Genomic DNA, 230,686 nt, shown 5'->3' on the forward strand with positions numbered 1-230,686 from the left:
GTAATCACCACTTCCTGATTGATGCGCGGAACATTGAGGGCGCCATAACCTTGCCCGGCGTTCGGGTAGCTGACCCGCACCCAACACGAAGCTTTTTCGTCACCTTGATTCAGTCGATTCCATGGGAATCTGACCTTGACTCGATTGAGCGAATCCGTGTAAATCTCTTCCCCATCAGGCCCCACGACTGTAGCAATCTGCGCATGCATATCCGGCCTACGGTGTTCCAGCGGGCTGCGATATTCAACGGTTCGGCGCTGCACCTCAATGCTGTTGACGCAATAACCGCTTTGTTCGTTCACAATTTTGCTACTGGCCGCAGTCTGATTCTTGACGTCAGCGATCTGCTGTTCCAGGCTGCCAGGGAAATGATTGACCGTGGTCGACAGCGGCAGGTTGTTCTCGATATACCAATGCAGACCGATGATAAAAAACTGGCGATCTTCCGCGCTGTCACGATCATGATCAGTATGCTCCGCCAGGCTGAACCAGCGACCAACGCCGGCGGCGAGCCGGGAAACGCTCGACCAAGCGAAATAACGCTTTGCTTGTGATTCCCAGGCTTCGACCTTGATCTTTGCCAACTTGTCGCCGCGGTCCCGCTCCAGATAGGTGTAGGTACCAGTGTATTCATAAACTTCCAACTGGTTCGGCACCTCACCGTGTCCATCCAAGGTATAGGTGTTGGTTGCCTTGTTATTGCTTGGTGCCTTGTAATCGTAAGTAACAGTGGACAATTGTCGGCTAAGCAGCGTTCGTTTGCCTCCCCACTGGGTGATCTTGTCGACTTCGTCATTGCTGCCGGCACGATGAAAGCGGATGTCTTCCGGCGCCAGCGGTTTTAACTGACGCACGGAATCGGTAATCACCAGCGTGTGGTCGGAACCGTCTTCTTTCTGTTCGTGATAGCTGTACCAGCCCTCTTCTTCCATCAGCCGCATCACGAAATTCCAGTCGCTTTCGTATTGGGTGCAATACGAACGTGACGGCGCAGCCTGTGTGAGGTCGAAACGGAAGTGGCCCCGTGCCTGAGTGTGCTGGTTGAATACCTCGCTGATGATGTCTTCCGTGGTCTGGTCCTGCCAGATGCGAGCATCCTGGCGGAATTGCAGGAAATGCAGCCAGGACGAAAAAGCCAGCTGATACACCGTGAATTGGCCGTCGTGGCCAAGCATGCCTGCCTGGTGCACATAACCATGCACTGGCAAATAGCTGCGCTTGTCGGCTTGCTGTATCCACAGCGTGACCGGCTGGGCAATCAGCTGCTTGAGTTCGATGTTGTCCTGCAGGGACAACACATCCAGGGTGTAGGTATAACCACGGCCTAAACGGTCATGGGCAACAACGCGATGGGGCAGGAGAACGTCGGCACCGAGCGGTGTATCGAGCTTAAGCAGACGGCTTTGCTGGCTCACGCCTGCCCGTATTGCAGCAAGCGTTGCTTGTGCAGTTTCCATTCATGCCCCCTGTGGCTTTATATTTGGTGGGTTATTTTGCCATAGGATACTGTTGCTCCCAAGATAACTACACGAAAATTCGGTACTTTAGAGACAATTTCACCTTCTTTTACCTTTATCCGGCATCTGCATTGTGACAATTACAATTGATAAATAATGTTGCAACAAAGCATGTTACTCTGATTGTTTTCAATTTACCAATTCACAAGGAGCAATATGCGTAAGGTTCTCAGCATCGTGGCATTGGGAATAGCAGTCGGACTTTCAGGTAGCGTTTATGCTCGTGGAGGACATTCATCATCCCACTCTTCAAACATTTCCCATTCGACTTCAAATTACGGCTCAAACCATACAGTTCATGAGTACACACGTAGTAATGGCACGCATGTTCCTTCGTACCGTGCGACCAATCGCAATTCCACGAGAAACGATAATTACAGTACTAAAGGCAATGTAAATCCATACACTGGTAAAGCGGGTACGAAACCTCGCGAAGGCCAATAATTACCCACAAACATGTAACTGCACTCAAGGTCGCGGCTGCATCTTTAGACTATTGGCTGAATGATGTTTGCCCAGTTTGCAGCCGCAAACGTTCCTATGGTGCTTTCTGATACCGTATGTAAGGCATGTAGGGACAGGGAAAACCGTTAGTGCTTGAGTTGGGGTCACGAGATTACCTGGCTGATATGAATTTCATATACGCGATTGAGACCTTCAATCATTGGCTGAAGGTCTTTGGGGGTTAATCCCTTTTAGCCCATACGAAATTTATTGCATCGACTGGATCAGGCAATTCCATTGGGAAATGTTTTACTTCGAATGCTTCTACCAAGGTAGCCAAAATATCCAGGCGATTACCATCCGGCGTATTGAACTCGGATGACATCAATGCGTCAATTTCAATCAGCGCTGCGCGATGATCCTCCATAGTTCGGATCGGTTTAATGTTGATGTTCATATTCAACCCCTTCAGATTGTTTGCGCATCTCCTCCATATGCGTAGAACTTTATCGGAGTAGTCGAAATTGTTCCTGCAGCTGTTTATGAAAAGCACGGAGCTTATGGTGGCTGAAACGGCAATTCTCGAAAAGAGTAGCGATTCGCCATGGCATCATAAAGCGCATGATGCTCAGGAAGTTTATTTTTCTCGTAAAATTCGCAGCAAAGCAGTTCGTCAATATTATTACCAACTAACGTTTGCCGACACCACTTTGGCACCTGATATTCCAGGGCATTGATCAATAGATCCCAATCAGTCTGAGAATCAACACAGATCTCGACATAGTCTCTTTGTGCTTTAACCAGTTCTAACCAGGTTCGCAATCTGACAGATAATTCGTTCTTTGAACATATCGCAGCAGGAAACCGCCCGAGCAGCGGGATAACGGTTTCTCGCACGAAATCGCTGCATCCGCCATGCGGATACGGAATCTCCGCATAAAACTCTTCGCCGGAATCTGCGACCATCCCGATGCTGATCAAATGTGGGCGAATAAAGTCTGTGAATTCCGTGTCGAGAAATATTTTTAGAGTCATCTTTAGATCTCGATCACCAGCGCTGGATCAAATGCTTCGTTTTCCCATTCAAGCCGATCGACATGCGGCGCCGTTCTGACATTGACGGGGTAGCCACGTGGATTGGCAATGACGCGCGTAGTGCCGATCTGGTAATCGAAATTGTCGTGCACATGCCCATGTATCCACAAATTCGCGTTCTCAATCAAAGGCGTCAAGTCGCTCACAAACGCTGCATTCAATAATGTACCGGCAAAGCGTGGATGGATGGAATTCGGATGCGGCCCATGATGGGTGACGACCACCGTGCGACCATCAAAATCCTCATTCAGTTTTTCTTCTAACCACAGGCGTGATTTTTGATGAATTTTCAATGCATCTTGCGCAGTAAACCGTCCGTGCTTGCCACGAATTACTTTATGATCATTCAGATTCCGTTCCGCTTCTCGCATGGCACTCAATGGATTCGACGAATCCACCCAGTAATCTGTCCATAGGCAACAACCAAGAAAACGCACGTCGTCGAGAATGTATTCTTTACGTTCAAGGTAATGCACGTTGCCACTCGCTTCAAAATTATCCAACTCTTCAACCAAATCAAAATATTTTTCCTTGTAGGCTTCGTGGTTGCCGTGCACATAGATCACCGGCACCGGCCAATCTGCGAAGGCAGTGATCGCCTTGGTATTGCGGTGGATGTCACCGGCAATAACCAGGACATGCGTATCCGCGCGTTGAATCACGCGATAATCGGGGAATCTCTGGTCCAGAAATTCCAAGTGCAAGTCGGAAGCAATTTGGATTTTCATGATCTGACAAAGCGGAAACGGTTTTTCATGCTTCTATATTAGTCTCCAATTGCACAGGCGCTCTGAAATTGATATTGGTACCCCGACTGGTATGGGCGAGGTAATTCTCGACAAGTCGCGCTTTCAGTTCCGCCAAAAAGACTTGGCAGGAGAGGCCCTTTTTACGATCTACCTTAACTAGGTGATGCAGCATCTCCTGTGGCCACGCTTGAATATTATGCTCGATGGCTACCCAATCTCGACTAGATAGGTTGGTGCGTTTAAGTGATCGTGCAATTTTCTCGTAGCGGGTTGCGGTGTCATACCAATCCTCGCAATCGGATAACACGCCTCCTGAGTTAGGCATCATCGCAAAATGCCAAGTGCTTCCTATCACGCGTTTTCTCAGCGGCTCAGGAAGCACGGCTTTCGTGCGTGAGAATCCTATATGTTCTACCCATGGTGTTGATAGCACAATAGATATTTCTGGATATAAACTTAGCAAATCAACGAGTGGCTGCGCCCACATAAAAGTTTTCCCTCCCCTTGCAAGGATGGGATGTCCGCCAATTAGAAAAACGGCGTCCGGATGTAACACACCGTCAAAATCAAGAAACAAAATCACGTTTTATATCTGCCTGCTGATCGCTGAAATCCTGAGATTTCCGTAAAAATGTCTTAAGCTTGTCATCTTCGAATGGGCATTATCCGAAGATGAATGTCCCCACTTTGCCAATTGCAAGGATAAGTAAGCCGCAAACAATAACTGTTCCCCAAATAATCAACCCGCGTGCCGCCACATATACGGCTCCAATTGCGCCGAAGATCTGCGCCACACGCGATAACCAATTTGCACCAAAGTCCCAACCAAATGATTGCTGAAGCTCGTGAGGAAGCACCCATCCTGCAAATGCGGCAAATCCCAAGTATGCAAGGAAGAAGTTTTTGCTTATTGAATCGAAGCGATCAAATGATGGAAGCGGCGCATAACGCGTCATGAGCACACACAGAGCAAATACTGTGATGATGTAAAGGGTCGAAAGAATCATAAATTATAAAATTGTTGGAGCAGCGCTACCGGGCGAATGCGGACCTTGTGACTACGCCGACACGATCATCCAGGGACCGTCATCAGTCGAAATCCGTCCAACCCAATCAATCTGCTTTAAGGACGATCCTCAATAGCCCTGATACTTAGGCGCCTTGTCGATTTGGTCAAGATCGAATACTACGATATACGTAGTATCTAGGATAGCAAATAATTACGAATCTCGTAGTTCTTATATATTTTGAGAACTACGTAATGAGCAATTCCAATGAAATATGGGGGCGCCGCCTCAAAGAAGCCCGTATTGCCGCTGGTTTGTCGCAAAAACAGCTTGGAATCCAAGCTGGATTGGATGAATTCGTCGCCAGCCCACGAATTAATCGCTACGAATTAGGAGTTCATAAAGCCGACTATAGGATCGTTCAGAATTTATCCAAGATATTGAGCGTGCCAACGGGTTACTTTTATACAGAAGAAGATAATTTGGCTGAGCTGATGCTGACATTTCATCGGCTCCCGAGCAGGAAGAAAAATGACGTGATCAAATTTGTTCGGACACTCACCATACCTGAGTGATAGCACGTGCTTACCAAGGGCTTGTGCCGACGATATGCTGTCAGCCCGCAACGTACCGCAATCGGCCAGAAACGGTCGTACGCTCTTTGATTCCAAAGCAGCCATTCGTGGCGATTATCTCTGTGTATGATTCGTTGACACTGTCGGCCAAGGTTTAACATACTTGAAGTCTATAACATGGAAGACGGTGAAATCACTGCAGAGGAAGAAGCCATACTTGCCCGCGCAATTGTGACAAATGAAGAAAGTCTGCTCGTCGATCTCCCGCCAGCTGAGCTTTCAAGCACGACAAGCACAACGCGGCGCGAAAGACAGAGCTGCTCCTGAACTGGAATAAGTCCAAGGCTTTATACGGTGGTGTATGCTTTTGTCTTAATAAATTCAACAGGAATTACAAGTGACGCTAATTGCATGCCCCGAGTGTGAAGCCAAGATTTCCGATCAAGCTCCCAATTGTATTCATTGCGGCTTTCCGTTGGCCAAGAGAAATTTGCAGCATGCTTCGTCCCCTTCTCCTGCAGCGTCCCCCATTCCTGCACCGGTACGTCTTCTGGACGGCAATCCAAATTACTCCGCCAGACTAGGTGACGAACCTCCTCGCCTTCTTGGTGGTAATCCGAACTATGATCGCCAAGCAGGCCAAGATGACTACTACAGCCACAAAAACAGAGCGTCATTTCTAAACAGATCCTCATATCAACCCACCAAAAGCAGAAAGAGACGTTGGATCTACATTGTCCTTGCATTGCTCATCGGAGCCATAGGTATTCACAATTTCTATGCCGGTTATGTGGGACGCGGCCTTGCACAAATACTAACAACGGTTCTAATGATGTTGGCAGCGTTCATTTTCAAATTTCCAGTTTCTTTCGTATTAGTTAGTATTTGGGTTCTAATCGAAATCTTCGCTGTCACCAAGGATTCTGCTGGCGATAGATTGACTTAAGAATCGCCGATACAGAAATAATTCTGACTCAAGCTCATATTGATGGATAGCCGACCAAGCGCGATGGCGACGACGTTGATTTCTTTTTCCACACCAGGGCTCCAACCAGGAGATTCGGCTGGATGTTGATCGATGGGCCGTGCCATTCGCGGATAATACTCACCCGGCTGAAGAGTAGTTTTTTGAAAAGGACATTGCCCATTCGGTTCATACCACGGCAACTCACGACGGATCGCGTCCCAAATCGTCTCGCCAGGCGCAGCTTTGAAATAAGCTCCTGGAGTCTGTTCAGCGTTTGTGACCCCGATCCGAACGGCAACGTCATTCTCGATTTTCCAGATCTGTGAATTTGACCCGTTCAAGGTACTAAAAGTACGAATGTAATAGCTCATTCATCATTCCAAAGTAAAGAATTGCAGAGGGCGCCAAAAGATTCTCTACCCGACTTCAATTGATCAAATGCCAGTAAAGGCAGCATCGAGTCGAGAACCGATAAAAATTTGAATATTAAATATTATCGGTATGAATTATTAAACCGAAAATAATAAAAAAAATTACATTTTCGAGATTTCTTCTCGAAAATTAATAGAAAAAAAACTTCAAATTAATTCTCATAAGTATTTGATTTAATTGAATATTTTTTCAATTACGCGCTTGAAGTTAACAATCAGATCGGGCATAGTAGTCGAAACAAAATTTGACAATACATTATGTCCATCCATCCCTTGGGAAATGAAATTCGCGCGCACCGCCTTCGGAGCAAATTGACTCTCAAGGACGTTGCAAAAAAAACACAATGTAGTGCTCCCTATCTATGCAGAATAGAAACGGGGAAAAGCGCGCCCACAGACAGGAATTTCCTTGAAAGACTTGCATCAGCATTAACGCTTTCAGGTACTCAAAAAGAACGCCTTATTGAAGCGGCAGACGAATCGCAAAAGGTGCTTCAGCTGCGAGGTGAAATAAGCGTAAAAGCCTATCAAGTCGCATACCGCTTTTCGAAATATGTAACCCAGCTCAGAAATGAGGATTTGGTGGAGCTCGACGCCATTCTGGCTCGCGCCCACGAGAAAGGAGACCCTATGCCCACAAGTTAAATCGATTGGGTAAAGCAAAAGCCCTCGTTCGCGAAAACGAGGGCCGGCCTGAGGCTGTTTATCTAATTTGACCTAGATAAACCAACTCTACGACCCCCTTCCGGCCTTGTCAAGTGGCCCGATGTGGGGCTGCCTGCTTTCGCCCTTCGCAAAAAAAATCATTTCATCGAATTTCATGTTCGAGGATCGCTCACGCGGTTTTCGAACCTACCGACACGAGAGAAAAATGGGCAAAAACGATCATATACATAGACTCAGATTTTTGAGGGCGACAGGTCGATTCCGGCTGAGCTTAACTCTAATGTTCACGACACCATTCGTCTTTCGACCTAACGTTAAGGCGATTTGATTATGAGACAAATTTTTGCCAAAAAAAATTACATGCTCCTGCACGAGGACGGGACAATTCACTACCCGTTCTCAAAATTTTTGTCATCCAAGTTCATCAATCCGCACACGCACGGCGCTGTGAGTAAGTCGCTCCGAATCCTCTATGTGTTCTGTCGCGCTCATCGCATCGAACTCGCGCTTCGAGCCGTCGAAGGGCGATGTCTAAGTTTCGATGAAACTAAGCAACTGGTAGATTTGTGCTATCGCCCCATCCCCGAAATCGAGGCAATGTCCGATAAAAAAGTGGTCTTTCTCACCGGCGCGAAGGCCGGCAAAGCTCCGATCAACTTACCTGATGCAGTCGAATCGAACACGGCGTCCAAGCAGGCAAATTATATTTCACAATACCTCAAATTTTTCTTTGAAGTGTTCCTAGATCCTAATATTCGATCCAGCACGCTACGCAATGATTTAGACCGTGCATACAATATAACTAGACATCAAATGAATACTACTATCACCGGCACAAAGCAGGGACATCACCATGACATCAAGAGCCTGCCACATGACAAATTTATCGAGGTAATTCGAGCGATATTTCTCCGGCCTGAAGAACTTTTCCTGAGTGAATCAGGAAAAATCTCACGAAACCTTCTCCGGGATCGGGCAATGGCATTATTGGCTTGCGAGGGCTTGCGACCTGGGACGCTTGGCAACGTTACGCGCACGAATTACAGGCCAGAGTCAAGCCATTTGGTTATAACCGATAACCGCGTCAAACGCCGCGAAAGGGTCACTGCCAATACTCCTGTGCTGAAACTGGGCGCTAGCACACGCGTCAACAGTGCAAGTGAAACGATGATCCAGCTCTGGCCATTCACCATCGAGGCGATTGACGACTACATCAATATCGAGCGAGTTGCCGTTCTATCGAAACGACTAACCAACCAATCCAATGGATTTCTCTTTCTGAGTGAAAAAGGTGAACCGTTTAAACACCGCGCCAGCATCACCGACATGTTTAGCCGACTCGGCATACGCCTAGCAGAACTAGGACTATTGGAAGTGGGCGACGACCCGTACTTCCCGAACGTAAGGAAATACGACTTTTGCGGGTCCGTTCTGCGTCACTCTTCAGCCGCCCTCTTCCTGAAACACAAAGGTACGGACGATCGGGCCAAGGATCAGATGAAATCACGATTCGGCTGGACGCATAACAGCAACATGCCAGAACGTTATGCGGCCCGAACAATATCGGATCAAGCAAACATCAATCTGATGGAATTCAGCGAAAACTTGATCGCCGAAGCGCAAGCAAAAAAGCATAAATAGGAGAATATTGATGGTCTATAAGACAGTTGGTAACACAACTGTGGAGTGGAATGATCCGACTCCATTTGTCTTTACCATGCACGAAACTTCCGGTCCTGCTGACGACAGAAGAGAAAAAACTATCACGATAGATTTGTCAGACCTTCGACGAGGCTTCGAGGACGATTTTCTGCAACACCTCAAGGAAATACTAATCCGACGGCGCAACAAAGTTATGCTATCGACGATTAATACCGATGCCGTTTATATATGTTTATTGTTTCGCAAAGTCATTGGATTCAAAATCTTCGATCGAAAGATTTCGATCATTGATGAGTCATTTCTGCTTGAGCTTCACACCGTCAAAGAAAATTTACCAGTCGGTTGCTTATGCGTTCTAAAAAAAACATTCGCCGCCAACCCTTATTCACAGTTGTTTGCGCCGGGACTACACGACAGTGACTTTCCAGAAAAAAGAGATAGTAAGGGAAGACATGGTCGGCAGATCGACAGGATTCTCGCGAAGGCGCTCACCCGCGCCGCATGCGTGCATATTTTAAGTCAATGTGAGCAAGCCTATGACACTGGCGAAATGGACATTGGGCATTTCTCTTTCGTCAATCTGGCTTTTGCTGTCTTCTGTCGTCCTGACAGTTACCGTCAGATTCGGTTGGAGGACCTAAAGTTTGATCAGAAATCGAATTCCTTCTTCATCTACATCATCCCGACCAAGACCCGCGTGCACCACCCCGATAAAATTTGCTATAGGCTCAACGAGCCCGTGGGTGTATTGCTTCAAAAACAACGACAGAATGTGATCGAGCGCTACGGCCATTTGGTTGGCCCGAATGATATTGGTAGACTCGCGCTCTTTCCGGCTAGGAAACTGGGGAAGGGAAAATCAATTTGGATCAGTCGCAATGCGAATCAAAACTTCGGCAGAATTGAGACCAGTGACAACTTTCATGGGTCCTACCTGCACGCTATTAAAAAGGCACTTCCCGATGTCCGAGGTAGCCTAAATGCCAATGTCCTGCGACACACGGTCGGGACGCAACTGGCTCTCACAGGTGCATCCGCACAAACCATTCAAGCCGTTTTGAAACATTCGAGCGAAGTTGTCTGCAGAGCCTACGTTGACATTGCCTTCGAGGGCTTATTCAACGAACTGAGCGATGCGATGCAACCCGCCTTCCAAAGCCATCTTCCGGCGTTCCAACGGTTCCGATCAAAGAGTGATCCAGTCTCGATCGATAAGGCTATCCGGTCGGAGGATCTGGACAGCGGAAAAATTGAACTTAACGGAGAATGCGGCAGGCAAATTCAGTGCGAACACGCACCTATTGTCTGCTATGGATGCTGGCGTTTCACACCTTGCTGGGATGCGGATCACAGCGTGAACCTGAATACGGTGCAATTGGACCTCGAAGACTTTAAGAAAAGAGGTAAGCCCTTTCATCACATGCTTCAAAAGACACAGGAAGCCAAGTACCAAATTATTTTTGTGATGAACGCAGCGGATCGCTACAGGCAAGCAATAACCTCGGAGGCGCCGTGATGAATAAGCCAATTGAGTTTGACATGATCAAGCGGCGGAACGCTCTGAATCTGTGGCGCGCGGAATGCAAACGGCGAATGGGACTACGCTTTCCGAAAATCGATTTTGACGCAGATTACTGGCCAATCAAGACACTATATCAGACGTCACAAGGGGATTGGTATTTTACCGAACCGTTTGCCGACTTTGCCGAAAAAGATGAAAGTTATCGCGATGTTCTGCGATGTCTTGTGGCGGAATTCATGATTGCTGGAAAACCAAAATCTATAGACTACCAAATACATGTCTTCCGTCCGCTGGCGACAGCGTCTGCCCACCGACTCTTTGATCTCACCCTCAGTGACTTGCGAAAAATCGAAGAGGACAGCTTGATTCTGGCAAGAGCTAACCCTAGCTCTGCAAATAAAATTCGAAATGCTATGAATGCCCGGACAACACTGATTGTTAAGCTCGCTGCGAAAGGTGTGCTTCCCCGCATCGGATTTAACGTTTCGGTCGAAGCCAAAACCGAACTTTCAGACATTGTCAGATGCCACTTTGCTGCACGACGCAAGGGACGAGGTGACTTACTGAACACAAAAATGGAAGCGTTCAACGACGCGATGAACGCTCTCATTGACAACGACTCACGACTCGATGCCCATGATAAAGTTGTCATTTGCGCAATAATCCGTGACTTATGTGCTCCCTCACGAATCAATGAGGTCCTATGTTCTAGCATCGATGATCACGTGACGATTGAAGATTATGCGCAAAAATCGTGCGCAGAAACCAGCGACGTGCTACGCGCTCACCAGATGCTGCTTGTGACGATGAAGGGGTCTAAAGGAGCCCAGTGGAGTGCCAAACCGATTCTCAAATTCATGATCGATGCGTTTCACTACGCTACGGGCGTCATCTTGGAGCACGGCAAGCGCTCGCGTATGCTCGTTAAGTGGTATCAAAAATACCCCGCAATGCTCTATCTCCCCCCCGAATTGGAATACATGCGGGGCCAAGACCTAAGCGCACACGATCTAGCAAAAATTATCTATATGACGGGAAATCTGCCTTCCGAAGCAAGAAACTCCTCGCCAAGAAGATATTTCAACGAACTCAAAAGCCGGATATTTAAGGCCCCAAATCCTAACTCCCACCAAATAAATGGGTGCCTCGTCACTCGACCAATGATCGACTTCCTACCCTGGGCCGCCATCGAGGAGTTGCTGTTAAAAAAGGTTCACCAAGCTATGGTCAATTGCCGCAAAGTGACTTCCACTAACCATTACGAGGGTGATCTATCGAAAATGCTCTTCCTGTTTGATCGGGATACAGTGCCGTTTTTGCCTTACGCCACTAGCTATGGTCATATTAACAAAAGGTTAAAGCGATCTACTACATCCAGCAGGAAAAAAGACGCGCAGCCATCCATCTTTGAAAAGCTAGGCATCAGCATGCCGGTGAATGGCCGGATTCAGGTTGCCGAAATCGATACTCACGACCCGCGCCGATGGCTGACGACCATGGCCTTGACGTACGGAGAAAAACTTTCGGACGCCCTGGTCAACAAGTGGGCCAACCGGTCAAGACTGTCACAGATTAAATACTACGACTTTCGAACCGCCGAAAACTTGGCTGAGTTCTCGGCCATGCCGGAAATTTCCGAACTAACCGATTTGTCGATGGGTCTTGATAAGGCCCATAAGCTCGAAAACGAATTTGGCCTGAAAACAACCATCGTCACGGTTCATGATGCCGGCATCAGCATGACCTCGATGGATCACATCGCACAGGCCATTGACGACCGACCAATCGCCAGAACGAGCCATGGAATCATCATTATCTATCCGCAACGATATGGGATATGTTTCCATCAACATCACGAAACACCTTGTCGGAATTACAGTAACTCGTGCGTGACGTGCGACGACGGCGGTGTCGTCAAAGGACATATCCCGACGAACGATGCCGTTCGAAACCGAAATAAAATTCTCGTTACTTCGATAGTCCGTCATTTGGAGAATTTGGCTTACGCTCACAATCGCCATGTTGCCGACGACCAGGATGCCCTGGGTGAACACATGTTGGCCTTGATCAAGCAGGGGCTCAACAGTGAACCGATGGAGGAAGTCGCCACCCAATTGATCCGCGAGTTTCACGAGATCAAACATTTGATCAAGGACAAGCTGTTAGCCAATCGTCTTCATGAAGCTTTTGTGGCAAATGGATATGTTCAGATATTGGATGATCCCGAGGTGGCAAATGGGGCGCTGCTCAAATACCACAACGCCACCCAACATGCCGCCCCCGGACTGGAGATCGCTCTCGATTCTCACGGAGGCCGGGATCAGGTGGCACGCGATGAACAAACATTGATAGAACGCTTCCCCCAGTTCGCACCAAAGGCGATGGGCCTGAAGGATGAGCGACACCTGCTCGAAGCTGATGATGACGAGGAACGGGACTGAGGATGGCCGGAAGAAAGGAACTTCTAACCGAGCAGGTGGCAAGGAAGATTTGCCGCATGATCGAACGTATGCCCGATGCGGAAATCCCCGTGACATGGGAGAGCATCATAGCCCATGCAAAAAAGAAAGTAGGTCATGGGTTCAACCGCCAGATGCTCTCTCAGAAGGAGTGGAACGGCAGAAAACTCATTGCCGAGGCATTCAGCGAGGCCAAAGAAGTGCAAAGGCAGACGCAGAATAACACTACACTCAAATACAAGACTGCTCCGCGCGCAGTACTTCAAAAACGTATCGGTGACCTAGAGGCGAAGAATCTCGCGCTGCAGGAAGAACTTGAAAAGGTCAGAGCTCAACAGATTGATAGGCTTGACGTCTTCCTGAATACCCCTTGTGACCTGCGCAAGCTGCTTGGAGATTTTTACAAGGCGAAGTCCTGAGCGAAGGGTCGTCATTGGGGAGTTTATATAATCGCTTCTATGTACCACTTTTATGAACACCCCTTGACTGACCATACCGACCCAGCCTTCCCTGCAGCAGATTTGGTGTTTTTTTAAACTGCTCAGGTCGCTGCGAGATGCTGGGCAGCACATCGGATCAGACTGTCCTTTGACGATACAATAGAGTTTGCACCACTGTTCTTTTATACAGTATTATGTGCGAATGATGAAGTTCATAATATTCTATTCTGTCGCCGGAACGTCGACCAATTTACGTCGAATTATTTCTGGCGTCGTTCGTCTATAGCTGCTCCATCGCTCAATGACTCGCCGAATTGCACACCTCGACATGGATGCATTTTATGCATCGGTGGAATTGCTCCGTTATCCCCAGCTAATGGGCTTGCCGGTTGTAATCGGCGGTTCACGTCGGAGACCCGACGATACGATGTTAAAAGCTGCAGGCCAACGGCCTTTGTGCGATATCCCGATCTCAGCATTCCCTCTTTTGAAAGATTACACTGGCCGTGGTGTGATTACTACATCAACATACGCGGCTAGGAAATTCGGCGTTGGGTCTGCGATGGGACTGATGAAGGCCGCAAAGCAATGTCCTCAAGCGATCTTGCTTCCAGTTGATTTTGACGAGTACCGCAAGTATTCGCGAATGTTTAAATCGGAAATAATCGAGATCGCGCCAATCATGGAGGATCGCGGAATCGACGAAGTGTTTTTTGATCTGACGAATGTACCAGGGGCGCAAGACGACGGTGGGCGCATGCTAGCCGAAGCTATACAGGCTTCAATTTTGAAAGTGACCGGGCTTACCTGTTCGATCGGCGTTGCCCCAAACAAATTAATAGCCAAGATGGCAAGTGAGTTTAATAAACCAAATGGTATTTCTATCGTCTATGAGACGGACGTCGAGAGGATGATTTGGCCACTGCCCTGTCGCAAGATAAATGGCATCGGACCCAAAGCCGATGAAAAACTGATGAGTTTCGGAATTCGGACCATTGGCGAATTGGCGATGCGAGAACATAGCTGGCTGTTACAGCACTTTGGCAAAAGCTATGGCACATGGCTGTTCAATGCAGCACGAGGTAAGGACGATCGTCCGGTCCAAACGCACAGCGAACCGGTTTCAATGAGCCGCGAAACCACCTTTGAACGTGACATGCATGCCGTGCGCGATAAAGAAGAATTGGGTGCGATATTTACTCGCCTTTGCGAACAGGTTGCTGCGGATTTGCAGCGTAAAGGTTATGTTGGAAAAACGATCGGGATCAAACTCAGATATGACGATTTTAAGATCGCGACACGTGATCATACCGTTGACAGCTACACGAATGATGAAATAGTCATTCGGCGACTTGCCGGACAATGCTTAAAGCGTGTGCCGCTTGAACGACGATTGCGCCTTATAGGGGTTCGCGTTGGATCGCTAGAAAAGGCTGCAAATGTGGAGTCGGCTTTGAGCGTCCTGCTAAATGGCGCAACGCAACCGCCAACAAGAGTGATAAGCGCGCTGAGCGACAAAGGTGGGAATCTACCGTTGTTTGAAGAGCTTTAAGTGTACTAGCTCAGACTTGACCTGACACACGACGTCCAACGACCGGCAACTTCCGACCCGTTGCGGACTCTGGTGCTTCCCACAACCGGACATTCACTTTCAAGAAGAAGCATTATCTTTTGACTTGAGGTCCGCAAAGTATGCATCGTCTTCAATGCGGGTGCGTTGGATTTGCTCAACAATTGAATACCAGTGCGGCCATGATTCTGGCTCAGGAAATGAAGCTTTATAGTCGTTACGTTCGTCTATACTCAGAGCGAAGTAATGGGCTTCCCATTGGCGCATATATTCTTCGCCAAAACCCATGCGCCATCCAATTGAACGAAAAAGTATGTTTGGAAATTTAAGCCAAGGCGGATTCATTATTTTGAAATATAAAGTTAAAAATCAGACCTACCCATCGAGTTAAAATCGCCCCGGTCTTGGCATGCTCTCGCGCAAAAAAATATATAAATGCGACATAGAAACTGGCCAGCCCCACGATGGAAGGTTGGAGCCGCCGTACTATTCACTTTGTGCGATGAAATTCTTTTTGTACGTTCTCTTGTACGGATTTAGCTATTATGACTGCCATAGGCTCTGAGGATCGTCCATCGTTTCATTCGTAACGAAATAGTTTGTCGGAATCGCCCCGATTTTAGCTGACATGTGTGACCGGCTGCTCTTGGCCGGCAGCAGGCTATTGCAATTCGACCCAAAAATATCATTCGCCTTGCTGCAAACCAGACGCTCAATGCTAAAGCTGGACCACTATAGCTTCTTCGGTCAAGCGGTCATTTCGTACCTCAATCGCCGTAATTGCCGCTTGGGCTGAAATCTTCACATCGCGCTTTCGAGATTTTAGGCCCTGCGCAAGAGCGGGTAGGGCTTTGTATGATCCAATTCTGCCAAGAGTGCTGTGGCAGTAAACCGCGTCATCGGGATCAGACGTATTGGCTAGCACTTCCAACAACTTATCTTCAGCTTCGGAACTCGCGCACCCTTGAAGAGACCGGATTGCAGCATGCCTCACAAGCCATCGACTATCTTGTAGGAGAGAGAATAGCGGTTCGATTTCGAGGCTTTCGGGCTTTGGTATTTCTGCAAGCCCGTCAAGAAGATTTGCGAGCGCATATTTATCTTTTTCCCTAGATGAGTATGCAATTAAGCGTGACGCGCATTCTAGGCTGGCACAGTTCTTTGCGATCTTACCAATGATGAAGTAGGCTGCTGATCGCTGATCTTTCGTTGGCTTTTGCGCAAGATATTCATCGAGTTCATCAACCATGGATTTGTCGTCAAGCCGCTCTGCTTCGCGATACGCATGCCAGGAAATCGAATCGCCCGAATTGATGATTTTCTCGCGGACTGTCATTCGTTCAATTAGGTCGACTAACTCGTGACGCATTGTTCCACCTTAAGGAAGGTTACTGTAAAGGTATTAAATTGGTCGCCTGCTCGTACAGCCGCTTTTGGCCGACAGCGGTCCTGCTATGCACTTGGGGCCGCTACTGGCCGTTACTGACCTACTCCAGGAGTCAGATCTACCATTTCGCCGACCTTCAAAACGGACACCTCTGAAGCTCCCAACAATTGAAAAGCAAATACGGTCAGGTCTGGTGAACCGTCAGGGCGCAATGAGCGAGGTTGTGAAAGACTCATCTTAATACGGGCACCACCAAGACGCGAATCGAGACCTATCGTGAAACTGCCACCGTCCATTTGACGTGCCAATACGTACGGAGCACTACCAGTCGACACATACTCTAATTTAAATCGCATATTTGATTCCATTTTTGAGCGGCCGCTTCTGGCCGTTTTGAGCCAGCCGCAACAGGTCAATTCCGACCCACAGCGGCCAGTTCCACCTGGAGCAGACCTTCAATACCGATTTGAACGGCGTATATGAGACTCCCTAGGTATCCTAGTTTGGCCGACAACGAACCTTAAAGGCTATTAAGAATATTTATTAATGAGCCGATGCAAGGATGTAATGCCCCAGCAAATGCAAAGTTGCTAGTCAATTGGCGGGCCTGAAAGGGTAGCCCACGTTGAAGAGACAAAGCCACATAGTGCTCCTGGCAGCGCAAATGTCAGCAACAAGCTTTCAGGAGCTCTCGCTAAACAAGCGAACCCCTCTTGCTGGGCATAGCCCAATGACCAACAACGATAGATGGTTATCGGCAGGTATCCACTTAGAGCACCAGTCAAAATACTTATTAGAATTCCGCCGCCGTAGTAATAAAACGTGTGAAATCCAGAAATTTTCGCTGCAATCGGAACAAAGGCTAAATACATCAAGTAATACAAAAGCCAAGCTGGCCCGGCTACTGGCGCACCTACGATGTAAGCGAAAAAAAGCAATGGCGGAAATGCAAAAAAACCCAACATCGCTGCCGGAATTAATGGCCCTATTAGCAGAAAAATCATAAACGATTTGTTTCGAAATTCTTTGTGTGTCATCGGATTGCGTTTCACTTTAACAGTGGCTAAAAATAATTGGCGTATGCCAGCACAAAGCTTTTTAGCAAATCCAAGATTTGCCGCAGAGACATCTACCTGAAGCTGTATCCCCTCACGTATTCGGCTGACCGCTTTCGGATAAATTCGTGACCGGCCGCTCCTGGCCGGCAGCGGAAGAATACTTTCTCCACGTTTTGCCAAAATTATTAAGAAATTCGGAATCGATTCATATCGACCTAAAAGACCTGCGGAGAGCAAGAGGAAAGTGGTTGTTGCTCATTCCAATGGGTCGCGGATATAGTTGGCCGGGACTGTTTCAGTGAGCCAAACACCGTTCTGAGATAGATAAAATAAATGTCCATGTCCGCTCATTGCTTTTGCATCTATGATCAGTACAACTGGCACGCCATGACGCGCCCCCACAAGTTCTGCGACCTCTGCGTTGCTCGATAAATGTACATGCTGGCGCTGTGCGGAATGCAAACCGTCCAGATGGATTGACGATAGAAAACGACTTGCCGTGCCGTGGTAAAGCGTATCTGGAGGAATCACGGGTTTTAAGCCTAGCGAAACGTTTACAGAATGCCCTTGATTGGCTCGAATTCGCTGGCCATCTTGACTCAATGCAAAACGTTGCTTATCGCTGGTGGAAACGATCATCTCAATTGTTTGTCGATCAAAGTTTTGACCAGTAGCATTTGCCAACTTGATTAATTCATCAATCAACGCCCAGCCTTCACTATCAAGAGCTAGACCGATTTCTTCAGGTTTGTGACGAAGTACTAGACTGAGAAACTTGCTGCTCGATTCAAAATTCTTTTGAACACTATTCATCTTTCCACTCTCTGTTCTCTGGAATCATGCACTTTTCCTGCCACGATGCCAGACTGGTATAAATTCTCGTATCTGGCCAAGGTAATTTTTGACGCCCCTGCCAAACCAAATGCACGACGGCGACTCTTCCGGTGCCGTCCTGGATTTCAAAGAGAGCATTATCGCCATTACCTCTGCCAATGAGGCGAACTGGAAGATCGTATAGTTGATGGCCACGACGAATCTCGCGTCTGAGCTGCTGCACAAACGTATCACTGAATGACGCAGTTGCATCATCGATCGAGCTCCAGGGTTCTAGCCACTTGAATGCTGCTAACTCCTGTGGCGAACAGCGCCGTGCTCCCCCCGCCTCCATTATTGCGCCGGACCATAAGGGATTTGGCTCACGCGCTGCCCACCATGAACGAAGCCGAGCAAAGATTTGCATAGTTTGTTGAGGTCAAAAATAGGTTAATCTTGCCACACAAAAATTAACAAAGAAATATCAAATAGGAAGTAAAAACGAAAGACCGTTGCTGGCCGAACGCGGCCTCATATCGCATCATCAGATAAAAAATTCCTCTTTTGGATTGTCTTCTTCGAGCTCGCCGAAAACTAAAGTGACTTTTGCTCCCTTCATAAACGACAAAGCGCACAGGTCTTGCTTAATGAACGCAAATAGCTCCTTCGAAGATGGACCAGCAAAGATGCCTTCGGCATCACCGCCATCAATCGCCATATCATCGCCGAGGTACTCTCCTATTCCACATTCAACCATCGAAATGCGATACTTGGAGATGAACTCAGAGTACGGAATGATGTCGCGCATTCCATGCCTAAAGTAGATAACGAGATGTTCCATAGCCAATCTTTCCTATGTAAGTGAGAGGCAGCTATTGGCCGATTGTACGCGTTCAGCATTATGGCAGAAAGCGGCCATACGGCTTCGCGCGAAACGACGCCAGCATGACCGGCATAGACGGCTCTTGCTATATTTCGGTCTGTTCGGAAATTTCCAGAGCGTCATCTACTTCGATACCCAGGTAACGAACCGTGCTTTCCAGTTTCGTGTGGCCAAGCAAAAGCTGGACGGCACGTAGATTTTTTGTCCGCCTGTAGATCAATGTCGCTTTGGTTCGCCGCATGGTGTGCGTGCCATAGATTGTTGAATCGAGGCCGATGGCTGAAATCCACTGATGCACGATCCGGGCATACTGCCGCGTTGAAACATGGGGCGACTTCGTGAGACGGCTTGAAAATAGGTACTGCGACGGCATCAGGTTCGCCTTATTTATCCAAGCTGCGACCGCGGTTCTGGTTGGTTCCGTCAATTCAAATTGCACTGGCCGTTGGGTCTTCCGCTGCACGACCATCGTCCGGTTTAAAATCTGATTGCCGTGCATAACATCGCGAACACTTAGATTGACGAGATCACAGCCGCGCAACTTGCTGTCGATTGCAAGGTTGAACATCGCCAGGTCTCGAATTTGCTGGCTGTTTTGAAGGTGGATTCGGATTGCCCAGATATCCTTTGGCTTGAGTGGCGGCTTTTGCCCGATCAGCTTGCCTTTGTTCCAGGGTTCCCGAGTGTGAGTTGATTCCATGTCGGACTCCTTCGTGGTTGGTCGAAGTCTGATTGTGTTACTTTGTCTATGCCAGGATGTTATCTCGCGGAATGAATCCCCTGATGGCCGCTTTTTGGATTGATGCCGAATGCGTACAATCGGCCAATAGCGGTCCTTCAAGACCAATATCCAGTTTGGGGAAAAAACCGCCCACGCTGTCCATTTTTTTGCACTCAATTTAGGTGTTTATGGCGACAGGCAAGTTGAAATTGCTGGATGAGTATTTTGGGCAAGTCTATGGTTTGCCTTGCTGGGAATCGAGTACCGAGTTCACGTGTTGGCTAACTCTTAGGTTTGGGCAACCCACTATTGTCGTTCGTGACGGAAATCTGGAAAGCGACTCCGAACGTGGCAGGCGCCGCCGTGTAAGTGTTCGTGGAGATTTCCAACTATTTTTCGAGTTGGGGCAATGGGTATATTGTGAGAATGGACAAGAGCAGTTTCATGCGGGTCAATCTCGTGAGGATTTTAGCCGATTCGCGCAGCGATTGCAGTCGCAATGCTTGACGCGAGTTCGACTGGGAGAGCAACCAGCAGGAACAGTATTCGAATTCGACCTCGGCGGCCACCTGCTCGTATGGCCCGCAGCTGACGCCGAAGACAATGATTTATTATGGGAATTCTCCGTTCGCAATCGCCATTTGAGGATGCATTGCAATGGGGAGTTGGATACTTGGTCATCAAAAGTTCCAGGAGAGGGCGACGTTGACGCAAAATGCTAGACCAACGTGCCATACCGGCCATAAGCAGTCGTTTCACTCGATATACCGCGTTTAAGAGATTTTCTACCCGAAGGGATTTACATGTTGGAACTTGTCGCCTGTTCAGTCTGTGGTGAACTGCATTCGCCTGATGAAATAGAACTCGCCTTCAAGCGCCCGGATGCGATTGCAGCACTTTCGGCGATTGACAGAGAAAAGTTCTGTAAAGAGACTGAAGACCTCTGCGCAATATGGGGCGAAGACGACGATTCGCATCGTTTTTTTGTGCGAGGCTTATTGCCGATAAAAGTTGTGGCTCGGTCTACCCCTTATAACATCGGTGCGTGGATAGAGGTATCCAAAGAGGTCTTTAGTAGAATTAATGAGCTTTGGGACAGCGACAGCCAACTTCACGAGCCGCCATTTACCGGAAAACTAGCCAACGAAATTCCAACTAGGTCTGGCTCACTCGAATTGAATGGGCACATCCAACTAACCGGGTTGACTACGCGCCCCAATTTCATGATTTCTGATGCAGAATCGACCTTATTTGCCGACCAACAATTGGGCGTTACTGAACACCAAGCGGCAGAGTACCGGAAATAATTATCCCTGTTAATGCGTTAGGCAGCAGCCGGCCAATAGCAGACTTTCAAAAGAGCTTGAGATATCGCGTGATGCCAGACAATTTGTAGACTGGGAGGACAGATTTGGTTGAATCAAAAGGCGTAGATACCGATGGATTCATCCGTGCCATATCGTGTAGACCAATCCAGCCCGCCTTCCAAACGGCGGTTGATAATCTGTGCGAAATGCTGCTTGATTGCTTGGGACCGTTGATTGACAGCGTGTACTTATACGGCAGCGTCGCGAGGGGTGATGCTAAAGCTGGAAAATCAGACTTGGACGTCACGTTAATTTTGATTCGCGAGCCTACTTTACAAGAGTCCCAAGCTATTGAGTCTGTACGCCTTGCATTAGAAAGTCGACATTCCGAAGTTACAAAGATTGACTTCGATATTGGGTGTCTCGCGGACGTCAATGCTCCTGAAAATCTCTACAAATGGGGTTTCTGGTTAAAACATCATTGCCGATGCGTCTACGGTAATGATCTTGCGAATCAATTCGCTCTATTTCGGCCATCCAGACTAATTGCGAGAGCGGTGAATGGGGATTTTGCTGATGTGTTAGCTGCTTACGCGCAACGCATAGAAGCTGAGAAGAACGTCCTTTTGATCGAACGTCTCAAGAGAGCGGCATCAAGGAAACTTATTCGCTCAACCAACGTACTTCGTTCCGTAGAGGCGCTATCGTGGCCCGAATCACTCGAGGATCATGTCGATCATTTTCTAGTGACATACCCAGAAATGAGGCCTCAGATTACCTATTTCCTTTTCGGGGAGCAAATGTTGGGTGGCGACCAGGATGATTTCGTCGAACGGTTACGAATTTTTTCGACATGGATGCAACTGCAGATCTGAAATATGGTTCGCCTTAGCCTTTACAGGCAAATATTCATCGCGATAGTCGGTAACCGGCCAATAACGGAACTTCAGCTCGCTATTCCATTTTATCCATGGCAGGATGAACGTAAATTAACTGTTGAACTATGTCTCAATTAGAACCCGACGCAGCAGCTTGGAAAGAACTACGTCGTCGAGAATGGCTCGTCGTTGGGCTCTGGTTGGGGTTCCTACCCGGTGTGGCAAGTATTGCCTGGATACTGTCGTTCGTAACGACCGCCGAAGGTCCACTAATAACAGTCGCTTTCGCATGGTTGCTAGCCTTTGCCGTGGCGGGGCTACGCGTTGCATTCTTCCGCTGCCCTCGTTGCAATGGCTTCTTCTACATGAATAAGTGGTTCATCACCACGTTAGGTCGTAAGTGCCCTCACTGCGGCATTCATCGATACGTGAGCAATAAGAAGAATGGGTGCCAATAATTCCTCTGGCAATGTCCGCTTTTAGCAACGCTGAATGTCTCTTAAGGGTCGGGTCCGGTCTCTCAAAATTGATAAACCGGCCATTCAAGAAAGTAACTCCAAAGTATTTGTCGTTTGAATCGCCGAACGACGGCTATGCGAAGTGGGACCGCCGCTCAGAATTGCATCTGAGGACGGCCAATACCGTCGACACTAGTAACAGCGTTATGGAAAATCAATGTCCGCAACCGCTGCGTTGCAGACGTTAATGAGTCTGGCTAACTGGCCGTTCCGGGTCGTGAGCCGTCTGTCAGGCTTCTGGAAACCAGCCGCTCGTTGATAAAATCCCGCAAACGGCAAGTCTACTCACCTAAGCAGCCGCTCATTCCAATATAGATGCAGAACGCATTTTGCATACACCGTTTGACATTCCATCTAAGCCCATTGACCGCAACCAGTCTGAAGCGGCCGGTCAACAGGGGATGCTCGACCGGAGGCAATTGGCCGTTGGCGGGCGGATGAAACTCTAACTCATCTGACAGCTCGTGTCTGGTCAAGTCTGAGCTAATACACTTTAAGCATGGAGTGCTCGATCAAAACTACCATTGTTTGAAAATGTAAGAAAATAGCCATATTTGCGCAAAATCTGGATATTAAATTACATTACTTAATCAAAATGTAAACTAACTAACCTGCCAATAATGGCCATTTCCTTTAATACAGGGCATTTTCGGTCAGTCATGCAACCTAAGACCCATCTATATTATCGCCATACGCCTTTTATATGGACTTGAGCCAGCATCCGGACGACATCCGGGTGATTGCGCAACGCATCAAGGACGCCGTACGCGAGGCTACCGGATTGTCATGTTCGATCGGCATCGCGCCAAACAAGCTGCTGGCCAAGATCAGCTCCGAGCTGGAAAAACCGAATGGCCTGACCGTGATCACCGAAGCCGATATCCCGTCACGCATCTGGCCGCTGGCGGCAAGGAAAATCAACGGCATCGGCCCCAAGGCGGCGGAAAAACTGACCGCGCTCGGCGTCAACACCATCGGCGAACTGGCAACCACCGATCCGGCCGTCCTCCAGGAAAATTTCGGCCGGACGTATAGCGAATGGCTGATGCGCGCCTCCCACGGCCTGGACGACCGCCCTGTCGTCACCAGTTCGGAAACCAAATCGATCAGCCGCGAAACGACTTTCGAGCGGGACCTGCACGCCAAGCTGGACCGCGACACGCTCACGCCCATATTCACGGACCTGTGCGTAAGGCTGGCAGGAGACCTGCAAAGAAAAGGCTATGTCACCCGCACGGTGGGGATCAAATTGCGCTTCTCCGACTTCCGTATCGTCACTCGGGACCTGACCATACCCGATGCTACGGACGATGCGACCGCGATCCGGCAGGCAGCGGGAGAATGCCTGCGTCGCGTCATGCTGGACAAGCGTTTGAGGCTGCTGGGCGTGCGGGCGACCGCCTTATCCAGGAAAGACGCCAGCGATAAATCCCTAGAGCTGACGCAGGGAGAATTGTTCAGCGGTGAGTAGCCTTGGCTCTCACCGTCTATTTTGCGACGTCCCTGTCGCCAGCCTTATTGGCGCAGTTCCTGGGTATCCAGCAAAGTGCGCTGCATCTTCACGAGCACATCTTCGGTGGCGCGTTTGCCTGCCAGCGAAAAATCCTTTTTGAATTCGTCATATTCAGCATGCCCTTCCCCCGCCACCTTTTTCGAGAAAAGCAAATTGCCGCTGGCATCATTTATGTCGCAAGTCATATCAACACTGAACTGGGTAGGCGGCCAGGTCAGCGCACTTGAGGAAGACGAGTTGGTGAGCAAATCAGGCGTAATAACGTAATCGATCTTGTTTTTTTCGATCGCGTCCTTGTCGTTTTTGGTGCTCAGCTTGGTGACGCTGGAAAACGTATTCGACAACATCTTGTAAAATCCCACTTCGATATCCCGGTAAGGGCTGTAAGTTACCTTGTCTCCTCCTCCGCCTGGCGTAGTCACTTCTTTGCTGCGCATCGTATCGGGGATGTAATACGCAACGTTTTTCTTGATGGGCTGATCGGTTGTGCTGAGTCCTATCTTGCTCACATCGGGATTGATGGTCAGAGGATGGGCGCATCCGACTAAAACGAAGGTAATGGCGGCGACGCTGAGTAGTTTTGTGATTTGCATTTTTTTAGTTGGTTTGGTTGTGCTCAGGCGCATCGGACTTATTTCAACGCATCAAGGAAAGCATTGTCTGCATATAGCGACGTCAGCAATTTCTGCACAAGATTCGAATACTCCTGAATCGCGCGCGGAATGGCGACAGCACCGGCAAAAGACGAAGGCCATTCCTGGCGAACGGATTTCACTTGATCGTATAGAATTTGTCCGCTTTTTTTCACAATGAAGCGCGCTTCTATTTCTCCGGAACCGGTGCTGAAGCCGGAAGCGTCGATATCATTTTTCATTAAGGTGCCTGACACTTCTACATCGGCATTCGGCGCAAATTTGTTGGCCAAGGAAAGCTCTTGCTTAAGAGCTTCCGCCAGGTACTTCGAATAAGAACTTTCGTAAGGAGAGCTCAGCATGCTTCCGCGCAGCGATATGGGGTTAACGTTTCCTTTATCCTTGCTGGAAGCGAAATCCCCAACTTTTGCCGTGTAATTGCCGGCATCCTTCAGCTTTTGTACGTTATCAATCGATGCGGAATATTGCGGCGCCATGAGCGAACACCCGGTCGTCAGGACAGCTGCGGATAAAGACAGAAGTACGGCACGAAAACAATGCATATTGAAACCCTCCCCTTTGCGTTAAAAAAACAGCGATATTATTTTTATGTATGACAACGACAGACATGGCTGCGCCAGCAACTAGCTGGAAAATACCGGCCGCTGCTCATTCTCGATTACTGGGTATGTTTTATGAAGAAGGTCGCATGAAAAATACGACTTCACCGGCATCCCTTGCCTGTTTTATTCTTATGTACAGTGACGCTCCCTGCAGCTCGCACTGCCTGCATCCGATTAAAGCAGCCGGATATTGTCGTGCGAAACACATTGCAAAATAGTAACCAGTTTTTAAAGCCTTAGCAAAATAAATATTTTGAATGGAGTTGCGCCGGATACTCTTGACGAATGTCCGAAAAACGACTGGAAACCAGCATTCCGAGCATGGACTATTTAGCCAGATACGGGTTTCATTTCCCGCTGACCACTTCTATGCAGTACAAGCCCCATGGACAAAGAGCGAAACGCTGGTTCAGCGGCTTTTGCGCCTGTTCGGCGATACGGTCGGCGTCGTAGATTGCGAAGATGGGACCAAAGCCGCCGATCGCCATCGGCTTGCCGTCGATATGCGTCGCCAGGATGTAGCCGTATTGCCGCAACTGGGCAAAACTCAGCTGCGGCATGTAGCCGTCGACCGAGTGAAACACGATCTGCGTCTCCGGCGCCTTGCTGGCTCCCAGTGCATCCAGCACATCGGCCAGGCGCGGACCGCGCAACTGGTGCGGTTTGCTGTCGTATTCGATGGTCGGATTGATGGTGACGGCAGGCAGCTTGGCCAGCGCGGCCAGGTCGAAGGCAAACGCGCGGGTGAACTGCACATTCTGCTTGTGCATCATCTGGTCGACCACCGGATCGACCGGGCCGCGGTTACTGCGCTCGATGGCGCCGGCAATCGTCAGCACCGCCGGTGCGGCCGTTTGTGCAGCGCTTTTGGCGGCGGCTGCCGCATAAGCCGGTACGGCGGATATTCCCAGGGCGCCGGCCAGCGAACCGGCGGCAGTCGACAGAAACTGGCGTTTTTTCATTCGAGGCTCCGCTAGAAAGAGGTTCGCTGGATGTTACACGAAGTTACGTGGGAATAGCGCAGCCGTTGTCAACCGAATATCTTCCGCGGCGTTTATAAGACATCCCGCTGCAAAAGGGATTGTGAAACCCAATCACCGGAAGGAATAAATATGAAAAAGCTATTTGGCATCGCCGCTCTCCTCCTCGCGCTGACACCGTTCGCGCAAGCCCAGAACTCAGGCGACCCGCTGGCCGGCCATCCCGATGCACGCAATGACCGCAGGGTTGAAACCTACAAGCAAGAACCTGTCAAGCATCACGGCAAAGTCGTGAAGAAACACCATCGCCGGGTTGAGCACAAAAAATAATTTGTAGTAAAGGGCAACCGGCTCACCGCGCGGGTGGGTCGGTACATGACAGGCAACACCATTCAAGACTGTATCGCCCCCCGATCCGCGCCCATACGGAGAGTCGGCTAGGCGGCGCTCTGGCCAAACATTTTGCACCGAAAACGCAGCAGCACCGTCAAGAATGCAAAGGCATGGAAGGGAGGACATGTAATCACTCCCTCCGGCTCGGCACGAAACTTATTGGAGCTTAAGAGAAAAGCCTGCTGTTACACCGCGCTCCTCCTGTCCCAACACCGATACATAGTAGTAATTCAGCACACCACCCATTTCCTCGCCGTTTGGGCCATAGAATCGACCGCTCAATTTTCCCCTTATGTCGTTTTTGCTGGTCGACGTCAAATCACAAGAAAACGTATTATTAGCAATATCGATGGTGGCCTCGCACGAGGCTATTGAGGCCGACGTGCCTGAGTCGATATCGTTCCAGGTGTCAATAAAAGAAGGCATTGATTTGGCTACCATACCCGGAATACTTGCTCGCACCTTGTGGGATTCGACGTCAACAGTCCATTTGATAGCTCCCGCCAAGATAGGACTGAAAGGAAAAAATACGCTATCTCCTTTCGTCATAGGAAATCCAGCAGTCATGCCAGCATAGTCGCCTGATCGAATTTGATTAAGACCTTGCCCAACGGTTTCGCTGCCAAAGGCAAAACTATTTGCAACAACTTGGACACCAAAAAAACTCATTTCCTGACCTACCGCTAGTCTCCAGATACCCATCCCCACATATCCATCGCCATCAGCAGGTGTAATCAGCAAGACTTCTCGCGGCTCCCCACGTCGCTGACCCCAACTATCCGGGCTGACGGAAAGATCATAACTTTTGCCAGATATTTTTTGCGATATGCTCGACAGCGGTATGACGCTTTCCTCGAAATTAGTAGTTAGTCGACTTGTTATATTGTGTCCGGCAATACCGAGCTGCGATACATAACCGCCCTTATTTTGGGTTTTAGCCAGCAATCGGAACGCGATGTCGCCAGATACATGATTGCTGATTCTGTTGAGTTCATTTCCATTGGAATCCGCTGCTATCAAAACGTTTTGGACTTTGGCAATCGGCCCCACCGGCATGTCTATCAATTTTGTGTAGCTGGCAGGATCCGGAATTGCCGTTACCGGTGGTGTCGTTACCGGTGGTGTCGTTACCGGTGGTGTCGTTACCGGCGGTGTCGTTACCGGTGGTGTCGTTACCGGCGGTGTCGTTACCGGTGGTGTCGTTACCGGTGGTGTCGTTACCGGCGGTGTCGTTACCGGTGGTGTCGATGATCCTCCCCCACTGTCGCCCCCTCCGCCGCAACCTGCAAGTATGATCGAACAGCAGATCGCCGGCAAAACCCCTTTTAAACTGCAATATCCCATATCCCTTTTTTCCCCATTTTTTTTATGACTAACCCATCTACCCATTGATGCAAGCCCACATTGCTCGAACTGAATCAGCTCGTACCAATACAAATTGGCAACATTCAATTACCAAATATATATGACATATTGACATTAAAAAAGTAACTCAGTGTATCGAAAAAACTGCAAGAAAAACCACGAGAAATATCCCTCAACCCAAGTAATGCCGCCATAGAAATATCTGTCTTCTGTGGCTTTGATTTATAAAGCGATTTTCTTGTAATTTTCGTCTTAATAATATTTATTGTAACTTATTGTATTATTTAATATTGACATACGGAAAAGAAATTTTCGGCTAATTGCCAGCAAAGCCTGATAACTTTCGGCCTGTTATGTTTAACTCATTCAATTTGGGTGAAACCAAGAATGCGAACCATTCTGGAGGACGATCAGTGGTAACGGATAGTGCGACTGCTCCAAGCAAGCCAGGCGATAGCTGCCGAAAAAGGAAAGTCGGAAAGTCGGGTTAGTACGGGGGCGAGGCAAGGTCTTGCAATGGCACATTGCCGCAATACCAAATTAAAAAATCAAACGTAAATTCGTCCTGCCCTATGTATCGCTGTCATTTCTTTCGACCTTCTTTATCGCTCTGCTCACGGTCGAATAATGTACGCCAAAATACTCGGCAATCTCCCGCAAAGTGTAATTTCCGGTAGCAAACGCCACCGCCATCGCCAGCCGAGGCTCATCGTACTGTTCACGGTAGCTTGATAGTGGCTGTGCTGTGGGATGGCGTTGAGTACGCGGGATTTCTGTAATTTCCTGGTCCGACAAATCCTGCATGCGCAGTAGGAATGCGTCGCTGCCAAGATAGATTTGCCCACGCAAGTTTTCCCAAATCTCGGGTAGGCCGATGCCAGCTCTGACAAAATCGATATATTTGACGACCGCTCTTTTTCGCTGACGACTGAACTGTCCCAGTATCCAATCCGTCTGCAACCACCCGGGAGGATCCTCCACTCCAAGCATCGCCGCATAAGAGCTCCAACGCCATTTGCCGACATCTTTAACCATACGTGCCCGCACGGGATTGAGTACTACATAGCGTGACAACTCAAGCAAATAACTGTCTTTTTCGATCAGGATGGCTTTGTAACGCCCTTGGAAAACATGACCTACTCTGCCATGCCGGCGGTTGAAGCTTTGAGTATAAACACCATTAAGTTGGCGCATGCCTTGCGACAAATTTGCTTCCGCCGTCTCCACTACGATGTGGTAATGGTTGGACATCTGGCACCAGGCATGACAAGTCCAGTTGAAGCGCCTGCAGACTTGTCCCAATATCTCCAGCCACAGTAATCGATCTTGATCATCGATATAGATATCTTCGCGCCTGTCGCCACGCGAAGTAACATGATAGACACCACCAGCAAGTTCTATTCTTAAAGGTCTGGACATAGTCCAATCATGTTAGAACATGAAATATGTCACTGCAAGACCTGACCCCGATCCTGTAAACACCGTTAAGTTGGCGCATGCCTTGCGACAAATTTGCTTCCGCCGTCTCCACTACGATGTGGTAATGGTTGGACATCTGGCACCAGGCATGACAAGTCCAGTTGAAGCGCCTGCAGACTTGTCCCAATATCTCCAGCCACAGTAATCGATCTTGATCATCGATATAGATATCTTCGCGCCTGTCGCCACGCGAAGTAACATGATAGACACCACCAGCAAGTTCTATTCTTAAAGGTCTGGACATAGTCCAATCATGTTAGAACATGAAATATGTCACTGCAAGACCTGACCCCGATCCTGTAAACACCGTTAAGTTGGCGCATGCCTTGCGACAAATTTGCTTCCGCCGTCTCCACTACGATGTGGTAATGGTTGGACATTTGGCACCAGGCATGACAAGTCCAGTTGAAGCGCCTGCAGACTTGCCCTAATATCCCCAGCCACAGTAATCGATCCTGATCGTCGACATAGATATCTTCGCGCCTGTCGCCACGCGAAGTAACATGATAGACGCCACCAGCAAGTTCTAATCTTAAAGGTCTGGACATAATCCAATCATGCTAGAACATGGCATATGTCATTGCAAGACCTCGTATATTGAACCTACCGCATCGCCATTGGATAATCAGGATGTCGAAGCGGTCGGGCAGAGTGATGCCGATTAGACTGAGTGCGGTTGAGCACGTGGGTCAGATAGGTGCCTCTGCCCGTTTCATTTTATAAGTCCGAACGGTATCTTGGGCCATCGCCTGGCGCGTAAGCCCGCATACGAGAAAGGTCAAAATGGAAACGGTGTGCGCAGTTGTTGGTATCGATGTGAGCAAGAAGAAGCTCGATATTGCCTTGCTGGTCAACGGCAAGACCAAGGCCAAGGTGGTGGATAATTCGGCCGAGGGATACAAATTACTCCTGGAGTGGTTAAGCAAGGCGAAAGTCGCTAAAGAAACGCTGCATGTCTGCATGGAGGCCACTGGGATTTACTATGAACCGGTGGCATTGGCGCTGCATGACGCAGCAATGAGCGTTAGCGTGGTCAATCCGGCCTGCATCAAAGGCTTCGGCCATAGTGAGAATATCCGCAACAAGAACGATACTGCCGATGCCGGACTCATTGCGCGCTATTGCGCTGCCATGAAGCCCGCGCCTTGGGTGCCGCCACCGCTGGAACAGCGCCAGTTGCGGGCTTGGTCGATGCGAGTACAAGCATTAAAGGATATTCGCCAACAGGAAGAAAACCGGCTTGAAGCGAACACCTTCACCGGTATGAGCGACGTCGCCGACCATGTGAAGCAACACATCGCCTGGCTAAGCGCTGAGATCAAAAAATTGGAGGGTGACATCGATGATCACATCGATCGACATCCCGGCCTCAAGCATGATGCCGAGCTCATCACGAGCATCCCAGGTATCGGCAGCACTACGGTGGCGAGGATCTTAGGCCAGTTGGGTGACATCCGGAGATTTGACAGCGCCAAGGCATTCGCCGCATTTCTCGGCGTAACCCCGAAACAACGCAGCTCCGGCACCTCCATCAAAGGTCGAACCATGATTAGCCGAGTTGGAAGCATGTCTATGCGGGCGGCGCTTTATATGCCTAGCTTAGTAGCATGTCGACACAACCCGCTACTACGTCGCTTTGCTGAGCGACTATTGGCCACCGGTATGGCAAAAAAAGCTGTAATCGGGGCCGTGATGCACAAAATGACACATCTGATTTACGGAGTGGTCCGTACTGGCAAGCCCTTCGATCCCAATTATTTAGCGAACGGGCTTGCTATTCAAGACGGTATCTGACCCCGATCCTCCCATGACCCCGATCCTCCCAGCTCTAAGCTATTTGCCCCAATAATTACATGTCATGTTGTTGATCAACAGGCTCAGAAATTACCGATATTGCCATTATTACTTGATCAGGATATTCGTCGAGATCACCATAGCCCGTGACCTCAAGCGCACCATACTCACTATCCGAATAGAACAATTCCTCAGCGTCGTCATAAACCAATTTTGCACATGGAAGCAAATCACAAACTTGATCACCCAAGCCAATATTTTCAGGTAACTTTCCACGATAAATATTTTTCGGCATGTCACCGTCCTTTAGCTTTTCGAAATGCCAAGCTTTAACGGAACGCACCTTTCCGTCACGAACAACAACCCCTAGCGCACGAGGATTCGCGCCAAGATGGTCAGGCGTATTAAAATACAAACGCCAATTCGTTAAATCCTTGTCATGAACGCTGAATAAATAAATTTCATCAGCATTCGAATTACTCTTCATCAATTGGAGAATTGGAGACATCTCAAATTGATATAAATTATTCGCACCATCAACCGCATACGTTGACAGCAAATCCAATAATTCACTAGCATCCATGCCCAATTCTATTCCAGCCATAGAAATGGATGGCACAATTGGAGCATTCCAGCTGATTACTCTACCTTTGAAATTTTTCATTACTTTCTCACCCATGTATTCGTTGCAGGGTTAAATACCACCTGCTGTCCTTGAGGATTTAGATAAACTGTATTTTTATCATATAACGGCATACCATTTGGCTTGAACGATGGAGCATAGCTATTAGGGTCGACAATTTTTATCTTACTACCATCGGTATTGGTCAACTTATAATATTGGCCCGTGTGCGTACTAACGTCACTCGCAGGGCTAAATTGCACTTCCTTAATACCGGTAGCACTATTTTCGACAGTAAATATTTGTGCGTTACCAGAGGAAGATGCATGCGGTGTCTTGGTCGTTACAGTAGCACCGTCCATAACGAAAGATTGCTTCAAATCGTCTAAGGATGACCCCCATACTCCCGATGGGTTCTCTGCAATGTTGCGCGGTATGCCTGCATCCATTGCCAAGCTTTCCCGCAAGCCAACTCGATTTGCCGCCGACGTTGCCGGCCCTGTGCTACTTGCCCCAGTTTGAGCGCGTCCCACCCCCATCAAGCCGCCCGTGGCTATGCCAGCAAACAATCCTCCGACCGCTTCAGGTTTCCCACTAATTAGGTCATTGAGCCCATCTCCGACTCCTTTCAAAACACCCAATGCTTTTTCACCATATGTTGCTTTTTCATCATAAACAATTTTTCCCAAACTTGATCTCGGCGCGCTCTGTGGAACCTCTTCAAATCGCATCGTTCCATTAGAATCAATTTTCAGCTGCGGCATTTCGCCCAACGCATCCCCTACAAACAACGCTGTTTCTTTTGCATATCCCCAAGCACCGTCAAGCATGCTACCAACATAGCCACCGACGGTGGATTTGTCTGGATTTCGTAAACTCATTGGATTGACATTTTTTTGCATCAACCCTGCTGAACCATTATCCGCCATCAACTCATATTCTGGCGCCGGCACATTCATTGATGCAGCCATATCAGCCATATCTCGGTCGGAGATACCATAGGGCGTCACAGGAATCACAACCCCATCTTTCCGCTCAACCACATCCTGTGCATAGGTTTTCTTGGTATTAGCTGCTGTCATCTGATCCACAATCGCATTACCAATAGTGCTAGCCATCACATCCTGCAAAATCCCCGACATCTGATTCTGAAGACTTCCGCCCGCACCACCGCACTGGCTCCACCTGCGGCAAGGCCGCTGACAATTTTCCCATATGTCTGATTTTTTCCAATCTCGGTTTGCCCCACGCTACTGCCAACCCCTTGGGCAATGGCGCTGGCAGCGACACCGCGCCAGTCGAAATGACTTTGCAAGCCGGTCGCCACTTCAACCCCCTGAGTGACTACACTGCTGACGGCACCTTGCGCAAAACCTCGCACAAAAGCGTCACTACCCGCCATCGGCATACCTTGGGTTACCCCTGCAGTTACTGCACCACCAACGGCGGCCATAGCCACCCCCTTCCAGTCAAAGCCGTTTTGCTCACCACCGGCAATCAGAACGACTTGTGACGCTGCAGCCCCTGCCGCGCCCGCCACCGCGCCCATTCCAACAGTTCCCCAGAATTCAGTTACATACGGGGTCGCGGTTCCCATTGACGCGTAAATTATTACGGCTGACACAACGATTGCCACCACCATGGCAAGAAATTGCACAAAACCGCCGCACCCGCCGCCCGACGACGAGGTGGGTGGCGGCGGCGGCAACGGTTCCGGCGGGAGGATCGGCATGGTGTCACCGATCGCTTGCCCTGCGTTATAGACCCGGAAGGTCGAAGACGTATTGTGGAAATTGCCGACTTTGTTAGGGACGGTCAGCACTTGCCCAGCTATCAAATGATCGCCGTTGGTCAGACCGTTGGCGTCGGCAATCAGGTACCACAAGGTAGAATCGCCCCATACAGCGCGGGCGATCGAGCTCAGCGTGTCGCCTTCCTTGCTGGTGTAGCTGCTGCCTGCTGTACCCGGATAGCTGGAGTTGATTGGCTGGTAGTTCTGGTCGAAATCCGCCGAAGCGACCGGTTTGCCGTAACGGAAGGCGCTGACCTGTTGCGTGCCGCGCTGCGCCATCTCTTCCGCATAGGAAATATTCGACGGGCCGTTGTTGCTGACGTCGCCTATCAGCTGGCCGTTCATGTAATAGTAACGCTGCGCCAGATTCAAGCGCCCGGCGCGCAAATCGTCGCGCCGCAGCACCTGTCCGTATTGATCGCTGGTGTAGGACAGGATCCGTGAAGTTAACGGATTGCCGATATCGACGCCCTTGTTGTCAGCTTCGTGCGCCTTGACCTGCTTCAGGTGGCCATTGACGTCGTACTGGAAATCCGACAGGCCGGTGCCCCAGCGCCAGGCATTGGGATTGGCCGGATCATTGCCGCGTATTTGTATCTTGCTCTGCTTGGCCTCGTCCCACCAGACATAACTGGTAACGGTATCGACCCCGGTGCCGGCCTGATTATTCGGATCATATTGGAAGGTGTGCGTGACTACGCCTTGATCCGCACCGGTATAGTGGCCGCTGCCGTCGTCCAGCCTGTAGTCGTACTTGGTCACCGAGGTGCTGGCGGCAGTTCCCACCGGGGTACTCACATTCGTTTCTCGTAATAACCGGTTATCGGCGTCAAACGTGCTGGTCTTGTTATACAGCACCGTGCTGCCGTCGGTAGCGTACTCATAATAATTTCCTATCCGGCCGAGCAAGTCGTTCACTCGGCGCGAACGCAGCACGCCATTGAACGCCACGTCCTCCAGGTATCCGTCCTTGGTATACTTGTAGGTCTCGCTATGGCCATCATTGCCATAGACGGCGCTGGTGCGCTGGCCGGCAAGGTCGTAGCCGATCTGGACGCCGGTTGTGCCAAGACCGATGGCGCCGTTGCTAAGCTGCCCCATGGTCACCACGAAACGGTTTTGCGTATCGTATTTGTACCAAAAATCTTGCGTGGCCGCGGCGCCGTTCATGCCGTCGGTATAGTTGCTCAGCACCCTGCGGCGATTGCCATTGGCATCGTATTGATAAAGAATGGCGGCCAGCGGATCGGTATAGGTCTTGACCCGATTCAACTCGTCATAAGTAATATCGGCCATCTGGTAGGTGATCCGGCTGCCTGGCGCATCTGCCGTGGTAAAGGATTCACGGGTCCTGTTGCCTTCCTTGTCATACTCGAAATACGAAAGCATGTTGAGCGCGTGGTCGGTAATGCTTTTGACATAGCCGTTGGCATAATAGCTATAGTCAACGCTTTGACCCGCGTTCGAGGTCTGGCTCTTCAGATGAGCGGCGGAATCATAGCTATACGTGACCACATGACCGCCAAAATCCTGATGGCTGGTCGTATGCTGGAAATAATCGGTCTTGTCGCTGGCGCTGCGCGAGCCGGTATAGCTGGTGGTTTTTAGCCAGCCGCCGGTCGGCAGGCCGCCGACGCCAAGGATGCTTTGATCATAGCTGTAGGTATAGGTAATTTCCTGGCCGCCGAAGCTGCGGGTGCGAGTCACTCGTCCGTCGGCATCGTAATCGGTGGTCTCACGCTGCTGCATGGCATTGGTGTGGCTGATGCGGTTGCCCAGCGTATCGTACGTATAACTATCTACCGACGACACTGCTGCCGCTCCGGGATTGCTGATGCTGCCGGCGTCGCGCGCAGGATGGGTGACTTGAATCAGCCGCCCTACCTGGTCGTAGACATTCGAGGTCACACGAGTCAACTCATCGGTAGCTTTGCGCAAATCGCCGAAAATGTCGTACTCGTTTTTCTTGCTGCTGCCGTCTGCATGGAACTCTTTTGTGACGTGAGCGCTGCCATCCGCCTGATTGCCGAATCCGGCAAGTTGCGCCTGTATATTCAGATTATTGTTAGCGTCACGTACGCCAACCAGCTGGCTCGATGCATCGTAGTAGTACTGAGTGGTCGGCGTGACGCGTACGATAGTACCGTTTTCCAGGGTCGCATCGGTTTCCGGCGCTTGTTTGCTGACCAGTTTCCCGGCAGTGTCATAAGCCAGCCTGACGACATGCTGCAGGCCGTCCTTCTCAGAAACGACTTCGCCAAAGGCGTTGTATGTCTGGCTGCGGTTAATAGCGGATTCGGTATTGATGCTGTCCGCAGGCCCTGTTTTGTTCAGGCCAGTGATGGCCCATCGCATCTGGCTTATCTCGCCGGTGCGATCGGCATTGATCTTCACCACCCCCTGTGCCCGTGGCACACCGCCAGACGAGACAATGATTTGACCGCTGGCGTCGAACAAATCGTAGACATATTCCAGCAACAAGGTACCGGCGCTTGGACGCAACCTGTCGACGTCCCACACATATTTTCCCGCACCGTCCTTGGTCAGGGTGACCGTACTGTAATCGCCGGTAGTACCGGCATTGCGATACTGCAGCACCAGTCGTATCGCGTTGTTTGCCGGCGGGGCAAATGTAATGGTGGCGGGTGCGATGTCTGTTACGGCCGGGCTGATTTCACCCTGGTTATCTCCAAGCCGCAACACACCGTTATGACCAGAGTTAACCAAGACACCGTTGCCATCAAACGTCTGGAAGCTGTAGTCAACAATGCTGCTGGCGAAACGATCTGCCGGCGCCAGGCTGCTGGCGTCCCAGTCGAACTGGTTATTTTGGTTCCACGTCAAGTTAGCGCTGCCGCTTGGCCCGCCGCGCACCGAATAGGTGACACGCATAGTGGCAGCATTGGCCGGCTGACTATGAAAGGAGACTTTTTGCGCGCTATCGCTGGACTTCTTCAATGCAGACGCATTACCAGCCGGATTGAATGTTCCATATACGCGATTGAGCATGGTTCCGGTTGCACCGGCGCCCGAATAGCTTTCGACATAATATTCATAGTCCCCGCTGAAACCGGAGACCGGCAATGTGAACCAGCCTGGCGAAGCGGGATTGAGTACCTGCGTGGCCCACCCTTCCCCTGTATTCGCATGTCGGTAAACAACCCGTGCTGACTGGGCATTCACCAATTGTTGCGTAATTTGCAGCGCCGTGGCGCCAGTGGACCAGCCTTCCCGGCTTAGATAAGCCTGACCGGTACCGCTGATGCCCATTGGCGTCTGGCTGATGCTTGGCGTCGTTTTGCTGGTGTTGAACAGCCCGGTTTCAGCGTTCAGAACATTTCCTGCAGTGTCCAGAGTGAAGTATTGCAATTCCCAGCTGCCTTCTCCCCAGCCGGTCCAGTCTACGAAATACTGGCCGCTCATGGGACCACCACCAAAATCCATGGTCATTTGGGTCGGCGTAAACTGTATCCATGCCGCAGACGAACCTGCTGGACGCATCATCGCAACTATACGGCTAGTTGACGGTGACTGGTTCGTGAACTGCATTAACTGCTGTGAGTAAGCAGTGGCGCTGGCGCTGACCTCATCGTTACCGGTAGTATTCAAATCGTGCGATAGCGCTCCCAGCGTGACGGAGGCCTGCACAATCACGCGCCGTCCTCCATTGACATCCTGATAGACGATAATCGGGAACGTCCCGCTTGGAAACGGCGCCGTATCCAGGCTGCAACCTATGGACTGGGCACTAGGTGCAACATTCCCATAGTCAACACCATTGATGAGAAGGTGCAGTTGTCCGCCACCGTAACGCGGGCCCGGTGGCAGCGAGACCATGGCTTGCGCCGCCCAATTTGCATACCAGGGCTTCTCGTCCCTGATCACCTCGCGTGCCTGTGAGATCGTGATGCCTGCCGAGCCAGCACTATTGATGGAAACGCCGCCTTGCCATTGCGGCGCGGTGGTTCCGACGGCAGTGTCGGCGCGGGTCGGCCCACAGTCACGAGACCGCTGCCTGCAAAATTAGTGCCTGTCTGCTGCGTCAGGAACTGCTCGATCGTGATCATGTTTTTTGCACTGCGCATGGTCGGCTGATAGGTTTCCGTCAGCTGATTGCGGCGGTCGTACACGCTTACCATCAGATGGATGCCGCCGCTATCGATGCCGGCTTGCGTGACCGGATCGCTAGAGCTTCCTTGGGTCAGGCTGGTGGCCATTATCTGATCCAGCGTCATATTGCGCAGATTGGCGCCGGCCGATTGAATCAATACTGTGGCGTTGCCGTTAGCGTCGTACAGATAGACCTTGGTGGCGCCGTCGCCGGAATTGGTCTTGGAAAGCAATCCTCGGTTGTCGTATTCAGCGAATTCTGCGTAACTGCCGTTGACACCCTTGCCGACGACTTCACCGTAGGCGTTATAACTAACTTGGTGGATGTCCCCGCTGCTCCATACACTCGCGTTTGGATCACCGTTGAGAGCCGACTTCAACTGCCGGGATATCTCGCGATTTGCCGCGTCATAGATAACCGTTGTAGCATCCAGCCGTTTCCCGCCATCGGAATTCTTGCTGATGACGCGCGCCTCTGTGATATTTCCCACCGCATCGGAATAATACTCATACCAGCCGTCGACGTTGAGCGTGGACTTGCGGCTCAAATGACCTGCAACATCATAGACAAAGTTGGTGACGCGGTCGTCCGCGCTGTTCTTGCCGCGTACGATCGATTGCTTGACGTTGCCCAGGCCGTCGTACAACGTGTCCGTTGTCGGCCGCACCAAGACGCCCTCGAAATCAATAAAACTGGCGCCTTGCGTTCGCGTCTGTCTACCCATCGCATCAAAAATCCAGTCGCTGACATCACCGTTGGCCTCGGTCTTTTCGGTGACATTGCCCAAGCCATCGTAGACATAGCGTGTGGTCGCAGCGCCGGTAGCGGTGACCAGCCCCCCGCTGCCGTTGATACTTGAAGAGACCAGATTAAGGCGGCTTTGCGTCAGCAGGCGATTCTGGCGGTCGTAGCTGGATATGGTGATGCGGTCGTCAGCGCTGACGCCGGCGTCTTTGATTAGCTGACTAACGTCCGATGTGACGCTCGCCGGAGTCGACAAGGCTTTGGCATAACGGTATTCCGTAGTGACACTGTCATTCTGATCGCGCGTCCAGACCGTCAGGTAGTGTTCGGCGTCGACTTGAGCGATTTTTTTACCGACCGCATTGTAATATGACAAGATCTGATTGCCCCTGCCATCGGTTTGCACGACCACATTCCCCATTGCATCGTACTGCTGGGACGTCAAAATCGAACCCGTGGAAATGCCCGCGACCACACCATTAACCGCCTGCTCCGCAATCGTGGCACCATCGACTCGCGTCGTTATCTGCCGATTGTTCTTGTCGTAGCTGTAATCCGTTTCTCTATAATTGCTCGGTTTGACTGCCGTAGGCAACGCGCTGCCCACCGGCAAGCCCACCACATCTCCATAGATTCGTGCGCTGACCATGTTGCTGGCAGCATCATATTTCCACTCGGACAAAGTACCCGCGGCACTCAGCTCTGCGACTTTGCGATTGGCGGCGTCGTAATACCAGCTAGTACGGTTACCATTGGCATCGGTATATGAAGTCTTGTTGCCCGCCGCATCATAGGTCCAATGTTGTTCAGGACGGGCAACCGACCATTGCCATACCTTATCATCGCGAATCGCGACTGCATCGCCGATTTGCGTGATCAGGCGGTTATTCTGATCGTAAATGTAGCTGGTGGTGCGTTGCTCCGGCAGCCCCGCTGCTTCAATCATTTGCGTACGGTTGCCGCGTGCATCGTAACTGTATTGTTTCACCACCGGCACCAGCACCCCGGCGCTATTACGCGAAGTGATCGGCAGGGTTTCGCTCAGCAGCAGGCCGCGGCCGTCGTAAGTGCTGATAGTGACACCTTCGACCTTGTTTTGATAACTGACGCGATTGCCAGCGCCGTCATAACCGAACAATTCGAATTTGCCTTCGGCATCGGTGCTTTTGACCAGGCGATCGTTCTGGTCGTATTCAAGTTTGGTAGGGGCATCAGCTGCACTGGTCGTCAAGGCGGGAGGAGCCGATACCGACAAAGTACCGCTGACTGGCGTCGCGTAACGTACTACCAGGCTTGGTTTACCCGATGCGGTATAGCTTGTCTGGGTGGCATATCCCAACGGATCGATCTGCAGCACGACCCGGTTGTCCTGATCGTAATAGAAATAACCTGCGTTACCCTTCGGATCGATGACCTTGACCGCATTGCCAAAAGCATCGTACTGGGTGGTTGTCACTGCATACTGCGGCGGTCCCGTGTCATCCACCCTATTGACAGGTACGGAAGTCGAGGTTTTTCTGCCGAGAGAATCGAACTGTTGCGTAGTGGTGTAGCCGCGTTCGTTGGTGATGCTGGTGGCGTTGCCCATGGCATCGTAGCCATAGCTGATGGTGCCGGCAGCAGCCGTGCCGGCGGCTTTGGTTTGCTGCATGAGCCGGCCAGCCGCATCGTACACATTGCGCGTCGCCTGGTCATCGGTGCCGAGCAAGACAGTGGGTGTCCAGGCGGATGGTCCGGTAGCATTGGCGGATATTTCTTCAAACTGCGCGCGGGTGGCGAACAGCCAGGAATCAGCTTGACCTGCGTCGGTGTTGTCCTTGCGTAAAATCAGGCGGGCACGAACTGCACCTGGCGGCGCCTTGCCAGCTGCATATACGCGCTTATAGCCATCTAATGTGCTGCCTCCAATACGCTCTTGGAGGGCATCTTGGGAATCCGCGTTGACTGGCGCGATACCCATTGGCTTGCCGTCGGCACCCCACCATTCGATGATGGCTTCCGTTGTGGCACGATGTGCGCCTACATATGCAGAAAAGCTGTAATTTTTTTCTGCATCTACATTAACAAATTGATAGATTTCCTGATAGCTATTAGTCGCATCCCTACCCGATTGATGCAAGTAAACAGTTTTTTCGCCAAAGACACTTTTGTTAACCGACCAGTCAGCGTTTAAATTAGCCCCTTTTTGATCCGCACTGACTCTCCAGTCGCCATAAGCCCAACCCAGCGGCACGCCATCGCTGCCGATATCGGCAAAACCAGAGTTAATCAATTGATTAACGCCGATCCCGGTGCCTGGGACTTGGCTGGTGCCATTTTGAGCTGCAGACTGTTCCGCCTTGCCTTGAACAAACCAGACGCTTGTATCCAGATTGTCAGCTGCCGTGGTGCCGAATTTGGCTGTATCCGAATCACCCTGCAGCACCACACCCCGTTGAACGCTGGTCACTGTGATATTGTCGTACAGCACCGCACTGCCAGCCGGGTGATAAGCACCATCGCGATCGCCGTAAACATAAGCCCACAACATGTCATCGTGTTTTAACGTCAGCGTTACCGTCATGGTCTGCCAGCCGTCATTGCCATAGACGGGCGCCGAAGCTACATAATTATCGTATGGCGTATCTCCGCCGGCATCCCCTAGAAATATACCTGCCGCGCTTTGCGCACCGGCCTTAAAACGCACCGACATGGTGACCGTGTCGCCACCTTTGAAGCTTCCCAGAGCCCGCGAGGCAGAACTGTTCGTGCCTGCGACATACGACACTTTTAAGCTGCTGCTCTGATTGGTCGCCAGCTGCGCCTGAATTTGCGCTGCAGTCAAGATGTCCGTAGTTTTATTAACACTGCGTACCTGACCGGCGTTGCCAATGGTCCATGATGCAGAACCGGCACTCATGTCTGCATTCGGATTCAACACTGCGCCGGTTGCAACATCAATCAGTTGGACATAATCGACTTCCATCGTCCGATTGGCGTCGGTGCTGGTATTGCCGTAGTAGTTATAAAGCAACAATGGAGATGCGCTTTTACTGCCCGTAAAAAATTTATGGGCGTCGTAAACTCCAGCCGAGGCGGTGTATTCACCGCTGATCACTCCCTCGAAGACTTGCCAGCCCATATCGGGCGTAAGCTTGACATTGTTTGCGCCAGCATAGGAGAAGTTTCCTCCGCTCAGGTTTGCTAAGGGTGTGCCATTGGCGTCTTTGGTAGTCACGCCCAGATAGAAACCACCCTCGCCGCTTACCTGGCGCACACGAGCGCGCACGATGTATTGTTTGCTTGTATCAATAGGCGCATAGACACTGCCATCCAGACGGCCGGCATCGTTGACAGGACTCGACAGCGACAGTGTCTTCCCATCCGTACCACCCGCGCCTGGCACAGCGATCGGCTTCGCGTATTTGATGGTTTGCGTTACCTGGCCATTGGCGTCGTAAATCTGCTGTGTGACCGCGCCTATGGCGTCGACGCTATAGATCTGCCGATTGGCGGCGTCATATACATTGCGGATTATCTTGTCGTCGGCGCCGCTCAAGATGGTCGGTGTCCAGGCCGACGGTGCGGTAGTTCCGGCCGCGATTTCTTCAAACTGCATGCGGGTGGCAAACACCCAGGAATCGGTTTGTCCTACATCGGTATTATCTTTACGCAGAATCAGGCGCGCGCGCACCGCTCCCGGTGGCGCAACACCCGACGCATACACACGCTTATACCCTTCCAGCATGCTGCCGCCGCTGAGCTGGTCTAGCGCGGTGTCCTGTGAAGCTGAATTGACAGGAGCGACGCTGATCGGCTGGCCGTTGGCGCCATACCATTGAATGAGGACCTCGCTGGTGGCGCGAGGTGCGCCGACGTAAGCTGAGAAGCTATAGTTCTTGCCAGCGGCTACATTAACGAACTGATATATTTCCTGATAGCTGTCGACCGGATCCCGGCCAATCTGGCGCATATAGAAAGTCTGCTCCCCGAAACTGGTCTTGTTGACCGACCAGTCAAGATTCAGATTGACGCCTTTGGCATTCGCGCTCGCTCGCCAGTCGCCATAGGACCATCCCAGCGGCACACCATCGCTGCCCATGCTGGAAAAGCCTGGGTTGATCAATTGATTTGTGCCGCTCGGGACGAGCGCAGTCAGGTCGATATTGGCCGTCAATGGCCCTTTCAGCGGTGTTACATAATCGGTCCGACGCACCACGTTATTGTTATTGTCGTAGACAATCTGGTTAACCGCACCGGCGGAATTGATCGTATAAGTCGGGCGATTGGCTCTGTCGTAAATATTGACGACATGGCCGTCATGCGCCGGATCAGCAACAGCTTTGAGTTGCAGTGCAATGTTCGCCAATGTCGCCGGTTGTCCTACCGGGATTGTCTTGACGTAGGTAATCCGTTCGATGCTATTGCCGTTGCCGTCGTAATGCTGCTCGACTACCGCGCCGTTGGCATCCACGATGTAAATCGCACGCCCCAAGGCATCGTAGGCAATTTGCGTTACCCTGTCGCGCGCTGCATCGATGGCTGGCGCCGGTACAGTTGCAGCATTTGCCTTGAGAGCGGCAAGATCGCTTGCGCCAAGACGCGTGGCATAAGCCAGACGCTTGATGACATTGCCATTAGCGTCATAGCTGTTCTGCGTCACGGCGCCGGTGGCGTCGATTATCCATGTCAAGCGGCCGTCGCGGTCGTAACGACGCAACTCTGTCGCATCCATTGCATTGTTCGCCAATCGCGGCTGGATATCGGCCGGCACGGGCGCCGTCGACAAACCACTGATGCTGATCGGTGTCGCGTATTTGGTGGTTTGCAGAACCTTGCCGTTGGCGTCGTACGTTGTCTGCGCAACATTGCCCTGGGCATCGATGACGAAGGTCAAACGGTCATTTGCGTCGTACACATAACGTGTCACATTGAGCCTCGGGTCAGTCACCGTGACTGCATTGCCTTTTTTGTCGTAACTGGTGCTGGTGGTCAGGTTCAAACCGCTCGGATCGACATGCTGCTCTACGCGGCGCCCCAGGTTATCGTAGACATATTGCGTTACCGTGCCGCCAGGGCTGGTGACGGTCAACACGTTGCCGCTGCCGTCGTAGCTATATCGCGTCGTCAGCTTCAAGCCGGCTGGATCGAGCGTCTGGCTGAGCACCTGTCCCTTCAGATTAAAGCTGATCTGCGTCGCCACGCCATTGGCGTCCGTCGTCACGACTTGCTGGCCCTTGGCGTCGTACTGGTATCGGGTAGTCAGGTTCAAGCCGTTCGGATCGACCTGGCGGGTGAGCACACGATTGGCCGCATCAAAGCTGAAGGCAGTGATCGTGCCCCGGGCATCGATGGTGCTGGTCAGACGATTGGCGTGATCGTAGGTGCTGCTGGTGGTCGTCGTCAGCGGCGCCGTCGTCGACAGCAGGTTGCCGTTCTTGTCATAGCTGTATTGCGTCACATTGCCCAGGCCGTCCGTGATGCTCTGCGTCTGGCCGTTGCGCGTCTTGACGGTCGTCACCTCCACGCCTTCCGGCGTGGTCAAAGTGGTGCTGCGCGCCGTCGTGTTGTAGCTGTAGCGCGTCACATTGCCCAGGCCGTCAGTCTGCGCCAGGGTGCGATTAAACGCGTCATACGTCGTTGAACGCTGCGCATTCAACGGATCCACCGTTTGCACGATTCGACCCAGGCGATCATAGCTCTGACTGCGGCCATTGCCGTTGGCATCCACGCTACGGATCACCCGCCCGAAGGCATCGTATTGGGTCGACGTGGTTGCGTTCATCCCCAGCGGGTCGGCGACAGACCCAATCAATAAACCGCGCCGGTCGTAGCTACTGGTTTGCGTCAAGGCGTGAGTCGCATCGATATTGGTGGTGCTGAAGACCCGCTCGCCAAAGGCATCGTAGCTATACGTGGTGATGTTCTTGAGTGCATCGGTGCTGGTCGCCAAAGTGCCATTGGCGTTGTACGTAAAACTGCTGGCACTATCCACGGTGCTGTTGCGCACGGCGTTCAGCGCGCTGGTCAATGCTGCGCTTACCAAGCCGCCGGTCAGGCCGCTGGTGCTGACCCGGGTACCGTATTGCACGGTTGCCGTCAGCTGGCCCAGGCCATTGTATTGTTTCTCCGACACCTCGCCCAAGGCGTTCACCGTCTGCGTCAGGCGATTGTCGACATCGTAGAAGAACAGGGTTTTATTGCCGTTCTGGTCGGTCGTGCTGGTGCGCCGCCCGGCAGCATCATAGGTATGGGTCAGGCCATAGCTGGTCCAGACGGCGTCGATTTGCGCCTGCGTCAGGCTGCCTGTCAGTTGCGCATTGCCTTCTCCCGTCAATTCTCCAATCAGCCGGCCTTGCACATCGTAGCGGGCACTGATAGCCCGAATGTCGCTGGCGCCTGCCGCGCTGATCGTCTGCGTCAAATGGCCAACACTGTCGTAGTTATATTGCGTTACGGTGCCTTCTGCATTGGTCTGCTGCTTGATGCGATTCAAGGCATCGTAGTCGGTCGTCGTCACGCGGTCATCGGCGCTGGAGACCGGGCGGAGATTGGCAATAGGCGTATTGGCGGTGACCGTTGCCGTTACCTTGTTGGCGTAACGCACGGTCTTTGTGACATTGCCATTGCCGTCGTAGACCTTCTCGGTCAGATAACCTTCGCCGTCGATTTCTCCGGCAATCTGCCCCTTGCCGTTTAACAGGAGCTGCGTGACGATATCGCCGGCGCTGGCCGTGGGCAGCAATTGCGCCAGCGTCCCGGCAGCGCGCAGGCTTGCATCGGTCTGCGTTGCATAGCCAACCCGGCTGGTCACATGGCCCGCGCTATCGTAACGCTGCTCTGTGAGATAGCCTTCCGCATCCAGCGTGGCGCGTAACAGCCCGTCGTTATCATAAAAACTGCGGCTGACGCGGTCGGCATTCGATGCGGTTGGCGCTATACTGCTTGCGCTCGGTGCACTACCCAGATTGCTTGTATCGATAAGGCTGGCATAACTGACGGTACTGACCAGGCGGGATGCGCCATCATAGCGATACTCACTCACCAGGCCGGGCTGGCCATCTACCGTCTTCGATAAACGATTTGCACTGTCATAGGCGCGCCAGGTCTTGTGGTCAGCGCTGCCCGCAGCAGGACGGATAGTCGCCAGTGTGGCCGCTGTCAGGTTGCCCGCCGCATTGGCCAGTTGGCTGATATCAATGGCTGTTGCATAGGCGATGGTTTGCGTCAGCTGGTCGTCTTTGTTATACACATATTCCGTCACGCTACCGTTGCCGTCGATATCAGCTACCTTGCGGCCGTCATCGTCGTACAGGATGAAGCTGCGCACGCCCGTCGGATCCTGCGTCATGCGCAGGCGGTCGTCGGCATCGTAGACATACAGCGTCGTGCCCAGCACCTGCCCGGCATTGCTTTGCTGGACACTAGTCAGGCGGCCAGCTTGATCGTAGGTGCTGATGGTGGCCAGCCCGTTGGCCTGCGTCACTGTGGTCTTGTGGTTAGCGTCGTCGTAGCTGGTGATGGTCAGCTGCTGCGCGGCATCCTTGCTGGTCAGGATCCGGCCCAGGCCATCATAGGTAACCTGGGTCAGTCCGTTTCGCCCATCGATCGTATTCAATAGTAATCCGGCCTGGTCATAAACATACTGGATCACCGTCTGGCTGCCATTGGTCACGCCATTACCTTGGGCATCGACCGCGCTCCAGCTGGAGGATGTCTGCAATTGCCCACGCGCATCGTAGACCATGTCCGTGCGGGTGATTTGCGTTTGATCCTGGTTACCCGCCCATGTGTTGAGTGTCGCTTCAGTGGGCGCATCAACAACAGCCAGATTCGCCACACCGTATGTGGTACTGGCATACTGAATGCTGCTGGTACGCTCGCCGTAGCTGTTGTAACGGTATTCGGTGACGCGTCCCTCCGCACTCACCACAAAACGCAGCCGGTTGTGATTGCTGCCGTCATAGATATAGCGTGTCGTCAGCGGCGTACCCGGCTGGCCCGCCCCGGCACCATCCGGATCCGGCACCAGATACGTCGTTTCCGTCACCAGCTGGTTATTGCCGTCATACGTTCGCGTCACCGTATTGCCGGCAGCGTCACGCTGCAGGACCTGGTTGCCGTTGCTGTCGTACTGCATGTCGATGGCATGCCCCTCGCCATCGACCACCTGGATCACGTCGCCAGTGGCGTTATAGCTGAAACTGGTGCTGGCAGCCACGCCGCCCACTGCCGGGGTCGTGATGCGGGTCAGCTGGCCGGCGCTGTCATAGTCGTACAGCGTCTTCAGGCCCAGCGGATCGATCACCGTGGTGCGGCCGCTGGCCGTATCGTAGCTATAGCTGGTGATATGAGTCAGACCGTCCTGCACGGTCGCGATCCTGTAATCGGCGCCGACCTGGACATAGGTAAAACTCTGGCTGCTGCCGTCGCTTTGCGTCACGCTGGCGATTCGTTTGCTACTACCGTCGTAGGTATAGGTCGTGCGGTAAACCTGGCTATCGGCGATCGCATTGTCGGCAGGTGTCAGGTCCAGCGTCACGGTCGACAGCCTGTTGCTGGCGTCGTAGCTGTAACGCACCCGGGTCAGGGTGTGGCCGTCGGCGGTCACCGTACGGATCTGGCTCAGGTTCGTGCCGTTATAGTCGTAATAAGTGGCTTCCCCTGCCGCGCCTACCACGCTGGCGAGCAGGCCGTTGGCGCCGTAGTTGTAAGTGATGGCATTGCCGTTGCTGTCAGTCGAGGACAGCAGCCGGCCGCTGCCTGCGCCGTCGTAGACGTCCTTGCTTCCCGTGCTGCCGCTGGTCCAGACCAGCTGGTTGTGGCCGGCGTCGACAGCGATCGTATCGTAGGCGCCGCTGCCGTCGGTGCTGACATACAGTTGCCTTGCGGAATCATACTGGTAGGTCGACTCGGAGCCGTCGCGCCCGGTGCGCACGATGCTGCTGCCGGCTGCGGACAGGCTGCCGCTGATCCGCAGCTGCTGGCTATAGACGCCGTTGGACCAGTTATCGCCGTTGTCGTCGGTGAACTTGCCTTGGCTGTTATAGGTCCGCAGCGCCGCAATATCGATACCGTGGTTGACCAGCAGGTCGTCGCGGTCCTGCAGCACCAGGTTGCCGCTGAAGACATTGACATAGGCCTGCTCGCCATTACGGCCCTGGGTAGCCACTCCTTGCGCGCCACGCTGGCCCAGCGTGTTCATCGAAGTCAAACTCACACCAAGGCTGTTGCCGCTGACGATCGCTACCATATCTCATCCTGTCTTCAGAAAGTATTGTGCGCAGTACCCAGAAATCTCAAAAAGCGATCCCTGACGCTGCTCCCTTCCAATACATCCTTGCTTTACAGAATTTGTTTAGCGTTTTCTAAAATATTTTTTACAGACTTCTTCTTAGCCCGCCAAAAAAATGTCATTTTTGCAAATGTTCCAGCAATTAGCAGGCCGCGCTAAACTTTTTGAGCGACAGCCGGATATATTGGATATACGGTCGCGGGCAAGCAGCGATGTCCTTACTCGACGGCTCAGATAGAGGTGGAAATCTCTGCATATATTGGGCAATTACCTGTTTGCCGTTTTACAATGAGAACAAGATTGAATCGGCATTGTATTTTTCGCAATATCGATCAAGACATAATCAACAGCAAGGAAGTCAATGAGCGCAATTCTTTCCCGATCCAGTCAAGCCAACTCCGAAGGCAGCAAGCGCCTTGACCGGTTGCTGGGTTTCTTGCATAGCGATCCGCAAAATGAAAACCTGCGCGCCGACGTCTTCGAACAGGCATTCAGCATCGGCAATGAAGAAGTCGCCGAACAGCAGATTGCGGTCGGCCTGGAGCTTGGCCGCGATCCCAACGCATGGCGCTTCCGCGAAGCGCATTTGCGGATGGCCCAAAGACGTTTTGAGGAAGCAGAGGATTTGCTGACCATATTGAAGCAGCAAATGGAACCGCTACCTGCAATCTCGCATAACCTGGCGTTCATCGCCGCGCTGCGCGGCGACTACCAGACATGCTTTGAGGAACTCGAGCCCTGGGCCAGTAAAGATCCAAGCATGGACGTTGATCCTTCCATACAGACGCTCTGGCTGAAAAGCCTGCATCATTTGAGCAAGCTAGAACTCGCCTTGCAATGGACCGACCAAAGACGGACTCTTGCCAAGCTGACGCCGGCAGCAATGGGCGTGGCGAGCCTGATCGCCATCGATGCCGAGCAAGCCGTCAAGGCGAAGGAACTGGCTGACCAGGCCCTGGCGGCCGGAGACGCCGGCCTCGAAACCTTGCTGGCCCGCGCAGCCGTGGCGCTGGCGGAACGCGATACCGCGGGCGCCCACCAATATCTGCTGCAGGCAATGCACAGGGAGCCGAACAACGGCCGCTGCTGGTCGACCTTGGGGCTGACGCAAATGCTCGAGATGAATATAGCAGCGGCTCGCCAAAGCTTGCAAAAGGCTGCCGCGCTGATGCCCGACCATATCGGGACCTGGCACAGCCTGGGCTGGGCCTGCTTGGTCGATAACGATATCGACGCGGCGCAACAGGCATTCGAAGCTGCCATGCAGCTTGACCGCAATTTTGGCGAAAGCCACGGCGCCCTGGCCATCATCGCGGCAATGCGCGGCGAGAGAGCCAGCGCTATCGAACAAATCAGGCGTGCTACCGGCTTGGATAAAGACAGCTTGTCGGCGGGTTATGCTCAAGCAGTCTTGAACGGCGAAACTGCCGATCCGCGGTCTTTGCAAAACGCCATGCACGGATTGTTCAGCACGCGCCTGGCGCCGATGGGCGAACCTATGCTGGACTTGCTGCCATCCCTGCCGGACATAAAAAAATAAACTATCCGGATTTGAGATCGCCCTTTCAGATCATGTGCACGCAGAATATTTTTCTGCCGCCACAGAGCAACGCTAAACCTTGAGAAATCATATGCAACCTTCATCTCCTCCACTTCATCCCCTGATGCAGCAGGCTATCAACGCCAGTCAGGCGAATGACAGCGATACCGCCCTGAACCTGCTTGAACAAGCCAGCCGGGAAGAGCCCGCGTCACCTCTGCCGCATTTTTTGACGGGTGCGGAACTGGCGCAACTGGGCAGAATGGCGGAAGCGGAGGCAGCATATGCCCGGGCCGTGGTGCTTGCGCCCGATTTTTCCATTGCCCGGTTCGAATTGGGCGTCCTGCAGTTCGTCACAACGCGGCCTGCTATCGCTCTGGTGACCTGGCAACCGTTGCTGGAATTGCCCGATACGGATCCGCTGAAGCTTTTTGTACTCGGTTATGCAGAGCTTATGCAGGATGCTTTCGATGGCGCCTTGCGTTATTTCGAACAAGGCATGGTCGCCAACACTACCAATCCCGCCTTGAATGGCAATATTCGGCTGCTGATCGCGGAAATTCACCGGACGCTTGGAACGCCTGCGCCCAATGCAACAACCGTCGCTGAGAAAACTGCGGATCAGGAGGAGCCAAGCGACAATCACTTCCTGCTATCCAACTACAATCAAAGCCGACTTCATTGATTCTGCGTCTGTCATTTGAAGAAGGAACGCTAGATGACCTCGATTAACGCCTCAGCACAGATCGCCGCCCTGATTCGCAGCCAGGTAGCTTCGCTGCGCAAACCGTCCGGCCCCGCCACCGCAAAAAAACAGACGAAGCAGGGACAGCTACAGGAGGAACGCGATATAGCCGGACTCATCGCGCAGCGGGTGCTGGTCATCGATCCGAATGAACCTCAGCGCGAGCGCAAGGCGTTCAGGATTTTCCTGGAATCGGTATTGCTTGCAGAGTTGGGCGACGAACTGATCAACGACCCGGCTTTTTATCAGATGGTTGAAGATGTGCAGCTACAGATGGAAAGCGATCCGGAACTTGCTTCGGCGATTTCCCAGGCAGCCAGGCTGCTGCTGGCGCCGCAGAAAAATAGCTGACGCAATACGATTTACGAATCGAAAAAACTCACCAAAATACATCGCTGGCCTTTTGTTCGCGCAAAGCGTTTCGCAAGGAACGTAGCGCCTTGCGATGAATCTGCGCAATGCGCCCGGCGCTGAGTTCGAGCGCCTCGGCAATTTCGCTGAACGAAATTCCCAGCAAATAATGACGTTGGATCACCAGCCGCTCCTGCTCCGAAAGATCATGCACCATGGCGCGTACCCGCTGCTGCAACTGCTTGAGCTCCAGGCCGCGATAAACCGGCATCATCTCGGTTGCAGTCTCGGCGCCGCTGTCGATCATGCCGGTGTCCGCCAACAGCCATGTCAACGCCAGCCCCACGCCGATTTGCGCCAGGTCGCGGAACAACTCGGTCGAGGTCTTGCTTGCCGCTTGCGCCGTTTCGTCGCCATCGAGGTTTTTTACCGCGGCAAGCCGCTCGCTCAATAGCCGCTGGCGCACCGCGATCTGCTGCTGTTTATCGGTAAGATGTTCGAGGCCGTTGAGAATCGCGCCGTGCATCCGGCGTGCAGCATATGTTTTAAACTGGGCGCCAAAACCCGGATCGTAGCGATCAATCGCCTCCATCATGCCGACCGATGCCAGCTGCATATACTCTGCAAATTCGATTTCGTCATGAAACCGTTTCGCATAGTATGAGGCAGCCACGGTTCGCGCATAAGGAAGATAATGGCGAGCCAGGCTTTCACGCGCAGCGCTGTCGCCACGTTCGCGCCAGCGTTGCCACAGCAAGGATTCTTCGTGATTTTCCATCGACCTGCCGGCCGCCTCGTCTTCCTGAGATTGCAGGTGGCTGCCAAACGGACGCGAAATACTCACGGCGGCGCCCGGTTATTCAGTGGAAGGAGCCAACCAGCGCCTTCAGGACCAGACTCCAGCCATCGATCAGCACAAACATCAGGATCTTGAGCGGCAACGCAATCGTGGTAGGCGGCATCATCATCATGCCCAACGCCATCAGGATGCTGGAAACAATCAGGTCGATCAGCAAAAACGGCAGGAAAATGACGAAGCCTATCTGGAAAGCCGCGCGCAATTCCGACAGCATGAAAGCAGGAATCAGCTGCACATTGCTGATGTCGTCCATATTGCGTGGGGCCTTGGCCTTCGACAGTTCCACCATCAGCGCCAGGTCCTGCTCACGCGTCTGCCGCACCATGAATTCTCGAATCGGCAGAATGCCTTTGTCGTAGGTGGTCTCCATCGACAGGCTTCCTTGCATGAATGGCTGGAAAGCGTCCTGGTTCACCTTTTCCAATACCGGCGACATGGTGATCATCGTCAAGAACAAGGCGAGTCCGATCAGCACCGTATTTGGCGGGGTCTCCTGCATGCCAATGGCATGACGCAGCATCGACAATACAATGATAATGCGCATGAATGCCGTCAAGGACATGAGCAGTGCCGGCAGAATCGCCAGCAACGTCATGCCAATCACTACGCGCATGGCCAGCGATGTATCGCTGGATTTGCCGGCAGCTCCGCCGTTAAAACGGATTTCGACTCCCGGCGCCGCAGTGCTGGCTTTTGAGGAAATAAACTTGGCTGCGGGGACAGAAGATTTGGAATCGGACAGCGAGTCCGATATGGTCGTGGCGCTCTGCGCGGTCCCGGCTTCCGCGTGTGCCAGGCCGAATGTTGCGCACAAAATGGTCGATATGCAAATGCGGAGAAGCATCAGGTAAAGAGCGCGCAGCATCAAGACGGGTCCCCTGATATGCGATCTTGAACCTGCGATGCGGCGCCGATGGCCGACGGCATATCCGCCAGCCGCACCACTCCCTGCTCACCGCATGCGACCAGCAGTTTGCCGCCTTCCCACTCAACGACATGCAAAGAGGAGCGGCCCGCCAGGCGCGTACTGGCAGTCACCTTGAGTTCGGCGCTCGGCGCTGGCGCCGGCAACCAGGCCAGCCACCGTGATTTATTCAGCTCACGGCCCTTGCGGCGCCAACCGGCGTAGATAAAACACAGCAATACGGCTGCCATCAAAAAAAACAGCAATATTCCGCCACCTGCCGGGAAATCGATGCCGCCTGCATCCTGCTTGAACGGCAAAGCGCTCGACGCAGCGACAGCACTGGCTTGCGCCAATACGGAACCCGGCAACAAGAATCCTGCGGCAAGCAGCAAAGGCCCAAAGGTCAGGCGTTGACCGCCGGGACGGCAGCGTACAATCTGATAAAACATGTTGCCTCAGGCTTTCAGCGGGATCGGCAGCTCGGTAATGCGCACCGCAAAGTGCTCATCCACCGCAACCAGCTGCCCACGCGCCACAACACGCCCTTCCAGCAGCAGATCGACCGCTTGTTCAACATGGCGATCCAGCCGTATTACTTGATGTTCTTTTGCATTCAGCAGTTCGCCCACGGTCATGACCGCTTCACCGACACACACGCTCAGGCGCGCCTTTATCTGATGCAAAGGATTCAAGGTTTCCACTACGCTCGCTTGCGACGAACGGTCGGCATTGTTCAGTTCACTCAAGGCAATGACTTGGGCGACAGGTGGGTGGTTTGCGAATGATTCACTCATTTTATTCATGTCAGACGATCGTTAAAATTAAAGGGCGGGCGCTTTACCTGAAAACTCATCTGCGGCAGCACGAAGCAGTTCAATTGCGCGCATTCCCTGTTGTTGTCCCACGTACGCGGTGCACAAGGGACGGCCGTCTTCCGCCAATACCTGCAAAGGCTGGTCAAGCCTGTGCGGCAACGGTATTACATCTCCTAGAACCAGTGCCTGCAAACTCCCCAGGTCAAGTTCAACTGCAGCCAGTTCAAGCCGCAAACTGGTGGTTTTCTTCTCGATCGCTTTATGCAAGGGAACCAGCGGAGCATCCTTGCCGACGTGCGTTTTCACCATCCTGTCGCCTGATCGCAACAATGCGGCAACGCGGGCAGGCCCGATGTGCAGCCTCAATGACAAGCCGTGCCAAGGCAGCGTAACGCGCACTGCACCCGACCATGCCAGCATATGATGAGACGGCAGCCTGTCGTCGATACCGCCATGTGAGCCAAACGGCAGCTGCGGATTGTCGCCCACCCCGCCCTGGTTATCTTGCGCTAGAGATGCGCGCAGCTCCTTGATGCAGTCACGCCAGGCCGTGCGAGCCAATTCTGCCGCAAGGCTGGGGCCATTTTTTGTTGAGGCAGACTGTTTCGCCGCAGTTCCAAGCAATATTGCCTGTAGGGACTCGCTGGAAACCGGGCCGATATCTATCCAAACCTGGAAATCAATTGACGCAGCGGAATCGCCGGCCCCAAGTTCTGGAAACAAGACTTGCCATTCGGTTTTTCCTGCAGCCGGACAACTATCCGCTTGGTGCGCCAGTACGCAACTGATTCCGATATCGTCGCTGTCTGCCAAAGACGGTGCAAGATCATCCAACCAGGCCGCGCGCCAGCGCTGCCTTGAAATATCGAGATGCTCCGCCAGTTGCAGGAGATCGGTTTCCGACCACCAGTGCATGGTGCGGAAATCTCGCCCTGCCTCTGTCCTCTGCGCATTTTCTTTAAGCGCATCCATCTATCATTTACCCTTCATTGAAAACAATTCCTGCAACATTTCATTGGCAGTGGTAATGACTTGCGATGACGATTGATAACCGCGCTGCATCACTACCAGGTCGCTAAATTCCTGCGACAGGTCGACATTCGATATTTCTATCTGTCCTGCCTGCACGTTGCCAAATCCATCCGCGCCAGCTTGTCCAAGCTGCCAGGCTTGCGCGCCAACGGCGTCAAACTGGTTATTTCCTACAGCAGTTACCGCATCGAGCGAATCGAAACGGCTGAGCGCCAGGCGCGCTGCGTTGCTGGTCTGGCCATTTGAATAAGTCAGCACCAGGTTGCCGGCGGTATCGAAAGTCGCTTTGCTCATGGCGCCAGGGCCATAACCGTCCTGCGATGCCACCGCCAATGTTGAAAGCGTGCCGCCGGCAAAGGAAGTCACATCGCCGCTGAAATCCAGGGTAATCGGAATCGGCGCCAGATTTCCCGCCTTATAGGTCATGGAAATTTTAGCTGTGGCCGGATCGGGCTTGCCGTCCTGGAATTTGATGGTGCCGCTTCCTACTACCTTGGTCCCATCCATCAGGTCGACGTTCCAGAAGCCGGGAATAGTCGGTGTCGTAGGGATGGTCGGTATCGACGGCAAGCCTGGTATGGAAGGCGTTCCTGGCGTCGTCGCGGTTACGCCGGTGAATTTCAGGCTCAGCGTGTGTTCGCCGCCGGCTGCATCGACCACCTTCACTCCGCTGACAGTCTGATCGGTGGTGCTGCTGGAAAGATTGCCGCTGAACTTGATCGAGGTGGTGGCCGCCCCGGCATGCACCTTTAGTCCCGTCAGGCTGATTTCTCCCAGTACGCCATTAGCGTCAAGGCCCAGTACCTTAGCGTTGTCGCTGCGGTTGACCAGGATCCCATCGTCATTGAATTTAAACTGGCCGGCGCGGGTGTAATGTATGTTTCCAGCTTCGTCTTTCAGGTTGAACAGTCCCAGGCCGTCAATCGCCACATCAAGATCGTTGCTGGTCTGCCGCAACTCTCCCTGACGAAAATTCAAGGTCGTCCCTTTGGTGTCGAGACCGTAACCGATCTGACCATAATTTCTTCCGTTGCTGCCGCTCCCCAGATTGCCGTTGGAATAGAACAGATCTGCAAATTGCAGAGTCGATCCCTTAAAGCCGGGAGTGTTCATGTTCGCCGTGTTATTGGCGATCACTTTCAAGCCGCGCGAATAACCCAGCAGCCCGGTCATACCGAGATAGATCGATTCAAGCATGGTGCAATCCTCCTAAAGATGCGAACGTTTCCACGATCACCGTACAGTGACAATCTGCGACAAGCTGATATTCGCCAAAGTCACCCCTGCCGTGGTTTGAATGGTCAGCTGGGGCGTATCGCCACTCAGCGCCAATGCTTTCACGGTGCCTGTCACCGCGCCGCCGCTGGTATTGATATCCACAGTGCGGCCAAGCAAGCCGACTGATTGCAACGCTGACTGGGTCGATATCAGCTGATCCATCTTGCCGTTCAATTCCTGGCTCTGCTGGAGCGTGGTGAATTGCGCCATTTGGGCCATGAACTGCTGGTTGTCCATCGGTTTCAAGGGATCCTGATAAGTCAGCTGCGTCAGCAGCACTTTCAGGAAATCCTGCATGTTCAAGCCATTCGGCTGCAAATTACTGGAACCGCCTACTGCGTCGATTGCCATCACGCCTCCTGCGAATCAAAGTATGAATAAATAGGGGAAAAACCTGAAGTTGAAGATTTTCCCGGCTGTGATTGTTTGTGTATCGTTGTAGCTGTTTGCGTCGATTCCACCTGCCCTGCATCCGGCGCCATATAAACTGCTTGCCCGTTGCATGTTACCGAAAGCAGCCGCCCACCTTGTGCACTCAGCCAGGACCGGGACTCACGCACAATTTGCATAAGCTCCGAAGATGACAACGCTGCTTGCCCGTCGACACCCAGCCAGAGCTGGACATCTCGCCCGCTCCATTGCGCATGGACACGCAATGGCTGCCGCTGCTCATCAGAGGCGTTTGCGCCATCCAATGCCGAACCGGGAAGCAGCTGCTGACGGTCTTGGGTAACGCTATCAGGACGGGGCGCAAATCCCGTCCTGCTCGAGAGCGGCGAAGTCAGCGTCTGCCGCAGCTGTCGCAGCAAATCCTGCGGCAGCAGCTGCTCGCCAGCGACTGGCGCCTCGGCCTTGGAAGCGACTGCAAACTGCATCCGTGGCGCCAGCTGCGAACTTGAAAGTTCCACGGCCTTGGTAGAAACCGCTGTCTTTGCCTCGGATACGTCCACCGGTGAAACCAATTGCCTGGATTTCAGCTTTTCCCCGGGCGACGCCTTGCCGGCATCTGATATATCGGTTTGGCGATGCGCCGCCGCTGCCGGAGCCGGATGCTTTAACCAGTTTTGCATCTGCGCCCGCTCCATTTCCCGTTGCCACGCTGATTGCTGGGACGGGCCGTCAGCATCCTGGCGGTCCTGCTCTCGCGTCGTTCGAGCTGGCAACGGCAGCGCGGAAGCAGACACAGGAATCGAGGTCATATTTTTCCTTCCGATTTGGACATCGCTTGTATTTGCGATGCATTCGTACGTTCTTTCCAGACACTACGGGCAATCCAGTCGCGGTCCGCCTCGTTGCTCTGGCGGACTTGCTCGACAGCGATGTAGTCTTTCAGACAGTGCAGCCTATGCTGCTCCGTCAGTTCGAGGCGCTGCTGTTGCCGAATGCATTCCTGGCGAATCTCCTGGCGTCGTTCGAGCAATGACGATACACGCTGTTCCTGCTCCTGGATTTGACTAGCGCATTGCACCAGGTAGGCAATCGAACGCTGGTGCACAAGCGGATTCATGCGCAATTGCAATGCTTTTGAAATGTGCTCGGATTGCGCGGCCATTTGCCGCTTCAATTCGGCAAGATGTTCTTGTTCCATCAGCAATTCAGCCTGCACCGCAGCCAGTTTTCCCTGGAGGATATCCAGCTGCCATTGATATCGATGCTGAACTGACGCCAGCGGATATACGAATCCGCGTAAATCGGTAGCCATGCCGCCGCTCATGGTGTAACCCCAAACACCTGCATCAAGTTCCGCAGCGCTTCTTCACGCCGTATTCCGCCAAGATTCTGGCGCAGAAACTGCAGCAATTCCGGCTCTACGGCCAACGCGCGATCCAGCTCGGCATTGCTGCCGCGTTCATAAGCACCGATATCGACCATCTGCCGGTTACGTTCGAGCAGGGCCAGCATCTTGATGGCGTGTAGCGCTAACTGCCGCTGCTCAGGCGTGGTCAGATCAGGCATCAGGCGGCTGGCGCTTTTCAGGACATCCAAGGCCGGATACTGGCCTTGATGCGCCAATTGCCGGGTAAGCACCAGATGGCCGTCAAGGATAGAGCGCAAGCTGTCCGAAATCGGCTCGTTCAAGTCGTCGCCCTCTACCAGCACTGTCAACAAGGCCGTGATCGCGCCGCCGGACGGCGCGGTGCCGCAACGCTCGCAAATTTCCGGCAGCTCGGCAAACACCGACGGCGTATAGCCGCGTGCGGTAGGCGGTTCGCCGGCAGACAAACCTATTTCACGCCTTGCCATGGCAAACCGGGTGATTGAATCCATGGTCAAAAGCACCTGCTTGCCCTCATCCCTGAAATGTTCGGCAATCGCAACCGCGGCATAAGCCGCACGCACTCGCGCCAACGCCGGCTGGTCTGAGGTGGCGACTACGACCACCGAGCGCTGCAACCCTTCGACACCCAATTGCTTGTCGATAAATTCGCGGACTTCACGTCCGCGTTCGCCAATCAATGAAATAACATTGACATCCGCCGTGACGTGCCTGGCGATCATTCCCAGCAGAGTGCTTTTGCCGACGCCGCTGCCCGAAAAAATTCCTACCCTTTGTCCCTGACCTATCGTCAGCAAGCTATCGATGCTGCGAATGCCGGTTTCCAGCACCTCGGTAATGCGAGGCCGCCGCATCGGATTAATCGGCAACCCTTTCAAACTGCGTCTGACGCTGGTGCCCGGATCAGGCAGACCGTCTAGCGCGTGGCCGAAGCCATCGATAACGCGTCCTAACAGAGAGTCACCGACGCCGATCTCTGTTCTGGAACCGTCAGCAACGACTTCGCAGCCGGCGGCAAGGCCTTGCACGGAGCCGTAAGGCATCAACGTGACTTGCCCCGATTTGATGCCCACTACTTCAGCCAGAATTCCAGTTCCTGGTACTGACCTGTCAGCAGGGTCTGCGCCTACGCCAGTGCCGCGCGGAAAAATCCGACAGATTTCACCGATGGCGACATCCGGTCCGCTGGCATTGATCGCCAGCCCGGTCAATTGACGCACATAGCCGATCTTTCTAGTCAGATCAGTCGCGCGCAAGGCCTCCAGGTAGGTCGCTCTCATGTCGACTATTCCTCCTGCCGATCGGGCAACGCGGACTGGGCGTTCGTTTTCAACACAGCCAGATCCGCCGCTGACGCCCCGGCAACAATTTCAGCCGAAGCCGATTGCCGTATGCGCAATAACAAATCGGTAAATTGCCTAAGCTGGGTTTCCAGGCGAGCATCCAGGGTTCCTTGCGGATAGTCGATCAGACAACCGCCCAGCGACACCTGGTTGTCTGACACACAGGACACTTCCCGGCCTGGCAGCAGAGGCGCAGCGTCTGCAATTAGCTGGTAGTCCCCCGGATGCAGCCGGATCACGATCTGCTCGCTGGAGCGCAACTGCGCCATGGCTTGTTTCACTGCCTGGCGCACGCCTTCAGAGGAGACGACTGTGCCTCCCAAGATACGGCACACAGACTCATGCGCCAGAGCGACCATATCGTCTTCCGCCCGCGCCAGGCAGTCGGCGATGCGCGCCGGGATGGTTTCCAGCAGACGGCCAAGCTGCGCCTCTTGCTTGCGCATGGTTTCCCGGGCGGCATCGATTGCCTGCTGCACAGACAGCGAATTCTCTTTCTCTGCAGCGGCAAGGCCTTCCAGGCGTCCGCTGCGGAATCCTTCTTCATGGCCGAGACGATTGCCGTCCGCCTGTCCTTGAAGCAAACCTTGCTGGTATCCTTCGTTCCTCGCTTGCTCCTGGATTTCAGCAAGAGAAGCCACCACCGATGTTTCGGGGATTTGGATACGCACCTCTGGTTTTCCTGCCGACGCCGACATCTCCGACGAAACATGCGGACGCGACAATACTCTTGGCAAAGGATGCAATTCAAGCCGATGCAAAACCTGAGAATTCGAGTCTTTATCCATTATCTGGCGCTTCGCTTAACGCTGGAAAACTGTCGGTGGAGCTTGAACGAAGTGACCATTTTTTTAACCAGCCCGGTCGACTGTCCAACCAAACCATTATTCGCCGCATGTGGCTGCTTCTGACCTTGCACAGGAATCGGCAACTGCGCCACGCGCGCGGCCACAGATTGCAACAAGACTTCCCGTAAGCGCGGCGGACAGGCGGAAAACGAGTGCGCCAGGCGCTCCACTTGCAAACGCCGTCCCGAACCAAGTTTTTCCAATAAACCGTCGCGCCATTTCCAGTCATGACAAGCCAGTAAACGCGCGATCAACTCCGCCGGCTCCTCGTTTAAAATTTGCGACAGCGCTGCCGGGCCCATATCCGCCAAATTTGCAATCGCGCTATCCACTGCATCAGCTCGGAGAATGTTCGCGCTACCGTTCAATTCGATATTTACCGATGCATCAGAATGCCTGCGAGTTGAAGCAGCCGGCACAATGCCGTCGGCAGCACGATTGAGCAATGCCCGGTCCGCCGGGATGCCTAGCGCAAGCAACTCATCCAGCATGGTTTTTAAAGTCGCCCGCATCTCGCCGTCCAGCTTGGCCAGCATCCAGTCGCGATCTGCCGCCGACATCGCGTGGAGCAGCAATGCCGTACGACGGAAGCCGATGGTATCGCTCACGTTTGCCCCTTTGCAGGCGCGCCAGTTGTCGCAGACGGTTCCTGCATCCAGGCGCGTATCTGCAACAAAACCGCTTCTCTTTGTTCTTCGGAAAGCGAGGTTGCGGCTGGTCCGGTTTTGCGGCGGCCGCTCCAGCCTGCTATACCGAAAACACCTGCCGCCACCAGCAACAGGGCCAGCAGGAGCACCAGTTGATTGGTCTTATCCGAAACGATCGAAGCTATACCGGCATTGACAGGCACAACAGCCCGGTCAGAATCTCCATGCGCGTCGCGCTCGTCGGCGCCGATGTGATTTCCTGCTAGAGCATCGCCAGCACCAAAGGAGTTCAAGGGTTGGACCACAACCGTATCGCCTCTTTCCCGCGATGCTCCTACTGCAGCCGCGACTACATTCTTGATACGCTCTACCTGCGCTTCATCCAGGGATTTGGGAACTACAGCAACCACCTGAATCCGTCGAATCGACCCTGGAACCGCGACCACCTGTTCGACCCGGCGACCTACCGAATATTCAATTTCACGTTGCGAACCGCCGCTTGCGCCACTTGAAAACTTGTTGTCCAAGGGAGCACCGCCGTCGCGCATGACTTCGCGCTCCCGAACTACGACACCGGTCGGCGTTTGCCCGTTTCTTCCTGGCGGCGACACCACATCTTCGGTAGTCGTGCGTACCTGATCCATGTTCAGGATTACATCTACGCTGGCAAGCGCCTGGCCGGCGCCAAAAGTCCGTTCGAGCACCTCATTGGCCTTGTGGCTGAGATAATTCTCGGTTTCCTTCTTCAACTCCAGGCGCGACGAAGTCGTATCGGCGCCGCCCTCACCCCGCGCCATATGGGTTAACGCCACTCCATGCTGATCCACAATCGTTACGTCAGCAACGGCAATTCCGGGGACCGCCGAAGAAACCAGGCGCTGAATGCCGCTTACCTGCTCGGAACGCAGTATCTTTCCTTCTTTCATCGTCAGCGTAATTGCCGCTGTGGGTGCATTGTTGCTGCGCTTGAACAACCCTTCTTCCGGCAGCGCAAGATGCACTCGGGCGGCCTGGATTTCCGACAAGGACAAGATGGTGCGAGTAATTTCTCCCTGCAGTGCACGTTGATAATTGATCTTCTGTGCAAATTCGGTCATGCCGAAATCTGTATTGTTAAAGAGCTCGAAACCTACGGTTCCGTGCAACGGCAATTCCTTGCTCATCAACTTCAGACGAGTCTGGTGAACGCTCTCCTTGTCCACCAGGATGGAGGCGCCGTTGTCCCCCAGTTTGTAAGGCACTTTCATGCGATCGAGCTCGGCCACCATGGCCGCCGCATCTTGCGGCGCAAGATCGGAGAACAGCACTTGATATTCTGTCCGCAACGACCAGATGCCAAATGCCAGGAAGGCGAGGATCAATAGCACACCCGTCACAAGTCCGATCCTTGCGGAGCGGCCCAAGGTTTTCCAGAAAGCGTCAATCACGATGCGCTCCGGCTACGAGAAAATTTCTGCGGTTTTTCATTAAACATTTCATCTCACACTGACATTTTCATTACATCCTGATAGGCTTCCAGCACCCGGTTCCGGACTTGCATCAACAACTGAAAAGACATGCGTGCTTCTTCCAGGTTAATCATCACCTGATGCAGATTCTGCACATCGCCGACGGCCAGTTTTTGCAGATCGGTCTGGGTCGACAGCAGTTTCTGGTTTACTTCGTCCAATCCCTTTGCGACCATCTGGCTGAATCCTCCCTGCTGTGCCGCGGCCGCCGAGCCGAGCGCAGGGTCGAGCATCGAAACATTCGCAACACTGGCAATACTGTCGATACTCATGCTTATCCTCCGATATCCAAAGCCTTGAGCGCCATTGTACGGGCAGCATTCATCGCCGCCACATTGGCCTCATAAGAACGCATCGCCGTCATCAGCGACACCATTTCCTTGGCCGGATCAACGCCAGGATAAGAAACAAAACCTTGAGCATTGGCAAATGGATGACCAGGTTCATATACCTGGCGCGGGCTGGCGCCCGACACTTCAACGCTTGCCACCGGCAGATCGCGGGCGAACTCGCTTGTTCCCTGCATTCCCTGGCTTATAAGCTGATTGAACATCCCCTGGTCAGCACTGCGCGCTATCACCTGCAAAGGCTGGAAATTCTTGCCGTCCGCACTTTGCACGGTCTGAGCATTGGCAAGATTGAGTGCCGCAACATCCACGCGCGTGCGTTCGACTGACATGCCGGCAGCGCTAATTGCAAAAGTATGTGTGTAATCCATCGGAATCTCCTATCGCTTGCCATCGCTGAACGCACTTTCCAAAATGGCAAAATGCTTGTTCAACCCTTTTGCCAGAACCTGATACTGCATCGTGTTTTGCGACAGCGCGGCAACCTCGGTATCCAGCTGGATCGGGCTCGTCTGCCCGCTGACGTTCTGCATCGCTTGCATTTGCAGCTTGACGCCTGCAATCGCAAACGGATCAATTCGTCCCTGCGTCCGCAAACCGCGACGAGCATCTTCCAGCTGCGCCTCGAAGCTGACCCCCTGCGGCACATAGCCAGTCGTATTGGCATTGGCAATATTTGCCGCAATCGCCTGTTGCCTCAGGCTTGCGGCATCCATTGCCAAACCAAGGATCGCCGTTGTTACCCCTTCCAGTCCTTGCGTCATCTGAACTCTCCCAAAATTTTCTATTCGGCTTACTGAACCACCAGCTCTGCATGCAGCGCACCCGCTGCCTTAATCGCACGCAGGATGGAGATGATGTCTCGTGTGTTGGTCTTCAACTTGGCCAGCGACTCCACCAGGTCCGCCACCGTATCGTTATTCGGCGCCAGATAGCCGGGACCGTTCTGTTCGTCGACGTCCACTCGGCTATTGGTGACAATCGCCGTGCGCACATCGGCTCCACCGCGGCCGATGACCAAAGGCTGCGACGCGGTATTTTGCGTAGCTATGGAGATTTTCAGGTCACCGTGGGAGATCGCGACTTTGGAAATGCGCACGTCGCCACCTGAAACAACAGTTCCGGTCCGTTCATTGATCACGACCTTGGCGCGCCGGTCCGGCTCGACCATCACGTTTTCGATTTGCGTAAGATAATTCACCAGCTGCTCGCGACTGGCATCCGGCACATGTATCTCGATGCCGGCGGCGTCACGCGCTTTGGCCAGGCCGGAGCCAAGTTGCCGGTTAATGGCTGCGGCTATCCTGGTGGCTGTAGTATAGTCTGGCTCGGCCAAGACGAAAGTGACGTTCTGGTCGGCATTGACTATCTGCGCAGTTACGCCAACCTCGACGGTCGCGCCGGACGGCACCGAACCGACAGTCGGGTGATTTTTCTGGACCACATTACCGTTGGCGTCATAACGGTAACCGCCGACCGACAGTGGCCCTTGCGCCAAGGCATATACACGGCCATTCGCCGCTTTGAGCGGCGTCATCAGCAAACTCCCGCCAACCAGGCTACGTGCATCACCCGCAGAAGTAACCGTGATGTCCAGCGTATCTCCTTCGCGCGCGAACGTAGGTAATGCAGCAGTCACCATCACCACTGCCACGTTACGGCTTTGCACCTGCTCTGGCGCAACCGTCAGATTGAACTGGGAAAACACGTTGGCCAATGCCTGCCGGGTAGTGCGATTGGTCGGTGAATCGCCGCTGCCGGCCAAACCCGTCACCACGCCATAACCGACCAGTGCGTTGTCGCGCCAGCCGCGCATGCGCCCCAGGTCCTTGACCCGGATGGAATCGGAATCGCGCGCCCATGCAGAAGGACTGCCGGCTAACAACACAGCGACAGCCATGACCAAGCTCACACAAGCCGACAATCGAGAGTGCGTCATCATTAAAACCCTAACCAGTCAACCACGCCGCGCCACCAGCTGCGCCTTTGCCGGTCCGACAAATCGCCTTCGCCTACATAAGTAATCTTGGCCTCGCTCAAACGGCTGGAAACAACCACATTGCCATCGGAAATATCCAGAGGCCGAACCCGGCCTTCCAGCTTGACGCTCTGTTGCTCTCCGTTGACCAGCAAGGCTTGCTCGCCGGCGATGCGCAAATCGCCGTTAGGCAAAATTTCAGTTACGGCGACCGTCAGCTGCGCAAGCAGCCTGCTGGCGCGCTGGGTCCGACCGCCGCCATCAAAGTCGCCGCCAATATTGATTCCACCGGTGATAGTCGGATTGCGGGTCAGGCTCAGATCCGCATTGATTCCGTTCTTCCGGCGCGTCGTGGTATCAGCGTTGGTCGTGGCGCTGGAATTTTCCAGAACCTGCACTGTCACCACGTCGCCAACACGAAATGCTTTATTGTCGCCCGCCAATGGGCGATACGAATTTTCCTGATACAAGCTTTCCGCCATTGCCGGAACACCTGCCAGCAACAGGAAGCCAAACCAGAAGCACACACCGAAACTACGCATATATTTCCTCATCGTTCAGTGATCTCCACCATTCCGGGACCGGCGACACGCGCCATGACCGAACTTGTTGCCGCTGCCGCTCTTACCCTGACCATCTGGCCGAGATATCCATCTTGCAGTGCCTCTACCCGCCCCTCCAGCGAGACCAGCCCGGCATGAGTACGCAAGGTAATCTGCTCCCCTCGCGTTACCGCCGGCGCCGGCTCCACCTGAGAGCGCAGAACGGGCTGCCCCTTGTTCACACTGCGGCGGATACGCCAGAGCGTACTATCGGCCTCGCTTTTAACCGCAACAGCATTTTCATGGGCAACATCAGCGACATCGACTTCGCGCCGTTCAAAATTTGCAGGATTGACTACGCTGCCTGCCGCCATGTCCTGCGATGCAACGTAACCATCTTGGTAGGCGCGCACCTCAAAGCTGACTGGGATGGAACGGGAAAATTCGCGATCTATCCAGATATCGACCCAGACCAGCATGCGCCTGCTCGGCAATCCTCCTTCGAGCAAAGGGCGCACTCGCAACTCAACGCTTCCCTGTGGCAAGGAAACATCACGCGGCTCGCTAATTTCGCTGACCTCGCTGCGCGCCACCCGCAATTTCAGCCAGCGCGACAACTCTTCACGCGCACTTTCAATCACCCTCTCGCCAGCAAGCGTTTGCTCAGAGGCAGAAATGAGCACACGCTCCGCTCCCGTCCACACAGCGGCCCCTTGTCCAAACTGGCGCGAACGCACCCACCGCTCCAGCTCGGCCCGTTCAAGGCTGACCATATTGCCGGCGCGAGGTGCAGTACCCAAAGGCAGCTTCATCCACTGGTACAAGGTAGCCAGATCGGCCGTACTCAAATTCGCCACGTCTCCCAGCGTCACCTGCATATGATTAACCTGCACTTTTTCCCGCAATTCGATTTTCACCGGCCACGTCTTTGCGTCAGACTGCGCAAATGAAATGTCTCCGTAAAAAAACAGAACCGCGCAGCTTAATGCCTGCAACCAGCGACGATGAAAATTTGCCTTGATTGGCATAGCTCGATATCTATTTCCGAAGATTGTTGACCATGCCGAGCATCTCATCCGACGCCTGCACCACTTTCACACTAGCCTCATAGGCGCGCTGAGCCACCATGAGATTCACCATTTCCTCCACCATCTTGACATTCGAGCCCTCCAGGAATCCTTGCTGCAGCAATCCGATGCTGTCTTCAGCCGCCCTGCCGGTAATCGGCTCCCCGGATGAATCGTTGGTGCGGTACAGGTTGTCGCCCTGCGCGCTCAGCAAACCTGGGCTGGCAAACCGGACCAGTTCCAGTTTTCCTGCTTCGACCGGCGCGGATTGCCCAGGAATCTGAATGGTCACGCGACCGTTAGGATTGATCACCATGTTCTGCGCGTTGTCGGGAACCGTGATTCCGGGGCTCAATGGATAACCAGCCTGGGTCGCCAACAAACCGTCCGAATTGACTTTCAAGGTTCCACCCCGCGTATAGGCGCGCGAACCGTCTGGCATCGTCACTTCCAGGAAACCATCGCCCTGAATCGCCACGTCCAGCGCCGAATCAGTCTTCTTCATGTCGCCCACGTCAAACATCTTTGACAGATTCGCAATTCCAACACCGGAACCAAGTTGAGAAGCGCCGCCGAGCACGCCGGCGTCGCCGTCTGACGTTTTAGACAAGGCCAGCTGGCGAGTGCCTATCATCATCAAATCGGCAAAACTGATCCTGGCTTTTTTAAAGCCGGTGGTATTCACATTGGCCAGATTGTTGGCAATGGTGTCGACATTCAGCTGCTGCGCCTGCATTCCGGTGGCGCCAATATAAAGAGCATCAAGCATAAAATTCCTGTCTCAAACTTGTTTGTGGTTAACCCGGTTGATCACAACGCCGTTTTACATGTCGCCTAATTTGCGAATAGCGGTTCCTAGCATTTCGTCGTATCCCTGCGCCACCTTTTGCATGGATTCAAAATGACGCATGGTCTGCGTCAATTCAACCATTTCATGCATGGAGCTGACATTCGCATTCTCCAGATAGCCTTGCTTGACCTGTATCTCGGAGTCCTGCAATTGCGCCATGCCCTCGCCTGCAGCGACCAGCCCGTCGCCGAGCCGCCGCAGACTCGCAGGCTTGTCAAACTGGACGATCTTCAATTGCCCGACCGGCAGTTTGTTCTCGACAATATTGCCGGCGGCATCGATAGACGGTTGCGAAGTATTCAGATAAATATCGCCGCCCTTGCCCATTACCGCATAACCCTGCGCGGTAACCAATCTCCCGCGCGCATCCATGCGGAAATTGCCTTGCCTTGTATAGGCGGCGCCGTTCTCGGTCTGCACTTCAAAATATCCGGATCCGGCAATTGCAAGGTCCAGGTTTTGCCCGGTTGACTTGAGTGTGCCTGGGCGTATGTCCGACAATACTTCGACCTGGTTTTCCGGAACATTGCGGGCCATTGCATCTGCCATGCCGGCATCCAATAAGCGTGCAAACGAATTGGCTTGCGATGACGACTGCGCGCGCACCACTGCAACCTCGCGCTTGTACGCGGGGGTCAAGGCGTTACTCAGGTTCATGGCGACGCGATCGACCCGGGCCATGTCTTGCTGCATGCTTTGCAGAGCAATTCCCAACAGTTCTTCCATATTTATCTTTCACGCCAATGAGGTATTGATACAGTTAAATTCATAGGGTCACCACGCTGTATGATTTAAGTTCGATCGTTTGCGGGATTTCTGTCATCGACAACACCCGCAAATGCGGCACCACGCGTTCGGACAACATGCGGATGTGCCGGCGTAGCTCAGGCGAACACAGCAACACCGGCAGTAAGTTGCTTTTCATCATGCGTTCGGCTTGCTGCACCAGGCGTGAGATGAACTGTTCCGCCAGTTTTGGCTCAAGCACAAAAGGCTGCGGACCATTCGCAGAATGTATGCTGTGCATCAATTGGGTTTCGATCGCCGGGTCGAGTGTCATCACATGCAGTGCATTCGCCTCTCCCACCAGCCCCTGGCAAATTGCGTGGCCCAACCGGTGTCGCACCGCTTCCGTCAAATAATGGCTGTCCTTGCTGGTCCTGCCCGCATCGTTAAGCGTCTCCAGAATAGCTTCTATATGACGGATGCTTACCTTCTCCCGCAGCAGGTTCTGCAGCACTTTCTGTACATCGCTAACCGCCAGCACGGTAGGGATCAGGTCCTCAACCAGGCTCGGTTGCCCCTGCCGCACACGCGCCAGCAAACGATCCGTTTCGGCGCGCGTAAGCAAGGTAGACGACTCGCGCCGCAGGACTTCCGTCAGATGGGTCATGAAAACGGTCTGGGCGTCGACCAGGGTAAACTTGGCGGCTTGTGCCGCCGCCCGCTGCGATTCCTCTATCCACAGCGCCGGCAAACCATAGGTCGGATCACGCGTCGGCTCGCCAGGGATAGCCTTGATGTCCCCGCCCGGATGTATCGCCAGCAAGCGATCGGCGCGCGCCTCGCCGCGTGCGGTCAGCACGCCGTCAAGATGGATTTCATACTGATCCGCGCCAAGGCGGGAAGTATCCTTGAAGCGGACGCGAGGCAATACCAAGCCGAATTCCTGCGCATGCTGCTTGCGAAATGACGCAATACGCTCCATGAACAGGCTTCCTGGCTGGTTCACCAGCGGCACCCAATGGGGCCCGACATTGACTTCGATCGGCTCTACCTTCAACAAGGCATAAGGATCATCTTCGCCAGGCGCAACACCGTCGGCAATGTCCTTGTTTTCAGGTTCAGACAAAGCTTTGGTCTTTACCGCCCGATATGCAAACCAGGCCGCGATCAATACACACGACCCCAATGCCAATACCGGCATGACCGGGATCCCTGGCATCAGCAGCAAACCAACCTGCGCTGCGGCCACCAACAGCAGCGTCTTCGGGAACGAAGTCATTTGACGTGCAACTTCCTGGCTGAGATTGGCATCCGAGGCGGAACGCGTAACGATAATACCGGTCCCCAAGGCAATGACCAGGGCTGGCACCTGGGTCACGATGCCATCGCCGATTGTCAGCAGCGTGTAGGTTTGCAAAGCCTGCCCCCATGGCATCCCGTGCTGCATGACGCCGATCACCAGCCCACCGACGATATCAATCAGCAAAATGATGATGCCGGCGATGGCGTCGCCTTTCACGAATTTGCTGGCGCCATCCATCGCTCCATAGAATCCGGCTTCTTTGCTCAAGTTTTTCCGGCGCAGCTGGGCTTCCGCCTGATCGATGAATCCCATGTTCAGGTCGGCATCGATACTCATCTGCTGGCCTGGCATGCTGTCCAGCGTAAAGCGTGCAGCCACTTCCGATACCCGTTGGGCGCCGTTGGTGATGACCACATACTGGACCACGATCAAGATGAAGAATACGATCAGGCCAATCACGTAATTGCCGCCCACCACATAGGAGCCAATCGCAGCGATTACCTTCCCGGCATCACCGTTCGATAAAATGAGACGTGTTGCCGCCACATTGAGCGACAGCCGGAACAAGGTAGCAATCAGCAGCAAGGATGGAAAAGTCGAAAATTCGACCGGCCGCGCCATATAAAATGTCAGCAGCAGGATCAGAAAGGCAAAACTGAAATTGGTGAGTATGAGGAAATCCAGCAGCGCGCTCGGGATAGGTACGAACAGCACCACCAGCACGCCCAGCACCAGCACGACCATAACGATGTCGCTATGTTTGCCGAAAAACCGTCGCAGCATTTCCATCACGCCTTCCCGCCGGCGGCAGCATGCTGCAAATCATGGCTGCGTTCAGTTTCGCGCGCCTGGCGCATTGCGAAAACCCAGACAATGATGCGCGCCACGTCCGCATACAGGGCTGGAGGCACCTGCTGGTCAACGCCGACTTCGTGAAATAGCTTGCGCGCCAAAGTGCGGTTCTGGACTACCGGGATGTTATTGCGCGCGGCAATTTTCCGCATGGCCGCAGCGATCAATCCCGCGCCTTTTGATACCATTTGCGGCGAAGTCATTTCACCGTGGGTATAACGCAGCGCCACGGCAAGATGGGTGGGATTCGTGATCAGAACGTCCGCACTGCCGGTTTTACCCAAGGCCAGGCTGCGCTTGAGCATCTCCGCCCGCAATTCGCGCAAACGGGCGCGAATGCGTGGATCGCCGTCGCGATGCTTGGACTCGTCGCGCAAATCGCGCCGGCTCATGCGCATTTTCTTGGAAAACTCATGCTTGGTGTAGAGCCAGTCGAATGCCGCAATAATTCCAAGCATCAGAATTATTTTCATTCCCATCGAGCTCATGTCGCCCAGCATGGCACGTATGTATCCCTGTGGCGAATAGCCCGCCAGGCTGTAAAACTGCGGGGCCAGGCTCTTCAGCGCACGGTAAACCACCCACACCAGCAGCGTCAGTTTCAGGCAGGCCCGGAGACCGTCGAACAGCGTACGCATGGAAAACAGGCGTTTGAAGCCATTGGCCGGATTAACCCGGTCCCAGTCCGGACCGAGCGGCTTGGTAGAAAACACCGGACCGATCTGAATCAGGTTGGCGACAATCGCCGCCAGCATGATTGCAGAAAAAAATGGCGCTAGCAGCATCAGGCTGTTGGTCAAACCATGCGAAATCAGCTGCCATAAAACCGCAGGACCGGCATCGATACGCCCAGCCAGATTGAACAAGGCCTGATCGAAACGAAACTGGTCGCGAAAATTTTCCCAGCCCTGCCAGTTGACATAAATTATCGCCACGGCAAACACAATGGCTGAAATGACATCCGGGCTTTTGGCGACCTGCCCTCGCTTGCGCGCTTCATTGAGCTTGTATTGAGTAGCGGCTTCATTACGATCCAGATCTTGTTCGGCCATTATTGAGCACCCCCAAACATCGCATTCCAGGTCTGGAAAATCGAAGCGTAGATACGCGAAGTCACGCTTCCCGCCCCCGTCATCCACAACGACAATGCGCTCAGGCCGACCACGATCTTGACCGGTATCCCCATCGCAAACATGTTCATCTGCGGTAAATTGCGCGCCAGCACGCCCAGGCCAAGCTCAACCAAGAAAATACAGAACACGACGGGCGCAACCAGCGCAAATCCCAGGCTGAACATGCCGGCCACCTGCTTGAATACAGGACCCGCTGCGCTCGCCAAAGGCCAGGTGCGCCCAGGCGGAAAGCGTTCCAGGCTGTAGGCGAACCCGCGCATTAGCGCGTGATGGCCGTCAAGTGCGAAGAACACCACGACCGCCAACTGATTGAAAGCACTGGTGAGGATGGGAAGCTGGCGCCTGCTGACCGGATCAAAGACCTGGGCAATACCGTAACCGATCTGCACGTCAAGCAGCGCACCACCCACGGAAAATGCGGCGAAGCCAAGCATTACCCCCAAAGCCATGGTTGCGCCCAAGATCAATTCGGTGAAAGCCGCCTGCATAAGCTCCCCGACGCCAAGCTCAGCTGAGACGCGTATATCGGGAAAGCCAACGGCAAGGGCGATGGAAAGGGAAATCACGAGGAGCACGCGCACCATGGCAGGCATGGAGAAGGCGTACATGACCGGCGTCATCAGAAATACCGCAGCCAGCCTCAATGACAGCAGGAACACGGTAAGCAGCCAGGACATATCGACGAACAATGCATTTTGGGGCCCCATACATTTCCCCAAACTAGAACATCGACGGAATATCGGACCAGAGTTTGGTCGAGAATTGGGCCAGCTTGTGCAGCATCCAGGGGCCAAACACCATCAAGGCAACGCCTGCGGCAAGAAGCTTCGGCACGAAGGTAAGCGACATTTCTTGCACTTGTGTCACGACTTGCAAAATGCTGACGATCAGGCCAACCAGCATGCTTAGCGCTAAAACTGGTAAACAGACCAGCAATCCCGTCCAAAACATGTCTGCCATCATCTGCAAGGCTAAATCGGCGTGCATAGAAACTTTCGGTACTCGTATTCCAAAAAACAACGCCTTACAGGCTCCCCTTGCAAAACTCTTTATTTTATTACACGTGTTTTTGTCATCAATTAGTACGTTCCGCTATGAAATCTATAACAGAATATGTAACTTTATGTTATTGCGCGTAACATTTTGTCGGATATTAACAAGTTTCCAAGGTCTAAGCAAAAAAATTACTCTCAACAATATTTTGCAAAAAGAATCTTGACGAATTCTTGCTAAATGGCTTAAACAAGCGGTTTGCGACATTTTCATTAAAGATATTTCCACAAGGCAATTGAGTTTATATGAATCTATGTACAAAAAAGAACACAGATATCGATATAGCCCCAGTTGCCATATGAAAAAAATAGAGATGAGCGTGACGCAGAAACGAATCGCTGCCGTCAACCTTAAACCGGGCAATTGATTTTTAGCAAATCAACAAAAAACGCCGCAAACCAATAAAACATCTGGTTATGCGGCGTTTTGCAGTCAAAACTCGATCTATAAAATAACTAAGCGCAAGACATATCGTCTCGCTCCATCATCATCGCTCGAATTTGGGGCCACATATGGAAATAATGGGTCATAAAAGTATCCGGCTGTTTCATGAACCAAGGGGTATTGATGGTGGTTATGTCCAGCACGTCTGCATCGTTCAGCATGCCTGCCCTTAGCAAAGCCTGGATGAAAAAATACTGGTCGCCTTGACTGGCATATACAGACGATTTGTCCGCCACCGCCCGGATGTCATCCATGAGTCCCGTTAACAATGCCGCATTTTCAGGGGTGTTGCGAAATCCCATGATTCCGGAGTTCATATTCCAGCTCACATCCTGCGCAAGCACCCTTTCACGCTGTGACAGCAAGGGCTCAAGCTTGCGGCCCTGATCAGTCACCAGTACATCTGCGTCAATCCAGAATACCCACTCATGGGAAGAAATATACGTATTGAGCAGCCAAGGCTTGACCCAGTTTCCGCTCGCGGCAAGCTGTAATTCCGCCGGGACCGAGCGATGGATATGCAGAGTGTAGTTGTGACGATCGCAGTAACGCCGCAGGTTTCGTTCGGCGATTTCCCCATAGATAGAAATGTTCGGAGTGTAAAGCATGACCAATGCAATGGACGAGCCCGGATTATAAGTACTATGCGCCTCACGAGCCTCGGTATCGGGTTGCATAGTGGTAGAAAACAGCTGTTTTCCCTCCATCAAATTGGCGTTGACATGTTCGATCAGCGTTTCTCGAAAGCGTGGAGAAACACCCTTGCCGGCAGCATTTGTCAGTGGATCGTCAAAGCTTAAAGAAAATGTGGGGATTCTCGCCCAAGCCGGATCGGCATCGACTTTACTGATCATCGCCGGCAGGCAGTTGCCTATCTGCGAGCTGAAATGCACCGAGGGCCACCTTCCCAAGACTTGAGCTTCGCTTTCAAACCCGGAGCCAAATTTGCAGGCATTCGTGATCTGCGAAACCATCTCGCGAACCTCGCCAGTGTTGCGCCAAATAGTCACGTCAGCTTGCGGAAGCTGCCCATCGGTCACAACCAGCAGATAGCTGCGGCCTTCCATCAATTCAGGCAATGGATGGGCCCGCACTATCGCACTGTCTTCACTCAGCAACGCCACTAGCGCCTCCGGCTCAGCTTCGCGTAGCGTACGAAGTAAAACCTGATATTTCAATATGGCTTGATGCTGCCTGTTAGCCGGAATGCAGGAGGTATCAATCACCACATGACGATAGCCATGCTGTTCGCAGTACCAGCGATGGTTGGTAAAGCTCGCCGATGTTGTATTGCTTAATAGACTGATGACGATCATGGAATGGTGTAGTTTGGTTTAGTTTGATTTGACGAATGACAGCAACGATACCAGAACATAGGATCACCCTACCCGACCGTCTCTAGCTTGCGCAAGTACGCCATGATAGCTGCCTGCTTAAGCGGATCGAGCTTGACCAGCTTTGCTTGCCATCGAACCGATCAGCGTATGGCGAGCAATATTCGGCTCAGCGCCTCATACATCTGCAGACGGTTTGCGCTACAGGCGCTGACGGACTGCTGCAACATAACGGTGCATTGCACCGGCCAAAATCTCTTTCTGTGGCGTCAAGCCAAGCAACGCGAGAGGGCCGGCCTTCTCGAGCATGCGCCGCCGCGGGGCGTCGGCCAGCAGCGCATGCACTCGCTTGACGAGTTCGTTGTACGAGCAGCCATCGACGGCGTCGCGCAGCACGGGTGGTATCTCGGAATGCGGGTAAAGCTCTGACACGACTGCTTTGCGGTTGCGCAACAGGATGGACAGGCGCGGCAATTCTGCAGTGCTTGTGTGATCGGCCTTGCGCATGTTCAAGGCGACCTTTGCACGCGGTAGCAAGGCATCGCGCTGCGCCGGCGTCCAGGCCGTTCCTATCGGATAGGCAACTCGAAGCCCGTGCGACTCTAGCTCGCTCAGAATGGAAAGCCGACGGGGCATGGTTTCACCGAAGAAGATGACATCGATGTCCTGCTGATCGTCGCTCAGTACTTGATCTTCGGGCACGATGGGCGTCGCCTTCGGCTCGAAAGTCAGGGGTACATAGTCAGACTTGAGTATCCCCAGAGCTTGGTGATGCTTCAGATTATCAAGGCTGTACTCCCAGACCCATGCGCGCTGGAGCAAGTGGCGATAGCCGGGCATGTCTGCCAATAATTCAGGCAGGCCAGGCTCAAAATTGACAACGATGGTGTTCAGTGGCAGTTCCGCATCGGAAGGCAAACCAAGACCCATCGCGAAAAAGAAAAGGTTGATGTCGGCATTGTCTACGCTGGGTGCGGCTTCGATGCTGGTTGAGTACCCCAGCTGTTCGCACGCAATGCGAAAGCTCTCCATAACCTCCGTCACGTTCTCGTTGCCCAGCGTGCAGAAGCGCAGATGCGGTCGGAACGGAAAGTCTTCCGGCCAGCCTGCCGGGCCTGTCGTACTCACGGACTCTTCTTCACCGAGGCAATGTCACGAGGAACAACTACTGCTGAGTTGAATCGCAATCTTTCCCCCATTCGGCAGCGTTGCTGGACGTATAAACCTAACGACGATTTCCACTCGCTTATATTTAATCCCATGATTTATCCCCTATATTTTTATGGGGAAACATATCAGATTTCCAATATAGCGTCGATGAATTCCTTTCCATTTAATAATTCTTCAAACATTGTATTCAAGAATGAAGGAAACTTGGGGGCCAGGCTTTGCATTGACACATTGCTTCAAAATTGGATCTCGAGATTGAGGGTGAATTTCTTCACGTTATGCATCAATGCAAGACGGTATCTGACCCCCATCTCTTTTCGATCCCAATTATTTAGCGAACGGGCTTGCTATTCAAGACGGTATCTGACCCCCATCTCTTGACCCCGATCACTCCGATCCGGATTATTTAGCGAACGGGCTTCCTATTCGAGACGGTATCTGCCCTCGCCGTCCCACCGCCGCCGTGCTCAGTCAGCTCAAGTATTTCAAAGACAGTTGGCTGCAAACATACAGCACAACCTTCCTCGCAGATTTAACAGTGTCAAAATCTTCCAAAAAACCATTTAGCTTCGCGGACAAAAAATAGTCGATGTCCCAATCTTTTTCGCCTTTTTCATCTAAGGGCAAGTTGTGTATCAGATTCAAAATCGTCCCCGCACTTACGAAGTCCGAATTCTTAATTTGTTCAAGAACTTCCACAACACAATAAGCAACTATTCTTCGCGTACTTTCGATCGAGATTGATCTTAAATTACCAAGGACCTCCTGCAGACAAGGTACAACATGATCATTGATTCCCCCGTTTAACAAGATATTTCTACTACTAATGATGTTCGCGCTAATTAAGTCATTCATATTCTTCAGTATCCTCACGGAGTAAATAAAAGATCAGTGGGACTCTTGTACGCCCCAAAAGGAAGCTCGACTCTGACGATAGGGACCTCACTGATACCAGCCCGCGGAGCCGCGAACAATCTATTATTGCCATCAAGGACAAATAGTTTGCCGTTGTTTTCAGTGACCGTAAGCGGATTCTTTATTCCTTCTGTCTTCATGCTATTAACGAGCCTATTCGATTCGCTATTACTCATCGTCTTACCATGAGTGGCCAACAAATCACCAATTTTGGCAGTTTCTCGAGGCACGTCATCGGCGCTATTTGGCCCTACCAACTTCCAACCAACGGAGCCTCTCTGCGAAGCCAGCGGTCCAGTCGCGCCAATATCTTCGATTGTAATCCCATATGCACCATATTTTTGGGTAGCCTTACCAAGCGCAAATCCACCAGCCACACCACCAGCCATCTCCGCAAGATCACCATATTGACCATGTATTAACGCCGTCGTTGCATCGTAGCTCAGTACTCCAGAGCCCGTCACAAAATTGGATTGCAATAGGAGTCTAGATTGTGACGCACCATGACTGTATTGCTCCGCAATCCCGCTTTTCATTTCAGGCAACCACATTGAATCATTCTTATTTCGAATGACTTCGTTATAAACAACGGAAGTACCGGCCAAAGCTAAATCTCGTATTTGAAGAAGTGGTTCAACCGTCACTCCTTTGAGGGCGCCAACGGCGCCATCGGCGAATCGCCTCATCAAAGAGGCTTCACTTACGACTTGTGGGCTAAGTTCGCCAAGCTGTCGCACGTCTGTCGGCGGCGGCATAGGAACGGCATAACCTATCGTCTCTGTTTCCGTGTTATAGACTATGCCTTGCCCATAAGCACGACCTGGTTGCATCACAATATCCGGCTGACCAGAAGCTGAAATGTAAATCGGATCGGAAGCGCCTGTGCTATTTGCAAAGAGTGGCCCTCTTGAGAGTCTTGACTCTATGTCTGCCTGCCCTTGCCGTTGCGCAACGTCCAGCGCGTGCTGACTCGAACCGCTCTGTCCAATAAATTCGACAGCTGATATACCTCCGTTATCTAGGCCATAAATTTTCGGCTGGACGCTGGAAGCAGCAATGCTATCAACAACTGAATTACCAATCGTACTCGCCACTGCATCCATGGTAATGGCGCCGACATTTCTTCCTAAACTTCCCCCTCTGGCTGCCGTGCTGACGACACCTCCCACGAAACCTGCAACAACACTTCTGGCACCCACATTGATCGCACTGTCCATTGCCGCGTTACTATCAAGGCTCCAGCCTTTGATCTGTGCCCCGACACCTTGCCCTACTCCCTGAGCAATTGCTGACACGGCGACGCCCCGCCAATCAAAACTTTGTTGCACTCCAGTCGCCACACCAATACCTTGTGCTGCAACGTTACGTAGCGCGCCTTGACCGAAGGCTTTTGCGATGTCAGCCGCACTTATGCTGCTGGACGCCGCAGCGTTTGCCGCGTTGGCAGTTGTCGCGGTCGGCGCAACGACAGCACCAGCGCTGAAATACGATCCGACGCCGGACGTAGCACCAGCGCTTATTGCACCCAGAGCGACGCCTTTCCAATTGAAACTGTCTTGCATGCCCATGGCCATCATTGCACCCTGGCCGGCGGCCGCACCCACTGCGCCGCCAATCGCTGCGGCGGCAACTCCCGCCATGCCTAAACCGACGCCACCGATACTGCCCGCCAATACCGCCATACCTGCCGTCATTATCCCAGTACCGCTGGCCACAGCACCCATGGCAAGCGCCGCTGCTCCAGCCGTAAACACCGTCGCCACAATCGCCACCACAATGGCAATAATCGTCCCGATTCCGCCGCAACCTTCCTTGCCTGGCGGTGGTGGCGGCGTCGGCAATGTCGGTTGCGTATTACCTATCGCCAGTCCCGGATCATAAGGTTTGAACGTGGTCGCAGTATTGTGGACGTTGACGACATTGTTCGGCACCTTCAGCACCTGCCCGGCTTTCAGGACATCCTCGCCCTTCAAGCCGTTGGCGTCGGCGATGATGTACCACAAGCTGCTGTCGCCCCACATCGCAGCAGCGATGCTTTGCAGCGTATCACCTTCCCTGACCGTCCAGCTATCCGCACTCATTGCCGGATAATTGCCGCTGATCTTCATATAATTTTCATCAAAATCGACGGCGCTGATCGGCGTGAAGATCTTGTAGGTATTGTCATTACCCTTGTCCAGTTTACCGGCCAGTTCCTTCACATAATCAATCTTCTCAATGCCGTCGTTACCTACATTGCCAATGCGATGGCCGTTCAGATAATAGAAATTGTGAATGCGGTCAGTGCTGGCGCCGGTGACCTGATCATTGGCGTTGATAGTAACGCCGCCCAATTCATTACGCCGCAGGATCTGCCCTTGCTGATCAGTTTCGTAGCTAAACGCGCGCTGTTTGGCCAGTTCGCCGCCGCCGTCATCAAAAGTCGCCTTGAGATTGCCGTTGACATCGTAATTGAACAAGCTGTTGGCCGGTTTCCAGCCCGGTGCGTTCGGATTCGTGCCTTGCGAAGTGATCTTGCTCTGCTTGGCGCCATCCCACCATTCGTAGGCATAGTTCATGGTCATGGTGGTACTCTTGTCGGCATCGTCGGGAACAACCTTGACCTGGCTCAGCGTGCCATCCGCCAAGCGCGTATAGGTAGTGGTGCTGGCGTTAATGGTGTCGCGCTCGGTCTTTTGCAGGCCATCCGCGTCATAGGTTTTTACCAGGTTGGTGACCTGCTTGCTGCCGTCCGCCAGCCATTCGGCGTAATTGGTCACCCGTCCCAGCTGATCGTTGGTGCGTTCGCTGGTCTTGACGCCATTGATGGTTTGCGTCGTCAGGTAACCGAGTGCATCGTAATTGTACAGTTCGGTTCTGCCGTCGCTGGCATAGGTCGCCAGCTTGCGCTGGCCAGCAGCATCGTAAGCCAAATAGACACCATCGCCCCCGTTGCTACCTGCCACCACCGTCACGCTGGCGTCGTCCGCACTCGTGGCGCGCGCGCCCGACAGTTGCCCCATTGTCACCGTGAACCGGTTCAAACCGTCATAGGCATACCAGTAATCCTGGCTTTGCTTGGTATTTTGCACGTAGTCGTGGTAGGTCGCCGCCATGTGCCGGCGGTTACCCACGGCATCGTACTCATAGGTAACGCTATAGAGCAGGTCGTTGATGCTGGTGACGCGGTTCAAGGCATCATAGACGACACGCGCCTGCGTATAAACATAGGCATCGGTGACGGAGCGATAGCTTTCATAGGTGCGATTGCCGTCGCCGTCGTATTCGTAGAAAGCGATCTTGCCGGTGCCGTTGTCCTTGATGGTCCAGACCAGGCCATTGCTGTAATAGTCGTAGACGATATTTTTCCCGGCGCTGCTGGTTTCGCTGGCCAGCAGGCCCGCCCAGTTATACGCATAACTGGTGGTGCGTCCGCCCATGTCCTGATGCCAGGTGACGCGACCGAAGGTATCGATGTTGTCGGTCAACGTGTGGCCGTTGGCATCGGTGGTGACTTTTTGCCAGCCGCCGCTGACAGTGCCGCCAACACTGACGATGCTGCTATTCCAGGTATATTGGTACCAGACGGCACGCCCTTCCGCGCTGACCGTATGGATGACACGCCCGTCACCGTCATAGTAGGTATTGCTTTGCCCGGTCAGGGTATTGATGGTGCTGATGCGATTGCCGGCCTCATCGTAATTGTACTTGTCGATGCTGGTCTGGGCGCCGGTGCCGCGCGTAACGACTTTCAGCCGCCCCAGATTGTCATAGTCATAGCTGGTCTGCTGCTGCAACTCGTCGCTCTGGATGCGCAGGTTGCCAAGTTGATCGTACTGCGATGTTTTGCTGTAACGTGCGGCGTCCCAGCTGGCTGCGACCTTGCCTGTACCGTAGTTCCATTGCTGGGTGGTCAGATTGCCATTGGCATCCTTCATGCCCAGCAGATTGCCGGTGCGGTCATAGGAGAACAGCGTTTCAGGCCGCATGACCTTCTGAAAGCCATTGGCCAGCGTGATCATCACCTCGGCCTGCTGCTTCTTGATCAGCTTGCCTTGGGCGTTGTAATAAAGGTCAGTCCAGTTTCCGCGTCCGTCCCGTTCTGCACTGACTTCACCGAAAGCGTTATACCGTTCATAACGGTCGATCGTCATGTCCTTGTTGGTCTCGGTGATGACGCCGATGATGTCGGTATTGGTGGCCGGGTTGGTGCGGGTGCGCGTATCAAAGTAACTGCTGCGCTCCACCAGCACCGTGCCGGCACTGTCGACGGCTTCATATCGATACTCGTATTCAGTATCCGCCGGCAAACCGTACTCGGTGGCATTAAACAGGAAACGTCCTTCGCCGTTGCGGGTGAGCGTCACCAGCGTCATCGGCCGCTCGTAGTCGGCCTGGGTCTTGGGCGTACGGCGGAAATAAAGATTAAGCTTGCTGGCATTGGTCAGCAATGCACCTTGCTGCGGCCCGTCACCAATGGCCCTGGGCACAAACTCGATTACGACGGGATGCTCGCTTCCTGTCAATATAAAATTGTGTCCGCCGGCAGTTTCGATCGGGCCACCCAGATTGACCGTTCCTTTACCCATGGACAAGACCGTGCCGTAGGCATCGTAACCATTGAAGACGATGTCGTAGGTATAGGCCTGATAAGGATCCGGCGTCAGGCTGCCGCCCTCGTTGGCAGGGTCGCTGGTGTCCCAGATAAATTCACCGCTGCCGTTTTTGCGGATGGTCTTGTTAATGGTTTTAACCGTACCATCCACAGTGATGTTGTACTTGACCCGTATGTACTCGGTATTGGGTACCAGCCCATTAAAAGTGATCGAGGTTTTTTTATCGCGCAAAAACCCGAAATTAAATGCCGGCGCAATGCCGCCCGAGAAAGCGACGGTCGATGTCAAGGTATCCAGTACCGCACCTCCCTTGAACAAGGCCAGCTCCACGTCCATATTGCCGGCCAGGCTGCTGAGGTCGAATTTAAAGGCACCGGTCGCAGGATCCCGTTGTACCGGCGCCTGTCCCAAGGGATAAATCCATGTCTGCGACCCCGCAGGACGCACACGTAGTTGCACGGCGTCGGCCAATTGCCGGTCTGTGCTCTGCAGATTATAGGCAGTCAGCACTTGCGGCGACTGCCATAGATACGTGCCGGTAACGTCGTATTGGAAATTTCCATGCGCATCGGCGTACAGATCCCTGGCGGGAATCGGGTCAGCTGTCAGGCTCGATATCCCTCCCTTTGAAAGGGTCATCGTGTATTGATCACGGCGCAATAGTGCATTTGCTTCATTACCGTCAAGACCGGTGGCAATAAAAACCACCTCATATTGGCCATCGGCCAGGGCATCGACGTCAGCCGTCCAGGAACCGGCGGGACTGTTGGCGCTCTTTGGCAACGGATTAAACGCTGCGCCGGAACCCAAAGGACGATAATAGGCCGTGCCGGTTGCGCCGGCCGGCAACGTTGCATTGGCCAGACGGATCTGGCTGCTGGCTTTTACTATTGTCGCTTCGGAAGACGCTGCACCATAATTCTTCAAGGTCGCCAGAATGAATGACTGACCAGGATTGTTTTTAGGGGTCAGGCGAATTGCCACCGAATACTGATAAATGCCATTGCCCGCAGCAGTCGATATTCTCTGCACTGTCAGCGGAATCGACAGAGAGGTGACGGCATGGTCCTGCGACACAGTGGTCACAATATCGCCACCTACGGTGGTTTGCCCTTCGAACGCAGACTGATTGTTATAGGTGACGACGGCATCAACGGTATAGTCGCCATACATGTCTGTCAGGTCCGGCAGAGTGACAGACATTACTGGCCCCGCGGCGCTGACGCTCGCAGTGATTTTCTTTTCTTGATAGCCGGGCAGCGTCAGTTTCTTGTAATCGTAATGACTGCTATAACCCAGACTATTGGCCAGCGTTACCAGGACAGAGGAATCATTGGGATTATTGTTGGCAACCAGCCGCACCGTGGCGGTATACGCACCCAGAAAGCCTGGACTGCCATCCGTCAGCGCAATATCGATTGTGTCGGTCATACCGCCGGCATCGACGGTTTTGCTGACATTGTTAGTACTTCCCCCCAGAAGCTTGTCTGCGATCGCATACTGGAGATCAACGACAACGCGATAATTGCCATAAAGCTGGCTCAGATCCGGTAATTTGATCCGCAACACGGGTGCGGCGCTCCCTCCGATCATTGAGGAGGTCGCCAAAGGATAGGTGGTGTGCGAGCCCAGCGACAAAGCCTGCGTACTGTTTAAACCATCCACAGCTGCTGTATAGCGTATGTCGCTATACACGGTCGGACTGCTATCACTCTCCGCATGATAGACGCTCGTATCCACCGACCCAAAAAGCTGCGCCGTCTTGTCGATGGAACCGATGAACTGCGGCTTACCACCAGTGCTTTCGGGCGTCACATAGAATTCCACCGTGTAGGAAAAATTGACGCCGCTTCCGCCTGCCAGTTGCTGCGGTCCCCAGGCATTGACCAGATCGCCGTCCCCCACTGGATCGCCCGCTTGCGCACCACTAAAATAACTGATATCCACAGAAAGCGACCGTGGGCTGCCAGGCACCGAACCCGAGCTTGCGGCACCGGATTTGTTAAACGATTTTAGTTCGCCAATATATTGGGCATCCCCCCCTCCAATATTTCTATACTGCCAAAGCTGGCCGGAGACAGTGTAGCTGACACGCGCCTCTATCCGGTACGCCCCATATATCGCCGTCAGGTCCGGCACATTGATCGAAAGGGAATTGACCGCAACGCCATCCGTGCCGCTAAAACTTTTTTTGGTGACTGCCCAATCAGCGGAAACACTGGCGCTACCGCCCGATCCAGCAAGAATGGCGCCTTCTCCAGCACTAGGATTGGCCGGTCCCGGCACCGGGCCAGCCGGGCGCTTGATACTGCCGCCCAGCCATACTTCCGTATTGGCAAACGTGCCGCCGTCGATAGGAACGTCAATCGGCCTGAAAGTGATTTGCGGCGCACCCGCAGACACTTTAGGCTGCATGATCTGAATCACCTGATTGCGCGCGTCATAGCGCGTGAACGTTTGATTCAGCTGAACTTCTTGCACAAGTTTCTGCAGGTCGGCGACGGTGGCGATCACCTCGATGCGCAGATCGGTCGTCATCGACTCCATTTTGAGAGTCGCATTGCCGTTCTTGTCGTACATGTACAAGTGACTCATGCCGCCATCGAAGTTCGAGCGCATCACCCGCCCGGCGTTGTCGTATTGCGCGTACTGCTGCCACTGACCATTTGCGCCGCCGCCGTTGGTACGGCGTCCAGTGACCTCGCCGAAGGTGTTGTATTGCATCTCGGTGGTGGTGTCGCCATACAGCAGCCTGCCGGTGTCGGGATCGGTACTTTGCGTGTTGCGCGAAATTTCCCGGTTAGCTACGTCGTAGCTGATGCGCGTCGTGTCCTTGATCTTGTTGCCGCTGGCGTCCAGCCGTATAAAACTGGTTTGCACGGTATTGCCGTTCACATCGTAGCCGTAGCTTGTGACGGTACCGACCGCATCCGTTTTACTGGCCATGCGGCCATCGGTGCCATACGTGTAGACCGTGATGCGATCCTCGGCCGCAGTCGCACCCTTCAGGGTTTCTTTGGTGAGATGGTTCAGGCTGTCGTATTCAAACAAGGTCGTGCTGCGCACTTGCCGGTTCAGATAGTCGACGAATTGCGGCAACATCTGGCTGCTCAAGTGCCCCATCTTATCGTAGGTAAAATCCGACTGGCTGCCATTGGCATCGGTTTTATGCAACAGATGGCCGTCGCCATCATATTGGTAACTGGTGATGGCATTGCCGCCCTTGACTTCGGTCATGGCGCCGCTGTTGTCCACCGTGGCGTAATCGACGCCCGTGCGGGTTTCGCTCGTGAGACGGCTGTTACGGTCCCAGGCATATTGCGTAATGCGATCGTCGCCGCTGCGCGCCCAAGCGTTGATGATGGATTGCGGATCACTGCTGCTGGTGAAGGCGTCGGTATAGCGTAACGCGTACTGGCGCTGTTCGGTCACATTGCCGAATAAATCGCGGACCCAGGCTGTGCCATAACCCTGCGCATCAATGTCCAATACCTTCTTGCCATTGACGTCATAAAAACTGAAGACCTGATTGCCGTTGGGATCGATGCTGCTGATCGCATTGCCGCGTGTGTCATACGTCCATCTGCGAACGATCGTACTTTCGCTGTCGATGTAATACATCCCCGGACGGCCCGGATTGTTCGGATCTTTCGCATCGGCATAAAACTGCCCGGTCCCGACGTTCATGATGCGCGATTCGATCAGACGGTTGCTGGCATCGTAGACATTGTTGGTTTCGCGCATACCGGTCAGATTGGTCGGCGCCGCGGGCGTTGTATCTGGCGTAGTGACCGTGACCGGCACCGCATAGACGCGCGTCGTCACCACATTACCGGCGCTGTCATACACATAGCTGGTGTAGGTGCCGATCGCACTGATATCGCCAATCTTGCGGTTTAATGCATCGTAATACTGATAGCTGGTATTGCCATTGGCATCCGTGGCACTGGTCTGGTTGCCGCGCGCATCATATGTAAAGCGCTGTATCGGCGTTGCCGTGCTAGTGCTACCTGTAGCCGACGTCACCGTCACTGGTCGGCCTGCAATGATTGTAACGTGGCCTAGTTTGTCGTATCCATATGACGTGGAGCTACTGGGAGTGCCAGCATTGTCATTCTCTACTTTCCACGCCACGTTGCCAAAGGCATCATACCCGTAATTGTTATGCGTATTATTCGGCAGATACTCCGTCGTTAGATTGCCATCCCTGTCGTATTCATAGCGGAACAGACTACCGGATTTATTGGTATAGCTGATACGCTTGCCACGCGCCCCGTAATCATAAAGCTCATTAAAGCCTTCAGCGTCGGTAGATTTCACTAGACGACCGAGCTTGTCGTATTCCAGCTGAGTAACAGCGTCACGGGGACTGGCAGTCGGTAGTGTGCCTGCTACTGCGGCGTTATAGTATTGCGTGACCGTCACCGGATCCCCAAAGGCACTGTAGGCAGTCTGTACGACCGCGCCGTCTCCTGTCGTCTGTAATGTATTCTTATTGGACTTGTTGTAGCTAAAAACGGTTGTGCGCGCGCCCTGCGTTACAGAGGCGACGTTGCCGAAGGCGTCGTAGGAAGTTGCAATGCCTGACGGATCCGTCGCCGTCCAGGTGCGCGCCACGCGGCCCAGCACATCGTAGCTGGTCGCCTTGACATAACGGTTCATCAGCAAGGCTTTTTGCGTCGCATCCAGTGCCACCGCCTTTAAGCCATTTCCGCTAGCGTCCACCAAACCGGCCGCCTTGCGCTGGGCCAATGCCCAATCGGTATCCTGTTCCGCCAACTCGACTGCACGTGGATCGTATTGGGCCGTCAGCAATCCCTGCGCGTTATAAGAATAACGGCTGGTGCTGGCGATTGCAGTACCCCAGGCACGCGTCTCTTCAATCTTCCGACCAACCGTATCGTAAATAGCATGGGTGACGGTTTGCGCTGCCGTGCCATCTGCTATATACGTGTTGACAGCATTACCCAGACCATCGAGCTCATAACGTGTCATAACTCCCGTCGGGTCGGTGATGCCAACGGGACGGCCGGCGCCATCATAACGATAATAGGTGAGCGCCGATTCAGCGGGTAAATAGGGCTTATCCGTCGTCGTCCATTGCAGATAACTCTTATAACGGTTGTTGTTGCTGCCATAGGGCGCGTACTTCAACGCCTGAATGATATGATTATTGGCGTCGTACCGGTTCTCTGTAAAATAAGTCAGACTGTCGATAATGAAACGGGGACGATTGGCGCCATCATAAATCCAGCTCGTCGTCGAGGGGAGAATCATGCCCCAGGTATTGGCGATTTTAGTACCCCACGCATCCAGATCTGCTGGTGTAGGATTGGCTTTTTCTGTATAGGGATAACCGTGCACTGTCTGGTGCATCAAATTACCATTGGCGTCGTACGTGTTTTGTGTAACGTACCCCATGGCATTGATGCTAAACACGGGACGATTGGCCGCATCATAAAGTGTCCGCGTTGTACGATCTGCCGCATGGGACGCCGGTGCCTGCGCGGCCAGTGCCGCCGCAATGGCTGCACCGTCAATCGCAACCGTCGCCGCAATCGACGTCGCATACGCCGTGATGCTGACGACATTACCGGCTTTGTCATAGACCTGTTCAGTAACATAGTTCATGCCATTGACTGTATAACGCAAACGCCCATCGGCATCGTAGGCATACTGCGTCACATGGTCATCAGCGCGCACCGATGCCGGCTGCGCGGCAATCAGATCGATAATGTCCTGCACAGATGCAGCGCCTGCCGGCAGATTGATACTCGCAGCAAGTGCTATTTTTGCGGTCACGCGCCCCGCAGCGTCGTAGCCGGTCTGGGTGACTTCCCCGTTTTGATTGACCACATACACCACTCTGCCTTCCGCATCGTAGGCATAACGGGTCGGCACCGGCTCATTGTTTTGACGCACCAGCACTACATTGCCGTTACCGTCGTATTCGTATTCAGTGAGCAATTTCAGATTCGCCGGATCGATGGTCTTGCTCGACAACCGCCCCGCCTTGTCGTAGGCATACTCGGTCACTCTTGGCTGTGTGCTGCCCACGCCCTCAGTGACTGTTAACTGATTGCCTACGCCATCATAGGCAAAGATGGTCGTCAGATTCAGCTTACCTGCACCGGCATCCACGATGACGACGATCTTTTGTCCCAGTTTGTCGTACTGAGTCGTGGTGAGTACGCCATTAGGATCCGTCACGCTGACCATCTGTCCCTTGGCGTCATAGCCGTAGGTCGTCTTATAGTTTAAATCGGCGGTATCGAATGTCCGCGTCAACACCCGGTTGGCGGCATCGTAGGTATAGGTGGTCTGGATCCCCCTGGCATCCGTCGTCGCAATCAGATGACCGGCCCCGTCATAAGTGCTGGTCACAGTCGCTGCCGCATCGGTGCCTGCCGCTTTCGTACTACCGATGAGTTTGCCGTTATGATCGTATTGATAAGTGCTGCTGATCCCGCGGCCGTCGGTGATCTTGATGATGTCGCCGAACTCGTTCACACTGGTGGTCGTGACAATGCCTTCCGCGGTAGTCACCGTCACATCGCGCTTGAACGGGCTGTACGCGTAAGTTGTGGTATGCCCGGTCTTGTCGGTGCTGGTCAGCACACTGTTAAACGCGTCATACGTCATTTGCGATTTGTTGCCCAGGCCATCGGTGACGACAACCACATTGCCCTGACGGTCGTAGCCTTGGCTGCGAACAACGCCGTTAGCGTCGACAGTCTCTACCGTACGGCCAAAAGCGTCGTACGAGGCTTGAGTGACCAGGTTCAAGTCTCCCGCATCTTTGGTTTGCAAAATGATCTGGCCCAGACGATCGTAACCGATCGTGTCGATACGCTGGCCGCTTGCCGCATTGGTCTTATCCGTATTGACCGTCGTTGAAATCCGTTGGCCGGCGCTGTTATAGCTATAGCTGGTCTCCACGCCGAGCGCATCAGTCTGCTTCACGATCTCGCCGGCATTGTTGTATTGATAGTCGGTAACGCTGGCTGAGTTGTCGGCGCCCAGTGCCGCAAATGTCGCCTGTAGCGCCGCCGTCAATTGCCCGCCAGCGAGCTTGGCCAAGGTGGCCGCATCCAGCCGCGCGCCATAGACGGTTTGCCGGGTGCGCTCGCCGAAGGCATCGTAGTCGAACTGCGCCACCTCGCCTAGGGCGTTGACGGTATGGCTGACATGCCCGCTGATATTGTAATAAGTGAGCGTGGTATTGCCGCTGGGGTCCGTCTGCGAGATCAATCGACCGGCGGCATCATAGCTGTAGCGCGTGCCGTAGCTGGCCCAGATAGCATCGACCTTTTCCTGGCTGTAGGTGTCGCCCATTGCGGCCAAGGCGGCAGAGCCCTCGCCGGAGAGCAAGCCGATCAAACGATTCTGTGCATCGTAACGACGATTGATGCTGCGCCTGGTGGTCACATTTCCCAGCATCTCCACGTACAAATTGCCCATGCCGTCATAGCCGTAGCTATCGACACCGGTAAGATTGCCGGAGGCCACGTCGAAGCTGGTGCGCATGAGGAGCTTCCCATCCGCGTTATAGTCATAGACGGTTTTACGCAGTTCGACGCCAGGCGCCAGTGCAATGTCGCGAATTGCCGCCCAATCCGGGCTGCCCAGCTCTACGACAGGGAGAATCCGGCCATTGCTATCGACGTTGCCGCTCAATAACCAGAGTGATACGTCCACCTTGGCCATGCTTTGAAACTGTTCTATCGTGTTGCCGTTGTGAGTGTATGTGGTCACGGCACCTTCGCCATCGACCTCGGCCACCAGCTTGCCGCGACCGTCGTACTGGTAATAATGGCGGATATCGTCGGCACTAGAACCCGGCCTGAGATCGGCCAGCGTGCCTGCGATGCGCAATTCCTCTGACGTGACAGCCGCGTAGGCAATAGAGGCAACTTTCCGGCCAGCGGCATCATAACGGTACTCCGTCAAATACCCCTCGCCATTGAGCGTAGCCTGCAGTAACCCGTCTTTGTCGTAGAAGTAACGCGTGGTACGGTCATTGGCAGCATCTGCTGCTACAGTCGATGTCGATGAACCAGGTGGAAGGCTGACGTCAAGACGATGCGCATACAAGGTCATCGACACAACGCGGCCGTTGCCGTCGTAGCGATATCCGGTCACTGCGCCATCAGCATCCACGGTGCGGTCAAGTATGCTGCCGTCGGGGTCGTTTTCGGAAACACCACGATAAAAATTCCATTGCGTACGATCCTGCATGGATGCTGCGGGCCTTAGATTGGCATTGTCCAGGCCCGAACCCGGCCCGGCCACATCCACCGGCCGTCCGCCGTCATCGATCAGTGTCGCCAGCTGGGCCGCACTGAGCAGAGTGGCATATCTGATCGTGCTGACCAGATGACGCTGCTTGCTGTCATAACGGTATTCGGTAAGCGCACCGTCAGGATCGATCTTGGCGACACGCTGACCGCTCTTGTCGTACAGGTAATGGGTTTTCTGTCCATTTGCGTCTACATCCATACGCAAGCGGCCGTCGGCGTCATAAGCATGCAGAACCTGGGACAGCAAAGTTCCCGACGACGATTGTGTCAACGCAATCAGTTCTCCGGCGCCGTTGTAGGTCGAGATCTGCGTCAGTCCGTTGCCGAAGCTCACAATCGTCTGGTGCTTGCCGTCGTCATACTGATAGCGCGCTGAATAACCGTTGGCGCGGGAGGTCGATAACACTCGGCCCAAGCCATCGTAGCTATACAGCTCTCTGTCGACTCCTATCTTTTGCAACAGGCGACCAAACTGGTCATAAATATAGTCGGTCTGAGTGCTCCCACCGCTGCGGACCTCCTGAGGATTGCCGGGGGCATATTCTCCCGGAGCATTTTCCGTGCCGTTGGCCAGCATCGCGCCGAATTCCTTGACGGTGGAGACATTGCCACGGAAATCGTAACTGGTGTCAATCCGCATCACCCGCGAGTTGTCGGCCAGGCCGGCAACCCATGCGTTCAATGCGGCTTCGTTTGGAACGGTATTGACTTGCAGTGCGCCGACATCATAGAGCACAGTGCTGTACCGGATTTCCGTTACTTTTTGGCCGCTGGCGTTATAACGATATTCAGTGACTCTGCCTTCCGCGCTGATCGTAAAACGCAGGTGATCGTGCGCGTCGTAGGCATAACGCTTGGTGGTTGTTTGCCCGCCCAGCGAATCCGGGACCTGCACTGTTTCGGTCAACAGTTCATTGTCGGCTCCGAATGTGCGCGTGGTGACGGTGCCTTGGTGGTCTTTGACAACAATCAGGTTGCCATTGCCATCGTAGGTAAAATCATCCGGCGGCGTGTCGCTGTTTACAACCTGCGTAACATTGCCGCTATCATCGTATTTGAACTGTTTGTATTCCGTGTCTCCTGGTCCGGATGTCTGGATCAACCTGCCCTGGCTATCGGAGATCAAGGTCGTCTTCAAGCCGAACGGATCCGTGATCGTTGTCGTGCTTCCAGCCGGGTCTCCATTCGGCGCAAAGCTGCTGCCGTACTCCAGCGCGGTGAGCCGCACAACGCCTGCATCGCTAGTCTGCGCGACGGTGGCGACGCGGTAGTCGCCGCCCGCCAAAACATAGGTAAATGCCACCTGCGATCCGTCTGACTGCGCAATCGAGGCAATCCGGTTGCTGTCGCCATCGTAGGTATAAGTCGTCGTGTAGACCCCGCGGTCGGGCGGAGGAGGCGCGTCCGGGGCTGGCCGTTGCGTTGGATTTGCGTCAAGCGTCACGGTGCTGAGACGGTTTTGCGCATCATATGTATAACGCGTGGCAGTGAGAACAGAGACGACTTGCCGTCCGTAGACAATCTCCTGATAGGCCGTACGGATCTGCGTCAGGTTGCCGCCGCTGTAATCCAGATAGGTGATTTCTCCAGCTGCGGTAGTCACCTGCGCCAGCTTGCCGGCGCTGTTATATTGATACACTACATTGTTGCCGTCGCGGTCGCTCTTGATTGTCAGGCGTTGCAGGCTGTCGTAGGTTTCGCTGATCTGGTTTTTGCCGTCGTGATATGTCCAGTTATTGCTCGCGGCGTCAAAAGCGAGTGTCGCCCGCGCGCCTGTGCCACTGGAAGCGAGGTAGCTATTTCTGCTGGCGTCAAAAGTATAGGTAATGGCGCTGCCATCCCAGTCTATCCTTTGGATGGTGCTGCCGGCAGTATTGACGACACCGGTCAGTAAAGACAAGACGGGCGCCGCGCCGGGTTGCCAGTTATCGCCGGTAAGCTTGCCCTGGCTGTTATAGCTGCGGAAAATCTCGCTATTGACACCGGTCCCGCTCAAGAACTGATCGCGGTCCTGCAGCAGCAGATTGCCGTTACTGGCATTGACATAGACCTGTTCGCCAGACTGTCCCAAGGCGGCATTGCCTATTTGAATTTTTTGTCCAAGACCCGACGCGGTACCGGACTGCAAACCCAAACCATTACCAGTGACGATGGCGACCATGTTTTAATCCTCGAAAATAATTTCCATTGAGCAATAACGGCCAGCAAATTAGTGCATCTTGCAGCCTCTACCCAATACATCCTCGAGAATCAGATTTTGTTTAGCGTTTTTTACATTTTTTTTGAAATATTTTTTGATTGGCTTATCAGGTCATTTTGTTGCGACCGGCCGCACCAGATAACCCAGCCCCGCAGCCGCCAATAACAGGACCGTCGTAGTCCACATGGCAATCTTGACCCCGCTGACCATATCCCCGCCAAAACTGTCGCTGACCAGCGCCCCGCACACCGCGACCCCAACCGCACCACCAACCTGCCTGGCAGTATTAAGCACCGCCGACGCAGTCCCTGCCCTGTTTTTCTCCACGCTGGACAATATCGAGGTCGTCATGGCCGGCACCGCCAGTCCCATGCCGGCCGGGATCAGCACAAAACCCGGCAGCATCTGCAGGAAACTGGCATGGCTGGCGATGCCGACAGCCCCGAGCAAACCATATCCCAAAGCCCCGACCAGGCCGCCCAGCACCATCGGCAAGCGCACGCCGGCGCGGCCGATCAGCCAGCCGCTGGCCAGGTTGGAAAATATGAAAGTGCCGGTCAACGGCAGGAACGCCAGTCCGGCTTGCAGCGAATTGTAGCCCCGCACTTTCTGCAGGTAAAAACTGATCACGAAGATCACGCCGTAGTAGGAAAAATTCACCAGCACGCCAAACAGTACCGCCGCGGTGAAACTGGTCTGGCGGAAGAAATTCAAAGGCAGCATTGGATGCGGGACTTTCTGTTCCACCAAAATGAATGCGGCTCCGGCGATCAGCGCCAGGCAGAATCCGGCCAACACCAGCGGATGACCCATGCCCAGCGGATGCAATTCGATCACCGCGCCAACCAGCCCGGTCAGCGCGACAATCGCCAGCATCTGCCCCGGCCAATCGAAGGAATGCGTATGCGCCTTGCTTGTCATGGCCGGCACCACGCGCAAGGTGAGCAGGAAACCGAGGATGCAGATCGGGATGTTCACCCAGAAGATGCTGCGCCATCCGGCTGTGGCCAGCAGCAGGCCGCCCAGCACCGGGCCGGCGGCAATCGAGACGCCACCGGCAGCGGTCCAGAGACCGATCGCCTTGGCCAGCAGTTTTTTATCGTGGGCGCAGGCGCGGTTCAGGATAGCCAGCGAGCTGGGCACCAGCAGCGCTGCGCCTATGCCCTGGATGGCCCGGGCGATGTTCAGGAAACCGGCATTGGGCGCCAGTCCACAGGCGGCCGAGGCCAAGGCGAACAGCAAGAATCCGGCCAGGAACAAACGCTTCGAACCGAACTTGTCGCCGAGGGCGCCGGCCGACAGCAGGAACACGGCAAAACCGAGGGTATAGGCATCCACCACCCACTGCAGGGCCGAGACGCGCGCACCGAGGTCGGCGCCGATCTGCGGCAATGCGACGTTGACGATGGTGATGTCCAGCTGGACGATGATAAAAGCAAAACTGCTGGCCGCAATGGTCCAGCCCGCGGCAGGCCTTGCCGCTTTCACAACGGACGTGGCGGATGCTTGCGCCAGTTTGTGGGATGTCATTACAGCGGCTCCGTTACCTGAGTGTTCAAGCCTTGATTCTGAGCCTGTTGAGCTGGCTTGTCACACAACAACAGTACGGTTACCATCAAACTATGAACGACGAACCCGACCTCAGCCGGCTGGCCCGCACCATCGGCGATCCGACCCGCATCCAGATGCTGGCGCTGCTGATGGAGGGACGCGCCCTGACCGCCAAGGAACTGGCCTGCGGCACTGACATCAAGCCCGCCACCGCCACCACGCACTTGCGCCAGCTGGTGGACGACAAGCTGCTCGACATGACCTCGCAGGGCCGGCATAAATACTTTCGGCTGGCTTCGCCGGAAGTGGCGCGCCTGATCGAATCGCTGATGGTGTTTGCGCCGAAACGCCAGCGCACCGGTCCGGCCAGCAACAATGACGCAATCTGCACAGCGCGTTTCTGCTACGACCACCTGGCCGGCAAACTGGGCACCCAGCTGACCGAGGTGCTGCTCGAACGCGGCCTGCTGCAGGCCGACGACGGCACTTTCTCGCTATCGAAACAGGGCGAAACCTGGTTCGAAGATTTCGGCATCGATACCCGGCAATTGCAGAAGAGCCGGCGCCAGTTCGCTTATCCTTGCCTGGACTGGAGCGAACGGCGCGACCACCTGGCCGGCGCGCTCGGCGCGACACTGGCGAAGCGCATGGTCGAGCTGGGCTGGCTGACCAGGAGCAAACATTCACGCGTAGTCGGCATCACGCCGGAGGGTCGCAGCGCACTGGTGGAGCAGTTCGGGATTGCCTTGCACTACGAGTAGCCGGCCGGCACGGCTGAAACAAGATCTGCAAAATAAAATGGACCGGGTATTCAGCCCGGTCCATTCTTTCAACGGCTACACAGCAGCCAGCGAACGCCTATTGCTGGCGCGCCGTCAGCACACGGCGCGAGAAAACCCAGGCCACAGCTGCAAAGACAATCAGCCCCAGCCACTGCGCAGTGTTTTCAAAGGAAGCGCCAACCAGCGCCAGCGGCGAATCGTTGCCGGTGAAGCCGATGATGGCGGCCAGCAGCACCCCCACCAGGCTTTCGCCGACGATCAGGCCGGACGCCAGCAAGACGCCACGCCGGTTCGGCGCTTCGGCGAATTGCTCGTACGGCACGCCCGCCTTCTGTGCGCGCTTTTTCAGGATGCGTTCGATCACCCAGGCCAGCAAGGTGCCCAGCACCAGGGTCGAAGCTACCGTCGGCGGCAAATAGATGCCGATGCCTACCGCCAGCACCGGCAGGCGCGCGATGCCGCCGCGGCGCCGCAGCACTTCGTCGATGGTCACCAGCACCACACCCAGCCCGAGGCCGATCAGGATCATGTCCCAGTTCAGCTGATGGGTGAAAATCCCGGTCGCGATTGCGGTCATCAGGGTCGCTTGCGGCGCCGACAAGGCGTGCGTCGCATCCATCTCGGCGCGCGGCATAGCGCCGGCAAAACCGTAGGCGTTGTACAGCAGTTCCAGCACCGGCGGAATCACTACCGCACCCACCACACAGCCGATCAACAAGGCCACCTGTTGCCGCCACGGCGTAGCGCCCACCAGCCAGCCGGTTTTCAGATCCTGCAGGTTATCGTTGGAAATGGTGGCCACAGCGATCACCGCCGAGGTGGTGAAGATCGCCAGCGCAATCCCGAGCTTGTTGCCGCTCTCGGTTGCCAGCAAGCCGTCGCCGCTGCCGACCAGCAGGATCAGCAGCGACACCAGCACCACGGCGACGATGCCGACGCCGGAAATCGGGCTGGCGGAAGAACCTATCAGGCCAGCCATGTAACCGCAGGCGGCGGCGATCAGGAAACCGAAGATCACGGCGAACAAGACACTGTAGGCAACCAGTCCCCATACCATGCCGGCCGATAAAGGCGCGGCGCTCAGGAAGCTGGCGAAAGTCGCCACCAGGATAGCCACCAGCACCAGGGTGATGCCGATGATCCAGCTCGGCGCCAGATCCTGTTCGGTGCGCGGAATGTTGATGCGGCCCTTGCCGCCGCGCAAAGCCTGGAACGAGGTCTTGACGCCTTCCATCATCGGCTTGAACAAGGTGATCAGGGTCCAGACCGCCGCCACGCCGATGGTGCCGGCGCCGATGAAGCGCACGTCCTTGCTCCACAGGCCGGTCGCATATTTGGCCAGCGTCACGCCGTCCGGGATGCTGTGCATCGACGTCAATACAGGCACCGCTACGCCCCAGGCGATCAGCAGCCCGATCAGCATCGCCATGCCGGCCACGATGCCGATCAGGTAGCCAGCGCCCAGCAAGGCCAGCGAAAATCCGGCGGACAGGCGCACTACCGCGGGCCCTGCCGCGAACCACAGGTTGATGCCCTCGCCAAGTACCCGGAAACCGGATGAAAACAGGGTCACCGCAGCGGCTGTGAAACCGCCAGCCATGATGTCGACGATGCCGGTTTCAGCCTTGGCGCCGGCTTTGCCGGTGGCGGCGTCGAGCTCGACTTCGGCGCTGCCGACGCGCAGGATTTCTGCCGCCGCCACGCCTTCCGGATAAGGCAGGTCGCTTTGCACCACCATCGCGTGCCGCAGCGGGATCGTGAACATCACGCCCAGCATGCCGCCGGCAGCGCAGATCGCCAGGGTCTGCCAGTACGGGAAGCCCTGCCAGTAACCGATCATCACCAGCCCAGGCAGGATGAAGATAATGGAAGACAAGGTGCCCGCGGCCGAAGCCTGGGTCTGCACCATGTTGTTTTCAAGGATATTGGCGCTCTTGAACATGCGCAGCACGGCCATGGAAATCACGGCGGCCGGGATGGCGGAAGAAAAAGTCAGGCCGACTTTCAGGCCCAGGTAGACGTTGGAGGCCGTGAACACGACCGTAATCAAGGCGCCAAGGATGATGCCTCGCAGCGTCAGCTCAGGCAGCGAAACATTGTCGGGAATGCGACCCACTCTATTCAACAAATCGGACATCGGAACTCCATCACCAAAATTGCAATCTGCCAATTATCCTCGAAACAGTTGCGCCTAATCAAAGAATTTGAGTTAGGTCTACAATGCCCAGGCGCGGTTTATCAAGCCGGATGGTAACAAGCAATCAAGAAGTTATCAATTCGACTATACTGCCTCAGTTTCTCCATCAATAGGTAATCAACCCCAAGTTGGAAAGGTAAAACCCACCATGACAAGCCTGAACATCAACGGCAAGCAGCACGAAGTCGACTTACCGGAAGACACCCCCCTGTTGTGGACCCTGCGCGATCACATCGGCATGACCGGCACCAAATTCGGCTGCGGCATGGCCCTGTGCGGCGCCTGCACCGTGCACCTGGACGGCGCGCCGATCCGCTCCTGCATCACGCCGATCAGCGCCGCCGCCGGCAAGAAAGTCACGACGATTGAAGCCATCGCCGACGACAAGGTCGGCCATGCCGTGCAAGAAGCATGGATTGCGCTGGGCGTACCGCAATGCGGTTACTGCCAGGCCGGCCAGATCATGTCGGCCACGGCCCTGCTGAAAACCACGCCGAAACCGACCGACAAGGAAATCGACGACGCCATGAGCGGCAATATCTGCCGTTGCGGCACTTACACCCGCATCCGTGCGGCGATTAGGCAAGTCGCAGATAAAGGAGTGACAAAATGAGCGCCGCTTTCGATTTCGCAAAAGATAGCGCTAACACCGAAGTCGCTTCCATGAGCCGCCGCACCTGGCTCAAGGGAGTCGGCGCGTTTACCGGACTGGCGCTGACAGTCGGCGTGAACGGACTGGTGATGGCGGCCGACGCTGCCGCTCCGGCAAAAAAATACGGCGGCGCCAACATGCCTGGCGGCACCGTCAACGATCCCCTGATTTTTGTCTCGATAGGCGCCGACGGCATCGTCACCATCATTGCCCACCGCTCCGAAATGGGCCAGGGCATCCGCACCAGCCTGCCGCTGGTGGTGGCCGATGAACTCGACGCCGACTGGGGCCGGGTACGCGTGGTGCAAGCCAACGCCGACGAAAGCCGTTACGGCAACCAGAATACCGACGGTTCGCGCAGCATGCGCCATTTCTTCACGCCGATGCGCCAGGTCGGCGCCACCGCGCGACTGATGCTGGTCTCCGCCGCAGCTGCACGCTGGAACGTGCCGGCAGCGGAAATCACCACCAAGAACCATGAAGTGCTGCACGCCAAGAGCAACCGCAAGCTGGGTTACGGCGAACTGGCAGTCGACGCCGCCAAGCTGCAGGTGCCGGCGCAGGTACAGTTGAAAGATCCGTCGCAATTCCGGTATATCGGCAAGGATGCGTTCGGCAGCGTCGATTTCCGCAACATCGTCACCGGCAATACCCAGTACGGCATCGATACCCGCCTGGAAGGCATGTTGTACGCGGTGGTCGCGCGGCCGCCGGTGTACGGCGGCAAAGTGGCAAGCTTCGATCCTGCAGAAGCCCTGAAGATTCCGGGCGTGGTGAAGGTCATCGAACTCAAGGGCAGCCCGCCCCGGCGAAATTCAATCCGCTCGGCGGCATCGCAGTGATTGCGCGTAATACCTGGGCTGCAATCAAGGGCCGCGAAGCGTTGAAAATCACCTGGGACAACGGTCCGCACGGCGGCTACGATTCGACTGCGTTCAAGACTACCTTGCAAGAAGCCGCGCGCAAGCCGGCCAAAGTAGTGCGCAATAGCGGCGACACCATGGCGGTTCTGGGACAGGCCGGCAAGCGCATCGAAGCCGAATACTATATTCCGCACCTGGCCCACGCCACCATGGAACCGCCAGCCGCCACCGCGCGCACCGCCAACGGCAAATGCGAAGTCTGGGCCTGCGTGCAGGACCCGCAAGCCACGCGCGACACCGTTGCCGACCGCCTAGGCTGGAAGACGGCCGACGTCAAGGTCAACGTCACCCTGCTGGGCGGCGGTTTCGGCCGTAAATCCAAGCCTGACTTCGTGGCCGAAGCAGCGCTGCTGTCGCAAGCCATGGATGGAGTGCCGGTAAAAGTCACCTGGACGCGCGAAGACGATTTGCGCCACGACTACTTCCATACCGTATCGCTGGAACACCTGGAAAGCACGCTGGACGCCAAGGGCAAGCCGCAAGCCTGGCTGCACCGCACAGCGGCTCCGACCATCGCCTCGACCTTCGTCGCCGGCGCCAAGGGCGAACAGCCGGGCGAACTGGGCATGGGTGCGATCAACATCCCGTTCGTGATTCCCAACATCCGCATCGAGGCGCCCGAAGTCGAAGCGCATACCCGCATCGGCTGGTTCCGTTCGGTCTACAACATCCCGCACGCATTTGCCGTGCAGTCGTTCGTGGCGGAACTGGCGGCCGCGGCCAAGCGCGACCATCGGGAATTCCTGCTGGAGCTGATAGGTCCGGCGCGCCAGATCAATCCACAGGAGATGTCGGACACTATCAACTACGGTGAATCGCCGGTCTTGTATCCGCTCGATACCGGCCGCATGCGCGCCGTGGTGGAGCTGGCGACCAAGGAAGCCGGCTGGGGCCGCAAGCTGCCCAAGGGCCATGGCCTTGGCCTGGCCGTCGCGTACAGCTTCATGTCTTATGTGGCAGCGGTGATCGAGGTAGTGGTCGCGGACGACGGCACGATCAGCATTCCGCGGGTCGACATGGCGATCGATTGCGGCCCGCAGATCACGCCGGACCGCATCCGCTCGCAAGTCGAAGGCGCCTGCATCATGGGCCTGAGCCTGGCGCTGACCGGGGAAATCACCTTCAAGAACGGCAGCGCGGAGCAAGGCAACTTCCACGAGTACGAAGTGCTGCGCGCGTTCAGCGCGCCACGCGACCTGCGGGTCCACATGGTGCCGCACAAGTCCAGCGTGTACGATACCATGCCGCTGGGCGGCGTCGGCGAACCAGGCACGCCGCCTATCGCCCCGGCCTTATGCAACGCCATTTTCGCGGCCACCGGAAAACGCATCCGCAACCTGCCGATCCGCGACCAGGCGAAAAAGAGCTGACCGAAGTAATTAGCTGCAGAGAACGGCCATGCGACTCATTGTGCATGGCCGTTTTATTACTGCCGATAGATCTTGGCCAGGCCTTCGTGCAGCGCCGGAAACAGGCTGCGGTTGAAGTTGTTCCAGCGCAGTTCCAGGATCGTGTCTTCCTTGTCGATTTCGGTTTTCAGCACGTCATGGATCACTTCTCCGGAATCGATGCCGTTGTCAACGTAATGAAAGGACGCTCCGGTCATGTAGAGCGGTGTCACCGGCACCGTTTCCATGGTTTGCCAGTTGACTACTTTCTTGCCGCGCGCACCGTGCAATGCATCCAGCGTCGCGTAGGCGCCGCGCCGCTCGTATGGTGAATCCGCACGCGTGACGCCGGGGTGGATATTGACGATCTTCCGCTCGAACAGGCTGCCCGGCCGCACCAGCTCGTCCAGGATAATCAACAAGCCGTCCAGCACGACGATGTCCGCCTTCAGCTCTACCAGGGTATCGAGCAGCTTCTTTTCGAAGGCGCTTTTCCCTGCCGTACGCTCAGGCGCCTGCATGCCAAGCCGCCGGTAAGCTGACGGAATCGCCAGCAGCAGCTCATTTACCGGCTGGCCTTGCACGCTCAGATCCGGAGGATAGAACCAGCGCTTGCCCGGTTCATAAGAGAAACCATACTCCTTCAGCTTTTCGCGGTCGACGGCCGAATCCGCATCGTCGTCGTAGATCACTTTTTCAAGAGAATACATGTCTCCCAGCTCAGTCTGGTTGAGTGCCTCAACCAGGTATTCGAGCACCGATTTCATGTAGCGCGCACCGTTCTTGTACGCGACCTCCTGCCCTGCCCTGTCGGCCGCCGCATTTCTCAGCGACCAGATATAAACGAGTTTTTTCTTTGGCATAGATGTCCTGTCCGTTCGAGTAGTCAATTATCTGCATCGGCCCCGCACTGAAAGATGCCAATCAGCGCAGGGCCGCGTCTTTACCAGTTGTACTTTGCGCTAGCGACCAGCGTGCGCTGGTTACCGTAGAAGCAAGTGTTCTCCGACTGGCAGCCGCTGACGTAGGTACGATTGAACAGGTTCGTCGCATTCAGCGTCAGGCGCCAGTTAGGCAAGTCATAGTGGATGCCGGCGTCAAACACCGTGTAGCTCGGCACATACAGTGAATTGTCGGAAGCCCCGGCAGCGCCGCTCTGGTAACGGATGCCGGCGCCCGCGCCGAATCCGGCCAGCGCACCTGTGCGCCAGGTCCAGTCACCCCACAGCGAGGCCATCTGGCGCGGCCGCGGAATATCGACCGGCCACTTGCCCAGCGACGCATCATTGGCCTTGGTGTTCTTCACATCCTGGTAGACGTAGGCGGAAATGATGGAGAACTCACGCGAGAGATTGCCCACCGCGCTGAACTCGACCCCGCGCGAGCGCACTTCGCCGGTCTGCACCGACAAGCTTCCGGTCGGATCGAGCGGATCCGGCGTCTGCACATTGGTCTGGTAGATCTGGTACAACGCGCCGTTCAGCATCAGGTTCTTGCCGGCCGGCTGCCAGCGCAAGCCCGCTTCGATCTGGCGGCCCTTGCTCGGCGCAGCCAGCCCGCCATTGGCCAGCTTGACGCCGATGATCGGGTTGAACGAAGTTGAATAGCTAACATATGGCGACAAACCGTAATCGCCCAGGTAGACCAGCCCGACGCGGCCGGAGAAGGCATGGTCATCCTGCTGGAAACTGCTGCCGCCGGCGATATCGTTCTGCTTGGTGTTGCTCCAGTCCTGGCGGCCGCCGAAGGTCAGCGCCCAGCGCCGCCATTTGATCTGGTCCTGCGCATACAGGCCGAACATGTTCAGCGTGGTCTTGGTGTAGGTGCGCGGGAAGGCGTCCGGGCCGGTCAGCATATCGTTGGTGATCGGAACATATACCGGGTTGTACATGTTCAGGCTGGTCCCGGTCGTCATCCATTCGCTGTCGGTAGTGCTCTGGCGGTTGTATTCGGCGCCGACCAGCACCGTATGTTCAAACGGGCCGCTGCTGAACTTGGCTTGGGCCTGGTTGTCGATGTCGAAACGGCTGTAGTTGAGCTGGTACAGGCCGGCATAGCGCAACAGCGTCTGCTGCGACGGATCGGCCGGGTCCAGGCCGCCGCCGAACACCTGGCCTTGGTCGAGCGACAGATGCATCAGGCGGGTATTCTGGCGGAAGGTCCAGACCGGATCGAACTTGTGCTCGAACTGGTAACCTGCCGACCATTGCTTCTTGCGGTAGTGCGAGAAAGTCGGGTCGCCGGTGTACAGGTTTTCGGAAATCTTGCCATTCGGGTTGGGCAGGATAGTGCCCTGCGCCGGCAGGAAATTGTTGGAAGCATCGCCCCAGTCCTGCAGGTAAGTCACGGCGGCGGTGAGCGAAGTACTAGCGTCCGGCTGCCAGCGGATCGATGGCGAGAATGCAACCCGTTGCTCGGCGTGCGGCCCCGTCAGCGAATTGCCGTCGCGGCCGAGGCCGACGAAACGGTACGACAGCGTGCCGTCCTTGTCTATCTTGTCACCGATGTCGACTGCAACCTGTTTCCTGGCATAGTCGCCCAGCTGCACCTGCAGTTCGCGGATGCGCTCGCCATTTGCCAGCTTGCTCTGGACGTCGACGATAGCGCCGGGATCGCCCTGGCCGTACAGCACTGAAGTCGGGCCGCGCAGCACGCTGATGCTGTCGATCATGTAAGGATCGACGCGCCAACTGGCCAGATTCAGCGTGCTTGGCACCTGCAGGCCGTTGACGAATACGCTGGGCGTAAAGCCGCGCAGCACGGAGTACCAGTCGGAACGCACTTCCGACCCATACGACGAAAAGCCCGGAATATAGCGCAGCGCATCGTTGATGCTGGCCGCGCCGGTCTGCTCGATCTGGGCCGCGGTGACGACATTGATCGTCTGCGGGATCTCGTTGAGCGGCGTATCGGTTTTTGTGCCGCTCGCGCTGCGCCGCGCCACCAGGCCGACGGCGCCGTCATCGTCCGCTCCTGCATTGACATTGATGACGGGTAGCGTGCTGTCCGTCTTGCCCTCTGCCTTGCCGTTCTTCTGCGCGTCGTTTGCCGGCTGTGCCGCCTGCTGAGCGTGTGCATAACCAACTGCCGTTGCCTCCAACAACATACTTGCGGCAACGACGATTGCACGCCGACGCGTACCTGTTATCCATTCCATCTTCTACTACTCCCATTTGCAATGCGGTTTGTATTTGAAACTGCGCCGCTTCTTTATCAAAGGGCAGAGGCTATCCGGCCGCCGCCCACTCCGTTTTTCTGTTGATCCACTGCCGGACTGAACGTCCGTTCCTGCTTTGCTCCCTGCACCAGCGATGCGGTGATTTCATCCGAGCGCAATGCCAGCACCGACAGCAGCGTATCGGACAAGCCATGGCTGTCCTCGCAGCAGCCTTGCAGGTAGATGCGCGGCTTGAAGTGCGAAGGCGTGGCAAGCTGGTAGTCGCGCCCAACGTTGCCCTGCGCCAGCGCGTCGCCGAGATACGGCGTCAGCCCGTCCAGCAATCCAATGTGGTTGGCGCGGCCGTAGCCGGTTGCCAGCACCAGTGCATCGAACCGTTCGGCGCAGGCGTGGCCGCTCAAGCGGTCGCGCAGGGTCAGTTCTACCTGGCCGTTGCTGTTGCGCACGGCGGCTTCGATCGCCGTGTTCGCCAGCAGGCGATGGCGCGGTTCGGCCGCCACATTCTGCAGGTACAGCATTTCGTAGATCTGTTCGATCAGAGAACGGTCGACCACGGCATAATTGGTGTCGCGGAAACGGTCGATCAGCGAGCGCCGCACGTCTTTCGCCTGCGCATAGACAATGTCGGTGTACGCCGGGCTGAAAATCTCGTTGACAAACGGGCTGTCGTCGGCCGGCTTCAGCGCGCTGGAGCGTATCACCATGCTGACATCGACGCCGGGATAGCGACGCGTCAGGTCGACGAATACTTCGGCCGCGCTCTGCCCCGCTCCGATCACCGCGATGCGCTTGCGCGGGCCGTTCTGCGGAGCGCCGACCACACGGTCGATGGAGGTCAGGTAATTCGAGGTATGGATCACATTGTGCGGGCCGAGCGCGGTAAACATTTCGGGAATCCTTGCCGAACCGCCGATGCCTACCGACAGCGCATGCGTCACGCGCTGCCATTCGCGGCCTGCCTCATCGCGTGAGAATACGCGCAGGGCATTGACCTGGCCGCTGTTGTCAGTCGCCGCCACCGGTTCGATCCCGACCACGGTCTCGCCGTAATGCACGCGTTCATCAAAAGCCTGGGCTACCCAGTTCAGGTAATCGTGGAATTCGACCCGGGTCGGATAAAAGCTTTTCAGGTTGACGAAATCGGGCAGGCGGCCGCGTTCGAACAGGTAGTTGATGAACGTGAAGCGGCTCTTCGGATCGCGCAATGTGACGAGATCCTTCAGGAAGGAAATCTGCATTCGGCAATCGTCCAGCAGCATGCCGCGGTGCCAGCCGAATTCCGGCTGCCGCTCGACAAAACAATGGTTCAGGTGCGATGCCCCGGCCTCTTCGGCAAGGCGCACGGCAAGCGCAAGATTAGACGGCCCGAAGCCGACGCCAATCAGATCAAAAACACTATCTCGTTGCATGTCTAAGTTCCTTATCAGTTTTACCCGACACGCCAGGCGCATCGATTGAAAAAAATTCCTGGGCAATTGCGCCGCATCCGGAAAATCGGGATTCAGCCTGCATCGCGCAGTTCCATCGCAACCGGGGACCGGGCTGCCAAACGAGCACCCAGAACCGAAAAATACGGAGCGGCAAATACCTCGACGATCGTCAGCGGGTACCCAGCTGCCCGCGCCGCATCGACGAAACGCACGATATCGAATGAAGTGGCGCCGGCCTCGAACAAATTGGCCTCAAACGATGGTGGGCTTTCGTCGAACAGGCTGTCCCAGATGCCTTGCAGCGCAAGGGCGAATTGCCCGGCTTCTGTATGTAGTTCGTTGATTTGAGCTGTCTTTACCGCTGCCATCTGTACCGGCGCCGGACGGTGGGCATCGGAGAAACCTGGCTGGACTGTGCCCAGTTCCACATGCGGCGCATCGACGAACTGGCGAACCACCTCCAGGTATGCCTTCGCAAGCGTCTCGGCAAACACGCCATCGACCAGCTCGTTGGCGTATGAGAAGGCGCCGGTCACGCGGCCATCCGCATGCTCGACAATGTCCAGCTCCAGCTCGAACACCACGCGGTGGCGGACATCGTTGAATTCACTGAGCGCAAGCCCGGCCCAATCGTGTCCGGCGGCGCCGGCAGGACGCATATAGTTGAACATCACCTGGAACAGGGGATTGCCGATCGCTTCACGAGGCATGCGCAAAGCGGCAACCACATCGGAGAACGGCGTGTCTGCGTGGGCATAGGCGGCCAGCGCGGCGTCACGCACCGTAGCCAGGACCGTTGCGGGTGAATCCTTGGCGGCGAGCCGGGTACGCACCACTACCGCGTTGATGAACAGTCCCAGCGCCAGGCGCGCAGCGTCGCCCGTCAGTTCGCGCGTCGACGCCAGCACACCGACCGGCTGGTCAGCCGCGCCGGTCGCACGATAAAACGCAACGTTCAGCGCCGCATGCAGCAGCATGGGCAGCGTCGCATGGTTCTCAAGCGCCATTGCACGTGCGCCTTGGACCAGGACTGTATCCAGCTCGAAGGCAATCCGGCTCGCTGCCCAGCGTGGCGCGGCGACGCGTCCCGCTGCCGGCGGCGGCATGATGGTGGCTGGCGCATCGCCGAGGACATCGCGCCAGAACGCCAAGCGTGCTCGCGGCGCTGCGATCGGCAGCAGCGGCAGCGCCGGCAACGGTGCAGGCATCACTCGCGCCGGCGCAGAACCGGAAACCAGCGCTACGTAAGTCGTGCGGACATCGTCGAACCACAGTTCAATCGACTGCCCGTCCGACACGATGTGATGGACTACCAGGGAAAGTACATGGTCGTCATGCGCCAGGCGTAATAACCGCACGCGCCACAACGGTCCTTCGCCAAGCAGGTCGAATGGTGTGAGCGCATCTTCGTCAGTCAAGGCGACCGCACGGCTTGCGGCCGTCGAGGCGTCGCCAGCCAGGTCGACCGTCGGCAACGCAACTTGCCAATGCGGATCGATACGCTGGCCCGGCAAGCCGCCGGTCCGCCCAACCAGCCTGGTGCGCAGCGCCGGGTGACGTGCCGCGGCCAGAGAAAATGCCTGACGCAAAGCTTCGGCATCGAGCGGGCCGTTCAGGCGCATTGCAATCGGGATGTTGTAAGCAGCGTTGTCCGGCTGCGTCCGCCACAAGAACCACAGGCCGAGTTGCGCAGCCGACAGCGGCAGCAAGCCGTCGGCATCCGCGCCGGCAACGACAGCCGCAGCATGGGAATCGTCTTCAGGCATCGTTTCCGTGCGGACCGAGGCCAGCACGCGCTGCGCATATTGCGCCAGGGTCGGCGCTTCAAACAGCGCACGCACCGGCACATCGTGGCCGAGCCGCTCAGCCACCCGCGTCGCCACGCGCACCGCAGCCAGCGAATGGCCGCCCAGCTCGAAGAAATGATCGGCGCGGCCGACCCGTTCGACACCCAGTATCTCGCGCCATATTTGCGCCAACGCAGTCTCTACGCCAGCGGTGGGCGACTCGTACAGGCGCTCTACCCGTTTTGGCTCTGGCAATGCGCCGCGGTCGACCTTGCTGTTGGTATTGCGCGGCAAGGCGTCGAGCACAATAATGTGCGCCGGCACCATGTAGTCGGGCAGCGTATGACGCAGATGGGCATCCAGCTCGGCCGCGTCCGCCGGCATCCGGCGCTTGCGCGCCTCGGCGCTCAGCTCGACATAAGCCACCAGCGCAGCCTGCGCCCCCTTGCCGTGCACGATGGCCACGGCTTCGCGCACATCCTCATGCGCAGCCAGTTGGGCCTCGATCTCGCCCAGCTCGATACGCAGGCCGCGCAGCTTCACCTGGTGGTCAACCCGCCCGATGAAATCGAATACGCCGTCGGCGCGCCTTTTGACCAGGTCGCCCGTGCTGTAGAGCCGCGCACCGGGCGCGCCGAACGGGTCCGGCACAAAACGTTCGGCGGTAAGTGCAGGCCGGTCGAGATAACCGCGCGCCACTCCCACCCCTTCCCCGCCCAGGAACAGCTCGCCGATCACGCCGACCGGCAAGGGGTTCAGTCGCGCATCCAGCACATGCGCGGTGCGCGCGCCGACCAGGGTGCCGATCGGCAGGTAGGCGCTGTCCGCCAGCCCGCCGATATCGTCATGCGGATAGAACATCCACAGCATCGGCGTGATGACGGTTTCGGTAGGACCATAACCATTGACGATGCGCACTTTCGGGAAAGCCCGGCGCATCAGTGCGAACGCCTCGCGCGAGGTCGCTTCGCCGCCTACAGTCAGCGAACGCAAGGCAGGCGGCGCACCGTGCGCCAGCGCCCATTCGGCCAGCTGCGCGGCGCAGCCAGGCGGCACGTAGGTCATGGTGACGCCCTCGCGCACCATCATCTTGCAGGTCAGCGCCGGCGGCCAGAGCGTGTCGGCGGTCACCGCCACGGCGGCGCCCGACATGTACTGGGAAAACCAGCCCTCGTGCGCACCGTCGAAATTGACCGACTGGAACAACAGGAACACATCGTCTTCGCAAGCGCCATAGCGTTCGGCAATTGCCGCGCAATGGCGGCTGAAAGAGCCATGGTCGACCACCACGCCCTTCGGTTTTCCGGTCGAGCCGGAGGTGTAGATCACATAGGCAGCCTGGGTCGGTGCAACGGCTGGCAGCACTACCGACGCAACTGCGGCGTCATCCGCCTCGCTTGTTTGTTCGCTAATTTTTTCGTTTATCAGCCATATGCGCAGCGAATCCGATACCGGCAGCGCCGGCAGGCTTTGATCCTCGGTAATCACATGCGTAATCTGCGCGTCTCCGAGGATCTGCGCCAGGCGTTCCCGTGGATGGGCCGGATCAAGCGGCACAAAGGCGCCGCCCGATTTCAGCACCGCGATCAAGCCAACCAGCAGGTCGACCGAACGGCTGAGCGCGACCCCGACCCGCATCTCGGCGCTGACGCCGGCCGCAACCAGGCGCTGCGCCAGCCGTGCCGCGCGCGCATCGACTTCGCCGCGCGTGAGCGAACGCTCGACATCGGCGACGCCGCGTGCATCCGGCCGGATCCGGGCATGCTCGGCGATATATTCATGTACAGCCTTGAACGCCAGCGGTTGATATGGCTGCTGGCAATTCCAGGCATCTAGCTGCGCCCGCTCGGCTTGCGGCAGCCATTGCAAATCGCAGACCGCCGTTTCAGGCACGGCTGTCGCGCTTGACAACAATGCGACGAAACGTTCCGCAAGCCGCTCCACGGCATCGGCGTCAAACAGGTCGAGCGCATAAGTGAAGCCGGCATCGATCCCGCCGTCTTCGCTTTCCTCGAAACCTAGCGTCAAGTCGAATTTCGCGAACGGCGCGCCGGACGGCAGCATGGTGATGGATACATCGGCAAGCGACGGCAAATGCCGGCGCGCACCGTAGGCAGCCATCACCTGGAACAGCGGGTTATGGCTGGCGCTGCGAACTACGCCAAGCGCTTCGACCACCTGTTCAAACGGCACCTCTTGGTGCGACTGGGCGTCAATCAGGTTGCGCTGGACCTGCTCCACCAGCGTCGCGAACGATTGCGTGCGGCCAATGCGCGTGGCAAGCGTCAATGTATTGACAAAAAAACCAATCAGTCCCACTGTTTCGCCACGTTCGCGGTTTGCCGACGGCACCCCGACCTGGATCTGCGACTCGCCGCAGGCGCGCGCCAGCAGCGCATTGAGCGCCGCCAGCAACACTGCGAACGGCGTCGCCCGCTGCGCATTGGCCAAGGCGCGCGCATGCTGCGCCAGTTGTGCGTCGATCCTGAACAGATGACGCGCACCCCGCGCACTGCGCTGCGCCGGCCGTGGCGCGGCGCCTGGCAACACCAGCACGCTGTCGGCCAGCTGGCCGCGCCAGAACGCAAGCTGCGATTCGCGTTCGCCGGCATCAAGCCAGCGGCGCTGCCATAACGCATAGTCGGCGTACTGGATCGGCAATGGCGCCAGCGAGACCGTCTCTTTCATTGCATATGAACGATAAAACGACCCTAGTTCGGCCAGCATCACATCGACCGACCAGCCGTCAGCCACGATGTGATGCAGCGTGATCGCCAGCCAGTGCGTATTTGCATCCAGGCGTATCAGATAGGCCCGCATCAGCGGTCCATGGGTCAAGTCGAACGGTTGCGATTCATCCTTGCGCGCGATTTCCTCTGCACGTGCCATGCGCTCAGAAGCAGGAACATCGCTCAAGTCAACGCTGTGCCATGGGCAGCGCAGCGGCGCATGCACCGTCTGCTGCACGCCATCCGCGCTTTCCGCGAAGGTGGTGCGCAGGGCTTCATGGCGCGTAATCAATGCATCGCAGGACAGGCGCAAGGCGTGGGCATCGAGCGTACCGTCAAGCTGCAGCCGCTCCGTAATATGATAGGCCGCCGGTTCGTCGATCATGCGCGCATGCAGCCACAGGCGCATCTGCGCAAATGAGGCTGGCACACTTGCCGCGCGTTCGGCGCGCGGCGGAATCGGCAGCAGGCGGAAATCGATACCCGCTGCACCCAGCTTTTGCAGAAACAGCTTGCGCTGTGCGTCCGGCAATTGCGCAAAACGGGCGGCAAGAGAAAGCAGGTCAGGTTTTGCAGTTGTCATCAGTTGGTCCTTATTCCATTTCCAGTTCGCCCAGCAGCGCATCAATCGCACTGGCCGCATCCGGTCCTGGTCTGGCGCTGCGTTCGGCCAGCGCCAGATCGATCATCGCCGCGCAACGGACCAGCGTGCGTTCGTCGAACAGCGCGCGCAGCGGCAGCATCAACGCCCAGTGCAGGTTGGCCTGGGCATTGGCCTGCGTCGCCAGCAACGAATGGCCGCCGAGCATGAAGAAATCATCGTTGCGGTCGATACAATCGACGGCATCAAGGCGCAATACACGCTGCCAGATGGCGGCAAGTTCGCGTTCGGTGTCGGTCTGCAAGGCAGTTGCCGTTTTTTCCTGGCGCACCGGGGCAGGAAGTGCATTGCGGTCGCATTTCCCGTTCGGCGTCACCGGCAGCGCTTCCAGTTCAATCAGGTGAGCCGGCACCATATATGCCGGCAGTTGCGCGTGCAGCAGGCCAAACAGCATGTCCTGGTCGAGTGCGCCGTCCGCGCCACGGGCAAGGTAGCCGACCAGCTGCTCGTCGCGCACGATCACCACGGCGTCGTGCACACCTGCCACCGTGCGCAGCAAGGCTTCGATCTCGCCCAGCTCGATCCGCTGGCCGCGCAATTTCACCTGGGTATCGATACGACCCAGGTAATCGAGGGCGCCATCGGCCCGGCGGCGCGCCAGGTCGCCGGTGCGGTACAGGCGCGCGCCCGGCACGAACGGATCCGGCACGAAGCGCTCGGCTGTAAGCCCGGCGCGGCCGAGATAACCGCGCGCCAGGCCGACGCCGCCCAGGTACAGTTCGCCGGCGCCGCCTGCCGGCGCCGGATGTAAAGCGATATCCAGCACATGCAGTTGAAGGTTGGCGATCGGATGGCCGATCGGCACCGAAGCCGCCGGTCCGTCGTCTGCATCGCAGGTCCAGTGTGAAACGTCGATGGCCGCTTCGGTCGGGCCATAGAGGTTGTAGAGACGGGCGTGCGGCAGCAGCTGCGCCACGCGCGCCGCCAGTTCCGGCGCCAGCGCCTCGCCGCTGGCGACTATCCGTTCGATGCTCAGGCAGCGTCCGGCAGCATTGAAATCGTCGAGATAGGCAACGAATGCCGCCAGCATCGACGGCACAAAATGCAGCGTCGTCACCTGATGCGCCTCGATCGCCGCGACCAGTCGCACCGGGTCGCGGTGATCGCCAGGTGCGGCAATCGCCAGCCTGGCGCCAACGGCGAGCGGCCAGACGAATTCCCAGACCGACACATCAAAACCGAACGGCGTCTTGTGCAATACCACATCATCGGTCCGCAACTGGTATGCCGATTGCATCCATGCGATCCGGTTTGCCAGGGCGCGATGGGTATTGCCAGCCCCTTTCGGCTTGCCGGTCGAACCCGAGGTATAGATCAGGTAGGCCAGCTGGTCGGCGGCAATATTTATCGGCTGATCGAGGATAGCAGTGCCTTGCATCAGTTCATCGACGCTAAGGATGCGCACATCGCCGTGTGCTGCTGCAGCTGCAACGCGTTCACGCAGGTGGGCTTGCGTGATCACTACCGCTGGCTGCGCATCATTGAGCATATAAGCGATGCGTTCAGGCGGATAATCCGGATCCACGGGCAGATAGGCGGCGCCAGCCTTCAATACGCCAAGCAGCGCCACCACCATATCGAAAGAACGCTCGAGGCATAGGGCAACCGCCGTGTCCGGCTTGACACCGGCTTCGAGCAACGCGGCAGCAACGCGAGTGGCGCACCGGTCGAGTTCGCCATAGCGCATCTGCTGCGGGCGGCCTTGCGCATCAAGGAATTCAAGCGCAACTGCTTCAGGCGTTGCGCCGGCGGCGCGTTCAAACTGGCGGTGCAATGCCATTTGCTGAACGTCAGGCCAGGCTTGCGCCGTAGCGTTATAGCGCACCAGCTCATTCAGGTCGCCATCAGCCGCAACCGCGATCGAACCGAGCGGCGCCTGCGGGTTGGCGATAAAAGCATCGACAGCCGCCGCGAATGCGCGATGCAGGGCGACCACACGCGCCTCACCGAGGCGTGCAGCATCGTAGCCGTAATCGATGGTCAGCAATGTCCCGGCTTCAATCACCAGCGTCAATGCAAAATCGGTCGCTTCGATATTGCGCAGCTCGCGCATCTTCAGCGACCGTTCGTCGCGGCCCTGCCACGCTTCATCTACCGGATAGTTTTCGAATACGACCAGCGTATCGAACAATGCCCCGCCTTGCCCGGCCCATTGCTGGATTTCGTATAGCGGCGTATGCGCATGCTCCGCCGCAGCAGCGTTATCGCCCTGCAGCTCGTGCAGCCATTCCGCTGCCAAGCGCTGCGGTGAAGGCGCGGTTATGACAGGCAGGGTATTGATGAAAAGACCAAGCACAGTCTCGACATCGGGCAATGCGTCGGGACGGCCGGCTATAGTTGCGCCGAACGCCACCGCCGACTGGTTGGTCATGCGTTGCAGCGCCAGCGCCCATGCGCCCTGCACCAGCGTATTGAGCGTTACCTTCAGGCTACGGGCAGTTTCGGACATGCGCGCCGTCACATCGGCGGCGAGTGTCGCGCGCCAGGTGCAATGTTCGGCCGGACGTCCGGCCTCGGCTTCGCGCTCGGCGACGCGGGTCGGCTCACCAAGACGAGCCAGGTGCTGCAGCCAGAATCCGCGTTCCGCATCGAGATCGCGTTCGGCAAGCCAGGCGATGAAATCGCGGTAGCGGGCTTTGGCAGGCGCGGCAAACAGCTGAGGGCGCGGCGGCTCGATGTAATCGCGCAGCACGTCGGCAAAGAAGCGCGCGGTGCTCCAGCCATCCAGCAGCAAGTGGTGGCGAGTCCAGACCAGCCGCCATTCGTCGTCCGTCATGCGGATCAGTGCAACTCGCATCAAAGGTGGTGCGCTCAAGTCGAAACTGCGCAGCCGATCCTGGACCAGCCAGTCCTCGAATGCGGCATTTCCGTTCTCGCCGCTTTCGTTCATCTTGCGCCAGTCGAGGATATCGACCGGCATCTGCGCCTGCCGATGCACAATCTGCATCGCTATCGCCTCGCTGGAAGTGAAGCCGGTCCGCAAGATGTCATGGCGCGCTACCGCTGCCTCGAAGGCTGTGCGCAAACGCGCCACGTCCGGCGCCGCCAGCGTGGCCACCAGCTGGTTCACATAGGTCGACTGTTCAGGTGCGAACAGCGAATGGAACAAGATGCCCTGCTGCATCGGCGACAAGGGATACATGTCCTCGATTGTGCGCAGATCGAAGGGCAACCGGTCCAGCGCGCCCTGCGTCAGGCCCGCCGTGCGCGCCAGCGGATAATCGCCAGGTGTGGCGCTGCCGCCGCGTTGCGCCAGGCGCGCGGCGCAGGCCGCGGTCAATTCGGCAAGCGCCGCTTCGAAACGCCGTGCCAGGGCTTCGATGGTGGCACGCTCGAACTGCGTGTTGCCATATACCCAATGCACTTTCAATGTGCGTGGTCCGTCGGCGTCGATATAGGCGTGGATCGCCAGCGCATTGCCGAGCGGGCCGGCAGGATCGCGCTCGCAGCCCGCGCCGCCGAAGCGTGGCACCAGCGCGGCGTCGCGCGGCGCATCGAACTGGCCGAGGTAGTTGAATGTCACGCGCGGACGCTGCACTGCCGCCAGCGCGCTGCGTGTTGCGGCGTCGCCGTAATGTTGCAATACGCCGAATCCCAGTCCTTTTTGCGGCACTGCACGCAGCGTGTCCTTGACGGCGGCCAGCGTGGCCAGGGTTCCTGCAGGCGTGTCTGCGATTGCCAGCTCCACCGGATAGTGGCTGGTCAGCCAGCCTATCGTGCGGCTGACATCGATGTCGTCGAACAGTGCTTCCCGGCCATGCCCTTCCAGTTCCAGCCGGCATGCGGTTTGGCCGGTGTGGCTGCACAGCGCCTGCGCCAATGCAGTGATCAGCAGTTCGATCATTTGCGTGCGATAGGCGGCGTTCGCCTCGGTCAGGGCGGCGCGCGTCAGTTCGACGTCGAGGACCTGCACCACTGTCTCTGCGTTAGAGTTAGCCGCAACGGCCTGCGGATAGTCAAGCGCCAGGTCTTGGTGAGGAGCCGCAAGCGAGGTCCAGTACGGCACTTCACTCGTGAATGGGGAATCCGCACCGCTGGCGGCGAGCGCTAGCCGCGCCGCCCATTCCTGGGCGCTGGCGCCGGTAGCCGAAAGGCGCACGCTGCGCCGCTCGCGCGCGGCACGGTAGGCGGCATCCAGGTCGTCGAGCAACACGCGCCAGGATACGCCGTCGACGATTGCGTGATGGATTGCGAAATATAATTGCGTGCTGCCGTCAGGCAGCGCCGCTGCAAGCGCACAGGCCGTCGGGCCGTGCGCCAGGTCCAGCCGGCATTGCAAGGCGTCGAATTGCGCCAGCGCATCGGCTTCATCGCGCGCAACGACGGTTGCCAGGGGCAAGGCGTCAAAAGCCTGCGGCGCCTGCGTGATATGCCACCCACCCTGTGCGCCACTGTGAGTAAGACTCTGTTTGAAACGCTGTTTGAAAATGAGGTGATGTTTCAGCAGGGTATCGAAAGCGCGTGCGAATGCGTCAAGATCAAACGTCTCCTGCAGGTCCAGCCTGACTGACTGGTTCCAATGGCCGCGCTGCGGAATGTCAAGCGAGAAAAACCGCTGTTGCGCAGGCGTCAGCACCAGGTTTTCCTCGCCTTTTGTTTCGCTAGACTTGGATTGGGGAGCCGGGGTTGCAGCCTCGATCGCTGTCGCTACCTGGGCCAGGCGCGCCACGGTTGGGCCATCGAACAACTGTTTCGGCGTAAAGCGCACGCCGCGTTTGCGCGACCTGGCGATCACCTGCAGCACCAGGATCGAATCGCCGCCCAGTTCGAAGAAGTTGTCTTCGCGCCCGACCCGTTCGGCTTTCAGCACCTCTTTCCAGACTGCCGCCAGTGTTTCCTCAACCGTGCCGCGCAGCGCATCGCTCGCTTCGACAGAAGGCGCGGGCGCTATTGCCAACGTCCGCAGCGCCGGGCGGTCGACCTTGCCGTTGGCTGTCACCGGCAGCACGTCGAGTACCAGCAGCACGGCCGGCACCATATAGTCGGGTAAACGCAACGCCAGGGCTGCGCGCAATGCCGCCCCATCCAGGGTTTCCCCGGTGCGCGGCGTTGCAAACAAAACCAGCCGCATGCGTCCTTCATGTTCGACTGCCAGTGTTTCCGCCTGCGCCACGCCATCCAAGGTACGCAGCACGGTGCTGACTTCGCCTGGTTCGACCCGATAGCCGCGGATCTTCACCTGGTCGTCGAGACGGCCCAGGAAATCCAGCCTGCGGTCGGCGCGCAGCCGTACGCGGTCGCCGGTACGGTAGATACGCTCGCCCGAAGCGAACGGATGCGGCACAAAACGTTCCGCGGTAGCCGCGGCCCGGCCCAGGTAACCGCGGGCGACGCCCGGTCCGCCAAGATACAGTTCGCCGATCGCTCCCGGCGGCACGCTGGCGCCGCCTGCATCGAGCACGCACGCATAGGCATTCGGCAAGGGACGGCCTAGCGGCACGCCCTGCGCCGCTGTCGCTGCCGCCCGCAATCCGGCTTGTGCCGGCGCCGACGTATCGCAGGTCAATGCGCCCACCGTAGCTTCTGTCGGGCCGTAATGATTGATCACCCGGCAACCGGGCTTGAGCGCTGCGATCCGCTCCACCAGCGCCCAGGGCAAGGCTTCGCCGCCGGTCACGATGGCGTGGGCAGGCAGCACATCCGCCGGCTGTTGCGCGTCAAGCAGTGCGTGCAGGTGGCTTGGCACGATTTTCAGCACGCCGACCTTGCGCGTGCGCATCTCGTGCGCAAAACGATCCGGGTCGAATGCGCATTCCATTGGCAGCAGATGCAGCGTGCGGCCGGAACACAGTGCGCCGAACAGGGTCGTATGGCCAAGATCCGCCGCCACCGTCGACACCATCGCCATCGAGGCATCTTCGCTGAATGCGAGTTCATCCAGCATGCCTTGCACGTAATCGGCCAGCGAACCATGGGAAACCACAACACCCTTGGGCGCACCGGTCGAACCGGAGGTGTAGATCAGGTAAGCTGCCTGCCCGGGCGCCGGCGGCAACGGACGCATCGCGCGATTTGCCAGCAATGGCGTTTGTGCAAGTGCATCCAGGCCAAGCGCCTGCGCTGCGCCGATCTTCTGCGTCGGGCTGGCCTGGCCGGCGACCAGGATCCAGCGCGCCTGGCAAGCGTCGGCGGCCGCCGCCAGCCGCTCCTGAGGCAACGCCGGATCAAGCAGCACGGCATACGCGCCCGATTTCAGCACGGCAACCAGCGCCACCACGAAGTGCACCGAACGCTCGATGCAGACCCCCACCGGCAGTTCCGCGCCGGCGCCTTGCTGCTGCAACGCCAGTGCAATCCGGTCCGAGGCGTCGTCCAGTTCGGCAAACGTGAGTTGCGTGTCGGCGTCGGCCAGCGCAATCCGATGCGGAGTTTCGCTGGCATGCTGCGCGAACAGCGCCAGCACACTATGGTCCGTCCGCGACAGCGAACGGCCGCGCCGTGCGGCATGGTAGTCGGCACTGTCGGTGCAAACCAGTTCGGCGATCGCCCGCTTCGGATCGCTCACCGCATCTGCGACCAGCACTGCGAAGCTGTTGAGCCAGGCTTGCGCCGTGGCGGCGTCGATGCCGTCCAGCGCGTGGGCGGCAACCAGCTCGATGCCGCGCGGATCGTCGGTAAAATCCAGCGCAAAGTCAAAACGTGCAGCCAGGTCCGGTCCAGGCGACATGCGTACGGCGGCGCCTGGCAGCGCGGCTGTCAGTTCGAGGTCGAATTGCTGGGCAAACTTAACCCTGAGCCACTCGTCGCCGCGCCGCACTGGCGGCTTCACGGCATCAAGCACCTGGTCGAACGGAACGTCCTGATAGGCAAACGCATCCAGGGCCGTCACGCGCACCGCTTCCAGCAAGGCGGTAAACGACTGGACCGGCGCTACCCGTGCGCGCAACGCCAGGGTGTTCAGGAACAAGCCGACCAGCGGTGCGGTTTGCGCGTGCAGCCGATGTGCGATCGGTACCGCGACAACGATGTCGCTGGCACCGGTCAAGCGGTACAGCCAGGCATTGAACGCCGCCAGCAGCACCGTAAACGGCGAAGTCCGGGTGTGCAGCGCGAGTTTGCGCACCGCACCGGAAGTTTCTTCGGAGAGCCGCAATACCACGCGGCCGCCGCGATAGTCGCGCTCGGTCCGCCGCGGGCGGTCAAGCGGCAAGACCAGCGGCTCGGGCGCATCACGCAACGCGCCGCGCCAATAACCAAGCTGGCGCTCACCCTCGCCTGCGGCCAGCAAGTCGCGCTGCCATTGGGCATAATCGGCATACTGGATCGGCAACGCCGGCAATTCGGCGGCCTGGCCACCCGCGAACGCGGCATAGGCCGCAGTCAATTCGCTGAACGCGCAACGCGAGCTCCAGCCGTCGCTGACCGAGTGATGGCTGGTCAACAGCAGGCGCTGCGAATCGTCGGCCAGCGTCAGCAATGTAGCGCGCACCAGCGGTCCGTTCGACAGGTCGAATGCTTCGGCCACATGGCGTTCGGCCAGTTCGGCTGCCTTTGCTGCACGTTCCGCCGGGCGGTATGGGCGCAGATCGGTTTCTGCTACCTGCACTGGCAAGGCTGCATGGATGCGCTGCATCACTATGCCGTCATCATTTTCCACCAGCGTGGTGCGCCAAGCTTCATGCCGTTCCAGCAGGTGATCAAGCGCGCGCTGCAGCAGATCGATTTGCAAGGTACCGGCTACGTCCCACTGCACGGCGATGTGATAGGCGGAACCGGCGTCGCGAGTCTGCGCCAGCACCCAGAAACGCTGCTGGGCGAACGATGCCGGACGGTCGACAAAAGGCGCACTGCTGCGATCCCGGGACACATGCACTGGAATAGCGTGCACCTGTGTTTCAATTTCGCTGCGCTCGACCAGCAGCGCCAGTTCTTCAAGCGAAGGATTGTCGAACAGCGCGTCAAGCCGCAGGCTCACCCGCCATTCGGCCCGGATCGCTACCTGCAACTGCATTGCGGCAAGCGAATCGCCGCCGCGCGTAAAGAAACGGTCTGAACGGCCGATCGGCGAGACATCGTTCAGCAGCCGTTGCCAGAGTTCGGCGAGACCGCTTTCGACGGCCGTCGCGGGAGCAACGTAATCGGCGCCGGGCGCCAGCGGAAGCGCAGCCACGGTTTCGCGCAGCGAGGCCCGGTCCAGCTTGCCGTTGAGCGTATACGGCAGGCGCTCGAGGCGCACAAAACGATGTGGCTGCCATGCCGGCGGCAGCTGCGCCGCAAGGTGCGCCTTCAGCGCTTCATCGTCGAGCGCCTCGTTCACCACCACGCAGGCAATCAGCTGGGTGCGGCCACTTGTCGTTTCCGCAAGCACGGCAGCATCGCTGACAAGCGGATGGGCCAGCAGGCAGGCCGCAATTTCACCCGGCTCGACCCGCACGCCGCGGACTTGCACCTGGTCGTCGATGCGCCCCAGGTAATCGAATGCACCGTCCGCACGTTCGCGCGCCAGGTCGCCGGTACGGTAGATGCGGCCGCCGGGCGCGCCGGCCGGATCCGGCAAGAAGCGTTCGGCGGTAAGCGCCGGGCGGCCATGGTAGCCGCGCGCCAGGCAGACGCCGCCCAGCAGCAGTTCGCCAGCCTGGCCTTGCGGCAAGTCGGCGACCCGCGCAGTCCGTGCAACCGGAGAGCCTATCGGCCAACCTATCGGCAGCGACGCATAGCCGTTGCCCGCGTTGCTCGCGTTTCCTTGTTCCAGGGCCGGTACGCTGGCGGGATCAACCGGCCATAGCATCGGCGAAATGATCGCTTCGGTGGGGCCGTAGCCGTTGACCAGCCGGATCTCAGGAAATGCCCGCCTGATTTCATCAAAGGTATCCTGCGACATCGCTTCACCGCCGAACAGCAGCACGCGCAGCGCGGACGGCACGCCAAAGCGCTCGGAAGCGGCAGCGAATTCACGCAGGTAGGCAGGCGGCAAGGTGGTATTCGTGACTCCTTCGCGCTCCATCATGGCGCGCGCGGTTTCCGGCGGAAACGGCGGCGGATCGCTGATCACGACACTGGCGCCGATTGACAGCGGCGCCAGCCAGGCTTCGATCGCAACGTCGAAATTCACCGAGGCGAAATGCAGCAGGCGGTCTGCAGGTCCGATCGGCAGCGACGTGTTCAGCGCGTCGCAGTGGACGGCAAGCGGGCCATGCTCGACCACCACTGCCTTCGGCGTGCCGGTCGAGCCTGAGGTGTAGATCATGTAAGCCGCTGCCCGAGGATTTACCGGAGCATCATCATCGGCAAGCAAAGGCTCAGCACCGGCCACCAGCTTATCAACAATAAAACATTGTGCAAAACGTGCGCGCATGGCGGCATCGGCAGAATCGTCGACGATGCCATGGGCAAGCCCCGCATCCTGCACTACCCAGTCAAGGCGCGCGGCCGGATGGCGCGGATCGAGGGCGACGAATACGCCGCCCGCCTTCAATACTGCAAGCAATGCAACAAACAGATCACAGGAACGCTCGACACACACGCCGACCCGCACCTCGGTGTTGACGCCTGCCGCGCGCAGCCGGGCGGCGAGACGCGACGCGCGGGCGTCCAGGTCGCCGCGCGACAAACGTACGATATGCGGCGAAAACGACGCCAGCGCGGGCGCATCGGGGTCAAGGCGCGCTTGCGCGCGGATCTGGTGGTGCAATGCAATCGGAAAGCTCGTCATAGACTGTAAATCCTCTAGGTTGGCCGCAAGTACGGCCTCTTTGCTAGATTGACGAACCACGCGCCGGAATTTTTACTTAATTCGCCCAGAAAAAAGTTTTTTCACCATCTGCATCGAGGGGCTAAATATTTGCCGCGGTCGTTCGTCATCAGGGATAAGAACCTTATTCCATTCATTTTTCACAACCACCAACCGATTGACCGCCGATGACCGCTGCTACCCAGCCTTACGCTTCCCCGCCCCTACCGCATCCAGCGCGCAGGCCAAACCGGCCATGCGCCTTATCATTGCCCTGCTCAAACGCTCGCGCGGCGCCCTTGCGATTGCGCTCACCGCCTGTGTGCTGAACGGCATCGCCAGCGTGCTGCTGGTCGCGACCTTGAATCGCGCACTGTCCGAGTCAGGCGCAGCCGACGGCTCGCTCGCCCTGCGCTTCGGGCTTTGCGCCGTCATAGCGCTGGTCACCCGGGTAATTACAGGGGTCCTGTTCGCACGGCTGTCGCAAGACACCATGGCGCAGCTGCGCGAACATGTCGCCAAACGCGTCGCCGCGGCTGAGCTGCGCGATGTCGAACGGATCGGCGCCGCCCCCGTGCAATCGGTGCTGACCGACGACGCCACCAACGTCTCCATGCTGTTCTTCGCCCTGCCTAACATCGTGATGCATGGTTCGATCGTATTCGGCTGCCTCGGTTACCTGGCCTGGTTGTCCTGGCCGGTGTGCCTGCTGGCGCTGACCGCGATCGTGGTCGGCTCGATCGGCTACCATACCGGCGACAAGCGCGCCATCGCTTCGCTGGAAGCGGCCGGCCGCTCGCAAGACAAGCTTTTCGGTTACCTCGGCGCCTTGTTCACCGGTGCAAAAGAACTGAAGCTGCATCAGGCGCGCGCACGCCAGTTCCTCGACGGCCAGCTCGGCGCGGCCATCGGCGAGGTGCGCGACCATCGCCGGCGTGCATTCAGCTCGTATGCGGTCGGGGTCGGCTGGATCGTGTTCCTGTTCTATGTATTCCTCGGCGCCGCCGCATTCTGGCCGACGCTCGGCGTGCGGGCCGACGCAGCCGCCGCCTCCGGCTATATCGTTGTCTTCCTGTTCATGTTGCTGCCGCTCGACGGCCTGCTCAACAACGTACCGACCTTGAACGCAGCCCGCGTCTCGCTGGACCGCATCGAAAAGGTGATGGAAGAGTTCGGCAACCTGCGCACCGTGCCGCCGCTGAGCGAAAGCGCATCGCATGAACCGTTCAAGACCCTGACGCTGCGTGATGTCACCCATTCCTATTTCCATGAGCGCGACGAACGGATGTTCAGCGTCGGCCCGATCAACCTGACCTTCAAGCCCGGCGAACTGGTGTTCCTGGTCGGCGGCAACGGCAGCGGCAAGACCACGCTGGCGAAAGTGCTGACCGGGCTGTACGAACCTGAAGACGGCGTAATCGAAGTGGACGGCAAGCCGGTCGGCTCAGCCGAACGTGCAGCCTATCGTGAACGTTTCACCGCCGTTTTCAATGATTTCCACCTGTTCGACGCCCTGCTCGGCATCATCGACCCCAACGATTCATCGCGCGCGCAGGCTGATGCACGGGCCAACGCATTGGTCGCAAAACTGGCATTGGATCACAAGGTGCAAGTGGTCGACGGCGCATTCTCGACCCGGGCGCTGTCCACCGGGCAGCGCAAGCGCCTGGCGCTGGTGGTGGCCTACCTGGAAGACCGGCCGTTCTACCTGTTCGACGAATGGGCGGCAGACCAGGATCCGGCGTTCAAAGCGGTGTTCTATGAACAATTGCTGCCGGAGCTGTGCGCACGCGGCAAGACCGTGCTGGTGATCACCCACGACGACCGTTATTTCCCGCTCGCCGATCGCGTACTGAAACTCGATAACGGCAGCATCATCAGCGAAACCTACGGCGCGCCAGCCGCACTGTTGGCGACGGCGGCCAACGGCACCGAAGGCTAAGCAGCACCCGTCCTTGTAAATCACAAGGACGGGATTCAGCCAATCATGAAGCGGTGAACAGGAATATCGTCGATATCGGCATCAAGGCGGCTTCGCCGGCGGCGGCAATGACAGCAATTGTTCAGTCATGGTGTCCGCCAGCCGCAGCGCCGACATCGGCCCGCCGAACACCCACAGGTTGCGCTCTACCAGCGCCACCCGTCCTGCGCGCCGCGCCGGCACAAAGGGCCAGATTGGCGAATCGAGTTTCTGCTTGAGCGGCACCTCGGGCCCGGTGGAACTGACGAACAATACCGCCAGGTCCGGTTTCTTGAGCAAATCTTCAGAGGTTACGTAAGTAGTCCCTTCGCGGGTCGGCGCGGCATACCCCAGCTCAACGCCAAGCGCGCGCGCCACGCCGCCCGCCATGCTGTTGCCGGTGAACGCCCAGTAACGGTCAGGCAAGCCCAGTTCCTGCAGCCAGGCGACCTGCTCGCCGCTGCGGCCGGCCTGCGCAATACGCTGTGCGTCACGCGCGAGGCCAGCGTCGAGCCTGGCTTCGACAGCAATGGCTGCGTCTTCGCGCCCGGTAAGGCAAGCGATGGTCCGGAAGATTTTACGCGCCCAGTCAAGCTGGGTCAGCGACCTGTCGTTTTTTTCAAGGTCAGGGCTGTATTGGAACAATACGGTGGGAGCGATGCGGTTGAGGGCGGCGAAAATCGACGCGTGCCGCAACCCTACTCCAAGAATCAGGTCCGGCTGCAAGGCCGCGATCGCTTCGAAGCTCGGCTCCTGGCGCGTACCGACGTCCGGCACCGCGGCCAGCCGCTCTTTGTCATAGTCAAACCATCCCGGATAATTCGAGGCGTCGGCCATGCCGGCCGGCATCAGGCCAAGCGCCGCCAGGTCTTCAGCGAACATGAATTCGAGCACCACGATCCGCCGCGGCCGCGCCGGCAGCCCTGGCTGGAACTGCGAAACGGTGGAATTGCCCGCAAGCGGCTCGCAAGCCGGAGTCGGGCCGGCAGAGCCGGCTGCATAAGCCTGGGATCCGCAAAGCGCGGTACAAGCCGCCGCTATCGCACAAAGCCGCTGCACATGCCTGCTCAACGTATCGAATCCTGCAATGCCAGCTCTTCGTCGTGCATCGTCAACAGCAATGGGCAACTGGCGCACAGATTTGTTTCTCCTGGAATTTGATTGCGCATGCAGCATACGCGGCGCGCGCGAAACGGGTCGGGCAACAGCGCCGAACCTGGTTTTACCTGGCGTACCGGGGTGCGCAATGGATTGGGTGAACCATCCGCCGCGATCGGCCTGAACAGGCAGGCGATATCGTTTGCCACGCCAGGCAAGGCCGCGCATTGCCCGGCCAGATAGTCGAGCAGGTTGCCGACATTGCCCCACAACACGCGCGGCGCAATGCGCGCCATGTTCGCCAGCGTCTCGATCACCACTTGCAGGTGCTCCACCAGCGGCGCATAACAGCGTGTGCAATCGTTCTCGGGCGGCTGCAGCGCGTCGGCGGCAAAATACAGCGCGGTCGGCATCCCCGCCCGCAGCACAAGCTGGGTACGGGCGGGCGACATGTCCAGCGGCCGGCGCAGCAGCAGCGCGGCGATGCCGGCAGGCGCTGCGAGCCAGAAATAGTATTTGCTCCACTGCGACAGCAGCGCCCGCGCATGGATCTCGCCATCGCCGCCATAGTGCGACACCATCGCATCAAGCAGTTCCGCGCGGTAGGCGCCGAGCTGGGTCAACGGGATGCAAACGGATTCGCCGGCACGGTTTTCCGTCTCAGAGGCTGCCTGGCTGTGCTGCGGCTTGCCGAGCCAGACATGCTCGAGATAGGATGCCATCGATTCCGGTGCAAGCGCGGCAAAACAATGTGCCGGCGCGTCCGCACCCGGATTCAGGACCATCCTCTGCAAGATATCCATCAGCGGCCGCTCCGCTTCTCGCGTCGCGCCTGGACAATCAACAGGATGAGCAGATATGGCGCGCCTATCATGGCGGTCAGCACGCCGGCCGGGATCTCCCGCGGAGCAAGCAGCGTGCGGGCAGCGATATCGGCCAGGACCAGCAGCAGCGCACCGCACGCAGCGGCCAGCCAGAGCCGGGTACGGTGCGTGCGCGCACCCAGCATTACCGCCAGGTGCGGCGCCATCAGGCCGATGAAACTGACCGGCCCGACGGCGGCAACCGCGGCACAGGCGGCAAGTGTCGCCACTGTCAGTACTAGCGGCCGCAATACGGCAATCGGCAGGCCAAGCGCCGCCGCCTGGTCGTCGCCCAGCGACAGCAGGTCGAGCGGCTTGGCCAGCAACGCCAGCACCGGCAGCGCCAGCAGGCACCAGGGCAGCAGCGTGGCCACTTCACCCCAGCTGCGGCCGTAGGTGCCGCCGACCAGCCACACCACAAAACGCGCGGGCTGCACGCTCTGCTGCGTGATCAGCCACTGCGACAGTGTAGTCCAGAGAGTGCCGAGGACCAGCCCGGTGAGCGCTACTGCCATCGGCGCATAACGATGGCGGCGATTCAGCAGCAATGTCAGCAGCAGCGTGGCGGCGCCGCCTGCGAGTGCGGCGACCGCAAGGGTTGAATGAGCAGCGAACGGCCACAGGATCAGTGCAATGAAAGTCGCCAGTCCGGCGCCCTGGGTAACGCCAAGCACTTCAGGGCCGGCCAGCGGATTGCGCACGATACTCTGCATCAGCACCCCGCTCGCCGCCAGCAGCGCTCCGGCTAGCAGTGCGCACAAAAGGCGCGGCAGGCGCAGGTCGAGCAGCATCCGGGTTACTTCGTCGCGTCCTTCCAGCGCGGCAATCCAGCCGGTCGGGCCAATCAGCTTCGCCCCCAGCGAGGCGCCGGCAAACAGCAGCGCGCAGCCAGCCAGCAGCAGTCCAGCTGCGATCAAAGGCCATGGCAATGCAGTAAGCATGCGCACGGCGCGAGTTCCAGTGTCAGACACCGGCCGTTCCTGCCCTGCCGCTGCGCCCGACCATACGATGCCGTTGCGGATCATGGCCAGCATCAGCGGCGTGCCGACCAGCGCGATCGCCACCCCTGTCGACAGCGTGGCGTCGAGGCCCAGCGCCAGCACCGCGCTGTCGGTAACCAGCACCAGCGCGCCGCCCACCAATGCCGACAAGGGCACCAGCGCACCCAGTTTCGATGCTTTTGCGCCGTGCAGCTGACGCAGCAGGTTCGGCGCGATCAAGCCGACATACGACAGCGGCCCGGCGATACTGACCGCGACGCTGGCAAAACCTACCGCCACTACCATGGCGGCGATCCGCGTCGCATCGATGCGCACGCCGGCAGCGGCAGCGGCATCGTCGCCCAGCACGAAGGGATTGAGCGGCCGCACCACGAACGGCAAGGCAATCAGCGGCAACACCAGCCATGCCATGGCCAGCTTGAGGCCGTCCGCGCCCGGTTGGTACAGGCTGCCGCTGGCCCATAGCGCGGCGCCGGCGATGCTTTGCTCAAAAAATGCCAGCACCAGTGTCGCCACTGCCGAAAACAGCAGCATGCAAACGCTGCCCGCCAGCACCAGCCGCAGCGGCGTCGCGCGCCAGCCGGCTGCAGCCATCACGCAAACAGCCGCAGCCAGGCCGCAGCCGAACAGCAGCGGCACCGATGCCGCCCGGCAAGCGCGGGGACCACCATCGCGGCCAGCAAGCCCAGCTGGGCGCCGCTGGTAATGCCGAGTAAATCGGGGGAAGCGAGCGGATTGCGCGTAAGCGCCTGAAACAGCGCTCCAGCCACGCCGAGACAGCCGCCGGCGACCAGCGCAGCCGCTACGCGCGGCATGCTCAAATCGAACAGCAGGATGCGGCTAAGCGTGGCAGCGTCACTTCCTTGCGCGGACGCCGCCAGCCACAGCTGCACGCCGAGCCCAGGCGCACGGCGGCGGTGACGATGATTAGCAGCAAGAGTGCGGCTCCGATCAGGCTTGCCCTGCTTTTCGTCGTTGCATGCCGGCTTGCCAGCGCAGCGCTTGCAGCTAACGCAGTCATGCAGCGAGATCCTTGTCGGCGCCGTTTTCATGCAGCACTGCCGGCCGCGAGACCACACCATAGGCCGGCACGCACATCGGCGCCCCGGTCAGCGGATGAGCAATCTTCAGCATGGTCACATCGAATGTTTCGTGCAGGTGATGCGGCGCCAGCATGGCGTCGGGCGAACCATGGGCAATGATCTTGCCGGCGCGCATCAGGACGATTTCATCGCTGAACGCAGCAGCCTGGTTCAAGTCGTGCAGCACCCAGACGATGGTCAGCCCCTGTTCCTGGTTCAGGCGGCGCAGTTCGTGCAGGATTTCAAGCTGGTGATGGATATCGAGATAGGTGGTAGGTTCGTCGAGCAGGACGATGGGCGCCTGCTGGGCCAGCGCCATGGCAATCCACGCGCGCTGCCGTTCGCCGCCCGACAATGCGGCAACGTCGCGCTCGGCATAGTCGGCAAGTCCGCTGGTGGCCAGCGCCTGGTCGATAGCAGCATGATCGGCGCGCGTCAGGCCGCGCAGCCAGCCGCCGTAGGCATAGCGGCCATAAGCCACCAGCTCGCGCACCGTCAGGCCAGCGGGTATCTGGTTGAATTGCGCCAGCATCGTCAGCGCCCGCGCCAGTTCGCGCCGCTTGTACGATGCCAGCGGCGCACCATTCACTTCCACCTGCCCTGACCGGATCGGCAGCAGTCCTGCCAGGGTGCGCAGCAATGTGCTCTTGCCGCAGCCGTTCGGCCCGCACAAAGCAGTCACCCGTCCGGCCTTGATAGTCAAGTCGAGGCCGTCGAGCACTACCTGCTCGCGATAACCGACCGTCAGCTCGCGCGCCACCAGCGCCGCTCCAACCGTTTTCATCAGAACGCCGTCTTCTGCTCGCCGGCCTTCGGTTCGCTATAACTTTGCGCCATCGCCACCACTACTTTGCGCGGTCCCTGGAACGGATCGCGCGCGTGCGCGGTCAGCATGTTGTCAAGCATCAGCACATCGCCGGACAGCCATGGAAAGACAATGCGCTGCTGATCCAGGACGCCGCGGATTTCAGCCAGCGCCTCGGCCTCGATTTCTTCGCCGTCGCCGTAATAGACGTTGCGCGGCACGTTTTCCAGCCCGACCGCATCGACCAGCGCTTCTTGCATTTCCTCGTCCAGCGCAGACAGGTGAAACAGGTTGAGCTGGTTGAACCAGACCATGTCGCCAGTGCGCGGATGGCTGGCGACCGCCTGGCAGCGTTCACGGGTGCGCAGCAGCAGTTCACCGTCCTCGCCGTCGCGCCAGGCGCAGTCGATGCCACGCGCGGCGCAAATACGCTCGACCACGCGCGGATCGTCCGAGCCGAAAGTTTGCTGCCACGGCAGGTCAAGCCCCTGGCCGAAATTGCGCACGTAAAGCAGCTCGCGCTTGGTGAAACGGGCAACCAGCGCCGGATCAAGCCGGCGATAGATGGCGCGGCTGTCCGCAATCGGCGTGGCGCCGCCGGAAGCCGCGGCAAGTACGCAATGGAACCAGATGCGCAGCGGCCATTCGCTCGTATACGATTGCTCGTTATGCAGCGGGATCGACCGGTGCGGCGGATATTCGGTCGAGGTATACACCGCGCCCTCGACCTGGCTACGCGGCGTCGAGGCGAATTCATAACCGATCAGCGGGTGGCCGAACGAACCGGCAAACCCCTGAAACGACTCGATCGACGGCACCTGGAAACCGGTGAACAGCAGCCCTCCGGCCTGCTCCAGGGTATCGTCGGCAATCGTGCGCAACAGCGGCATGGCCTGTTCCAGCGAGATATCCACGCCGGCTTTCGGCGCCACAACGGTAGGCAGCCCCGGTTCGATCCGCAGGTCGTCAAGTGCGAGCTGCGGCATGGAAAGTGTAGTCATGCGAAATCCTCTTGCAGGGACGGCGTGCCCAGGGCTTCATCCCCGGCGCGCCGGATTACCCGGTTACGATAGGTGCGCCTGCGCTGCGGCGTTATCCATATGGCGGCGCAGGCTGGCCGGACGCATGTCGGTCCAGACTGACTCGATATGCGCAAGGCATGCGGCTTTCGGGCCGCTTACGCCGACTTCGCGCCAGCCGGCCGGCACGGCGCGGAAGGTTGGCCAGATCGAGTACTGCTCTTCGTCGTTGATGACGACTGTGTAGATAACATCATCTGCCTCTGCGGCAGCGGAATTCTGTGTTTGTGTCATGGTCAGGCCTCGTTCGGAATGCACTAAGGAAACGGCGGAAAACGGCGGCGGATGGCGCTCGCTGCGCCTAAACGCCGCCTCTACTTTATGAAGACGATTGGCGCGCGCGCTTTTTTACCGTCGCGGGCAGCGCTGGCATGGAACATCGGCAAGGCGGCGCCGCGATCGCAGGCGTCCAGGCAGGCGCTGCAGTGCTTTTCAACGTCCCGCACCATGAAATGCACCAGCGTCTGCGAGACGTTGAGCGCACGCGCGGTGCTCTGCAACGTTTCTTCGCGCATGCGCACCATCTCGAATGCCGCGCGGCTGCGCGCCGGCAGCTGCGCCAATGCGTCGTATACATGGCGCAGCCTGTCGCGCACTACCAGCGCCGCTTCCGGCGAAGGTTCCTGCGACGGCATGTTGAGGCCGCTGTCTTCATCGGCATGGTAGATGTTTTCAAGATTCTGGCGCCGGCAAGCATCGATAGAGGCATTGCGCACCATCCGCATTACATAAGCAATCGGCTGGCGGATGGCATCCTGGCCCGGAAGATCGACCAGCTTGAGGAAAACATCGTGCACGACGTCTTCCGCCCGGCTGGTGCAGCCGACGAAGCCACGCGCGACGTTGACGTACAGCGGGCGATTTGCGATCAGCATGTCGAGCAATGGGCCGGCGGGAGAGGATGCACTGGAGCTGAAGATCGACGCATTTCTAACTAGCGATGCCGCTGCCGAAGACTTCGCCCCTCCAAGCATTTGCGCCATAAATTCACTCCGCTCTGATAAGATGGCTCCCAAGGTAACATAAACACGAATCATTCTCAATATCATTAGCAATTATCCTTATTACTTTTATGGATTTGCCTGACAGGGAGGCATGACTTCGGGGATGAAAAACTGGCGTCAGCAACCCTGCCCGGCGCCGATTGATGGGCCGTGCCGGGTTATCCGGAAGGAAAATATTCTAGGAAGAGGAAGGTGATGCGGGCGCTGCCTTAGAGCAGCCGCCGCATAGTTGCCGATTTGATATTCCGGCTTACAGCAGTTTTTGGCTGGCCACCAGCACACCGTCGGCATCGGCATAGATCCATACGCCCGGGGTCACCGTCACGCCGGCAATGGCGACGCTGACGTCGCGCTCCCCTACTCCCTTGCGCACGCTGCGCTGCGGATGGAGCGCCAGTGCGCGCACGCCGATATCGCAGGCATTCAATTCGGCCGAATCGCGCACGCAGCCGTTGACGATGATGCCGGCCCAGCCGTTCTTTTGCGCCAGCACGCCAAGGTTGCCGCCGACCAGCGCGCAACGCAGGCTGCCGCCGCCGTCGATCACCAGCACCTGGCCGTCGCCCGCGGTTTCCAGCGTGCTGCGCACCAGCACATTGTCTTCATGGACTTTCAGGGTGCGCGCCGGGCCGGAAAATGCCTGGCGCCGGCCGAAGGAGATGAATACCGGCGGCAAGACCGCCAGGGCGGCCGTACCGAGCTTGTCTTCGTTGGCATCGCATAAATCGCAGGTAGAAAAAGTCATTGCATCTCCGTCGCAGTGCAGCCAGGAAAAGATCAGTCGTCCGAGGAAAACGTCAGGCCGCCGAATTTCTTGACACTATACATCCGCTTATCGGCCACCTTCAACAAGGTTTCCAGGTCGAGGCCGTCGGCCGGATACAGGGCGCCGCCGATGGAAGCGCCGATCTGGCAATGTTCGCCGTTGCTCATCAAGATCGGCTTGTTCAATACCGCATAGATCTTTTCCGCGATCGCCAGCGCCGACTCTTCGTCGGCCACGCCAGGCAGGTACACGATGAATTCGTCGCCGCCGAAACGCGCGACCTCGTCTTCCTTGCGCAAGGTGTTTTGCAGGCGCAGGCCGACTTCGATCAGGACCCGGTCGCCCTCGTCATGGCCGTAATGGTCGTTGACCTGCTTGAACTTGTCGAGATCGACGAACAGCACGGCGAAACGGAACAGATGCGGTTCGACGTCGGTGCGCCGGCGAAATTCGATCTGCGCGATCAGGGAATCGCGATTGAGCAGGCTGGTCAGGCGATCCGTGCGCAGGTTTCGCTCCATCTCCTGGAAGCTTTGCGCCAGTTCGCCGATCTCATCCTTGCGGTCGATATTCAATTTGGCGAATGGCCGGCCGCTGCCTATGCTGCGCACCGCCAGCGTCAGCTTGCGGATATCGCGCAGGACCCAGCGCAATATCGCGTAACCGAACAACAGCGCCAGCAGGATCACTACCAGGCCCAGGTACAAGCTCTTGTAGACGCTGGAATTGACCGCTCCCCAGAAATCGGAACGCGGCAAGGCGACCACCGCCACCCACTCCAGTCCGGCCGCATCGCGATGGATTTGCGCCGCCACTTCGATCTGCCCGTATTTGCTGGGGAATGCGCCGACGATCAGCTTGCCTGGCTTGGGCGGGCTGGCGGCCGAAGCCGCTATCGGATCGGCAACCGGCGCCGTTTCCCGGTGTTTCTGCAGATAGTTTTGCACCAGCTGCCAGCTCTGGCGCATGAAAGGTGCGGCAACATTTTTCAGATTGTTCCTGATGTGCTGGTTCTGGGCGCCGTTGCGCGGCGCAAATGCGCCTTCGCCGTTGGAAGTAATAACCAGGTCGCCGTTGGGTTCCGCCACGAAAGCGACTCCGTTCTTGTCCATCGGCAACGTCTGCAGATATTCCCGCAGCGGCCGCAACGACAGCTCCCTGGCCACCACGCCAAGCACCTCCTGGTCGCCGTCGTATACCGGCCGCGCCAGCATCAGCACCGGCTCGCTGCTGGCGGCATCGATGAACACCGGCGACCATATGTCTTTGCGCTGGCTGACGGCAGCCTGGTACCAGTTTTGCTCGCGCGGCTCGTAGTTTTCCGTCTCTAGCAAGATCTTTTCCGTGGCAGGACCGCGGCTGCGATACAAGTGGGTGGGACCTTCGCCCGCACCCCTCAGCCTGACCCGGAACTCATTGGCGGCGATGCGGCGGATGCCGACATAATGGCCATCGACGCCGGCAAAGCTGATCAGGCTGCCGACAGTCGGAAACAGGCCGCTGGCAATCCACATGCGTTCTTCCAGGCGGCCGACGCTGGCTGGAAACGGGATCGGAGTCGGGGTCTTGTTGACGGCGCCTGCGACCTGATCGGGCGCGACTACCCGCAACGCCGCGCCGGCATCGAACAATTGCCTGTTGATTGCGCTGTCAATGCCCCCCATCATGTCCGCCAGAACCTTTTGCGACAACGCATCGGTGGCGTCCTGGCCGGTTTGATAGAGCAGCCAGCCGACTGAAACGGCCAGACACAGCAGCAGCGCTGCAAACGGCAAAATGAATAAGCGTTGCAGTGACGTTCGCTTCAAATTTGCCTCGAAATTACAATAATCGGCGCCTGGCTTCTGGAAAGTACCCTCGCATCTTTGCATACCGCAAAAATGCTTGTTGCCGTCGCGATCTACAATTGAATGCACAATTCATAACATTCGCCTGCAACCCGCCAATACGGACTATGAGCATAGACCTAAAAAAAGGCCACACGGCATCGCCATGTGACCTTTAATTCATAAAGCAACACGTTCAAGCCTGCCGCGATTCTACCTGTTTGCGTCTGTAAAATCTGAGCTTAGATTGTCACTTTGAACACTATCTCACCATTGTTAACATTTATGTGAATGATGTCCTTCGGACCGAACTTGCCTTCGAGAATCAATTTCGACAAAGGATTCTCGATCTGCTGCTGGATCGCGCGCTTCAACGGCCGCGCGCCATACACCGGATCGAAACCTGCTTCGGCGATCTTTTGCAGGCCGGCTTCCGAAATCACCAGGCCCATGTCCATTTTCGCCAGCCGCCGTTCGAGGATCTTCAGCTGGATCTTGGCGATAGCGCCGATGTTCTTCTCGTCAAGGGCATGGAACACCACGATTTCATCGATGCGGTTGATGAACTCCGGCCGGAAATGGTTCCTGACTTCAGCCATCACCTCCATCTTCACCACGGCTGGATCGCTGCCCTCCATCGCCTGGATCCGATGCGAGCCCAGGTTCGAAGTCATCACGATCACCGTGTTCTTGAAATCCACGGTGCGGCCTTGGCCATCCGTCATGCGGCCGTCGTCCAGCACCTGCAGCAGCACATTGAATACGTCCGGATGGGCTTTCTCGATTTCATCCAGCAGTATCACGCTGTACGGCTTGCGGCGCACCAGCTCGGTCAGGTAACCGCCCTCTTCGTAGCCGACATATCCAGGCGGCGCACCGATCAGGCGTGCGACCGAATGTTTTTCCATGAATTCGCTCATGTCGATGCGGATCAAGGCATCGGTGCTGTCGAACAGGAAACCGGCCAGGGCCTTGCACAGCTCGGTCTTGCCGACACCGGTCGGCCCGAGGAACATGAATGAGCCGTATGGCCGGTCAGGATCGCTCAACCCGGCGCGCGAGCGGCGGATCGCATCCGACACTGCGACGATCGCTTCGTTCTGGCCGACCACGCGCTTGTGCAGCTCGTCCTCCATCTTGACCAGTTTGTCGCGCTCGCCCTGCAGCATCTTGGACACCGGAATGCCGGTAGCGCGCGAGACAATCTCGGCAATTTCGTCGGCGCCGACCTGGGTCCGCACCAGCTGCGGCTTGCCGTCCGGATCCGGGTACGCGGCCGCCAGCGCATCCTGCCTGGATTGGGTTTCCAGCGCTTTTTCCAGCTCGTTCAGCTTGCCGTACTTCAGCTCGGAAACTTTTTGCCAGTCGCTGTTGCGCGTCGCTTCGTCGATTTGCAGGCGCAGCTTCTCGATCTCTTCCTTCAGATGTTTGCTGCCCTGGGCGCTGGCCTTCTCGGATTTCCAGATTTCCTCGAGGTCGGCATATTCGCGCGACAGTTTCTCGATTTCTTCCTCGATCAGGGCGAAGCGCTTTTGCGAAGCCTCATCCTTCTCGCGGCGCACTGCTTCGCGCTCGATCTTGAGCTGGATCAGACGGCGGTCGAGCTTGTCCATCACCTCCGGCTTGGAGTCGATTTCAATCTTGATCTTGGCCGCAGCCTCGTCGATCAGGTCGATCGCCTTGTCCGGCAGGAAACGGTCGGTGATATAGCGATGCGACAATTCCGCCGCCGCGACAATCGCCGGATCGGTGATTTCCACGCCATGGTGGACTTCGTATTTTTCCTGCAAGCCGCGCAGGATTGCAATCGTCGCTTCGACACTAGGCTCGTCCACCAGGATTTTCTGGAAACGCCGTTCCAGCGCCGCGTCTTTCTCGATGTACTTGCGGTATTCATCCAGCGTGGTGGCACCGACGCAATGCAGCTCGCCGCGCGCCAGCGCAGGTTTCAGCATGTTGCCGGCATCCATCGCGCCTTCCGCCTTGCCGGCGCCGACCATGGTGTGCAGTTCGTCGATGAAAACAATGGTTTGCCCTTCGTCCTGGGCGATTTCCTTGAGCACCGCTTTCAGCCGCTCTTCGAATTCACCGCGGAATTTTGCGCCGGCCAGCAAGGCCGCCATGTCGAGCGACAGGACGCGCTTCGATTTCAAGCTGTCCGGCACTTCGCCATTGACGATCCGCTGCGCCAGGCCTTCCACGATCGCAGTCTTGCCGACGCCCGGCTCGCCGATCAGCACCGGATTGTTCTTGCTGCGCCGCTGCAGCACCTGGATCGCGCGCCGGATTTCATCGTCGCGGCCGATCACCGGATCGAGCTTGCCGAGGCGCGCCCGTTCGGTCAGGTCCAGGGTGTATTTTTTCAGGGCTTCGCGCTGACCTTCGCCATCCTGGGAAGCCACGTTGGCGCCGCCGCGCACTGCCGTAATCGCTGCTTCCAGCGCCTTGCGCGTCAGGCCGTTTTCACGCGCCAGCCGGCCGGCGTCTGACTTGTCGTCGAGCAGCGCCAGCAGCAGCATCTCGCTGGCGATGAACTGGTCGCCGCGTTTTTGCGCTTCTTTATCCGCCAGGTTGAGCAATGCCAGCAGCTCGCGCCCTATCTGTACTTCGCCGCCGGCGCCGCTCACCTTGGGCAGGCGTTCCAGCGCGGCTTTCAGGCCGGTTTCCAGGGCGGCGACGTTGACGCCCGCCCGTTGCAGCAGCGAAGTGGCGCTGCCGTCGTCCTGGTTCAGCAGCGCGATCAGCGCATGGACCGGATCGATGTATTGATTGTCGTTGCCGACGGCCTGGCTCTGGGCATCGGCAATCGCTTCCTGCAGTTTTGTGGTTAATTTATCGAAACGCATGGTTCCTCCAAAATATCTAATGGGTAGAAAATTGGGACAGACCTGCTGATTTCAAGTTAGACGATAAAAAGCCCTTCACAGAGGAAGGGCTGGCATGGCATCCGTAAAACCGGACTATTTGATGTGCGTGGCCATGAAGTAGGTCACGGCTACCAGCGCAGAACCGAAGCCGCAGACAAACGTCACCAGCCGCCAGGTCTGGTCCGTCATTTCCCTGTGCATGTCGGCGCTGGTGGCGGTCTGGTCCAGGCGCGTTTCTATCCGCGCCAGCCGGTCGCGCGCTTCAGTGACAAAGTCAGTGACACATTCTTCAAGTTTCAGAACCCTGGTTTCCATGTTTTCATCATAGCCACCGCCGTCGCCGCCGTCAAATGATCGCCTCTGCGGATTTTTTGTTTTGTTTACCTCTTCTCGCAGATAAACAGCTTTAGACCTAGCTTCCATCGCCAGTCTCCCCATATCGAGTCATCCCAGCCAATGTATTTTCTTTTTATCAAGAAGTCTTTAAGAGACGTCCTAAATCAGAAAACCAAGGCGCGATAAGTCGCAAAACCGATATGCCGACCGCCAGCCAGCTCACTTCTTGCTTTCGCGCATAGGCAGCGGCAAGGCGTCCTGCTCCCATTTGGCCAGCGCCTCGTCGTCGGTGCTGCGGGCGTCAATCCAGCGCGCGCCTTGTTCCGTGTGTTCCTTTTTCCAGAACGGCGCTGCGGTTTTCAGGTAGTCGATGATGTATTCGCAGGCGGCGAAGGCATCGCCGCGATGCGCCGAACTCACCGCTACCAGCACTATCTGGTCCAGCGGCAGCAAGGGGCCGATGCGGTGTATCACCAAGGCGTCGAAGATGTCCCAGCGTTGTTTGGCCTGTTCGACGATGGCCGCCAGGGCTTTCTCTGTCATGCCGGGATAATGCTCCAGCTCCATCTGGGCGACGGCGCTGCCATCGTTCAGATCGCGCACGGTGCCGAGGAAGCTGACGACAGCGCCGATCTTGGGATTGGACAGCCGCAGCTGCGCCAGCTCGGCGGCAAAATCGAAATCCTCAGCCTGAACACGGATGGGCATAGTCAAGACCTCACGGACAACAACAAACCAGGATCAGCCGCCGGTGACCGGCGGGAAAAAAGCCACTTCGCCGCTCTCGGCCAGGGCTGTATCGGCGCTCGCCAGTTCCTGGTTGAACGCCATGCGCAGGGAGCGCCCCTCAGCCAGCACCTCGGCCCAGACCGGGCCGCGTGTGCGCAAGAAAACACGCAACTCGCCGACGGTAGCGATCGAAGCCGGCAACTCCAGCGTTTCTTGCGACAGGTTGAGCGCCTCGCGGATACTGGCAAAAAAGCGCAGCTGGATTTTCATTACATTCTCTTTTTCAAGCAAATACAAGTTTTACAGTAGAGCAGAAAACGGCAGGAAGCGCAGCGCATCGCCCTTGGCGATGGTTTTTCCGGCCGGATTATCGACCAGGCCGTCGCCCCAGACGGTGGAAGTCAGTACACCCGAACCTTGCTGCGGGAACAGGTCGAGGCCGCCGCTGGCGTTGATTCTTGCGCGCAGAAATTCCTGGCGGCGGTCGGCCTTGGGCCAGTCGAAATCGGCGCGCATGGCGATTGCCTGCGGCGCCAGCCCGCTTGCCGCCACCCCTTGCTGGTGCAGGATGAAGGGCCGCACAAAGATCAGGAAGGTGACAAAACTGGATACCGGATTGCCGGGCAAGCCGATAAAGAAGGCAGTGCCGCCCGCGGCGCGGCGGACTTCGCCGAAGGCTAGCGGTTTCCCGGCTTCATGGCGATCTGCCACATGTTCAGGCGCCCTTCCGCCTCCACCGCCGGCTTGACATGATCTTCCTCACCGACCGACACGCCGCCCGAGGTAAGGATCAAATCATGTCCTTGCGCGGCAACGCGCAGCGCCTCGCGGGTTGCTTCGCGGTTGTCGGGGACAATGCCGTAATCGCTGATTTCGCAGCCCAGGTTTTCCAGCAGGCCGCGCAAGACGAACCGGTTCGAGTTATAGATGGCGCCCGGCTTCAATGGCTGGCCGGGCATGGCCAGTTCGTCGCCGGTGAAAAACACCGCCACCCGCAGCTTGCGCAGCACCGGCAATGTTTCCAGGCCGACCGAGGCCGCCAGGCCGAGATGCTGCGGCCGCAGGCGTGTACCGGCAGGCAGGATCACGCTGCCGCTGCGGATATCTTCACCGGCGCGGCGCACCCATTCGCCGGCAGCCGGCGCATGTTTGATGAGGACTGCATCGCCGTCGGCCTCGCACATTTCCTGCATGACCACGGCATCGGCGCCTTCCGGAATCATGCCGCCGGTAAAGATGCGGGCGGCAGTGCCGGCCTGCAGCGGCGCACCGACATGGCCGGCGGGAATCCGCTGCGAGATGGGTAACCGCGCAGCACCGCCGGCGCAATTCGCGGCGCGCACTGCATAACCGTCCATTTGCGTATTGTCCGCCGGCGGCACGTTGAGCTGGGAAACCTGGGCATCCGCCAGTATCCGGCCGTTGGCGGACAGCGTCGGGATCCGCTCTGCGGCGGTGCTGTCAACCAGCGGCCGCGGCGCCGCCAGCAGTATATCGAGGGCTTCGTCGACAGATAACATCGGAGGTTTTTGCATGTCTGGTCGCAGCCGGCTTACAGGCCGGTATGGCCGGCGATGAAAGTCTTCACCTGCGCCACGTCGGCCGCCATCACTTCGAAGCGCTGCGGCAGCGCTTCTATGTTTTCAAAACCGGCCGGGCGCTCGGCGTCGCGCCCCAGCGCTTCGCGGATGGTTTCGTTGAACTTGGCCGGCAAGGCGGTTTCCAGCACGATCATCGGCACGCCCGGGACCATGTATTCGCGCGCCACCTTGACGCCGTCGGCGGTGTGGGTGTCGATGGTGACGCCGTAACGCTGTTCGATATCGCGGATGGTAGCTAACCGGTCCTGATGGGTCGACTTGCCGGACTGGAAGCCGAAACGGCCGATCTTGGCAAATTCATCGCCATCGCTGCCGGGCCGCCCGCCAGGCTGAAGCCGCCCGCGGTTTCCACCTTGTGGAACAAGGCGCGCACGCGCTCGCTGTCGCCATCCAGCAAATCGTGGATGAAGCGTTCGAAATTGGAAGCCTTGCTGATATCCATGCTGGGGCTGCTGGTGTGATAGGTCTCGGCCGACTTGCGCACGCGGTAGATGCCGGTGCGGAAAAATTCGTCGAGCACGTCGTTCTCGTTGGTGGCCGCCACCAGCTTATCGATGGGCAAACCCATCATGCGTGCGATATGCCCGGCGCAGATGTTGCCGAAATTGCCCGACGGAACTGTGAACGATACCTTCTGGTCGTTGCTGGTGGTCGCGCTCAGGTAGCCGCGGAAGTAATACACCACCTGCGCCACCACGCGCGCCCAGTTGATCGAATTGACGGTGCCGATTTTCTGGCTGGCCTTGAAGGCGTGGTCGTTGGATACCGCCTTGACCATGTCCTGGCAATCGTCGAACACGCCTTCGACCGCGATATTGAAGATGTTCGGATCCTGCAGGCTGAACATCTGCGCGGTCTGGAATGCGCTCATCTTCTTGTGCGGCGACAGCATGAAGACGCGTATGCCTTTTTTGCCGCGCATCGCATATTCCGCCGCGCTGCCGGTATCGCCGGAGGTAGCGCCGAAAATGTTCAGCTTGGCGTCGTTCTTGGCCAGCGTATATTCGAACAGGTTGCCCAGCAGCTGCATCGCCATGTCCTTGAAGGCGAGCGTTGGACCGTTTGACAGCCCTTGCAGCAGCAGCTTGCCGCCGTCCTTTTCTTCCAGCACGCGCAAAGGTGTGATCTGGCCGGCGTCTTCGCCCGCCCGCGCATTGCGGTACACCTCGGCGCTGTAGGTCTTGTGCGCCAGGGCCTTCAGATCGGCCGCCGGCACATCGGTGGCAAATTTCTTCAACACTTCAAACGCCAGGTCGGCATAAGACAGGCCGCGCCACTGATCCAGCTCGGCGCCGGTGACTTGCGGATATTTTTCAGGCAGGTACAAACCGCCATCCGGGGCCAGGCCGCCTAACAGGATTTCGGAAAAATTTTGAGCAGCTGCGTGGCCGCGAGTCGAAACATAATGCATATTGTGGATGGCGTTATTTAAAATTGCGGATCAGGATCAGAATCTGGTTACAAGCTGCTGCTTGCATTATAACGTTCGCTGCCATGCTGCTGTCAGCTTTGCATAGGCGATGCAAGTGGTTGCCCGGCTTATTTTTTCTTCCAGTAGTCGCCGGTCTCTTCGTAGCACTCGACCGCCAGGTCCGAGACTTTCGCCTCCATGTGCGCCTGTGCATCGGCAATCGCCTGGTTATAGATGCCGGGGCCGATCACCCGCAGGCAGAAGTCGAGCAGCATGCCGGCTTTCAGGTCGCCGATCGGCTCGTCCATGTTTTCGTTGAAATAGCGCTGGATGGCCCCAATCAGGTCTTTCTGCTCGCTTTGCTGCAATTTGATCGCCATGGGCTGTTCCTTGTCATCTGTACATCGCCAAAGCGCAACGTCCGAAGCGCCGGGCTTTTTTGAAAACCCATAAATGTACACCATGGTCCGGGCAACCGTTATCACACAGCCAATATACCCGCCGTTTGTCCTATGGGGGAAAGATACAAATCGGCGCTGCAGCCTTATTGCCGCGCTGATACAATGTCACTCTTATATACAAGTATGTTAAATATACTTGTAGCTTGCATATTATTCGACTGTCATGACACCACCACTTATACCTGCATCACCAAACGAACTGCTGGCCGGTTCCGCCATGCCGGACGAACATCCCATGTCCGGCAGCCTGTTCATGGTGGTAGCACCTTCCGGCGCCGGCAAGTCGACGCTGGTCAACGCCCTGCTGGCGCAAGAACAAGCCATCAAGCTGTCGATCTCCTACACCACGCGGCCGCCGCGGCCGGGTGAACAGGACGGCCGCGAGTATCATTTCACTACCGTCGAAGACTTCCGCGCCCGCCACAAACAAGGCGAATTCCTGGAATGGGCCGAAGTCCACACCAATTATTACGGCACTTCGCGCCTGGCGATTGCCGAGCAGATGCAGTCCGGCACTGACGTTTTGCTGGAAATCGACTGGCAAGGCGCGCAGCAGGTAAAGAAGCAGTTCCCGCACGCGGTCGGCATTTTTATCCTGCCGCCGTCGATTGCAGCGCTGGAAGACCGCCTGAAAAAGCGTGGCCAGGATGAGCCGCAGGTCATTACACGCCGCATCCTTGCCGCCGGCGGCGAAATCGCCCACGCTCCCGAGTTTGAATATGTTATTATTAATCAAGAGTTTGCATCTGCTCTGTCGGAATTAACAGCGATCGTCAAAGCCACTCGCTGCCGCTTTTCCCAGCAGGCAGTGCGCAACGCGTCCTTGTTTGCCCAATTAGGCATACACGCCAATTTAAGTTAATATTAAGTCAACACCCTGCAATACCGTTTTTCCGGAGAATATATGGCACGCATCACCATCGAAGATTGTTTGAAACAGATTCCTAACCGCTTCCAGCTGACGCTGTCCGCGACTTATCGCGCACGCCAGCTGCTGCAAGGCCATACCGCCAAGATTGACGCTAAAGACAAGCCAACCGTAGTCGCCCTGCGTGAAATCGCTGCCGGCAAGATCGGTATCGAAATGCTGAAAAAGGTACCTGGTTAACCATTAACATCATGCGGCTGATAACTATCAAGTATGAACCTGACATCTCCAGATTCAAGCCTGTCATCAGCCGCAACCACTAAAAAACGGGCGGCTTCCCCCCGCTCAGCCAGAAAACCCGCGAACACTCCTCCCTTGCCAGATCACCAGCCCGTGCTTCAACCCGGCGTTGCCTCGATCACGCACCTGACCACCAAGCTTGCCGAATACCTGACTCCAGCCGAGCTGAAGAAAGTCAAGGAAGCGTATCGTTTTTCGGATGAAATGCATCTGGGCCAGATGCGCAAATCCGGCGAACCCTATATCTCGCATCCAATTGCGGTCGCCGAAATCTGCGCCGACTGGAAGCTCGACGCGCAAGCCATCATGGCTGCCCTGCTGCACGACGTCATGGAAGACCAGGACGTCAAGAAAGACGAGCTGATCGAACGCTTCGGGGCGCCGGTGGCGACTTTGGTGGATGGTTTGTCGAAGCTGGACAAGATCGAATTCCAGAGCCAGATCGAAGCCCAGGCCGAAAATTTCCGCAAGATGCTGCTGGCGATGGCGCGTGACGTACGCGTGATCCTGGTCAAGCTGGCCGACCGCCTGCACAACATGCGCACGCTGGGTGTGATGATCCCGGAGAAGAAACGCCGCATTGCGCGTGAGACCATGGAGGTCTACATCCCGATCGCGCATCGGCTCGGCCTCAACAATATCTACCGCGAACTGCAGGAACTGGCGTTCTCGCATCTCTATCCGCTGCGCCACCGCACCCTGGCCAAGGCCGTCAAGGCGGCGCGCGGCAACCGCCGCGAGGTGGTCAGCAAGATCCTGGAATCGGTCAGCACCACGCTGGCGGCGACCGGCATCAATGCGCAGATAGACGGCCGCGAGAAGAGCCTGTTCGGCATTTACCGCAAGATGCACAACAAGCACCTGTCGTTTTCCCAGGTGCTGGATGTTTACGGCTTCCGCATCGTGGTCGACACCTTCGCCAACTGCTACCTGGCGCTCGGCACCCTGCATGCGCTATACAAGCCGATGCCTGGCAAGTTCAAGGATTACATCGCGATTCCCAAGCTGAACGGCTACCAGTCGCTGCACACCACGCTGATCGGCCCTTACGGCACGCCGGTCGAATTCCAGATCCGCACCCAAGACATGCATCGCGTCGCCGAATCCGGTGTCGCCGCGCACTGGCTGTACAAGGATGAGGAAGGCAATCTGAGCGATTTGCAGCAGCGCACCCATGCCTGGCTGCAGTCGCTGCTCGACATCCAGAAACAGACCGGCGATTCAGCCGAGTTCCTGGAGCACGTCAAGGTCGACCTGTTCCCCGATTCGGTTTATGTGTTCACGCCGAAGTCGAAAATCATCGCCCTGCCGCGCGGCGCCACGGCGCTGGATTTCGCCTACACCATCCATACCGACGTCGGCGACCAGACCATCGCCGCCAAGATCAACCACGAACCGGCGCCGCTGCGCACCGAGCTGCATAACGGCGATATCGTCGAAATCATTACCTCGCCCAGTTCGCGCCCGAGTCCCAACTGGCTCAGCTTCGTACGCACCGGCAAGGCGCGTTCGGCCATCCGCCATCACCTGCGCACCATCAACCTGGGCGAGTCGGTGGAGCTCGGCCAGCGGCTGTTGTCGCAGGCGCTGGCGATGCTCAACCTGAATCCGGTGCTGGCGCCTATCGTGGTCGACCGCCTGCTCAATGAATCCAGCGCCAAGTCGCTCGATGAGATCTATGCCGACATCGGCGTCGGCAAACGCATGGCGACCCTGGTGGCGCGCCACATCATGGGCTTGCTGGAAAACGAACCGCTGGTGACGCCGCTGCTTGACATGGAAGGCGTCGCCGCCCCGGGCAAGATGGATCCGGTGGTGATCTATGGCAGCGAAGGCGTGTCGGTGCAGCTGTCGCCATGCTGCCAGCCGATTCCGGGCGACCATATCACCGGCCAGCTGAAACGCGACCAGGGCCTGGTGGTGCACGCCGAAGACTGCACTATCGCCAAACGCCAGCGCAACAAGGATCCGGACCGCTGGATTGAAGTACTGTGGGGCGAAGACCTGAACCGCCGTTTCGATTGCCGCATCAAGGTGCTGGTGCATAACGACAAAGGCATCCTGGCCCGCGTCGCCGCCGAAATCGGCGATTCCGACGCCAACATCATCTACGTCAACATGGATGACGACAAGGACCAGCTGATGACCCAGCTGATCTTCACCATCCAGGTCGAAGACCGGATCCACCTCGCCAGGCTGATGCGCAACGTGCGCCGCATCCGCGGCGTCACGCGGATCCTGCGCGACCGCAGCGGCTAAGTTGCCTGCGCTGCAATCGTAAACGGCTTATTGCAGCGTCTGCTTGTGCGGGACCGGCAGCGGCAACTGGAAAACCTCGATACCTTCTTCCGCCAGCTCCTCGCACTGCTCTGGCGACGCCACGCCGCGAATCCCGTGCTCCGGAACTTCCTTGTAGTGGATCCGGCGCGCTTCCTCGGCAAAACCTTCTCCGACATCCTCAGTGTTTTCCATGACGTGGCGCGCCATGTCCTGCAGCCGCTGTTTAAACTGCGCCGCCGCAGGTGAATGCGAATGCTTGTTCCCAGCGCCGGTGGTATCAGGTCGGGCCGCGTCCGGCCGGGCTGCGCCAGGTTTGGCGGCGGACAAATTCAAATGCGGGGCAGACGGAAGTTTGCCGACCTTGAAGCTGTCGCATACCGGGCAGACAATCTGCTGTCCGGCAGATTGCGAGACAAAATCCTCCTCGGAAGCAAACCAGCCTTCAAAGCGATGATTCTGTTCGCAACCTAGGTTGTAGACTTTCATGGTGGGCGGCAATTCTTCAGCACGGAAAAGCAAGGATCTTACACTAACCAGCATATAACTTATTATCAGCGCCTGCTGCTTAAAGTTTACCCGCTGCCTGCAGCATCTCGCTGACCCGGCGTGTACTCACCGCCTCTTCGCCGTAGGTAAACGTGCCATGCTCACGCATCTCTTCAGCTGCGCGTATGAATGCCCCTAATGCGGCGCGCGCCAGAGAACCGCCGACGCTGACCCGCTTGACGCCGATTGCGGCCAGTTCCTGCAAGCTGAGTTGCACGCCCTGCAGTCCCATCACCACGTTCACCGGCTTGTCCAGCGAACTCACTACTGCCGCGATCTCTTCTTGGCTTTTCAGGCCTGGCGCGTACAGCACGTCGGCGCCGGCTTCCTGGTAAGCCTGGAGCCGCTTGATGGTGTCTTTCAGATCGGCCCGGCCGGCCAGGTAATTTTCCGCCCGCGCAGTCAACGTAAATGGAAAATCCAGGCCGCGCACCGCTTCCGCCGCTGCACGCACGCGCTCTGCCGCAAGTTCCAGCGCATAAATCGGATCGTCGCGATTGCCGCTGGCGTCTTCGATGGAACCGCCGACAATGCCGGTGACGGCAGCCAGCCGGATAGTCTCTGCCACTGTCGCCGGCGCCGCGCCGAAACCATTCTCCAGGTCGGCGCTAAGCGGCAGCTCGGTAGCGGCGGCCAGCTCGGTCAGATGCGCCATCATCTGATCGCGCCCGATGCCGCCATCCAGCTGCCCGCGCGAAAAGGCAAAACCGGCGCTGGTGCTGGCCAATGCTTCGAAACCGAGCAAAGCCAGCAGCCTGGCGCTGCCGATATCCCACGGATTGGGAATGATGAAAGCCCCTTCCCGTTTGTGAAGCTGCTGAAACATACGCGCTTTTTCAACCTGAGATTGCATCCAATACCTCTGCTAGAAAATCATCGGCAAGGAATTTTTCACGCGAAAAATTCTTGCCTATTGCCAATTCATATCAGTAACTACAGTGTCATCCAGGCACAAACATTACCACCGGCAACTACTTTGCGCAGCACGCCGCCCAAGACGCCCGAAAAAACACGATGGGTAGCGAATCTCTATTAGCTTACCGGCGATTTGTTTCCTAGAATGAAATCCAGAAGGGAATTGCAGTTGTTGGATCTGGAGCGGCAAATCAGGGGGCAATATGGGGAAAATACTACTAGTGCTGGTACTGGCGGGCTTGGCTGCTGCAATGCCGAACCGGGCCGTTGCCGACGCCGGCCCGGGAATTGCCGGAACCGCGCCGTTTTATGCGCCGCCGGCGTTATATGGGGCAGAACTGCATCCGGCGCCGCTATTCCATCCGCCAGCCGCCATGACCGTGGCGCCGGTCTGGCGCGAACGCAATGAATGGGAAAAACGGCGCGTCGAACAATGGGCCGAGATCGAGCGGCATCGCCAGGAATGGCGAGAAACCCATGGCAGCGATGCCAGCGGCATGCCGATCCGCAGCGATGCCGCGCACGGTCCGACCTCCTCCGGCAATTTCTGACAGTTGCCGGATGGGCTAGCGCCAAGTCCTGTCAGAAGCGCGGCAAATCGGCCAGCGTGCGCCCGGACGCATCGTGGCCGGCAATGCCGATGCCTTCGATACCGTGCTCGTGGATTACCAGTGCGATGTTAGGGCCGCGCACGATTTTCCCGTCGACGGCAAATGCTGTCGCCACTTCGTCGCCGAAATGCAGGGCGTCGACCACCAGGCTGACGTCCTGTTCAGAAGTCTTATGCTCCCACCCGATAGAACCGTCATCCTTCGACTTGGCCCGTCCCCAGCGCACTTCTTCAACCCGGTCGCCGGCGACATTAAAACGAACCGCTTCGATCATATGAATGGACATGCATTTCTCCGGGATAGAAAGTCGAATGGATTTTTGCTTCATGGTACCCGCCCTGCCAACCGGCAGCAAGGTGCCAAATGAAAATTTGCCGACGCATGGCCGTCATGCATGCGCGCATAAAAAACGCCGCTCAAGGGAGCGGCATTTTTTTGTGCGGCGTGTGATCGGATCAATACGGCGCATCGTCAGGGGCAACCCGCAGCCAGCCGCTCGGGCAAGCCGGCACATCGGGATAATAGCCGGGAGGATCATTACAGTAGTAACTGTAGTTGGCCTCGGGCTGGACATACATCAACGGCGCCGCATCGGGATAAAAAAACGGGTCGCGATAAACTGGCGGCCAGAAAAAAGGACCGCCTATGATGATCCGGCCGCGTCCATGGAAATCGCGAAACCGATGGAAACCGTGGCGAGCCTGGTAGCCGCCGCCATGATTCATGCCGCTGCCATTGCCGTGAAAACCGCCACCTCCGCGAGCCCCGTGGTTCTGCGCAAGCGCAGAACCGCTGGCAGCACTTAGCATCAGCGCGGCGGCCGCAAACCATAAAACCATGAATTTTTTCATAGCGACACCTTTTACTTCCCGTGCCGTCGCAACGACAGCACAAACTGCCTTCCTGTATTCAATATAGATTGTGCAATACAAAGGGTAACTACAAATCGGTAAGGTTTGCAACAAGCTGTATCATTCCATCGCATTACACGGTTACGGTATACTTGCCCGTCCCAAACGCAGAAAGAAAGCAATTGAAATGACGACATACAAAGAGCTGCAAGCACAAATCGAGCAATTGAGAAAGCAGGCGGAAGAACTGCGCCAGGCCGAAATCGCGGACGTCATTACCGAAATAAAAACCAAGATGCAGGAATACGGTATCACAGGAGCGGATCTGGGACTGATGGGCAAGAAGCGCATCATGAAAACCAGCCCTGCGATGGAAGCGGAAACGCCAGCGCCGGCACACACCGATGCGCCGGCCAGCAGCGAAATGTAAGGCAGGACAGGTTTCACACCAGATTGCTGTCGTTGACGGACAAAGGAATTTTCAAGATATCCGTCAATGACAGCCGTCACTCAGATACTCTAATCAATCGAGCCCGAAGCGCAGCCCCAGCGCCAGCACGTTGTTGCGTAACCCGCCATTGCCCAGCTGCGCATCGTAGTTCAGGTACCAGCCCCAGCGGCTGTCGACCGCCGTACTCAAGCCCAGTCCCGCCCAGCCGCTGCTGCGCGCCAGCCCTATCCCCTGCACCGTGAAGCGCGCCGCCGGCGCTCCCACATACGCCGCCCCGAAATCCAGGCTGCCCTCGCTGAACGCATGCTGCCACGCCGCGTATGCCTGCAGCACACTCATGCCGCCAGCCCATTGGAAACGGCTCTCGCCGCGCACCCCCAGCAACCCCGCTGTCTGTTTGTAGACCTGGCTCTCGGCCGTCAAGCCGAACACTCCGCCGCTTTCCGTAAAACCGCCGCGCTTGAGACGGTCGTAGGCCAGGCCGACATAGGGCGTCAGCCGCAGGTCCGCCGACAGCGGCAGTCCATAACCGCCCTCCATATAGGCTGACCACAGGCTATCGGTGTGGCTGGCGCCCAGGTCCTGCTCGGTATTGCCGATCAGCGCCGTGCGCGTCACCGTGCTGTCGATGCTGGCCACTCCCGCCCGGCCCGACACATAAGCGCCGCCGTCGCCGAAGCCATGGCGGCCATACAGCGAGACGCCGGTACTGTGCCCCTTGCCCTGGCCGCCGAGGCGGTCGAAACTGGCCTTACTGTCCGCATACGCCAGCGCCGCGCCGCCGATGGTGTACGTACCGAGCCGGGTATCGACGCCGAACTGCCCGCCCCATAAGGAGGTGTCGCCGCTGGCATAGCCGCTCTGGTTCAGCTTGCCCGAGGCGCCGATGGCGCTGACCCACAAGCCGGCGCCGTCCTGCCCTTCCGCCTGGTTGCCCAAAGCCGCCAGCCGATTGCCCAAGTCGCGATTCAATGCCTGCGACTGCTGGAAAGTGAGCGCCTGGGCCGAGGCGTGGATCTGTCCCGACAGGCTGTCGAGCACCTGTCCTGCCACCGCGACGCTGGCGCTCTTCTGCAGGGCAGCCGCACTGGCCAGGAATGTCCCGTTGGCCCCCGTCACCTTGCCGCTGGCGACCATCTGGTCCGCCGCCTGCAGTCCGGTCTCCAGGTTGGCTGCCGCATTATTGCGGGTGGCATCCCCTTTAAACGCAGCCGCAGCCATGGTGGCGACATTGGTGCGGCTGATATGCAGGTCCACTTCCCTGGCCTGGTAGGACAGGTTCGCTGCAATGAACACGCCCGGCGTAAAACCGACGCCATCGGCCTCGAAGCTGATATCGCTGAATTGGCCGCTGACCCCGCCCGCGGCGGTGAGCACCTTGCCGCTCACCCCTACCTGCTGGGTCACATACCCGGACGGATCCGTGCTGCCGCCGGGGGTGGTGGCGACCAGGTGCGAATTGCCCAGGATCGCCGCACCGCCCACCGTCAAGGTGCTGTTGAGCTGGTTCGCCAGCACCGCCCCTGGCGTGGCGACGTAGTTGCCGGCGATGGTGAGACCGGCGCCGCTGCTGTCGACCCGGCCATTATTGTTGACATTGCCATGGATGCGGCCGCCATCGCCGCCCAGCCGGCCCAGTGCGCTGACATTGACGCTGGAGGCCACCGAGCCGGTGATGTTCAGCCGGCCGCCCAGGATATTGCTGGCGCCCTGGTAAGTATTGGCGCCGGCCAGGGTCAGTTGCCCGCTGCCGCTCTTGTTCAAGCCGGCGTCGCCGCCGATATCGTTCTTGAACACCGAGGAAACGTTATCGAAGGCGATGTTCACATTCGGTCCCAGCGCCAGCCGTGCATCGAACAGCGCCGGGCCGTTGACCGCCTTGCTCGCGTTCAGCAAGCCCCAGCCGTAGGTGGCGGTATCGTGCATGTCGGTCGCCGTCGACAGGATGGTCTGGCGGATCAGGTCGGCGTTCATCCAGGGATAGGCCTGCTGCACCAGGGCCGCCGCGCCGCTCACCGCCGGCGCCGCGAACGAGGTGCCGAAGACCCGCGTGCCGCTGCTGCTGGAGATGAAATCGCCGGCTGCCGCCAGGCACCAGTTGGCGGCCACGCCGCAGCGGTTGGCGTAGCTGGAAATGCCCCCCGGCACGGTATCGCTGGCGCTATAACCATTGCTGCCGCCGGCGGCGTTGACCGCGGTGACCGCCAGCCAGCCGCTTTGCAGATCGCCGAACAGGGATGGCAGGCTGGCGTTCAGATTCGGTTGCGCCGCGCCGTCATTGCCGGTGGACCAGATGAACAGTCCTTGCTGCGCCACATAGGGCTGGTACAAACCATGCAGGGCCAGCGCCTGGCCGACCGAGGCGCCGGTGGCGCTGATGCCGTTGGACTGGTTGAAGATCCGTACGCCCTTGGCGAACAGGTCCTGGTAGATCTGGTTATTGAGCAGCAGGCTGTTGCCGGTGGTGCCGGCCGCCGCCGCTTGCACGAAGACGCCGGGAGCGACGCCCAGGGTACTGCCGGCCAGGGCCTGCGCCACTTCCGTGCCGTGCATGTTGCCGTTGGCGCCGCCGCTGCTGTAGACGGTCTTGCTGATGCGTCCGGCCAGCTGGGTATCGCTGACATCGAAGTCGGTATCGACCACGCCGACCGTGATGCCGGCGCCGGTCATGCCCTGGGCGCGGGCGGCCTGGAGATTGCTGGGATCGAGTACGTTGAGCATCGGCGGCGGCAACACTGGCGGCGTCACTACCGGCGGTGTGATGGCGCTGCCGCTATTGGATGGAGGTGGCTGTGCTAGAACTGGAGGAACAACCGGCGGCGTGCTTGGAGCCGGCGTAGCAGGCGGATTGGGATTGCTGCTGCCGCCTCCCCCGCCTCCGCATCCAGAAATAATTGCTGACACGGCAACAAAAATAGCAGATAAGGATCCCTGACGAGACATTGCTTTGCCCATGACGCCCCTCCATGTGTGCTTCAACTTCAACCCGATCAACGATCGATATATCGGCCTACTGCATTCACATACTCAGTTGCGTATCCTCAGCTTGAATCTGTTTTTTTATTTCTGTACGGCAATTTATTATGCGCCCGTTTGGTGCAACATCCATTCATTTTTATTTATTTTGAGAAACTGTTTCTTTATAGATACATTTTTATTGTGACAATGAAAATACACAAGACACACCCAGGCGATAAAACCGAGGGAGGCTTTTGTCTGCGGACACAGGCCTGCGCTGTTCCGGCGACATGGGGAGATTTAAAGGGAGTTTGTGATACACCAACATTTTGACGAGATGACCAAGGCTTTTGTTATTATTACCCTCTGGTAATCTTACCGAAACCCATGGACGCCGCCACAAGCGCGCACCCATGCCAACAAACCATAGGGGATAGAAATGACGTTTACGGAATCGATCAAAGTCTGCTTTTCCAAGTACGCCGACTTCAACGGCAGGGCTTCGCGCTCCGAGTATTGGTGGTACGTGCTTTTTATCGTCCTGGCTTCGTTCGCAACCGGTGCAATCAACGACAAGCTGAGTATCCTCTTTTCCGTTGCGACCCTGCTGCCATCGATTGCAGTCGCAGCACGGCGCCTGCATGATACGAACCGCAGCGGCTGGTGGCAGCTGATCGGGCTCATCCCCGTCATTGGCTGGATCATCATCATCTATTTCCTGGTCCAGGAAGCAAAAGAACCCAACAATTTCGGCGCGGCAGTGCCTGCCCCGAATCTTCCGGAAACCTGAAACCGATGCCGGGAATCCTCTCGGGATTCCCGGCCCACGCACCTGCAGGAAACCATGAAATCCGCTCTACTCGTCATCGATGTCCAGCAAGCTTTGTTTGATGAAACGCCGCGCCCGTTCGAAGCCGATGCAGTCGTGGAGCGCATCAATAGCTTGACCGCCAGCGCCCGCGCCGCGGGGGTTCCCGTAGTCTTCGTCCAGCATGAGGCCAGTGACCTCGAATACAACTCCGCAGGCTGGCAGCTCCAGCCTGGATTGCAGTTAAAGGAAGGCGACGCAAAACTGCGCAAGACCACGCCAGACTCCTTCCTGCGCACAGAGCTCGAAGCACTGCTTGCCTCATGGCAGACCGAGCATGTTGTCATCTGCGGCTACGCTTCCGAATTCTGCGTCGACACCACCACCCGCCGCGCCGCCGCCCTCGGTTATCCCGTGACACTGGTGTCCGATGCCCACACCACGCACGACAAGCCGCATGCGACCGGCGAGCAGATACGCAGGCATGAAAATGCAACGTTGCCTAACATCGAAAGTTTCGGCCCCGAAATCAAGGCGATTGCCACTTCCGAAGTACGTTTTGCGGACTAAGACCCTGCGCTGACGAGGATGGATGAGAGATGGTCTTGGCAATGAGAACCTGTTAGAATGCGGCCCTGTCCCGTATCGCAGGCAGTTGCTGTCGATACATGTTTTGCGCGCTTCTTCGAAACCGCAGAATTGCCCGAGTGGTGAAATCGGTAGACACAAGAGACTTAAAATCTCTCGCCGGAAACGGTGTGCCGGTTCGATTCCGGCCTCGGGCACCAAAAACTAAAAGGCCCTCACTGATGAGAGCCTTTTTCATTATTTCCGCAATTCAGGTCTGGATAAAACGGCCTTATCGGTTAACTACGCGCAAGCGGTGTCCTCCCGACCACTCATCTATTTTGTCTCAGCAAGTTTTGTTTCAAGTACGCCTTTCTTCCCTTCATCGACCTCAACCAGATGAAGTTTGTTACGTGCATACAAAACCCCCATCTTTACTTCCTGCCAGACATAATTCAATGTTCCCTGTTTTGTATCTACCTCAAGAGAATCGGTGTTTTCAGCGGTAGATGAAATCACGTGTTTTCCGGGTGTGACTTCTTTGTATAAATATGTTTTTGAAACCGTTTGACCAAGCGGCACACCATCAATCGCCACATCCATTTTAACGGCACTGCCTATACCCTCGTTGCGGTAAATGTAAATACCGGCTTGGTCTGACGGCGCCTGAAATGTTTTTAATGCGGCATCTTGTTTTGGATCACCCATTGGTACAGAGGCACAGCCGACAAGACTCGAAACAATAACGGTAGTAACTAACAGCTTGCCATTGAAATTCATAAACAAATCCTTTGTGGATAAAAATGGTGAGGGCTTTTCAAGAAGCTAAACAACAATTTTTCTTTCTACTGCATCATCTTTTTGAATTAGCTCACAGCGAATCAACATGAATACATGTTTTATTGCTGGAAATCCAAATAACTCAATAATTCCTAAAAGGTTAAAAACGCAATTTTTTTCTTTTTAGAAACATTTCCAGCTTTATGCGTATTAACAAATTATTTAGTTATCAAATATTATAAATGTAAATTTTTTAATTTTGTTGCATATTTACACTATTCTCGTAGGTACTGAACTAAGCACCAAAATCGAAGGAAACCACTTCTAATTCATGAAGAAGCGCGGCGATATTGTGCAATCACTTTTCTTTTGCTCCGCAAAACACATCTATAGCGGTATGACGCCGGACCGCCTCATGACAATCGCGCCCACAGTAATAGAAATTATATTTTCCATACTGAAACATGTTATCTTGTTCGCAATAGCCCACACAGCTTTTCATGGGATTGCCTTGAATATTTTGACCATCGCAAGTTGTCCTAATCGTTGAATTCAAGCACCCGAACGTACTGCTCACGTAAATGGAGTGATCGTCATGAAGTCACACGTGTTGACATTGATAGCGATTGCAATTCTCTCGCTTTCCGGCTGCACTTCTCCTCCCATGCAGGACGGGAGGGACAGCTTCTCCAGCTTGCTCAAGTCTTATTCGTTCGAAGAACTAAGCCCTCCGTCCAGAATCCCCTCACCGGGAACTGTCATTCGCGTCAACTCGATACAACCTTTGAATTACAACGTGGTTTGTTCTGCCAATGAAGCATTCGGAAATGAATGGGCCGCCAAAATCATTTCTTCTGACACGACCGACATCAACGTTCACGCACTGACGGATCGTAAATTCAGCGTCGGCGTCAGTTATCTTTCTCTTCTGTCCGCGTCAGCATCGGCAGGGAAAGTCAGCGACATAAAAATGCAACTGAGTAATGCCAAACTTCTTCTCATTACCTCAGCCTCAGCGAGATCAGGTATAGCGGAAAAAAACTGCCTGTTTGCACTCAATTTCAAAGGGCAGCGTCTTGCCGGCGAAATAACCATGGTTACTTCTGCGCTGCAAGCGGATGTTGAATATTCGGTGGAATTTAAACAGGATGCATCGTTGACTCTGGATGCGAAGATGGAGTTACTTCGAAACATTGCTGGCAAGCTTGGCGGAACGTTGGCAAACGATTCTTCAGGCACCGTCAGAGGAACAAATCTCTTCTGGGGCATAAAGCGTGACCGGGTCGTGTTTCAACAATATTTGGATGCTCATCAATGATTGCCGCTGTTCTTGGGCAAGACATCCGCCGAGCATTTCTTGATTGGGCTCGGAGCCATCCGGACGAAATTTGGGCCGTATCTATTAGCGACAACGTCGAACTATTGCGCCTCATAAAACTTCATTTTCTCCGACCACTGAAATGTCTGCCTTGACTTGCCGCCCCTCTCGCGCAATTGCAGATCGTGAAAGCCGCCGGTAACACCGGACAGGACCACGAGCGAGTTGCTGCCCTCCGACACATCGTGACTACGGGTCCCGTCCTTGTGCCATTCACCGGCAAGCGTCTGGTTGAACATCATTGGCTGCGCAAATACGACACGTAGCGACTTGCCCTCAATATGAAAAAGATACAAGGCTTCAAACGAGGCGCCGCCGCCGGCGTAGCTCTCGAACCATCCTGCCCGCACACCGAATGCGTAATCACCGTCCCGCAACAGATAAGGTGCCAGGTCAAAACGCTGCCAGTTCTGCGGCAGGCCCACAACTGCCCCCTTGCCATCTCCGGAATCAATGGTTGGTGGCACATCGATGCTGCCGGCGGTGCTCCAGTCAGTCGGAACCGCGACAGGCGCATCGGTGCGGGCGACAAGCCGCGGCACACTGTCAGCGCCACGCTCAAATACACCGAACCAGATCTCGTTATCTCTACCTTCGTCAAATCCCGCGCAATCACCCACCGGATATCTCTGAGCGGTGCCTGTGTGCCCAGGCGATGCCGCCAGGCATACCACACCCACATACATGCCTGGCCGCTGCGGCCACGGTTTTGCACCGGCCAGCACGACGCGATTCGGATCGCGTCCCGGCGCGAGTTGCAGTACCAGGAAATCTTTCGTGAAGCCGTCCGGCAGCTGCTGGCCGAATCCGTCTGGTGCCGGTGCGCCACTCATCTCCCGATCGAAAGCAGCACGGGCGTCGGCCGTCTTGATGGCGCCGCGCACCTTGCTCAGCGAGCGCACCGTAGTATCGGCGCAGGCCGGCATTGCGGATAACGAGCAAACGGCGAGGCACAGCAACAGCCGGGGGAGGAGCATATTCATGGGTGTAATCCGTTCAGGTAAATATAAATGGCATCTTGTCTGCTACGACGCAACGCTTATGACTATTCGTTTGCTGTCAAACGCTGCCTGGACCTGGTTGCTCTCGTATCACCAGTTCATTGAAACCCGAAACCGCATCCGGTTCACGAGCAAAGCTATACTCCGGCAGCAGCGCCAGCAGCAGCTCAGCCGTCGTTCTCACAATACAGCCAGGTGCCACGTGACCACCCAGCACGCGGCCTTCCGCATCGGCGATAGTCATATGGAGATGAACACCGTCGGGCGAGAGCGATCCGCCGAGGGTCAGTATTTCCAGGTCGCCGCGAAATTCAGTCGCCTGCTGCACCTCGGCAAATCGCAGCTGCGCCACGGATAAGCTGCCAATGCCCTGCAGTACGAACGCAGCGCTCACGCCATGTTCGGCCAGCACCGATTCAAGAGCGCTGCGCAGATCCTGTCCGGGATTCAGGCGTAGGGGAAGAGTTTGCATAGTGGCCATTGCGTTAAGTGAATCTAGAATATCTTTGTATCCATCAAAAAAATCAAGCGGAATATTTGTGCTCCTCTGCTCGCCGATTCGCCCGGCAACTTGAGTTACAGCAGCGATTGGACAGGAAGTGTATATTTCCATTGATCTGGAATTCCTGCCTTCATCTTAAGGAGCTACGCCAATGAGCCCGTCAGCCGCCATCCTGGCCATCCTCGCAGCGTTATTGATCGGGGCGATGAGCCCGGGTCCGAGTTTTGTGATTGTTGCCAGGCATTCTATCGGCCTGTCGCGCCGCGACGGCTTGGCCACGGCGGTCGCCATGGGCATCGGCGGCGTTTTCTTCAGCGGCATCGCGCTGGTCGGACTGTATACCCTGCTGGCAACCGTGGGATGGCTGTATATGGGCCTCAAGATAGCCGGCGGCCTGTATCTGATTTACCTGGCGTCCAAGATCTGGCGCGGCGCCTCTGCTCCGCTTGCCCTTGACAGCGCCCGGGCTACAAACGCGAGCAACGTGCGTAAATCGTTCTGGGTCGGGCTCAGCACGCAATTGAGCAACCCGAAGACTGCGGTTGCCTATGGCAGCATCTTCGCCGCCCTGCTGCCCCAGCATCCGCCGCTTTGGTGCTACTTCGCCCTGCCGCCGCTGGTTTTTGCAGTGGAAGCCGGCTGGTACACGGTGGTTGCCTTGTGTTTTTCCAGCAAACGGCCGCGCGAACTTTATTTACGGGCCAAGACCTGGATCGACCGCGTCGCCGCCGGCGCCATTGCGGCTCTTGGGCTCAGGCTATTGTTTACGGCGCATAAAACCGGCATCTGATTGCCGGCCAGGCAAAGATCAGGCCGCAGTGGCTGCGGGCGTGGCGGAGCCGCTGCCGGCCGCACCCAGCGACATCAAACGCTGCGCCATGCAGAATACAAACAGCAGCACGCCGATCACGATCTTGGTCCACCACGAACTCAGCGTGCCGTCGAACGCAATCAAGGTCTGGATCAGGCCCAGGATCAGCACCCCGGTCAGCGTGCCGGCAACGTAACCGTAACCGCCGGTCAGTAAGGTGCCGCCGATCACCACTGCCGCAATCGCATCCAGCTCCGTCCCCTGCGCATGCAAGCCATAACCGGACAACATGTAGAACGAAAACAGGACTCCGGCCAAGGCAGCGCAAAAGCCGCTGAACGCGTAGACCATCACCTTGGTGCGCCCTACCGCCAGACCCATCAGCAGCGCCGACTGCTCGTTGCCGCCGATGGCATAGACCGCGCGTCCAAAGCGCGTGTAGTGCGCGATGTAGATGGCCAGTGCGAGCATCAGCATGGCGATCACCACGCTAGGCGAAACGAAGGCGCCGAAGATGCCTATGCGCGCCTGCGACAAGGTGACATACAAGGGCTGATCGATGGTGATGGAATTGATGCTGATCAGGTAGCACAGGCCGCGCGCCAGGAACATCCCCGCCAGGGTCACGATGAATGCCTGCAGCTTGAAGAAATGGATGAGCGCGCCCATCAGGGCGCCGAACATGCTGCCGATCAGCAGCACGCAGGCGATCACCAGCAGCGGCGGCCAGTGCCACGACTGCAGCAGGTAGGCAGAAATCATGGTGGTCAGCGCCAGCACCGAGCCGACCGACAAATCGATGCCGCCGGATAAGATGACGAAGGTCATGCCGATCGCGATCACCAGCAAGAAGGCGTTGTCGATCAGCAGATTCAGCACCACCTGCAAAGAGAAAAACCCGGTATAGGCGAACGATCCCAGGACAAACATCACGATCAGCAAGGCGAGGGTCGCCAGCGAAGTGAAATAAGGCGATGACAGTGACTGACGCAAGAGTTTCATGGTTTTTTACCGTTGACAGAACGTGAGCGCGCAGCGCCGCTAAACAAACCGCTTCCCAGGCCGCGAAACTCGGGCGATTGCGACAGGCACACCGCGAACACCACTATCGATTTCACCACCATGTTGACCTCCGGCGGCACGCCCATCGAATAGATCGTGTAGGTCAGCGCCTGGATGATCAGGGCGCCGATAACGCTGCCGACCAGGCTGAACTTGCCGCCGGCCAGGGAAGTTCCGCCCAGCGTCACCGCCAGGATGGCGTCCAGCTCCAGCAGCAAGCCGGCGTTGTTGGCGTCCGCGCTCTTGATATTGGAACTGATCATCAGCCCGGCGACGCCGGCGCAAGCGCTGCAAAACATGTACACGAAAAAGATCAACGCAGCGGTCCTGATGCCGGCCAGCCGCGCCGCCACCGGGTTGATGCCGACCGCCTGGATGAACAGGCCGAGCGCGGTCTTGCGCATCATCAGCGCGACAATCGCGAATACGCCGATGGCGATAAACAGTGAAAACGGCAACCCGAACAGATAGCCGCTGCCGATATAGAAAAACGGCTTGTAATACACCGTGACGATCTGGCCGTCGGTCAGCAATTGCGCCAGCCCGCGCCCGCCCACCATCAGGATCAAGGTGGCGATGATCGGCTGCAGGCCAAGCGTGGCGACCAGGAAACCGTTCCACACGCCGCACAGGATTGCCGCTCCCATGGCGGCGGCAATCGCCCACACCATGGGGATGCGGCTCGCGTATTCCGGCACGCCGTCATGCATTTGCATGGTGCCGCCGATCAGCATCGCGGCAACCGTGCCGGAGATGGCCACTACCGCGCCCACCGAAATGTCGATGCCACGCGTCGCGATCACCAGCGTCATGCCAAGGGCGGTCAGTATCAAGGGTGCGGCGCGATTGACGATGTCGATCAGGCTGCCGTACAGATGGCCGTCCTTCCATTCGAGCCGGAAGAAGCCAGGGATCATGAAAAAATCGATGAGCAACAGCAGCGCCAGCGCCGCCAGCGGCCGAAGCAAGGGGTTGCGCAGCATCACGCGCAAGCGCACTGCCAGCGACGGACCGGTATCGCTCTGCAGCCGGGCGCCGGATAACGGATCGGGATTCAATGGGATACTCATTCACACTCTCCGGCGATCACCTGCAACACCGATTCGTCGTCGAGCTGACCGCGCAGGTATTCGCCGCAGGGTTCGCGGTCGCGCAATACCAGCATGCGGTCGCTGCAGCGCAGGACCTCGGGGATTTCGGAAGAAATGAACAGGATCGCCATGCCCTTGCGGCACAAGGCGATGACATGGTCCATGATCTCCTGCTTGGCGCGCACATCGATGCCGCGCGTCGGTTCGTCCAGGATCAGCATGGCGGGATCGGTCGCCAGCCAGCGCGCCAGCAGGGCTTTTTGCTGGTTGCCGCCGGACAGGGAACTGATGGGCGTCTCGATATCGGGGGTCTTGATGCCCAGCCATTTGACGTAATCGCTGGCGATCGCCTGCTGCCGTTTGCGCGGGATCACCCGCAGCAGGCCGGCGCGCGCCTGCAGCGCCAGGATGATGTTTTCGCGCACAGACAGCTCGAGGATTGCGCCTTCGGCTTTCCTGTCTTCCGAACAGAAGCCGATGCCGGCGGCGATGGCGTCGCGCGGGGAGCTGAATTTTTCGGGCCCGCTGCCGCCTTTCATTTGTATGCTGCCGCTGTCGGCCTTGTCGGCGCCGAACAGTAATCGCGCGGCCTCGGTCCGGCCCGAACCGAGCAAACCGCATAGTCCGAATACTTCACCGGCGCGGAAATCCAGGTCCAGCGGCGCGAGTATTCCTTTGCGCCCCAGGCCCCGCGCCTTCAGCACAATCTCGCCGCTGCCCGGCGCGCGCGCGTCTTTGTCTGCACTTGCCGCTTCCCTGCCCGGCTGCGACTGCAGGCCGACCATCTTGTTCACCAGTTCGAAACGGCTCAGCGCGCTGGCCGGATATTCGCCTTCAAGCACGCCGTTGCGCAGCACCGTGATGCGGTCGGAAATTTCGTAAGTCTGTTCCAGGAAATGCGTCACGAACAGGATCGCCATGCCCTGCCCGCGCAGCTTGCGCAAGACATCGAACAATAGGCGCACTTCGGCCTCGTCCAGGCTGGAGGTAGGTTCGTCCAGGATCAATACCTTGGCGGAGACGCTCAGGGCGCGTGAAATCGCCACCATCTGCTGGATCGCCAGCGGATACCTGGCCAGCGCGGCGGTCACGTCGATATGGACCTGCAAATCGCCCAGCAGGCGCTGCGCCTGCTGCTGCATGGTTTTCCAGTCGATGCGGCCAAACTTTCTTGGATAGCGGCCGATAAAAATGTTTTCAGCAACCGACAGGTTCGGGCACAGGTTGACTTCCTGGTAGACCGTGCTGATGCCGAGGTTTTGCGCGTCATGGGTTGACGACGGCTGCACGATCCTGCCGTCGAGCCGTATTTCGCCGCTGTCGGGCGCATACACGCCGGTCAGTACTTTAATGAGAGTGGATTTGCCTGCGCCGTTCTGTCCCATCAGCGTATGGACTTCGCCTGGATACAGCCGCAAAGCGACATCGCTCAGCGCCTTAACGCCGCCAAATGCCTTGTATATGCCGTTCAGCTCGAGCGTCGCTGCAACGCCAACGCCGTGCGCCACCTGCCCGGCAGCGCCTGTTGCTGTTTTATTCATCCGCTTGCGATCCTGAATGTCTCATGCCAAGCCATGCCGCATAACGATGCATGCCCGATGCAGCGGGCGGGCGATCCGCCCGCCGCCCGTGGAAAAGCCTAATACTGGTGGCTTAGTACTATTGGTGGCTTAGTACTTGCGGTTCGGGAATTCCTTGGCTGCCACTTCAGCCGGAAACACGCTTTCCTCGGTCGTAATGCGCTTGGGGACAGTCTCGCCGGCGAGCACCTGCTTGGCGACCTTCATCAACTGCGGTCCAAGCAGCGGGCTGCATTCGACGGTAACGTTGAGTTTGCCCGCCATCATCGCTTCAAATGCGCCCTTGACGCCGTCGATCGAAATCACCAGTATGTCTTTGCCTGGTTTCAGGCCGGCTTCTTCGATAGCCTGGATGGCGCCGATCGCCATGTCGTCGTTATGCGCGTACAAGACATTGATCTTCTTGCCGTCGGTCTTGAGGAAGGCCTCCATCACCTCCTTGCCCTTGGCGCGGGTGAAGTCTCCGGTTTGCGAGCGGATGACCTTCAGTTTCGGATTGGCGGCGATGATTTCCGCGAAACCGGCCTTGCGGTCGATGGCAGGAGCGGAACCGACCGTACCCTGCAATTCAACGATGTTGATATCGCCGGCGGGCATGGTCTTGGCCCGCTCCAGCAGCCAGCGTCCGGCGCGACGACCTTCTTCAACGAAATCGGAACCGATGAATGTCACGTACAGCGACTTATCCTTGGCATCGACCGCGCGGTCGGTCAGGATGACCGGGATCTTGGCGGCTTTCGCTTCGCCCAGCACAGTGTCCCAGCCGGACTCGACCACCGGGGAAAATGCAATGACATCGACTTTTTGCGCGATGAAGGAGCGGATCGCCTTCACCTGGTTTTCCTGCTTTTGCTGGGCGTCGGCGAACTTGAGTGTTACGCCGGCCTGTTTTGCCGCATCCTTGATCGATGCGGTATTCGCGGTGCGCCATTCGCTTTCGGCGCCGACCTGGGAAAAACCCAGGACCAGCGGTTTATCGGCATAAGCGCTGCCAGCGACCCCGAATCCCAAGCCAAGGCAAAGCGCCGCACCCAATACCGTTCTGCGTGTCATTTTCATTGCTGTCTCCATTTTTATGTTTGTGTTTTTAGCCAGATAAAACGTGTGAAGAGCGCGACCATCCTAGGACGGAATCCGATTATTTTCAAATGAATTATTTCCGGTTTCAGATACATGTTTAGGTATCGGCCGACCGGCGCTTCTTTGCCGCTGATGAATTCTGGACAAAAAAAAAGCCCGCTAACTTTCGTTGCGGGCTGAATCCAAACCTTGAGAGGTGTTGGAGGAGACAGGAACACTATATCGCACTGCAGCATATCAGTCTGCTTGATTGTTGTGATACCAGATATTCATCAATCACATATTGCAGCCAACTGCATAGTTACTTGCGCGCCGCGTCGAGAATCAAGCCAGCCAGGCGTTCGTAGTTGCCGTCGAAATGATGGCCGCCGCGCAGCTTGAGCAGTTTGACGCGGCTGGCATCGAAACTCGGACAGGCGGAGTCGGTTTCCTCGCTGCCGTAAATGCACATCGCCAGCCCCGCCGGCAGCTTCGCGACTTCCGGCGGGATAGGCAGACCGTCATTGCTGGAACTGACCCAATTGGTCAGGTGGAACTGGAAGTCCGCCTTTTTGCCCAAGCCCATCATTGCGATCAACGGTACCGACGCCAGCGTCTTGCTCGACAAGCGATTGCCGACAAAAGGCAAGACATCCGCCCCTTGCGAATAACCGATCAATACAACCTTGCTTTTGCTCCAGCGCGCCATGTAGAACTGCATCAGGCGCTCCACATCTTTCGCCGTCGACGCCGGCGTGCGCGCACTCCAGAAATAACGCAGCGAATCGATGCCGACTACCGGCACGCCGCGCTTCGACAGCGCATTCGCGACGTCGCGGTCGATGCCGGCCCAGCCGCCGTCGCCGCTGATCAGGATCGCCATGGTGTCGGCGTCCGGATTGCGTCCGGACGGCGCCAGCGCGGCCACCTCCACCACCGGCAAGTCGGACACGGCGGCAGGCGGCGCCTGCACCGCTACCGCTTGCTTGGCATTCAGGCTGGCATAGGCCGACTTCAGTTGCGCCATTCCGTCCTGGCCTGCTGCCTGGAGCAGTTCGGCGCCGCCGACGCTGGCGACAAATGCACGGGTAATACCGGCGTCGCAACGTGCCGCTGTTTGCGCATCCGGCAAAACGCGCCACGCGGCGGGCAGCCGGGAAACCGGCAACAGCTCCACGCCCTTGCCCTTCGCAACTGCCTTGAAGCGTACGCCCTCGCCTTTGCATAGCGGCTTGCGCAAACTCAGGGCCGGACAAAATCCGAGCGAGATGGCGCCGCCGAAAGTGCCGGCAGGCGCTTGCGCCAGCATCGCGTAGGCAAAGGTAGCGCCGGAGCCTTCTCCCACCAGCAGCGGAGGATAATATCCCGGCACTTTTTCATAAGCCTGCACGAAGCGGCTCAGGTTTTCCAGGTCGCCGTCGGGAAACGCGCAGTCGCCGCCATCGGCATCCAGGCTGGCGAACAACTGCGGGGTGCTGATCCCGGCCACCAAAGCGCCCTGCCGGGCCAGCGCGCGCGCCTTCTCGGCTGCCGCCTGGCTCCAGCCGGCATCGCCGGACAGCAACAGCACGACGCCATTCACCGGTCCCGCCGGCCGGTAGATCTCAACACTCTTGAAACGGCCATGACTCACGCTGTGATGTGTATCGTCTGCGCTTGCGGCGCTGCCAACGAAAACCATTGCACACAGCATCAGGAAAATTACTCTTTGCTTCATTTACTGATGGCTCCCTTGAGGCCGCCGCTGATCAGCGCGGCGGTATCGGTGAAAGCGAACACCGGCGCCAGGCCGCCCCTGCTCACCAGGTAGCGTGCCTCCCACACCGGATCGAACTTGTCCTTGAAATTGCGCAAGCCGCGAAAATTGTAGAAACGTCCGCCATGCATGAACAGCATGCGGCCGAAGCGCTGCCAGCGTGAGGCCAGCTGGTGGTCTTTCATGCCCGACATCGGCGCCATGCCCAGGCCGAAACGCTGGTAGCCCTGCTCCTTGAAATGCAACATCAGCTGCGAGAACAGGAATTCCATGGTACCTGGCGGCGCGTCGGGCAACTGCCGCATCAGGTCGACGGCGGCTTCCACCCGTAAAGTGTCCGGACACATCAGGCTGGCAAAAGCGATGATCTTCTGCTCGCGCCGGATCACCGCAACCGGCTGCCGCGAAATATAGGCCTCATCGAAACTGCCTAGTGAAAAACTCTTTTCGCGTGTGTCCTGGTCGGCCAGCCATGCATCCGAGACCACCTTGAGCTGCTCCAGCAGCGGCGGCAACTGCTCCACCGCCAGCATCTCGAAACTCAGGCCCTCGCGCTCGGCGCGATTGACGCCATGCCGCAGATTGGCGCGGCGCGGCCCTTGCAGGCTGAACTGCTCCAGCGGCACGTAAGCCTCTTCACCCAGTTTATAGACGCGCAAACCGGCGTCGAGATAGAGCGGCAGCGATTGCGGGCGCACTTTGTAGAACGCGACCCGGCCGCCGTAGCCGTCGACCAGTTCGATGAAACGCCAGATCAGTTCCGACCATTCGCGCTGGTCGCCGACCGGATCGGACAATGCCACCCAGGAGCGGTTGTGCTTGGCGAACATGATGAAGCTGTTGCCGGAGGCGGAAAACAGCAAGCTCTTGTCGCCCATGAAAGCCAGGCAGGCATCCGCCGCCGGCTGCTTGTCCACGATCTCGGCGGCGCGCTGCAGCTCTTCCTCGGCAGGACGCTCGGCAACACCGGTGGAACGCCGGAACAGCTGCCACAGGCCCAGGCCCAAAGCCATGATGGCAACAACCATCAAGGTCCGCATCGAACGCGGCGCGTAGTCGTCGAATGCAAATTGCCACCACATGCGGTCGGCGATGTCGATATCGCGATAGGCAAACAGCAGTATCCAGCCGCAGGCTGCCAGTACGCAGGCCACTGCGATCAGCCAGCCAGGTTCGAAGGTTTGCGAAAACAGAGACGAGCGGCGGTCAAACTGCTTGCGCGAAATCACCAGCAGCGAGGCCAGCAGGAACAGCACGATGAATTCGGAAACCGCGATACCCTTGGGCAGCGCCAGGATGCCGGCGATCACGGTCAGCACCAGCGACGCCCACCACGCCGCATCGAGCCGGTGCAGCAGGCCGCGCGCCAGGAACAGCATCGCCAGGCCGGCGACGCTGCCGATCAGGTGCGACGCTTCCACTACAAACAAGGGCACATGCAGCCGCAGCAGTTCTTCGGCATGACGGGTGGCCGGCGTCACGCCCGATACCAGCAGCATGGTGCCGGTCACCAAGGTCAATGCCGTGAGCAGCCATGGCGACAGTTTCACCGCCGCACGCGCCACCGGTGCGCCGACGCCGGCGCGCATCTCGAATGCCGCCAGCAAGATCGTCGCCAGCAGCAGCGGCAACAGGAAATAGATGGCCCGGTACAACACCAGGGCCGCCGCGATCTTGCTGGTCGGCGCTTGGTTGGCGCAAGCCAGCAGGATCACCGCTTCGAATACGCCGACGCCGCCCGGCACGTGGCTGATCACGCCAAGCGCCATCGCTATCGCATAAAACGCGACGAAGGTCGGCAAATCGATGACGCCGCTCGGCAACAGGAACCACAAGGTGGCTGCCGCTGCACTCAGATCCACGGTCGAGATCAGCAATTGACGCAAAGCCAGGCCGGCTTCCGGCAAACGCAGGTTCCAGCGCCCGAACAGCAGCACATCGCGACGCAAGCGGCACAGCAGGATAAAAACGCCCACCCCGAGCAATACCAGGCAAGCCGCCGCACGCAGCAGCCAGCTCGGGATGTGCGCCAGCTGCTGCACCTGGGTTGCGCCCCACAGCAAGCCGACAGCACCGAAAGTGGTCATGCCGAGGCCGAATGCACCGGCATTGAAGGCAATGGCTTGCGCCACCTGGGAAGCCTCGACCCCGCTGGCGGTGTACAAGCGCATGCGCACCGTGCCGCCGGTCAGCACGCCGAGCCCGACGGTATTGCCGAGGGCATAGGCAATAAATGAGGTCAAGCCGATGGTGGTCCCTTTGACCTTGGCGCCGACGTAGCGCAAGCTGGACACATCGTAGCCGGCCAGCGACAGGTAGCTGACCGCGGTCGCCAGCATTGCCAGCAAAAGGTTGTTCAGCGGCGTATGTTTCACCGCATGGACGATGCTGCGGTAATGCACGTCGGCAAGCAGCGCGTGCAAGGATTTGAAAACCAGCGCGCCCAGCACCAGCACCACCAGCAACGTCAGCCAGAAGCGCCAGCTTATGCCCGCCTTCTGCGCGGCTGGAACGGCGCCAGGCGCCGGAATATCTGTTTGTAACGAGGATGGATGACGTGCCATGGAACCTTTATCATGCGACCGTCCCTTTCGAGCCAGCCGTTGACTGCATTAACAATTCGCGTTAACAAGTGTTAGGAGCCAGTTTACAAAGCAAGGTTCGCTCCAGCAAGCAATTAAGCGATAAAGTAAGCGATAAAGAAAGCGCTGCAAAAACAAAAAAACCGCATCAGCACAAGGCTGGATGCGGTTTCTTGTACGTTCCGAATGACTCGGAACATGTTCTTGGAGGAGGCGGTGGGAGTCGAACCCACGATACAGGTTTAAGCCCATATGCTTCCTTAGCAGGGAAGTGCCTTCGACCACTCGGCCACGCCTCCAAACTCAAAACGGCTTTTATCAACGCCGCGTCAAGGACACGAATAATAACTTTTCATGGGGCATTGGTCAATAACACCACACCAAATTAATTGCTTTTTTCGTGATTTTTTCGTGATTTTTTCGTGATTCTCTACGCGAATCTTTACGATTAAGCGCTTTCCAGCCCAAAAGCCTTGTGCAAGGCGCGCACGGCCAGTTCCATGTACTTTTCATCGATCAGCACCGAAATCTTGATTTCGGAGGTCGAAATCATCTGGATATTGATGCCCTCTTCCGACAAGGTGCGGAACATCTGCGAAGCGATGCCGACGTGGCTGCGCATGCCGACGCCGACCACCGACACCTTCGACACCTTGGCGTCGCCGGTGATGCTGGCCGCGCCGATATTCGCCTTGACCTTCTCGTTCAGGACATCCATCGCCTTGGTGTATTCACCGCGCGGCACGGTGAAAGTGAAATCGGTCTTGCCATCCACCGACTGATTCTGGATGATCATGTCGACTTCGATATTGGCATCGGCGACCGCGCCGAGGATCTGGTAGGCGATGCCGGGACGGTCGGGTACGCCGAGCACGGTAATCTTGGTCTCGTCGCGGTTGAACGCGATGCCGGTAATGGTGGCTTGTTCCATCTTGGTGTCTTCCTCAAACGAAATCAGGGTGCCGGAAATTGCTTCTTCTTCCAATGGCATTAAAGGGTCAGTCAGCGACGACAGCACGCGCGTCGGCATCTTGTAGTTTCCGGCGAATTCGACCGAGCGGATCTGCAGCACTTTCGAGCCCAGCGACGCCATCTCCAGCATCTCTTCGAACGTGACCGTCTTCAGGCGGCGCGCATCCGACACCACGCGCGGGTCGGTAGTGTAGACGCCGTCGACGTCGGTATAGATCAGGCATTCCGCTGCCTGCAGCGCTGCAGCGACGGCCACTGCCGACGTATCGGAACCTCCGCGGCCCAGGGTCGTGATATTGCCCAGTTCGTCGATGCCCTGGAAACCGGTGATGATCACTACCTTGCCGGCATCCAGGTCTTGCCGCACTTTGGTGTCGTCGATCGAACGGATGCGCGCCTTGGTATGGGCTGAATCGGTCTTGATCGCAACTTGCCAGCCGGCGTACGACACCGCCTGCTTGCCTATCGCTTGCAAGGCCATGGCCAGCAAGGCAACCGAAGCCTGCTCGCCGGTGGAGGCCAGCATATCGAGTTCGCGCGGATCGGGCTGGGCGGTAATTTCTTTTGCCAGGCCCAGCAGGCGGTTGGTTTCACCGGACATCGCGGAGGGCACCACGACGATTTGGTGGCCGGCGTCATGCCATTTGGCGACGCGCTTGGCGACATTCTTGATGCGCTCGGGCGAGCCCATCGAAGTGCCGCCGTATTTGTGGACGATTAAAGCCATAGGGAGGGTGGGTGTTGGAAGGAGACGAGTGCAAGAAAAAGAAAAATCAACCCTTTACTGTACCCGCAACGACACATTATGACAAGTGGCTCACCTTGCGGAAAGCACAATACCATCTATGCCGGGAATCAGATATCTTGCTTGAACAGCAATTCATCGGCCTGCCAGCGCAGGCTGATATGCAGGCCCGGCTCGGTCGCCAGTTGCAGGCAATCCATGCCGATGCCGGCTGCAAACAGGATCTGCTTGCCGCTGCTCACCAACGGCAGGCGCTCGCGCTCCCATGGCGGCACATCAAAGGCCTGGTAGTGGTACTTCACGCTCTTGGTGGGACGATTCAGGGCCAGCTTGAGGCGCTCGCCGCCGCAACGATATTGAATTTGCAAGGGTTGTGCGCGCAGCCAGTCAGCAGCGATGCCCTGCTCTGCCTGGTCGAAATGCAAGACGCCGCCGAATTGCGGGAAGCGCATCTCGGCCTCGCCGTTCCAGTGGAACGCTTGCGGTTCAATCTCGGAACGGTCGACATCGTCGCGCGGCGTCAGGAACACCCGGTTCCGGTGACGACGGATGTGGCAGTCGGGATGGGTCACGCACAACTGGGCATCGGCTTTTGCTTCCAGCAATTGCTGGCGCATTTCACTGAGCCAGGCGCTGGACGGCATGCGCAAGTGATGCAAGCCGAACCAGTAACGCAACAGGTTATCGATGCGCTCCCCGCTCAACTGGCGCACGTGTTCCAGGTCAAGGCAGGCGCCGTCTGCGCAAACGGCCATGTCTTGCGCCGCCAGGTCGATCAGCAACCGCTGGGTAGTCTGCATATGCCCGGCGCTGCGCGAAAAGCGCTCCTGGAAACCGGGGAAATACTGCGCCAGCACCGGCATGACTTGCTGGCGCAAGGCATTGCGGGCATAACGCGGATCGTGGTTCGATTCGTCTTCGATAAACGTCAGCTGCTGCGCCGCTGCGTATTGCTCCAGCGCCGCCCGCGACACTTTCAGCAGCGGCCGCGCCATCAGCAAAACAGCGTCGCCCAGCAAGGTCGGCGCCGTATTCCAGCGATCCATGCCGGACAGGCCAGCCGCACCCGAACCGCGCAACAGCTGCAGCAGCACGGTCTCGGCCTGGTCGTCCAGGTGATGTCCTGTCAATAGCAAAGGGATCTGGTGCTGGCGGCATAAATCGCCCAGCGCCGCATAGCGGCTGATGCGTGCCGCTTCTTCCACGCCGTTCTTGTCGCTGTTGCGCAATTCGATGCTACGGGTATCGAAGACCACGCCCAGCCTGGCGCAAGCCTCGGCGCAATGGCTTTGCCACTGGTCGGCGTTAGGGCTGATGCCGTGATGGATGTGGAAGGCGAACAACTGGACGCCATGCGCGCCGGCATACTGTGCAACTGCATGCAGCAGCACGCTAGAGTCCAGTCCGCCGCTATAGGCGACCGCTAATCGTGCCGGCTGTTGCGAGACAGTTGCGGGGAAAGCTTGCGCGATCCCTGCCAAGGTGTTTTCTAAGTACGCACTGATACTTGTGATAGATGAATTCGACACGCCTATTCTGCTGCCAGCACTTCCTTGAATTTACCGTAGCTCATCAGTTTTTCATGGCGTGCATTCAGCAGGTCCTTGGTCTTGACGCCCTGGAACTGGCGCAGCGTATCGGCCAGCGCGCGCTTGAGCAAGGAAGCCATTTGCTTCGGATCGCGATGGGCGCCGCCCAGCGGTTCGCTGACGATCTTGTCGATCAGGCCGACGGCTTTCAGGCGATGCGCGGTCAGGCCCAGTGCATCGGCAGCATCGGCTGCGCGCTCGGCGGTTTTCCACAGGATCGACGCACAACCTTCCGGCGAGATCACCGAATAAGTCGCGTACTGCAGCATCAGGACCGCGTCGCCGACCGCAATCGCCAGCGCGCCGCCGGAGCCGCCTTCACCGATGATGGTAGCAATCAGCGGCACTTTCAGCTCGGCCATCGCGTACAGGTTGTGGCCGATGGCTTCCGACTGGCCGCGCTCTTCGGCATCGATGCCGGGGAAAGCGCCAGGCGTATCGACAAAGGTAAAAATCGGCAGGCCGAATTTTTCCGCGACTTTCATCAGGCGCAAAGCCTTGCGATAACCTTCCGGCTTGGGCATGCCGAAATTGCGCAAGGCGCGTTCCTTGGTGTCGCGCCCCTTTTGGTGGCCGATCACCATGCAAGCCTGGCCGTTGAAACGCGCCAGGCCGCCGACGATCGACTGGTCGTCGGCATAAGTGCGGTCGCCGTGCAACTCATGGAAATCGGTGAAGATTTCATTCACGTAGTCCATGGTGTAAGGACGCTGCGGATGCCGTGAGATCTGGGAAACTTGCCAAGGAGTTAACTTTGCGTAGATATCCTTGGTCAATTGCTGGCTTTTTTTCGACAGGCGATCGATTTCTTCCGAAATGTCCACCGCCGAATCGTCCTGGACGAAACGCAGCTCTTCGATCTTGGCATCTAACTCGGCGATCGGTTGCTCGAAGCCGAGGAATGTTGTTTTACTCATATTATTCCCTTGTTTAAACCATCATTACCGAATAAGTTACTATTCAGCAATGACTTGATATTCTGCAGACGTCGCATCCAGGCTACGCCATAGATACCAGGTCGCCACTGTACGCCATGGCTCCCAATTGGCCGACACTTCGCGCGCATCGCTGCGCGAAACCGGCTCTCCTGAAAAATAATTGACACTAATGCCTTTAAGCAATCCTAAATCATCCAAAGGCAAAATATTTGGCCGGAGCAAATTAAATATCAAAAACATCTCCGCTGTCCAGCGTCCGATGCCGCGAATCTGCGTCAGGTCCGCGATGACATCCTCATCGTCCATCTCCATCCACTGCTCGGCATTGACGCGTTTTGCCTTGAAATGGTCAGCCAGGTCGAGAATATAGTCCGCTTTACGCTTAGACAAGCCGCAAGCAGCAAGTTGCTCCGGGCCCGCTTTCAATACCTGGGCCGGAGTCGTCTTGGGACAGACTAACAGAAATTTTTGCCATGCAGATTCCGCCGCCTTGACCGAAACCTGCTGGCCGACCACCGAACGCGCCAGCGTGGTAAACGCTTCGCCGCGGCCAACCAGGTGCAGGTCACCGAATTGCGGGATCAGTTTACGCATGATACGGTCACGCTTCATCAACTCGGCCTTGGCGTCTTCCCAATACGAAGGCACAAAGAACCTGGAGTCGACAGCTATCGCTTTTTGCATACGTTTAGGCCCTTCGCCATTCGGTTTGACCGCCGGGCTTATCTTCCAGCAAGATGCCTTCGGCCAGCAGTTCCTTGCGAATCAGGTCTGCGGCAGAAAAATCCTTGGCTATTTTTGCCGCTTGACGAGCTTGAATTTTGAGTAGGATATCTTGCTCTGACAAAGCCGCTTGCGCAATGCCATTTCCGACAACTTCGCTGCCGCCGAGTGCGCGGCCTTTCAGAAAATCTTCAGGAACACGCTGCAGGAAACCCAGCACCCCGGCCAAACCTTTCAACTGGCGCGCCGCTGCCTGCGAACGATTCTTGTTGACCTCGTTGGCCAGGTCGAACAAGGCGGAGATCGCCATCGGCGTATTAAAATCGTCGTCCATCGCTTGCGCCACACGCGCAGCATGGGCTTCGCTCCAGTCCAGCGGCAGCCCGTCGGCCTGCACTTCTTTCAGTGCGGTGTACAAGCGGGTCAGCGCATGCTTGGCGTCGTCCAGGTTGCTGTCGGCATAATTCAGCGGGCTGCGATAATGCGCGCGCAGGATAAAGAAACGCACCACTTCCGCATCGTATTTTTTCAGGACATCGCGGATCGTGAAAAAATTTCCCAAGGACTTGGACATCTTCTCGTCGTCGATGCGCACAAAGCCGTTATGCATCCAGTAATTGACAAACTGGTGGCCGTGCGCGCCTTCCGACTGGGCGATTTCGTTTTCGTGATGGGGGAACTGCAGGTCCTGGCCGCCGCCGTGGATGTCGAACTGCTCGCCCAGCAATTGCTCGGCCATGGCGGAGCATTCGATATGCCAGCCCGGACGGCCCTGGCCCCAGCGCGAAGTCCATTTGACTTCTTCCGGCTCGCTTTCCTTGGCCGCTTTCCATAGAACGAAATCGAGCGGATCGCGCTTGCCCAGATTGACGTCGACCCGCTCGCCGGCGCGCAGGTCGTCGAGCGACTTGCCCGACAATTTGCCGTAACCGGCAAAATCGCGCACGGAATAATTGACGTCGCCGTCGCTGCCCTGGTATGCCAGGCCTTTATGTTCGAGCTTTTCGATCAAGGCCAGCATCTGCGGCACGAACGCCGTCGCACGCGGCTCATGATCCGGCTTTTGCACGCCGAGCGCGGCCGCATCCTCGTCCATGGCCTGGATGAAGCGGCCGGTCAGCTGCGAGATGGTCTCGCCGTTTTCCACGGCGCGCTTGATGATCTTGTCGTCGATGTCGGTAATGTTGCGCACGTAAGTGACGTCCAGGCCCGACTGGCGCAGCCAGCGCTGCACCATGTCGAACACCACCATCACCCGTCCGTGACCAAGATGGCAATAGTCGTAAACCGTCATGCCGCACACATACATGCGGACCTTGCCTGGCTCGATTGGAGAAAACGGCTGCTTCTCACGCGCCAGCGTGTTATATATTTTCAGGTCGCTCATGGGAAATTACTGCCTACCGACAGAAATAGGGCACAGAAATAAGGTACGGAAATAAAGCACAAAAATATTGCACGCCGTTTTACCCATTCGCGCACTTGCGGTGCGGACATCAGTACAACTGAATCGCCAAAACTCTTTTGCAGTGCTTAGTTTGATAAAATGTTGCTTTTCGCCGCAGTATATCATTACTGAAAAGCGAAAATACACCACAAAGCGATACCATTCACATGAAGGATTTTTTTATGCCAGCATCTCCTAGCCTGTCCCGCCGCACGTTCACCCTGGCGTTAACCTCGGCGCTAACAGCTGCCTGTTTGCTGGGCAACCCTTCATTTGCCAGCGCTGCCGACAAGCCGCATGTTCTGTTGAAGACCAATATGGGCGACATCGTCATCGAACTGAACCCGGAAAAAGCGCCGAAGACAGTCAAGAATTTCCTGGGCTATGTAAACAGCGGCCACTATAACGGCACCATCTTCCATCGCGTCATCGAGAATTTCATGATCCAGGGCGGCGGCATGACCAAGGACATGGTAGAGAAGCCGGCGCCGAACAAGGTGGAGAACGAAGCCAAGAACGGCCTCAAGAACGTGCCTTACAGCGTCGCCATGGCGCGCACCGCGGACCCGCAATCGGCCGGCGCGCAATTCTTCATCAATACCACCAACAACGAATTCCTCAACTATCCGGGCCGCGACGGCTGGGGTTACGCGGTATTCGGCCAGGTCATCAAGGGCATGGATGTGGTCGACAAGATCAAGAAAGTAAAGACCGCTTACCAGGACGTGCCGACCAAGCCGGTGATCATCGAATCGGCTACAGTAACCAAATAAATCCCGTTTTTGTCCTTCCAATTTTCAACCATCTGATAGGAAACACCATGGCAGTCCTCCTCACTACCAACTACGGCACGATCAAGATCGAACTCGAAGCTGAAAAAGCGCCAAAGAGCGTGGAAAATTTCCTGGCCTACGTCAACGCCGGCCACTACAACGGCACGATTTTCCACCGCGTGATCCCTGGCTTCATGGTGCAAGGCGGCGGTTTTGAGCCTGGCATGAAACAAAAGCCGACCAACGATCCGGTCGAAAACGAAGCCAAGAACGGCCTCAAGAACAAGCCTTACACACTGGCAATGGCCCGTACTTCGGCGCCGCATTCGGCTTCCGCGCAGTTCTTCATCAACGTCAAGGACAACAGTTTCCTCGACTATCCAGGCCAGGATGGCTGGGGTTATTGCGTATTCGGCACGGTGGTCGAAGGCACCGAAATTGTCGACGCCATCGAAAAAGTCAAGACCGGCCGTTCCGGCATGTTTGCCGATGTACCGGTAGATGACGTCGTCATCGAAAAAGCTGAAGTCGTTTAATCCAGACTCCTTCTCATGACAGCCTCAGTCTCGAACCAGCATGGCGCAGCTGTTGCGCTATTCATCTCCGACCTGCATTTGCAGGCAGCGCACCCGCGCACCACCCAAGCCTTCCTCGATTTCCTGCAGGAACAGGCAAAGCGGGCGCAGCAACTGTATCTGCTGGGAGACTTGTTCGAGTACTGGGCTGGCGACGATGACCTGGAAACGCCGTACAACCGCGAAATTGCCGAAGCGATCCGGCAAGTCAGCGATAGCGGCGTGCAGGTTTTCTGGATCGCCGGCAATCGCGATTTCCTGGTTGGCGACGACTTCGCGCAAGCGGCCGGCCTGACCATGCTGCCCGATCCTTCAGTGATCACGGTAGGCAACCGCCGCCTGGCGATCGCCCATGGCGACGCGCAATGCACCGACGACCTGGCCTACATGGAATTTCGCGCGCAAGTGCGGCAACCGCAGTGGCAGGCGCAATTCCTTGCACTGCCGCTGGCGCAGCGCAAGGCGATCATCGCCGGCGTACGCAAGGAAAGCCAGGAAGAACAGCGCCACAAAACGATGGAAATCATGGATGTCAATCCGGCAGCGATCGATGCCTTGTTCGACAGCACCGCCACCGCCACCTTGATCCACGGCCATACGCACCGGCCGGCGCGCCACCTCTCAGGTGCAGACGAGACTGCCCGCACCCGCTACGTATTGCCGGACTGGGAGTATGACGTCAAGGCGCAGCGAGGCGGCTGGATTGCGATTGATGCGGACGGCGTGATCCGGCGTTTTGGCTACGACGGCCGGCCTCTAGTGTAGTAGCCGATTAATCGAACTGCCGCTTGAATTCGGCAAACTGCGCCGATAAATCATCCATTTGCCGCCGCAAGCCGGCAACTTCTTCTTCAAGCTGGGCGATCCGGTCCTGGCTGCCGCTTTTCACTACCGATGCACTGCCCGACATCGCATCCGCGATCGCCTGCTGCTCCAGTATTTCCTCGCCAGCCAGCAGATGTGCATAGCGCGATTCCTTGGTGCCCGGCGCTTTCGCCAGGCGCGCCACCAGCGGCGGATATTTGTCGGCCAGGAATTGCAGAGCCGTTTCGGCTTCGCCCACCGAGGCAAATTCATGCAGCCTGCCGCTGCGGCTGCGCAGTTCGCCCGCGGTCTGGATCCCGCGCAGCATCAAGGTCGTCAGCACCGCCAGCTTGTCTTGCTCCAGCAGCCATTTGACGCGCATCCGGTGTTCGTACTTGGCAACCCGGGCGCCGGCCTGGTTTACTTCGACCACCAGCTTGCGCTGCATCAGGCGCTGCAGGACGTCGAGCACGGTCGATTCAGCGATAGCCATCACCGGATCGCGGCTGGAAAGCTGGTTGCAGCCGTTGGTCAGGGTATTCAGGGACAAGGGATAGTTATCCGGCGTCAACGCTTCCTTTTCGGCCAGGACCGCCAGCACGCGAATTTCAAACTGGTCCAGGAATGCATCGGCATTGCCGGAACCGGCCGCCGCTTCGTCGCCGGCCGGGGTGCTGCTCACTTCTTCATTCATTGTTTGCTCTCCTGGCAGACCGTCCTATTCAACCAGCTTATTGAGCTGGTCCGGGTCAAATTTCTCTAGCTCGGGCAAGCCCTCGCAGGCGATGCCGGATTTCTTCAGCAAGGCGATGATGCGTTCTATCTGGTGTTCCTGCGCGGCGGCGTTGTCGATCAAGCCATGCAAGGCCTTGGACAAGGGATCGTCGCCGTTGGGGGTGACGCCGTAAGCGGCAAACATGCGGGCCGCGGCCTCATCCTTGCTGCTGACGTTTTCCTTGAGGACGATGCGCGCAGGATTGCCCACCGCGGTCGCTCCCGGCGGCACTTCCTTGACCACTACCGCGTTGGAGCCGACCTTGGCGCCCTCGCCGACCGTGAAGCCGCCCAGCACCTTGGCGCCGGCGCCGATGATGGCGCCGCGCGCCAGGGTCGGATGACGCTTGGCGCCCTTGTTCAGCGAAGTGCCGCCGAGGGTAACGCCCTGGTAGATCGTGCAATCGTCGCCGACTTCAGCGGTTTCACCGATCACCACGCCAAAACCGTGGTCGATGAATACCCGCCGGCCTATGGTTGCGCCAGGATGGATTTCAATCCCGGTGAAAGTGCGGGCAACCTGGGAAATGAAACGGCCCGGCCACTTGAAGCCCTTGTTCCAGCAATGATGCGCCCAGCGATGCAAGATGATGGCGTGCAGGCCGGGATAACAAGTCAGCACTTCCCACTGGGTGCGTGCGGCGGGATCACGCGCCATGATGTTGGCAATGTCTTCACGAATGCGGCTGAACATAAGGGTGTCGGATGAATGCGGAGGCGTAATGGTATTCCAAATCGCGCCTGCCGTCTTTGCCACATCCCACCGGCCTTAAGCTTTGCCTGATTTTTGTTGAGTCTCTCGAGTGAAGGCCTCTTACAACATGTCATTTTGACTTGTAATTCCATCTACCGAACATTAGCATAATGTACACAACGTTGTGGTTTCCTTCGTCAGGTCGGGGCTGTAGCTCAGTTGGGAGAGCGCGTTGCCATTGGCAACGAGGTCAAGGGTTCGAGTCCCTTTCAGCTCCTCCATTTGCCATGGAGAATGTAATGCATCAGATCAGAGAAAATGAAAAATTCGTCTTTTCCGAAGAGGAGCTCTTTGACGAATTTCGTGCATCCATGCACGACGATAACTTCGGTGAAGTCATCATCATGGCTGGGCACTTTATGCTGTTCTTTGATACAGCTACAAAGCGACTCGTACCAGGAATTTTCGAGGACGTCGAGAACGAAATTCTCAAAGAACAGGTAAAAGAGCGTGTTGGCATTTTCCCGTCCTACACGTGGGATCTCGGTGTGCGGCTCGGCGAGCACTATCGACTTCAGCACAACAAACCAGCAAAACTGCTTCTGTTGGTAAACGACTGGCAATATGTGCCAGACAGCGGCAAAGCCAGTGATTATCGAAGCATATTCTACGAGACATTCAACGAACTTCCCCCGAACTATTTGTCGCGCCTCAAAGTATCCAGCCAACTTTCCGAAAAAAACATTCTATCGAGCCGACGACATATGCTGGCGTTCCCCGAAACTTGGCTCAGAAATCGCTTTCAGAACGCCGCCACTCGGTTAGTCAAAGCCGGCAAGCTCCAGAAACGTTTTCTCGAGGACAAGCCAGGAAAGTCCGAAATATCATTTCCCGACAAATCCGGTAATCCGCTCCCACTTATCAGCTGCGGCATCACAGGTTGTGCGGGGGAGATCACCGAAATGATATCGGAAGTACACAGAGCGGGCGGACGTTATTTCGTGATTATGGCCCCAGCTGAATGCCACACATCAATTCGCACCGGTATAGAAATTGCCTTGTCGCTTTATGATCTACGAGGCCTAAAAATCCTCGTTGCAGATCCGGGCGGAAGTGGAGAAATAACGAGGGAAGAGATATATGGCAGGGGTGTCAGCCTGGCGTCGTATCAGGTTTAAGGAATGATAATGTCAACCATGAGCAACCGACCAATTATTTATTTCGACGCTGCCGCGACGACTCAGTGCACTGATGCCGTAACAGCAGCATTGGTTGAATTCAGTGACGATAGTTTTGGCAATCCATCTTCGCCTCATAGTATGGGCCGCTCAGCCAAACTGGCGGTCGACCAGGCGACTGCCAGCATTGCATGTCTGCTCGGCTGTTCCTGTGATGAGCTGACACTAACCTCAGGGGCAACTGAAAGCAACAATATCGTGGTGTTAGGCTGCGCTGACCCGGGGAGCCGACAGAACATAGTGATTTGTCCGATCGACCACAAATCCACTCTTGCGGCGGCAAGCGAGATGCAGAGACGTGGTATCGAGCTTCGCCGCATGCGAGTGGACGCAAACGGCCGCATTGATATTAAGCATTTGGCCAGCATTGTAGATGCGAATACTGCTCTCGTTACCATCTCCTATGTAAATTCCGAGATAGGAACAATTCAAGATATTGCCGCAATTAGTGCAATGATAAAAAACAATGGGGCCCTATTCCACGTCGATGCGAGTCAGGCTGCGGGCAAAATTGATATCTCAAGTCCACACGCACGAATTGATTGCATCTCAATCTCGGCGCACAAGATATGCGGCCCAAAGGGGATAGGCTCACTTTATGTCTCGTCAGCTGCTGCATCTCGGCTGCGCCCTCTGACGTTCGGCGGAGGACAATACCGATTGCGAAGCGGCACACTCCCTGTCCCGCTGATCGTTGGCTTCGGCATTGCAGCCGAACGAATCAACAATACTGATTTTGCGCATCAGTGGGAAGCTGCAAACTACCGACGGCAGATAATTCTCGAAGCTCTGCGTAGGCACAATGTCATATATCAACTGAACTCTCCAACAAATAATGCAGTACCACATATTCTAAATTTTTCTTTTCCAAGAGTTCGTTCAGAAACAATCATAAAGGGATTACCGACTGTCTGCATCGCATCTGGTTCGGCTTGCAATTCGAAAAGCATTCTCCCGTCTCATGTCCTCACGGAGGTCGGATACGAGGAAGAACGAGTAAATACTGCCATTCGACTTTCATTCACTGCGGACATGGACATCGAAAAAATTGCCCTTGGCGCAGATATATTCGCTAAAAAAGTGTGCAGCCTACAGAAGCTCATAACCTGGGAGGAAAACAGTGTCTAAAGAATTCATCGCCATCATCACAGGTGGGGACTCGTCGGAACGAGAAATCGCGTTGCAAACTGCGGAATCCGTTGCGCAATCCCTCGAGCAGAAGAATATTAATTATGAGATTTTGGATGTCTCCAGCTATCGCCACTTCATTAACCTTCCGTTAAGCGGTTATACAAGAGTGTTTCTCGCGCTGCATGGTGGTTTCGGAGAAAACGGCATGGCACAAGCCCATCTCAAAGGGCTCGGCATCCCTCATAACGGCCCGTCACCGCAGTCAAGCGCCATCTGCATGGATAAACTATTAACCAAGCATGTCGCCAAGGGGTTGGGGATACGAGTCCCAGATTATCTTTATTTCCCGGACGGTAAGACCGCCTTTTTCGAGACTGCCAAGGAGCGTTTTGGGCGTCGCTTTATTGTCAAACCGAATGGAGAAGGTTGCAGCATCGGCGTTTCGCTGGTTCAAGGCGGTGTGGAGGAGTTCGAAAAAGCAGTGGAGGTAGCCTCATCCTTTGGCCGTGGTTTACTGATTGAGGAATTCATTAGCGGTCAGGAACTGTCGGTCTGTTATTTTTACCATGGCATGCTGCCTACGCTCGCTGTGGGCTACACAACGGATTTTTTCTCTTTCGAAGCAAAATATGAATCTGACGAGACACAATCGTGGTTCATCAATTTAGATGACAACATACGACAGAAAATAGAAAGAGACGGCTCAACTTTCGCAAAGGCACTTGGGCTGGATTATTATCGAGCGGATGTCATCGTCAGCAATGAGCACCCCTACCTCATCGAAGTCAATACCCTTCCAGGGCTAACCTCACACAGTCTTTTCCCCAAAGCATGCAGAGAAACAGGGGTCAATTTTGATGAAATGGTTTTGATGTTGAATAATCTCAAATCTATTTGTGCTGTGCCGGATACAGCAATGCGAGAAGATCTCGCAGCTACTCGACCTAATGAACAGCATTCTGAGTAGCTGAAACCATGAAACTCCAACAAAAAATATTGAATGAGGGTGGTTCGACCAAACGGCCTGAATCCATGTCACTGAAACAGGGTGCGACATTGATGACGGCAGCGGCGCTATTGACGCCGATTCCCGATGCCATAGCAAAAATCCTGGGGGAGAACTATGGTATCCCAGTGATTATTATTGCACTCGCACGCTTCGTATTGCAGATTGCATCCGCACTTCCCCTCCTCCTGGCCTCTGGAGGCTGGTCAGCTCTACGCGTACAAAATCTTCGGCTCAACCTATTACGGGGCGTGCTGTTAGCAGCTGCAAGTATCGCTTTTTTTGTGGCGCTGAAAGCTATGCCACTCGCAGATGCCATCGCCATATTCTTCATCCAACCGATGATAGTAACTATTCTCGCCGTTGTATTTCTCAAGGAAAAACCTGATCTACGGCGCATCACGGCAGTCTTTGCCGGATTCGGCGGGACGCTGTTGGTGATCCAACCGAATTTAGTCATACTCGGCCCGGTAGCAACGCTTCCGCTCACTTGTGCAGTCTTATTTGCAATCTATCTCGTGCTCGGTCGTCATCTCTCAAAATCAGACTCCCCTCTCGTCATGCATTTATATACCGGTCTTGGCGGCACACTTTCTCTAGGGGCGATGCTCGCCATAGGCTCCTTGGGGAACATCATGGAATTTCATACGATCGCGCCAATTGACTATTCCGCCTGGACGCTTCTCGTAGTAATGGGGCTCTTCGCAAGCCTAATCCATCTTATGTATATCCAAGCGTATCGTTTGGCCCCAGCAGGACTTCTAGCACCATTGAGTTATATTGAAATTGTATCGGCGGTAGGGCTTGGCTTTCTGCTGTTCGGGGACTTCCCGGATACATTAAAAGGACTAGGAATAGCAGTCATTATTGGATCTGGCCTCATGCTCGGATGGACGGATCGATCGATTTCCCAAAAAAATTCGGTGACCCGTAGCATCACGTGCTACCGCAAGGAATAGCAATGCGGAAATCAAATTCAACCGTCCTAGCGCAGATCGGCCTTTTCCCCTTGGGAAGCATTAGTTCACCGATAACTCCGGCCATCAACGCCACGACATTTATCGTAAACAATTTTAAGGAATTGCTCCCGATAGATAACGCAAGTTTGATTGCAGGAAGTGATGAAACGTTCGCTGGCCTCTACTATGGCGGAGTCGACACCCCGACTACACGCCATCTGGCTAACCAGGTAGCCAAGATAGAAAGGGGAAGGTTCACGGTGCTGACTCCCTCCGGGCAGAGCGCGATACATTTACTTCTGGCCGCCGCCACAAAATCAGGCGATCACATCCTTGTTTGTGATACCGTCATTTACTCAACTCGATGGCTGTTAGATCAGCATTTCCGAGCGTTAGGTGTCGATGTTGAATATTTTGAACCACAAGATGCTGCCGTGCTTTCGAATCGCCTTCGAACCAATACCAAGGTAGTTTTCTGGGAATCACCCGGTGCATTTACCTTCGAACTGGTGGACGGGAATGCAGTGCTTGAAGCATGCAAGGATCACCCTGCGATCACAGTGATGGACAATACCTGGGCGGCGTCGACCTTTCATCACCCCTTGGAAGCAGGTATCGACGTTGCATTGATTTCACTAACTAAGACCCATGCGGCTAGTGGTGGCGTATCGCTCGGCGCCATCGTCACCAAAGACCGAAATCTATTCCAAAGAACCAAATCGATCGCGGCGCTTCTCGGAAGCCATGTCGGGTCGGATGCATGTGCAAGTGCAATTCAGTCAATGAGCACTTTGGGAGCGCGACTCTCATGCCAGATGGCGACAACAAGCCAGGCAATTAGTGTTTTTACTAGCATGGCGGGAATTAAACGAGTGCTCCATCCCACCCAACCGAATGGAAAAGGCAATTTGTTTGTCCGCGACTATGACGGTTTCAATAGCCTTGTATCTGTTGAATTTGCCTGGTCGCTGGACGAGACCATCCAGCGCCTGGATTGTCTCAAGGTGATCAAAGTGGGCTATGGCTGGGGCGGCACCATCAGCCTTGTAAATCATTTTGATCCATCCGCTTGGCCCTCATCGAAGCGCCTCCCCCTCAGTGGAAATTGCGCTCGTTTTTACTTCGGCCTGGAGGACGCTAACGATATCGAGAGTGATCTTCGGACTGCTTTCGAGTCGTAAATCACCGTCTTGTGAACTACGTGACTACCTAATCAGCGGCCAAAAATGGCTGGTCCGACGCAGCATGAATGCCGCGAAAACAGAATCAACAGCCCTTAACCATGCGCTGGCGGCGGGCTTCGTACAGGCAGACGCCGGATGCCACCGACACGTTCAGGCTCTCGACCGAGCCGAACATCGGCACGTTGACCAGCACATCGCAGGTTTCACGCGTCAGGCGGCGCATGCCTTCGCCTTCGGACCCCATGACCAGGGCTGCCGGACCGGAAAAATCCGCTTCGTACAAACCTTTTTCGCCGTCTTCGCTGGTGCCGATCAGCCAGATTTCACGTTCCTTCAGCTCGCGCAAGGTGCGCGCCAGGTTGGTGACGGTAATGTAAGGCACGGTTTCGGCAGCGCCGCTGGCGACCTTGGCGGCGGTAGCGTTCAAGCCTACCGCGCGGTCTTTCGGAGCAATCACGGCATGGGCGCCGGCGCCGTCGGCCACCCGCAGGCAAGCGCCCAGGTTGTGCGGATCGGTGATGCCGTCCAGCACCAGCAGCAGCGGCGGACCGACGATGGCATCGAGCAGCTCATCCAGGTTGCGCGCCAGCGACAGTTCGCCGGCTTTCGCCACCACGCCCTGGTGGCGGCGGGTGCCGACGATATTCGACAAGCGTGCGTCATCCACCGGGATCACGCGCACGCCAACCGCCTTGGCGGCATTCAACAGTTCCTGCATGCGGCGGTCGACGCGGCCGGCATCCACATAAATCTCTTCCACCGACGATGCTTCATGACGCAAACGCGCGGTGACGGCGTGAAAGCCGAAAATCATTTTACTTTTCATATTCTCAGAATCTATCTTTTACGCTTGCTGGATTTCGTGAAGGCTTTCGGCGCCCGCGTCTTTTCTGCGACGCTGGCGGTCTTGGCCTTCTTGGTCTTGCTTGGAGCAGTGGTCTTGGCAGCAGTCGTAACTCTGCTGCTGCCGGTCTTTTTCGGCGGCGCAGCCTTGCCGCCGGCCTTCGGTTTGGCGCCCCGGCCTTGTTCATTGTCGGCGCGCCGCGCTTCATTCTTGAGTACGGTCTTGATGCCCGGCTCGTTGACCAGGCGCAGGTCTATCTTGCGGGCGTCCAGGTCAACCCGGCTCACCTGCACCGTGACCCGGTCGGTCAGCTGGTAACGGATGCCGGTGCGTTCGCCGCGCAGTTCGTGACGCGCTTCGTCGTACTGGAAATAATCCGCGCCGAGCTCGGTGACGTGCACCAGGCCTTCGATGTACAAGGCGTCGAGCTGGACAAAAATGCCGAACGTGGCGACGCCGGAAATCACGCCGGTGAACTCTTCGCCCAGCTTGTCGCGGATGAAATAGCACTTGAGCCATGCTTCGACATCGCGCGAAGCTTCGTCGGCGCGCCGTTCATTGGCGGAACAATGGACGCCAAGCGCTTCCCATACCGCCAGGCTGCCCTCATTCCTCTTCTTGCCCGCAGCCTTGTCTTCCGCCTGTTTCTTGCGGCCGGCCGGCGACAGCATGGTGTTCAGAGAACTGGTGTCGAAACCCTTTGGTTCATAACGCTTGCCTTGCAGGATCGCCTTGATGGTGCGATGGGTCAGCAAGTCCGGATAGCGCCGGATCGGGCTGGTGAAATGCGCATACGATTCATACGACAAGCCGAAATGGCCGATGTTTTCCGGGCTGTAGACCGCCTGCTGCATGGAGCGCAGCAGCATGGTCTGCAGCAGCAAGGCGTCCGGCCGTGCCTTGATCTTCGGCATCAGGGCGGCATAGTCGGAGGCGGACGGCGTATCGCCGCCGGCCAGCGTCAGGCCGACCTGCTTGAGGAAGGTGCGCAGCACCGCCAGCTTTTCCTTGGTCGGATGGGCATGGATACGGAACAGGCCAGGATGCTTGTGGCGTTCCATCAGGTCGGCGGCGCAGACGTTGGCCGCCAGCATGCACTCTTCAATCACCTTGTGCGCATCGTTGCGGGTGCGCGGCAGGATTTTCTCGATCTTGCCGGCGGCGTTGCAGACGATGTAGGTCTCGGTGGTCTCGAAATCGATGGCGCCGCGCGCCTGGCGTGCTTGCAGCAAGGCGTGGAACACTTCATACAGGTGCAGCAGATGCGGCACCAGGCCGGGACGCTTGGCGGCTTCCGGGCCCTTGGTATTACCCAGGATGGCCGCTACTTCTGTATACGTCAGGCGTGCCGCCGAATGGATCACCGCGGGATAGAACTGGTAAGCCTTGATTTCGCCCTTGGCGCTGATCACTGCATCGCACACCAGGGTCAGGCGATCGACATCCGGATTGAGCGAGCAGAGGCCGTTGGAGAGTTTCTCCGGCAGCATGGGGATCACGCGGCGCGGGAAATACACCGAGGTGCTGCGCTCCAGCGCATCGACATCCAGGGCGTCGTTAGGCTTGACGTAATGGCTGACGTCGGCGATCGCCACGATCAGGCGGTAGCCGTTGGCGCGGCCGATCTTGATCGGTTCGCAATACACGGCGTCGTCGAAGTCGCGCGCGTCTTCGCCGTCAATCGTCACCAGCGGCACGTCGCGCAGGTCGACGCGGTCGCCCAGGTCGGCCGCGCGCACTTCGCCCGGCAACTTGGCGGCCAGTTTCTTGGCAGCTTCGGAAAACTCGTGCGGCACGCCATATTTACGTACGGCAATTTCGATTTCCATGCCCGGATCGTCGATATCACCAAGGATCTCGACAATCTTGCCGACCGGCTGGGTATAACGCGAAGGCTGCTCGGTGAGCTGGACGCTCACTACCTGGCCGGCCTTGGCCTTGCCCGGCGATCCCGCCAGGATGATGTCCTGGCCGATGCGCTTGTCTTCGGGGGCGATCACCCAGACCCCGTTTTCATTCAGCAAACGGCCGATCACATGGGTATTTGCCCGCGACACCACCTCGACGATAGTCCCTTCAGGACGGCCGCGGCGGTCGGTGCCGATGATGCGCGCCTGCACCCGGTCGCCATGCAGCACTTTCTGCATTTCCTTTTCAGGCAGGAAAACGTCGTCGCCGCCCTCGTCCGATATCAGGAAGCCGAAACCGTCGCGGTGACTGCTGACGCGGCCTTCGATAAAACCAGGGGAATTGGTCAGCTTGTAGACGCCACCGCGGTCGGGCTTGATCTGTCCGTCGCGCTCCATGGCATTCAGGCGGCGCGTCAAACCGTCCATTTCATCAGGTTTGACGCTAAGCGCGGTAGCCAGGGCAGCGGCGTCTTGCGGCTCGGCGGAGGTGCGCAAAAGGCCGAGAATTTCCTCCCGGCTGGGGATAGTGTAGGAATATTGGCTCAAAAGGCTATTTTCAACAGGTTGTTATTCATCAATGGTTAGTGTAACGGAGGATTATGACATTCTCCTAACCAAGCAATTTATATCTACATATCGTTATGACTAGGTTGACTTATTCGTACATTAGCTTATAATCTCGCTCTCTCAAGCCCACGTGGCGGAATTGGTAGACGCGCATGGTTCAGGTCCATGTGCCGCAAGGTGTGGGGGTTCGAGTCCCTCCGTGGGCACCATATACCATAGACTAGACCTTCGTATGCAAATACGGGGGTCTAGCTCTCCGCAAAATTCCCAGTACTTTACCGAGCTGATCCGGAGTACATGGTGGATATCAGCATTCGCCGGGCATCGCGGCGCGCCATGCGCGCAAACACGATGCATATTATCAGCAAATTGCATTAATCCAGGCACAGCAAGTCTCGAGCGGTTATCGGCTCGCCATGACTGCATCCAATCCGAATCCGGTGGAAACGGGCGGCAATGCCGCCCCCGTTCTATTGAAATGGATTGATCATCACTTTCTGCGGGTTGACTGCGGCTGCAGCCGGGAGCTCGGCATCGATTACCTGATAGAAGGCATTGCCGGTATCGGCGATATTCCAGGTGCTCAAGATCACATGGTAGCCGCTGCGGCCAGCCGGAATGGTGCAGCTATGCTTCACATGGGTATTGCTGACCGGCGCAAAACCGCCTTTGATGACGCAGAACGGCTGCAAGTCGAACGAGGCGCGGCTCAGTTTCTGGTTCGGATTCCAGCCTTGCCTGGTGATGTAATAGCGCCAGTCCTGCGTCATGTGGCCGGCGGTAAAGTACCAGGTGAAATCGTTCTGCCCGGCTTTCAAGACCACCCTTTTCCATCGCCCCGTGGTCTGGGTATTCAACTCCGCAAACTGCGCCAGCCCGGCGGCTGCAATCGTGCCGTCGGCCGGCCCCGCAGCCGGGAACCCCTTCGGCCCCTCGACGCTTTACGGTTCATATTGCACCGCCCCGCACGCAGTATTTTCCTGCGTCTTGCACATGAACGCGCGCGATTTGGGCGCATCGATGTAGCCGTGCGCCTGCGCCAGCAGCGGCGCCGCCAGCGCCAGCAACAAGGTGAGCCTGGACGGACAAGACCATGCTTTTTTCATTGGACCTCCGGAAAAGTGAGAATTTGAATACACGGAACGGCTGCCAGCCGACCAATTCTCTGGCCAAGCCCGGCCGCCGCGTAACTGTCAACGTTGACAGTCGCATGGCCGGCATTTCCCATAGCCAAATTCTTTCCAGATTCACCATATAATGAGCGACATCTTGCCCGTTGCATTTTTCAGGCCGCAAGAACATCAACGCCATAAGGACATCCACCGTGAAACTGACCAACCAAACTGTCATAGCATTGCTGTGGGGCTTGCTCTACCTGGTCACCGGCTACATGTCGCACCAGCTCAACGGCCCGATTGCGACCACCGGCTATATCTGGCTGCCGGCCGGGGTCACCGTCGCCGCATTCATGCTGACCAGGACCGCGCGCTGGCTGCCTTTGGTGATCGGCTTCGTCCTGGCGCAGCTGCTGCTGGGTGTTATCGAAGAACGCAACCTGCTGCGCGTGGCGCTGTTCGCCCTGGATGAAATCGGCATCGCCGCGATCGTGGTGGCGCTGGTGCGCAAGGCGCAGCTGCCGATGGAAGGTTTGTATTTCGTGCGCGGCCTGCTGATCGCCGGCGTCGCCTGCAGCGCGGCCAGCGCCGCCATCGGCGCCGCCTGGTTCACGCTGGTGCAGCACGTGCCGTTCTGGCCGACGGCACGCATCTGGGCTGCATCCGACCTGGTCGGCATCCTGATCGTCACGCCGGTGCTGGCCGGCTGGTCGCGTTTCCACGCCATGCGCTCGGGCGGCATGGACCGCAGCGACTTCCTGCTGGGCCTGGCGGCGTTCCTGGCCCTGGGCGTGACCGCTTTTGTGATTTTCGACGGCAACAGCATCAGCAAGTTTTCGGCCGGCGTCAATTTTGCGCTGACCTACATACCGCTGTTTTTCGCCGCTGTGGTTACCTTGCTGTGGGGCGGCCGCGGCGGTTCGCTGGCGGTTGCCATGCTAGCCTTTTTCGCCCTGCTCAACACGGTGCAAGGCGAAGGACCGTTTGCCGCTTTTTCCGACACCTTTTCCAGGCATTCGCTGCTGGAAGCGCAGCTTTACCTTGCCGTAGCCGCCCTGCTCTGCCTGCTGATCAGCGCCCTCAAGACCACCCGCGAGCAATTGCACGAAGACGCCGCGCAATGGAAAAGCGACGTCGAACTGGCGCTGGCCGTCAGCCGGCAGCTGGTCTACAGCATCGACCCGCACAGCAAAAAACTGTGCTGGAACGGCGACCTGCACGGATTGCTGGGCGTAGGCAACACCGCTTTCAGCGAACTCGACCAGGTGCTGGCGCATGTCCATCCCGACGACCGCCAGCAATTGCGCAGCCGCTGGCTGGACGACAGCGACGATGACGCCCGCCCCGATTTCGCTTTCCGCCTGCTGTTGCCGGCCGGAGAAGTCAGCCATGTCAGCGACATGAGCGCAGTGCTGCTGGACGCCGACGAATCGGTCGCCATGGTGGCCGGCGCCTGGCGCCTCAATCTCAAGGAGGATGCGCAGCAACGGAGCCGGATATGAGCAGTCGCACCGGCGCCCTGCTGATTCATGGCCTGGGCGGCACCCAATTCGATCTCGGCTCGATGCACAAAGTGCTGCAGCGCGCCGGCGTGGAAACCCACGCCGTCACCCTGCCCGGCCACGGCGGGCAGCCGGAGGACCTGGTGCCGGTCAGCTACGAAGACTGGCTCGATACGGTCACCGCCAGCTATCGGGAGCTGGCGCCGCAATACGACACTTTCCACGTAATGGGCATGTGCCTGGGTTCGCTGCTGGCGCTGGCGCTGTGCGAACGGGTGCAGCACAGCAAAGGCAAGCTGGTGACGCTGGCGCCGCCGGTGTTCATCGACGGCTGGTCGACGCCCTGGTACCGCCAGCTGCGGCACCTGGTGTATTGCATTCCGGGTGTCGCAAGCAGGATGAAAGTCGAAGAAGACGAACCGTTCGGCATCAAGAACGCCACGGTGCGCGCCATCGTCAAGGCCAAGTTCGCGCGCGGCGACAATTTCCATTATCGCTGGGTGCCGCTGGCATGCATCCGCCAGGTCGACCGCCTGCGCAAGAAGGTACTGGCCGGGGCCCACAGGATTACCTGCCCAACCCTGGTGGTGCATGCGCGCGAGGACGAACTGACCAGCCTGAGATCAGCCGAGTTCCTGCAGGCGACATTGCCCGACGTGCGCGTGGTGGTGTTGGAAAACAGCTACCACATGATTTGCGTCGACAACGACCGCGAACAGGTCACCAACAGCGTGCTGGAATTTTTCGGCTATCCTCCGGCGCCGCCGCGGCGGGTGCGCGGCGCCGACAAAGCCTGACACTCGTCGTGCGGCGGCAATCCTAGAATACCCGTCCCAGTTGCAGGTACAGATTCCAGACGCCGCGCGGCGCGATCGCCGCGCCGAAATACAGGGGGCCCATGAAACTGCTGCCGCCCAAAAATACGCTCACGCTTTTCTTGTATGGTCCGGTGCCGAAGCCATCGCGGGTCGACCATACATCGCCTACTTCCAGGCTGCTGCCCAGCACTGTATTGCGCAGCCCAGGCAAGTCGAGCTCCGGCATGTCGCGCAGATACGTCAGGCGGCTATATAACAGATAGTTGCCAGTAAACTGGTCCGGAGCGTAAGCCGACAAATGCTGAAATCCACCTAAAGAAAATCCTAGTCCGCCATTGCCGCTGGCATCGTTCGATTCGTTGCCATAAGTACCTGCCGCTTCTAGCGCCAGGTTAAGCGTATTGCGGCCGCGGCTGACCGCCCACAGCGCCTTGCCCTGGGCATCGCTATAACTGTTCGCGGCGCCGCCAAGGCCGATATTGCTGACCGCGGACAGGTAATATCCTTTGCGCGGGAATAGCGGATCGTCGAGTTGATCGATGGTGAGCTGAGCACGGATCACCGGCTGGTTCACCCGGAATTTATCGAAAATGGTGTCGACGCCGAGCAGATGCGCAAAGTCGTCCGGCAAGTTATAAGCAGGGGCTGCTGTCAGCCATTGATAATTCACGCCGGCGCGAAACTCCCCCAGCCGTCCGATCGGGATGCCGAGGTCGACGCCGACCCTGGTGGTATCGACCCGGTACGCAGTCACCGGCACGGTTTTTGAGGTTACCCCGCCTTCATCCGCATAAAGGTCGATATGGCGGCGTCCGTATTCGGCATAAGGCGCTACGTACAGGCCCACGGTATTCCATATCGGCTGCCGCAGTTCGGTATGCAAGCTCGCCTGTTTGCCTCCCAGCACGACATCGTTGCGCCACTCCAGGCCACTCTCGGTCAGCCACGGCAAACGATGGCCGATCTGCAGGTTGAAATCGCCGCGGCCGTCGAAATTGTTCGACACGCCGAGGCCGAACAGCAGGAAATGCGGGCCCCAGGATTTGTCGTCGGCCTCCACTTTCAGTACATTGCGGCCGTTCTCTGTCACCAGCTCCTGCGTCACGCTTTTGAAGTCGCCGTTGGTCGCCAGCCGCGCCACGTCCTTGTTCAGCGCAACCGGGTTATAGAAATCGCCCTCCTTGACATCCAGCGCCCGGCGCACCACCGCAGCCGGCACCCTGCCGTTGCTGCGGATTTCGATCGCATCGATGTGGGTATCCTGGGCCAGCACCGGACCGCCGCCGCTGCGCGCCGCCAGATATTCCTTCCATTGCTGCGGCGGCAGGGCCAGCGCGGCCAGCTTGGCGCTCTGGCGTTCGGCGGCGTCGTAACCGGCCTTGACACCATCTTTGCCGCGCGAAAAATCGGCAAACGACAGGTCGCCGAGATTAGGCTCGATCAAGACATCCTGCTTCTTTAGCGTATCTATTTCATGCTTGACGTTCTGCTGGATCAGGATGGTCACCATCTGTTGCGCCACAGCGGTCGGCGATTCCAGGGTGGACGGATCTTGCAGGTCGGTGGCGATATTGACCGCGATGATGATGTCGGCGCCCATGCTGCGCGCCAGCGATACCGGCAGATTGCGCACCAGGCCGCCGTCCACCAGGGTGCGGCCATCCAGCTTGAGCGGCGCAAACAGGCCCGGCACCGCCATGCTGGCGCGGATCGCGCGCGGCAGCGAGCCCTGGCTCAGCACTACCTCAGCGCCGCTGCCGAGATCGGTGGCCACGGCGCGGAATGGCGTCGGCAGCTTGTCGAAGGAAATATTCGCCGGCAGCTGCGGAGTCCAGTTCTGCAGCAGCGCCAGCAGGTTATTGCCCTGCACCAGCCCGCCGGCAGCTTCAGCTTGCCGTCGCCGTAACCGGCCGACAGGCCGATAGGATATTGATAATCGTCCTCGCGCTGGGATTGCGGCAGGTCTGCCCGCTCATTGCGGTCAAAGGCGATATCGCTCAGGTTGGTCCCGGTCAGGATGCGGTCCAGCTCATCGACCGACAATCCGCTCGCATACAGGCCGCCGACCACCGCGCCCATGCTGGTGGCGGCTACATAGTCGATCGGAATATGCATTTTTTCCAGCGCCTGCAATACGCCCAGGTGGGCATACCCGCGGGCGCCGCCGCCGGACAGCACCAGGCCGATGCGCGGCCGGACTGGGCTTGTAGCGCTATCGGCGGCGGCCGGCGCCGCCGATGCAGGCCGCACCAGCCCAGACAGCATCCCGGCCAGGCAGACACTGCAAAACAAACGAGAAATGAGGCGATTTCGCTTCGAAAGAGGCATAACTTGCAGAAAAACACCAGATATTGGTGATTGTTAGAGAATGAATGCCAGATTATATTTGAATAAGCCTGCTGTTTCCGCAATACATCTCCTGCTTTATATAAACGGGCGCCTATTGAAGCCGCCAGCCGCGCCCTAATATGGGCACAAAGCCTGTAAGACGGCTTGTTGCGCCCCTCCACTCTTTTTTCTCACAGGTTCCCCCATGCCTTCGCGCTTTGCCATCGTGCTTGTTCTGTTCTTGCTGGGCGTGCTGCATGCGCTGATCGGCTGGCTCCTGGTGCCGGCGTTATCGGCCGTCCCGTTCTTGCCGGCGGTGCTGGGCGTCTGGCTGCTGCTGTCGTTTTTGCTTATTCCCGGCGGCATGCTGGCTCGTGGAATCCAGAGCCAGCCCTTGTCGGACCGCCTGGCCTGGGCCGGCATGCTCGCCATGGGGATATTTTCATCGCTGCTGCTGGCAACCCTGCTGCGCGAGCTGGCCTTGTGGCTGGCGCCCGTATTTAAGCTGGACCATGATCAATTCGCATTCTGGAGCGCGGTGGCCGTGCTGTTGCTGGCCGCGGTTTCCAGTCTTGTCGGATTTTTCAACGCGCGCCGCCTGGCGGCGGTGGTCGATGTCGATGTCCCGATCAGCGGCTTGCCGGCTGCCTTGCACGGATACAGCATCGTGCAGATCAGCGACATCCACGTCGGCCCGACCATCAAGCACAATTACCTGGACGCCATCGTCAGCAAGGTCAATACCCTCAAGCCAGACCTGATCGCGGTCACCGGCGATCTGGTCGACGGCAGCGTGCAGGAGCTGGCCGTGCACACGGCGCCGCTGGCCAGGCTGCGCTCTCGCCACGGCGCTTATTTCGTCACCGGCAACCATGAGTATTATTCGAACGCGCCGGAATGGGTGGCAGAGGTGCGCCGGCTTGGATTGACCGTGCTCATGAACCAGCATGTCGTCATCAACCACCAGGGAGCGTCGCTGCTGGTGGCGGGCGTCACCGACTATAGCGCCCATCACTTTGACGAAGCCGAACGCAGCGACCCGCATGCAGCGCTGGCCGGCAGTCCGCCGCATGTGGCGCTGAAGGTGCTGCTGGCGCACCAGCCGCGTTCAGCGGCGGCCGCAGCCGACGCCGGCTTCGACCTACAGCTGTCCGGCCATACCCATGGCGGCCAGTTCTTCCCGTGGAATCTGTTCGTGCCCTTGCAGCAGCCTTATACGGCCGGCTTGAACCGCCTGCGCAACCTGTGGGTGTACACCAGCCGCGGCACCGGTTACTGGGGACCGCCGAAGCGGCTGTTTGCGCCATCTGAAATTACCCGCCTGCGCCTGGTGCAGGCCTAGAGAACTACCTTGCCGCGCATGGCTTTGTCCTTGCCGCGCCGGGTCTTGCTGTCGACCCGCTTCAACTGCGAGCTGCGGCTGGGCGCAGTCGGCCGCCGCTTCTTGGGAATCACGGTCACGCCCAGCAGCAATTCCTGCAAGCGCAACAGGGCTTCGCTCTTGTTCTTTTCCTGGCTGCGTGACTGCTGCGCCTTGAGCACCAGCACGCCGTCCTTGGTAATGCGCTGGTCATTCAGGGCCAGCAGCTTTTCCTGGTAGAACTCTGGCAGCGACGAGGCGCGGATGTCGAACCGCAGGTGTATCGCCGATGAAACCTTGTTGACATTCTGGCCGCCCGGCCCTTGGGCGCGGACGGCGCTGATCTCGATCTCACTGAGCGGAATCGCGAGTGAATCGGTGATATACAGCAGCTTGTCGTCATTACGCGTAAACATGCGGAATATTATGGCACGTTGCGCGCTTCAATTTCACTTTGACGGCGCGCTGCGCAGGTCTTCCAGGAACATTCCCGCCGCCTTGGCTTCAGCTTCATGGGCCGGTTCGCGCCAGCTTTCCGTCAGGGCATCCGCGTGCCATTGCCGCATGGCCGGCAAATCGAGCAAACGCACCGCATAAGCTTGCGCTGCGGGGCCCAGCTTGAGGCCATAGGTCTGGATCCGGAAAGCCACAGGAGCAAAAAAGGCGTCGACGGCGCTGAAATTTGCTCCCGCCAGGAAGGGCCCGCCAAAACGCTGCAGGCCCTCACCCCACAACTCATCCAGCCGCGCGATATCAGATTTGAGCGATGCCGGCAACTGCTCGATGCGCACCCGGATGCCGCAATTCATCGTGCAGTGCTCACGCAAGGCGCCGAAACCGGAATGCATCTCGGCGGCGGCGCAACGCGCCCAGCTCCTGGCTTGCGGATCGCTGGGCCAGACACCCTCATGGCGCTCTGCCAGGTATTCCGTGATCCCCAGCGAATCCCAGACAACCGTGCCGCCGTCGTTCAGCGCCGGCACCTTGCCGGTCGGCGAAAAAATGCGGAACGCGTCCCAGTTGGAGCCTGGGGCTCCGTCGGCAAACGGCACCACATGTTCCTTGAACGCCAAACCAAGCTCACGCATCAGCACCCACGGACGCAGCGACCAGGACGAATAGTTTTTGTTGGCGATATACAGCTCATACATGATGTCTGGCGCTCCAGTGTAAGTTGTGATGGCGAAAACCTGATAAATGCATGGGGTGCTGCCGCGTTGTCAGGTTTTTGCCGCAATTGCAGAGTGGCATTTTATATGTTTCCAGGCAAAAATACCCACGAAGCTGTAGCGTAACGATATCGACTGATGCATGATGCCTGTTGCAACCGACAACTTAGCCAAGACCATGACGCCGCTCACCGCCAAGCCACGCGTAATCCCGCCGATCTCCAAGCTTCTGCTGCAGGTGCTGCAGATAGCGGCGCTGTTGCTGCCGGTGTTCGGGGCCAGCGTCTGCAGCGCCGCCGATCGTTACCTGATTGACCCCGAGCATACGTTTTCCTCTTTCGAGTACAGCCACTGGGGTTTATCGATGCAGCGCAGCCGTTTTGACAGCACTTCAGGTTCGATTGAAATCGACCAGGCCAGCCACGGCGGCAGCATCGACATCGAAATCGACGCGGCGTCGGTCAGCACCGGCAGCGACAGCTTCAACCAGGTCATGCGCTCCGGCGACTTCTTCGACGCCGCCAATTTTCCCAAGATCAGTTTCAAGTCTTCCAGCCTGCATTTTGAAGAACAGCAGCTGACGCATGTCGAAGGCGAGCTGACGATCAAGGGCATCACGCATCCGGTAACCCTGGAGATCAGCAATTTCAATTGTCGCTTCATGCTCATTTACGGCAAACAGGCCTGCGGCGCCAATGGCTCCGCCAAGATACTGCGCAGCGATTACAAGCTCGGACGCTACGTCCCCTTTGTCAGCGATGCCGTGACCTTGCATATCGTCGTCGAGGCGATCAGGGAATATTGAAGCGAGGGCGCCGTACTGCACTCCTCAGGCAGCGGCCGGCGCGCCAAGCCAGCTTCAGAACTGGTGGAGAATCCCCGCGATCATCCCGGTCTGGTTATTGCCCGGCACGATCTGGTTATCGATGCCATTGACGCCCATGTTCGATCCGCCCCGGTTGCGTGCGTAAGAGGCAAGCAGGTACAGGCTGCTGCGCTTGGACAAATCGTAAGTTCCCAACAGCGTGATCGTAACAGGATCGGCAGCGCTTCCCTTGGTGTCGGTATAGGCCATCATGCCGGCCAGGGAAATTGCCGGCGTTGCCTGGTATTTCAATCCGCCCCAGTATAAATTGGAGGCACCGGAAATATTCTCGACATCGGAATCCAGCCAGCGGTAGCCAAGGTAGGTCGTGAGTGGTCCCGCACTATAGCTGAGGCCGGCCGCAAGGCGTTTTTCGACCTGGCTCCGGGAAGCGTACGATGTGCCATGGCGCTGATCGAAAACCAGGCCGATGCCCAGAGCGCCGGGAGTATATTGCAAGCCCGCGCCCAGCTCGCGCCCGACCTTCGGCGCGCCGGCCATTTCGCCGCCTTCTTTTATGGTGCTGTCATAACCGAAGCTGTACAGCCCGGTCACCGTCACATCCCTGAATTTTCCACTATATTTGATGGAGTTGTCGGCACGCTCGGCAAATGCCGGATCGTGCGTCAGCGTCGAATAAGACGCCATGCCGGTTGGATCAAAAGGATAAATTACATCGAATAAAATGTTGTAGTGGCGACCGACTGTCACGCTGCCGGATTCTCCAGCCAGCCCAACATAGGCGCGGCGGCCGAACAGGCGGCCGTTCTGGCCTGAAGCGCCTGTGTCGGAGTCAAATCCGCTTTCCAGGCGGTAGATGGCGCGCAGGCCGCCGCCCAGATCTTCGCTGCCTTCCAGTCCCCAGCGCGAACCCCACAGGTTGCCGGAATTGTGATGAATGCGGCGGCTGGGGTTGCCATCGGCATCGGGGACGTTGTTCACCATTTCTATGCCGCTATCTATCACACCGAACAGAGTAACACCGGTCTGCGCAAAAGCGCTGCCGGCCAGCAGCGCCGCCATCGCAGCCATGCATGATTTTTTCTTCAATTGAAATTCCTCCTTGTTTGATCACCGTGTGCTTCTTTTTTGAAAGCAGACTCGCGCCGCTGTATTTTTATGTCATGTCAGCTCCTTCCGATATTTGGAGACGCAGCAATTCCTCGCGGCGGCGATGTTTGACTTCCTTGGTTAAAACGAGGCCGGGCCGGAGTGACCCGGCTACAGGCGGTACTCGACGAAAGCGCCCGGCTGGTGTGGTTTGCACGCTATCCACATGGTGCGGCTGGCGGCATCGATCAGGGTCGTTGCGACTGCCGCGTCAGGTTTGCGCAAGACGCCGCCGATGCCGGGAAAATCATCGGCCAGCGCCTTCTTGACCGTTGCCCAATCGATTTTTCCCGGACCGCGATTGATGGTTTGCAGCATCGCCGTCTCCACGGACCGTTGGCGATAGAGGGAATCCGGGTTGACGGCTAGCCCGCTGGCGCGCAGCTTGCTGTGTGCCACCGGACATAACCAGTGACTGGCATGCACCAGCAAGCCGTGTTGCGGCGTCAGCCAGAAAATTTCGTCCGGCGCGCACTCCAGGTCGACCGCGTCGCCAAGGTGCTGGCCGTCGCCGCTGATCCCGGCCTGCGCCAGCATCAGGTTGATGGAGCAAAGGCGCCGGGTCCGCCACAGCAGCTTCATGGCCGCGTGCATGCTCGGCGCTTCCAGCATCTTGCGCAGCACCAGCACCAGAGGCACATCGGCCAGCTGGCGGTAATCGCGATCCGAACTCAGGGAGTTGCCGGTCAGGGACAGGCCGGCGCTGTTGAAACCGTGCCGCGCCAGGCTGCCGGCTTCGGTCAAGATGAGCAGGTCCGGTTCCTGCGCAGCGCCGCCGCGCCGGATGCGCAGGACGATGCCGGCATCCAGGCACTTTTCCCGCCAGTCCCAGCTATGGGCATGCATCAGACGTCCGCAATCTGCGTTTTCCGGCAACACCACAAGATTGGTGCAGCCGTCGTCACGGTCCTGCCGCATCGCGGACAACTCACCGTGGCTAGACTGCCCGTGGCTAGACCGCCCGTATCCAAACAGCATTTCGCTGCGACAGTTGATGAGGATGACATCCTCCAGCGGCACGCCGGCACCATCGGCTATGCCCTGCATTTCCTCCAGGTAGTCGGGGTCGAAGCGCTTGATCGCCGGCTGCATGCCCTGCGCCAGCGTGCGCAGGCGTCCGGTGCAGATATTCTGCCGCGCCAGCTGCAAGCGATACAGCCCGGCGCTGTGGGCGATGCGTTCAGGGACTGCAGCACCGTGCTGCCACCCACGCTGATAGGGAGAGCCGCACACGCTCACTTCAGGAAAAGATTCAACCGCCGCCACAATAGCGCTCATGCAGGATGCCTCCGAAATTGTTTAATCGACAATTGCGGAGTATCTTGTATTAACTTTTTGATAAAATCAATTCAATGTTACCTTTTGAGAATTACCTTATCCGTTGTGTGCATTCGCCCAGCTTGCTCTATGGTTTACTCGTATGATATTAATCATTTAACATTGAGCGAATGTAAACCTAACAGCGGCACCAGAATGAGCAAAACAACAAAACCCAGCCGCCCCAGCCCTTTGCAACTTGACCTGGCAAATCGCCTGATCCAGCAGATCACCACCGGTGAACTGCCCGCCGGCACCCATCTGACCGAAGAAGGCCTGGCCAGTCAGTTCGACGTCTCGCGGACCCCGGTCAAAGCTGCATTGCGCCTGGTGGCGGAGCAAGAGTTGCTGGACTATCACGTCAACAGCGGCTACTTCGTCAGCAGCAATGCCCGCCCGGAAAGAGCGGCAGAGATGGTGGTCGACGGCATCAGCGGCGACACCCTGTATCTGCGCCTGATCGACGACCGCACCCGCAACCTGTTGCCCGACACCATGACGGAGACCGATTTCCTGGAGCGCTATGAGGTGCCGCGCAGCCTGCTGAGAGGGACACTGGTGCGCATGGCGGCGGACGGCCTGATCGAGAAGCGCCGCGGCCAGGGCTGGAATTTCCCGACGACCATCGGTTCGCCGGAGCTGATGAGCGAAAGCTACCAGTTCCGCATCATGGTGGAGTGCGGCGGACTGCTGGAAAGCAGTTTCCAGATAGACGCCATCCAGCTGCAGAACAGCCGCCTGGCGCACGAAAAATTATTGCAGCAGACACCAGGAGACTATTCAGCTTCGGCGTTTTTCGGCCTCAACGCCGCCTTCCACGAAATGCTGGCGCGCTTCTCCAACAATCGCTTCGTGCTGCAGGCGGTGCAACAGCAAAACCAGCTCAGGCGGCTGGGCGAACATATCGCATTCCACCGCGATCCGCGCCAGATCGATTCATGCAAGGAACATCTGCAAATCATCCAGGCGCTGGAAAACGACAACCGGGAATGGGCATCCGCCCTGATGCGACATCATCTTGGCGTCGCCCGCGATATTAAGTGATTAGATTAGAAATGTATTTATGATCAAAAAAGATCGGCGCCGGATTGCGTAAAATCAAAACATCCGGCGATGATCGACATGTTGGTCGCCATTATCGGCAATCCATATTCGGCCGAAGTCCTGCCCGACACAAAACCCGCCGGACACCTTGGACCGGAAACCCGTCCGTAATGCGGTGAATGCGCTAGCTTAAATGCGGCAATTTGGCATCCACGGCGGCCAGCCGCGCTTCCAGGGTGTGTATCTTTTGCAGCAGGTTGAGCGCCATCGCCACGCCATGCGTATCGAGCTCAAAATCGTCGCGCAGGCGGCGCGCGGTCCTGGCGAGCACGATCGTCTGCGCGCGGAACACATAGGACGACGCGGTGTTCCGGTCCGGCTCGATGGCGCCGATCGCCACCAGTTCTGCCAGCTCGTCATGGCTGAGCCCGGAAAACTCTGCCAGCTCATCCAGCGAACACACCTCGATATCGTTTAACCAAACGGCCTCTACCAATAGAGCAGTCATTGGCGCTCTCCTAGCTAAGATGTTGTCGCGGATTGAATGCCGATTCCGCTGCGAGTTGCTGGAACAGTTCGCGCTCGCGCGCGCTCGGCGCCGGCGGCACTTCTATCCTCACCACCGCATACAGGTTGCCTTGCTCGCCGCCAGCCGACGGCAAACCGCGCCTGGCCAGGCGGAACTGGCGATTGGCGGCGGTGCCGGCAGGAACGCTCAGCTCAACCTTGCCGCCCAGCGTCGGCACCAGCACGGCAGCGCCCAGCACCGCTTCCCATGGTGCCAGCGGCAGGTCGATATACAGGTCTTTTCCGCTCACCCGATACAAGGGATGCGGGATCACTTTCATCACCACATACAGGTCGCCATGCTTGCCGCCATCCTGTCCCTGGCCGCCCTTGCCGGCCAGGCGCAGGCGCTGGCCGTCCTCCGCGCCCTTCGGAACCTTTACCCGATAGGTGTGCGGCACACGGTGCAAGGCGCCGTGCTCGTCGTACTCGGACATGCTCAGGCGGACGTCGGTTTCGCCGCCCTCGTAAATCTGTTCCAGCGTGATCGGCGCATTGACTTCGTAATCCTCGCCGCGCATCGGGCGCACTCTGGCTCCAGGCCCGGCGCCGTGGCGCGAGGCGGCGAAAGCAGCCAGGATATCGGCCATGTCGACATCGCCGAAAGCGGTCCCGCCAGCGGCGAAACCTTGCTGCCAGGACTGCGGCGGCTCGACGTTTTCACCGGTCTGGTGGCTGCCCAGCTGGTCGTAGGCGGCGCGCTTTTCCGTGTCCTTCAAGGTCGAATAAGCTTCAGCGATGTCCTTGAATTTCTCTTCCCCGGCCGGATCCTTGGAAACATCCGGATGGTATTTGTGCGCCAGCTTGCGATAGGCCTGCTTGATTTCGGCGGCGCTGGCCGTGCGTTCGACGCCAAGGGCGCTGTAGTAGTCTTTGAATTTCATTTCAGTTTTTCAAGAACTCGACAAAATTCCGGTTGAATTCCCTGAGCTGTTCACGCACTTGCTGGTCGACCAGCTCACCGCTTTCGTTGAATGCCTTGCCGGCGTGCGACACCATCAAGCGGCCGCCGAACCAGGGTTGCATGCCCAGCGTACGCAATACCGGCAGCCAGGCGTTCTGCGACAGCACGGTGCCGAAACCGCCGGGCGAGGCGCCGATCACCGCCACCCGGCGGCCGCGGAAGATGCGGGCGCTGTCGGCCGGCGGCCTTGACAGCCAGTCAAGCGCGTTCTTGAACACGCCCGGCATCGAATTATTGTATTCCGGCGTCACCAGCAGCAGCGCATCGGCCACCGCGATCTGCTCTTTCAGCAGCGCCACCGCCGGCGGGATACCCTCGGCCAGTTCGAGGTCGCCGTCATACAGGGGGATACCTTTGATGCTGCCGATTTCCAGCTCCGAGCCAGCCGGCATCAGTTCGGCGGCCGCACGCAGCAAGGCGGCGTTCAGCGAACCGCTGCGCAAGCTGCCGGCTACTCCGACAATCTTCGACATGCGTTTCTCCTCAGGATGGGTCAAGCCTGCGGCTCAAGCCGAGCCGGATTCAAGGTGGTCTGAATTTCCGTACCTTGCCTGATAGTCTTTGTGACTGGCGTCTTTTCACAGATCTCGCCCAGCCTGCCAATCTGTTCCGGGCTGAGCAGCGCGCCAAAAGCGACCGTGCGATCGATCTTTTCGTGCCCTTGTTCATCGCGCGAAAAGCGCAGCCGCACGTCGATCAGGCCCAGCTCCCATTGTTTACGATCGGCGTACATGCGTAAAGTCAGGGAGGTGCAGGCGGCCAGTCCAGCCAGCAGCAGTTCATAGGGCGCGGGGCCGCTGTCGGTGCCGCCGTTGTCGAGCGGTTCGTCGGCCTGCAGCCGGTGCGACCGGGCCTGGATTTGCTGGACATAGCCAGTGGTGCTTTGTAAATGTACAGACGCCATGAGCTCTCCATAACAAGTTGGGATTTGATATAGAGACTATAGCCGTTTTAGAGGATCGCGATGCTGCTAAAGCAGTTCAACCTGGCGGCGCAACGCGAGACAGGCCGCGGCCAGTTGCATGTGATCGACGGCCAGCCCCGTATTCAAGACGGCTTCAATGTGCAGCGTGGCGTCAACCATCGCTGCCATGCGGAAAATCATGGCCGCGCCTTTCAGCCTGTGCGCCATCTGCTGCACGGCGCGGTAGTCGTAGCTGGCCAGGGCTTGCTCGATGCTGGCCAGATCTTGCCGGGCGCTGGCCAGGAACAGATCGTCTAGCCCGAGCTCGGATTCGTCCAAAGGCAATAGCGGATCTGGCGGCGGCTGGCTACCTTTGCTCTTGTTCATTTCATCCACTTCTAGTATTTATCCCCGGGATACCGCAACGACTGCCCGCATGGCAGGACAAGGCGCGCGGCCTGTATTCATCCTTTTATGGCCAGATGAACAGAGATAGCCTAGATTTGGAGCTTACTTGCAGCAATAGCAAACTTATATATTTCACAATCGTTAACATTGGGTAACAACAATCCGTCGGCCGCAGCCGCAAAAAACCGACGAATTTACAACACATATTTGCCGCATTGCAATGAAAAGCGGATGTTTTTCACTCCGCCCGATTTAAGCCACTCGATTCAAGCCGCCCCTAGCCGCCATAGCGAAGTCAGCTCAGCGGCGCGCGCGGCGTGCAGCGGATCTGCCTCATCGCTGACCTTCGGATGCTGCGGCCGGATATCGGTTTTTCCCAGCACTTTCAAGCCGGCCGCCTCGATCGCCGCCAGCAGCTCGGCGCGCGAACGCAAGCCCAGGTGCTCAGCCAGGTCGGACAAGATCAGCCAACCCTCGCCGCCCGGTTCCAGATGTTGTGCCAGGCCGCCCAGGAAACCGCGCAGCATGCGGCTCTCGGGATCGTATACCGCGTGTTCTATCGGCGAGCTGGGGCGCGCCGGAATCCAGGGCGGATTGCAGATCACCAGCGGCGCCCGGCCTTCTGGAAACAGATCAGCCTGCAGCAGGGTAACCTGGCCGTCCAGTTCGAGCCGCACCAGGTTCTCGCGCGCGCAACGCAGGGCGCGCGGGTCCATATCGGTCGCCACGATGCGCTCTACGCCGCGCTTAGCCAATAACGCTGCGAGTACGCCAGTGCCGGTGCCGATATCAAAAGCTAGCTTGGTGGACGGCAACGGCGCAGCCTCCACCAGCCCGATATATTCTCCGCGCACAGGCGAATACACGCCGTAGTGCGGATGGATGCGCGCGCCCAGCGCAGCGATCTCGACGCCCTTCTTGCGCCACTCGTGGGCGCCGATCAGGCCCAGCAATTCGCGCAGCGAAGCCACGAACGGCTCGGCCGGCGCGCCATAGGCTTCGTTGCAGGCGAGCTGCACATCGGGCGCGCGGCGCAAAGAGATGCTGTAATCGGCCTCGAACGGCAGCAGCAGCATGCCCAGGGTACGCGCCCGTTGCGATTGGGCCTGGCGGTGCAGGTTGAAGGCATCGGTTGGCGACACCGGCTGTTTGCGCGGCTTGCCGCGCTTCTCGGGTTTCGGTTCGGCGCGGCGCGCCAGCGCCTGCAGCAACTGGCGGGCGTTCTGGAAATCGCCGCGCCACAGCATGCCGGTGCCTTCGCAGGCCAGGCGGTAAGCGCTGTCGGCCGTCATCCTGTCATCCGCAATCACTACCCGCTTGGGCGCCGGATTGCCGTTTTCCGAACGCCAGCGCGCCGAGCGCGGCTGGTCTTCCTCGATCCAGTGGATCATCGGCTGTTCGCTCGCCGTCATGCGGCGCTCGCGGAACAGTCGGCCGAAGGCAATTCGACAGTAGTGGAATTCAAACGCATGGATTGGTCTCGATCAGTGTAGGTAGGCAGGAAGCAGGTCACGATGTTTTGCAAAACATCATCTGCGCTGTCCGTTTGCCGTCACGGCAGGCGGACATCTTCGATACTTACAAGTATACCTCTTGACCGCGGCTATGCGCCGTTTCTTTCATCCGGACAAATTCAAGGCCGCCGGCGTCCTGCAAACCACCCTGTTAAAACGTCTCCCAGTCATCCGCATTAGACGCCGCCAGCTTGACCGCAGGAGCTTTCCATGATGTTTGCTGTACCTTGCCGGCGGTAAGCTTGCCAGCGCCAGTGCGCGTCTTGCTGGCGGCGACAGTCTTCAGGGCCGGGGGCGGGGAACGCTTGGCGGGCGCCGGCCTGGCGCTCGGCAGCGGCTCGGCGCGCTTGGCCAGCGCCGGCGGCGCACTATCGCGCTGCCGCTCAGCCACGCGGAACACCGACACCGCATCCTGCAGGCGCTGCGCCTGCCCTTCCAGCGAACCGGCCGCGGCCGCCACCTGCTCCACCAGCGCGGCGTTCTGCTGCGTCACCTGGTCCATCTGCGTAACCGCCTGGTTGACCTGTTCGATGCCGCTGCTTTGTTCTTCCGAGGCCACCGTGACTTCCGCCATGATGTCGGTCACGCGCTTGACGGCCTGCACGATTTCACCCATGGTCTGGCCGGCCCGCGCCACCAGCTCGGAGCCGCCATCGACCTTGCCGACCGAATCTCCTATCAGCTCCTTGATTTCCTTGGCCGCCTGGGCGCTGCGCTGGGCCAGGCTGCGCACCTCGGCCGCCACTACCGCAAAACCGCGTCCTTGCTCGCCGGCCCGGGCCGCCTCCACCGCCGCGTTCAGCGCCAGGATATTGGTCTGGAACGCAATGCCGTCGATCACGCCGATAATGTCGGCGATGCGCCTGGAGCTGTCGGTAATGCCTTGCATGGTATGCACCACTTGCCCGACCACCTCGCCGCCCTTGGCCGCGATGCTGGAAGCGCTCTGCGCCAGCTGGCCGGCCTGCCTGGCGTTGTCGGCATTCTGCCGCACGGTGGCGGTCAGCTGCTCCATGCTGGCGGCGGTCTGCTGCAGCGAAGCCGCCTGCTGCTCGGTGCGCGCCGACAAATCGCTGTTGCCGGCGGAGATTTCCTTGATCGAAGCGCCGATATTGTGAGTGCCCTCGCGAATCTCGGTGATAGCCGCCGCCAGCTGCTGCTGCATCTGCCGCATCGCATGCAGCAGGCTGGACTTGTCCTTGCCGTCGACCAGCACCGCCACGTCCAGCTCGCCGCCGGCGATCCTGGCGGCGATGGCGGCGGCATAACTCGGTTCTCCGCCCAGGCTGCGCGTCACGCTGCGGATGATCAGCAGCATGGTGGCCGAGACTGTCACGCCGATGACGAACATGATCAGCAGCTGCTTGAGCAGGTTGTCGTAAAACGCCGCCTGCACATCGTTGACGAACACGCCCGACACCAGGAACCAGTCCCACGGCGCGAAATAATTCACCTGGCTGATTTTCTCGGCGCGGGTGTCGGCGGTACCCGGCAAGCGCCCCATGTAATGGACGATGCCCTGCTGTTGCTGCTTGCCCAGCTTGACCATTTCCACGTAATACAGCTTGCCGTCGGTATCCTTGCGCTCGCCGACATTCTTGTTGACGATATCCTTGCTGGTCGGGTGCATCAGCACCACCGGCCGCGAATCGAAGACAAACACATAGTTGTCCTGCGCATAGCGCATGCTGCTGATGCGTTGCAAGGCCTGGCTTTGCGCGTCCGCCAGGCTAAGCCGGTTGGCGGCGACATCGTCGGCATACCCCTTGACGATGCCGGCCGCGGTTTCCACCACATTCTTCAGCCCGGCTTCGCGTTCCTTCATCATGGTGTCGCGCGTGTTCAGGGCGGACCAGCCGGCCAGCAGCAGCAACCCCAGCCACATGACCGCCAGCACCAGCCACAACTTTGCTTTCAGACTCAGATTTTTCATGCCCGCGTACTTTCCTTAAAAGATTAAATCTAGGCTGCCGCCCGCCGCGCCGCCGGCCTGCTTCCCAATTGCGCCTGCTGCGGCGTGATATCCAGCGGCCGCCTGCCTGCTCCGGCATGTAGCGAGGGACTGGCAGGTCCGCTGTCCGTCTTGAATACGCTCACCATCTGCGCCAGGCTGACCGCCTGCTCCTGCAGCGATGCGGCGGCAGCGGCGGCCTGCTCCACCAGCGCCGCGTTTTGCTGGGTGACCTCGTCCATTTGTGTGATCGCGTGGTTGACCTGCTCGATGCCCGTGCTTTGTTCCTGGCTGGCGGTGGCGATCTCGCCGATGATGTCAGTCACCCGCTTGACGCTGGTCACTACCTCGCCCATGGTCGCGCCGGCCTGCTCGACCAGCCGGCTGCCGCTGCCGACCTGGTTCACCGAATCGTCGATCAGCACCTTGATTTCCTTGGCCGCGGCCGCCGAGCGCTGCGCCAGGCTGCGCACTTCCGCCGCCACCACGGCAAAACCGCGGCCCTGTTCGCCCGCGCGCGCCGCTTCCACCGCTGCATTGAGGGCCAGGATATTGGTCTGGAACGCGATGCCATCGATCACGCCAATGATGTCGACGATTTTCTTCGATGAGCTGCGGATATTGCCCATGGTGTCGACCACCTGCGACACCACCGCGCTGCTGTTGCTCGCCACTTGAGAGGCAGTCACCGCCAGCTGGTTGGCCTGGCGCGCGTTGTCGGCGTTCTGCTTGACGGTCGAGGTCAGCTGTTCCATCGCCGACGCGGTTTCTTCCAGCGATCCGGCTTGCTGTTCAGTGCGGCTCGACAGGTCCAGGTTGCCGCTGGCGATCTGGCCGGAGGCGGTGGCGATGGTGTCGGCCGAACTCTTGATGTTGGTGATCGTATGCAGCAGCGATGCGCGCATGCATTTCATCGCATACACCAGGCTGCGCGTGTCGCCGGGCCGGGTCGCGATATCGAGGCTGAGGTCGCCGTCGGCGATGCGGTTGGCGATAGCGGCAGCAGCGCCCGGATCGCCGCCTATCGCGGCCAGCATGCTGCGGTTGGAATAGATCACCAGAGCAACCAGCGTCAGCGCCACCGCCAGCAGGATGGCGCCGGCCTGGTACAGCGACTGCATGAAAGCCTGGTTGAGGTCGTCCACGTAAATGCCGGTGGTGGCAATCCAGTCCCACGGCTGGTAGCCAAGCGCGAACGACATCTTCGGCACTGCTTCAGCCGCGCCGACGCGCGGCCAGACGTAGTCGATAAAACCGCCGCCGCTCTGGCTGCCGGCCTTGGAAATCAGGACGAACACCAGGTTGCCGTCGGGATCCTTGAAATCGCTCATCTTGCGGCCGTCCAGCTCCGGCTTGATCGGATGCATGACCATCACTTCATTCGAGGTCGACACCGAAAAATAACCGTCTTTGCCGTAGCGCATGGCTTTCAGGCGCGCCAGCGCCTGCTGCTGCGCCTCGTCCTTGCCGAGGACGCCGCTGGCGGCCATGGCGCCGTATTCCTTGATCATGTTCATGGCGACATTGGAGACATTGATCAAATCGCTTTTACGCTCGTCAAGCCGGATCTGCCGCGCCTGGTAGGCATTGAATACGGAGATCGAAAATAGTGCGACCAGGCTGACCAGCAGCGGCAGCCATAGTTTCTGCGTAAAAGACAGTTTGTTCATGAATGGGTCTCCGTTTGCCTTGGCAATTATCGATAGCGTGCGGCGTCGCGGCGCCGGCACGGGAAGCATTTGCTGCTTTCCTTTGCTGCTTTCCTTTGCTGCTTTCCTTTGCTGCTTTCTTTTACGTTAACGGCAGCGCCGCTGCATAGCTGAAGGGACAGAGACAAAAATTGTGCGCGGCTGCCGAGGCTGATCTGGCACGCGGCGGTTTGACAATCGGAATCGCCGCTGACGGCGGCACAAGGGTTAATCGATTGTTACCTTCGAGATTTCACAATGATATACAAATCAGTATCCAAAAATCTGCAATAATCGGCGCCCGACACTGGTCCGGCATGACCAAAAATTCGCCCGTTTTCGATCTGGCTGGTTTATTGTATCCACTCAGAAACTCACCGGAACGGCGCAGTTGTCAATTCACCAATTTCGGACCGTTCTCAAGCCGTAGACCAGGGGAACGCAGCGATCATAGATTAACGACAGGAGAGATGACACGTGAAGCAATGGACTATTCGGCAAAGAATGCTGGTCAGTTTTGGGCTTATCCTGGCGTTGATGGGATTCATGGCTGGCATCACCTATCTCAAGCTGGAGGCGATCGAACACGAAACCACCAGCTTCCAGACCGATTCCATGCCGGGCCTGGAATTGAGCACCGGCATACGCTCGACCTGGTTCCAGAGTTACCTGCTGGCGCTGCAGGTAGTGGCGCTGGATAACCCGGACGAACGCAAGCAGGACCTGGCAACCATGCGCGCCGACGCCGAAAAAATGGACAAGCTGATCGCCGACTACGACAAGACCATTTTCGAAGGCGAGGACAGGACCAACTTCAACGCCTTCAAGGCCGCACGTACGCAATACGACCGGCTCATGGCTGATGTATTGAAACTGGACGACTCGCAAAAGAATCCGCAAGCGCGCGCCCTGCTGATACAGCAGCTGGAGCCGGCCTGGCAGCTGGGGCGCAACGCCGCCACCCAGCTGCGCGATTTCAACCAGCAAGCCGAAGTGCACTCGGTAGACAAGATCGAATCCGCGGTGCTGGTCGCCAAGAGTACTTTGCTGGTAGCGCTGGTGATCGCGCTGGTGGCCGCCCTGATCTGCGGCTTCTTCCTGTTGCGCGCCATCACGCGGCCGATGGCGGACCTGATCGCGGCGCTGGAAGTGATCCGTTCCGGCGACCTGTCGCAACGCCTGAACCTGAATCGCCATGATGAATTCCAGGCGCTGGAAGTAGGCCTCAACCGCATGTCGGACGAATTGACCGGGCTGGTCGGGCAAGCGCAGAAATCGGCGGTGCAGGTTACTACCTCGGTGGTCGAGATCGCCGCTACCGCCAAGCAGCAACAAGCCACCGCCAATGAAACCGCCGCCACCACCACCGAAATCGGCGCCACTTCGCGCGAGATCTATTCCACTTCGCGCGAACTGGTCAACACCATGAACGAAGTCTCGTCCGGTGCAGAGGAAGCAGCGCGGCTGGTCGGCACCGGCCAGGCCGGCCTGACCCAGATGGAAGACACCATGCACCACGTGATGGATGCGGCCGGCTCGGTCAACGCCAAGCTGGCCATCCTCAACGAAAAAGCCAGCAATATCAACCAGGTGGTAACTACCATCACCAAGGTCGCCGGCCAGACTAACCTGCTGTCGCTGAACGCTGCCATCGAAGCGGAAAAGGCCGGCGAATACGGTCGCGGGTTTTCCGTAGTGGCGACCGAGATCCGCCGCCTGGCCGACCAGACTGCGGTGGCGACCTACGACATCGAACAGATGGTGAAAGAGATCCAGTCCGCGGTATCGGCCGGCGTCATGGGTATGGACAAATTTTCCGAAGAAGTGCGGCGCGGCATCGCCGACGTGCAGAACGTCGGCACCCAGCTGTCGCAGATCATCCACCAAGTGCAGGCCTTGACGCCACGCTTCCAGTCGGTCAACGAAGGAGTGCAGGCGCAAGCCGTCGGCGCCGAACAGATCAGCCAGGCGCTGACGCAGCTGAGCGAAGCCGCCCAGCAAAGCGTGGAATCGCTGCGCCAGTCGAGCCAGGCGATCGATGAACTGACGCTGACCGCCAACGGCTTGCGCAACGGCGTATCGCGCTTCAAACTGAAATCCGGCTGAAGCAGCAGCGGAGTTGCGGAGTTACATATAATGCTTTTTTTATTGTTCCAGATCGGCCAGGACCATTACGCACTCGACACCCGCCAGGTGGCGGTAGTGCTGTCGCTGGCCAACCTGAAACAGATACCCGCAAGCGCGCCCTGGGTGGCTGGCGTATTCACCTATCGCGGCCAGTCGGTGCCGGTGATCGATCTCAGCCAGCTGGCGCTGGGCCGGCCAGCCCAGCGCCGCCTCAGCACCCGCATGGTGCTGGTGCATTATCCGGCCCCAGGTCCGGACAGCCGCCTGCTGGGGCTGGTGCTGGAAAAATCCAGCGAAATCATGCGCCGCGAACCTTCCGAGTTTCGCGACAGCGGCCTCGACCACAGCGATGCGCCCTACCTGGGACCGGTCACCGACGATGCGCGCGGGCTGATCCAGTCGGTCCAGGTACAGGACCTGCTGCCGCCTGAAGTCCGGGCGCAGCTGTTTCCGGCAGCGGAGCAATAATGCCGCTGGCAAAATTCGAAACCATGCTGAAACGTACGATGGGGCTGGATGTCCAGTCCATCGGCCGGCCCATGCTTGAGCGCGCCTTGCACGAGAGGCGCGACAAAAGCGGCGTCGACGACCTTGACGCCTACTGGATGCTGCTGCAGATGTCGGAGCAGGAACAGCTGCACCTGATCGAATCGGTGATCGTGCCCGAGACCTGGTTCTTCCGCAACCGCGAAGCGTTCAACGAAATGGCGCAACTGCAGCCGCAGCGATCGATCAGCGCCAGCCAGCCCTTGCGCATCCTGAGCCTGCCCTGCTCCACCGGCGAAGAACCGTATTCGATTGCGATGGCCTTGCTCGACATCGGCATGCCGCCGCAACATTTCCGCATCGACGCCATCGACATCAGCGCGCAATCGCTCGCCATTGCGCGCCAGGCGGTATACGGCAAGAACTCGTTCCGCGGCAATTCACTGGCGTTCCGCGACCACTATTTCGCCCTCAATGAACAAGGCTACGCGCTGTCGGAGACAGTGCGCCAGCAGGTGCGCTTCATCCAGAGCAATCTGTTTGCGCCTACCCTGCTGCATGGCGAAGCGCAGTACGACATTGTCTTTTGCCGCAACCTGCTGATCTATTTCGACCGCGCCACCCAGCACCAGGCCGTGACCATCCTGACCCAGCGGCTGGCGCCCGAGGGCCTGCTGTTTGTCGGCCCGGCGGAAAGCGCCCTGATGATGCAGCATGCGCTGACGCCGATCAAGGCGCCGATGGCCTTCGCCTTCCGCCAGGGCGCACCCAGACAGGAGCCGGCCAGGCCTGCGGCGGCGCCAGTCGCGGCTTTTGCGCCGCAGCCGCCGGCGCCGTTGCGGCCGGAGCCAAGACCGGCCGCCGCGCGCGCAGCGTCGTCAAGGACCCGGCCTGCGGCAGACCTGCCTTCGCTGCCGCAAACTACCCTGGCGACGGTCCAGCTGCTGGCCGACCAAGGCAAACTGGGCGAAGCCGCCAGCCTGTGCGAACAGTTGATCCAGCGCCATGGCCCGTCGGCGGCGGCATATTACCTGATGGGCGTGATCCACGACGCCGCCGACCGCAAGCAAGCCGCGGCAGACTGCTATCGTAAAGCCTTGTACCTGGAGCCGGCCCACGCCGCCGCCATGACCCACCTGGCGGCCCTGCTGCAAACCCAGGGCGACATCGCCGGCGCCCAGCTGCTGCGGCAACGGGCGCGGCGTTCGGCAGAAAACAACCCGTCCTGACATGCGCTTGACCCTGACATCTTCTCCCAATGGCGTTGCCGCTTCAGGCTGGCCGAAGTTAGCCGTATGATGTGCCAATCATGACTACATCACTTGATTATCAAACCGACACCGGACTGATCGACGACTGCTGGAACCGCATCGGCGTGCGCGGCGATTCTTCATGCGAGCGTCTGGCGCTGCATATCGATTGCCGCAACTGTCCGGTCCATGCGCGCGCCGCAGCCGAGCTGCTGGACCGGCTGCAGCTGGACGGCGGCAGCGACGGCTGGCTTGAGCTGGCCGAAGAGCCGCAGCAAGACGGCGCCGACCTCCACTCCCTGCTGTTGTTCCGCATCGGCGAAGAATGGCTGGCGCTGCCGACCGCGCTGCTGGAAGAAATCACCGAGCTGCGCGCCGTGCACCGCTTGCCGCACCGGCAAAACGCGGTTGTGCTCGGCATCACCAATATCCGCGGAGCGCTGGTGACTTGCGTGTCGCTGGCGGCGATGCTCGGCATCAGTGACAGCAGCAGCGACAGCAAGCCCACCGCGCGCCAGGAACTGCTGCGGCGCATGCTGATCGTCAGGCACAACGGCCAGACCACTGCGTTCACCGCGGATGAAGTGCACGGCACCTTGCGCGTCGCCGCCTCGGCCCGGCAGCCGGTGCCCACCACCCTGACCCGCGCCGCCGGCCACTTCACGGACGCCGTGATCCAGTGGAACGGGCATAGCGTCGGCCTGCTGGACCAGGAACTGCTGTTTCACACCTTGGATCGGAGCCTGGCATGAACGCCGACGACATGCGCGATGCCTCGATGCTCGACCTGTTCCGCCTGGAGGTAGAGACCCAGGCGCAAGTGATGAGCAGCGGCCTGCTGGCGATTGAACGCGCGCCGCTGCAACAGCCACCGCAGCAGCAGCTGGAAGCCTGCATGCGCGCCGCCCATTCGATCAAGGGCGCGGCGCGGATTGTCGGCGTCCAGGCAGGGGTCGACGTTACCCATGTCATGGAAGACTGTTTTGTTTCGGCACAGCAGGGAAAAGTGCAGCTCGGGCCGCGCCGCATCGACCAGTTGCTGCACGGCGTCGACCTGCTGCAGCGGATCGCCGCCAGCGCCGAAGACCTGGAGCTGTGGCAGGCCGGCAGCGGCCGCAAGGAAATCGAAACTTTCCTGCGCGGCCTGGAAAACAGCTTGCAACAAGCCGATGACCGCGCACGCGAGCCGCAGGCGGCGGCGGAACCGGAAGATGAGGCGGTGCCGGCGGCCGATGAAGCAGCCCCAGGCAAGAACCAGGACAAGATCAAGAGTCAGGACCAGGGCGACCGCATGCTGCGCGTCACCGCGGCGCATTTGAACCAGCTGGTCAGCCTGTCCGGCGAATCGCTGGTGGAATCGCGCTGGCTGCCCGCTTTCAACGAATCGCTGCTGCGCCTGAAACGGCTGCAGCAGAACACCGCGCAATCGCTGGAAACCCTGCATGACTCCCTGCGCGAGGGTAATCTCGCAAGCGCCCACCTCAAGGCCTTGCAGGATGTCCGCCAAAATATCGACGCCAGCCAGAAGATGCTGGCCGAGCGTCTGACAGAACTTGAGCTGTTCGAACGGCGCAATAGCAGCCGTGCGCAGCGTCTGTACGATCAAGCCCTGGCCAGCCGCATGCGGCCGTTCGCCGACCGCGTGGTCGGTTACGACCGCATGGTGCGCGACCTCGGGCGCACCCTGGGCAAGCAAGTCAAGCTGGAGATCAACGGCCAGACCACCCAGGTTGACCGCGACATCCTGGAACAGCTGGATGCGCCGCTGGTGCACCTGCTGCGCAATGCGCTGGACCACGGCGTCGAAACGCCGCAGCAGCGCCGCGCCGCCGGCAAGGGCGAAGAAGGCCTGGTCACGTTGACCGCACGCCATCATGCCGGCCTGCTGCAGATCACCATCAGCGACGACGGCAACGGCGTCGACCTGGAACAGCTGCGCGCCTCCGTGGTGCAGCGCGGCCTGGTGGACCACGCCACCGCGAGCCGCCTGAGCGATGCCGAGCTGCTGCATTTCCTGCTGCTGCCCGGCTTCAGCATGCGCGACACGGTGACCGAAATTTCCGGACGCGGGGTTGGCCTGGATGTGGTCCACAACATGCTCAAGCGCATGCGCGGCACCATCCAGATTTTCAGCGAAGCCGGCCACGGCATGCGTTTCCAGCTGCAATTGCCGCTGACGCTGTCGCTGGTGCGCAGCCTGCTGGTCAGCATAGGCGGCGAGCCCTACGCCTTTCCGCTGGCTTACGTCAACCGCACCATGATATTGGAGCGGAGCCAGATCGAATCGCTGGAAGGCCGCCAGCATTTTGCCTTTGAAGAACGCCAGATCGGCCTGGTCGCCGCCAGCCAGATCCTGCAGAGCGGCGATGCTGCCGCAAGCGACGACCGCATTGCCCTGGTGGTGATCGGCGACCAGACCCAGACCTATGGCTTGCAGGTTGACCGCCTGCTGGGTGAACACATGCTGGTGGTGCAACCGCTGGATGCACGCCTGGGCAAGATCAAAGATGTAGCGGCGGCGGCGCTGATGGAAGACGGCTCCCCGGTGCTGATCCTGGACGTGGCCGACATGCTCAATTCGGTCGAGAAACTGATTGCCCAGGGCCAGCTCAGCAAGATCCAAGGCAACAGCAGCCAGCAACAGGTGCAGACCAGCAAGCGGGTGCTGGTGGTCGACGATTCGCTCACCGTGCGCGAACTGGAACGCAAGCTGCTCAGCAACCGCGGTTATACGGTGCGCGTCGCGGTGGACGGCATGGATGGCTGGAACGCCCTGCGCAGCGAACCGTTCGACCTGGTGGTGACCGATATCGACATGCCGCGCATGGATGGCATCGAGCTGGTCACCTTGATCAAGAAAAACCTGCAGCTGAAAGCCATCCCGGTCATGATCGTGTCTTACAAGGACCGCCAGGAAGACCGCCAGCGCGGGCTCGAAGCCGGCGCCGATTATTACCTGGCCAAAGCCAGCTTCCATGACGAAACCCTGCTGCAGGCGGTGGAAGACCTGATCGGCGAGGCCCACTCATGAAGATCGGTATCGTCAACGATGCGCCGATTGCGGTAGAAGCGCTGCGCCGCACGCTGGTCCAGCGCCAGGACCACGAGATCATCTGGATTGCCGAGGACGGCCAGCGCGCCATTGAGCTGTGTGCATGGCAGGTGCCGGACCTGATCCTGATGGACCTGATGATGCCGGTGCTCGACGGCGTCGCCGCCACCCGCCACATCATGGCGCATACGCCCTGCGCGATCCTGATCGTCACCGGCGACGTCGGCGCCAATGTCTCTGCGGTCTATGATGCAATGGCCTACGGCGCGCTGGATGCGATCGATACCCCGAGCACCCTGAGCGGCTACCAGCGCAACGACGTCAACACCATGCTGGCCAAGATCGACTCTATCGAAAAACTGCTCAACCAGCGCCAGTCGCTGCCAGAACAAGGAGCGCCGGCGGCCGCAACGACGACTACCGCGGCGGGCGGCAAAAAATCGTCTCTGCCGGCCCCCGATTCAAAATACCTGGTCGCCATCGGCGCTTCCGCCGGCGGTCCGGCGGCACTGGCCACCCTGCTGTCGCAGCTGCCGGCCGATTTCCCGGCGGCGCTGGTGGTGGTGCAGCATGTGGATGCCCAGTTCGCCTCCGGCATGGCAGAGTGGCTCAGCAGCCAGTCGAAGCTGCCGGTGCGGCTGGCGCAGGCCGGCGACAGCCCGGTGCCGGGCCACGTCCTGTTGGCCGGGACCGACGACCATCTGCGCCTGACCCGGCCGTTCCAGCTCGGCTACACCGAACAACCCAGCGGCTATCCCTACCGGCCGTCAATCGACGTTTTTTTCCAGAGCGTGGTCGAATTGTGGGCGGGGAAAGCGGTCGGCATTCTGCTGACCGGCATGGGCCGCGACGGCGCCCTGGGGCTGAAAGCCATGCGCGACAAAGGTTATTACACGATCGCCCAGGACCGTGAATCCAGCGCTGTGTACGGCATGCCGAAGGCGGCCGCCCTGCTCGATGCGGCCGACGCCATCCTGCCAGTGAACCAGATAGCAGCAAAGCTGGTCAGCATCATATGCAAACGATAACTGCAGCAAACGATAACTGCAGCAAACGATAACTGCAGCAAACGATAGCTACAATCAGTACAGATACGGAGTAAGTCATGCCTAAAGAACTCAATCTCGACATCGATCAGCCGCCAGACGACTATCCGGTCATGGTGCTGCTGGTCGACGACCAGGCCATGGTGGGCGAAGCCGTCAGGCGCGCATTGGCGAACCAGATCAACATCGATTTCCACTACTGCGCCCATCCCGACGAAGCGATCGAAGCCGCCCAGAAAACCCGGCCCACGGTCATCCTGCAAGACCTGGTGATGCCCGGCATCGACGGCCTGACGCTGGTGCGCCAGTACCGCGCCAACCCGGCCACCCGCAACGTCCCTATCATCGTGCTGTCGACCCGCGAAGATCCGGCGGTCAAGAGTGCGGCGTTTACCGCCGGCGCCAACGACTACCTGGTCAAACTGCCCGACACCATAGAACTGGTGGCGCGCATCCGCTACCATTCGCGCTCTTACGTCAACCTGCTGCAGCGCGACGAGGCCTATCGCGCGCTGCGCCAGAGCCAGCAGCAGCTGCTGGAAACCAACCTGGAGCTGCAGCGCCTGACCAATTCGGACGGCCTCACCGGACTCGCCAACCGCCGTTATTTCGATGAATATTTCGGCGCCGAATGGAAGCGCGCCGAACGCGAGCAAAGCTCGCTATCGCTGCTGATGATCGATGTCGACGATTTCAAGCTGTATAACGATACCTACGGCCATCTGGCCGGCGATACCGCGCTCAAGCAGGTGGCGGAGAGCATAGGCCATTTTGCTAGGCGCCCGACCGATCTCGCGGCGCGCATAGGCGGTGAGGAGTTTGTACTGGTGCTGCCGTCAATGTCGCGCGAGCACATGGAGATCCAGGCCGACAAGCTGCAGGCGGCGGTGCATGCGCTGGGCATCGCCCATGCTTCCTCCAGCAACGACGCCAGGGTCACCGTCAGCGTCGGCGGCGCCAGCATGGTGCCGCAGCGCGGCAGCTCGCAGGAAAAACTGGTGGAAGCTGCCGACCAGGCGCTGTATCGCGCCAAGCGCGGCGGCAAGAACCGGGTCGAGATCGCTCAGTAAGACAAGCCTGCGGCGCGTTCCGGCTGCAGCTTATTCGGCGACCGCCGTGCGTCGCCTGCTTGCCTTCGGCAAAGCCAGTTTCGCCGCATGCCGCGCCGCCAGCATGCGTGCGCGGCGCTTGCGCGCCCAGATGATCACGCCGGTCGCGCTCAGCAAGGCCACAGCTGCCCCCATCAGGGAAATCAGGATGCGTCCGGTGAGGCCGAGGATGCGGCCCGAATGCAAGGGAAACTGCGCCTGCATGAAAATGTCGCCGGCGCTGCCGCTGCCGGGAATCTTGGCGCCGGCCGCATGGCCGTCGGCGGCATCGTAATACAGCCAGCTGTTGCCCAGGCCGACATCGCCGTGGTCGTTGCCGGCCTCGAAAAATCCGACGCCGTACAAACCGAAGGCGGAAGAATAGAACACCCCGCCGACCGGCACCGTCCAGCCGCGCCGCTGTCCGTCCTCGCGCGCCAGTTGCGCCACCCGTTCGCGGCTGACCGCCGGTTCTGTCTTGGCAGCCAATGCCGGTGCGACTGGCTTGCGGCTGTCGAACGGGTCCGGCGTCAGCGTCGAGAAGGTTTGCACGATGGGCCGCATCACCGGGTTATACAGGTTCATCGAAACCGAGGTCACCGCCAGCACCAGCAGCAACAGCCAGAGCCAGACGCCGCCCGAGCGGTGCAGGTCGAAATTGAGCTTGTGGCCGCCCTGGCGCCAGCGGAATGCGAACGACTTGCGCCAGCTGCGCCAGTTGGGGAACGACAGCCACAAGGCAATGAAACAGTCCAGCACCCAGACGATGCCGATGAGACCCATCAGCCATACCCCCAGTTCGATGCCGCCGACCTCAGGCAGATGCATGGTGTAGTGCAGCTTGTACAGGAACGGCAGCAGGTTCTCGCGGCTGAGCGAGATGGCGCCCCACATGCGCTTGCCCTGTATCTCGGCGCTGACCGGATCGACCGCGACCTGGTTGAAACCCAGGTCATAGGGCTTCCCGCTGGCTGGATCGATGCGCCCTTCCACCATCATGCTGCTGGTATGCCCGGGTTCGCTTTCAGTCATCACATAGGTGACACGCAGACGCGGGTCCTGCGCTTCCACCCGGTTCGCCAGCTCCAGCCCCGGCAAGGCCTTGCCCGACAAAGGCTGGTCAGCGCTATGGGCATGGAACAGCTGCGGATTAAGCCAGGCGTCGAGTTCATGATCCCAGGAAATGACGGCGCCGGTAGCGCCGGCGATAAACAGGAACACCGCCGCCGCCAGGCCGAACCAGCGGTGCAGGATTACCATGAAAGGACGTGTCGTCATGATCGGCTTCAGTATTTCCAGTTAATCGCAACGCTGCCGTTGATCGGCTCGCCATAATAACCCTGGCTTGCATAGAGGCTGGAGATGTACTTCTTGTTGGTGACGTTGTTGAGATTGGCGGTGACGCTGACCTGCTTGCTGATGTCGTAGCGCGCCATCAGGTTGAGCAAGGCGTAACCTTGCTGCACCGTGGTGACATTCTGGGTCGCGGTCAGCGCGTCGGTGCGGCTGGTATTGCCTTGCCAGTTGACGCTGGCGCCTACTTTCAGCTGTTCCAGCTGCGGCAGCCGGTAGGTGGTGGCCAGCCGTACTGTCTTTTTCGGGACGTAGTTCTTGGCCGAATTGCCGTCCTGGTCCTTGATCGTCATCACTGTGTAGCCGAGGCTGCCCTGCAAACCCTTCGCCAGTTCGCCGGACAATTCCAGCTCCAGGCCTTCCGAATGGGCGTCGATGGCGCGGTAATAGGCCTTGCTGCCGATATAACCGGCCTGTTCCGCCGTGTTGTTCTGTTCCACCCTGAACAAGGCCGCCGATGCATTCAGCTTGTGGTTGAAAAATTCGCTCTTCAGGCCCAACTCGTAGCTCTTGCCTTCGACCGGCTTGAGCGTGGCGCCGCTGATGTCGGTCTGGTACTGCGGATTGAAAATCTCGGTATAGCTGGCGTAAGCCGATACGTTGCGGTTCAGGTCGTACACCAGGCCGGCGTACGGCGTGGTGGAGCTGGCGCTGCTCTGTTGGCTGACGCCGTAAGCAATGCCGGTAGTGCTGGTGTCAGTGTAGTTGGCGCCAAGCAGCAGCTTGAGATTGTCGGCCAGGTTGAGGCGGGTTGCGCCATACAGGGTCTTGCGCTTGTCGGTGTAGGAGCTGCCGTCGATCGAAGCGTCGAAGCTCGGTTCCGGATAACTGCCGTCGAATGCGCTCGAGGCTGTCAGCGCGGTGCCGATTCCTTGTCCGTAATGGGAAATGTCGTCCAGCGTCGAACGCGACCAGCTGGCGCCGAAAGTCAGGTCGTGCACGCGTCCGCCCATTGCATATTTGCCGCTGACATAACTGTCGACCACGGTCTGCCGGTTGTCCGAATTGTACAGCGACGGATAACTGAACAGGCCGCCGCCGCTAGCCCGGTCCGGCGTGCCGTAGACATAGAACAACCTGCCGTCGGTGCTCAGCTTGTTATGGCTGAGGGTGGTCTTCCATTGCCAGTCGTTGCCGAAGCGATGGTTCAGTTCGGCGAAGGCGCGCTGCTCCTCCGAATTCCAGGACGACCAGCTGGCTGAAGTGCTGGTGCCGACGCCGTAACTGGTCGGCGTGCCGTCGGTGTAATACAGCGGCAAAGCGCCCCAGATCGCACCCTTGCCATCGTTTTTCTGGTAGCTGTAACCCAAGGTCAGCAAGGTGTCGTTGCTCAGGTTGGCTTCAATCACGCCGTAGAATACGTTCTTGCTGGGCTGGTAGCGGTCCAGGTAGGAATTGCCGTCTTCATGGGCCACCACCACGCGCGCCGCCACGGTCTTGTCGCTGTTGAGCGCACCTGAGATATCGGCGTCGATGCGGCGCGTATTCCAGGAACCGTAGCTGACACCGGCGGCGGCCTGGAAATCGTAGGTCGGACGCTTGCGCACGAAATTCACCGTGGCCGAAGGGTTGCCGGTGGAAGAAGTCAGGCCGTTGGCGCCGCGCAGCACTTCGACGCGGTCATACAAGGCGGTATCCAGGTCGCCGTTCTGCAGGCCGAAAGTGAGCGGGATGCCGACGCCGTCGAACTGGAAATTGGTGATATCAAAACCGCGCGCCGTGTAGTAAGTGCGGTTGGTTTCCACTTTTTCGACGGAAACGCCGGTAGTGCCGGCCAATACCCGGTCGACGTTGTCGAGCTTGAAATCATCCATCTTGGCGCGGGTGATCACCGATACCGACTGCGGCGTTTCGCGCAACGACATGTCCATCTTGGTGGCGGCATTACTCTTGCGTACGGTATAGCTGCCGGTCTTCTCGGTCGGCGCTTGGTCGCTGCCCGCCGTGACCACTACTTCCGGCAGCGCGGCATCGTTGCCTGCAGCCGCCAGCTGTTGCGCCAAAGGTTGTGCCAAAGTCAGTTGCGGCGCCATGGCCGACAGCGACAGCGTTACCGCCAGGCTCATGATGCGCAGTGACGGCTGGACTGGCACAGTGCGTGAAAGAGTACTTGCCGGCGGAGTTGTCGCGGCGCTATAAGTTGTCATTTACTACCCCTGAGTCGATTGTTTGTTTTTTGTTTTAATGTGCTGCGGTTTTGATGGAGAACGGCGGTGCTGGAAACACAGGAAACCCTCTTCGCGGGAGCCCGCGCCAAGCCGCGGCTGGCGCAGGATGGAGGCACGGGTCCGGAAGAATGGTGTTTAAAGCAGAGAAATTCCTCAAAAGAAGAATGATAATGCGAACGATTGCTATTATCAATCAAATATTTGAGGATTTACATAAGGAAATAACTGCGGGAAATCTTCGGCGGACCGCCGATCGGCCGTCCACACTGGCCGTCCACGCTGGCGGCCCACAAATAAAAACGGATGCATGTCAGGCATGCATCCGTGTGGTTTACATCAACTCGGCCTCAGGCATGCACGTGCGTTTCCTCGGGTGCGCTGTAGTTGCAACCGTCCTCGGTATGGGCGCAGGGACTGAGCTCGAATTGCAGCGTGGTGTGATACACCGCAAACTGCGACGCCAGGACTTCCTTCAGCACCGGCAGCAATTGTTCTGCCGGATAAGCCGGGTCGTACACCACATGCGCGGTCAGGCTGGCCTTGCCGCTGGTGACCGCCCACAAGTGGAAATCATGCACGCTCACAACTCCGGGCACCGCGCGCAGCGCGCCCTGTACCTGTTCGATGTCCATCCCTTCCGGCACACCTTCCAGCAGGATATTGATGCTTTCCTTGAGCAAGATCCAGGTGCGCGGCAAGACCCAGAAACCGATCAGTACCGCAATCAGCGAATCGACCCATTCCCAGCCGGTATAGCGGATCACCAGCGCGCCGATAATCACGCCGAGCGAACCCAGCATGTCGCTCCAGACTTCCAGGTAGGCTCCCTTGACGTTCAAGCTGGCGTCCTTGCCGCCGCTCAGCAGGCGCATGCTGACCAGGTTGACGAGCAGGCCGAAGACGGCGATCACCAGCATGCCGGTCGACTGGATTTCAGCCGGACTGCGAAAACGCTGGTAAGCCTCGTACAGGATGTACATCGCCACCAGGAACAGCAAGACGGCGTTGAACGCTGCCGCCAGGATCTCGAAACGGTGGTAGCCAAAGGTACGCTTGGCGTCCGGCGCCTTCCTGGCGATGCGGATCGCCGCCAGCGCAATCGCCAGCGCCATGGTGTCGGTCAGCATGTGCGCTGCGTCCGAGATCAGCGCCAGGCTGCCGGTGATCAGGCCGCCGATCACTTCGACCACCAGGAAGGTCGAAGTCAGTCCTAAGGCGATCCAGATGTATTTTTCGTTCTGGCTGGTGGGTAAGGCGTGCGAGTGGCCTGCGCTCATGATTGTCCTTGGGTTAAGTGAGGCTAATGTACCGCCTTATTGCGGCACGCCGCAATTGCCGCAGAATTTTGCACCTGCGACCTTGGCAATGCCGCAACCGCTGCAACCCGGCGTTTGCAGGGAATTGCCGCATTGCTGGCAAAACCGTGCGCCAGCGACATTGCCGGCATTGCATTTCACGCAATTATTCTGGGCGGGTGCGGCCGAACCCCAGGTATTCTGCTGGACGCCGCCTTGGCCGCCGTGCTTGCCGCGGTATGGCGCATTGTGGCCGCCGCCATGGTGTCCAAGGCCCAGCAGGTTTTTGAAAAAGCTCATTTTCTACTCCTTTGCGGTTGTACTTACGTTTGCATGGCTCCATTTAAAACCCTGTAGTAACTATAGGGTCAAGCAAATACATAAAAAAATCCGCAAGAAAGAAAGCGGACTACACTATTGCTTGCTTTCACCTATAACCAGCATGAAGGAAAACACATGACTACCCTACTAAAAAATGTAAAGCCATCGTTGTTCGCTTCTGTTGCACTGGCCCTGCTGCTTGCGGCATGCTCGACAATGTCTGCCGATACCAACCATACCAGCGAGGTAACCCTGGACGGCGCGCATGAAGTGCCGGCCAACGGCTCGAGCGCAAGCGGCGCCGGCACCATCGTGGTCAAGGCCGACAAATCGGTCAGCGGCAGCGTCACCACCCGGGGCATACAAGGGAAAGTGGCGCATATCCATGAAGGCGCGCTGGGCAAGAACGGTCCCGTCCTGGTGGGCCTGACCAAGACCGGCGACAATATGTGGTCGGTGCCGGACGGCACCAAGTTCACCGATGCTCAGTACGCCAGCTACATGGCAGGCAACTTGTATATCAACGTCCACAGTGCGGCCAATCCCGGTGGCGAAATCCGCGGCCAGCTGCTGCCCTGAACCGGACTCCAGCAGCCGCCATGCGCGCAGCGCAAGCCAGCCATGGCGGCTGACATGAAACCTTAAGCAGCCCATGCATCCAACCATCCGGATTTTCGGCGCATTCTTCTTGGCCATCGCGCTTGCCAGCGGCGTTCTGTATGCGATCGACCATTCGCTCGGCATCGGCAAGAGCGTCGAGCAGCCGGCAAAAACAGTGGCCATCGCGCCGCTGGCAAACAATCCCGCGCCACCCGCTGCATCGGCATTAGCGCCGCCGGCAGCCAGCGACACTGCTCCGCCGCCGGCCACCCCACTCTCTGCCGACAATACCGGCGCCATCGCCAAATGCAGCATAGACGGCAAGACCGTCTACACCGACAAAGGCTGTCCGCAAGGCAGCAAGGCAAAGTCCTTGCAAATCACCGACAACGCCGTCATCCCCGGCGTCGACCAGGCGACCATCGAACGCACGCTGCGCCAGCCGCTGCCGCCGTCGCTGGCCCAGGCAGCGCCGCCCGCCGCCGTCATCGAACCGGTGACCTCGATCGGCACCGAGCCCGGCGTCGACTGTCCGGCGCTTGGACGACGCCTTGCATGGCTGGGCGACATGGGGCACCGCCGGCAAGCGCCGTACATACGCGACCGCATGCGGCGCGAACGCGACGAACTACAGACCAGGTGGTTCTGGGCCCATTGCTAGTCCGGCGGCGCTCCTTGTCCGGCAAAGATGCTTGATATGCAAGCAGTTATTGATGCATCATTCGAGCCCATGACCCGAACCGAAAAATATCAATGCTGCATGGTGATGGCGGGCGGCGGCTTCCGCTTCGGCTACTACCTCGGCATGTACGCCGCTGCAGTCGAAACAGGCAACAAGCCGGATCTGCTGCTGGCCAGCTGCGGCGGCTCGATCGCCGCCGCCGTGATCCAGGCGCTGCCGGACGATGCGCAGCGCAAGGCCTGGATCAGCTCGCCGGCCATGTACCGCTTCCTGTGCGGCTTGCAATCGACGCCCCGGGCCGCCATCGGCCGTTCGTTCCTGCATGCCGTCAAACGCCGCCTGACCTCCAGCCGTGCCGCGGTCATCCCGGATTTGTTCAGCGATTATTTTTTCGATATCCCGCCACAGTTGCCGCTGCCGCCGCTGCAGGCGCAAGCGGAAAACCCGCCTGCGGTAGCCATCGTCGGCGGCAAAATGCTGTTTTCCAAGGACCAGGTGGGACAACCCAGGGCCGGCCGCAAGCTGTTTGCCGAGACCGTGTTCTGCGACCCGCGCACGGCGGCGCTGCTGGACGGCATGCCCTCGCCCATGAGCGATCCGATGTGGGGCGACAACGCCATCGCGCCGCAATTGCTGACCGACGTCCAGATGCCGATCGGCGACGCCGTGCGGATTTCGATTTCAGACATGTTTTATTTCCCCTGCCACTCGCACCAGGCCGGGCACTATACCGGCGGCGTGGTCGACCTGTTTCCTGTCGAGCTGGCGAAAAAACTGGCGCAACGGGTGGTGATGGAATTGAAGGCGCCGTTCAGCCAGGCGCTGGCGATCCCGGCCTGGCGCGCGGTGCTGGGCGTGGACGGCAACCAGCGCCTGCGCCATGTGCACAGCCAGCATGCCGACGTCTGGATCGATGCATCGGATGTGGAAAGCGTATTCCACAAGCGCGGCATGCAGCAGAAACTGTCCTGGGCGGAAAACCGCCTGCGCCTGCTGATGCCGGCCCGCCATGAAACTTACCTGGAGCACGTGGAAGCGCAGTGGCAGTACGGTTATCAGCGCGGGCTGGAAGCATTTGGCCAGCCTGGCCCCAATTACAAGCGGCACATGCGTCACGCCACCAGGCACAACAAGGCCCGGCCAGGCTAGGCCCGGCCGGGCTCTAGTCTTTCAGCCAGCCCTGCAGCGCTGCCCGACGCGGCTCGCCGTCCAGGTCGCCGCGCACCAGAACCTTTGAACGCATTGCGATGTAGGCCGGCATGCCTGGCTGCGCCAGCATCGGCTGGATCTTTTCGAGCACTGCGATCAGTGCAGGCGTCAGCTGGTCCAGCACCGGCCGCACATCGCGTCCCAGGTCCGGCGCGTCGTCGAAACGGCCCTTGCCTTGCTGGCGCCACTGCGCATGCAGTCCGAGCTGCATGGCTTTGCTGGCGTCGAACTGGGCCTGGAAGAAACGCCGGGCAAACACCGGATCCAGCCCCTTGGCCTGGGCTACCACGGCATCCAGTATCAATTGCTCGCGCGGCGGATCGTTGATGGCACCGCCGGAATTCCATTTGGCCTTGGCGACCATGGGAGCGACCGCCAGCCGCTGGTCTATCAGCGTCAGCAAGTGATCGACCTGCGCAGCATCGGCAGCGCGCGCCGGCGCCATGCTCTGGCAGCCCGCCAGCAGAAATAACAGGAACAAGCTGGCAAGGAATTTGCCCAAGGAGGGAGTTTTGGAAAATTTCATGGACTCTTTCAGCGATAAATCAAAACATAACATTCGTTCACAACCGATTTCGATAAACTAACCGTACACTGTCGACTTCGCATTTTATAAAACTTTGCATGCTATCAACACTAAAACTCATCACCGCCGACCCCAACTCTGACAATATCGACCATCTGGTGGCCTTGATAAAGACCCTGCGCCCCAGCAAGCCGGGGCTCGGACAGGAAGCGGCAGAGAACGTGCGGGTGCTGGTGCAATTGCTGCATGGCGAACCGCTACAGGCCAGCGCCCTGCGCCACTATATCCTGCGGCTGTTTTCGACGCGGCGCCAGATCAGCCTCTACACCGACACCGGCATCCTGCCGAACGCCGGCTTTTTTACCGAACTGTTCCAGCGCCTGTCGTTCCGCATGCTGCCGCCGGCGCTGGATGAAAACTACCTGCGCGATTGCCTCGACCGCCTGCTGCCGGTGGAAACCGATTACCTGTGGATCAACGCCGTACCCGCGGCAGACTGGCTGAGCCTGTTCGACCTGCTGAGCCAGGCCGCTCCGTATACCGACGCCGAGAACAACGCCGCCAGCGACGCCGTCGACCGCCACAAGACCGTGGGCGAACTGCTGGAGGCGATCCAGACCCTGTCCTACCGCATCAGCGCCATGGGGCTGGAGCCGGCGCTGCTGCGGCTCTATCCCAGCATCGACGAGTTCGAGTCGCCGTTCCTGATGCAGAACGTCGAGCTGCACCTTTACCTGAACAGCTATCGCCGCCATCTGGCGGCGGCGGACTCGGCCTTCGACCAGGGCGAGCTGCCGCCGCTGGAAGACGCCCGCCATCTGTCGGTGATGCTGGACCAGTGCGAAACCATCGTCCTCAAGATCCGCAAGAACGCCTTGCGCATGGGCAGCAGCGTCTCCCTCACCTACCTGCTGGTGCGGCTGGAGCAAAGCATCGCGCGCCTGCGCAAGCTGCTGGACCTGGTCGATGTCGGCCCGGCCGAGGCTAACCAGGCGGATGCCGCGTCCGAGCCTGGCGCCGCCGAGGCCAGGCAACTCGCCAAACGCAGCCAGGCGCTGGCGCTGGGCCAGGAACTTATCGAAGGCCATAACCGCAAATACGCAGTGCGCGAACTGTTCGCCGACAATATCAACCTGCTGGCGCGCAACGTCACCGAGAACGCCAGCCGCACCGGCGAACACTATATCGCCGAAGACCGCTCCGAATACGGCGCGATGTTCCGCTCCGCCTCCGGCGCCGGCCTGATCATCGGTTTCATGTCGCTGCTGAAGATCCTGGCGTCCTACCTGCGCGCCGCGCCGCTGGTGGAAGCGTTCTTGTTCAGCATGAACTACTCGTTCGGTTTCATGCTGATCCATGTCCTGCATTTCACGGTCGCCACCAAGCAGCCGGCGATGACGGCGTCGCGCATCGCTTCCGGCCTGCAAAGCCGCGACGGCCGCAATATCGACCTCGACAGCCTGGTGGAACTGATCGTCAAGGTGATCCGCACGCAATTCATTGCGGTCGCCGGCAACCTGTTGCTGGCTTTTCCGGTGGCTTACCTGATCGCCCTCGGCTACCAGGCGCTGTTCGGCCATCACCTGGTGACGCCCGACAAGGCGGCGCACCTGCTGCACGATATCGATCCGTTCGCCAGCCTGGCGCTGTTCCATGCGGCGATCGCCGGCGTCTGCCTGTTCCTGGCCGGCCTGATCTCGGGCTACTACGACAACAAGGCGCTCTATACCCATATGGCGCAACGCGTGGCGCGCGCGCACTGGCTGCGCAAGCTGCTGGGCCAGGAGCGGCTGGCCCGCTTCGGCGAATACCTGGAGCGCAACCTGGGCGGCCTGATGGGGAATTTCTACTTCGGCATCCTGCTCGGCACCATCGGCACCGTTGGTTTCATGCTAGGCCTGCCGATCGACATCCGCCACATCACGTTTTCGGCGACCAATTTCGCCACCGCCCTGGTCGGCCTCGACAACCACATGAGCTGGCAAACCGCGGCCGTTTCGGTCATCGGCGTGCTGGGGATAGGCACGGTCAACCTGTGGGTCAGTTTTTCGCTGGCACTATTCGTCGCCTTACGCGCGCGCCAGGTGCGCTTCCGCCATGGACTGGCGCTGGCTAAAGGGGTGTTCACGCGCTTCAGGAAAGGTCCCAAGGATTTTTTCATTCCACCAAAAAGGCTGGCGCCGATGGAAGAGGACAAGCCTAGCGTTTAACTATTAAAAACAGACGTTGCGGGCCGCACGGCCCGCAATACGACTAGTCAAGCAAGAACCGGCGCAACACGGTAGTATCCGAACGGCAATATATTTGAACCCGCCGCAAGGTCTAAAAACATGCTGAACACTCAGTTGCAAGGATTGTTTCTACGATTGTTTCTGCGATTTGCCGCCGCGCTGCTGTGCGTCCTGACCGCGGCTTGCTCGACCTTGCCCGACGTCAGCAACCTGAGCGCGTCGGTATCGCAGGTATCCGCAGCCAGCAGCGGTGCAGTGAACGCCTCGGCTCGCCTCAACACGCTAGCCGCAATGGAAGAAGCGGTGACCGGCAGCCCGCTGATCAAGGGCAACAAGGTCACCCTGCTGTTCGACGGACCGGAGACCATGACAGCGATGATGGCCGCCATACAACAGGCCAAAAGCACGATCAATTTTGAAACCTATATTTTCGACCAGGACCAGCTCGGCCTGCAGTTTGCCGACCTGCTGATTGAAAAGCAGCGCGCCGGGGTCCAAGTCAACATCATCTATGACAGCGTCGGCAGCATCGGCACGCCCGCCGAATTTTTCGAGCGCATGCGCGCCGCCGGCATCAAGCTGATCGAATTCAATCCGGTCAACCCGCTCAAGCGTTTCGGCCGCTGGCAACTGAACCATCGGGATCACCGCAAGATACTGGTGGTGGACGGCAAGATCGGTTTTACCGGCGGCGTCAACATCAGCGCCGCGTATGCCAACAGCTCGCTGTTCCGCTCGCGCCGTCGTACCAGCACAGGCGCAGGTCCAGGAACCATCGGCTGGCGCGATACCCACCTGCAGATCGAAGGGCCGGCAGTCGCTTCCCTGCAATTGCTGTTCCTGCAAACCTGGGGCACGCAGCACGCGGAAGATTTGCCGGACCTCGATTATTTTCCCAAACTGGACAGCGCCGGCGACAAGACGGTGCATGTGCTGAGCACCCAGCCCGACAGCGACTACAGCCTTTACAAGGCCTATATCCTGGCGATCCAGCAAGCGCGCAAAAGCATACACATCACCACGCCCTACTTCACTCCCGACCGCCAGCTGGTAGATGCGCTGGTGGCCGCGGCCAGGCGCGGCGTCGACGTCACCCTGATCTTGCCGAGCGTGACCGATATCGGCCTGATGTTCCATGCCGGCCAATCGTTTTATACGCAATTGCTGGGCGCCGGCATCCGCATTTATCAGCTGCAGGTTGCAGTGCTGCACGCCAAAACCGCCGTGATCGATGGCAGCTGGTCCACCGTCGGCTCCGCCAACCTGGACATCCGCAGCTTCCTCCACAATTATGAAGCCAACGTGATCGTCATCGACGAGCAGTTTGGCCGCGAAATGGAAAAAGCCTTCCGCGAAGACATCCGCGGCTCGCAGCAAATCACGCTGGAGCAATGGCAGCAGCGGCCGTTTTCCGAACACATCAAGGAATGGGCGGCGCGCTCGCTCGGTTACTGGTTATAAGAAATCAGTCCGATGCGTGGCTTTCTGCCCAGGCCAGCATCACTTCCATGAAACGCCGCAAAGTCGGCCGCACCTGCGCCGCACGCTGTTCGTCGAAAGCAAACGGCAGTTGCTCTTCCATATAGGTGAGTTGCGCCTGTTCCAGCTGCACTGCATGGATGTTCTGTTGCGGCTTGCCGTAGTGGCGCGTAATGTGGCCGCCCTTGAAACGGCCGTTCACTGCATGGCTGTAGCCCGCCTCGGCAGCCTGGGCGGCGATCGCCTGCAATTGCTGCGTCAGTTCCGGCGCGCACGAGCTGCCGGCGCCGGTGCCCAGGTTAAGGTCGGGTAAACGCCCTTCGAAGAAACGCGGCACCACCGATGCGATGGAATGCGCATCCCACAGCATCGCCACGCCGTGTTCAGCGCGCATGCGCTGCAGCTCCTGCTCCAGCTGCTGGTGATAAGGACGCCAGTATTGCGTGATGCGGCGCTGTACTTCGGCCTCGTCGGGATTTTTCCCGGCCTGATACAAGGCTTGCTTGTGAAAGGTATCCAGCGGGCACAGCCCCGTCGTATCCTGCCCCGGGTAAAGGTTGACATTGTCCTCCGGCCGGTTCAGGTCGATCACGTAACGCGAATGGGTCGCCACCAGGACCGAGGCGCCCAACTCCTGCAGGAAATCATATAAGCGCGGCATGTGCCAGTCGGTATCGGCAATCTCCAGTGCCGCGGCGCTCATGCCGGCAGCGATATCGGGCGGGATGTATTCCCCCGCATGCGGCATCGACACCAGCAGCGGCAATCTGCCGCGATGAAACAGGAATTTTTCCACAGGCAAGCTCATCGTCTATCCTTAATCCAGCAACTCTTAATCCAGCAACTTCTTCATGGCGCCAGCATAAGCAGTGGCGCTCTGTTCCTGCCGGCCATGCTTATGGTCGCGAATGACCCAATGGCCGCCGACCATGACATCGCGCACCGGCGTTTGTCCGTGCTGGCAAAACACAAAACTGTCGAGCAGCTGATCGCCGTGCTTGCCGCTCAGGTCCGCATGCAGCGGGTCCAGCACCAGCAAGTCGGCGCGCTGCCCGATTTCCAGGCCGCCCACCGGACGGCCGCTGGCGGCAGCGCCGCCGCGCAGGGCTTGCCGATACAGATAACCGCCCACCGCGGCGCCGTCATTACCGCTTCCGACCAGCATGTTGCGCTGGCGGTGCTGCAGGCGCTGGCTGTATTCATACAAACGCAGTTCTTCGCTGACGCTGGTGCTGATGTGGCTGTCGGACCCTATGCCCCACACGCCATCGGCGCCGGCATAGGCAACGCCATTGAAGATGCCGTCGCCCAGGTTGGCTTCGGTAGTCGGGCAGATGCCGGCGACCGCGCCGCTGCGCGCCAGTTTTTCCGTTTCGGCAGTAGTCATGTGGGTAGCGTGCACCAGGCACCAGCGGCGGTCGACCTCGACATTCTCCAGCAGCCAGGCCACCGGCCGCGCGCTTAAAGCGGCGACGCAGTCTTCAACTTCCTTGTTCTGTTCAGCGATGTGGATATGCACGGGCGCTTGCGCATCCCATTGGCCGAGCAGCGTCAGCAGCTGCAGCAGCGATTGCGGCGAAACCGCACGCAAGGAATGCGGCGCAACGCCGTAACGCAAGCCGGCATGCTGCGGATGCGCCGCCTGCAAGCGTTGCAATACATCGATGATCCATTCCGGCGAATTGATGAAACGCGCCTGCCCGGCATGCGGCGCCTGGGCGCCGAAACCGCTGTACTGGTACATCACCGGCAGCAAGGTCAGGCCGATGCCGACCTCCTGCGCCGCTTCGATCAGGCACACCAGGTTTTCGGCCGGATTGGCGTAAGGCTTGCCATCCTTGTCGTGATGCAGGTAATGGAATTCGCAGACTGAGGTGTAGCCGGCCTGCAGCATCTCGATGTACAGCTGGACCGCAATCGCCTTGAGGTCGGCCGGCGCCAGCTTGCCGGCGAACTTGTACATCAGGGTGCGCCAGCTCCAGAAACTGTCGTTAGGATTGGAGCGGAATTCGGTCAGCCCCGCCATCGCCCGCTGGAATGCGTGCGAATGCAGGTTGGCGATGCCGGGCAATACCGTGCCTGTAACAGCCAGGGCGACAGCATCGGAATCGGGGATGACGCGGGTCAGGAGGCCGTTGTCGTCCCACTCCAGCAGGACATTGTTGCGCCAGCCTTCAGGCAACAGGGCATGGTCGGCGATCACTTGTTTCATGACATTTCCTTTCGCGAGACGGTGCTCAATACTGACTGAATCTGCCGCCGCGCACTATCGCGCTGCAGGGATTGAGTCCCGACCAGTAGGCAAGTTCCGCCAGCGATTCCACTGACCAGAGCACGAAGTCGGCGGCACGTCCGGCCGCCAGCAAACCGTGGCGGTCCGCCTTTCCAAGCGCCAGCGCGGCGTTGGCGGTTACCCCCATCAGCGCTTCCGCCGCTGTCATACGGAACAAGGTGCAAGACATGTTAAGCATCAGCAGCAAGGAAGTACTGGGCGAGGTGCCCGGATTGCTGTCGGTGGAAATCGCGACAGGAATCCGGTAGCGCCGCAACAGTTCCAGCGGCGGTTGTTTGGTTTCACGGATGAAATAATAGGCGCCAGGCAGCAGCACGGCGACCGTGCCGCTTTGCTGCATAGCCGCCACGTCCGCTTCATTCAGGTGTTCGAGATGATCGACCGACAGCGCCTTGAAGCCCGTCGCCAGCTGGGTCGCGCCGATATTCGAGAGCTGGTCGGCGTGCATCTTCAGCGGCAGCCCGAGCTTGCCGGCAGCAATGAACACCTGTTCGCTCTGCGCCACGGAAAAGCCGATGTTCTCGCAAAACACGTCGACTGCGTCAATCAACCCTTCCGCATGCAAGGCCGGCAGCATCTCGTCGCACACCAGTCTGATGTAGTCGTCGGCGCGGCCCTGGTATTCCGTCGGCAAGGCGTGGGCGCCAAGGAAGGTGGTGTAGACGGTGACTGGATAAGATTCGCCCAGGCGCCGCGCCACCCGCAGCATCTTGCGTTCGGTCTGCAGGTCGAGGCCGTAGCCGGATTTGATTTCAATCGTGGTGACGCCTTCCGCCAGCAAAGCCTCCAGGCGCCGCGCTGATTGCCGGAACAAGCTGTCTTCACTGGCTTCACGGGTAGCGCGCACGGTCGATACAATGCCGCCGCCGCTCCTGGCGATTTCTTCATAACTGGCGCCTGCCAGGCGCATGGCGAATTCGTCGGCGCGGTTGCCGCCATACACCAGGTGGGTATGGCAGTCGATCAAGCCAGGCGTGATCCAGCGGTTGCCGGCATCGTGGTATGCCAGCTCCGCTTGCCTGAACTCGGCCGGCAGCTCTGGCTCGCTGCCGATCCAGGCGATCAGGCCGTCGCGCACCACCATGGCGCCGTCGAGGATGACTTGATCGGGGTTGCCGGCGGGCGCGATCCTGGCCTTGTGCCAGATGCCCTCGGCTAACCGGCCTGCTTCAATTTGACTCTGCGGCATACTGATTTTCCTATAGCAGATTGATGCTGACACCGATAACGATACTGCCGGCTTGCAGCGAACGCAACGCCAGCGCGCCTGGCCGTTCGTCGCACACCAAGGTCTGGCGCGGCTCCAGCGTTGTCTGTTCACCGTTCTCGGTCAGCACATCCCAGCGGCCTTGCACGCAAAACAGCAGGCTGCAGCCTTGCCGCAGTTCTTGATCCTGGTCCTGGTCCGCATGCCAGACGCTGACTTCGCCGCCAGCCGCGCCGCGCCGCAGCATCAGGTTGAAATCCTGGCAAGGGCCGCCTTCCAGCCGCGCGCTGACCTGCTCCTCGCCGCGAAAGCGGTGCGGTTGCAAAGGCAGCAACAAGACCGGTTCGCAGCCAGCCGAAAACAGCTGCATACCCTCGCCCTCCAGCAAGGTAATCACCCGGTCAACGCCAGGAAAACTGGAAAAGGCGCCCGACTGGCTGACATCGGCAATGCTCACTCGCCATAAAAAAGCATCGAATGAGGCGCCTGCCGGATAGCCGTGCAGCTCGCGCGTGACGCCGCCGCCGTTTTTCCACGGCGTGGCTTGCAGCTCCTCGAACTTGAGCCGCCGCATGTTACTGACCGTACAGGCCGGCAAACAAGGCGTGGCAGCTGCCGCTGACCGCGCCCTGCAGCACCAGTTGCTTGGCAGCTTCGATATCCGGCGCGAAGAAACGGTCCTTGTCGTAGAACGCGACCTGCTTGCGCAAACGCTGTTGCACCTCGTCCAGCAAAGGCGAAGTCGTCAGCGGCAAATGACAATCCACGCCCTGCGCCGCCGCCAGCAATTCGATGGCGACGATGGTAGCGGTATTGTGCGCCATCTCGTGCAGGCGGCGGCCGGCGAAAGTCGCCATGCTGACATGGTCTTCCTGGTTGGCGGAAGTCGGCAGGCTGTCGACGCTGGCCGGATGCGCCAGCGATTTGTTCTCGGACGCCAGCGCCGCCGCGGTGACATGGGCGATCATGAACCCGGAATTAAGGCCGGACGACTGCACCAGGAACGGCGGCAGGCTCGACAAGGAAGAATCGATCAGCAGAGCGATGCGGCGCTCCGACAAGGCGCCGATTTCGGCAATCGCCAGCGCCAGCGTGTCGGCTGCAAACGCAACCGGCTCGGCGTGGAAATTGCCGCCGGAGATGACTTCGTCATGTTCGGCATAAATCAGCGGATTGTCGGTGACGGCATTGGCTTCGATCAGCAAGGTGCGCGCGGCATTGCCGATCAGGTCGACGCAGGCGCCCATCACCTGCGGCTGGCAGCGCAAGCTGTACGGATCCTGCACCCGTTCATCGTTGACCAGGTGCGACTGGCGGATGGCGCTGCCGCTCAGCAGCTGGCGGTAAATCTTGGCGGTGGCGATCTGCCCGGCTGGCCGCGCACTTCATGCACGCGCGGATCGAACGGCGCATCGCTGCCGCGGGCGGCGTCGACCGCCAGCGCGCCGGTGACGGTGGCGGCTTCCAGCACGCGCTCGGCCAGGAACAGGCCGTTCAAGGTCAACGCGGTCGAAACCTGGGTGCCGTTGATCAGCGCCAGCCCTTCCTTGGCCGCCAGCACGATAGGTGCGATACCTGCCTTGGCCAGCGCTTCCTTGGCGTCGACCAGCTTGCCGTCGACCCGGACCTGGCCTTCGCCCAGTATCGCCAGGGTCATGTGCGACAAGGGCGCCAGGTCGCCGGAGGCGCCGACCGAACCCTTGACCGGGATGCAAGGCATGATGCCGGCGTTGTAGATCGCCAGCAGGGTATCGATCACCTGGGCCCGGATACCCGAGAAACCGCGCGCCAGGCTGCCGATCTTCATGGCCAGGATAAGACGCACGGCGCCATCGTCGATCAGGTCGCCGGTGCCGACCGAGTGCGACAGGATCAGGTTACGTTGCAGCAGTTCCAGCTGTTCGTCCGGGATGCGGGTCTTGGCCAGCTTGCCGAAGCCGGTATTGATGCCGTAGGCGGCATCGCCGCGTTCGACGATCCGGGCCACGGTGGCGGCGGAAGCATTGATGGCGGCATACGCCGCCGGCGGCAATTCGAGCGGCACGGCTTCGGCCCAGATGCGGCGGATCTCTGCCAACGACATTTTTCCTGGTTGCAGAGTCAACGGTGTTTTCATGGTCATTTCTTTCAAATTAGCGTGATGCAGGAATCGATTTTACAACTGTGGTCAAGCCTCGCCTTCCGGATTCAGTCCAGGGGCAGGCCCGCCTTGTCTTGTATCAGGGGCAGCGACAGCAGTGCGATCAGGGCGCAGCCGATGACATACCACGAAGGCGCCAGGTTGCTGCCGGACAGCGCCATCAGTTCGGTCGCGAAAAACGGCGCAAAACCGCCGAAGATGGAAACGCCGACACAGTACACCACCGACATGCCGGTGACGCGCACCGGCCGCGGAAACAGTTCCGGCAGCATCACCAGGCCGGGCACCGCAATGAAGGTAGTCAACAGCGACAGGACCGCGATAGCCGGCAGCAATACGGCGAGCTCCGCATGCGCGTTGATCAGCGCAAACGCGGGATAAATCACCAGCGCCAGCAGCACGCAGAATGCCGCAAACACTTTCTTGCGGCCGGCCCGGTCGGACAGCATGCCGGCCAGCGGCGCCACCAATGCGGCCACCGCCGCTGCAACACAGGCGGCTGCCAATCCGGCCGACATCGACATGTGCAGGATCTTTGTAGCGTAAGTCGGTATGTAGTACAGAGTGATGTAGATCGCCGCCGTGTTGCCCATGGTCAGCAAGATACCGGCCGCAATTTCCTTTTTGTGGTGCGCAAACACCTTGCTGATCGCATTGCCTTGCCTGCGCTTGTCAGGCCCGGGGGGGCCGTCGTCCAGCGTTTCATGCAGGTTGCGGCGGATGAACACGCCTAGCGGGCCCATCAGCAAACCGATCGCAAACGGAATACGCCAGCCCCACCCTTCCAGCGATTCAGTAGTCAGGATGGTAGTCAGGAGCAAGCCGGTCAGCGCCCCCAGCAAAGCGCTCAGGTTCTGGCTGACAGCTTGCAAACCGCCATAGAATCCGCGCGAGCGGTTATCGGCATATTCCATCAGCAAGGAAGTCGAAGCGCCGATCTCGCCGCCCAGCGCGAAACCCTGGACCAGGCGCGCCGCCACGATCAGCAACGGCGCGGCGAGTCCGATCTGGGCATAGGTCGGGGCAAAAACGATCATCGCCGAACCGAGCGCCATGAGTTGCAAGGTCAAGGTCATCGCCGCCTTGCGGCCGACGCGGTCGGCGTAGGCGCCCAGCAACAGGCCGCCTATAGGCCTTGCCACGAATCCGATGCCGAAAGTGGCGGTGACCAGCAGCAGCTGGGCGATATCGCCATCCGCCGGAAAATACAGTTTGCCGATGATGATGGCGAAAAAGCTATACGAAGTGAACTCGAAGTATTCGAGGCCGTTGCCGATGGTGATGGCGGCAACCGCCTTGGCGCGCCCTATCTTTCCGCTGGCCGCAAACGCCGGCGGCGCTGCTTTTTCCGCAACCGGAAGGCTGGTCTCAGCCTGGCTTATTTCCATGAAACGTCTCCTGCTTGGGTTCCTGCTTGGGTTCCTGCTTAGTTCCCGCTTATCTGGCGCCGCCGTTGCCCGCTGTTTTAGGTATATGGCAACGGCGCAGCATTCGTCAGCGCTATCAGCGCAATATCAACGATTAATCATCGGCAGATTCAGCTTATGACGCTTGGCGCATTCGACCGCTGCCTCATAACCGGCATCGGCATGACGCATCACGCCGGAGGCGCAGTCGTTGACCAGCACTCGCGCCAGGCGCTTGGCGGCTGCCTCGGTGCCATCGGCGACGATCACCATGCCGGCGTGCTGCGAATAACCCATGCCGACCCCACCGCCGTGATGCAGCGAAACCCAGGTGGCGCCGCCGGAAGTATTCAGCAAGGCGTTCAGCAACGGCCAGTCGGAAACCGCATCGGTGCCATCCTTCATGCTTTCGGTTTCGCGGTTCGGGCTGGCGACCGAACCGGTATCCAGGTGGTCGCGGCCAATCACGATTGGTGCCTTCAGTTCACCGGTGCGCACCATTTCGTTGAACGCGAGGCCGGCGATATGGCGCTCACCCAGTCCCAGCCAGCAGATCCGCGCCGGCAAGCCCTGGAAGGAGATGCGTTCGCGCGCCATGTCCAGCCAGCGGTGCACATGTTTGTTTTGCGGGAACAGTTCCTTGATCTTGGCGTCGGTCTTGTAGATATCTTCGGGATCGCCGGACAGCGCGACCCAGCGGAACGGTCCCTTGCCTTCGCAAAACAACGGCCGGATATAGGCCGGCACGAAACCGGGGAAATCGAAGGCGTTCTTGACGCCCTGGTCGAATGCAACCTGGCGGATATTGTTGCCGTAGTCGACGGTCTTGATGCCCATCGCATGGAAATCCAGCATCGCTTGCACGTGCTGCGCACAGGATTGCGCAGCATCGGCAGTCAGCCTGGCTTGCTGCGACGGATCGTGCTGCGCGTCTACCCATTGCTCGACGCTCCAGCCTATCGGCAGGTAACCGTTGATCAGGTCGTGCGCGGAAGTCTGGTCGGTCACCAGGTCTGGCTTGATGCCGCCGGCCTTGGCGCGCCTGACCAGTTCCGGCAGCACTTCGGCGGCATTGCCGAGCAAGCCGATGGAAATCGCTTCCTTGCGTTCGGTATGGTATTTGATCAGCTCCAGCGCATCGTCCAGGTTCTTGGCCTGCTTGTCGAGATAACGTGTGCGCAGGCGGAAATCGATGCTGGACTGCTTGCATTCGATCGTCAGCGAGGCAGCGCCGGCCAGGGTCGCCGCCAGCGGCTGGGCGCCGCCCATGCCGCCGAGGCCGGCGGTCAGTATCCAGCGTCCCGCCAGGTCGCCGCCGAAATGCTGGCGCCCGGCTTCGGCAAAGGTTTCAAACGTGCCCTGCACGATGCCTTGGCTGCCGATGTAGATCCAGCTGCCGGCAGTCATCTGGCCATACATGAACAAGCCCTTGCGGTCGAGTTCGTTGAAATGTTCCCAGTTGGCCCATTTCGGCACCAGGTTGGAATTGGCCAGCAGGACGCGAGGCGCATCGGCGTGGGTCTGGAATACGCCTACCGGCTTGCCGGACTGGATCAGCAGGGTCTGGTCGTCGTCCAGGTTGGTCAGCGCCTCGACGATCTTGTCGAAGCAGGCCCAGTCGCGCGCAGCGCGGCCGATGCCGCCGTAGACCACCAGGTCGTTCGGCCGCTCCGCCACTTCCGGATCGAGATTGTTCATCAACATGCGCAGCGGCGCTTCGGTCAGCCAGCTCTTGGCGGTCAGGGTGGTGCCGCGCGCGGCCCGGATGGTGCGGCTAGGGTCGCGCCGCGGATCTGTACTGGTGCTCATGTTGACTCATCTCCTTAAAAATGGCTGCAGACCGATCTTTATCATTAAGATCGCTGGAAAACAAACAGCAAGTTGTATAGTCCAGTAAAATATAATGCCTATACAACTTAGTCAACCGAATTTATGCAAGCAAGTAAAATTTATGTTGACTTCAAGGCCACTTGAACTCGCATACTTGGCTTGTCGGCAACTACGCTGGTAACTGAGTTAGTATCCGTGATGAATTTCTTGAGTAGGAGCCTGCATATGCATGGCGCAACAAACAACAAAGCAGTCCCGGCATTTCAACAGGTCAAGGACCACGTCTTGCAGCAGATACGCAGCGGCGACTGGAAACCAGGCGACCTGATTCCCTCGGAACGCGAACTGATGCTGCA

General features: G+C 57.7%; 173 protein-coding genes, 4 tRNA genes and 8 pseudogenes (2 of these 185 only partly in view). 59 read left to right on the forward strand and 126 right to left on the reverse strand.

What is annotated here, in order from left to right:
• From CFter6_RS13240 to CFter6_RS13260, 6 genes are all read right to left on the reverse strand, one after another.
• Positions 1–1,457, reverse strand: partial view of a type VI secretion system Vgr family protein gene (locus CFter6_RS13240; RefSeq protein ID WP_082814764.1) — the 5' portion only. It extends 1,306 nt beyond the left edge of the window; 1,457 of the gene's 2,763 nt are visible here — the first part of the coding sequence; its start codon is at positions 1,455–1,457; its stop codon lies beyond the left edge, outside the window.
• 745 nt (positions 1,458–2,202) lie between these two features.
• Positions 2,203–2,418, reverse strand: coding sequence for a helix-turn-helix domain-containing protein (locus CFter6_RS13245; protein ID WP_061540328.1), 216 nt, complete (start codon positions 2,416–2,418; stop codon positions 2,203–2,205).
• Between the two features lie 101 nt (positions 2,419–2,519).
• Positions 2,520–2,996, reverse strand: a complete 477-nt coding sequence (locus CFter6_RS13250) for a 3'-5' exoribonuclease (RefSeq protein WP_061540329.1) — start codon at positions 2,994–2,996, stop codon at positions 2,520–2,522.
• 2 nt (positions 2,997–2,998) lie between these two features.
• Entirely contained in the window at positions 2,999–3,784 is a 786-nt protein-coding gene (locus tag CFter6_RS13255) for a metallophosphoesterase (RefSeq protein ID WP_061540330.1), read from the reverse strand.
• Positions 3,785–3,809: 25 nt separating this feature from the next.
• Entirely contained in the window at positions 3,810–4,388 is a 579-nt protein-coding gene (locus CFter6_RS25665; RefSeq protein WP_150118752.1) for an HAD domain-containing protein, read from the reverse strand.
• Positions 4,389–4,467: 79 nt separating this feature from the next.
• On the reverse strand, positions 4,468–4,812 hold the full coding sequence (locus tag CFter6_RS13260; protein WP_061540331.1) for a hypothetical protein: 345 nt from the start codon (positions 4,810–4,812) through the stop codon (positions 4,468–4,470).
• 254 nt (positions 4,813–5,066) lie between these two features.
• Here CFter6_RS13260 and CFter6_RS13265 point away from each other — a divergent pair, with 254 nt between their 5' ends.
• Together CFter6_RS13265 and CFter6_RS25110 are read left to right on the forward strand one after the other, a co-directional pair.
• Positions 5,067–5,387 (forward strand): helix-turn-helix domain-containing protein, encoded by a 321-nt coding sequence (locus CFter6_RS13265; protein WP_061540332.1) that lies wholly within the window; start codon positions 5,067–5,069, stop codon positions 5,385–5,387.
• 397 nt (positions 5,388–5,784) lie between these two features.
• Positions 5,785–6,333 carry a TM2 domain-containing protein gene (locus CFter6_RS25110; protein ID WP_082814766.1) on the forward strand — a complete coding sequence of 183 codons (549 nt, stop codon included), beginning with the start codon at positions 5,785–5,787 and terminating at the stop codon, positions 6,331–6,333.
• On the opposite strand, the gene CFter6_RS13275 is transcribed toward CFter6_RS25110, so the two are convergent.
• Positions 6,330–6,725 carry a hypothetical protein gene (locus CFter6_RS13275; RefSeq protein ID WP_061540334.1) on the reverse strand — a complete coding sequence of 132 codons (396 nt, stop codon included), beginning with the start codon at positions 6,723–6,725 and terminating at the stop codon, positions 6,330–6,332. The genes CFter6_RS25110 and CFter6_RS13275 overlap by 4 nt on opposite strands.
• Positions 6,726–7,043: 318 nt before the next feature.
• Between CFter6_RS13275 and CFter6_RS25115 the strand changes: the two genes are divergently transcribed.
• The 6 genes from CFter6_RS25115 (at position 7,044) to dinB (ending at position 15,086) form a co-directional block, all read left to right on the forward strand.
• On the forward strand, positions 7,044–7,430 hold the full coding sequence (locus CFter6_RS25115; protein WP_082814767.1) for a helix-turn-helix domain-containing protein: 387 nt from the start codon (positions 7,044–7,046) through the stop codon (positions 7,428–7,430).
• Positions 7,431–7,781: 351 nt separating this feature from the next.
• On the forward strand, positions 7,782–9,092 hold the full coding sequence (locus tag CFter6_RS13285; protein ID WP_061540336.1) for a hypothetical protein: 1,311 nt from the start codon (positions 7,782–7,784) through the stop codon (positions 9,090–9,092).
• Positions 9,093–9,102: 10 nt separating this feature from the next.
• Positions 9,103–10,629 (forward strand): tyrosine-type recombinase/integrase, encoded by a 1,527-nt coding sequence (locus CFter6_RS13290; RefSeq protein ID WP_061540337.1) that lies wholly within the window; start codon positions 9,103–9,105, stop codon positions 10,627–10,629.
• A complete protein-coding gene (locus tag CFter6_RS13295) occupies positions 10,629–13,076 on the forward strand; it encodes a hypothetical protein (RefSeq protein WP_061540338.1) in 2,448 nt (815 codons plus the stop codon). Before CFter6_RS13290 ends, CFter6_RS13295 begins: the two co-directional genes overlap by 1 nt.
• A 56-nt stretch (positions 13,077–13,132) precedes the next feature.
• Positions 13,133–13,513 carry a hypothetical protein gene (locus CFter6_RS13300; protein WP_150118753.1) on the forward strand — a complete coding sequence of 127 codons (381 nt, stop codon included), beginning with the start codon at positions 13,133–13,135 and terminating at the stop codon, positions 13,511–13,513.
• 322 nt (positions 13,514–13,835) lie between these two features.
• Positions 13,836–15,086 carry a DNA polymerase IV gene (gene dinB, locus CFter6_RS13305; protein ID WP_335340281.1) on the forward strand — a complete coding sequence of 417 codons (1,251 nt, stop codon included), beginning with the start codon at positions 13,836–13,838 and terminating at the stop codon, positions 15,084–15,086.
• Between the two features lie 99 nt (positions 15,087–15,185).
• Here dinB and CFter6_RS25675 read toward each other — a convergent pair whose 3' ends face one another.
• From CFter6_RS25675 to CFter6_RS13320, 6 genes are all read right to left on the reverse strand, one after another.
• Complete coding sequence (locus tag CFter6_RS25675; protein ID WP_150118754.1) at positions 15,186–15,392, reverse strand: hypothetical protein; 207 nt, start codon at positions 15,390–15,392, stop codon at positions 15,186–15,188.
• 430 nt (positions 15,393–15,822) lie between these two features.
• Complete coding sequence (locus CFter6_RS13310; RefSeq protein WP_061540340.1) at positions 15,823–16,473, reverse strand: HEAT repeat domain-containing protein; 651 nt, start codon at positions 16,471–16,473, stop codon at positions 15,823–15,825.
• Between the two features lie 608 nt (positions 16,474–17,081).
• The gene (locus tag CFter6_RS25680) at positions 17,082–17,786 is read right to left on the reverse strand and encodes a hypothetical protein (RefSeq protein ID WP_150118755.1); all 705 of its coding nucleotides are present in this window, start codon (positions 17,784–17,786) and stop codon (positions 17,082–17,084) included.
• Between the two features lie 18 nt (positions 17,787–17,804).
• The gene (locus CFter6_RS25120) at positions 17,805–18,362 is read right to left on the reverse strand and encodes an RNA 2'-phosphotransferase (protein ID WP_082814768.1); all 558 of its coding nucleotides are present in this window, start codon (positions 18,360–18,362) and stop codon (positions 17,805–17,807) included.
• Positions 18,363–18,906: 544 nt separating this feature from the next.
• Positions 18,907–19,203 carry a hypothetical protein gene (locus CFter6_RS13315; protein ID WP_061540341.1) on the reverse strand — a complete coding sequence of 99 codons (297 nt, stop codon included), beginning with the start codon at positions 19,201–19,203 and terminating at the stop codon, positions 18,907–18,909.
• A 127-nt stretch (positions 19,204–19,330) separates the two neighbouring features.
• Positions 19,331–19,945, reverse strand: coding sequence for a tyrosine-type recombinase/integrase (locus CFter6_RS13320; protein WP_061540342.1), 615 nt, complete (start codon positions 19,943–19,945; stop codon positions 19,331–19,333).
• Positions 19,946–20,769: 824 nt separating this feature from the next.
• Here CFter6_RS13320 and CFter6_RS13325 point away from each other — a divergent pair.
• From CFter6_RS13325 to CFter6_RS13335, 3 genes and pseudogenes are all read left to right on the forward strand, one after another.
• Positions 20,770–21,273 (forward strand): DUF2199 domain-containing protein, encoded by a 504-nt coding sequence (locus CFter6_RS13325; protein ID WP_061540343.1) that lies wholly within the window; start codon positions 20,770–20,772, stop codon positions 21,271–21,273.
• Positions 21,274–21,377: 104 nt separating this feature from the next.
• On the forward strand, positions 21,378–22,148 hold the full coding sequence (locus tag CFter6_RS13330) for a nucleotidyltransferase domain-containing protein (RefSeq protein WP_061540344.1): 771 nt from the start codon (positions 21,378–21,380) through the stop codon (positions 22,146–22,148).
• Between the two features lie 1,221 nt (positions 22,149–23,369).
• Positions 23,370–24,140, forward strand: a pseudogene (locus CFter6_RS13335) (Y-family DNA polymerase); the annotation flags it as partial.
• 44 nt (positions 24,141–24,184) lie between these two features.
• On the opposite strand, the gene CFter6_RS13340 reads toward CFter6_RS13335, so the two are convergent.
• The 3 genes from CFter6_RS13340 to CFter6_RS13350 all read right to left on the reverse strand — a co-directional run bounded on the left by CFter6_RS13340 (position 24,185) and on the right by CFter6_RS13350 (position 26,399).
• On the reverse strand, positions 24,185–24,808 hold the full coding sequence (locus tag CFter6_RS13340) for a hypothetical protein (protein WP_061540345.1): 624 nt from the start codon (positions 24,806–24,808) through the stop codon (positions 24,185–24,187).
• A 5-nt stretch (positions 24,809–24,813) separates the two neighbouring features.
• Positions 24,814–25,311: a hypothetical protein gene (locus CFter6_RS13345; RefSeq protein ID WP_236904260.1), complete on the reverse strand. Its 498-nt coding sequence runs from the start codon at positions 25,309–25,311 to the stop codon at positions 24,814–24,816.
• A 473-nt stretch (positions 25,312–25,784) separates the two neighbouring features.
• Positions 25,785–26,399 (reverse strand): putative pterin-binding protein, encoded by a 615-nt coding sequence (locus CFter6_RS13350; RefSeq protein ID WP_061540347.1) that lies wholly within the window; start codon positions 26,397–26,399, stop codon positions 25,785–25,787.
• A 150-nt stretch (positions 26,400–26,549) separates the two neighbouring features.
• On the opposite strand from CFter6_RS13350, the gene CFter6_RS13355 reads away from it, so the two are divergent.
• Positions 26,550–26,747, forward strand: a complete 198-nt coding sequence (locus CFter6_RS13355; RefSeq protein WP_061540348.1) for a hypothetical protein — start codon at positions 26,550–26,552, stop codon at positions 26,745–26,747.
• 219 nt (positions 26,748–26,966) lie between these two features.
• Here the strand turns inward: CFter6_RS13355 and CFter6_RS13360 are convergent, their stop codons facing one another.
• The 4 genes from CFter6_RS13360 to CFter6_RS25130 all read right to left on the reverse strand — a co-directional run bounded on the left by CFter6_RS13360 (position 26,967) and on the right by CFter6_RS25130 (position 30,202).
• On the reverse strand, positions 26,967–28,262 hold the full coding sequence (locus CFter6_RS13360; RefSeq protein ID WP_150118756.1) for a transferrin-binding protein-like solute binding protein: 1,296 nt from the start codon (positions 28,260–28,262) through the stop codon (positions 26,967–26,969).
• A gap of 483 nt (positions 28,263–28,745) precedes the next feature.
• Complete coding sequence (locus tag CFter6_RS13365; RefSeq protein WP_061540350.1) at positions 28,746–29,594, reverse strand: transposase; 849 nt, start codon at positions 29,592–29,594, stop codon at positions 28,746–28,748.
• 7 nt (positions 29,595–29,601) lie between these two features.
• Positions 29,602–29,898: a transposase gene (locus CFter6_RS25125; RefSeq protein ID WP_205631393.1), complete on the reverse strand. Its 297-nt coding sequence runs from the start codon at positions 29,896–29,898 to the stop codon at positions 29,602–29,604.
• Between the two features lie 7 nt (positions 29,899–29,905).
• A complete protein-coding gene (locus CFter6_RS25130) occupies positions 29,906–30,202 on the reverse strand; it encodes a transposase (RefSeq protein WP_082814770.1) in 297 nt (98 codons plus the stop codon).
• Between the two features lie 235 nt (positions 30,203–30,437).
• Here CFter6_RS25130 and CFter6_RS13370 point away from each other — a divergent pair, with 235 nt between their 5' ends.
• Entirely contained in the window at positions 30,438–31,448 is a 1,011-nt protein-coding gene (locus CFter6_RS13370) for an IS110 family RNA-guided transposase (protein WP_061540351.1), read from the forward strand.
• A gap of 55 nt (positions 31,449–31,503) precedes the next feature.
• Here the strand turns inward: CFter6_RS13370 and CFter6_RS13375 are convergent, their stop codons facing one another.
• The 4 genes from CFter6_RS13375 to CFter6_RS13390 form a co-directional block, all read right to left on the reverse strand.
• On the reverse strand, positions 31,504–32,112 hold the full coding sequence (locus CFter6_RS13375) for a hypothetical protein (RefSeq protein WP_236904261.1): 609 nt from the start codon (positions 32,110–32,112) through the stop codon (positions 31,504–31,506).
• Positions 32,112–33,188 carry a hypothetical protein gene (locus CFter6_RS13380; RefSeq protein WP_150118757.1) on the reverse strand — a complete coding sequence of 359 codons (1,077 nt, stop codon included), beginning with the start codon at positions 33,186–33,188 and terminating at the stop codon, positions 32,112–32,114. Before CFter6_RS13380 ends, CFter6_RS13375 begins: the two co-directional genes overlap by 1 nt.
• A complete protein-coding gene (locus CFter6_RS13385) occupies positions 33,188–37,312 on the reverse strand; it encodes a LysM peptidoglycan-binding domain-containing protein (protein WP_167351391.1) in 4,125 nt (1,374 codons plus the stop codon). The genes CFter6_RS13380 and CFter6_RS13385 overlap by 1 nt, the downstream gene beginning before the upstream one ends.
• 431 nt (positions 37,313–37,743) lie before the next feature.
• Entirely contained in the window at positions 37,744–47,949 is a 10,206-nt protein-coding gene (locus CFter6_RS13390; protein ID WP_061540354.1) for an RHS repeat domain-containing protein, read from the reverse strand.
• Positions 47,950–48,352: 403 nt separating this feature from the next.
• Here CFter6_RS13390 and CFter6_RS13395 point away from each other — a divergent pair, with 403 nt between their 5' ends.
• The 3 genes from CFter6_RS13395 (at position 48,353) to CFter6_RS13405 (ending at position 50,627) form a co-directional block, all read left to right on the forward strand.
• Positions 48,353–49,531 (forward strand): tetratricopeptide repeat protein, encoded by a 1,179-nt coding sequence (locus CFter6_RS13395; protein ID WP_150118759.1) that lies wholly within the window; start codon positions 48,353–48,355, stop codon positions 49,529–49,531.
• 91 nt (positions 49,532–49,622) lie between these two features.
• The gene (locus CFter6_RS13400; protein WP_082814772.1) at positions 49,623–50,216 is read left to right on the forward strand and encodes a tetratricopeptide repeat protein; all 594 of its coding nucleotides are present in this window, start codon (positions 49,623–49,625) and stop codon (positions 50,214–50,216) included.
• A gap of 33 nt (positions 50,217–50,249) precedes the next feature.
• Complete coding sequence (locus CFter6_RS13405; protein WP_061540357.1) at positions 50,250–50,627, forward strand: hypothetical protein; 378 nt, start codon at positions 50,250–50,252, stop codon at positions 50,625–50,627.
• A 28-nt stretch (positions 50,628–50,655) separates the two neighbouring features.
• Here CFter6_RS13405 and CFter6_RS13410 read toward each other — a convergent pair whose 3' ends face one another.
• Together CFter6_RS13410 and fliP are read right to left on the reverse strand one after the other, a co-directional pair.
• On the reverse strand, positions 50,656–51,471 hold the full coding sequence (locus CFter6_RS13410; RefSeq protein WP_150118760.1) for a sigma-70 family RNA polymerase sigma factor: 816 nt from the start codon (positions 51,469–51,471) through the stop codon (positions 50,656–50,658).
• Between the two features lie 16 nt (positions 51,472–51,487).
• On the reverse strand, positions 51,488–52,099 hold the full coding sequence (gene fliP / locus CFter6_RS13415) for a flagellar type III secretion system pore protein FliP (protein ID WP_082815032.1): 612 nt from the start codon (positions 52,097–52,099) through the stop codon (positions 51,488–51,490).
• Between fliP and CFter6_RS26025 the strand changes: the two genes are divergently transcribed.
• On the forward strand, positions 52,029–52,337 hold the full coding sequence (locus CFter6_RS26025; protein ID WP_167351322.1) for a hypothetical protein: 309 nt from the start codon (positions 52,029–52,031) through the stop codon (positions 52,335–52,337). The genes fliP and CFter6_RS26025 overlap by 71 nt on opposite strands.
• 13 nt (positions 52,338–52,350) lie before the next feature.
• Here CFter6_RS26025 and CFter6_RS13420 read toward each other — a convergent pair whose 3' ends face one another.
• The 27 genes from CFter6_RS13420 to CFter6_RS13555 form a co-directional block, all read right to left on the reverse strand.
• Positions 52,351–52,842, reverse strand: coding sequence for a flagellar biosynthetic protein FliO (locus tag CFter6_RS13420; RefSeq protein WP_061540359.1), 492 nt, complete (start codon positions 52,840–52,842; stop codon positions 52,351–52,353).
• Between the two features lie 6 nt (positions 52,843–52,848).
• A complete protein-coding gene (locus tag CFter6_RS13425; RefSeq protein WP_061540360.1) occupies positions 52,849–53,187 on the reverse strand; it encodes a FliM/FliN family flagellar motor switch protein in 339 nt (112 codons plus the stop codon).
• Between the two features lie 27 nt (positions 53,188–53,214).
• Positions 53,215–54,180 carry a FliM/FliN family flagellar motor switch protein gene (locus CFter6_RS13430; protein WP_061540361.1) on the reverse strand — a complete coding sequence of 322 codons (966 nt, stop codon included), beginning with the start codon at positions 54,178–54,180 and terminating at the stop codon, positions 53,215–53,217.
• A gap of 3 nt (positions 54,181–54,183) precedes the next feature.
• Complete coding sequence (locus tag CFter6_RS13435; RefSeq protein ID WP_061540362.1) at positions 54,184–55,437, reverse strand: flagellar hook protein FlgE; 1,254 nt, start codon at positions 55,435–55,437, stop codon at positions 54,184–54,186.
• Positions 55,438–55,473: 36 nt separating this feature from the next.
• The gene (locus tag CFter6_RS13440; RefSeq protein WP_061540363.1) at positions 55,474–55,869 is read right to left on the reverse strand and encodes a flagellar hook assembly protein FlgD; all 396 of its coding nucleotides are present in this window, start codon (positions 55,867–55,869) and stop codon (positions 55,474–55,476) included.
• Positions 55,869–56,717, reverse strand: a complete 849-nt coding sequence (locus CFter6_RS13445; RefSeq protein WP_061540364.1) for a hypothetical protein — start codon at positions 56,715–56,717, stop codon at positions 55,869–55,871. The genes CFter6_RS13440 and CFter6_RS13445 overlap by 1 nt, the downstream gene beginning before the upstream one ends.
• A complete protein-coding gene (locus CFter6_RS13450; protein WP_150118761.1) occupies positions 56,714–57,106 on the reverse strand; it encodes a hypothetical protein in 393 nt (130 codons plus the stop codon). Before CFter6_RS13450 ends, CFter6_RS13445 begins: the two co-directional genes overlap by 4 nt.
• Positions 57,107–57,228: 122 nt before the next feature.
• Positions 57,229–58,575 (reverse strand): FliI/YscN family ATPase, encoded by a 1,347-nt coding sequence (locus CFter6_RS13455; protein ID WP_061540366.1) that lies wholly within the window; start codon positions 58,573–58,575, stop codon positions 57,229–57,231.
• 5 nt (positions 58,576–58,580) lie between these two features.
• Positions 58,581–59,426: a FliH/SctL family protein gene (locus tag CFter6_RS13460; protein ID WP_082814773.1), complete on the reverse strand. Its 846-nt coding sequence runs from the start codon at positions 59,424–59,426 to the stop codon at positions 58,581–58,583.
• Positions 59,426–60,094, reverse strand: a complete 669-nt coding sequence (locus CFter6_RS13465) for a hypothetical protein (protein ID WP_061540368.1) — start codon at positions 60,092–60,094, stop codon at positions 59,426–59,428. The genes CFter6_RS13460 and CFter6_RS13465 overlap by 1 nt, the downstream gene beginning before the upstream one ends.
• Positions 60,091–61,560, reverse strand: a complete 1,470-nt coding sequence (fliF, locus tag CFter6_RS13470; protein ID WP_061540369.1) for a flagellar basal-body MS-ring/collar protein FliF — start codon at positions 61,558–61,560, stop codon at positions 60,091–60,093. The genes CFter6_RS13465 and fliF overlap by 4 nt, the downstream gene beginning before the upstream one ends.
• A 53-nt stretch (positions 61,561–61,613) precedes the next feature.
• Positions 61,614–61,913, reverse strand: a complete 300-nt coding sequence (gene fliE / locus CFter6_RS13475; protein ID WP_082814774.1) for a flagellar hook-basal body complex protein FliE — start codon at positions 61,911–61,913, stop codon at positions 61,614–61,616.
• Between the two features lie 2 nt (positions 61,914–61,915).
• The gene (gene flgC / locus CFter6_RS13480; RefSeq protein WP_061540371.1) at positions 61,916–62,359 is read right to left on the reverse strand and encodes a flagellar basal body rod protein FlgC; all 444 of its coding nucleotides are present in this window, start codon (positions 62,357–62,359) and stop codon (positions 61,916–61,918) included.
• A gap of 9 nt (positions 62,360–62,368) precedes the next feature.
• A complete protein-coding gene (gene flgB / locus CFter6_RS13485) occupies positions 62,369–62,752 on the reverse strand; it encodes a flagellar basal body rod protein FlgB (RefSeq protein WP_061540372.1) in 384 nt (127 codons plus the stop codon).
• Positions 62,753–62,781: 29 nt separating this feature from the next.
• Positions 62,782–63,888 (reverse strand): flagellar basal body P-ring protein FlgI, encoded by a 1,107-nt coding sequence (locus CFter6_RS13490; protein ID WP_236904262.1) that lies wholly within the window; start codon positions 63,886–63,888, stop codon positions 62,782–62,784.
• Positions 63,889–63,929: 41 nt separating this feature from the next.
• The gene (locus CFter6_RS13495) at positions 63,930–64,508 is read right to left on the reverse strand and encodes a flagellar basal body L-ring protein FlgH (protein WP_061540373.1); all 579 of its coding nucleotides are present in this window, start codon (positions 64,506–64,508) and stop codon (positions 63,930–63,932) included.
• Between the two features lie 8 nt (positions 64,509–64,516).
• Positions 64,517–65,536 (reverse strand): flagellar basal body P-ring formation chaperone FlgA, encoded by a 1,020-nt coding sequence (gene flgA / locus CFter6_RS13500; protein WP_167351392.1) that lies wholly within the window; start codon positions 65,534–65,536, stop codon positions 64,517–64,519.
• Between the two features lie 10 nt (positions 65,537–65,546).
• A complete protein-coding gene (flgG, locus tag CFter6_RS13505) occupies positions 65,547–66,344 on the reverse strand; it encodes a flagellar basal-body rod protein FlgG (protein WP_061540375.1) in 798 nt (265 codons plus the stop codon).
• Between the two features lie 54 nt (positions 66,345–66,398).
• Positions 66,399–67,151 carry a flagellar hook-basal body protein gene (locus CFter6_RS13510; RefSeq protein ID WP_061540376.1) on the reverse strand — a complete coding sequence of 251 codons (753 nt, stop codon included), beginning with the start codon at positions 67,149–67,151 and terminating at the stop codon, positions 66,399–66,401.
• Between the two features lie 40 nt (positions 67,152–67,191).
• Positions 67,192–69,243: a flagellar biosynthesis protein FlhA gene (flhA, locus tag CFter6_RS13515; protein WP_061540377.1), complete on the reverse strand. Its 2,052-nt coding sequence runs from the start codon at positions 69,241–69,243 to the stop codon at positions 67,192–67,194.
• Positions 69,243–70,358 (reverse strand): EscU/YscU/HrcU family type III secretion system export apparatus switch protein, encoded by a 1,116-nt coding sequence (locus tag CFter6_RS13520; protein ID WP_061540378.1) that lies wholly within the window; start codon positions 70,356–70,358, stop codon positions 69,243–69,245. The genes flhA and CFter6_RS13520 overlap by 1 nt, the downstream gene beginning before the upstream one ends.
• Positions 70,358–71,146: a flagellar biosynthetic protein FliR gene (locus CFter6_RS13525; protein WP_082814777.1), complete on the reverse strand. Its 789-nt coding sequence runs from the start codon at positions 71,144–71,146 to the stop codon at positions 70,358–70,360. Before CFter6_RS13525 ends, CFter6_RS13520 begins: the two co-directional genes overlap by 1 nt.
• 13 nt (positions 71,147–71,159) lie before the next feature.
• Positions 71,160–71,426 (reverse strand): flagellar biosynthetic protein FliQ, encoded by a 267-nt coding sequence (locus CFter6_RS13530; protein WP_061540379.1) that lies wholly within the window; start codon positions 71,424–71,426, stop codon positions 71,160–71,162.
• A gap of 521 nt (positions 71,427–71,947) precedes the next feature.
• Complete coding sequence (locus CFter6_RS13535) at positions 71,948–73,252, reverse strand: glycosyltransferase family protein (protein ID WP_061540380.1); 1,305 nt, start codon at positions 73,250–73,252, stop codon at positions 71,948–71,950.
• Between the two features lie 219 nt (positions 73,253–73,471).
• Positions 73,472–74,398 carry a CgeB family protein gene (locus CFter6_RS13540; protein ID WP_150118764.1) on the reverse strand — a complete coding sequence of 309 codons (927 nt, stop codon included), beginning with the start codon at positions 74,396–74,398 and terminating at the stop codon, positions 73,472–73,474.
• Between the two features lie 911 nt (positions 74,399–75,309).
• Positions 75,310–90,411: a LysM peptidoglycan-binding domain-containing protein gene (locus CFter6_RS13550; RefSeq protein ID WP_061540383.1), complete on the reverse strand. Its 15,102-nt coding sequence runs from the start codon at positions 90,409–90,411 to the stop codon at positions 75,310–75,312.
• A gap of 150 nt (positions 90,412–90,561) precedes the next feature.
• Complete coding sequence (locus CFter6_RS13555; RefSeq protein ID WP_236904263.1) at positions 90,562–91,980, reverse strand: MFS transporter; 1,419 nt, start codon at positions 91,978–91,980, stop codon at positions 90,562–90,564.
• A gap of 92 nt (positions 91,981–92,072) precedes the next feature.
• Here CFter6_RS13555 and CFter6_RS13560 point away from each other — a divergent pair, with 92 nt between their 5' ends.
• Positions 92,073–92,762 (forward strand): ArsR/SmtB family transcription factor, encoded by a 690-nt coding sequence (locus tag CFter6_RS13560; protein ID WP_061540384.1) that lies wholly within the window; start codon positions 92,073–92,075, stop codon positions 92,760–92,762.
• Between the two features lie 97 nt (positions 92,763–92,859).
• On the opposite strand, the gene CFter6_RS13565 is transcribed toward CFter6_RS13560, so the two are convergent.
• Positions 92,860–94,920: an OPT family oligopeptide transporter gene (locus CFter6_RS13565; RefSeq protein ID WP_061540385.1), complete on the reverse strand. Its 2,061-nt coding sequence runs from the start codon at positions 94,918–94,920 to the stop codon at positions 92,860–92,862.
• 208 nt (positions 94,921–95,128) lie between these two features.
• On the opposite strand from CFter6_RS13565, the gene CFter6_RS13570 reads away from it, so the two are divergent.
• Positions 95,129–95,593, forward strand: a complete 465-nt coding sequence (locus CFter6_RS13570; protein WP_061540386.1) for a (2Fe-2S)-binding protein — start codon at positions 95,129–95,131, stop codon at positions 95,591–95,593.
• A pseudogene (locus CFter6_RS13575) lies at positions 95,590–97,925 on the forward strand (xanthine dehydrogenase family protein molybdopterin-binding subunit). The gene CFter6_RS13570 and the pseudogene CFter6_RS13575 overlap by 4 nt, the downstream one beginning before the upstream one ends.
• A gap of 56 nt (positions 97,926–97,981) precedes the next feature.
• Here CFter6_RS13575 and CFter6_RS13580 read toward each other — a convergent pair.
• From CFter6_RS13580 to CFter6_RS13600, 5 genes are all read right to left on the reverse strand, one after another.
• Entirely contained in the window at positions 97,982–98,806 is an 825-nt protein-coding gene (locus CFter6_RS13580; protein WP_061540387.1) for a formyltransferase family protein, read from the reverse strand.
• A gap of 80 nt (positions 98,807–98,886) precedes the next feature.
• The gene (locus tag CFter6_RS13585) at positions 98,887–101,100 is read right to left on the reverse strand and encodes a TonB-dependent siderophore receptor (RefSeq protein WP_061540388.1); all 2,214 of its coding nucleotides are present in this window, start codon (positions 101,098–101,100) and stop codon (positions 98,887–98,889) included.
• Positions 101,101–101,156: 56 nt separating this feature from the next.
• A complete protein-coding gene (locus tag CFter6_RS13590; RefSeq protein ID WP_061540389.1) occupies positions 101,157–102,530 on the reverse strand; it encodes a lysine N(6)-hydroxylase/L-ornithine N(5)-oxygenase family protein in 1,374 nt (457 codons plus the stop codon).
• Positions 102,531–102,622: 92 nt separating this feature from the next.
• Positions 102,623–107,650: a non-ribosomal peptide synthetase gene (locus CFter6_RS13595; RefSeq protein WP_061540390.1), complete on the reverse strand. Its 5,028-nt coding sequence runs from the start codon at positions 107,648–107,650 to the stop codon at positions 102,623–102,625.
• A gap of 10 nt (positions 107,651–107,660) precedes the next feature.
• A complete protein-coding gene (locus CFter6_RS13600; RefSeq protein ID WP_061540391.1) occupies positions 107,661–117,380 on the reverse strand; it encodes a non-ribosomal peptide synthetase in 9,720 nt (3,239 codons plus the stop codon).
• Between the two features lie 274 nt (positions 117,381–117,654).
• On the opposite strand from CFter6_RS13600, the gene CFter6_RS13605 reads away from it, so the two are divergent.
• Positions 117,655–119,340 (forward strand): cyclic peptide export ABC transporter, encoded by a 1,686-nt coding sequence (locus tag CFter6_RS13605; RefSeq protein ID WP_061542368.1) that lies wholly within the window; start codon positions 117,655–117,657, stop codon positions 119,338–119,340.
• Positions 119,341–119,421: 81 nt separating this feature from the next.
• Here the strand turns inward: CFter6_RS13605 and CFter6_RS13610 are convergent, their stop codons facing one another.
• From CFter6_RS13610 to CFter6_RS13685, 16 genes and pseudogenes are all read right to left on the reverse strand, one after another.
• The gene (locus CFter6_RS13610) at positions 119,422–120,495 is read right to left on the reverse strand and encodes an ABC transporter substrate-binding protein (protein WP_150118765.1); all 1,074 of its coding nucleotides are present in this window, start codon (positions 120,493–120,495) and stop codon (positions 119,422–119,424) included.
• Positions 120,426–121,259, reverse strand: coding sequence for a siderophore-iron reductase FhuF (fhuF, locus tag CFter6_RS13615; protein WP_082814779.1), 834 nt, complete (start codon positions 121,257–121,259; stop codon positions 120,426–120,428). Before fhuF ends, CFter6_RS13610 begins: the two co-directional genes overlap by 70 nt.
• Positions 121,259–123,341, reverse strand: a pseudogene (fhuB, locus tag CFter6_RS13620) (Fe(3+)-hydroxamate ABC transporter permease FhuB). The gene fhuF and the pseudogene fhuB overlap by 1 nt, the downstream one beginning before the upstream one ends.
• Complete coding sequence (locus tag CFter6_RS13625) at positions 123,338–124,186, reverse strand: ABC transporter ATP-binding protein (protein ID WP_061540393.1); 849 nt, start codon at positions 124,184–124,186, stop codon at positions 123,338–123,340. Before CFter6_RS13625 ends, fhuB begins: the two are co-directional and overlap by 4 nt.
• Positions 124,186–125,208: a TauD/TfdA family dioxygenase gene (locus CFter6_RS13630; RefSeq protein WP_061540394.1), complete on the reverse strand. Its 1,023-nt coding sequence runs from the start codon at positions 125,206–125,208 to the stop codon at positions 124,186–124,188. Before CFter6_RS13630 ends, CFter6_RS13625 begins: the two co-directional genes overlap by 1 nt.
• 63 nt (positions 125,209–125,271) lie before the next feature.
• Positions 125,272–125,520, reverse strand: coding sequence for an MbtH family protein (locus tag CFter6_RS13635; RefSeq protein WP_061540395.1), 249 nt, complete (start codon positions 125,518–125,520; stop codon positions 125,272–125,274).
• Positions 125,521–125,600: 80 nt separating this feature from the next.
• The gene (locus CFter6_RS13640) at positions 125,601–126,329 is read right to left on the reverse strand and encodes an RNA polymerase factor sigma-70 (protein ID WP_236904674.1); all 729 of its coding nucleotides are present in this window, start codon (positions 126,327–126,329) and stop codon (positions 125,601–125,603) included.
• A gap of 211 nt (positions 126,330–126,540) precedes the next feature.
• Positions 126,541–127,035, reverse strand: coding sequence for a ribonuclease E activity regulator RraA (rraA, locus tag CFter6_RS13645; RefSeq protein WP_061540397.1), 495 nt, complete (start codon positions 127,033–127,035; stop codon positions 126,541–126,543).
• A gap of 32 nt (positions 127,036–127,067) precedes the next feature.
• Positions 127,068–128,864, reverse strand: a complete 1,797-nt coding sequence (locus CFter6_RS13650; RefSeq protein ID WP_236904264.1) for a sensor domain-containing diguanylate cyclase — start codon at positions 128,862–128,864, stop codon at positions 127,068–127,070.
• A 260-nt stretch (positions 128,865–129,124) separates the two neighbouring features.
• Entirely contained in the window at positions 129,125–131,728 is a 2,604-nt protein-coding gene (clpB, locus tag CFter6_RS13655; RefSeq protein ID WP_061540399.1) for an ATP-dependent chaperone ClpB, read from the reverse strand.
• A 114-nt stretch (positions 131,729–131,842) separates the two neighbouring features.
• Positions 131,843–132,064, reverse strand: a complete 222-nt coding sequence (locus tag CFter6_RS13660) for a hypothetical protein (protein WP_041741861.1) — start codon at positions 132,062–132,064, stop codon at positions 131,843–131,845.
• 240 nt (positions 132,065–132,304) lie between these two features.
• Positions 132,305–132,793, reverse strand: coding sequence for a molybdenum cofactor biosynthesis protein MoaE (locus CFter6_RS13665; protein ID WP_061540400.1), 489 nt, complete (start codon positions 132,791–132,793; stop codon positions 132,305–132,307).
• 33 nt (positions 132,794–132,826) lie between these two features.
• Positions 132,827–133,084 (reverse strand): molybdopterin converting factor subunit 1, encoded by a 258-nt coding sequence (gene moaD / locus CFter6_RS13670; protein ID WP_061540401.1) that lies wholly within the window; start codon positions 133,082–133,084, stop codon positions 132,827–132,829.
• Positions 133,085–133,114: 30 nt separating this feature from the next.
• A pseudogene (locus CFter6_RS13675) lies at positions 133,115–134,334 on the reverse strand (molybdopterin molybdotransferase MoeA).
• A gap of 32 nt (positions 134,335–134,366) precedes the next feature.
• Positions 134,367–135,826 (reverse strand): annotated as a pseudogene (gene thrC / locus CFter6_RS13680) (threonine synthase).
• 128 nt (positions 135,827–135,954) lie between these two features.
• A complete protein-coding gene (locus CFter6_RS13685) occupies positions 135,955–136,206 on the reverse strand; it encodes a DUF2164 domain-containing protein (protein WP_061540402.1) in 252 nt (83 codons plus the stop codon).
• 298 nt (positions 136,207–136,504) lie between these two features.
• Between CFter6_RS13685 and gmk the strand changes: the two genes are divergently transcribed.
• From gmk to CFter6_RS13700, 3 genes are read left to right on the forward strand one after another with little or no spacing between them, the layout of a single operon-like run.
• Positions 136,505–137,149, forward strand: coding sequence for a guanylate kinase (gene gmk / locus CFter6_RS13690; protein WP_014006294.1), 645 nt, complete (start codon positions 136,505–136,507; stop codon positions 137,147–137,149).
• A 42-nt stretch (positions 137,150–137,191) separates the two neighbouring features.
• Entirely contained in the window at positions 137,192–137,395 is a 204-nt protein-coding gene (rpoZ, locus tag CFter6_RS13695; protein ID WP_014006295.1) for a DNA-directed RNA polymerase subunit omega, read from the forward strand.
• A gap of 33 nt (positions 137,396–137,428) precedes the next feature.
• Complete coding sequence (locus CFter6_RS13700) at positions 137,429–139,714, forward strand: RelA/SpoT family protein (RefSeq protein WP_061540403.1); 2,286 nt, start codon at positions 137,429–137,431, stop codon at positions 139,712–139,714.
• A 27-nt stretch (positions 139,715–139,741) separates the two neighbouring features.
• On the opposite strand, the gene CFter6_RS13705 is transcribed toward CFter6_RS13700, so the two are convergent.
• Both CFter6_RS13705 and CFter6_RS13710 read right to left on the reverse strand, forming a co-directional pair.
• On the reverse strand, positions 139,742–140,221 hold the full coding sequence (locus CFter6_RS13705; protein WP_061540404.1) for a DUF1178 family protein: 480 nt from the start codon (positions 140,219–140,221) through the stop codon (positions 139,742–139,744).
• Positions 140,222–140,300: 79 nt separating this feature from the next.
• Positions 140,301–141,134 (reverse strand): isocitrate lyase/PEP mutase family protein, encoded by an 834-nt coding sequence (locus tag CFter6_RS13710; RefSeq protein ID WP_061540405.1) that lies wholly within the window; start codon positions 141,132–141,134, stop codon positions 140,301–140,303.
• A gap of 265 nt (positions 141,135–141,399) precedes the next feature.
• Here CFter6_RS13710 and CFter6_RS13715 point away from each other — a divergent pair, with 265 nt between their 5' ends.
• Positions 141,400–141,747 carry a hypothetical protein gene (locus tag CFter6_RS13715; RefSeq protein ID WP_150118767.1) on the forward strand — a complete coding sequence of 116 codons (348 nt, stop codon included), beginning with the start codon at positions 141,400–141,402 and terminating at the stop codon, positions 141,745–141,747.
• A gap of 31 nt (positions 141,748–141,778) precedes the next feature.
• Here CFter6_RS13715 and CFter6_RS13720 read toward each other — a convergent pair whose 3' ends face one another.
• On the reverse strand, positions 141,779–142,093 hold the full coding sequence (locus CFter6_RS13720) for a hypothetical protein (protein WP_236904265.1): 315 nt from the start codon (positions 142,091–142,093) through the stop codon (positions 141,779–141,781).
• A 169-nt stretch (positions 142,094–142,262) separates the two neighbouring features.
• Positions 142,263–142,772: a hypothetical protein gene (locus CFter6_RS13725; RefSeq protein ID WP_236904266.1), complete on the reverse strand. Its 510-nt coding sequence runs from the start codon at positions 142,770–142,772 to the stop codon at positions 142,263–142,265.
• A 73-nt stretch (positions 142,773–142,845) separates the two neighbouring features.
• Between CFter6_RS13725 and CFter6_RS13730 the strand changes: the two genes are divergently transcribed.
• Positions 142,846–143,088 (forward strand): H-NS histone family protein, encoded by a 243-nt coding sequence (locus CFter6_RS13730; RefSeq protein ID WP_061540409.1) that lies wholly within the window; start codon positions 142,846–142,848, stop codon positions 143,086–143,088.
• Between the two features lie 93 nt (positions 143,089–143,181).
• Here the strand turns inward: CFter6_RS13730 and CFter6_RS13735 are convergent, their stop codons facing one another.
• Positions 143,182–145,830: an autotransporter serine protease gene (locus CFter6_RS13735; RefSeq protein WP_236904267.1), complete on the reverse strand. Its 2,649-nt coding sequence runs from the start codon at positions 145,828–145,830 to the stop codon at positions 143,182–143,184.
• A 676-nt stretch (positions 145,831–146,506) separates the two neighbouring features.
• On the opposite strand from CFter6_RS13735, the gene CFter6_RS13740 reads away from it, so the two are divergent.
• The 3 genes from CFter6_RS13740 to CFter6_RS13750 all read left to right on the forward strand — a co-directional run bounded on the left by CFter6_RS13740 (position 146,507) and on the right by CFter6_RS13750 (position 147,663).
• The gene (locus CFter6_RS13740) at positions 146,507–146,857 is read left to right on the forward strand and encodes a DUF805 domain-containing protein (protein WP_061540411.1); all 351 of its coding nucleotides are present in this window, start codon (positions 146,507–146,509) and stop codon (positions 146,855–146,857) included.
• A gap of 54 nt (positions 146,858–146,911) precedes the next feature.
• Positions 146,912–147,445, forward strand: coding sequence for a cysteine hydrolase family protein (locus CFter6_RS13745; RefSeq protein WP_061540412.1), 534 nt, complete (start codon positions 146,912–146,914; stop codon positions 147,443–147,445).
• A gap of 131 nt (positions 147,446–147,576) precedes the next feature.
• A tRNA-Leu gene (locus CFter6_RS13750) sits at positions 147,577–147,663 on the forward strand.
• A 115-nt stretch (positions 147,664–147,778) separates the two neighbouring features.
• Here the strand turns inward: CFter6_RS13750 and CFter6_RS13755 are convergent.
• A complete protein-coding gene (locus CFter6_RS13755) occupies positions 147,779–148,222 on the reverse strand; it encodes a DUF2846 domain-containing protein (protein WP_061540413.1) in 444 nt (147 codons plus the stop codon).
• Between the two features lie 595 nt (positions 148,223–148,817).
• Here CFter6_RS13755 and CFter6_RS13765 point away from each other — a divergent pair.
• Positions 148,818–149,540 carry a hypothetical protein gene (locus CFter6_RS13765; RefSeq protein ID WP_061540415.1) on the forward strand — a complete coding sequence of 241 codons (723 nt, stop codon included), beginning with the start codon at positions 148,818–148,820 and terminating at the stop codon, positions 149,538–149,540.
• 101 nt (positions 149,541–149,641) lie between these two features.
• Here the strand turns inward: CFter6_RS13765 and CFter6_RS13770 are convergent, their stop codons facing one another.
• Together CFter6_RS13770 and CFter6_RS13775 are read right to left on the reverse strand one after the other, a co-directional pair.
• On the reverse strand, positions 149,642–150,583 hold the full coding sequence (locus CFter6_RS13770) for a hypothetical protein (RefSeq protein WP_061540416.1): 942 nt from the start codon (positions 150,581–150,583) through the stop codon (positions 149,642–149,644).
• Between the two features lie 76 nt (positions 150,584–150,659).
• Entirely contained in the window at positions 150,660–151,073 is a 414-nt protein-coding gene (locus CFter6_RS13775; RefSeq protein WP_061542370.1) for a PPC domain-containing DNA-binding protein, read from the reverse strand.
• 181 nt (positions 151,074–151,254) lie between these two features.
• Between CFter6_RS13775 and CFter6_RS13780 the strand changes: the two genes are divergently transcribed.
• A complete protein-coding gene (locus CFter6_RS13780) occupies positions 151,255–151,893 on the forward strand; it encodes a LysE family translocator (protein ID WP_061540417.1) in 639 nt (212 codons plus the stop codon).
• Between the two features lie 18 nt (positions 151,894–151,911).
• On the opposite strand, the gene yjfF is transcribed toward CFter6_RS13780, so the two are convergent.
• From yjfF to cysS, 12 genes are all read right to left on the reverse strand, one after another.
• Positions 151,912–152,916: a galactofuranose ABC transporter, permease protein YjfF gene (gene yjfF / locus CFter6_RS13785; protein ID WP_061540418.1), complete on the reverse strand. Its 1,005-nt coding sequence runs from the start codon at positions 152,914–152,916 to the stop codon at positions 151,912–151,914.
• Positions 152,913–153,959: an ABC transporter permease gene (locus CFter6_RS13790; RefSeq protein WP_150118901.1), complete on the reverse strand. Its 1,047-nt coding sequence runs from the start codon at positions 153,957–153,959 to the stop codon at positions 152,913–152,915. Before CFter6_RS13790 ends, yjfF begins: the two co-directional genes overlap by 4 nt.
• An 83-nt stretch (positions 153,960–154,042) precedes the next feature.
• Positions 154,043–155,608 carry a sugar ABC transporter ATP-binding protein gene (locus tag CFter6_RS13795; protein ID WP_236904268.1) on the reverse strand — a complete coding sequence of 522 codons (1,566 nt, stop codon included), beginning with the start codon at positions 155,606–155,608 and terminating at the stop codon, positions 154,043–154,045.
• Between the two features lie 129 nt (positions 155,609–155,737).
• Positions 155,738–156,706: an ABC transporter substrate-binding protein gene (locus CFter6_RS13800; protein WP_061540420.1), complete on the reverse strand. Its 969-nt coding sequence runs from the start codon at positions 156,704–156,706 to the stop codon at positions 155,738–155,740.
• Between the two features lie 322 nt (positions 156,707–157,028).
• A complete protein-coding gene (locus tag CFter6_RS13810) occupies positions 157,029–158,423 on the reverse strand; it encodes a virulence factor family protein (protein ID WP_061540422.1) in 1,395 nt (464 codons plus the stop codon).
• Positions 158,420–161,026 carry a bifunctional lysylphosphatidylglycerol flippase/synthetase MprF gene (gene mprF / locus CFter6_RS13815; RefSeq protein ID WP_061540423.1) on the reverse strand — a complete coding sequence of 869 codons (2,607 nt, stop codon included), beginning with the start codon at positions 161,024–161,026 and terminating at the stop codon, positions 158,420–158,422. The genes CFter6_RS13810 and mprF overlap by 4 nt, the downstream gene beginning before the upstream one ends.
• A 223-nt stretch (positions 161,027–161,249) precedes the next feature.
• Positions 161,250–161,343 (reverse strand) — tRNA-Ser (locus CFter6_RS13820).
• 149 nt (positions 161,344–161,492) lie between these two features.
• Positions 161,493–162,743 carry an aspartate kinase gene (locus CFter6_RS13825; protein ID WP_061540424.1) on the reverse strand — a complete coding sequence of 417 codons (1,251 nt, stop codon included), beginning with the start codon at positions 162,741–162,743 and terminating at the stop codon, positions 161,493–161,495.
• 128 nt (positions 162,744–162,871) lie between these two features.
• The gene (tilS, locus tag CFter6_RS13830; protein WP_236904269.1) at positions 162,872–164,242 is read right to left on the reverse strand and encodes a tRNA lysidine(34) synthetase TilS; all 1,371 of its coding nucleotides are present in this window, start codon (positions 164,240–164,242) and stop codon (positions 162,872–162,874) included.
• A 50-nt stretch (positions 164,243–164,292) separates the two neighbouring features.
• Positions 164,293–165,267, reverse strand: a complete 975-nt coding sequence (locus CFter6_RS13835; protein WP_014006318.1) for an acetyl-CoA carboxylase carboxyltransferase subunit alpha — start codon at positions 165,265–165,267, stop codon at positions 164,293–164,295.
• Between the two features lie 39 nt (positions 165,268–165,306).
• The gene (locus tag CFter6_RS13840) at positions 165,307–165,972 is read right to left on the reverse strand and encodes a DNA-3-methyladenine glycosylase family protein (protein WP_061540426.1); all 666 of its coding nucleotides are present in this window, start codon (positions 165,970–165,972) and stop codon (positions 165,307–165,309) included.
• 4 nt (positions 165,973–165,976) lie between these two features.
• Positions 165,977–167,398 carry a cysteine--tRNA ligase gene (gene cysS / locus CFter6_RS13845; RefSeq protein WP_061540427.1) on the reverse strand — a complete coding sequence of 474 codons (1,422 nt, stop codon included), beginning with the start codon at positions 167,396–167,398 and terminating at the stop codon, positions 165,977–165,979.
• Positions 167,399–167,640: 242 nt separating this feature from the next.
• Here cysS and CFter6_RS13850 point away from each other — a divergent pair, with 242 nt between their 5' ends.
• The 3 genes from CFter6_RS13850 to CFter6_RS13860 are packed head-to-tail and all read left to right on the forward strand — an operon-like array spanning position 167,641 to position 169,571.
• Positions 167,641–168,231, forward strand: a complete 591-nt coding sequence (locus CFter6_RS13850; protein WP_061542372.1) for a peptidylprolyl isomerase — start codon at positions 167,641–167,643, stop codon at positions 168,229–168,231.
• A 47-nt stretch (positions 168,232–168,278) separates the two neighbouring features.
• Positions 168,279–168,767 (forward strand): peptidylprolyl isomerase, encoded by a 489-nt coding sequence (locus tag CFter6_RS13855; protein WP_061540428.1) that lies wholly within the window; start codon positions 168,279–168,281, stop codon positions 168,765–168,767.
• Positions 168,768–168,782: 15 nt separating this feature from the next.
• Positions 168,783–169,571: a UDP-2,3-diacylglucosamine diphosphatase gene (locus tag CFter6_RS13860; RefSeq protein WP_061540429.1), complete on the forward strand. Its 789-nt coding sequence runs from the start codon at positions 168,783–168,785 to the stop codon at positions 169,569–169,571.
• Positions 169,572–169,578: 7 nt separating this feature from the next.
• Here CFter6_RS13860 and CFter6_RS13865 read toward each other — a convergent pair whose 3' ends face one another.
• Together CFter6_RS13865 and cysE are read right to left on the reverse strand one after the other, a co-directional pair.
• The gene (locus CFter6_RS13865) at positions 169,579–170,304 is read right to left on the reverse strand and encodes a YceH family protein (RefSeq protein WP_061540430.1); all 726 of its coding nucleotides are present in this window, start codon (positions 170,302–170,304) and stop codon (positions 169,579–169,581) included.
• A gap of 24 nt (positions 170,305–170,328) precedes the next feature.
• Positions 170,329–171,078, reverse strand: coding sequence for a serine O-acetyltransferase (cysE, locus tag CFter6_RS13870; RefSeq protein ID WP_061540431.1), 750 nt, complete (start codon positions 171,076–171,078; stop codon positions 170,329–170,331).
• Between the two features lie 204 nt (positions 171,079–171,282).
• On the opposite strand from cysE, the gene CFter6_RS13875 reads away from it, so the two are divergent.
• From CFter6_RS13875 to CFter6_RS13900, 6 genes are all read left to right on the forward strand, one after another.
• Positions 171,283–171,359 (forward strand) — tRNA-OTHER (locus CFter6_RS13875).
• A gap of 18 nt (positions 171,360–171,377) precedes the next feature.
• The gene (locus CFter6_RS13880) at positions 171,378–172,256 is read left to right on the forward strand and encodes an LPD16 domain-containing protein (protein ID WP_150118768.1); all 879 of its coding nucleotides are present in this window, start codon (positions 171,378–171,380) and stop codon (positions 172,254–172,256) included.
• Positions 172,257–172,265: 9 nt separating this feature from the next.
• Positions 172,266–173,444, forward strand: coding sequence for a cysteine desulfurase family protein (locus CFter6_RS13885; RefSeq protein ID WP_205631395.1), 1,179 nt, complete (start codon positions 172,266–172,268; stop codon positions 173,442–173,444).
• Positions 173,437–174,414 (forward strand): D-alanine--D-alanine ligase family protein, encoded by a 978-nt coding sequence (locus tag CFter6_RS13890; protein WP_082814782.1) that lies wholly within the window; start codon positions 173,437–173,439, stop codon positions 174,412–174,414. The genes CFter6_RS13885 and CFter6_RS13890 overlap by 8 nt, the downstream gene beginning before the upstream one ends.
• Before the next feature lie 8 nt (positions 174,415–174,422).
• On the forward strand, positions 174,423–175,412 hold the full coding sequence (locus CFter6_RS13895; RefSeq protein WP_061540433.1) for a DMT family transporter: 990 nt from the start codon (positions 174,423–174,425) through the stop codon (positions 175,410–175,412).
• Positions 175,413–175,414: 2 nt separating this feature from the next.
• A complete protein-coding gene (locus CFter6_RS13900) occupies positions 175,415–176,593 on the forward strand; it encodes a PLP-dependent transferase (RefSeq protein WP_061540434.1) in 1,179 nt (392 codons plus the stop codon).
• 85 nt (positions 176,594–176,678) lie between these two features.
• On the opposite strand, the gene rlmB is transcribed toward CFter6_RS13900, so the two are convergent.
• Positions 176,679–177,422 carry a 23S rRNA (guanosine(2251)-2'-O)-methyltransferase RlmB gene (gene rlmB / locus CFter6_RS13905; RefSeq protein ID WP_061540435.1) on the reverse strand — a complete coding sequence of 248 codons (744 nt, stop codon included), beginning with the start codon at positions 177,420–177,422 and terminating at the stop codon, positions 176,679–176,681.
• Positions 177,423–177,433: 11 nt separating this feature from the next.
• The gene (gene rnr, locus CFter6_RS13910; protein WP_061540436.1) at positions 177,434–179,896 is read right to left on the reverse strand and encodes a ribonuclease R; all 2,463 of its coding nucleotides are present in this window, start codon (positions 179,894–179,896) and stop codon (positions 177,434–177,436) included.
• A gap of 145 nt (positions 179,897–180,041) precedes the next feature.
• On the opposite strand from rnr, the gene CFter6_RS13915 reads away from it, so the two are divergent.
• A tRNA-Leu gene (locus CFter6_RS13915) sits at positions 180,042–180,126 on the forward strand.
• A 261-nt stretch (positions 180,127–180,387) separates the two neighbouring features.
• Here the strand turns inward: CFter6_RS13915 and CFter6_RS13920 are convergent.
• Both CFter6_RS13920 and CFter6_RS26030 read right to left on the reverse strand, forming a co-directional pair.
• Positions 180,388–180,843 (reverse strand): annotated as a pseudogene (locus CFter6_RS13920) (lytic polysaccharide monooxygenase); the annotation flags it as partial.
• A gap of 15 nt (positions 180,844–180,858) precedes the next feature.
• Complete coding sequence (locus tag CFter6_RS26030; RefSeq protein WP_167351394.1) at positions 180,859–181,023, reverse strand: hypothetical protein; 165 nt, start codon at positions 181,021–181,023, stop codon at positions 180,859–180,861.
• 218 nt (positions 181,024–181,241) lie between these two features.
• Here CFter6_RS26030 and CFter6_RS13925 point away from each other — a divergent pair, with 218 nt between their 5' ends.
• Together CFter6_RS13925 and CFter6_RS13930 are read left to right on the forward strand one after the other, a co-directional pair.
• A complete protein-coding gene (locus tag CFter6_RS13925; RefSeq protein WP_061542374.1) occupies positions 181,242–182,534 on the forward strand; it encodes an MASE1 domain-containing protein in 1,293 nt (430 codons plus the stop codon).
• The gene (locus CFter6_RS13930) at positions 182,531–183,331 is read left to right on the forward strand and encodes an alpha/beta hydrolase (RefSeq protein WP_061540438.1); all 801 of its coding nucleotides are present in this window, start codon (positions 182,531–182,533) and stop codon (positions 183,329–183,331) included. The genes CFter6_RS13925 and CFter6_RS13930 overlap by 4 nt, the downstream gene beginning before the upstream one ends.
• A gap of 22 nt (positions 183,332–183,353) precedes the next feature.
• Here the strand turns inward: CFter6_RS13930 and CFter6_RS13935 are convergent.
• A pseudogene (locus CFter6_RS13935) lies at positions 183,354–185,680 on the reverse strand (patatin-like phospholipase family protein).
• 205 nt (positions 185,681–185,885) lie between these two features.
• Between CFter6_RS13935 and CFter6_RS13940 the strand changes: the two are divergent.
• Entirely contained in the window at positions 185,886–187,022 is a 1,137-nt protein-coding gene (locus CFter6_RS13940; RefSeq protein WP_061540439.1) for a metallophosphoesterase, read from the forward strand.
• Here the strand turns inward: CFter6_RS13940 and arfB are convergent.
• Together arfB and CFter6_RS13950 are read right to left on the reverse strand one after the other, a co-directional pair.
• Positions 187,019–187,456, reverse strand: a complete 438-nt coding sequence (gene arfB / locus CFter6_RS13945) for an alternative ribosome rescue aminoacyl-tRNA hydrolase ArfB (protein WP_082814784.1) — start codon at positions 187,454–187,456, stop codon at positions 187,019–187,021. The two genes, CFter6_RS13940 and arfB, sit on opposite strands and share 4 nt — an antisense overlap.
• A gap of 33 nt (positions 187,457–187,489) precedes the next feature.
• Positions 187,490–188,191 carry a glutathione S-transferase family protein gene (locus CFter6_RS13950; RefSeq protein ID WP_061540440.1) on the reverse strand — a complete coding sequence of 234 codons (702 nt, stop codon included), beginning with the start codon at positions 188,189–188,191 and terminating at the stop codon, positions 187,490–187,492.
• 160 nt (positions 188,192–188,351) lie between these two features.
• Here CFter6_RS13950 and CFter6_RS13955 point away from each other — a divergent pair, with 160 nt between their 5' ends.
• Positions 188,352–189,014 (forward strand): YceI family protein, encoded by a 663-nt coding sequence (locus tag CFter6_RS13955; RefSeq protein ID WP_082814785.1) that lies wholly within the window; start codon positions 188,352–188,354, stop codon positions 189,012–189,014.
• A 54-nt stretch (positions 189,015–189,068) separates the two neighbouring features.
• On the opposite strand, the gene CFter6_RS13960 is transcribed toward CFter6_RS13955, so the two are convergent.
• Together CFter6_RS13960 and CFter6_RS13965 are read right to left on the reverse strand one after the other, a co-directional pair.
• Positions 189,069–190,124 carry a porin gene (locus tag CFter6_RS13960; protein ID WP_236904270.1) on the reverse strand — a complete coding sequence of 352 codons (1,056 nt, stop codon included), beginning with the start codon at positions 190,122–190,124 and terminating at the stop codon, positions 189,069–189,071.
• A gap of 171 nt (positions 190,125–190,295) precedes the next feature.
• Positions 190,296–191,462: a C45 family autoproteolytic acyltransferase/hydolase gene (locus CFter6_RS13965; protein ID WP_061540443.1), complete on the reverse strand. Its 1,167-nt coding sequence runs from the start codon at positions 191,460–191,462 to the stop codon at positions 190,296–190,298.
• Positions 191,463–191,657: 195 nt separating this feature from the next.
• On the opposite strand from CFter6_RS13965, the gene CFter6_RS13970 reads away from it, so the two are divergent.
• A complete protein-coding gene (locus CFter6_RS13970) occupies positions 191,658–192,545 on the forward strand; it encodes a GntR family transcriptional regulator (protein WP_061540444.1) in 888 nt (295 codons plus the stop codon).
• 184 nt (positions 192,546–192,729) lie between these two features.
• Here CFter6_RS13970 and CFter6_RS13975 read toward each other — a convergent pair whose 3' ends face one another.
• From CFter6_RS13975 to CFter6_RS14010, 8 genes are all read right to left on the reverse strand, one after another.
• Positions 192,730–193,053, reverse strand: coding sequence for a chaperone modulator CbpM (locus CFter6_RS13975; protein ID WP_061540445.1), 324 nt, complete (start codon positions 193,051–193,053; stop codon positions 192,730–192,732).
• A 10-nt stretch (positions 193,054–193,063) separates the two neighbouring features.
• The gene (locus CFter6_RS13980; RefSeq protein ID WP_061540446.1) at positions 193,064–193,996 is read right to left on the reverse strand and encodes a DnaJ C-terminal domain-containing protein; all 933 of its coding nucleotides are present in this window, start codon (positions 193,994–193,996) and stop codon (positions 193,064–193,066) included.
• 1 nt (position 193,997) lies between these two features.
• Positions 193,998–194,549: an NADPH-dependent FMN reductase gene (locus CFter6_RS13985; protein WP_061540447.1), complete on the reverse strand. Its 552-nt coding sequence runs from the start codon at positions 194,547–194,549 to the stop codon at positions 193,998–194,000.
• A gap of 20 nt (positions 194,550–194,569) precedes the next feature.
• A complete protein-coding gene (locus CFter6_RS13990; protein WP_061540448.1) occupies positions 194,570–194,980 on the reverse strand; it encodes an OsmC family protein in 411 nt (136 codons plus the stop codon).
• 66 nt (positions 194,981–195,046) lie between these two features.
• Positions 195,047–195,367, reverse strand: coding sequence for an Hpt domain-containing protein (locus CFter6_RS13995; protein ID WP_061540449.1), 321 nt, complete (start codon positions 195,365–195,367; stop codon positions 195,047–195,049).
• Between the two features lie 287 nt (positions 195,368–195,654).
• On the reverse strand, positions 195,655–196,800 hold the full coding sequence (locus CFter6_RS14000) for a methyltransferase (RefSeq protein WP_061540450.1): 1,146 nt from the start codon (positions 196,798–196,800) through the stop codon (positions 195,655–195,657).
• A gap of 253 nt (positions 196,801–197,053) precedes the next feature.
• Positions 197,054–198,835: a methyl-accepting chemotaxis protein gene (locus CFter6_RS14005; RefSeq protein WP_061540451.1), complete on the reverse strand. Its 1,782-nt coding sequence runs from the start codon at positions 198,833–198,835 to the stop codon at positions 197,054–197,056.
• Positions 198,836–198,864: 29 nt separating this feature from the next.
• A complete protein-coding gene (locus CFter6_RS14010) occupies positions 198,865–200,523 on the reverse strand; it encodes a methyl-accepting chemotaxis protein (protein WP_236904271.1) in 1,659 nt (552 codons plus the stop codon).
• 495 nt (positions 200,524–201,018) lie between these two features.
• Here CFter6_RS14010 and CFter6_RS14015 point away from each other — a divergent pair, with 495 nt between their 5' ends.
• The 7 genes from CFter6_RS14015 to CFter6_RS14045 all read left to right on the forward strand — a co-directional run bounded on the left by CFter6_RS14015 (position 201,019) and on the right by CFter6_RS14045 (position 209,572).
• Positions 201,019–202,647, forward strand: coding sequence for a methyl-accepting chemotaxis protein (locus CFter6_RS14015; protein ID WP_061540453.1), 1,629 nt, complete (start codon positions 201,019–201,021; stop codon positions 202,645–202,647).
• A 30-nt stretch (positions 202,648–202,677) separates the two neighbouring features.
• Positions 202,678–203,136, forward strand: a complete 459-nt coding sequence (locus tag CFter6_RS14020) for a chemotaxis protein CheW (RefSeq protein ID WP_061540454.1) — start codon at positions 202,678–202,680, stop codon at positions 203,134–203,136.
• Positions 203,136–204,383: a CheR family methyltransferase gene (locus tag CFter6_RS14025; RefSeq protein ID WP_061540455.1), complete on the forward strand. Its 1,248-nt coding sequence runs from the start codon at positions 203,136–203,138 to the stop codon at positions 204,381–204,383. Before CFter6_RS14020 ends, CFter6_RS14025 begins: the two co-directional genes overlap by 1 nt.
• A gap of 80 nt (positions 204,384–204,463) precedes the next feature.
• Positions 204,464–205,156, forward strand: a complete 693-nt coding sequence (locus tag CFter6_RS14030) for a chemotaxis protein CheW (RefSeq protein ID WP_061540456.1) — start codon at positions 204,464–204,466, stop codon at positions 205,154–205,156.
• Positions 205,153–207,435: a hybrid sensor histidine kinase/response regulator gene (locus CFter6_RS14035; protein WP_061540457.1), complete on the forward strand. Its 2,283-nt coding sequence runs from the start codon at positions 205,153–205,155 to the stop codon at positions 207,433–207,435. Before CFter6_RS14030 ends, CFter6_RS14035 begins: the two co-directional genes overlap by 4 nt.
• Positions 207,432–208,484 (forward strand): chemotaxis response regulator protein-glutamate methylesterase, encoded by a 1,053-nt coding sequence (gene cheB / locus CFter6_RS14040; RefSeq protein WP_061540458.1) that lies wholly within the window; start codon positions 207,432–207,434, stop codon positions 208,482–208,484. Before CFter6_RS14035 ends, cheB begins: the two co-directional genes overlap by 4 nt.
• Before the next feature lie 77 nt (positions 208,485–208,561).
• Entirely contained in the window at positions 208,562–209,572 is a 1,011-nt protein-coding gene (locus tag CFter6_RS14045; RefSeq protein ID WP_061540459.1) for a GGDEF domain-containing response regulator, read from the forward strand.
• A gap of 30 nt (positions 209,573–209,602) precedes the next feature.
• Here the strand turns inward: CFter6_RS14045 and CFter6_RS14050 are convergent, their stop codons facing one another.
• The 4 genes from CFter6_RS14050 to CFter6_RS14065 all read right to left on the reverse strand — a co-directional run bounded on the left by CFter6_RS14050 (position 209,603) and on the right by CFter6_RS14065 (position 214,706).
• Entirely contained in the window at positions 209,603–210,868 is a 1,266-nt protein-coding gene (locus CFter6_RS14050; protein ID WP_061540460.1) for a PepSY-associated TM helix domain-containing protein, read from the reverse strand.
• Positions 210,869–210,876: 8 nt separating this feature from the next.
• Positions 210,877–213,090, reverse strand: a complete 2,214-nt coding sequence (locus tag CFter6_RS14055) for a TonB-dependent siderophore receptor (RefSeq protein ID WP_061540461.1) — start codon at positions 213,088–213,090, stop codon at positions 210,877–210,879.
• A gap of 368 nt (positions 213,091–213,458) precedes the next feature.
• Positions 213,459–214,388, reverse strand: a complete 930-nt coding sequence (locus tag CFter6_RS14060) for a cation diffusion facilitator family transporter (RefSeq protein WP_061540462.1) — start codon at positions 214,386–214,388, stop codon at positions 213,459–213,461.
• Positions 214,389–214,424: 36 nt separating this feature from the next.
• Positions 214,425–214,706: a double zinc ribbon domain-containing protein gene (locus tag CFter6_RS14065; protein ID WP_061540463.1), complete on the reverse strand. Its 282-nt coding sequence runs from the start codon at positions 214,704–214,706 to the stop codon at positions 214,425–214,427.
• A 156-nt stretch (positions 214,707–214,862) separates the two neighbouring features.
• On the opposite strand from CFter6_RS14065, the gene CFter6_RS14070 reads away from it, so the two are divergent.
• From CFter6_RS14070 to CFter6_RS14080, 3 genes are all read left to right on the forward strand, one after another.
• Complete coding sequence (locus CFter6_RS14070; RefSeq protein WP_061540464.1) at positions 214,863–215,306, forward strand: CHRD domain-containing protein; 444 nt, start codon at positions 214,863–214,865, stop codon at positions 215,304–215,306.
• Positions 215,307–215,379: 73 nt separating this feature from the next.
• Positions 215,380–215,988, forward strand: coding sequence for a hypothetical protein (locus CFter6_RS14075; protein WP_061540465.1), 609 nt, complete (start codon positions 215,380–215,382; stop codon positions 215,986–215,988).
• Positions 215,989–216,057: 69 nt separating this feature from the next.
• On the forward strand, positions 216,058–217,158 hold the full coding sequence (locus CFter6_RS14080; protein ID WP_236904272.1) for a patatin-like phospholipase family protein: 1,101 nt from the start codon (positions 216,058–216,060) through the stop codon (positions 217,156–217,158).
• A gap of 13 nt (positions 217,159–217,171) precedes the next feature.
• Here CFter6_RS14080 and aroQ read toward each other — a convergent pair whose 3' ends face one another.
• Positions 217,172–217,744, reverse strand: coding sequence for a gamma subclass chorismate mutase AroQ (aroQ, locus tag CFter6_RS14085; RefSeq protein WP_150118769.1), 573 nt, complete (start codon positions 217,742–217,744; stop codon positions 217,172–217,174).
• Between the two features lie 98 nt (positions 217,745–217,842).
• On the opposite strand from aroQ, the gene CFter6_RS14090 reads away from it, so the two are divergent.
• Together CFter6_RS14090 and cls are read left to right on the forward strand one after the other, a co-directional pair.
• A complete protein-coding gene (locus tag CFter6_RS14090; protein WP_061540468.1) occupies positions 217,843–219,954 on the forward strand; it encodes a site-specific recombinase in 2,112 nt (703 codons plus the stop codon).
• A gap of 120 nt (positions 219,955–220,074) precedes the next feature.
• Positions 220,075–221,436 (forward strand): cardiolipin synthase, encoded by a 1,362-nt coding sequence (cls, locus tag CFter6_RS14095; RefSeq protein WP_061540469.1) that lies wholly within the window; start codon positions 220,075–220,077, stop codon positions 221,434–221,436.
• A 4-nt stretch (positions 221,437–221,440) separates the two neighbouring features.
• Here the strand turns inward: cls and hutG are convergent, their stop codons facing one another.
• From hutG to hutU, 7 genes and pseudogenes are all read right to left on the reverse strand, one after another.
• A complete protein-coding gene (gene hutG, locus CFter6_RS14100) occupies positions 221,441–222,262 on the reverse strand; it encodes an N-formylglutamate deformylase (protein WP_061540470.1) in 822 nt (273 codons plus the stop codon).
• Between the two features lie 24 nt (positions 222,263–222,286).
• The gene (locus tag CFter6_RS14105; protein ID WP_061540471.1) at positions 222,287–223,666 is read right to left on the reverse strand and encodes a formimidoylglutamate deiminase; all 1,380 of its coding nucleotides are present in this window, start codon (positions 223,664–223,666) and stop codon (positions 222,287–222,289) included.
• 25 nt (positions 223,667–223,691) lie between these two features.
• On the reverse strand, positions 223,692–224,936 hold the full coding sequence (hutI, locus tag CFter6_RS14110; RefSeq protein ID WP_061540472.1) for an imidazolonepropionase: 1,245 nt from the start codon (positions 224,934–224,936) through the stop codon (positions 223,692–223,694).
• Positions 224,937–224,946: 10 nt separating this feature from the next.
• The gene (locus CFter6_RS14115) at positions 224,947–225,528 is read right to left on the reverse strand and encodes a HutD/Ves family protein (RefSeq protein ID WP_061540473.1); all 582 of its coding nucleotides are present in this window, start codon (positions 225,526–225,528) and stop codon (positions 224,947–224,949) included.
• A 1-nt stretch (position 225,529) separates the two neighbouring features.
• Positions 225,530–227,076 (reverse strand): annotated as a pseudogene (hutH, locus tag CFter6_RS14120) (histidine ammonia-lyase).
• A 65-nt stretch (positions 227,077–227,141) separates the two neighbouring features.
• Positions 227,142–228,482 carry an MFS transporter gene (locus CFter6_RS14125; RefSeq protein ID WP_061540474.1) on the reverse strand — a complete coding sequence of 447 codons (1,341 nt, stop codon included), beginning with the start codon at positions 228,480–228,482 and terminating at the stop codon, positions 227,142–227,144.
• A gap of 126 nt (positions 228,483–228,608) precedes the next feature.
• On the reverse strand, positions 228,609–230,309 hold the full coding sequence (gene hutU / locus CFter6_RS14130) for a urocanate hydratase (protein WP_061540475.1): 1,701 nt from the start codon (positions 230,307–230,309) through the stop codon (positions 228,609–228,611).
• Between the two features lie 246 nt (positions 230,310–230,555).
• Between hutU and hutC the strand changes: the two genes are divergently transcribed.
• Positions 230,556–230,686: the beginning of a histidine utilization repressor gene (gene hutC / locus CFter6_RS14135; RefSeq protein ID WP_061540476.1), read on the forward strand. The gene runs 580 nt beyond the window's last position; only the first 131 of its 711 coding nucleotides appear in the window; the start codon lies at positions 230,556–230,558; the stop codon falls past the right edge of the window.

The sequence above is a fragment of the Collimonas fungivorans genome, assembly GCF_001584145.1.
GTDB lineage: Bacteria > Pseudomonadota > Gammaproteobacteria > Burkholderiales > Burkholderiaceae_D > Collimonas > Collimonas fungivorans.

Coding starts and splice junctions, on each gene's coding strand:
- CFter6_RS13245 (WP_061540328.1), bottom strand. CDS start 2,418: ATGAACATCAACATTAAACCGATCCGAACTATGGAGGATCATCGCGCA.
- CFter6_RS13250 (WP_061540329.1), bottom strand. CDS start 2,996: ATGACTCTAAAAATATTTCTCGACACGGAATTCACAGACTTTATTCGC.
- CFter6_RS13255 (WP_061540330.1), bottom strand. CDS start 3,784: ATGAAAATCCAAATTGCTTCCGACTTGCACTTGGAATTTCTGGACCAG.
- CFter6_RS13260 (WP_061540331.1), bottom strand. CDS start 4,812: ATGATTCTTTCGACCCTTTACATCATCACAGTATTTGCTCTGTGTGTG.
- CFter6_RS13265 (WP_061540332.1), top strand. CDS start 5,067: ATGAGCAATTCCAATGAAATATGGGGGCGCCGCCTCAAAGAAGCCCGT.
- CFter6_RS13275 (WP_061540334.1), bottom strand. CDS start 6,725: ATGAGCTATTACATTCGTACTTTTAGTACCTTGAACGGGTCAAATTCA.
- CFter6_RS25115 (WP_082814767.1), top strand. CDS start 7,044: ATGTCCATCCATCCCTTGGGAAATGAAATTCGCGCGCACCGCCTTCGG.
- CFter6_RS13285 (WP_061540336.1), top strand. CDS start 7,782: ATGAGACAAATTTTTGCCAAAAAAAATTACATGCTCCTGCACGAGGAC.
- CFter6_RS13290 (WP_061540337.1), top strand. CDS start 9,103: ATGGTCTATAAGACAGTTGGTAACACAACTGTGGAGTGGAATGATCCG.
- CFter6_RS13295 (WP_061540338.1), top strand. CDS start 10,629: ATGAATAAGCCAATTGAGTTTGACATGATCAAGCGGCGGAACGCTCTG.
- CFter6_RS13300 (WP_150118753.1), top strand. CDS start 13,133: ATGATCGAACGTATGCCCGATGCGGAAATCCCCGTGACATGGGAGAGC.
- dinB (WP_335340281.1), top strand. CDS start 13,836: ATGACTCGCCGAATTGCACACCTCGACATGGATGCATTTTATGCATCG.
- CFter6_RS25675 (WP_150118754.1), bottom strand. CDS start 15,392: ATGGGTTTTGGCGAAGAATATATGCGCCAATGGGAAGCCCATTACTTC.
- CFter6_RS13310 (WP_061540340.1), bottom strand. CDS start 16,473: ATGCGTCACGAGTTAGTCGACCTAATTGAACGAATGACAGTCCGCGAG.
- CFter6_RS25120 (WP_082814768.1), bottom strand. CDS start 18,362: ATGAATAGTGTTCAAAAGAATTTTGAATCGAGCAGCAAGTTTCTCAGT.
- CFter6_RS13315 (WP_061540341.1), bottom strand. CDS start 19,203: ATGGAACATCTCGTTATCTACTTTAGGCATGGAATGCGCGACATCATT.
- CFter6_RS13320 (WP_061540342.1), bottom strand. CDS start 19,945: ATGGAATCAACTCACACTCGGGAACCCTGGAACAAAGGCAAGCTGATC.
- CFter6_RS13325 (WP_061540343.1), top strand. CDS start 20,770: ATGTTGGAACTTGTCGCCTGTTCAGTCTGTGGTGAACTGCATTCGCCT.
- CFter6_RS13340 (WP_061540345.1), bottom strand. CDS start 24,808: ATGCGCCTGAGCACAACCAAACCAACTAAAAAAATGCAAATCACAAAA.
- CFter6_RS13345 (WP_236904260.1), bottom strand. CDS start 25,311: ATGGCGCCGCAATATTCCGCATCGATTGATAACGTACAAAAGCTGAAG.
- CFter6_RS13350 (WP_061540347.1), bottom strand. CDS start 26,399: ATGAAAAAACGCCAGTTTCTGTCGACTGCCGCCGGTTCGCTGGCCGGC.
- CFter6_RS13355 (WP_061540348.1), top strand. CDS start 26,550: ATGAAAAAGCTATTTGGCATCGCCGCTCTCCTCCTCGCGCTGACACCG.
- CFter6_RS13365 (WP_061540350.1), bottom strand. CDS start 29,594: ATGTCCAGACCTTTAAGAATAGAACTTGCTGGTGGTGTCTATCATGTT.
- CFter6_RS25125 (WP_205631393.1), bottom strand. CDS start 29,898: ATGTCCAGACCTTTAAGAATAGAACTTGCTGGTGGTGTCTATCATGTT.
- CFter6_RS25130 (WP_082814770.1), bottom strand. CDS start 30,202: ATGTCCAGACCTTTAAGATTAGAACTTGCTGGTGGCGTCTATCATGTT.
- CFter6_RS13370 (WP_061540351.1), top strand. CDS start 30,438: ATGGAAACGGTGTGCGCAGTTGTTGGTATCGATGTGAGCAAGAAGAAG.
- CFter6_RS13375 (WP_236904261.1), bottom strand. CDS start 32,112: ATGAAAAATTTCAAAGGTAGAGTAATCAGCTGGAATGCTCCAATTGTG.
- CFter6_RS13380 (WP_150118757.1), bottom strand. CDS start 33,188: ATGGCTAGCACTATTGGTAATGCGATTGTGGATCAGATGACAGCAGCT.
- CFter6_RS13385 (WP_167351391.1), bottom strand. CDS start 37,312: ATGACCATGGATTTTGGTGGTGGTCCCATGAGCGGCCAGTATTTCGTA.
- CFter6_RS13390 (WP_061540354.1), bottom strand. CDS start 47,949: ATGGTAGCGATCGTCAGCGGCAACAGCCTTGGTGTGAGTTTGACTTCG.
- CFter6_RS13395 (WP_150118759.1), top strand. CDS start 48,353: ATGAGCGCAATTCTTTCCCGATCCAGTCAAGCCAACTCCGAAGGCAGC.
- CFter6_RS13400 (WP_082814772.1), top strand. CDS start 49,623: ATGCAACCTTCATCTCCTCCACTTCATCCCCTGATGCAGCAGGCTATC.
- CFter6_RS13405 (WP_061540357.1), top strand. CDS start 50,250: ATGACCTCGATTAACGCCTCAGCACAGATCGCCGCCCTGATTCGCAGC.
- CFter6_RS26025 (WP_167351322.1), top strand. CDS start 52,029: ATGAATGCCGTCAAGGACATGAGCAGTGCCGGCAGAATCGCCAGCAAC.
- fliP (WP_082815032.1), bottom strand. CDS start 52,099: ATGCGCGTAGTGATTGGCATGACGTTGCTGGCGATTCTGCCGGCACTG.
- CFter6_RS13420 (WP_061540359.1), bottom strand. CDS start 52,842: ATGTTTTATCAGATTGTACGCTGCCGTCCCGGCGGTCAACGCCTGACC.
- CFter6_RS13425 (WP_061540360.1), bottom strand. CDS start 53,187: ATGAGTGAATCATTCGCAAACCACCCACCTGTCGCCCAAGTCATTGCC.
- CFter6_RS13430 (WP_061540361.1), bottom strand. CDS start 54,180: ATGGATGCGCTTAAAGAAAATGCGCAGAGGACAGAGGCAGGGCGAGAT.
- CFter6_RS13435 (WP_061540362.1), bottom strand. CDS start 55,437: ATGCTTGAATCGATCTATCTCGGTATGACCGGGCTGCTGGGTTATTCG.
- CFter6_RS13440 (WP_061540363.1), bottom strand. CDS start 55,869: ATGGCAATCGACGCAGTAGGCGGTTCCAGTAATTTGCAGCCGAATGGC.
- CFter6_RS13445 (WP_061540364.1), bottom strand. CDS start 56,717: ATGACCTCGATTCCTGTGTCTGCTTCCGCGCTGCCGTTGCCAGCTCGA.
- CFter6_RS13450 (WP_150118761.1), bottom strand. CDS start 57,106: ATGGAACAAGAACATCTTGCCGAATTGAAGCGGCAAATGGCCGCGCAA.
- CFter6_RS13455 (WP_061540366.1), bottom strand. CDS start 58,575: ATGAGAGCGACCTACCTGGAGGCCTTGCGCGCGACTGATCTGACTAGA.
- CFter6_RS13460 (WP_082814773.1), bottom strand. CDS start 59,426: ATGGATAAAGACTCGAATTCTCAGGTTTTGCATCGGCTTGAATTGCAT.
- fliE (WP_082814774.1), bottom strand. CDS start 61,913: ATGAGTATCGACAGTATTGCCAGTGTTGCGAATGTTTCGATGCTCGAC.
- flgC (WP_061540371.1), bottom strand. CDS start 62,359: ATGGATTACACACATACTTTTGCAATTAGCGCTGCCGGCATGTCAGTC.
- flgB (WP_061540372.1), bottom strand. CDS start 62,752: ATGACGCAAGGACTGGAAGGGGTAACAACGGCGATCCTTGGTTTGGCA.
- CFter6_RS13490 (WP_236904262.1), bottom strand. CDS start 63,888: ATGGCTGTCGCTGTGTTGTTAGCCGGCAGTCCTTCTGCATGGGCGCGC.
- CFter6_RS13495 (WP_061540373.1), bottom strand. CDS start 64,508: ATGCGTAGTTTCGGTGTGTGCTTCTGGTTTGGCTTCCTGTTGCTGGCA.
- flgA (WP_167351392.1), bottom strand. CDS start 65,536: ATGCCAATCAAGGCAAATTTTCATCGTCGCTGGTTGCAGGCATTAAGC.
- flgG (WP_061540375.1), bottom strand. CDS start 66,344: ATGCTTGATGCTCTTTATATTGGCGCCACCGGAATGCAGGCGCAGCAG.
- CFter6_RS13510 (WP_061540376.1), bottom strand. CDS start 67,151: ATGGAAGAACTGTTGGGAATTGCTCTGCAAAGCATGCAGCAAGACATG.
- flhA (WP_061540377.1), bottom strand. CDS start 69,243: ATGGAAATGCTGCGACGGTTTTTCGGCAAACATAGCGACATCGTTATG.
- CFter6_RS13520 (WP_061540378.1), bottom strand. CDS start 70,358: ATGGCCGAACAAGATCTGGATCGTAATGAAGCCGCTACTCAATACAAG.
- CFter6_RS13525 (WP_082814777.1), bottom strand. CDS start 71,146: ATGGGGCCCCAAAATGCATTGTTCGTCGATATGTCCTGGCTGCTTACC.
- CFter6_RS13530 (WP_061540379.1), bottom strand. CDS start 71,426: ATGCACGCCGATTTAGCCTTGCAGATGATGGCAGACATGTTTTGGACG.
- CFter6_RS13535 (WP_061540380.1), bottom strand. CDS start 73,252: ATGATCGTCATCAGTCTATTAAGCAATACAACATCGGCGAGCTTTACC.
- CFter6_RS13550 (WP_061540383.1), bottom strand. CDS start 90,411: ATGGTCGCCATCGTCACTGGTAATGGTTTGGGTTTGCAGTCCGGTACC.
- CFter6_RS13555 (WP_236904263.1), bottom strand. CDS start 91,980: ATGACATCCCACAAACTGGCGCAAGCATCCGCCACGTCCGTTGTGAAA.
- CFter6_RS13560 (WP_061540384.1), top strand. CDS start 92,073: ATGAACGACGAACCCGACCTCAGCCGGCTGGCCCGCACCATCGGCGAT.
- CFter6_RS13565 (WP_061540385.1), bottom strand. CDS start 94,920: ATGTCCGATTTGTTGAATAGAGTGGGTCGCATTCCCGACAATGTTTCG.
- CFter6_RS13570 (WP_061540386.1), top strand. CDS start 95,129: ATGACAAGCCTGAACATCAACGGCAAGCAGCACGAAGTCGACTTACCG.
- CFter6_RS13580 (WP_061540387.1), bottom strand. CDS start 98,806: ATGCCAAAGAAAAAACTCGTTTATATCTGGTCGCTGAGAAATGCGGCG.
- CFter6_RS13585 (WP_061540388.1), bottom strand. CDS start 101,100: ATGGAATGGATAACAGGTACGCGTCGGCGTGCAATCGTCGTTGCCGCA.
- CFter6_RS13590 (WP_061540389.1), bottom strand. CDS start 102,530: ATGCAACGAGATAGTGTTTTTGATCTGATTGGCGTCGGCTTCGGGCCG.
- CFter6_RS13595 (WP_061540390.1), bottom strand. CDS start 107,650: ATGACAACTGCAAAACCTGACCTGCTTTCTCTTGCCGCCCGTTTTGCG.
- CFter6_RS13600 (WP_061540391.1), bottom strand. CDS start 117,380: ATGACGAGCTTTCCGATTGCATTGCACCACCAGATCCGCGCGCAAGCG.
- CFter6_RS13605 (WP_061542368.1), top strand. CDS start 117,655: ATGCGCCTTATCATTGCCCTGCTCAAACGCTCGCGCGGCGCCCTTGCG.
- fhuF (WP_082814779.1), bottom strand. CDS start 121,259: ATGGATATCTTGCAGAGGATGGTCCTGAATCCGGGTGCGGACGCGCCG.
- CFter6_RS13625 (WP_061540393.1), bottom strand. CDS start 124,186: ATGAAAACGGTTGGAGCGGCGCTGGTGGCGCGCGAGCTGACGGTCGGT.
- CFter6_RS13630 (WP_061540394.1), bottom strand. CDS start 125,208: ATGACTACACTTTCCATGCCGCAGCTCGCACTTGACGACCTGCGGATC.
- CFter6_RS13635 (WP_061540395.1), bottom strand. CDS start 125,520: ATGACACAAACACAGAATTCCGCTGCCGCAGAGGCAGATGATGTTATC.
- rraA (WP_061540397.1), bottom strand. CDS start 127,035: ATGACTTTTTCTACCTGCGATTTATGCGATGCCAACGAAGACAAGCTC.
- clpB (WP_061540399.1), bottom strand. CDS start 131,728: ATGCGTTTCGATAAATTAACCACAAAACTGCAGGAAGCGATTGCCGAT.
- CFter6_RS13660 (WP_041741861.1), bottom strand. CDS start 132,064: ATGGAAACCAGGGTTCTGAAACTTGAAGAATGTGTCACTGACTTTGTC.
- CFter6_RS13665 (WP_061540400.1), bottom strand. CDS start 132,793: ATGCCCATCCGTGTTCAGGCTGAGGATTTCGATTTTGCCGCCGAGCTG.
- moaD (WP_061540401.1), bottom strand. CDS start 133,084: ATGAAAATCCAGCTGCGCTTTTTTGCCAGTATCCGCGAGGCGCTCAAC.
- CFter6_RS13685 (WP_061540402.1), bottom strand. CDS start 136,206: ATGGCGATCAAATTGCAGCAAAGCGAGCAGAAAGACCTGATTGGGGCC.
- gmk (WP_014006294.1), top strand. CDS start 136,505: ATGCCGGACGAACATCCCATGTCCGGCAGCCTGTTCATGGTGGTAGCA.
- rpoZ (WP_014006295.1), top strand. CDS start 137,192: ATGGCACGCATCACCATCGAAGATTGTTTGAAACAGATTCCTAACCGC.
- CFter6_RS13700 (WP_061540403.1), top strand. CDS start 137,429: ATGAACCTGACATCTCCAGATTCAAGCCTGTCATCAGCCGCAACCACT.
- CFter6_RS13705 (WP_061540404.1), bottom strand. CDS start 140,221: ATGAAAGTCTACAACCTAGGTTGCGAACAGAATCATCGCTTTGAAGGC.
- CFter6_RS13710 (WP_061540405.1), bottom strand. CDS start 141,134: ATGCAATCTCAGGTTGAAAAAGCGCGTATGTTTCAGCAGCTTCACAAA.
- CFter6_RS13715 (WP_150118767.1), top strand. CDS start 141,400: ATGGGGAAAATACTACTAGTGCTGGTACTGGCGGGCTTGGCTGCTGCA.
- CFter6_RS13720 (WP_236904265.1), bottom strand. CDS start 142,093: ATGTCCATTCATATGATCGAAGCGGTTCGTTTTAATGTCGCCGGCGAC.
- CFter6_RS13730 (WP_061540409.1), top strand. CDS start 142,846: ATGACGACATACAAAGAGCTGCAAGCACAAATCGAGCAATTGAGAAAG.
- CFter6_RS13735 (WP_236904267.1), bottom strand. CDS start 145,830: ATGCTCAACGTACTCGATCCCAGCAATCTCCAGGCCGCCCGCGCCCAG.
- CFter6_RS13740 (WP_061540411.1), top strand. CDS start 146,507: ATGACGTTTACGGAATCGATCAAAGTCTGCTTTTCCAAGTACGCCGAC.
- CFter6_RS13745 (WP_061540412.1), top strand. CDS start 146,912: ATGAAATCCGCTCTACTCGTCATCGATGTCCAGCAAGCTTTGTTTGAT.
- CFter6_RS13755 (WP_061540413.1), bottom strand. CDS start 148,222: ATGAATTTCAATGGCAAGCTGTTAGTTACTACCGTTATTGTTTCGAGT.
- CFter6_RS13765 (WP_061540415.1), top strand. CDS start 148,818: ATGAAGTCACACGTGTTGACATTGATAGCGATTGCAATTCTCTCGCTT.
- CFter6_RS13770 (WP_061540416.1), bottom strand. CDS start 150,583: ATGAATATGCTCCTCCCCCGGCTGTTGCTGTGCCTCGCCGTTTGCTCG.
- CFter6_RS13775 (WP_061542370.1), bottom strand. CDS start 151,073: ATGCAAACTCTTCCCCTACGCCTGAATCCCGGACAGGATCTGCGCAGC.
- CFter6_RS13780 (WP_061540417.1), top strand. CDS start 151,255: ATGAGCCCGTCAGCCGCCATCCTGGCCATCCTCGCAGCGTTATTGATC.
- yjfF (WP_061540418.1), bottom strand. CDS start 152,916: ATGAAACTCTTGCGTCAGTCACTGTCATCGCCTTATTTCACTTCGCTG.
- CFter6_RS13790 (WP_150118901.1), bottom strand. CDS start 153,959: ATGCTGCGCAACCCCTTGCTTCGGCCGCTGGCGGCGCTGGCGCTGCTG.
- CFter6_RS13795 (WP_236904268.1), bottom strand. CDS start 155,608: ATGAATAAAACAGCAACAGGCGCTGCCGGGCAGGTGGCGCACGGCGTT.
- CFter6_RS13800 (WP_061540420.1), bottom strand. CDS start 156,706: ATGAAAATGACACGCAGAACGGTATTGGGTGCGGCGCTTTGCCTTGGC.
- CFter6_RS13810 (WP_061540422.1), bottom strand. CDS start 158,423: ATGAAGCAAAGAGTAATTTTCCTGATGCTGTGTGCAATGGTTTTCGTT.
- mprF (WP_061540423.1), bottom strand. CDS start 161,026: ATGGCACGTCATCCATCCTCGTTACAAACAGATATTCCGGCGCCTGGC.
- CFter6_RS13825 (WP_061540424.1), bottom strand. CDS start 162,743: ATGGCTTTAATCGTCCACAAATACGGCGGCACTTCGATGGGCTCGCCC.
- CFter6_RS13835 (WP_014006318.1), bottom strand. CDS start 165,267: ATGAGTAAAACAACATTCCTCGGCTTCGAGCAACCGATCGCCGAGTTA.
- CFter6_RS13840 (WP_061540426.1), bottom strand. CDS start 165,972: ATGCAAAAAGCGATAGCTGTCGACTCCAGGTTCTTTGTGCCTTCGTAT.
- cysS (WP_061540427.1), bottom strand. CDS start 167,398: ATGAGCGACCTGAAAATATATAACACGCTGGCGCGTGAGAAGCAGCCG.
- CFter6_RS13850 (WP_061542372.1), top strand. CDS start 167,641: ATGCCAGCATCTCCTAGCCTGTCCCGCCGCACGTTCACCCTGGCGTTA.
- CFter6_RS13855 (WP_061540428.1), top strand. CDS start 168,279: ATGGCAGTCCTCCTCACTACCAACTACGGCACGATCAAGATCGAACTC.
- CFter6_RS13860 (WP_061540429.1), top strand. CDS start 168,783: ATGACAGCCTCAGTCTCGAACCAGCATGGCGCAGCTGTTGCGCTATTC.
- CFter6_RS13865 (WP_061540430.1), bottom strand. CDS start 170,304: ATGAATGAAGAAGTGAGCAGCACCCCGGCCGGCGACGAAGCGGCGGCC.
- cysE (WP_061540431.1), bottom strand. CDS start 171,078: ATGTTCAGCCGCATTCGTGAAGACATTGCCAACATCATGGCGCGTGAT.
- CFter6_RS13880 (WP_150118768.1), top strand. CDS start 171,378: ATGCATCAGATCAGAGAAAATGAAAAATTCGTCTTTTCCGAAGAGGAG.
- CFter6_RS13885 (WP_205631395.1), top strand. CDS start 172,266: ATGTCAACCATGAGCAACCGACCAATTATTTATTTCGACGCTGCCGCG.
- CFter6_RS13895 (WP_061540433.1), top strand. CDS start 174,423: ATGAAACTCCAACAAAAAATATTGAATGAGGGTGGTTCGACCAAACGG.
- CFter6_RS13900 (WP_061540434.1), top strand. CDS start 175,415: ATGCGGAAATCAAATTCAACCGTCCTAGCGCAGATCGGCCTTTTCCCC.
- rlmB (WP_061540435.1), bottom strand. CDS start 177,422: ATGAAAAGTAAAATGATTTTCGGCTTTCACGCCGTCACCGCGCGTTTG.
- CFter6_RS26030 (WP_167351394.1), bottom strand. CDS start 181,023: ATGAAAAAAGCATGGTCTTGTCCGTCCAGGCTCACCTTGTTGCTGGCG.
- CFter6_RS13930 (WP_061540438.1), top strand. CDS start 182,531: ATGAGCAGTCGCACCGGCGCCCTGCTGATTCATGGCCTGGGCGGCACC.
- CFter6_RS13940 (WP_061540439.1), top strand. CDS start 185,886: ATGCCTTCGCGCTTTGCCATCGTGCTTGTTCTGTTCTTGCTGGGCGTG.
- arfB (WP_082814784.1), bottom strand. CDS start 187,456: ATGTTTACGCGTAATGACGACAAGCTGCTGTATATCACCGATTCACTC.
- CFter6_RS13950 (WP_061540440.1), bottom strand. CDS start 188,191: ATGTATGAGCTGTATATCGCCAACAAAAACTATTCGTCCTGGTCGCTG.
- CFter6_RS13955 (WP_082814785.1), top strand. CDS start 188,352: ATGATGCCTGTTGCAACCGACAACTTAGCCAAGACCATGACGCCGCTC.
- CFter6_RS13965 (WP_061540443.1), bottom strand. CDS start 191,462: ATGAGCGCTATTGTGGCGGCGGTTGAATCTTTTCCTGAAGTGAGCGTG.
- CFter6_RS13970 (WP_061540444.1), top strand. CDS start 191,658: ATGAGCAAAACAACAAAACCCAGCCGCCCCAGCCCTTTGCAACTTGAC.
- CFter6_RS13975 (WP_061540445.1), bottom strand. CDS start 193,053: ATGACTGCTCTATTGGTAGAGGCCGTTTGGTTAAACGATATCGAGGTG.
- CFter6_RS13980 (WP_061540446.1), bottom strand. CDS start 193,996: ATGAAATTCAAAGACTACTACAGCGCCCTTGGCGTCGAACGCACGGCC.
- CFter6_RS13985 (WP_061540447.1), bottom strand. CDS start 194,549: ATGTCGAAGATTGTCGGAGTAGCCGGCAGCTTGCGCAGCGGTTCGCTG.
- CFter6_RS13990 (WP_061540448.1), bottom strand. CDS start 194,980: ATGGCGTCTGTACATTTACAAAGCACCACTGGCTATGTCCAGCAAATC.
- CFter6_RS13995 (WP_061540449.1), bottom strand. CDS start 195,367: ATGAACAAGAGCAAAGGTAGCCAGCCGCCGCCAGATCCGCTATTGCCT.
- CFter6_RS14000 (WP_061540450.1), bottom strand. CDS start 196,800: ATGACGGCGAGCGAACAGCCGATGATCCACTGGATCGAGGAAGACCAG.
- CFter6_RS14005 (WP_061540451.1), bottom strand. CDS start 198,835: ATGAAAAATCTGAGTCTGAAAGCAAAGTTGTGGCTGGTGCTGGCGGTC.
- CFter6_RS14010 (WP_236904271.1), bottom strand. CDS start 200,523: ATGAACAAACTGTCTTTTACGCAGAAACTATGGCTGCCGCTGCTGGTC.
- CFter6_RS14020 (WP_061540454.1), top strand. CDS start 202,678: ATGCTTTTTTTATTGTTCCAGATCGGCCAGGACCATTACGCACTCGAC.
- CFter6_RS14025 (WP_061540455.1), top strand. CDS start 203,136: ATGCCGCTGGCAAAATTCGAAACCATGCTGAAACGTACGATGGGGCTG.
- CFter6_RS14030 (WP_061540456.1), top strand. CDS start 204,464: ATGACTACATCACTTGATTATCAAACCGACACCGGACTGATCGACGAC.
- CFter6_RS14035 (WP_061540457.1), top strand. CDS start 205,153: ATGAACGCCGACGACATGCGCGATGCCTCGATGCTCGACCTGTTCCGC.
- cheB (WP_061540458.1), top strand. CDS start 207,432: ATGAAGATCGGTATCGTCAACGATGCGCCGATTGCGGTAGAAGCGCTG.
- CFter6_RS14045 (WP_061540459.1), top strand. CDS start 208,562: ATGCCTAAAGAACTCAATCTCGACATCGATCAGCCGCCAGACGACTAT.
- CFter6_RS14050 (WP_061540460.1), bottom strand. CDS start 210,868: ATGACGACACGTCCTTTCATGGTAATCCTGCACCGCTGGTTCGGCCTG.
- CFter6_RS14055 (WP_061540461.1), bottom strand. CDS start 213,090: ATGACAACTTATAGCGCCGCGACAACTCCGCCGGCAAGTACTCTTTCA.
- CFter6_RS14060 (WP_061540462.1), bottom strand. CDS start 214,388: ATGAGCGCAGGCCACTCGCACGCCTTACCCACCAGCCAGAACGAAAAA.
- CFter6_RS14065 (WP_061540463.1), bottom strand. CDS start 214,706: ATGAGCTTTTTCAAAAACCTGCTGGGCCTTGGACACCATGGCGGCGGC.
- CFter6_RS14070 (WP_061540464.1), top strand. CDS start 214,863: ATGACTACCCTACTAAAAAATGTAAAGCCATCGTTGTTCGCTTCTGTT.
- CFter6_RS14075 (WP_061540465.1), top strand. CDS start 215,380: ATGCATCCAACCATCCGGATTTTCGGCGCATTCTTCTTGGCCATCGCG.
- CFter6_RS14080 (WP_236904272.1), top strand. CDS start 216,058: ATGACCCGAACCGAAAAATATCAATGCTGCATGGTGATGGCGGGCGGC.
- aroQ (WP_150118769.1), bottom strand. CDS start 217,744: ATGAAATTTTCCAAAACTCCCTCCTTGGGCAAATTCCTTGCCAGCTTG.
- CFter6_RS14090 (WP_061540468.1), top strand. CDS start 217,843: ATGCTATCAACACTAAAACTCATCACCGCCGACCCCAACTCTGACAAT.
- cls (WP_061540469.1), top strand. CDS start 220,075: ATGCTGAACACTCAGTTGCAAGGATTGTTTCTACGATTGTTTCTGCGA.
- hutG (WP_061540470.1), bottom strand. CDS start 222,262: ATGAGCTTGCCTGTGGAAAAATTCCTGTTTCATCGCGGCAGATTGCCG.
- CFter6_RS14105 (WP_061540471.1), bottom strand. CDS start 223,666: ATGAAACAAGTGATCGCCGACCATGCCCTGTTGCCTGAAGGCTGGCGC.
- hutI (WP_061540472.1), bottom strand. CDS start 224,936: ATGCCGCAGAGTCAAATTGAAGCAGGCCGGTTAGCCGAGGGCATCTGG.
- CFter6_RS14115 (WP_061540473.1), bottom strand. CDS start 225,528: ATGCGGCGGCTCAAGTTCGAGGAGCTGCAAGCCACGCCGTGGAAAAAC.
- CFter6_RS14125 (WP_061540474.1), bottom strand. CDS start 228,482: ATGGAAATAAGCCAGGCTGAGACCAGCCTTCCGGTTGCGGAAAAAGCA.
- hutU (WP_061540475.1), bottom strand. CDS start 230,309: ATGAGCACCAGTACAGATCCGCGGCGCGACCCTAGCCGCACCATCCGG.